This is a genomic window from Kitasatospora sp. NPDC101235, assembly GCF_044767505.1.
Classification (GTDB): domain Bacteria; phylum Actinomycetota; class Actinomycetes; order Streptomycetales; family Streptomycetaceae; genus Kitasatospora.
The window spans coordinates 1-223,460 of sequence record NZ_JBIWNZ010000012.1 but is presented as its reverse complement, the minus strand read 5'-3'; the positions used below and the strand labels follow the sequence as shown (position 1 = coordinate 223,460).

206 protein-coding genes and 4 pseudogenes are annotated in these 223,460 nt (G+C 73.1%); 89 read left to right on the top strand and 121 right to left on the bottom strand.

The window, feature by feature from the left end:
* Positions 1-151: 151 nt before the first annotated feature.
* On the bottom strand, positions 152-640 hold the full coding sequence (locus tag ACIRRH_RS21755) for an SRPBCC family protein (RefSeq protein WP_403069770.1): 489 nt from the start codon (positions 638-640) through the stop codon (positions 152-154).
* Between the two features lie 65 nt (positions 641-705).
* Complete coding sequence (locus ACIRRH_RS21750; RefSeq protein ID WP_403069768.1) at positions 706-1,305, bottom strand: putative glycolipid-binding domain-containing protein; 600 nt, start codon at positions 1,303-1,305, stop codon at positions 706-708.
* 160 nt (positions 1,306-1,465) lie between these two features.
* Here ACIRRH_RS21750 and ACIRRH_RS21745 point away from each other — a divergent pair, with 160 nt between their 5' ends.
* The 7 genes from ACIRRH_RS21745 to ACIRRH_RS21715 all read left to right on the top strand — a co-directional run bounded on the left by ACIRRH_RS21745 (position 1,466) and on the right by ACIRRH_RS21715 (position 8,545).
* On the top strand, positions 1,466-2,866 hold the full coding sequence (locus ACIRRH_RS21745) for an ATP-grasp domain-containing protein (protein WP_403069765.1): 1,401 nt from the start codon (positions 1,466-1,468) through the stop codon (positions 2,864-2,866).
* A complete protein-coding gene (locus ACIRRH_RS21740) occupies positions 2,860-3,423 on the top strand; it encodes a GNAT family N-acetyltransferase (RefSeq protein WP_403069762.1) in 564 nt (187 codons plus the stop codon). The genes ACIRRH_RS21745 and ACIRRH_RS21740 overlap by 7 nt, the downstream gene beginning before the upstream one ends.
* A gap of 117 nt (positions 3,424-3,540) precedes the next feature.
* Positions 3,541-4,494 (top strand): DUF4331 family protein, encoded by a 954-nt coding sequence (locus ACIRRH_RS21735; RefSeq protein ID WP_403069759.1) that lies wholly within the window; start codon positions 3,541-3,543, stop codon positions 4,492-4,494.
* A 289-nt stretch (positions 4,495-4,783) separates the two neighbouring features.
* Positions 4,784-5,149: a hypothetical protein gene (locus ACIRRH_RS21730; protein WP_403069756.1), complete on the top strand. Its 366-nt coding sequence runs from the start codon at positions 4,784-4,786 to the stop codon at positions 5,147-5,149.
* Between the two features lie 218 nt (positions 5,150-5,367).
* Entirely contained in the window at positions 5,368-6,468 is a 1,101-nt protein-coding gene (locus ACIRRH_RS21725) for a substrate-binding domain-containing protein (RefSeq protein ID WP_403069753.1), read from the top strand.
* Between the two features lie 35 nt (positions 6,469-6,503).
* Positions 6,504-7,295, top strand: a complete 792-nt coding sequence (locus ACIRRH_RS21720) for an ATP-binding cassette domain-containing protein (RefSeq protein WP_380770333.1) — start codon at positions 6,504-6,506, stop codon at positions 7,293-7,295.
* Positions 7,292-8,545, top strand: coding sequence for a sugar ABC transporter permease (locus ACIRRH_RS21715; RefSeq protein ID WP_403069750.1), 1,254 nt, complete (start codon positions 7,292-7,294; stop codon positions 8,543-8,545). Before ACIRRH_RS21720 ends, ACIRRH_RS21715 begins: the two co-directional genes overlap by 4 nt.
* Before the next feature lie 39 nt (positions 8,546-8,584).
* Here ACIRRH_RS21715 and ACIRRH_RS21710 read toward each other — a convergent pair whose 3' ends face one another.
* The 3 genes from ACIRRH_RS21710 to ACIRRH_RS21700 all read right to left on the bottom strand — a co-directional run bounded on the left by ACIRRH_RS21710 (position 8,585) and on the right by ACIRRH_RS21700 (position 11,704).
* On the bottom strand, positions 8,585-10,354 hold the full coding sequence (locus ACIRRH_RS21710) for a DUF4157 domain-containing protein (RefSeq protein WP_403069747.1): 1,770 nt from the start codon (positions 10,352-10,354) through the stop codon (positions 8,585-8,587).
* 346 nt (positions 10,355-10,700) lie between these two features.
* Positions 10,701-11,255: a hypothetical protein gene (locus ACIRRH_RS21705; protein ID WP_403069744.1), complete on the bottom strand. Its 555-nt coding sequence runs from the start codon at positions 11,253-11,255 to the stop codon at positions 10,701-10,703.
* Between the two features lie 14 nt (positions 11,256-11,269).
* Positions 11,270-11,704 (bottom strand): ATP-binding protein, encoded by a 435-nt coding sequence (locus tag ACIRRH_RS21700; protein WP_403069741.1) that lies wholly within the window; start codon positions 11,702-11,704, stop codon positions 11,270-11,272.
* A 272-nt stretch (positions 11,705-11,976) separates the two neighbouring features.
* Here ACIRRH_RS21700 and ACIRRH_RS21695 point away from each other — a divergent pair, with 272 nt between their 5' ends.
* From ACIRRH_RS21695 to ACIRRH_RS21680, 4 genes are all read left to right on the top strand, one after another.
* A complete protein-coding gene (locus ACIRRH_RS21695; protein WP_403069738.1) occupies positions 11,977-12,807 on the top strand; it encodes a helix-turn-helix transcriptional regulator in 831 nt (276 codons plus the stop codon).
* A complete protein-coding gene (locus tag ACIRRH_RS21690; protein ID WP_403069735.1) occupies positions 12,804-13,016 on the top strand; it encodes a DUF397 domain-containing protein in 213 nt (70 codons plus the stop codon). Before ACIRRH_RS21695 ends, ACIRRH_RS21690 begins: the two co-directional genes overlap by 4 nt.
* Before the next feature lie 256 nt (positions 13,017-13,272).
* Positions 13,273-13,401, top strand: coding sequence for a hypothetical protein (locus ACIRRH_RS21685; RefSeq protein ID WP_403069732.1), 129 nt, complete (start codon positions 13,273-13,275; stop codon positions 13,399-13,401).
* A 420-nt stretch (positions 13,402-13,821) separates the two neighbouring features.
* The gene (locus ACIRRH_RS21680; RefSeq protein ID WP_403069729.1) at positions 13,822-14,289 is read left to right on the top strand and encodes an NUDIX hydrolase; all 468 of its coding nucleotides are present in this window, start codon (positions 13,822-13,824) and stop codon (positions 14,287-14,289) included.
* A gap of 105 nt (positions 14,290-14,394) precedes the next feature.
* On the opposite strand, the gene ACIRRH_RS21675 is transcribed toward ACIRRH_RS21680, so the two are convergent.
* Both ACIRRH_RS21675 and ACIRRH_RS21670 read right to left on the bottom strand, forming a co-directional pair.
* On the bottom strand, positions 14,395-15,057 hold the full coding sequence (locus ACIRRH_RS21675) for a response regulator (RefSeq protein ID WP_403069726.1): 663 nt from the start codon (positions 15,055-15,057) through the stop codon (positions 14,395-14,397).
* On the bottom strand, positions 15,054-16,217 hold the full coding sequence (locus tag ACIRRH_RS21670) for a sensor histidine kinase (RefSeq protein ID WP_403069723.1): 1,164 nt from the start codon (positions 16,215-16,217) through the stop codon (positions 15,054-15,056). The genes ACIRRH_RS21675 and ACIRRH_RS21670 overlap by 4 nt, the downstream gene beginning before the upstream one ends.
* Positions 16,218-16,670: 453 nt before the next feature.
* On the opposite strand from ACIRRH_RS21670, the gene ACIRRH_RS21665 reads away from it, so the two are divergent.
* A complete protein-coding gene (locus tag ACIRRH_RS21665) occupies positions 16,671-18,170 on the top strand; it encodes an alpha/beta hydrolase family protein (protein WP_403069720.1) in 1,500 nt (499 codons plus the stop codon).
* Between the two features lie 186 nt (positions 18,171-18,356).
* A complete protein-coding gene (locus ACIRRH_RS21660; RefSeq protein WP_403069717.1) occupies positions 18,357-19,241 on the top strand; it encodes a hypothetical protein in 885 nt (294 codons plus the stop codon).
* Positions 19,242-19,311: 70 nt separating this feature from the next.
* Here the strand turns inward: ACIRRH_RS21660 and ACIRRH_RS21655 are convergent, their stop codons facing one another.
* On the bottom strand, positions 19,312-19,959 hold the full coding sequence (locus ACIRRH_RS21655) for a hypothetical protein (protein ID WP_403069715.1): 648 nt from the start codon (positions 19,957-19,959) through the stop codon (positions 19,312-19,314).
* Between the two features lie 356 nt (positions 19,960-20,315).
* On the opposite strand from ACIRRH_RS21655, the gene ACIRRH_RS21650 reads away from it, so the two are divergent.
* A complete protein-coding gene (locus ACIRRH_RS21650; RefSeq protein ID WP_403069712.1) occupies positions 20,316-21,053 on the top strand; it encodes an SMI1/KNR4 family protein in 738 nt (245 codons plus the stop codon).
* 99 nt (positions 21,054-21,152) lie between these two features.
* Here ACIRRH_RS21650 and ACIRRH_RS21645 read toward each other — a convergent pair whose 3' ends face one another.
* The 4 genes from ACIRRH_RS21645 to ACIRRH_RS21630 all read right to left on the bottom strand — a co-directional run bounded on the left by ACIRRH_RS21645 (position 21,153) and on the right by ACIRRH_RS21630 (position 26,398).
* The gene (locus tag ACIRRH_RS21645) at positions 21,153-22,052 is read right to left on the bottom strand and encodes a GNAT family N-acetyltransferase (protein WP_403069710.1); all 900 of its coding nucleotides are present in this window, start codon (positions 22,050-22,052) and stop codon (positions 21,153-21,155) included.
* Positions 22,053-22,402: 350 nt separating this feature from the next.
* Complete coding sequence (locus ACIRRH_RS21640) at positions 22,403-24,040, bottom strand: alkaline phosphatase D family protein (protein WP_403069707.1); 1,638 nt, start codon at positions 24,038-24,040, stop codon at positions 22,403-22,405.
* 278 nt (positions 24,041-24,318) lie between these two features.
* Positions 24,319-25,944, bottom strand: coding sequence for a multicopper oxidase family protein (locus ACIRRH_RS21635; protein ID WP_403069704.1), 1,626 nt, complete (start codon positions 25,942-25,944; stop codon positions 24,319-24,321).
* Positions 25,937-26,398 carry a hypothetical protein gene (locus tag ACIRRH_RS21630; protein WP_403069701.1) on the bottom strand — a complete coding sequence of 154 codons (462 nt, stop codon included), beginning with the start codon at positions 26,396-26,398 and terminating at the stop codon, positions 25,937-25,939. The genes ACIRRH_RS21635 and ACIRRH_RS21630 overlap by 8 nt, the downstream gene beginning before the upstream one ends.
* A gap of 139 nt (positions 26,399-26,537) precedes the next feature.
* Between ACIRRH_RS21630 and ACIRRH_RS21625 the strand changes: the two genes are divergently transcribed.
* The gene (locus tag ACIRRH_RS21625; protein ID WP_403069698.1) at positions 26,538-27,437 is read left to right on the top strand and encodes a LysR family transcriptional regulator; all 900 of its coding nucleotides are present in this window, start codon (positions 26,538-26,540) and stop codon (positions 27,435-27,437) included.
* 39 nt (positions 27,438-27,476) lie between these two features.
* On the opposite strand, the gene ACIRRH_RS21620 is transcribed toward ACIRRH_RS21625, so the two are convergent.
* Together ACIRRH_RS21620 and ACIRRH_RS21615 are read right to left on the bottom strand one after the other, a co-directional pair.
* On the bottom strand, positions 27,477-28,379 hold the full coding sequence (locus tag ACIRRH_RS21620) for a neutral zinc metallopeptidase (RefSeq protein ID WP_403069695.1): 903 nt from the start codon (positions 28,377-28,379) through the stop codon (positions 27,477-27,479).
* Between the two features lie 118 nt (positions 28,380-28,497).
* Entirely contained in the window at positions 28,498-29,334 is an 837-nt protein-coding gene (locus ACIRRH_RS21615; RefSeq protein WP_403069887.1) for a helix-turn-helix transcriptional regulator, read from the bottom strand.
* A gap of 142 nt (positions 29,335-29,476) precedes the next feature.
* On the opposite strand from ACIRRH_RS21615, the gene ACIRRH_RS21610 reads away from it, so the two are divergent.
* A complete protein-coding gene (locus ACIRRH_RS21610; protein ID WP_403069692.1) occupies positions 29,477-30,334 on the top strand; it encodes an NAD-dependent epimerase/dehydratase family protein in 858 nt (285 codons plus the stop codon).
* Between the two features lie 54 nt (positions 30,335-30,388).
* Here the strand turns inward: ACIRRH_RS21610 and fusA are convergent, their stop codons facing one another.
* The 3 genes from fusA to ACIRRH_RS21595 form a co-directional block, all read right to left on the bottom strand.
* Positions 30,389-32,431, bottom strand: coding sequence for an elongation factor G (fusA, locus tag ACIRRH_RS21605; protein WP_403069689.1), 2,043 nt, complete (start codon positions 32,429-32,431; stop codon positions 30,389-30,391).
* 374 nt (positions 32,432-32,805) lie between these two features.
* Positions 32,806-33,315, bottom strand: a complete 510-nt coding sequence (locus ACIRRH_RS21600; protein ID WP_403069686.1) for a hemerythrin domain-containing protein — start codon at positions 33,313-33,315, stop codon at positions 32,806-32,808.
* Positions 33,316-33,454: 139 nt separating this feature from the next.
* Positions 33,455-34,405 (bottom strand): DMT family transporter, encoded by a 951-nt coding sequence (locus tag ACIRRH_RS21595; RefSeq protein WP_403069683.1) that lies wholly within the window; start codon positions 34,403-34,405, stop codon positions 33,455-33,457.
* 48 nt (positions 34,406-34,453) lie between these two features.
* Here ACIRRH_RS21595 and ACIRRH_RS21590 point away from each other — a divergent pair.
* The 5 genes and pseudogenes from ACIRRH_RS21590 to ACIRRH_RS21570 all read left to right on the top strand — a co-directional run.
* Positions 34,454-34,960, top strand: a pseudogene (locus ACIRRH_RS21590) (MarR family winged helix-turn-helix transcriptional regulator); the annotation flags it as partial.
* A 110-nt stretch (positions 34,961-35,070) separates the two neighbouring features.
* A complete protein-coding gene (locus ACIRRH_RS21585) occupies positions 35,071-35,601 on the top strand; it encodes a DUF6328 family protein (protein ID WP_403069680.1) in 531 nt (176 codons plus the stop codon).
* A 119-nt stretch (positions 35,602-35,720) separates the two neighbouring features.
* The gene (locus tag ACIRRH_RS21580; protein WP_403069677.1) at positions 35,721-36,323 is read left to right on the top strand and encodes an AAA family ATPase; all 603 of its coding nucleotides are present in this window, start codon (positions 35,721-35,723) and stop codon (positions 36,321-36,323) included.
* A 64-nt stretch (positions 36,324-36,387) separates the two neighbouring features.
* Positions 36,388-36,510, top strand: a pseudogene (locus tag ACIRRH_RS21575) (NADP-dependent oxidoreductase); the annotation flags it as partial.
* A 313-nt stretch (positions 36,511-36,823) separates the two neighbouring features.
* Positions 36,824-37,240, top strand: a complete 417-nt coding sequence (locus ACIRRH_RS21570; RefSeq protein WP_403069675.1) for a zinc-binding dehydrogenase — start codon at positions 36,824-36,826, stop codon at positions 37,238-37,240.
* A 62-nt stretch (positions 37,241-37,302) separates the two neighbouring features.
* Here the strand turns inward: ACIRRH_RS21570 and ACIRRH_RS21565 are convergent, their stop codons facing one another.
* Positions 37,303-38,055, bottom strand: coding sequence for a helix-turn-helix domain-containing protein (locus ACIRRH_RS21565; protein WP_403069885.1), 753 nt, complete (start codon positions 38,053-38,055; stop codon positions 37,303-37,305).
* A gap of 273 nt (positions 38,056-38,328) precedes the next feature.
* Here ACIRRH_RS21565 and ACIRRH_RS21560 point away from each other — a divergent pair, with 273 nt between their 5' ends.
* The 5 genes from ACIRRH_RS21560 (at position 38,329) to ACIRRH_RS21540 (ending at position 41,884) form a co-directional block, all read left to right on the top strand.
* A complete protein-coding gene (locus ACIRRH_RS21560; protein ID WP_403069672.1) occupies positions 38,329-38,994 on the top strand; it encodes a DUF4097 family beta strand repeat-containing protein in 666 nt (221 codons plus the stop codon).
* 36 nt (positions 38,995-39,030) lie between these two features.
* The gene (locus ACIRRH_RS21555) at positions 39,031-39,858 is read left to right on the top strand and encodes an alpha/beta fold hydrolase (protein ID WP_403069669.1); all 828 of its coding nucleotides are present in this window, start codon (positions 39,031-39,033) and stop codon (positions 39,856-39,858) included.
* 100 nt (positions 39,859-39,958) lie between these two features.
* Positions 39,959-40,609 carry a GNAT family N-acetyltransferase gene (locus ACIRRH_RS21550; protein ID WP_403069666.1) on the top strand — a complete coding sequence of 217 codons (651 nt, stop codon included), beginning with the start codon at positions 39,959-39,961 and terminating at the stop codon, positions 40,607-40,609.
* Positions 40,610-40,763: 154 nt separating this feature from the next.
* Positions 40,764-41,306 carry an RICIN domain-containing protein gene (locus tag ACIRRH_RS21545; RefSeq protein ID WP_403069663.1) on the top strand — a complete coding sequence of 181 codons (543 nt, stop codon included), beginning with the start codon at positions 40,764-40,766 and terminating at the stop codon, positions 41,304-41,306.
* A gap of 23 nt (positions 41,307-41,329) precedes the next feature.
* Positions 41,330-41,884 carry an RICIN domain-containing protein gene (locus ACIRRH_RS21540; protein ID WP_403069660.1) on the top strand — a complete coding sequence of 185 codons (555 nt, stop codon included), beginning with the start codon at positions 41,330-41,332 and terminating at the stop codon, positions 41,882-41,884.
* A gap of 140 nt (positions 41,885-42,024) precedes the next feature.
* Here the strand turns inward: ACIRRH_RS21540 and ACIRRH_RS21535 are convergent, their stop codons facing one another.
* The 4 genes from ACIRRH_RS21535 to ACIRRH_RS21520 form a co-directional block, all read right to left on the bottom strand.
* On the bottom strand, positions 42,025-42,726 hold the full coding sequence (locus tag ACIRRH_RS21535; protein WP_403069657.1) for an HAD family hydrolase: 702 nt from the start codon (positions 42,724-42,726) through the stop codon (positions 42,025-42,027).
* A gap of 44 nt (positions 42,727-42,770) precedes the next feature.
* Complete coding sequence (locus ACIRRH_RS21530) at positions 42,771-43,994, bottom strand: RNA-guided endonuclease InsQ/TnpB family protein (RefSeq protein WP_403069654.1); 1,224 nt, start codon at positions 43,992-43,994, stop codon at positions 42,771-42,773.
* Positions 43,995-44,307: 313 nt separating this feature from the next.
* Entirely contained in the window at positions 44,308-45,501 is a 1,194-nt protein-coding gene (locus ACIRRH_RS21525; protein WP_403069651.1) for an alpha/beta hydrolase family protein, read from the bottom strand.
* Positions 45,502-45,650: 149 nt separating this feature from the next.
* Positions 45,651-46,001, bottom strand: coding sequence for an ArsR/SmtB family transcription factor (locus ACIRRH_RS21520; RefSeq protein ID WP_403069648.1), 351 nt, complete (start codon positions 45,999-46,001; stop codon positions 45,651-45,653).
* Positions 46,002-46,149: 148 nt separating this feature from the next.
* Between ACIRRH_RS21520 and ACIRRH_RS21515 the strand changes: the two genes are divergently transcribed.
* The gene (locus ACIRRH_RS21515) at positions 46,150-47,325 is read left to right on the top strand and encodes an MFS transporter (protein ID WP_403069645.1); all 1,176 of its coding nucleotides are present in this window, start codon (positions 46,150-46,152) and stop codon (positions 47,323-47,325) included.
* An 88-nt stretch (positions 47,326-47,413) separates the two neighbouring features.
* Here ACIRRH_RS21515 and pgm read toward each other — a convergent pair whose 3' ends face one another.
* Together pgm and ACIRRH_RS21505 are read right to left on the bottom strand one after the other, a co-directional pair.
* On the bottom strand, positions 47,414-49,054 hold the full coding sequence (gene pgm, locus ACIRRH_RS21510) for a phosphoglucomutase (alpha-D-glucose-1,6-bisphosphate-dependent) (RefSeq protein ID WP_403069643.1): 1,641 nt from the start codon (positions 49,052-49,054) through the stop codon (positions 47,414-47,416).
* Between the two features lie 134 nt (positions 49,055-49,188).
* A complete protein-coding gene (locus ACIRRH_RS21505) occupies positions 49,189-49,488 on the bottom strand; it encodes a YciI family protein (RefSeq protein WP_403069640.1) in 300 nt (99 codons plus the stop codon).
* 276 nt (positions 49,489-49,764) lie between these two features.
* Here ACIRRH_RS21505 and ACIRRH_RS21500 point away from each other — a divergent pair, with 276 nt between their 5' ends.
* On the top strand, positions 49,765-50,103 hold the full coding sequence (locus ACIRRH_RS21500; RefSeq protein ID WP_403069637.1) for a hypothetical protein: 339 nt from the start codon (positions 49,765-49,767) through the stop codon (positions 50,101-50,103).
* A 63-nt stretch (positions 50,104-50,166) separates the two neighbouring features.
* Positions 50,167-51,675 carry an FAD-binding protein gene (locus ACIRRH_RS21495; RefSeq protein ID WP_403069634.1) on the top strand — a complete coding sequence of 503 codons (1,509 nt, stop codon included), beginning with the start codon at positions 50,167-50,169 and terminating at the stop codon, positions 51,673-51,675.
* A gap of 63 nt (positions 51,676-51,738) precedes the next feature.
* Here ACIRRH_RS21495 and ACIRRH_RS21490 read toward each other — a convergent pair whose 3' ends face one another.
* On the bottom strand, positions 51,739-53,250 hold the full coding sequence (locus tag ACIRRH_RS21490) for a multicopper oxidase family protein (protein WP_403069631.1): 1,512 nt from the start codon (positions 53,248-53,250) through the stop codon (positions 51,739-51,741).
* Positions 53,251-53,654: 404 nt separating this feature from the next.
* On the opposite strand from ACIRRH_RS21490, the gene ACIRRH_RS21485 reads away from it, so the two are divergent.
* Genes ACIRRH_RS21485 through ACIRRH_RS21475 form a run of 3 tightly spaced genes read left to right on the top strand, consistent with a single transcriptional unit; the run spans position 53,655 to position 56,604 of the window.
* On the top strand, positions 53,655-55,232 hold the full coding sequence (locus ACIRRH_RS21485; protein WP_403069628.1) for a pyridoxal phosphate-dependent decarboxylase family protein: 1,578 nt from the start codon (positions 53,655-53,657) through the stop codon (positions 55,230-55,232).
* Positions 55,229-55,936 carry a hypothetical protein gene (locus ACIRRH_RS21480; protein WP_403069625.1) on the top strand — a complete coding sequence of 236 codons (708 nt, stop codon included), beginning with the start codon at positions 55,229-55,231 and terminating at the stop codon, positions 55,934-55,936. Before ACIRRH_RS21485 ends, ACIRRH_RS21480 begins: the two co-directional genes overlap by 4 nt.
* Positions 55,933-56,604, top strand: coding sequence for a DUF6875 domain-containing protein (locus ACIRRH_RS21475; RefSeq protein ID WP_403069622.1), 672 nt, complete (start codon positions 55,933-55,935; stop codon positions 56,602-56,604). The genes ACIRRH_RS21480 and ACIRRH_RS21475 overlap by 4 nt, the downstream gene beginning before the upstream one ends.
* A 193-nt stretch (positions 56,605-56,797) precedes the next feature.
* Here ACIRRH_RS21475 and ACIRRH_RS21470 read toward each other — a convergent pair whose 3' ends face one another.
* Positions 56,798-57,340 carry a HEAT repeat domain-containing protein gene (locus ACIRRH_RS21470; protein WP_403069619.1) on the bottom strand — a complete coding sequence of 181 codons (543 nt, stop codon included), beginning with the start codon at positions 57,338-57,340 and terminating at the stop codon, positions 56,798-56,800.
* A gap of 172 nt (positions 57,341-57,512) precedes the next feature.
* Between ACIRRH_RS21470 and ACIRRH_RS21465 the strand changes: the two genes are divergently transcribed.
* Complete coding sequence (locus ACIRRH_RS21465) at positions 57,513-58,241, top strand: SDR family oxidoreductase (protein WP_403069616.1); 729 nt, start codon at positions 57,513-57,515, stop codon at positions 58,239-58,241.
* A gap of 49 nt (positions 58,242-58,290) precedes the next feature.
* Here ACIRRH_RS21465 and ACIRRH_RS21460 read toward each other — a convergent pair whose 3' ends face one another.
* From ACIRRH_RS21460 to ACIRRH_RS21445, 4 genes are all read right to left on the bottom strand, one after another.
* Positions 58,291-58,602, bottom strand: coding sequence for a hypothetical protein (locus tag ACIRRH_RS21460; protein ID WP_403069613.1), 312 nt, complete (start codon positions 58,600-58,602; stop codon positions 58,291-58,293).
* A gap of 120 nt (positions 58,603-58,722) precedes the next feature.
* Positions 58,723-59,601: an ABC transporter permease gene (locus tag ACIRRH_RS21455; protein WP_403069610.1), complete on the bottom strand. Its 879-nt coding sequence runs from the start codon at positions 59,599-59,601 to the stop codon at positions 58,723-58,725.
* The gene (locus ACIRRH_RS21450) at positions 59,561-60,403 is read right to left on the bottom strand and encodes an ATP-binding cassette domain-containing protein (RefSeq protein WP_403069607.1); all 843 of its coding nucleotides are present in this window, start codon (positions 60,401-60,403) and stop codon (positions 59,561-59,563) included. The genes ACIRRH_RS21455 and ACIRRH_RS21450 overlap by 41 nt, the downstream gene beginning before the upstream one ends.
* Complete coding sequence (locus tag ACIRRH_RS21445; RefSeq protein WP_403069604.1) at positions 60,400-60,882, bottom strand: MarR family winged helix-turn-helix transcriptional regulator; 483 nt, start codon at positions 60,880-60,882, stop codon at positions 60,400-60,402. Before ACIRRH_RS21445 ends, ACIRRH_RS21450 begins: the two co-directional genes overlap by 4 nt.
* A 63-nt stretch (positions 60,883-60,945) precedes the next feature.
* Between ACIRRH_RS21445 and ACIRRH_RS21440 the strand changes: the two are divergent.
* Positions 60,946-61,140, top strand: a pseudogene (locus ACIRRH_RS21440) (IS5/IS1182 family transposase); the annotation flags it as partial.
* Between the two features lie 460 nt (positions 61,141-61,600).
* Here ACIRRH_RS21440 and ACIRRH_RS21435 read toward each other — a convergent pair.
* From ACIRRH_RS21435 to ACIRRH_RS21350, 18 genes are all read right to left on the bottom strand, one after another.
* On the bottom strand, positions 61,601-61,897 hold the full coding sequence (locus ACIRRH_RS21435; protein WP_403069601.1) for a hypothetical protein: 297 nt from the start codon (positions 61,895-61,897) through the stop codon (positions 61,601-61,603).
* Between the two features lie 559 nt (positions 61,898-62,456).
* Positions 62,457-63,077, bottom strand: coding sequence for an AraC family transcriptional regulator (locus ACIRRH_RS21430; protein WP_403069598.1), 621 nt, complete (start codon positions 63,075-63,077; stop codon positions 62,457-62,459).
* A gap of 145 nt (positions 63,078-63,222) precedes the next feature.
* The gene (locus ACIRRH_RS21425; RefSeq protein ID WP_403069595.1) at positions 63,223-64,095 is read right to left on the bottom strand and encodes a TIGR04222 domain-containing membrane protein; all 873 of its coding nucleotides are present in this window, start codon (positions 64,093-64,095) and stop codon (positions 63,223-63,225) included.
* Positions 64,096-64,376: 281 nt separating this feature from the next.
* On the bottom strand, positions 64,377-65,054 hold the full coding sequence (locus tag ACIRRH_RS21420; RefSeq protein ID WP_403069592.1) for an NAD(P)H-binding protein: 678 nt from the start codon (positions 65,052-65,054) through the stop codon (positions 64,377-64,379).
* A 106-nt stretch (positions 65,055-65,160) separates the two neighbouring features.
* Positions 65,161-65,529 carry a hypothetical protein gene (locus tag ACIRRH_RS21415; protein ID WP_403069882.1) on the bottom strand — a complete coding sequence of 123 codons (369 nt, stop codon included), beginning with the start codon at positions 65,527-65,529 and terminating at the stop codon, positions 65,161-65,163.
* 5 nt (positions 65,530-65,534) lie between these two features.
* Positions 65,535-65,792: a hypothetical protein gene (locus ACIRRH_RS21410; RefSeq protein ID WP_403069590.1), complete on the bottom strand. Its 258-nt coding sequence runs from the start codon at positions 65,790-65,792 to the stop codon at positions 65,535-65,537.
* Positions 65,793-65,965: 173 nt separating this feature from the next.
* Positions 65,966-66,877 (bottom strand): alpha/beta hydrolase, encoded by a 912-nt coding sequence (locus ACIRRH_RS21405; RefSeq protein ID WP_403069587.1) that lies wholly within the window; start codon positions 66,875-66,877, stop codon positions 65,966-65,968.
* Positions 66,874-67,575 carry an indole-3-glycerol-phosphate synthase gene (locus ACIRRH_RS21400; protein ID WP_403069584.1) on the bottom strand — a complete coding sequence of 234 codons (702 nt, stop codon included), beginning with the start codon at positions 67,573-67,575 and terminating at the stop codon, positions 66,874-66,876. The genes ACIRRH_RS21405 and ACIRRH_RS21400 overlap by 4 nt, the downstream gene beginning before the upstream one ends.
* Positions 67,572-68,291 (bottom strand): N-(5'-phosphoribosyl)anthranilate isomerase, encoded by a 720-nt coding sequence (locus ACIRRH_RS21395; RefSeq protein WP_403069581.1) that lies wholly within the window; start codon positions 68,289-68,291, stop codon positions 67,572-67,574. Before ACIRRH_RS21395 ends, ACIRRH_RS21400 begins: the two co-directional genes overlap by 4 nt.
* Complete coding sequence (locus ACIRRH_RS21390; protein ID WP_224280975.1) at positions 68,288-69,433, bottom strand: acyl-CoA dehydrogenase family protein; 1,146 nt, start codon at positions 69,431-69,433, stop codon at positions 68,288-68,290. The genes ACIRRH_RS21395 and ACIRRH_RS21390 overlap by 4 nt, the downstream gene beginning before the upstream one ends.
* 155 nt (positions 69,434-69,588) lie before the next feature.
* Entirely contained in the window at positions 69,589-69,963 is a 375-nt protein-coding gene (locus ACIRRH_RS21385) for an ectoine synthase (RefSeq protein ID WP_403069578.1), read from the bottom strand.
* Positions 69,957-70,823 (bottom strand): tryptophan synthase subunit alpha, encoded by an 867-nt coding sequence (trpA, locus tag ACIRRH_RS21380; RefSeq protein WP_403069575.1) that lies wholly within the window; start codon positions 70,821-70,823, stop codon positions 69,957-69,959. Before trpA ends, ACIRRH_RS21385 begins: the two co-directional genes overlap by 7 nt.
* On the bottom strand, positions 70,816-71,880 hold the full coding sequence (locus ACIRRH_RS21375) for a hypothetical protein (RefSeq protein WP_403069573.1): 1,065 nt from the start codon (positions 71,878-71,880) through the stop codon (positions 70,816-70,818). Before ACIRRH_RS21375 ends, trpA begins: the two co-directional genes overlap by 8 nt.
* A gap of 5 nt (positions 71,881-71,885) precedes the next feature.
* Positions 71,886-72,155, bottom strand: a complete 270-nt coding sequence (locus ACIRRH_RS21370) for an acyl carrier protein (RefSeq protein ID WP_403069570.1) — start codon at positions 72,153-72,155, stop codon at positions 71,886-71,888.
* Positions 72,156-72,212: 57 nt separating this feature from the next.
* Positions 72,213-73,727 carry an AMP-binding protein gene (locus ACIRRH_RS21365; RefSeq protein WP_403069567.1) on the bottom strand — a complete coding sequence of 505 codons (1,515 nt, stop codon included), beginning with the start codon at positions 73,725-73,727 and terminating at the stop codon, positions 72,213-72,215.
* 5 nt (positions 73,728-73,732) lie between these two features.
* Entirely contained in the window at positions 73,733-74,599 is an 867-nt protein-coding gene (locus tag ACIRRH_RS21360) for a MaoC family dehydratase (protein WP_403069564.1), read from the bottom strand.
* Complete coding sequence (locus ACIRRH_RS21355) at positions 74,596-75,831, bottom strand: beta-ketoacyl-[acyl-carrier-protein] synthase family protein (RefSeq protein ID WP_403069561.1); 1,236 nt, start codon at positions 75,829-75,831, stop codon at positions 74,596-74,598. Before ACIRRH_RS21355 ends, ACIRRH_RS21360 begins: the two co-directional genes overlap by 4 nt.
* 53 nt (positions 75,832-75,884) lie before the next feature.
* Positions 75,885-77,096, bottom strand: a complete 1,212-nt coding sequence (locus tag ACIRRH_RS21350; protein WP_224280968.1) for an aminotransferase class I/II-fold pyridoxal phosphate-dependent enzyme — start codon at positions 77,094-77,096, stop codon at positions 75,885-75,887.
* 596 nt (positions 77,097-77,692) lie between these two features.
* Here ACIRRH_RS21350 and ACIRRH_RS21345 point away from each other — a divergent pair.
* Both ACIRRH_RS21345 and ACIRRH_RS21340 read left to right on the top strand, forming a co-directional pair.
* The gene (locus ACIRRH_RS21345; RefSeq protein WP_403069558.1) at positions 77,693-78,565 is read left to right on the top strand and encodes a BTAD domain-containing putative transcriptional regulator; all 873 of its coding nucleotides are present in this window, start codon (positions 77,693-77,695) and stop codon (positions 78,563-78,565) included.
* Between the two features lie 698 nt (positions 78,566-79,263).
* A complete protein-coding gene (locus tag ACIRRH_RS21340; protein ID WP_403069555.1) occupies positions 79,264-79,617 on the top strand; it encodes an ArsR/SmtB family transcription factor in 354 nt (117 codons plus the stop codon).
* 7 nt (positions 79,618-79,624) lie between these two features.
* Here the strand turns inward: ACIRRH_RS21340 and ACIRRH_RS21335 are convergent, their stop codons facing one another.
* On the bottom strand, positions 79,625-80,620 hold the full coding sequence (locus ACIRRH_RS21335) for a zinc-dependent alcohol dehydrogenase family protein (protein ID WP_403069552.1): 996 nt from the start codon (positions 80,618-80,620) through the stop codon (positions 79,625-79,627).
* Between the two features lie 236 nt (positions 80,621-80,856).
* On the opposite strand from ACIRRH_RS21335, the gene ACIRRH_RS21330 reads away from it, so the two are divergent.
* Positions 80,857-81,825, top strand: coding sequence for a phosphotransferase family protein (locus tag ACIRRH_RS21330; protein WP_403069549.1), 969 nt, complete (start codon positions 80,857-80,859; stop codon positions 81,823-81,825).
* A gap of 594 nt (positions 81,826-82,419) precedes the next feature.
* Positions 82,420-82,782, top strand: coding sequence for a hypothetical protein (locus ACIRRH_RS21325; protein WP_403069546.1), 363 nt, complete (start codon positions 82,420-82,422; stop codon positions 82,780-82,782).
* A gap of 293 nt (positions 82,783-83,075) precedes the next feature.
* Here ACIRRH_RS21325 and ACIRRH_RS21320 read toward each other — a convergent pair whose 3' ends face one another.
* A complete protein-coding gene (locus tag ACIRRH_RS21320) occupies positions 83,076-83,747 on the bottom strand; it encodes a TetR family transcriptional regulator (protein WP_403069543.1) in 672 nt (223 codons plus the stop codon).
* 82 nt (positions 83,748-83,829) lie between these two features.
* On the opposite strand from ACIRRH_RS21320, the gene ACIRRH_RS21315 reads away from it, so the two are divergent.
* Entirely contained in the window at positions 83,830-84,768 is a 939-nt protein-coding gene (locus ACIRRH_RS21315) for an oxidoreductase (protein ID WP_403069540.1), read from the top strand.
* A 396-nt stretch (positions 84,769-85,164) separates the two neighbouring features.
* Positions 85,165-85,665 carry a thiol peroxidase gene (tpx, locus tag ACIRRH_RS21310; protein ID WP_403069537.1) on the top strand — a complete coding sequence of 167 codons (501 nt, stop codon included), beginning with the start codon at positions 85,165-85,167 and terminating at the stop codon, positions 85,663-85,665.
* Between the two features lie 1,035 nt (positions 85,666-86,700).
* On the opposite strand, the gene ACIRRH_RS21305 is transcribed toward tpx, so the two are convergent.
* Genes ACIRRH_RS21305 through ACIRRH_RS21295 form a run of 3 tightly spaced genes read right to left on the bottom strand, consistent with a single transcriptional unit; the run spans position 86,701 to position 88,736 of the window.
* Positions 86,701-87,456, bottom strand: coding sequence for an SDR family NAD(P)-dependent oxidoreductase (locus tag ACIRRH_RS21305; RefSeq protein ID WP_403069534.1), 756 nt, complete (start codon positions 87,454-87,456; stop codon positions 86,701-86,703).
* Positions 87,453-88,439, bottom strand: coding sequence for a 3-oxoacyl-ACP synthase III family protein (locus ACIRRH_RS21300; protein ID WP_403069531.1), 987 nt, complete (start codon positions 88,437-88,439; stop codon positions 87,453-87,455). The genes ACIRRH_RS21305 and ACIRRH_RS21300 overlap by 4 nt, the downstream gene beginning before the upstream one ends.
* Positions 88,440-88,475: 36 nt before the next feature.
* Entirely contained in the window at positions 88,476-88,736 is a 261-nt protein-coding gene (locus ACIRRH_RS21295) for a hypothetical protein (RefSeq protein ID WP_224279085.1), read from the bottom strand.
* Between the two features lie 1,627 nt (positions 88,737-90,363).
* Between ACIRRH_RS21295 and ACIRRH_RS21290 the strand changes: the two genes are divergently transcribed.
* The 6 genes from ACIRRH_RS21290 (at position 90,364) to ACIRRH_RS21265 (ending at position 97,828) form a co-directional block, all read left to right on the top strand.
* Entirely contained in the window at positions 90,364-91,257 is an 894-nt protein-coding gene (locus ACIRRH_RS21290; protein ID WP_224279083.1) for a class I SAM-dependent methyltransferase, read from the top strand.
* Between the two features lie 44 nt (positions 91,258-91,301).
* Positions 91,302-93,026, top strand: coding sequence for a flavin-containing monooxygenase (locus ACIRRH_RS21285; RefSeq protein ID WP_403069527.1), 1,725 nt, complete (start codon positions 91,302-91,304; stop codon positions 93,024-93,026).
* A gap of 1,174 nt (positions 93,027-94,200) precedes the next feature.
* A complete protein-coding gene (locus ACIRRH_RS21280; protein WP_403069524.1) occupies positions 94,201-95,679 on the top strand; it encodes an FAD-binding protein in 1,479 nt (492 codons plus the stop codon).
* 69 nt (positions 95,680-95,748) lie between these two features.
* Complete coding sequence (locus ACIRRH_RS21275) at positions 95,749-96,225, top strand: hypothetical protein (protein ID WP_403069521.1); 477 nt, start codon at positions 95,749-95,751, stop codon at positions 96,223-96,225.
* 36 nt (positions 96,226-96,261) lie between these two features.
* On the top strand, positions 96,262-97,155 hold the full coding sequence (locus ACIRRH_RS21270) for an alpha/beta fold hydrolase (RefSeq protein ID WP_403069518.1): 894 nt from the start codon (positions 96,262-96,264) through the stop codon (positions 97,153-97,155).
* A 7-nt stretch (positions 97,156-97,162) separates the two neighbouring features.
* Complete coding sequence (locus ACIRRH_RS21265) at positions 97,163-97,828, top strand: 4'-phosphopantetheinyl transferase (protein WP_403069515.1); 666 nt, start codon at positions 97,163-97,165, stop codon at positions 97,826-97,828.
* A gap of 225 nt (positions 97,829-98,053) precedes the next feature.
* Here the strand turns inward: ACIRRH_RS21265 and ACIRRH_RS21260 are convergent, their stop codons facing one another.
* Both ACIRRH_RS21260 and ACIRRH_RS21255 read right to left on the bottom strand, forming a co-directional pair.
* Positions 98,054-99,211 carry a GDSL-type esterase/lipase family protein gene (locus ACIRRH_RS21260; RefSeq protein ID WP_403069512.1) on the bottom strand — a complete coding sequence of 386 codons (1,158 nt, stop codon included), beginning with the start codon at positions 99,209-99,211 and terminating at the stop codon, positions 98,054-98,056.
* 144 nt (positions 99,212-99,355) lie between these two features.
* Positions 99,356-100,363, bottom strand: coding sequence for an AraC family transcriptional regulator (locus ACIRRH_RS21255; protein WP_224283353.1), 1,008 nt, complete (start codon positions 100,361-100,363; stop codon positions 99,356-99,358).
* 202 nt (positions 100,364-100,565) lie between these two features.
* Here ACIRRH_RS21255 and ACIRRH_RS21250 point away from each other — a divergent pair, with 202 nt between their 5' ends.
* On the top strand, positions 100,566-101,033 hold the full coding sequence (locus ACIRRH_RS21250) for a DUF1772 domain-containing protein (protein ID WP_403069509.1): 468 nt from the start codon (positions 100,566-100,568) through the stop codon (positions 101,031-101,033).
* Between the two features lie 70 nt (positions 101,034-101,103).
* On the opposite strand, the gene ACIRRH_RS21245 is transcribed toward ACIRRH_RS21250, so the two are convergent.
* The 3 genes from ACIRRH_RS21245 to ACIRRH_RS21235 form a co-directional block, all read right to left on the bottom strand.
* Positions 101,104-101,799, bottom strand: coding sequence for a polysaccharide deacetylase family protein (locus ACIRRH_RS21245; protein WP_403069506.1), 696 nt, complete (start codon positions 101,797-101,799; stop codon positions 101,104-101,106).
* A 177-nt stretch (positions 101,800-101,976) separates the two neighbouring features.
* On the bottom strand, positions 101,977-102,579 hold the full coding sequence (locus ACIRRH_RS21240; protein WP_403069503.1) for a DUF1772 domain-containing protein: 603 nt from the start codon (positions 102,577-102,579) through the stop codon (positions 101,977-101,979).
* Between the two features lie 180 nt (positions 102,580-102,759).
* Positions 102,760-103,596, bottom strand: coding sequence for an NmrA family transcriptional regulator (locus ACIRRH_RS21235; RefSeq protein WP_403069500.1), 837 nt, complete (start codon positions 103,594-103,596; stop codon positions 102,760-102,762).
* 362 nt (positions 103,597-103,958) lie between these two features.
* On the opposite strand from ACIRRH_RS21235, the gene ACIRRH_RS21230 reads away from it, so the two are divergent.
* The 3 genes from ACIRRH_RS21230 to ACIRRH_RS21220 all read left to right on the top strand — a co-directional run bounded on the left by ACIRRH_RS21230 (position 103,959) and on the right by ACIRRH_RS21220 (position 107,917).
* Positions 103,959-105,332: a hypothetical protein gene (locus tag ACIRRH_RS21230; protein ID WP_403069497.1), complete on the top strand. Its 1,374-nt coding sequence runs from the start codon at positions 103,959-103,961 to the stop codon at positions 105,330-105,332.
* 63 nt (positions 105,333-105,395) lie between these two features.
* Positions 105,396-106,619, top strand: coding sequence for an AAA family ATPase (locus tag ACIRRH_RS21225; protein WP_403069494.1), 1,224 nt, complete (start codon positions 105,396-105,398; stop codon positions 106,617-106,619).
* A gap of 56 nt (positions 106,620-106,675) precedes the next feature.
* On the top strand, positions 106,676-107,917 hold the full coding sequence (locus ACIRRH_RS21220) for a VWA-like domain-containing protein (protein ID WP_403069879.1): 1,242 nt from the start codon (positions 106,676-106,678) through the stop codon (positions 107,915-107,917).
* A 44-nt stretch (positions 107,918-107,961) separates the two neighbouring features.
* On the opposite strand, the gene ACIRRH_RS21215 is transcribed toward ACIRRH_RS21220, so the two are convergent.
* A complete protein-coding gene (locus ACIRRH_RS21215; protein WP_403069491.1) occupies positions 107,962-108,795 on the bottom strand; it encodes an NAD(P)H-binding protein in 834 nt (277 codons plus the stop codon).
* 180 nt (positions 108,796-108,975) lie between these two features.
* Between ACIRRH_RS21215 and ACIRRH_RS21210 the strand changes: the two genes are divergently transcribed.
* Positions 108,976-109,452, top strand: coding sequence for a hypothetical protein (locus ACIRRH_RS21210; RefSeq protein ID WP_403069489.1), 477 nt, complete (start codon positions 108,976-108,978; stop codon positions 109,450-109,452).
* Positions 109,453-109,502: 50 nt separating this feature from the next.
* On the opposite strand, the gene ACIRRH_RS21205 is transcribed toward ACIRRH_RS21210, so the two are convergent.
* The 8 genes from ACIRRH_RS21205 to ACIRRH_RS21170 all read right to left on the bottom strand — a co-directional run bounded on the left by ACIRRH_RS21205 (position 109,503) and on the right by ACIRRH_RS21170 (position 125,209).
* The gene (locus ACIRRH_RS21205) at positions 109,503-112,343 is read right to left on the bottom strand and encodes a condensation domain-containing protein (RefSeq protein WP_403069486.1); all 2,841 of its coding nucleotides are present in this window, start codon (positions 112,341-112,343) and stop codon (positions 109,503-109,505) included.
* Complete coding sequence (locus ACIRRH_RS21200) at positions 112,340-114,220, bottom strand: non-ribosomal peptide synthetase (RefSeq protein ID WP_403069484.1); 1,881 nt, start codon at positions 114,218-114,220, stop codon at positions 112,340-112,342. Before ACIRRH_RS21200 ends, ACIRRH_RS21205 begins: the two co-directional genes overlap by 4 nt.
* A gap of 67 nt (positions 114,221-114,287) precedes the next feature.
* Entirely contained in the window at positions 114,288-116,126 is a 1,839-nt protein-coding gene (locus ACIRRH_RS21195) for a non-ribosomal peptide synthetase (RefSeq protein ID WP_403069481.1), read from the bottom strand.
* Between the two features lie 27 nt (positions 116,127-116,153).
* Positions 116,154-117,329 (bottom strand): acyl-CoA dehydrogenase family protein, encoded by a 1,176-nt coding sequence (locus ACIRRH_RS21190; protein WP_403069478.1) that lies wholly within the window; start codon positions 117,327-117,329, stop codon positions 116,154-116,156.
* Positions 117,330-117,429: 100 nt separating this feature from the next.
* Complete coding sequence (locus ACIRRH_RS21185) at positions 117,430-120,525, bottom strand: amino acid adenylation domain-containing protein (RefSeq protein WP_403069475.1); 3,096 nt, start codon at positions 120,523-120,525, stop codon at positions 117,430-117,432.
* 306 nt (positions 120,526-120,831) lie between these two features.
* Entirely contained in the window at positions 120,832-122,145 is a 1,314-nt protein-coding gene (locus ACIRRH_RS21180; RefSeq protein WP_403069472.1) for a non-ribosomal peptide synthetase, read from the bottom strand.
* A 155-nt stretch (positions 122,146-122,300) separates the two neighbouring features.
* A complete protein-coding gene (locus tag ACIRRH_RS21175; RefSeq protein ID WP_403069470.1) occupies positions 122,301-123,620 on the bottom strand; it encodes an MFS transporter in 1,320 nt (439 codons plus the stop codon).
* A 467-nt stretch (positions 123,621-124,087) separates the two neighbouring features.
* The gene (locus tag ACIRRH_RS21170) at positions 124,088-125,209 is read right to left on the bottom strand and encodes a PP2C family protein-serine/threonine phosphatase (protein ID WP_403069467.1); all 1,122 of its coding nucleotides are present in this window, start codon (positions 125,207-125,209) and stop codon (positions 124,088-124,090) included.
* Positions 125,210-125,348: 139 nt separating this feature from the next.
* On the opposite strand from ACIRRH_RS21170, the gene ACIRRH_RS21165 reads away from it, so the two are divergent.
* Positions 125,349-125,723, top strand: coding sequence for a hypothetical protein (locus tag ACIRRH_RS21165; RefSeq protein WP_403069464.1), 375 nt, complete (start codon positions 125,349-125,351; stop codon positions 125,721-125,723).
* A gap of 22 nt (positions 125,724-125,745) precedes the next feature.
* Here ACIRRH_RS21165 and ACIRRH_RS21160 read toward each other — a convergent pair whose 3' ends face one another.
* On the bottom strand, positions 125,746-126,411 hold the full coding sequence (locus ACIRRH_RS21160; protein ID WP_403069462.1) for a maleylpyruvate isomerase family mycothiol-dependent enzyme: 666 nt from the start codon (positions 126,409-126,411) through the stop codon (positions 125,746-125,748).
* Between the two features lie 71 nt (positions 126,412-126,482).
* On the opposite strand from ACIRRH_RS21160, the gene ACIRRH_RS21155 reads away from it, so the two are divergent.
* Together ACIRRH_RS21155 and ACIRRH_RS21150 are read left to right on the top strand one after the other, a co-directional pair.
* Complete coding sequence (locus tag ACIRRH_RS21155; protein WP_403069459.1) at positions 126,483-127,196, top strand: LysR family transcriptional regulator; 714 nt, start codon at positions 126,483-126,485, stop codon at positions 127,194-127,196.
* Positions 127,193-127,603 (top strand): LysR family transcriptional regulator substrate-binding protein, encoded by a 411-nt coding sequence (locus ACIRRH_RS21150; protein ID WP_403069456.1) that lies wholly within the window; start codon positions 127,193-127,195, stop codon positions 127,601-127,603. Before ACIRRH_RS21155 ends, ACIRRH_RS21150 begins: the two co-directional genes overlap by 4 nt.
* Here the strand turns inward: ACIRRH_RS21150 and ACIRRH_RS21145 are convergent.
* Positions 127,516-128,670, bottom strand: coding sequence for an erythromycin esterase family protein (locus ACIRRH_RS21145; protein ID WP_403069453.1), 1,155 nt, complete (start codon positions 128,668-128,670; stop codon positions 127,516-127,518). The two genes, ACIRRH_RS21150 and ACIRRH_RS21145, sit on opposite strands and share 88 nt — an antisense overlap.
* A gap of 135 nt (positions 128,671-128,805) precedes the next feature.
* Here ACIRRH_RS21145 and ACIRRH_RS21140 point away from each other — a divergent pair, with 135 nt between their 5' ends.
* Positions 128,806-129,543 (top strand): TioE family transcriptional regulator, encoded by a 738-nt coding sequence (locus ACIRRH_RS21140; protein WP_403069450.1) that lies wholly within the window; start codon positions 128,806-128,808, stop codon positions 129,541-129,543.
* Between the two features lie 18 nt (positions 129,544-129,561).
* Positions 129,562-129,984 carry an SgcJ/EcaC family oxidoreductase gene (locus ACIRRH_RS21135; RefSeq protein ID WP_403069447.1) on the top strand — a complete coding sequence of 141 codons (423 nt, stop codon included), beginning with the start codon at positions 129,562-129,564 and terminating at the stop codon, positions 129,982-129,984.
* Between the two features lie 114 nt (positions 129,985-130,098).
* Here ACIRRH_RS21135 and ACIRRH_RS21130 read toward each other — a convergent pair whose 3' ends face one another.
* Together ACIRRH_RS21130 and ACIRRH_RS21125 are read right to left on the bottom strand one after the other, a co-directional pair.
* Positions 130,099-130,953: a BTAD domain-containing putative transcriptional regulator gene (locus ACIRRH_RS21130; RefSeq protein ID WP_403069876.1), complete on the bottom strand. Its 855-nt coding sequence runs from the start codon at positions 130,951-130,953 to the stop codon at positions 130,099-130,101.
* Between the two features lie 282 nt (positions 130,954-131,235).
* On the bottom strand, positions 131,236-131,973 hold the full coding sequence (locus ACIRRH_RS21125; RefSeq protein ID WP_403069444.1) for a ScbR family autoregulator-binding transcription factor: 738 nt from the start codon (positions 131,971-131,973) through the stop codon (positions 131,236-131,238).
* A 460-nt stretch (positions 131,974-132,433) separates the two neighbouring features.
* Here ACIRRH_RS21125 and ACIRRH_RS21120 point away from each other — a divergent pair, with 460 nt between their 5' ends.
* Positions 132,434-133,438 (top strand): ScbA/BarX family gamma-butyrolactone biosynthesis protein, encoded by a 1,005-nt coding sequence (locus ACIRRH_RS21120; RefSeq protein WP_403069441.1) that lies wholly within the window; start codon positions 132,434-132,436, stop codon positions 133,436-133,438.
* Between the two features lie 329 nt (positions 133,439-133,767).
* Entirely contained in the window at positions 133,768-134,292 is a 525-nt protein-coding gene (locus ACIRRH_RS21115; RefSeq protein ID WP_403069438.1) for a DUF5959 family protein, read from the top strand.
* 417 nt (positions 134,293-134,709) lie between these two features.
* Here ACIRRH_RS21115 and ACIRRH_RS21110 read toward each other — a convergent pair whose 3' ends face one another.
* Both ACIRRH_RS21110 and ACIRRH_RS21105 read right to left on the bottom strand, forming a co-directional pair.
* Complete coding sequence (locus ACIRRH_RS21110; protein WP_403069436.1) at positions 134,710-136,179, bottom strand: MFS transporter; 1,470 nt, start codon at positions 136,177-136,179, stop codon at positions 134,710-134,712.
* Positions 136,179-136,607 carry a MarR family winged helix-turn-helix transcriptional regulator gene (locus tag ACIRRH_RS21105; protein WP_403069873.1) on the bottom strand — a complete coding sequence of 143 codons (429 nt, stop codon included), beginning with the start codon at positions 136,605-136,607 and terminating at the stop codon, positions 136,179-136,181. Before ACIRRH_RS21105 ends, ACIRRH_RS21110 begins: the two co-directional genes overlap by 1 nt.
* Before the next feature lie 211 nt (positions 136,608-136,818).
* Between ACIRRH_RS21105 and ACIRRH_RS21100 the strand changes: the two genes are divergently transcribed.
* Positions 136,819-137,487 carry a response regulator transcription factor gene (locus ACIRRH_RS21100; RefSeq protein WP_403069433.1) on the top strand — a complete coding sequence of 223 codons (669 nt, stop codon included), beginning with the start codon at positions 136,819-136,821 and terminating at the stop codon, positions 137,485-137,487.
* Between the two features lie 35 nt (positions 137,488-137,522).
* Here the strand turns inward: ACIRRH_RS21100 and ACIRRH_RS21095 are convergent, their stop codons facing one another.
* The 4 genes from ACIRRH_RS21095 to ACIRRH_RS21080 all read right to left on the bottom strand — a co-directional run bounded on the left by ACIRRH_RS21095 (position 137,523) and on the right by ACIRRH_RS21080 (position 141,469).
* Entirely contained in the window at positions 137,523-138,851 is a 1,329-nt protein-coding gene (locus tag ACIRRH_RS21095; RefSeq protein WP_403069431.1) for a sensor histidine kinase, read from the bottom strand.
* A gap of 131 nt (positions 138,852-138,982) precedes the next feature.
* Positions 138,983-140,374: an FtsX-like permease family protein gene (locus ACIRRH_RS21090; protein ID WP_403069429.1), complete on the bottom strand. Its 1,392-nt coding sequence runs from the start codon at positions 140,372-140,374 to the stop codon at positions 138,983-138,985.
* A 5-nt stretch (positions 140,375-140,379) separates the two neighbouring features.
* Positions 140,380-141,153 (bottom strand): ABC transporter ATP-binding protein, encoded by a 774-nt coding sequence (locus ACIRRH_RS21085; protein WP_403069426.1) that lies wholly within the window; start codon positions 141,151-141,153, stop codon positions 140,380-140,382.
* 88 nt (positions 141,154-141,241) lie between these two features.
* A complete protein-coding gene (locus ACIRRH_RS21080) occupies positions 141,242-141,469 on the bottom strand; it encodes a hypothetical protein (protein ID WP_403069423.1) in 228 nt (75 codons plus the stop codon).
* A 21-nt stretch (positions 141,470-141,490) separates the two neighbouring features.
* Here ACIRRH_RS21080 and ACIRRH_RS21075 point away from each other — a divergent pair, with 21 nt between their 5' ends.
* The 4 genes from ACIRRH_RS21075 to ACIRRH_RS21060 all read left to right on the top strand — a co-directional run bounded on the left by ACIRRH_RS21075 (position 141,491) and on the right by ACIRRH_RS21060 (position 143,935).
* Positions 141,491-141,682: a hypothetical protein gene (locus ACIRRH_RS21075; protein WP_403069420.1), complete on the top strand. Its 192-nt coding sequence runs from the start codon at positions 141,491-141,493 to the stop codon at positions 141,680-141,682.
* Positions 141,679-142,407: a hypothetical protein gene (locus ACIRRH_RS21070; protein WP_403069417.1), complete on the top strand. Its 729-nt coding sequence runs from the start codon at positions 141,679-141,681 to the stop codon at positions 142,405-142,407. The genes ACIRRH_RS21075 and ACIRRH_RS21070 overlap by 4 nt, the downstream gene beginning before the upstream one ends.
* 46 nt (positions 142,408-142,453) lie before the next feature.
* Positions 142,454-143,359 carry a ketopantoate reductase family protein gene (locus ACIRRH_RS21065; protein WP_403069414.1) on the top strand — a complete coding sequence of 302 codons (906 nt, stop codon included), beginning with the start codon at positions 142,454-142,456 and terminating at the stop codon, positions 143,357-143,359.
* Positions 143,360-143,539: 180 nt separating this feature from the next.
* Positions 143,540-143,935 carry a hypothetical protein gene (locus tag ACIRRH_RS21060; RefSeq protein ID WP_403069411.1) on the top strand — a complete coding sequence of 132 codons (396 nt, stop codon included), beginning with the start codon at positions 143,540-143,542 and terminating at the stop codon, positions 143,933-143,935.
* A 1,022-nt stretch (positions 143,936-144,957) separates the two neighbouring features.
* Here the strand turns inward: ACIRRH_RS21060 and ACIRRH_RS21055 are convergent.
* The 6 genes from ACIRRH_RS21055 to ACIRRH_RS21030 all read right to left on the bottom strand — a co-directional run bounded on the left by ACIRRH_RS21055 (position 144,958) and on the right by ACIRRH_RS21030 (position 154,342).
* A complete protein-coding gene (locus ACIRRH_RS21055; protein ID WP_403069408.1) occupies positions 144,958-145,698 on the bottom strand; it encodes a hypothetical protein in 741 nt (246 codons plus the stop codon).
* A gap of 734 nt (positions 145,699-146,432) precedes the next feature.
* Entirely contained in the window at positions 146,433-147,152 is a 720-nt protein-coding gene (locus tag ACIRRH_RS21050; protein ID WP_403069405.1) for a restriction endonuclease, read from the bottom strand.
* Positions 147,153-147,580: 428 nt separating this feature from the next.
* Positions 147,581-148,060 (bottom strand): hypothetical protein, encoded by a 480-nt coding sequence (locus ACIRRH_RS21045; protein ID WP_403069403.1) that lies wholly within the window; start codon positions 148,058-148,060, stop codon positions 147,581-147,583.
* 572 nt (positions 148,061-148,632) lie between these two features.
* Positions 148,633-151,404 (bottom strand): hypothetical protein, encoded by a 2,772-nt coding sequence (locus ACIRRH_RS21040; RefSeq protein WP_403069401.1) that lies wholly within the window; start codon positions 151,402-151,404, stop codon positions 148,633-148,635.
* 510 nt (positions 151,405-151,914) lie between these two features.
* On the bottom strand, positions 151,915-153,381 hold the full coding sequence (locus tag ACIRRH_RS21035; protein WP_403069398.1) for a M1 family metallopeptidase: 1,467 nt from the start codon (positions 153,379-153,381) through the stop codon (positions 151,915-151,917).
* Between the two features lie 22 nt (positions 153,382-153,403).
* Positions 153,404-154,342 carry a M20/M25/M40 family metallo-hydrolase gene (locus ACIRRH_RS21030; protein WP_403069395.1) on the bottom strand — a complete coding sequence of 313 codons (939 nt, stop codon included), beginning with the start codon at positions 154,340-154,342 and terminating at the stop codon, positions 153,404-153,406.
* A gap of 142 nt (positions 154,343-154,484) precedes the next feature.
* Between ACIRRH_RS21030 and ACIRRH_RS21025 the strand changes: the two genes are divergently transcribed.
* The 3 genes from ACIRRH_RS21025 to ACIRRH_RS21015 all read left to right on the top strand — a co-directional run bounded on the left by ACIRRH_RS21025 (position 154,485) and on the right by ACIRRH_RS21015 (position 157,575).
* Positions 154,485-155,231, top strand: a complete 747-nt coding sequence (locus ACIRRH_RS21025) for a response regulator transcription factor (protein ID WP_403069392.1) — start codon at positions 154,485-154,487, stop codon at positions 155,229-155,231.
* Positions 155,221-157,089 carry a sensor histidine kinase gene (locus ACIRRH_RS21020; protein WP_403069389.1) on the top strand — a complete coding sequence of 623 codons (1,869 nt, stop codon included), beginning with the start codon at positions 155,221-155,223 and terminating at the stop codon, positions 157,087-157,089. Before ACIRRH_RS21025 ends, ACIRRH_RS21020 begins: the two co-directional genes overlap by 11 nt.
* 306 nt (positions 157,090-157,395) lie before the next feature.
* The gene (locus ACIRRH_RS21015) at positions 157,396-157,575 is read left to right on the top strand and encodes a HEAT repeat domain-containing protein (RefSeq protein WP_403069386.1); all 180 of its coding nucleotides are present in this window, start codon (positions 157,396-157,398) and stop codon (positions 157,573-157,575) included.
* A gap of 146 nt (positions 157,576-157,721) precedes the next feature.
* On the opposite strand, the gene ACIRRH_RS21010 is transcribed toward ACIRRH_RS21015, so the two are convergent.
* Positions 157,722-158,258, bottom strand: coding sequence for a GNAT family N-acetyltransferase (locus tag ACIRRH_RS21010; RefSeq protein ID WP_403069383.1), 537 nt, complete (start codon positions 158,256-158,258; stop codon positions 157,722-157,724).
* Between the two features lie 230 nt (positions 158,259-158,488).
* Here ACIRRH_RS21010 and ACIRRH_RS21005 point away from each other — a divergent pair, with 230 nt between their 5' ends.
* Complete coding sequence (locus tag ACIRRH_RS21005) at positions 158,489-158,740, top strand: hypothetical protein (RefSeq protein ID WP_403069381.1); 252 nt, start codon at positions 158,489-158,491, stop codon at positions 158,738-158,740.
* Between the two features lie 28 nt (positions 158,741-158,768).
* On the opposite strand, the gene ACIRRH_RS21000 is transcribed toward ACIRRH_RS21005, so the two are convergent.
* Positions 158,769-159,302 carry a hypothetical protein gene (locus ACIRRH_RS21000; RefSeq protein ID WP_403069378.1) on the bottom strand — a complete coding sequence of 178 codons (534 nt, stop codon included), beginning with the start codon at positions 159,300-159,302 and terminating at the stop codon, positions 158,769-158,771.
* Positions 159,303-159,387: 85 nt separating this feature from the next.
* Between ACIRRH_RS21000 and ACIRRH_RS20995 the strand changes: the two genes are divergently transcribed.
* Positions 159,388-159,519 (top strand): hypothetical protein, encoded by a 132-nt coding sequence (locus ACIRRH_RS20995; protein WP_403069376.1) that lies wholly within the window; start codon positions 159,388-159,390, stop codon positions 159,517-159,519.
* Between the two features lie 16 nt (positions 159,520-159,535).
* Here ACIRRH_RS20995 and ACIRRH_RS20990 read toward each other — a convergent pair whose 3' ends face one another.
* Positions 159,536-160,759 (bottom strand): ROK family protein, encoded by a 1,224-nt coding sequence (locus ACIRRH_RS20990; protein WP_403069373.1) that lies wholly within the window; start codon positions 160,757-160,759, stop codon positions 159,536-159,538.
* Between the two features lie 279 nt (positions 160,760-161,038).
* Here ACIRRH_RS20990 and ACIRRH_RS20985 point away from each other — a divergent pair, with 279 nt between their 5' ends.
* Positions 161,039-162,781: a SpoIIE family protein phosphatase gene (locus ACIRRH_RS20985; RefSeq protein ID WP_403069370.1), complete on the top strand. Its 1,743-nt coding sequence runs from the start codon at positions 161,039-161,041 to the stop codon at positions 162,779-162,781.
* Between the two features lie 116 nt (positions 162,782-162,897).
* Here ACIRRH_RS20985 and ACIRRH_RS20980 read toward each other — a convergent pair whose 3' ends face one another.
* On the bottom strand, positions 162,898-164,127 hold the full coding sequence (locus ACIRRH_RS20980) for a trans-sulfuration enzyme family protein (protein ID WP_403069367.1): 1,230 nt from the start codon (positions 164,125-164,127) through the stop codon (positions 162,898-162,900).
* A 161-nt stretch (positions 164,128-164,288) separates the two neighbouring features.
* Positions 164,289-164,678, bottom strand: a complete 390-nt coding sequence (locus ACIRRH_RS20975; protein WP_403069364.1) for a hypothetical protein — start codon at positions 164,676-164,678, stop codon at positions 164,289-164,291.
* A gap of 329 nt (positions 164,679-165,007) precedes the next feature.
* On the opposite strand from ACIRRH_RS20975, the gene ACIRRH_RS20970 reads away from it, so the two are divergent.
* The gene (locus ACIRRH_RS20970; protein ID WP_403069361.1) at positions 165,008-166,567 is read left to right on the top strand and encodes an LCP family protein; all 1,560 of its coding nucleotides are present in this window, start codon (positions 165,008-165,010) and stop codon (positions 166,565-166,567) included.
* Between the two features lie 80 nt (positions 166,568-166,647).
* On the opposite strand, the gene ACIRRH_RS20965 is transcribed toward ACIRRH_RS20970, so the two are convergent.
* The 4 genes from ACIRRH_RS20965 to ACIRRH_RS20950 all read right to left on the bottom strand — a co-directional run bounded on the left by ACIRRH_RS20965 (position 166,648) and on the right by ACIRRH_RS20950 (position 169,503).
* On the bottom strand, positions 166,648-167,307 hold the full coding sequence (locus ACIRRH_RS20965) for a zinc ribbon domain-containing protein (RefSeq protein WP_403069358.1): 660 nt from the start codon (positions 167,305-167,307) through the stop codon (positions 166,648-166,650).
* Positions 167,308-167,401: 94 nt separating this feature from the next.
* The gene (locus ACIRRH_RS20960) at positions 167,402-167,662 is read right to left on the bottom strand and encodes a hypothetical protein (RefSeq protein WP_403069356.1); all 261 of its coding nucleotides are present in this window, start codon (positions 167,660-167,662) and stop codon (positions 167,402-167,404) included.
* A 176-nt stretch (positions 167,663-167,838) separates the two neighbouring features.
* Positions 167,839-168,843: a signal peptidase I gene (lepB, locus tag ACIRRH_RS20955; protein WP_403069353.1), complete on the bottom strand. Its 1,005-nt coding sequence runs from the start codon at positions 168,841-168,843 to the stop codon at positions 167,839-167,841.
* A 63-nt stretch (positions 168,844-168,906) separates the two neighbouring features.
* Entirely contained in the window at positions 168,907-169,503 is a 597-nt protein-coding gene (locus ACIRRH_RS20950) for a helix-turn-helix domain-containing protein (protein ID WP_403069350.1), read from the bottom strand.
* A 123-nt stretch (positions 169,504-169,626) separates the two neighbouring features.
* On the opposite strand from ACIRRH_RS20950, the gene ACIRRH_RS20945 reads away from it, so the two are divergent.
* On the top strand, positions 169,627-169,980 hold the full coding sequence (locus tag ACIRRH_RS20945) for a hypothetical protein (RefSeq protein ID WP_403069348.1): 354 nt from the start codon (positions 169,627-169,629) through the stop codon (positions 169,978-169,980).
* Between the two features lie 7 nt (positions 169,981-169,987).
* On the opposite strand, the gene ACIRRH_RS20940 is transcribed toward ACIRRH_RS20945, so the two are convergent.
* Both ACIRRH_RS20940 and ACIRRH_RS20935 read right to left on the bottom strand, forming a co-directional pair.
* Complete coding sequence (locus ACIRRH_RS20940; protein WP_403069345.1) at positions 169,988-170,152, bottom strand: hypothetical protein; 165 nt, start codon at positions 170,150-170,152, stop codon at positions 169,988-169,990.
* Between the two features lie 159 nt (positions 170,153-170,311).
* Positions 170,312-171,475, bottom strand: a complete 1,164-nt coding sequence (locus ACIRRH_RS20935) for a magnesium and cobalt transport protein CorA (RefSeq protein WP_403069342.1) — start codon at positions 171,473-171,475, stop codon at positions 170,312-170,314.
* Positions 171,476-171,933: 458 nt separating this feature from the next.
* Here ACIRRH_RS20935 and ACIRRH_RS20930 point away from each other — a divergent pair, with 458 nt between their 5' ends.
* Positions 171,934-173,268 (top strand): NAD(P)/FAD-dependent oxidoreductase, encoded by a 1,335-nt coding sequence (locus ACIRRH_RS20930; RefSeq protein ID WP_403069339.1) that lies wholly within the window; start codon positions 171,934-171,936, stop codon positions 173,266-173,268.
* Positions 173,269-173,321: 53 nt separating this feature from the next.
* Here ACIRRH_RS20930 and ACIRRH_RS20925 read toward each other — a convergent pair whose 3' ends face one another.
* The gene (locus tag ACIRRH_RS20925) at positions 173,322-174,242 is read right to left on the bottom strand and encodes a RimK family alpha-L-glutamate ligase (protein ID WP_403069336.1); all 921 of its coding nucleotides are present in this window, start codon (positions 174,240-174,242) and stop codon (positions 173,322-173,324) included.
* Between the two features lie 242 nt (positions 174,243-174,484).
* Between ACIRRH_RS20925 and ACIRRH_RS20920 the strand changes: the two genes are divergently transcribed.
* Positions 174,485-175,159: a hypothetical protein gene (locus ACIRRH_RS20920; protein ID WP_403069333.1), complete on the top strand. Its 675-nt coding sequence runs from the start codon at positions 174,485-174,487 to the stop codon at positions 175,157-175,159.
* A gap of 105 nt (positions 175,160-175,264) precedes the next feature.
* Here the strand turns inward: ACIRRH_RS20920 and ACIRRH_RS20915 are convergent, their stop codons facing one another.
* From ACIRRH_RS20915 to ACIRRH_RS20820, 20 genes are all read right to left on the bottom strand, one after another.
* Entirely contained in the window at positions 175,265-176,536 is a 1,272-nt protein-coding gene (locus ACIRRH_RS20915) for an MFS transporter (protein ID WP_403069330.1), read from the bottom strand.
* Positions 176,529-177,728, bottom strand: coding sequence for a cytochrome P450 (locus tag ACIRRH_RS20910; RefSeq protein WP_403069327.1), 1,200 nt, complete (start codon positions 177,726-177,728; stop codon positions 176,529-176,531). Before ACIRRH_RS20910 ends, ACIRRH_RS20915 begins: the two co-directional genes overlap by 8 nt.
* A gap of 39 nt (positions 177,729-177,767) precedes the next feature.
* A complete protein-coding gene (locus ACIRRH_RS20905) occupies positions 177,768-178,442 on the bottom strand; it encodes a DUF5825 family protein (protein WP_403069324.1) in 675 nt (224 codons plus the stop codon).
* Complete coding sequence (locus ACIRRH_RS20900) at positions 178,423-180,354, bottom strand: RiPP maturation radical SAM C-methyltransferase (protein WP_403069321.1); 1,932 nt, start codon at positions 180,352-180,354, stop codon at positions 178,423-178,425. The genes ACIRRH_RS20905 and ACIRRH_RS20900 overlap by 20 nt, the downstream gene beginning before the upstream one ends.
* A 79-nt stretch (positions 180,355-180,433) precedes the next feature.
* Positions 180,434-180,595 carry a hypothetical protein gene (locus tag ACIRRH_RS20895; RefSeq protein ID WP_224281105.1) on the bottom strand — a complete coding sequence of 54 codons (162 nt, stop codon included), beginning with the start codon at positions 180,593-180,595 and terminating at the stop codon, positions 180,434-180,436.
* Entirely contained in the window at positions 180,592-182,466 is a 1,875-nt protein-coding gene (locus ACIRRH_RS20890) for a prolyl oligopeptidase family serine peptidase (RefSeq protein ID WP_403069318.1), read from the bottom strand. The genes ACIRRH_RS20895 and ACIRRH_RS20890 overlap by 4 nt, the downstream gene beginning before the upstream one ends.
* A gap of 327 nt (positions 182,467-182,793) precedes the next feature.
* Positions 182,794-184,707: a B12-binding domain-containing radical SAM protein gene (locus tag ACIRRH_RS20885; RefSeq protein WP_403069315.1), complete on the bottom strand. Its 1,914-nt coding sequence runs from the start codon at positions 184,705-184,707 to the stop codon at positions 182,794-182,796.
* A 359-nt stretch (positions 184,708-185,066) separates the two neighbouring features.
* Positions 185,067-186,686, bottom strand: a complete 1,620-nt coding sequence (locus ACIRRH_RS20880) for an ABC-F family ATP-binding cassette domain-containing protein (RefSeq protein ID WP_403069312.1) — start codon at positions 186,684-186,686, stop codon at positions 185,067-185,069.
* Positions 186,687-186,728: 42 nt separating this feature from the next.
* Positions 186,729-188,108, bottom strand: a complete 1,380-nt coding sequence (locus ACIRRH_RS20875) for a hypothetical protein (protein ID WP_403069310.1) — start codon at positions 188,106-188,108, stop codon at positions 186,729-186,731.
* 41 nt (positions 188,109-188,149) lie between these two features.
* Positions 188,150-188,833 carry a 2OG-Fe(II) oxygenase gene (locus ACIRRH_RS20870; RefSeq protein WP_403069307.1) on the bottom strand — a complete coding sequence of 228 codons (684 nt, stop codon included), beginning with the start codon at positions 188,831-188,833 and terminating at the stop codon, positions 188,150-188,152.
* Positions 188,834-188,917: 84 nt separating this feature from the next.
* Entirely contained in the window at positions 188,918-189,544 is a 627-nt protein-coding gene (locus tag ACIRRH_RS20865; protein ID WP_403069304.1) for a DUF5825 family protein, read from the bottom strand.
* Positions 189,541-191,439, bottom strand: coding sequence for a RiPP maturation radical SAM C-methyltransferase (locus tag ACIRRH_RS20860; RefSeq protein ID WP_403069301.1), 1,899 nt, complete (start codon positions 191,437-191,439; stop codon positions 189,541-189,543). The genes ACIRRH_RS20865 and ACIRRH_RS20860 overlap by 4 nt, the downstream gene beginning before the upstream one ends.
* Positions 191,440-191,456: 17 nt before the next feature.
* Positions 191,457-192,197 (bottom strand): 2OG-Fe(II) oxygenase, encoded by a 741-nt coding sequence (locus tag ACIRRH_RS20855; RefSeq protein WP_403069298.1) that lies wholly within the window; start codon positions 192,195-192,197, stop codon positions 191,457-191,459.
* 57 nt (positions 192,198-192,254) lie between these two features.
* Entirely contained in the window at positions 192,255-193,049 is a 795-nt protein-coding gene (locus ACIRRH_RS20850; protein WP_403069295.1) for a class I SAM-dependent methyltransferase, read from the bottom strand.
* On the bottom strand, positions 193,036-194,346 hold the full coding sequence (locus ACIRRH_RS20845) for an MFS transporter (RefSeq protein WP_403069292.1): 1,311 nt from the start codon (positions 194,344-194,346) through the stop codon (positions 193,036-193,038). Before ACIRRH_RS20845 ends, ACIRRH_RS20850 begins: the two co-directional genes overlap by 14 nt.
* Positions 194,347-194,389: 43 nt before the next feature.
* Complete coding sequence (locus ACIRRH_RS20840) at positions 194,390-195,406, bottom strand: ThiF family adenylyltransferase (RefSeq protein WP_403069289.1); 1,017 nt, start codon at positions 195,404-195,406, stop codon at positions 194,390-194,392.
* A gap of 58 nt (positions 195,407-195,464) precedes the next feature.
* The gene (locus tag ACIRRH_RS20835) at positions 195,465-197,354 is read right to left on the bottom strand and encodes a B12-binding domain-containing radical SAM protein (RefSeq protein WP_403069287.1); all 1,890 of its coding nucleotides are present in this window, start codon (positions 197,352-197,354) and stop codon (positions 195,465-195,467) included.
* Between the two features lie 37 nt (positions 197,355-197,391).
* Positions 197,392-198,117 (bottom strand): hypothetical protein, encoded by a 726-nt coding sequence (locus ACIRRH_RS20830; RefSeq protein WP_403069285.1) that lies wholly within the window; start codon positions 198,115-198,117, stop codon positions 197,392-197,394.
* A 30-nt stretch (positions 198,118-198,147) separates the two neighbouring features.
* Complete coding sequence (locus ACIRRH_RS20825; protein ID WP_403069283.1) at positions 198,148-199,602, bottom strand: ABC transporter substrate-binding protein; 1,455 nt, start codon at positions 199,600-199,602, stop codon at positions 198,148-198,150.
* 1,062 nt (positions 199,603-200,664) lie between these two features.
* Entirely contained in the window at positions 200,665-201,318 is a 654-nt protein-coding gene (locus tag ACIRRH_RS20820) for a hypothetical protein (protein WP_403069280.1), read from the bottom strand.
* A gap of 147 nt (positions 201,319-201,465) precedes the next feature.
* Between ACIRRH_RS20820 and ACIRRH_RS20815 the strand changes: the two genes are divergently transcribed.
* The 6 genes from ACIRRH_RS20815 to ACIRRH_RS20790 all read left to right on the top strand — a co-directional run bounded on the left by ACIRRH_RS20815 (position 201,466) and on the right by ACIRRH_RS20790 (position 206,674).
* Positions 201,466-202,218 carry a DUF72 domain-containing protein gene (locus tag ACIRRH_RS20815; RefSeq protein ID WP_403069277.1) on the top strand — a complete coding sequence of 251 codons (753 nt, stop codon included), beginning with the start codon at positions 201,466-201,468 and terminating at the stop codon, positions 202,216-202,218.
* A 10-nt stretch (positions 202,219-202,228) separates the two neighbouring features.
* On the top strand, positions 202,229-202,513 hold the full coding sequence (locus tag ACIRRH_RS20810; RefSeq protein ID WP_153465354.1) for an acylphosphatase: 285 nt from the start codon (positions 202,229-202,231) through the stop codon (positions 202,511-202,513).
* A gap of 717 nt (positions 202,514-203,230) precedes the next feature.
* Complete coding sequence (locus ACIRRH_RS20805) at positions 203,231-204,469, top strand: esterase/lipase family protein (protein ID WP_403069274.1); 1,239 nt, start codon at positions 203,231-203,233, stop codon at positions 204,467-204,469.
* Positions 204,470-204,479: 10 nt separating this feature from the next.
* On the top strand, positions 204,480-205,508 hold the full coding sequence (locus ACIRRH_RS20800) for an alpha/beta fold hydrolase (RefSeq protein ID WP_403069272.1): 1,029 nt from the start codon (positions 204,480-204,482) through the stop codon (positions 205,506-205,508).
* A 151-nt stretch (positions 205,509-205,659) separates the two neighbouring features.
* Positions 205,660-206,190, top strand: coding sequence for a PhzF family phenazine biosynthesis protein (locus ACIRRH_RS20795; RefSeq protein WP_403069269.1), 531 nt, complete (start codon positions 205,660-205,662; stop codon positions 206,188-206,190).
* Positions 206,162-206,674, top strand: a complete 513-nt coding sequence (locus tag ACIRRH_RS20790; protein WP_403069266.1) for an NUDIX hydrolase — start codon at positions 206,162-206,164, stop codon at positions 206,672-206,674. The genes ACIRRH_RS20795 and ACIRRH_RS20790 overlap by 29 nt, the downstream gene beginning before the upstream one ends.
* Before the next feature lie 276 nt (positions 206,675-206,950).
* Here the strand turns inward: ACIRRH_RS20790 and ACIRRH_RS20785 are convergent, their stop codons facing one another.
* A complete protein-coding gene (locus ACIRRH_RS20785) occupies positions 206,951-207,073 on the bottom strand; it encodes a hypothetical protein (protein WP_403069263.1) in 123 nt (40 codons plus the stop codon).
* A gap of 308 nt (positions 207,074-207,381) precedes the next feature.
* On the opposite strand from ACIRRH_RS20785, the gene ACIRRH_RS20780 reads away from it, so the two are divergent.
* From ACIRRH_RS20780 to ACIRRH_RS20770, 3 genes are all read left to right on the top strand, one after another.
* The gene (locus ACIRRH_RS20780) at positions 207,382-208,155 is read left to right on the top strand and encodes a class I SAM-dependent methyltransferase (protein ID WP_403069261.1); all 774 of its coding nucleotides are present in this window, start codon (positions 207,382-207,384) and stop codon (positions 208,153-208,155) included.
* 125 nt (positions 208,156-208,280) lie between these two features.
* A complete protein-coding gene (locus ACIRRH_RS20775; RefSeq protein WP_403069258.1) occupies positions 208,281-208,937 on the top strand; it encodes a TetR/AcrR family transcriptional regulator in 657 nt (218 codons plus the stop codon).
* A complete protein-coding gene (locus tag ACIRRH_RS20770; protein WP_403069255.1) occupies positions 208,934-209,572 on the top strand; it encodes a VC0807 family protein in 639 nt (212 codons plus the stop codon). Before ACIRRH_RS20775 ends, ACIRRH_RS20770 begins: the two co-directional genes overlap by 4 nt.
* A 489-nt stretch (positions 209,573-210,061) precedes the next feature.
* On the opposite strand, the gene ACIRRH_RS20765 is transcribed toward ACIRRH_RS20770, so the two are convergent.
* The 4 genes from ACIRRH_RS20765 to ACIRRH_RS20750 form a co-directional block, all read right to left on the bottom strand.
* Positions 210,062-211,279 carry a glycosyltransferase gene (locus tag ACIRRH_RS20765; RefSeq protein ID WP_403069252.1) on the bottom strand — a complete coding sequence of 406 codons (1,218 nt, stop codon included), beginning with the start codon at positions 211,277-211,279 and terminating at the stop codon, positions 210,062-210,064.
* Positions 211,276-212,073 (bottom strand): MerR family transcriptional regulator, encoded by a 798-nt coding sequence (locus tag ACIRRH_RS20760; RefSeq protein WP_403069249.1) that lies wholly within the window; start codon positions 212,071-212,073, stop codon positions 211,276-211,278. The genes ACIRRH_RS20765 and ACIRRH_RS20760 overlap by 4 nt, the downstream gene beginning before the upstream one ends.
* A 115-nt stretch (positions 212,074-212,188) precedes the next feature.
* Positions 212,189-213,307, bottom strand: coding sequence for a DUF6745 domain-containing protein (locus ACIRRH_RS20755; protein WP_403069247.1), 1,119 nt, complete (start codon positions 213,305-213,307; stop codon positions 212,189-212,191).
* 126 nt (positions 213,308-213,433) lie between these two features.
* Positions 213,434-213,760 carry a hypothetical protein gene (locus ACIRRH_RS20750; RefSeq protein ID WP_403069244.1) on the bottom strand — a complete coding sequence of 109 codons (327 nt, stop codon included), beginning with the start codon at positions 213,758-213,760 and terminating at the stop codon, positions 213,434-213,436.
* Between the two features lie 201 nt (positions 213,761-213,961).
* Between ACIRRH_RS20750 and ACIRRH_RS20745 the strand changes: the two genes are divergently transcribed.
* The 7 genes from ACIRRH_RS20745 (at position 213,962) to ACIRRH_RS20715 (ending at position 221,626) form a co-directional block, all read left to right on the top strand.
* Positions 213,962-214,939, top strand: a complete 978-nt coding sequence (locus ACIRRH_RS20745; protein ID WP_403069242.1) for an STM4015 family protein — start codon at positions 213,962-213,964, stop codon at positions 214,937-214,939.
* A 52-nt stretch (positions 214,940-214,991) separates the two neighbouring features.
* Positions 214,992-215,927, top strand: coding sequence for an STM4015 family protein (locus ACIRRH_RS20740; RefSeq protein ID WP_403069239.1), 936 nt, complete (start codon positions 214,992-214,994; stop codon positions 215,925-215,927).
* Positions 215,928-215,943: 16 nt separating this feature from the next.
* A complete protein-coding gene (locus tag ACIRRH_RS20735; RefSeq protein WP_403069236.1) occupies positions 215,944-217,068 on the top strand; it encodes an STM4014 family protein in 1,125 nt (374 codons plus the stop codon).
* A gap of 29 nt (positions 217,069-217,097) precedes the next feature.
* On the top strand, positions 217,098-217,940 hold the full coding sequence (locus ACIRRH_RS20730; RefSeq protein ID WP_403069870.1) for an STM4013/SEN3800 family hydrolase: 843 nt from the start codon (positions 217,098-217,100) through the stop codon (positions 217,938-217,940).
* Positions 217,937-219,271, top strand: a complete 1,335-nt coding sequence (locus ACIRRH_RS20725) for an STM4012 family radical SAM protein (protein WP_403069234.1) — start codon at positions 217,937-217,939, stop codon at positions 219,269-219,271. The genes ACIRRH_RS20730 and ACIRRH_RS20725 overlap by 4 nt, the downstream gene beginning before the upstream one ends.
* A gap of 11 nt (positions 219,272-219,282) precedes the next feature.
* A complete protein-coding gene (locus tag ACIRRH_RS20720) occupies positions 219,283-220,215 on the top strand; it encodes an STM4011 family radical SAM protein (protein WP_403069232.1) in 933 nt (310 codons plus the stop codon).
* 253 nt (positions 220,216-220,468) lie between these two features.
* Positions 220,469-221,626 (top strand): methyltransferase, encoded by a 1,158-nt coding sequence (locus ACIRRH_RS20715; protein WP_403069229.1) that lies wholly within the window; start codon positions 220,469-220,471, stop codon positions 221,624-221,626.
* Positions 221,627-221,774: 148 nt separating this feature from the next.
* Here the strand turns inward: ACIRRH_RS20715 and ACIRRH_RS20710 are convergent.
* A pseudogene (locus tag ACIRRH_RS20710) lies at positions 221,775-223,460 on the bottom strand (glycosyl hydrolase); the annotation flags it as partial.

Here is a 223,460-nt window from a genome sequence, read left to right as displayed (position 1 = left end):
GCGGGGCGAGCCCGGCGGTCCGCTCGGGGTGGAGCGCGGCCTTCTCCCCGTACGGGGCGAGGACCCGGGCGGCGAGGTCGGGGGCGGGGTCGTCGGACGGGTCGGGGCCGGTGGCGATGCGGGCCAGGTGCGGGGGCCCGGGGCCCGGGGCTCACGCCGCGCCGAAGTGCCGCTTGGTGTCGGCGATCAGTGTCCGCAGGAACGCCGTCCCGGGCAGGTCGGTCAGTGCCGCGGGGCGGCGCAGCAGTGGGGTCGGCTCGTAGGCGAAGGTCCAGGTGAAGCGGGCGCCGCCGGCGGGCAGGGGCTCGACCAGGTAGTCCTCGCCGAAGCGCCGGTACAGCGGCAGGCTGGCCTGGGTAACGCAGAACGCGTGCCGCCTGCCCTCCTCCCAGTGCACGAACTCCTCGCGCAGGTGCAGCATCCGAAGCGCCGTGATCTCCCGGGTCGTGCCGACGCCGTGCGGCGCCGGCGAGGTGTAGCGCCCGCCGGCCAGGCCCCGGCACCAGGACAGCGGCGCCGCCCCGGCGAGCCCCTGCCACACGCTCGGCGGCGCGACCGGCAGGTCCATCCGGAAGCGGTGGCGGTGCGGCGCGGTGTCGAAGAAGGACGCGTCGAAGCGCTCCAGTGCGAACCAGGGCATCGGGGCCTCCTCGTGCGGATCGGGGAACTGCCCGAGCGTATCGGGCGTGGAAACCGGGCGCCCCGTCAGGCGGTGCGCCGGGCCAGGCCCGGGTAGTCGGCGACCAGGCCGTCCGCGTCCAGCAGCAGGTCCGCCCGGTAGTCGCCGGAGGCGTAGCGGACGGTGGCGCCCCCGTCCTCGTGGCGGCGCAGGTGGGTGTAGGTCTGGCGGGAGGGCACGACCACCAGCTCGGGCACGCGGATCCAGGCCATCAGGAAGTGGTGCTCGCCCGGCTGCCGGTGCAGGGCGTGGCGCAGCACGGGCGGGGTGTTGGTGAGCGGGGACAGGCCGAGGTCGCAGTCGAGGGCGCCGGTGAGGTCGGGGCGCGGGGTGCCGTCGACGCTCCATTGGCCGGTGGTCTCGTCGCGGCGCAGGTCGAGGGTGCGGGTGGTGTCGGGGGTGCGGGCGGTGACGTGCATGCGGCGGGTGGTGAAGCCGTCGCCGGTGTCGAGTTCGTAGTCGAGCCAGTACGGCGTGGGCTGGGCGGCGGCGACGCGGCCGCGGGCGGTCAGGGCGGTGGGGCCGAGGGCGATCCAGGAGGTCTCCAGGCCGGCGGTCTCGGTGACCCGCCAGGTGGGTGCGGCGGTGCGGTCGGCCTGGCCGGTGCGGTCGGTGCGGCTGTTCATTCGTGCACGGTACTGCCGGCCGCCGACAACGGCCCCGGCGGGCCGTCAACGCGGGCGGTTCCTTCGTACGGGTGAAGGCCGGGCGGGGTGTGCCACGTGCGGGGCGGTGTGGGGGATGCGGTGGCGGCGGGCCTCGTCGCGGGCTCTCCATAATCGCGTGGTGATCACATCCTGTGACGAAGCGGTGGCCCGGTTGCGGGCCGTTCCCGGGCTGTCGTGCTGCGCCCGTCCCCTGTTCGTGCTGCCGTTGCTGCGTACCGGCTGCCTGTCCGCGGTGGTGAGCGTGGAGGGCGCGGACGCGGGCTGGGAGGGCGAGTTCGGAGCCCGGTTCCATGCGCTGGAGCCGGACAGCGGGGTGCGCGACCACACCTCGCTGGGGGCCGGCGTCCATGAGGTGCTGCGCCGGATCGCCGCCGCCGGCAACGGCGGTACGGGCGGGGGCTGGCGGGGCCGGGAGCTGGCGCTGCTGCCCTACACGGCGATGAAGCCCGAGTGGCGCGCGGCGCTTGACGCGCTCGGCACCCGTCTGGAGGAGCCGCCCTCGCGCCTGGTCCTGCCGGTGCTGGGCGACAAGCGGGCCCAGCGCGCGTGGCTGCGGTCGGTGGGCGCCGTGACCCCGTCCGACGCGGTGGTCCCGGTGCTCGACCACCGGGAGCTGCGCCGCCGCTTCGGCGACCGCTACGTGGTGCAGACCCCGATGGGCTCCAGTGGCAGGGGCACCCACCTGGTCACCGACGAGGCGCACCTGCGTCCGATCCGCCGGGTCGGCGGCGGGCCCTGGCTGGTGAGCGGCTATGTCGAGGGCGTGGCGGTCAACCTGCACGTCCTGGTCTCGGCGGACAGCACCGTGCGGGTGCTGCGCCCGTCCGTGCAGCTGACCCGCGTCGAGGGTATCGGCGCGCCGTTCGGCGCCTACTCCGGCTGCGACTTCGCGGCCCCCGCTCTGCTGCCGCCGCTCGCCCTGGCCCGGGCCGGCGCCGTGGCCCGGCGCATCGGGGAGGCGCTGGCCGCGCTCGGCTACCGGGGCCTGTTCGGCGCCGACTTCGTCCTGGACGGCGAGCGCCCGCTGCTGCTGGAGCTCAACTGCCGGATGCAGGGCTCGACCTGGCTGCTGGGCGAGCTCGAACTGGCCGAGCACGCGCTGCCGTCCGCGCTGCGCCACGTCCTGGAGCTCTACGGCCACGCCACCGGTGGCGAGCCGCGCACCGATGCGGCGGGTGCCGTGCAGCTGGTGGTGCGGCACACCGGCGGCCCGGTGCGGGTGGCGGCCGCGCCCGGCGGCGGCCTGCACCGGCTCAAGGACGGGCGGCTGCAGTACTGCGGCGCCGGTTTCGGCCTGCTGGAGTGCGGCCCGGACGACTGCGTACTGCTGCAACTGCCCTCCCCCGGCACGGTGTTGCTCCCCGGGGTGCCGCTCGTGCGGATCGTCGCGCGGCACACGCTGACCACCCCGGACGGCAGCGCGCTCACCGCGCCCGGACGGCAGCTGGTGGACGTCCTGCGCGCGGGCTTCGTCCTCGAACCCCTCGAGGAACCCGTCGGGTCCGCGGCAGCATGGTGAACCCGCCTCCCGTCCCGCTGTACGTCCGTCCCGCGGTGCCCGCCGACCTGCCCCGGCTGGCCGCCCTGCGTGCGGAGGCCGCCGCCTGGATCGCCCTGGAGCACGGCTCGGCCCAGTGGTCGGCCCCGTACGACGCCGAGCGCGGCCTGGCGCTGATCGCCCGCGGCGCGACGGTGGTCACCGCGCTGGCTCCGCACGGCGAGGCCGTCGCCACCGCGACGCTGCGTCCCACCGGCAGCCCCCGCCTGTGGAGTGGCGAGGAACTCGCCTGCCCGGCCCGCTACTTGAGCTCCTTCACGGTGGACCGCCGGTACGCCGGTCACGGCATCGGCGCCCGTCTGGGCGACTGGGCCGCCTGGCGGGCCGCGCGGGCGGGCGCCGGGTTGCTGCGGGTGAACGTGTGGAGCGACAACACCGCCCTGCACGCCTACTACCGTGCGCAGGGCTGGCGTTGGGTGCGCACCGTGGCCGGCAGCCGCAGCGGCGCCCTGTTCGAGCGCGCCACGAGCGCGGTGGCGCCGGCGCAGGTCCACGAGGCGGACCGCCTGCGGGTGTGAGCCGCGCCTGCCGTCCGGACGGCGCAGCGGGGCGGGCCGGGGCCGCTCGGGCGTGCTAGCAATGACCGCGGGGGGCGGGGGGTGTCCATGCGGAGCACTCGTAGCCGGGAGACCGTCGTGTCGCACCACCTCAGCGGACCGAACCTGCGCTCACCCGAGGGTGACGCGCGCCTGGATCTGACCGACCTGTTCGCGTTCGCCGCGCCGCAGCCGGGCCGGACGGTGCTGATCATGAACGTCAACCCGGTCGCGCCGAGCGGCGGGCAGGCCTTCCACCCGCAGGCGGTGTACCGGATCGACATCGACACCGACGGGGACCGGCGGGCCGACCTCGCCTACAGCTTCACCTTCTCCGAGCCGGCGGGCGGCGCGCAGACCATGACGGTGCGGCGCGCCACCGGCGAGGGGGCGCGCGGGTACGAGGCGACCGGCGAGGTGCTGGTGTCCGGGGCGCCGGTGAGCTTCACGGATGAGCCGGCGGTGGTGGAGGCGGGGGCGTACCGGGTGAGCGCGGGGCTGCGCAGCGACCCGTTCTTCGCGGACCTGGACGGGATCGTGAAGGGCTTCCAGTGGACGGGGGTGGACTGGGGTGCGGACAAGAACGTGTTCGGGATCGTGTTGGAGGCGCCCGACGCGGCGTTCGGCGAGGCGCCGGAGATCGGGGTGTGGGCGCGGGTGAGCGTGCGCAGGGACGGGGGGCTGGTGTCGGTGGACCGCGGGGCGCATCCGTCGCTGACGGCGTACTTCAACGAGGAGGACGTCAAGGACGCGTACAACGCCGGGGAGCCGGTGGACGACTGGGAGAACTACCGCGAGCCGTGGACGGCGAAGTTGCAGCACTTCGGCGGGTACACCACGGACGCGGCCCAGGCGCAGCTGCGGGTGATCCTGCCGGACGTCCTGCGCTACGACCGCTCCCGTCCGGCCGGCTACCCGAACGGGCGCACGCTGACGGACGACGTCACCTCGGTGCGGCTGACGATGCTCACCGACGGGCAGGTCGCCGGCGACCACATCGGCCCGCACACCGATCTGCTGCCGGCCTTCCCGTACCTGGGCCACCCGCACTGAGGGGCCACCCGTACTGAGGGCCGGGGCGTCTGCCCGGTCCGCCCGCCCTGTGGACGTGCCTGCCGCCGCGCGGCGTGCGGCCCGTAGGGTGGCGGCATGTCTGTGGAGCTGCCGGCGCTGGTCGCCGGGGCCGCCGCGCTCCCCCTTCCGTAGCGGGGTCTTGGGCTCGCGGGGCAAGCAGGCGCGCCCCTGTCAGATGTCAGGGACCGCTGCGGGCGCGGGATTCCTAGGCTGACGGGCACCGGGCGGATCGATCGTCCGTCCTCGTACCAGCCAAGGGAGAACCACCATGCGCAGGATCACCCACGCCGTCGCCGCCCTGGCCCTGGCCGCCGCGGCCCTGACCACGATGGGGGCCGGCAGCTCCGGCGCCGCGGACGGCGACTGGGCGGGTTGCCCGTCGGGCGCGGTCTGCGTCTACCCGCAGGGCCAGGACCCGGCGGTCCGCCCCAGTGCCGTCTACTGGAGCTACGGCGCGCACAACCTGAGCGGCCAGTACGGCATGCACTGGGTGCTCAACAACCAGACCGGTGGCGCGCACGCCCACCTGTGCCGCGGCTCGGGCGGCGCCGACTGCGTCTACGACCTCTCCTCCCCGAAGGGCGTCTACTACGACCTGGGGCCGATCAACTCGATCACGCTCGACCGTCCCTGACGTACCGTCAGGCCTGAGCAGGGAGTGCCCGCCGCACGGGGGACCGGCGGGCGCTCCCGTTTTTCGTGCACCCTTCCCCTGAAGCGTGTTCACGAAGATAACGAGTGGAGATGGATTCCAGGCAGTCTGGTTTTACTTATTGACGTCATGTACGCGCCCAGGGTTGACTCCCCCCACCCCGCCGCGAAGCCGCGGCGACCCCAGGGAGAGGCACCCTTATGAACGCCGTCCTGCGTCGCGCCCTCGTCTCCACCGTGGGCCTCGCGCTGACCCTGTCCATGACCGCCGCCTGCGGGAAGGCCGGCGGCGCCAAGAACGAGGCATCCGCCTCCTCCGGCAACCCGAACGCCATCGGCCTGCTGCTGCCCGAGAACGCCTCCTCCGTGCGCTACGAGTCCTTCGACCGGCCGTTCATCGAGGCCAAGGTCAGGGCCCTGTGCGCGCAGTGCAAGGTGCTGTACAACAACGCCGAGGGCAGCGCCGCCAAGCAGAAGCAGCAGTTCGACACCCTGCTCACCCAGGGCGTCAAGGTGATCATCCTCGACCCGTACGACGCCGACTCCACCCAGGGCTGGGTCCAGGACGCCGCCGCCAAGGGCGTCAAGGTCCTCGCCTACGACCGCCTGGCCGGCGGCCCGATCGCCGCCTACACCTCCTTCGACAACGAGAAGGTCGGCGAACTCCAGGGCCAGGCCCTGCTGGACGCACTCGGCGCACAGGCCGCCGAGGCGAACATCGTCATGATCAACGGCGACGAGGCCGACCCCAACTCCGCGCAGTTCAAGTCCGGCGCGCACAAGGTCCTCGACGGCAAGGTCAAGAAGGTCGTCTACGAGCAGTCCGGGCAGTGGAGCCCCACCGTCGCCGGGCAGAAGATCTCCGCCGCCGTCACCGAGTTCGGCAAGAACGGCTTCCAGGCCGTCTACTCCGCCAACGACGGCATGGCCGCCGCCATCATCACCCAGCTCAAGGGCGCCGGCATCAAGGTCCCCGTCGGCGGCCAGGACGCCGCCCTCGACGCCATCCAGCGCATCGTGAACGGCGACCAGGCGTACACCATCTACAAGACCTACCGCCCGCAGGCCGAGTCCGCCGCCGAACTGGCCGTCGCCCTCCTCCAGGGCAAGGACGTCAAGACCATCGCCACTTCCAGCGTCGACAGCGCCACCGCCAAGAACATCCCCACCAAGCTGCTGGACGCCAAGATCGTCACCAAGGACACCATCGCCTCCACCGTCCTGGCCGACGGCATCTACAAGGTCTCCGACATCTGCACCGCCGACTACGCCGCCGCGTGCGCCGCCGCCGGCCTCAAGTAGCCTCAAGCACCCCGTCCCCCAAGGTGGTCGTTCCCGTGACAGGCGCACCCGTCCTCCAGCTGCGCTCGGTCTCCAAGCGCTTCGGGGCCGTCCAGGCCCTCACCGACGTCGACCTCACCGTCCACGCCGGCGAGGTGCTCGCCCTCGTCGGCGACAACGGCGCCGGCAAGTCCACCCTCGTCAAGACCATCGCCGGCGTCCACCCCGTGGACGAGGGCACCCTCACCTGGCACGGCGAGCCGGTCCGCCTGGCCCGCCCCCAGGACGCCGCCGCCCTCGGCATCGCGACCGTCTACCAGGACCTCGCGCTGTGCGACAACCTCGACGTCATCGCCAACCTCTTCCTCGGCCGCGAGAAGCGCCGCCGCGGCCTGCTCGACGAGGTCGCCATGGAGCAGCACGCCCGCCGGCTGCTGGACACCCTCGCCATCCGCATCCCCGACGTGCGCACCCCGGTGGCCGCGCTGTCCGGCGGGCAGCGGCAGGTGGTGGCCATCGCCCGCGCCCTGGTCGGCGAACCGGCCCTGGTGGTGCTGGACGAGCCCACCGCGGCGCTCGGCGTCGAGCAGACCGCCCAGGTCCTGGACCTGGTGGAGCGGCTGCGCGAGCAGGGCCTGGCGGTCGTGCTGGTCAGCCACAACATGGCCGACGTACGGGCGGTGGCCGACACCGTCGCCGTGCTGCGCCTGGGCCGCAACAACGGCGTCTTCCCGGTGGCGGGCACCACCCAGGAGCAGATCGTCGCCGCGATCACCGGAGCCACCGACAACGCCCACGCCCGCCGGGCCCGCCGCACCGAGCACACCGAGGAGGCCGAGGCCGTATGAGCGCCCCCGAAGCACCCGCCACCCCCTCTCCGGTCGCCGACCCGCGGCTGCACCCGCCCGCGCAGGGCTGGGCGGGCCGGGCGCAGGCCGCCCGACGGCGCCTGGCCTCCGGCGAGCTCGGCTCGCTGCCGGTCGTCGTGGGCCTGGTCGTCATCGCCGTCGTCTTCCAGTCCGTCACCCACCACTTCCTGCAGGCCGACAACCTCACCAACATCACCCGCTTCATCGCCGGCCCCGGCCTGATCGCGGTCGGCGTCGTCTTCGTGCTGATCCTCGGCGAGATCGACCTCTCCCTCGGCTCGGTCGCCGGCGCGAGCGCTGCCATCGCGGCGGTGCTGGCGGTGCGCCAGGGGTGGAGCGAGTGGGTGGCGATCCTCGCCGCCCTGGGCGCGGCCTGCGTCATGGGCCTGCTGCACGGCCTGTTCTTCGCCCGCGTCGGAGTGCCCGCCTTCGTGGTCACCCTCGCCGGGATGCTCGCCTGGAGCGGCCTGCAGGAGTGGGTCCTGGGCGACGCCGGCACCGTCAACAACCGCCACGACGGCGTCGTCGCGAGCCTGGACACCACCTTCCTCGGCGACGGCGACATCGCCTACGCCTGGGGCCTGGCCGTCCTCGCCCCCGCCCTCTACCTGGCCGCCCGCCTGCACACCGCCCGCCGTCGGCGCGCCGCCGGCCTCACCGCACCGCCGGCCGCCGACAGCGCGATCCGCGCCGGGGCACTGGCCGTCCTCACCCTCGCCACCGCCTACACCCTCAACCAGGACCGCGGCCTGCCACTGTCCCTGGTCGTCCTGCTCGGCGCCGTCCTCGCCACCGACTTCGTGCTGCGCCGCACCCGCTACGGGCGGCAGGTCTTCGCCGTCGGCGGCGGCGTCGAAGCCGCCCGGCGCGCCGGCGTCAACGTCGCCCGGGTACGGATCTCCGTCTTCGTGCTCTCCGCGTTCCTGGCCGGCCTCGGCGGCCTGTTCTACGCCTCCCAGCAGGGCTCCGCCGACAAGCAACTGGGCAGCGGCAACGTGCTGATGAGCGCGATCGCCGCGGCCGTGATCGGCGGCACCAGCCTCTTCGGCGGCCGCGGCAAGACCTGGTCGGCGCTGCTGGGCATCCTCGTCATCCAGTCCATCACCACCGGCCTGGACATGGTCCACGCCGCCCAGGCCATCCAGTACATGATCACCGGCGCGGTGCTGCTGGCCGCCGTCGTCCTCGACTCCCTCACCCGCCGCACCCGCAGCAGCGGCCGCGGGTAGCCCGGGCCGGGGCCCCCGGCGCGTGCCCGGGGGCCCCGGTCAGGAGAAGGTGATCTCCAGCCAGGGGCTCATCATGATCCCGGACGCGCCACCCGGCTGCCGGGCCAGCTCCGCCTGGGCGGCCTGCAGGTTCTGGCCCGGCCCCTGCCAGAACGTGTACGGCCCGCCGGCGTTCTCGGGAGGGATCAGCGCCCAGTACTGGTAGTGCGTCAGGGTGAGGTAGACGCGCTTGGTGACGTAGTCCAGCACCACCTTGACGTTGTGCTCCCAGTCGCTGCCCGTACCGGTGTACTCGGCGAAGCCGCGGGGAGCGGTGGCCGCGTTCTGGACCGAGGAGCCCGCGCCGGACTGCGAGTTGGCGCCGTAGTGGGTGTGCAGCGGCCCGGCGTGCGCGGGCACGTCCGCCGGGTCGAACCGGTTGTCGGGGAGTCTGCCGTAGTCGTCCTGGTGCCAACTGCGCAGCGTCCCCGGCTGGTTGGGGCTCTTGTCGCGTACCGCCTGCTGCGCCGGGGTCCGCTCGTCGATCACCGGTCGCTGCTGCCCCTCGTCGGGCGCCTCCAGCTGGTAGCGCACGTCGAAGACGAGGTTGAGCAGCGGGCGCGGCAGCATGTCGACGGCCTGCTTCAGCGTCAGCTTCGTCAGCGGCAGGTTCCCGCCGCCCCGTGCGTGGCTCTGGAGCCTGGGCTGCTCCTGCGGGGCGTCCCCGGCGACGACCGGGCCCAGTGACCGGGCGGTCTTCTCCCGCATCGTGTCGTCGTTCCCCCAGTAGGGCTCCGTGTTCCCGGACAGGGAGGTGTGGTAGTAGCCGGTGTCCGCGGTGCTCGGCTCCGTCGCGTACCGGGTGTCCGCGTTCGGCACCGGGACCATGGCGCCCGGCCCGTCCTCGTGGTCCGGCGGGTTGTGGTCGGAGACGTAGACCTGCTGGGTCTCCAGGAAGGTGTTCACCGCTGCGACGAGCGCGGTGGTCAGCCGCAGGGCCTCCGGCACGTCGAGGGTGGCGGGCTTGAGCCTCTCCCTGATCGCGGCGAGCCTCGCCTTGAACCCGCCTGCGGGGTCGAGCTTGTGGGCGCGGTTCACCTCGTCCTGCACGGCGATCGCCAGGTAGCGCGCGAGCTGGGGCGCGGTGAGCGGCTGCTCCTCGGTGGCGCCCACTCCCCGCGCGTACATACCGGGGGTGACCTTGACGATCCGCTGCACGGCGGCCGGTCCGCCGGCCTGCGCACGCGCGGTGGCGCCGGGGCCGGAGTCGTACGTCCCGGCCGGGTGCCCCGCCATGACGCGCCGCGCGGTGGCCTCGGCCTCCCGTTCGAACCGGTCGGCGGGGTCGGAGACCTTCAGACCGGCCCCGTTGTCCGTCCCTGCGACGGCGCCCCGGCGCTGCTGGATCACATGGACGAGCTCGTGGGCCAGGGTGTGCCGGTCCGCGCCGCCCGCGCCGACGACGACGTGGCTGCCCGAGGTGTACGCCCGCGCTCCCACCTCGGCCGCGGAGGACCGGGCCGCCGGGCCGCTGTGGATCCGCACGTCGGAGAAGTCGGCACCGAGCCGGGCCTCCATGTCGGTGCGGACGGCCTCGTCCAGGGGCCGCCCGGGGGCGCGCAGCACGTCATGGACGGCGGAACGCTGCACCTCGGGCTGCCCGTCGTGGCCGGCCCGGCGCAGCATCTGCACCACGGCCCGGTTCCCGGCGGCCGCCTGCTGGGCCATGGGGCTCCAGGGAGCCGCCGCCGCCCGCGGCCCGGCGGGCTGCCGGTCCGGCTCCCTGTTCGTGGCGGTGCCGGTCGTCCTCGCCCTGTTGCGGTCGTGCATGCGTTCCCCATCCGACGGCGGCATTCGGCTCCTCCCCCTCCTGGATACCGGGCGGCCGGCCACCCGCACCAGAGACGCCGGGGCAGTCCCGGGGGACGAACGGTTGCCCCGGCGTGTCCCCGGAAACGCCGGGGCGAAGGCGTGCCGCCATTGCCGTCGGCGACTGGCGGCCCTGGGTACCGACTGCCCACCCGCGGGCGGTTCGGCCGCGGGTGGGCAGGAAGTCGGCGGGGGCGACTTCCTGCGTGCCGGGTAAAGCACCAGACCCCGGCCCACCCGACCAACGCAGCCCAGGCCGCACCCATCTCGCCCCCGGGATGCGCAGGAAGTCGGCGGAGTCGACTTCCTATGCGTGGGTGGTGGCTTGGGCGCGGCAGTGGGTGAGGGCGCACTTGAGGCGCGGGTCGGGGTTGGGGATGGCGGTGAGGAGTTCGCCGGCGGTGGTGAGGGTGGCCCAGTAGGTGGTGGGGTCGCCGGTGCGGGGCAAGGGGCGGGTGGCGGCGAGGGAAAGGTAGGCGGCGGTGAGGTTGCCGGTGGTGAACCAGCGGGTGAGGCCGTGCTGGTGGCCGGGGCGGATGCCGCCGATGGCGTCGATGGCGGTCTGGAAGAGGTCGACGACGGCGAGTTCGGTGGGGTTGAGGGTTTTGGGGATGTCGAAGACGCCGAGGGCTTCGAGGAGTTCGCCGGTGTCGTCCTCGGAGTCGGGGCGGGGGTCGGCGAGCAGGGCGTCGTGGCAGTCGGCCAGGCGGAGGGTGGTCTCGGCGGCGGGGATGTCGAGCGCGTGGCAGACCGCTCGGGCGCAGGTCAGGGGCTGGTGGCCGAGGCGGGCGAGGAGCGCGTAGGTGGTGGCGGGGGTGGCGCCACGGGAGAGGGTGTGGCGGGCGAGGGCGGAGAGATTCATGGGGGTTCGGGCTTTCAGACGGTGACGAGAGCAGGAGCGGGCATGGGGGCGACGAGGGCCCAGACGAACTTGCCGATGCCGCCGGGTCGGGAGGCACAACCCCAGCGTTCGGCAAGCTGGTCGACGAGGAACAGGCCGCGTCCGTGCTCGTCGTCCGGCGCAGCGGCCCGGAGGGACGGTCGCCCGCTGCCGGCATCGTGAACCTCCAACCGCAGACGGGAATTGACCAGGGAGAAGCGGACCTCGATGAGCCGGTCGTCGGGCGCGTCGCAGTGCTGGACCGCATTGGCGAACAACTCTCCCAGGAGCAACTCGGCGGTGTCGCCATGACGTTCGCCCGAGGGGAGCCCGCAGAGGTAAGCGCGGAGCATGTACCGCGCGAGCGGCGTGGATCCGGTCCGCGAGTCGAGGCGCGCGACGAACATGCAGGGGCGACTGGCAGTGAGCATGGGGGACCTCAGAGGGGCGGAAGAAGGTGCACGAAAAGAAGCGCGAAGTCACGCTGCGCGCGTGCTGATCCAGTGTCATCCAGCTGCCGACTTGCGCGACTTGGACGCAGATGGGACCACCGCTCGGGATTCCGCACGTCAGACATAGAACCTCCGCAGGTCGCGCTGCGTTTCCGGTGGATCACCAGGCGTAGCCATGGTGACGTGAAAGCCCCTACGATTTCCAGCGTCTTACCTTTGACAGCAATGTCATGTGAAGGAGCCGAAGGATCATGATCGAAGCCGTTGTTGACACCCAGGCATCGCCACAGATCCGCTTCGGCCAAGAACTTCGCAGGTCACGCCGGGCAAGGCGATGGTCTCAGACTGAGACGGCCAAGCGCCTGGGGTACTCGGGCGCGCACATCTCATATGTCGAGAACGGGAAGCGTTCACCAACACGCCCCTTGGCTGTTAAGGCCGATGAGGTGTTCGGATCAGGCCAACGATTCTTCGAGTTGTGGCGGCGATTCAGCCGGGCGGCGCTCCTTGAGGGATTCGCCGAGTTCGCTGATGCCGAAGCCCGGTGCCGACGGCTGCGTACTGTCGGCCTGATCATCGTTCCCGGCCTTCTCCAGACCCCTGCGTACGCAAGGGCGCTGGCGCAGGCGGCTGTCCGGCGTGGTGCGATCACTCCGGCCGAGGCGGATGAGCGCACGGACTATCTGGCCCTGCGACAGGAGATCCTCGACCAGAAGAACCCTCCGACGCTTCACGCGGTGATCGAGGAGGGCGTGTTGCTGCGCCCCGTCGGCGGCCCTCAGGTCATGGCCGAGCAGCTGCGACACCTTGCGGGCTTGGCCGAGCGCCCGAACATCACCGTGCAGATCGCCCCATTCAGCATGGGCGAGAATCTCTCCTTCACGCTGCCGGTCGTTCTGTTGAACCTCCCGGATCACACAGTCGTGGGGTATGCGGAGTCGACGGCGAGGGGCCACCTTGAGCGGTCACGCGCAGCGGTTGCGGGATGGGAAAGTGACTACGATCAGCTACTGGTGGAAGCGCTGCCGAAGGCCGCATCCCAGGAGATGATCCGCAGGGCCCGAAAGGAATTCCTCTCATGACCGACCGCGTAGACCTGTCCAGCGCTTCCTGGGCCAAGTCCTCGTACTCCAACAACGGCGGCGACTGCGTCGAGGTCGCTGCCGACGTCCCCGGCCTGACTCCCGTCCGTGACTCGAAGGACCCTCAGGGGCCGGCTCTGGTCTTCCGGGCCGATGCCTGGGCGTCGTTCGTCGCCGCCATCCGCGGCGGCGAGTTCGGCGAAGTCTGAGACGAAACCCGGAAGGACCGGACAGTCCATGGCCGCGCCGTCCAGCTGTGCGGACGGCCCGGCCTGACTGCGTTTCGCCGGCGGCCGGTACTGGAAGCGCACGGGCCGATCCCCTCCCCGGCGGCTTTCACCGACGCCCGGCGCCCTGGCCATCAAGGAGATCAGCGTCCGCACGCCCTGGCGCGGCACCGGCACCGCCTGCCGCATCCACGACGCGCTGCTCGCCGGCCGTACCGAGGACCGTGTCACGCTGCTGGTGAACCCGCTCGCCGGGGACGGGAAGGTCCAGCGCCTCTACGAGACCTGGGGCTATCAGGCGTTCAACGCCCAGCAGCCCTCACCGGACTCGCCCCAACTGACCGCGATGATCCGTCCGACCCGTTGAACTCGGCCGCCCGCCGGAGAAGGACCGGCTCGGCGCCCTCGCGATCCACCTGCGGCTCGCTCCGTGACCGGAGGCCGGCCACGCTGCGCCGGAATTCGGCGGGGCCGACTTCCTGCGCGCGGCGCGGGTTCTTCAGCGGCGGGTTGGACGGGCTGCATGGCCAAACTCCCCACCCCAACCGACCACTCCCCCGCCAAGCCGACGCGCGGGTGATCGACTCCGCCGACTTCCCGCGCACGGTGGGGTGTTGAGCCAAGCTGCGGGATACGACGACATGATCGTCGCGTCACTGCCGCCCGGTAGGATCGGCCGCGACGCCCGATGGTGCACTTCAGCGGGCCCAGGACGACGGTGTGTTCGATCGCTTCGCCGGTCACATCGAGAACTTGTGGGCAACCCCGACAACGGAGGTGGTGGATCATGCCCAGGCGTGACTACGAGGACGATCCGAACGCCCCGAAGGCGAACTCGCTGGTCCCGGCCGCGTCCGTCGTCGTGGTCGACGACGCGGGTCGCGTGCTCCTCCAGCGCCGCACCGACAACGGGATGTGGGCCCTGCCCGGCGGCAGGATGGACATCGGTGAGTCGCTCGCCGGGTGCGGTGTCCGCGAGACGCGCGAGGAGACCGGCATCGACGTCGAGATCACCGGAATCGTCGGCACCTACACCGACCCCCGCCACGTCTTCGCCTACGACGACGGCGAGGTCCGCCAGGAGTTCTCCATCTGCCTCCTCGCACGCCCGCTCGGCGGGGAACTGCAAGTGTCCGACGAGTCCCACGAGGTGGCATGGTTCACCCCGGCCGAGACGGACCGGCTGCCGATGGTGGCGAGCATCCGCAAACGCCTGGCCGACTGGCGCTCCGGGGCGATCCCCGTGGTTCGCTAGCCGCTTTCGCTCCGGACAGGTGGGTGCCGTCTCGCGAAAGCACAGGTGCCTCGGGTGCGGAAGGTGGCGAGTCCTGCGGTCGCCCGGGGCGAGGGGGCTGCGGTGTCACGCCGGGTGGATGAGGCGGCTTTCGTAGGCGAAGACCACGGCCTGGATCCGGTCGCGGAGTTCGAGCTTGTGCAGGATGCGCCCCAGGTGGGACTTCACGGTCGCCTCCGCCAGGTGCAGGGTGGCCGCGATCTCGGTGTTGGACAGGCCGCAGCCCACCTGGACGAGCACCTCGCGTTCACGGGCGCTGAGCCGGCTCAGCCGCTCGTCGTGGTCGGCGCTGCGGCCGTCGGGGATGTGGGGGCGGAGGTTCTCCAGCAGGCGGCGGGTGATCCGCGGGGAGAGCGCCGCGTCGCCCGCGGCGACGTTGCGGATCGCGGTGAGCAGTTCCTCGGGCCTGGTGTTCTTCAGCAGGAAGCCGCAGGCTCCGGCGTTGAGTCCGGCGAAGGCGTATTCGTCGAGGTCGAAGGTGGTGAGGATCAGCACCTTGCTCTGCGGGGAGACCCGGGTGACCTGCCGGGTCGCCTCGATCCCGTCGGTCCCGGGCATCCGGACGTCCATGAGGACGACGTCGGGGCGCAGTTCCCGGGCGAGGCGTACGGCCTGGGCGCCGTCCGCGGCTTCGCCGACCGGTGCCATGTCGGGCTGGGCCTCCAGGACCGTGCTGAAGGCCATGCGGAGCAGTGCTTCGTCGTCGGCGATCAGGATGCGGATCGTCATGCGGACGCCGCTGCGCCGTTGTCGAGGAGGAGCCGGGTGTGGACTCCCCAGCCGCCGCCCGGGAGCGGTCCGGCCCGCAGCGTCCCCCCGTAGGCGGCCGAGCGTTCGCGCATGCCGGGGATGCCGTGGCCGGACGGTGTGGCGGCGGCGGGACGTGGCGGGCGGGGGCCGCTGTCGGTGACGTCCACGGTGACGGTCCCGGTCGAGCACTGGATCCGGACGCTCGCGCGGGTGCCTGCGGGGGTGTGTTTGAGGGTGTTGGTCAAGGCTTCCTGTACCAGGCGGTAGACGGTGAGTTGTGCGGTGGCGGGGATGTGGGTGTGGCCGCCGTGGACGTGAAGGCGGGTGGGCAGTCCGGCGGCGCACATCTGGTCGGCGAGGGTCTCCAGTTGGGCGATGCCGGGCAGCGGGTGGCGCTGCGCGTCCGGTTCGTCGGTCCGCAGGACGCCCAGCGAGCGCCGCATGTCGGTCAGGGCCTGCCGGCCCGTCTCGGAGATCTGGAGCATCGCGGCGGTGGCCTTGTCGGGCGACCTGTGCTGCGCGTAGACGGCGGCGTCGGTGAGCGCGACCATGACGGACAGGTTGTGGGTGACGATGTCGTGCATCTCCCGGGTGATGCGGGTCCTTTCCTCGGCGGCGGCCAGTCGCGCCTGCTGTTCCTGCTCCTGCTGCAGGCGTGCGGCCCGTTCCTCCAGGGCCGCGAGGTAGGCGCGCGTGGTGCGCACGTTCACGCCGAGGACGGCGGTGGCGACGGTCATCGCGGTGGCCGCGACGAAGGGGGTCAGGAACGCGCCTTCCGTCGTCCAGCGCAGGCAGGCCAGGAGGACCCCTGTCTCCACGACGGCACCGGCGACGAGCGTGCCGCGCCGGCCCGCGTTCGCGGCCACCGTGTGGAGAGCCACCAGCAGGGCGATGTCGGCCGGCAGTTGGACGTCCGTCAGCCACTGGACGAAGGCCGCCACCGCCACGGCGCCGAACACCGTGAACGGGGCCCGGCGCCGCCACAGCAGGGGCAGCGCGAGGGCGGCGGTGAGGGCCGTGGCCACCGGCAGCTCGTGCGGCGCGCGCGTGGTGATGACGTTGAGGAGCAGGAGCGTCGGCAGCAGCGCGTCCCACACCGCGGGCGGCAGCCGGGAGCCCTCGCGCACGGCGGCCGTCACCGGTCGCGCCGCTCGTGCAAAGGCCCGGTCGGCGTACCTCGTCAGCCGTAGGGCCGCCCTCGCCCACCACGCACGCAACCGATCCCGCACCCGTTGGGCATGGCCGGGTTCCGCGGCCGCCTCGGCCATCACATGTCCCTGTCGGTTCAGTGTCATGGTGGCCCCGGCCGGGGCCACCACCGCGGACAGCCGGATCCGCGTCGGGTACGGGGACCGTACGCCTCGCGCCGCCCGGCACGTACCGCGGCCCTGTCACCGTAGGCCGCGGGCCCGCGCCGCACATGAGTCCACCGTCTGAGGGCACCGTGCCGGGATACGACCGCAGGAGGAGTCCCGCTACCTCCCGGGGTCGCAGAGCGGCCGCCGATCCGGCGTGCCCGACTGCCACTGCGGTCGCAAAGGGACCTGCCGCGGATTGCGACCCCGGTCGCCCACGGTGACGACCCGTGATCGATGCGGCGGCGCACGCCCGGAGCCGAGCATGGCCGGGTGACCGAGAACATCGCGGGACTGCCCATGTCCCCCCTGGAAATCCTCGCCCTGCTGGGTGCCGTCGCGCTGGTGGTGGCGCGCTGGCTTCCCCCCGTCGCCCGCCCGCGCGTCACGATCGCGGCGGGGGCGGTCCTCCTGCCGTCCGCGATCGTGCTGGGCGTGGCGGGAATCCGCTGGCAGCTGCTGCCGGTACTGGCGGGCGCCGCCTTCGCGTTGCCGTTCACCCTCTCCCCCCTGCTGCGACCGCTTCGGCGCCGTCCCGGCCGGCCGGCATGGCGGGCGCGGTGGTGGCTGGCGCTGCCGGGATCGGTGGCCTGCATCGGCCTGATCGCCATGGGCCCGGTGGCCGCATGGGCCTTTCCCGTGCCCGTGTTCCCCGAGCCGACGGGCAACTTCGCGGTCGGCACCCGCGTGGTGCAGTGGACCGACCCGCGCCGCCCCGAGACCTTCAGCGCCGATCCCACCGACCTGCGCACGGTCGTGGTCCAGCTCTGGTACCCCGCGCAGAAGAGCCCCGCGGGCACGCGGCGGGCCCAGTACCTCGGACGCACGGAGCACGAGGCGCGCACCGTCTCCGAGGCCCTCGCCCGCGGCGTCGGCCTGCCCGGCTTCCTGGTCGACGGCGTCCCGCGGGCCCGCAGCCGTGCGGTCTTCGACGCCCCGGTGGCCGGCGGCGGCGAACGGTTCCCGGTCGTGCTGTTCTCTCCCGGGTCGGGCGGAGTGCGCACCCAGAACACCGCCTGGGCGGAGGAGCTGGCCAGCCACGGCTACGTGGTCGCCGCCCTCGACCACCCGTACGACTCCGCCGCCGTCGTCCTCGCCGACGGCCGGACGGTCACCACCGAGACCGCCTCCACCGGCGACCCGGCCAAGGACGAGGAGCTGGCGGCCGGCTGGACAGCGGTTCGAGCCGCCGACCTCGGCTTCGTCCTCACCCGGCTGGACGCTCTGGACCGGGGTGAGAGCGCCGACCCGCTGACCGGACGCCTGGACACCGGCCGGGCCGCGGTGACCGGCCACTCCATGGGCGGTGCCGCCGCCCTGCAGGCAGCCCGGCAGGACCGCCGCTTCGACGCCGTCATCGATCTGGACGGCTACCCCCACGGCCCCGCCTCCCCCTCCCTCCACCAGCCGGTGCTCGCGCTCACCCAGGCCGTCACCCCGGCAACCGACCCGCGCTACCTGCCCCGCCTCACCGAGGCCCTCGACTCCAGCACCGCGACGAGCTACCGGCTCACCGTCCCCGGCGCCGCACATCTCACGTTCATGGACGGCCCCCTGTACCTGCCGCCCGTGCCCTCGATCGTCGGTTCCCTGAGCCGCACCGAGGGCCCGCGCGTCGTCGCCGCGGCCACCCTCGCCTTCCTGGATGCCGTACTGCGGGGCAAACCCGGCGACCCGGCCGGCGTTCTGCTGGCCTACGGCAGCCTCGGCGTCCACCACCCGGGCGGCCACGGGTGAAGCCGGACACCGGGGGCCGCTGCGGCGACGGTGCCGGAGCGGATGGCTCCCCAGTCGGGGCAGTTGTCGCGAACGCCCGCTGTGTGCGTGATCGCCGTGGTACGTTCCGTTACCTCAACCGAAAACAGGCGACCCCGGCGGTGCTACCAACACCCCGGGGTCCGGCAACAGGAGCAGACACTCCCGATGCGTGTTCATCGTAGCGCCCACGTGCGCGACTTCACCGTGTTGCCCAACGGCATGCTGCAGTGCCGACGGCTCTCCTTCACCGCCCGCGGCCTGCTCGCGGACCTCCTCTCCCGCCCCGACGGGTGGCGCGAGGACGGCCGGCACATGGCCGACACCAGCCCCCAGGGGCGCGGCGCGATCCGCAAGGCCCTGAAGGAGCTGACAGCCGCCGGGTACTACCGGGTCGAGAAGATCCGCAGGCCCGACGGCACGATCGCCACCGAGACCCACGTCTACGACACCCCGCAGCTCGCGCCGCCGGGTGTCACCCGTCCGGTTCCCGGTCGAGCGGCCACCGGTGGCGCTGGCGCCCTTCCAAAGGACCGGCACCAAGAACCCTCCTTCCCTGCCTCTGATGTGACGGATCATCAGAGTGCAGGTGGCCAGGCCGCGGAGGTGCCGGACGAGCAGCTCCGTGAGGCCGTCGCCACGCTGTTCCGGGTGATCCGCCCGGAGCCGCGGCTGCGCCTGGGTGAGGCCGAGGCGCGTGAACTCGCTCCCCTGGTCGCGCAGTGGCTGGAGCGCGGCAGCAGCGCCGCCGACCTCGCCCAGGCCCTACTGCCGGGCCTGCCCGCCCCGATGCACTCGGCGGTCGCGGTGCTCCGCTACCGCCTGGAGCGCAAACTGCCGCCCGCCCCGGCCGTTCGGCCCGCAGCGGCCCGGTACGCCGAGTGCACCAAGTGCCATGACCCGGTGCCCCGTTCGGGAATCTGCGGCCCCTGCGCGGGCCTCGTGCCCCGGCCCGCCGGGATCGGCGGCGGCGAGGCCACCACCCGTACCGGCGCCGCCCGGGCCAGGGCGGCGCTGCGGGGCTGCGGCCGATCGCTTCGGCCCGCGTGTTGAGTGCGGGCCGGGCAGGCTGCCGCGAGGGGCAGACCGGCCCGGCCCGAGAGACTCGCCGAGGACTACAGGGTCACGGGTTCACGGGGCCGAAGATCGTGGCCGGCTTCTTCTGCTGCGGGTTCTCCAGGCTCTGCAGGCAGAGGGTGTACTTGTTGCTGCCCCGCTTGTACGTGAAGTAGCCGTCGGAGTCGGGGAAGGACGTCCGGCACACGTTCTCGCCGTCGTTGGTGTCGTCCTTGCGGCCCACGACGCGGGCCTCGGCCTTCGGGTCGGAGCAGGGGACCACCTCGACGTCGGCGTTCTTGTCGATGACGCCGGACAGGACGACCGGGTTGTTGTTGTGGATGCAGTCGCCGGCCTTGGCGAACTCGGGGTCGCCCTTCTCCACGAGGACGATCACCGAGATCAGGATCGCCGGGATGAGCACGCCGAGGATCGTGGGCCGCAGGTACACCGGCCTTCCGGGGCCCATCGGCGGGCGGGGCGCGCCGGGCAGCGGCTCCGCCAGCTTGTTGACCTTCAGGCGCTGCGGGATGTTGATCAGCATGATGATCGGGTTGACGATCATCGAGGGTATGCCCCACCAGCCCTGCCAGAGGCTGTCGGAGGTCATCTCGCGGTGCGTGGCGATGCCGCAGCTGCGGCAGAACGGCCCCCGGGTCTTCAGGTACTTCAGGATGATGATGAGGCCCAGGTGCCCGCGGAAGGTCGCGTCCACGGCCGGGACGGATCCGCAGTGCCGGCAGCTGAGTTGCCCCTCGCCGTAGCCGGGCAGGTCCGGGGCCGGGGCCGTGGTGTCGGAGGCGGGCTCGGTGGGCGCAGCGCCGTGGGACGGCTCGACAGACTGAGTGGAAATGATGAATCCCCGTGACGATCATGAATATGTGCGTCGGGAAACCTACCGCCGCCGGGGAGTCGGGAGGAGCGATTTATTCGCCGGCAGGCGGAAGGTCGCTGAACCGTGATCACAAATCAGTCGATCGATGTCGAAACTCCCCCCGCCGGCCCGGCCGCACCACCGCGCGGCCAGGCGTCGGACCGGTCCCTGTCAGTGGCTCCGCGTACGGTCTTCCCATGGATGACCAGCAGGGATCGCACGTGACCGGAACTCCGGTACCCGGGGCGGGAGACGTACGGGAGGCGTGGGGCCGGGTGACCGGGTGGCTGGAGCGGCACGACCCGGCGGTGTTCGCCGCGCTCGGCGGTCCGGGGAGCCGGGAGGCCGTCGAGCGGGCCGAACGGCGCATGGGCCTGACGCTGCCGCCGGAGTTGCGGCAGTGGCTCCTGGTGAACGGCATCGACGCCGGCGTGCGGCCCGACATGCCCTCGTGCCTGGTGACGCGGGGCTGCGACGTGCCCGTGCCCGGCGGCCACATGCTGCTGGGCCTGACGGACATCCAGCGGGTGTACCTCAGTCGGACGGCCCTGGAGGAGGCGGAACCGTCCGAGGACCCCGACTGCCCGTTCTGGCGCCGCACCTGGGTGCCGATCGCCGCCGAACGCGACGGCCTGTACGGGACGTTCGTGGACACGGTCACCGGAACCGTCGGCACGTGGGCGGAGGCGTCCTGCCCCGAGGAGGGCGTGTACGCCTCGTTGTCCGCGTTCTTCCGGTATGCGGCGGACCTGCTGGAGGGAGTCTCCTCGGGGGATTGGACGGGCCCCGGCACGCCTGCCGCCGCCCGCGAGCCCGACCCCCGGCCGCAGGACGAGCCGATCCACGTCTGGGCCCGCACCCACGGCATCCTCGTCAACGAGCGCGGGCGAGTCCCGTCGGCCGTCCGCGAGGCCTACGAGGCGTCACGGAGGTGAGCGGTCCCGCCGATGCGGGGGGTGAGGCGCGCCGCCGGGCACCGGTGAGCGGTCCGGGCCTGCCCTCGGACCGGACCACTCACCGCGTGCTACTCCTCGCTAGGCCGCTCGGCCCGCCGGGTGGAAGTTGATGCGTTCACGGACGACGGGGAAGCCGGCCTTGGCGAAGTTCGCGGCCATGGGGAAGTTGGCCTGGTCCGTCGCCCCGCTGATGGACTCCGCACCCTGCTCGACGAGGAAGTGGGTGCACTCCGCGAGGAGGTCGTAGGCGTAGCCGCGACCGCGCTGTTCCGGGACGACTCCGATGAAGCCGATGGTCGGGCCGGAGGGGTTGTGGGCCGGGATGTGGATGCCGGCCAGGTCGCCCGCCGGCGTGTGTGCGATCTGCCACCACTCCCGTGGGGAGGGGCACCAGTGGAAGAAGTCGAGTTCCTCCTGGGCGGCCTGGTCGAGGCCGCCCTCCTCGACGGCCTTGAGCGCGTGGGCGTCCAGGGTGGCGGAGTGGATGCGGCGCAGCGCGTCGAAGAACACGGTGTCGTCGGGTTCGGCGCTGAAGCGCAGGCGTGCGGGCCGCTCGGGCAGGCCTCGCTCCGGGGTCCAGCGGTAGAGGAAGCGTTCTGCCAGGAGTTCGTATCCCGCGGCTCGTGCGGCGGTGAAGCGGGCCTCGGCGCCGGCGCGCAGGTCGGTGCGGTCCCGCCAGCCGCCGGGCAGGTTGATCTCGAGTTCGACCTGCCAGGGCGCGGAGCGCAGGAGTTCAGCTCCGGCCTCCTCCTCGCCCTCGGCCACGTCGAACCAGTTGATGTTGACGGGCTCCGGGTCGTCGGGGCCGCCCCACCAGGCGCCGCGTGCGACGACCTCGCCGTCGCGCAGGGCGACGCGCTTCCAGTCGGGGCGGAACCGGGTACGCCGATGGCCTTCACGGGCGCCCAGGGGGTCGGGGAGTGCGTCGAAGAGATGGGCGTCGCTCGCGGAGAGCGCGCGGATGACCGGATCGGTCATGGATTCCTCCGGGATGAAGGCTGCTTGGAGCGCTCCCGGTCAGAATTCGCGAACCACGCCGGGGCAGCGGAAGAGGGAGCGCTGGAAAGGTGTGAACCGCACGGCACTCGCCTCCTTCCGTTCGTCTCAGGGCGTGGAGCCACAGAGTATGTGATCTTCCGTGGGCCCGTCCACGGATTTCCGTGCCCCTGGACACGTCCGTTGAACGCGCCGGTTGAACACGCCCGCTGAACAGGTCCCTCGGAGGAGGGCTTCGCGGACGGTGCCGAGCGCTCTCGGGGCCCGGGGGCCGTGGTGCGGTCCCGCCGCCTCCCTCAAGGCGGCGGGACCGGCGGGTTGCGCGGCCCGGGTCAGGCGGGGCGGATGCCCGGGTTGCCGGCCTCGGTGGTGAAGGAGGCGGCGGTGGACAGGGTGCCGCCGGGGCGGGTGATGTGGGAGACCACCCGGTAGTCGGCGCGGGCCCGGTGGCGGTCCAGGGTGAGGACGGTGTAGCCGCGGCGCCCGTCGTAGAACTTCATGTGCGGGTTGGCCGACATGAGGTTGTTCCAGTTGGAGGGCTTCTCCTCGCCGTCGCCGTCGCTGCTGATCGAGGTGCCGACGAACTCCACGCCCACGGTGCGGGAGTTCGGGTCGTTGAAGTCGCGCTTGACGTCCAGGGCGTAGGCCACGTGCACGTCGCCGGTGAGCAGCACGAGGTTCTTGACGCCGGACTGGTCGACGGTCTGCAGGAAGCGCTCGCGGGCGGCCGGGTAGCCGTCCCAGGCGTCCATGGAGAGCTTGGAGCGGTCGGCGGTGGTGTTCTTGCGGCGGGAGAAGACGACCTGCTGGGGCACCACGTTCCAGGTGGCCTTGGAGTGGCGCAGGCCTTCGGCGAACCAGCGTTCCTGGGTGGCGCCCATCAGGGTGCGCTTGGGGTCGTCGGACTCCGGGGTGGGGTACTGCCAGCCGTCGCCGTTGGCCTGGTCGTCGCGGTACTGGCGGGTGTCGAGGATGTCGAACTGGGCCAGCTGGCCGAAGTGGACGCGCCGGTAGAGGGTCAGCTCGGTGCCGCGCGGCTGGGGCATGCGCAGCGGCTGGTTCTCCCAGTAGGCGCGGTAGGCGGCGGCGCGGCGGGCGACGAAGGGGGCCGGGTCCTGGTTCTTCTCCGGGATGCCGGCGGCGTAGTTGTTCTCCACCTCGTGGTCGTCCCAGGTGACGTACCAGGGGTGGGCGGCGTGCGCGGCCTGGAGGTCGGGGTCGTTCTTGTAGAGGGAGTAGCGCAGCCGGTAGTCCTCCAGGGTGGTGGTCTCGTGGTTGAAGTGGGCGGCGAGGGTGCGGTCGGTGTACTTGCGGTCGCCGCCGACGGCGTCGATGCCGTATTCGTAGATGTAGTCGCCGACGTGGAAGACGGCGTCGAGGTCCTCGCCGGCGAGGTGCTTGTAGGCGGTGAAGTAGCCGTCCTCGTAGGCCTGGCAGGAGACGAAGGCGATGCGGGCGCTGTCGAGCTTCCTGCCGCGCGGCGGGGCGGTGCGGGTGCGGCCGACGGGGCTGGACCAGGGGCCGACGGTGAAGCGGTACCAGTACTCGCGTCCGGCGTCGAGGTCGTCGACGTCCACGTGGACGGCGTAGTTGAACTCGGCGTGGGCGCGGGCGGTGCCGCGGCGCTCGACGCGGCGGAACTTCTCGTCGCGGGCGATCTCCCAGGCGACCTTGACGGAGCCGGTGGGCGGCAGGCCGGCGCCGGGCTCCAGGGGGCGCGGGGCCAGGCGGGTCCACAGCACGACGGCCTCGGAGGTGGCGTCGCCGGAGGCCACGCCGAGGGTGAAGGGGTTGTCGCCGATGGCGCGCGGGGCGATCTCGTTGTCGGTGGCGTGTGCGGAGGGCAGGTTGACGCTGAAGGCGAGCGCGGCGGCGGCCGAGGTGACGGTCAGGAAGCGGCGCCGGTCCAGGCGGGCGGCGGCCTCGCGCAGCATCCGGTCGGCGGTGGGGTGGTCGGCGGGGCGGGTCATGGGGGTGGTGGCCTTTCGCTGCTCGGGTGTGTGCGAAGGGAATTGGAGTGGACCGCCCCGTACTGCGGGGGTCGGGATTCCGGCAGCAGAGTGATCATCTGATGGGAGACCTGTGAAGGTCCGGCACTTCGCCTCGAACAGGACGGAACGTCATGTTCCGGTCGCGTTCGCCGTGTCCCGCCCGGCCCCGCCGCACACCCGCAGGCCCTCGCACCCGCCCGTGCGCCCGGTGGGCGCGGCCCGCGCAATGGGCCGGTCAAGCCGCGCGCACCGGGTGCTCAGACGACTTCCAGGTTGGCCATCATCCCCATGTCCTCGTGCTCGGCGTTGTGGCAGTGGAAGAGGTAGCGGCCGCGGTAGCCGTCGAAGCGCGTGATGATCTCCGCCGACTCCCCCGGGCGCAGCGAGACGGTGTCCTTGAGGCCGGCGTCGTGGGGCAGCGGGGGTTTGCCGCCGCGGGTGAGGATGCGGAAGCCGACCAGGTGGAGGTGGACGGGGTGGTGGGCGTCGGCGATCAGGCGCCAGATCTCGGTGTCGCCGAGGGGGACGGTGACGTCGGGGCGGGCGGGGTCGAAGGGGCGGCCGCCGATGAGCCAGCCGTGGCCGCCGTTCATCCGGCCGGCGCGGAAGGCGAAGTCGCGGGTGCGGACGGCGTCTTCGCGGTGCCAGTCGGGCAGGTCGGTGGCGAGGGCGGGTGGGATGCGGCTGTCGTCGGTGGCCGGGCGGGCGATGCGGAAGGCCATGATGTCGCGGGTGCGTCCGCTTCCCAGGCGGTTGACGATCCGCACCAGGGAGCCGACGGGTGCGGAGGCGAAGTCGACGACCAGGTCGTAGCGTTCGGCCGGGGCCATGGGCAGGCTCTGGTGGGTGACGGGGGCGGCGAGCAGGCCCTGGTCGGCGCCGATCTGGACGAGGTCGAGGCGGCGGCCGTCCTCGGTGCGGACTTCGAGTTCGTAGTGGCGGGCGTTGGAGCCGTTGAGCAGGCGCAGCCGGTGGCGGGCGGCGTCGGTCTCGTGGACGGGCCAGGGGGCGCCGTTGACGAGGATGACGTCGCCGAGGACGCCGGCGACGTAGGGTTCGGTCACTCCCGGGCGCTCGCGCAGGGTGGGGTCGAGGGAGGGGTAGGTGAGGGCGCCGTCGGCGGTGAAGGCGCGGTCGGCGATCATCAGCGGGATCTCGCGGGGGCCGGCGGGCAGGCCGAGGGCGTCCTCGGCGTCGTCGCGCACGATGTACAGGCCCGCCAGGCCGCGCCAGATCGCGGGGGCGGTGAAGTCCATGCGGTGGTCGTGGTACCAGAGCAGGGTGGGGCGCTGGTCGTTGGGGAAGGTGTGGTCGCGCTTGAGGCGGGTGGTGACGGCGCGCGGGTCGGTCATGGCGCCCATGCCGCCCCCGTGGCCGTCCATGCCCGCCATGCCGGGCATGACGTGGGGGGCCTGGGGCCAGCCGGCGGGCAGGACGAGGTCGGTGGGGTAGCCGTCGGATTCCGCGGGGGTGCGGCCGCCGTGCAGGTGGACGGCGGTGGGCACCGGCAGTTCGTTGTGGTGGGTGACGGTGACGGGCCGGCCGCGGCGGGCCTCGATGGTGGGGCCGGGGAAGGAGCCGCCGTACGTCCACAGCGGGGTGCGCAGGCCGGGCAGGATCTCGGCGCTGGTCTCGCGCTGGACGATCTCGTAGCGGTCGGCGGCGCCGTCGGTGGAGACGGGTTTGAGGACGGCGGGCAGTGGCAGCGGCACCTGGTAGGGGGGCGGCAGTTGGGCGGTGCTGCGCAGGTGGCCGCCGGTGGTGGCGGGGCGGCGGGCGAGGGTGGCGGCGGTGGCGAGGCCGGCGGTGGTGAGCAGGCCGAACGCGCCGCCGATGCCGAGGATCTGACGGCGAGTCAGGCCGCTGGTGCGGGGCTCAGGCACGGTCGTCCTCCCGCCGGGTGGGCCGGCGTGGGGGCATCGGGGTGCGCCACAGGGCGATGGTGAGGACGACGGTGGCGGTGATGGTGGCGACGCCGAGTGGCAGGTGCAGCCACAGGGCGCCGTCGAGTCCGGCGAAGTACTGCACGGTCTCGGCCGCGACCACGGCGAGGGTCGCGGTCAGTGGCCAGGCGCGGCGCAGCCGGATCCAGAGCACGAGGGCGGCGATGAGCTGGACGTAGCCGAGGGAGGTGACGGCGTTGGCGCCGGTGGCGTGCCAGCCGAGGGCGTCGTAGTCGCCGCTGAGGTAGACGCCGGCGAAGACGGGCTGGCCGAAGACGGCGGTGGTGTGGGCGGTTGCCAGGGCGCGCAGGGTCCGTCCGGCGGGCCCGGTCCGCTCCCCCGTGGCGGACCGGGCCTGCGGCTGCGGTGGGGTCCTGTCGGCGGCGATGGCCATGGGCGTCCTTCCTCGAGCCGGCGTCGGGCCGCGCTGTTTGCCGGTGTGCGGCCCTGCCCATGACGCTATGACCGTCCGGCTATCCTGTCTAAGATCAATATCGCTATGGCGTTATGACGCCCGAGGCATGGGGGCCTTGGTGGAGCTGAACACGCTCGCGCAGTTCCTGGCGGTGGCGCGGCTGGAGCACCTGAGCCGGGCGGCCGAGGAACTGCGCGTCGCGCAGCCGTCGTTGAGCCGTTCCGTCGCCCGGCTGGAGGCCGAGCTGGGGACCCCGTTGTTCGAGCGGGGCGGGCGGCTGCGGCTGAACGCGGCCGGGCACCTGTTCCGCGGCCACGTCGAGCGTGCGCTCGGCGAACTGGAGGCGGGTCGGCGGGCGGTGGCGGAGGCGGCCGGGCAGGGGCTGGGCACGGTGCGCCTGGCCTCGGAGACCTTCCTGGCCTTCGGCGGGCCGCTGGCCGCGTTCAAGCGCGGCCATCCGGGGGTGGAGATCGAGCTGCACCAGCTCTGCGCGCAGGAGATGGCCCGTCGGCTGCGGGCGCAGGACGTCGACCTCGCCGTCGTCTCCCAGCCCGTCGCCGCCGAGGGCCTGGAGTCGGTCCTGCTGCTGGACGAGGAGGTGTGGCTGGCCGTCCCGGTGGGCGACCCGCTGGCCCACCGCACCACGGTGGGCGTCGAGGAGCTCGCCCAGCGGCCGTTCATCGCCGCCCGCCCCGGGCACTGGCAGCGCCGCCTGCTGGACCGGCTGTTCGCCGCGCACGGCCTGGTGCCGCGGATCGTCTGCGAGAGCAACGAGGCCGCTGCCATCGCCGAGCTGATCAGCGCGGGCCTGGGCATCGGCCTGGTGCCCGCCATCGCCCGGCGCACCGCCACCCGCCTGCCGCTGGTGTGGGTCGGCGTCGACAGCCCCGACTGCCGGCGCTCCCTGACACTGTTCTGGGACGCGCAGGCGCGCCTGCCCGCCTCCGCCCGCCGGCTGCGCGAGGCGATCGCCGGCTGGGACTGGGCGCGGGGCGGGCCGGCGGACGGGGGCTTCTGACCGGGGCCTCTGACGGAGGCTTCCGAGGGCCGCTGCGGTTTACAGCTTGGCGGCCGAGAAGGTGTCGCACTGGGCGGGGTCGCCGCTGCGGTAGCCGGTGGTGAACCAGGCCTTGCGCTGCTCGGCGGAGCCGTGCGTCCAGGCCTCCGGGTTGATCCGGCCGGTGGCCTGCTGCTGGATCCGGTCGTCGCCGACCGCCGCGGCCGCGTCCAGGCCCAGGGCGATGTCCTGGTCGGTGAGCGAGGCGATCAGCGGACGGCCGGTGGAGGCCTGCGGGGTGGTGGTCGCGTGGTGCGCCCACACCCCGGCGTAGCAGTCGGCCTGAAGCTCCAGGCGCACCGAGCCGCTGGTGGCGCCCTGGCGGTCGCCTCCGACCTTCTGCATGGCGCCGGTGAGGGTCTGGATGTGGTGCCCGTACTCGTGGGCGACGACGTAGGACTCGGCGAACGGGCCGCCCTTGGCGCCGAAGCGGGCGGACAGATCGTTGAAGAAGCCGAGGTCGAAGTAGGCCTTCTTGTCGCCGGGGCAGTAGAACGGGCCCACCGCCGAGGTCGCCGCGCCGCAGGCGGTGGAGACCTGGCTGGTGAACAGCACGGTCTCGGCGTTCTTGTACGGGACCTTGGCGGCGCGCGGCAGCTCGGTGCGCCAGAACTCCTGGAGGCTGTTGGTGACGGCCACGATCCGGCAGTCCTGGCGCTTGTTGGCGTCCGCCCCGGTCTTGCAGGTCTTCTGCGCCTCGCCTTCGGTGCGCACGCCGGAGGAGCTGGAGGAGCCGGAGCCGGAGGACAGGCCCAGCAGCTGCGGGTCGACCCCGAGGACGACCGCCACCAGCACCGCGATCAGGCCCACGGCCCCGCCGCCGATGGCGAGCTTCCCGCCGGGGATGCCGCGCCGGTCGTCCACCTGCGAGGTGTCGAGGTCGCCCTGGTCGTCGAACTGCATTGCCCCTGCCTGCCCGCTTCTGTCGGTCGGTCGCTTTTGTGCGTTCTGGTGACGGTCTGTGCCGTGACGGCCCGGCCCAGCCTACGGGCCCCGGCCCCCGCCACGGCGCAGCGGGGTCTCAGGCGGGGGCCGGGGCGCCGACGACGCGCAGCAGTTCCAGCCGGGAGGCGCACTCGCTGCCGGGCGCGGCGGTGTGCACGAGCAGCAGCTGCTCCTCGCCGCCGGCGGCCAGCACCTCGCACTCCAGGTCCAGCGGCCCGACCACGGGGTGCAGCACCCGCTTGCGGCCGCTGCGCCGCCGGGCGACCTCGTGGCGCTCCCAGTGGGAGGTGAACTCCTCTCCGGTGGTGAGGAGTTGCTCCAGCAGTTCGGCGGCGCGCCGGTCCCCGGGGCGGGCGGTGTGGGCGGTGCGCAGGGCGGCGACGTGGGCGCGGGCGAGGTCCTCGTGGTCCTCGGGCGGGAACAGTGCCCGGGTGTCCGGTTCGGTGAACCAGCGCAGCAGCAGGTTGCGCCGCTCGGGTGCGAGGGCGGCGACGTCGCCGAAGACGGCGGCGGCCATCGGGTTCTGGGCGAGGACGTCGCCGAGGTCGGAGACGACCTGGGCGGGCGTGTCGTGCAGCCGGTCCAGGATCAGCAGCAGTCCCGGCCGTACGTGCCCGAGCGGTCCGTGTCGGCGTGGCGGCTCGTGTCCGGCCAGGCGGAACAGGTGGTCGCGCTCGTCCTCGCTCAGCCGCAGTGCCCGGGCCAGCGCCGCGAGCAGCTGCGGCGAGGGCTGCGGGCCGCGCCGCTGCTCCAGGCGGGCGTAGTAGTCCACCGACAGTCCCGCCACCTGCGCCACCTCCTCCCTGCGCAGCCCGGGCGTGCGCCGTCGCGCCCCGGGCGGCAGCCCCAGGTCGGCGGGGGCGAGCCGGGCCCGGGTGCGGGTGAGGAAGTCGGCCAGTGCCGCTCGGTCGATCATGCCCCCAGCATGACCGGCCGGGGCACGCGGCAACCAGGGATCGCCGGTCCCTGGTTCGGGAGGTCTCTGCCGCGCCGTTCGTGCCGCGGGCAGGGTGGTGGGCGTCGGAGGAGAACAACTCCCCTGGAGGGGGCGGGCGATGGCGAAGATCCTGGTGACGGGTGCGACCGGTGCGGTGGGCAGGCGGCTGGTGCCGCGGCTGGTGCGGTGGGCCGGGGCGGACGGCTCCTCGGTGCGGGTGCTGGTGCGGGACGCGGCGAAGGCGGCGGCTCTGGCGGGTGCGGGGGTGGAGGTGGTGGTCGGCGACCTGTGCGAGGAGGCGGACCGGGCGCGGGCGCTGGCGGGGGCCGAGGTGGTGCTGAACGTGGCGGCGGCGCTGCGCGGGGTGCCGGACGAGGCGGCGTGGGCGGTCAACCGGGACGCGGCGGTGGCGCTGGGGCGGGAGGCGGCGAAGGCCGGGGTGGCGCGGTTCGTCCACACCAGTACGAACCTGGTGTACGGGCGGGGGCTGGGGCGCCCCGCGGTGGAGGGCGACCGGCTCGCGCCGGATCCGGCGTGGGGGGTGTACGCGGCCTCCAAGGCGCAGGCGGAGTCGGGTCTGCGCGTGCTGGGTGACGAACTTCCTTTGGTGGTGGCACGGTTGGCGTTCGTGTACGGGCAGGGCGATCCGCACCTGGAGCAGTCGCTGCGGTGGGCGGCGAACTGGCCCGCGCACCAGCGTCTGGCGGTGGTGCACCACGCGGACGTGGCGCGGGCGCTGTGGCGCGCGGTGGTGGCGCCCGGCATCGAGGGGCGCACGTACAACGTCGGCGACGACGCGCCGCTGACGGCCTGGGACCTGTACGCGCTCAACGGGCAGGTGCACCCGGGCGGTTCGCCGCAGGAGCCGTTCGACCCGTGGGAGGGACAGGTGTCGACGGCGGCGGCGCGCCGGGAGCTGGGCTGGCGTCCGCTGTACCCGTCGGCGTGGGCGGCGGCCGATGCCGGGGCGCTGTGACGGCCGCAGGCGCCCGGCCCCGCCGCGCAAAGGGGCGGGGCCGGGCGACGCTGCTCAGCCGGCGGGGGCGTAGCCGGCCGGGCGGGTGGTGAAGGTGCCGCGGCCCTGGGTGCGGCCGCGCAGGCGCCCGGCGTAGCCGAACAGTTCGGCGAGCGGTACCAGTGCGCTGACCTGGGCGGTGGTGCCAGGGCCGGGTTCGGTGGCCCGGACGTGGCCGCGGCGGGCGGCGAGGTCGCCGAGGACGGTCCCGAGGGCATCCTCGGGCACGGTGACGCTCACCTCGGCGAGCGGTTCCAGCAGGTGCATCCGCGAGGCGCGCAGTGCCTCGCGCACACCGAGGCGGGCGGCGGTGCGGAAGGCGAGCTCGGAGGAGTCCTTGGGGTGGGTGGCCCCGTCGGTGAGGGTGACGGCGACGCCGGTGACCGGGTGGCCGCCGAGCGGTCCCTCGGTGAGGGCGTCGCGGCATCCGGCCTCGACGGCCTGCACGTACTCGCGTGGCACCCGTCCGCCGGTGACGGTGGAGGCGAACGCGAACCCCTCCTCGGCGCCTTCCGGCAGGGGGTGGACGTCGAGGACGAGGTGGGCGAACTGCCCGGCGCCGCCGTCCTGTTTGGCGTGCCGGTAGGTGAAGCCGGTGACGCCCTCGACGAGGGCCTCGCGCAGCGCGACCTTCGGCCGGCCGACCACCGCTTCGACGCCGGCCTCGCGCCGGACCTTCTCCACCGCGACTTCCAGGTGCAGTTCGCCCAGGCCGGACAGGGTGCGCTGGCCGGTCTCGGGGTCGGTGGCCACGCGCAGGGACGGGTCCTCCTCGGCCAGGCGGGCCAGGGCTGCGGCGAGCTTGTCGGTGTCGGCGGCGCGGCGGGCCTCGACGGCGACGGTGACGACCGGTTCGGCGCTCACGGGGGCCTCCAGGACGATGGGGTGCTCGGCGTCGCACAGGGTGGCGCCGACGCGGGTGTGCTTGGGGCCGATGACGGCGACGATGTCGCCGGCGCGGGCGTGTGCGGTCTCGGTGTGGCGGTCGGCCAGGACGGTGAGGATGCGGGCGACGCGCTCGCGGCGGCCGGTGGTGGTGTCGAGCACGGTGTCTCCCTGGTGCAGGGTGCCGGCGTACAGGCGCAGGTGGGTCAGGCGCCCGGTCGGGGCGGCGGTGACCTTGAACGCCAGGGCGGTCAGGGGCTGTCGGGGGTCGGCCTCGCGCTGCTGGGTGCGGTCGGCGGAGCGGGTGGGCGGGACGTCGAGCGGGGAGGGCAGGTAGGCGACGGCGGCGTCCAGGAGCGGTTCGATGCCGCGGTTGCGGTAGGCGGAGCCGCACAGCACCACGACGGCCTCGCCGGTGCGGGTGAGGTCGCGCAGGGCTGCGGTGAGGGTGGCGGCGGTGAGGGTGGCGTGGGCGCAGTACTCCTCCAGGGCGTCGGGGTGCAGTTCGGCCACCGCCTCCTCCAGGGCGCGGCGGCGCTCGGTGGCCGCGGCTTCCAGGTGGGCGGGGAGCGGGCCCTCGTGCGGGGTGCCGTCGTCGTCCCAGGTGAGGGCGCGCAGGCGGATCAGGTCGACGACGCCGGTGAACGACTCCTCGGCTCCGATGGGCAGGTGGACGGCCAGCGGGCGCGGGTGCAGGCGTTCGCGGATGGAGGCGACGGCGGTGTCCAGGTCGGCGCCGGCGCGGTCGAGCTTGTTGACGAAGGCGATGCGCGGCACGCCGTGGCGTTCGGCCTGGCGCCATACGGATTCGCTCTGCGGCTCGACGCCGGCGACCGCGTCGAACACCGCGACCGCGCCGTCGAGCACGCGCAGGGAGCGTTCGACCTCGTCGGCGAAGTCGACGTGGCCGGGGGTGTCGATGAGGTTGATCCGGTGCCCGGCCCAGGTGCAGCTGACGGCGGCGGCGAAGATGGTGATGCCGCGTTCGCGTTCCTGGGGGTGGCAGTCGGTGACGGTGGTGCCGTCGTGGACCTCGCCGCGCTTGTGGGTGGTGCCGGTGAGGTAGAGGATCCGTTCGGTGACGGTGGTCTTGCCGGCGTCGACGTGGGCGAGGATGCCGAGGTTGCGGACGGCGGCGATGGTGTTCTCGGTGGTGGTGGTGTGGGTGCGCATGGCCCGGGCGCCTTTCGAGGCGGTTCGTTTCTGGGGTGGGCGCGCGATTTCGGCAGTGCCGACGAGCCGTCGGATGCGGCTGTGTGGACAGACCCTGTGGTCGGACGGGGCCGGTGTCAGAGGGTGGCGGCACTGCTCCGGTGCCGGCCGCGCAGCGGGCACCGGGAGGACGGGGACACCATGATCACCTCGTACCGCGACGCGGGAGAGGGGGTGGCGGCGCTCTGCTTCGGCATGGCCGCTCGCCCCCCTTTCCTCGTCTCGTGCGTCACGGTCGTCGCGCGGGCCGCGCGTCGGCGCGGCTGCGTGGCGAGTGTAGGGACGCCGGGCCGCGCGGGGCGAAGGGTTTTACGGCGCCGGGTCCTGGACGGGTCCTACGGGGCCGGGCTGCGCGGCGCTCCGAAGCGCAGCACGGGCTCGGACCAGCCGTCGTCGGCGACGCCCGCGTCGAGGGCGGCGCCGATGGCGCGTTCCTCGTACGCGAAGTGGGAGTCCATGATGGCGGCGAGCCCGTCGAGTTCGCGTCCGATGGCTTCCGGGTCGGCGCCGGGGGCGGCGTTGGCGGCCTGGTCGGCGAGGTGGCGCACCCGGGTGAGGATGTGGGCGATGAAGCCGTGGTCCTCGACGAGTTTGCCGATGGTCGGCGCCAGGTCGGGCCGTTCGCGCAGGAGTTGGGCGAACAGGCCGCCGTCCTCGCCCTGGTGGTGGTTGGTCAGGGCGGTGCAGAAGGCCAGGCAGTGGGTGAGGAGTGCTTCGTCGCCGCCTGGGCGGCGGGGCCGGCCGAGGTTCGCGCGCAGGTCGGCGAGGCGGCGGCGCAAGTCCTGGTGCGCGCGGGAGAGTTGAAGGCTGAGGGCGGCCGTACGGCCGGTGGAGGGGGAGGCCACGGGTGGCGGTCCCTTCGGTTGTGCACCTCCATGCCTGACGCAGTCCGTCACCGGCACGCGATGCTCGCGCCATCGGATCACGCGCTCCGGCCGGAAGGCAAGCGGAGCCCCGGTACCCGCGGGGGTTCCGGGGCCGCCGTCACGCCCCGCCGTCACGCCCCGCCGGCGAGGTCGCGCAGGCGCAGGGCTCGGCGGCATCAGGCCCGGCGGCGGGGCCGGGCTCGGCGGCAGGCTCGGCAGCCGCGCCGGTGCGCGGGCGCCCGAGCACGATGCCGGCGACCACCAGTGCCAGCCCCGCGCCCTGGCGCGCTCCGAAGGGGTCGCCGTCCAGTGCGGTGCCCAGCAGCACGCCGGTGAGCGGGTTGAGCAGCCCGAGCAGGCCCACCGTGCCGGCCGGCAGGTGGCGCAGTCCGGCGAACCAGCAGGTGAAGGCGAGCGCGGTGGCGACCACGGTGGCGTAGCCGAAGGCGAGCAGGGTGGGCGCGTCCACCGGCGGGGGCGCGCCCTCGACGGCGGCGGCCGGCGGCAGCAGCACCAGGCCGCCCGCGGTCAGCTGCCAGGCGGTGGCGGCGAGCGGGTCGGCGCCCTCGCGCCAGCGGGCGGCCAGCACGTAGCCGACGCAGGAGACCAGCATCGCCGCCGCCGAGGCCGCCAGCCCCGCCCAGCCGATCCCCTCCCCCGGTCCGGCCAGCGCGAGGGCGACCCCGGCCAGGCCCACCACCGACCCGGCCAGGTGCGCGCGGCGCGGCCGCTGCCCGGCCAGCGCCCAGGCGGTGAGCAGCATCGCCAGCGGGGAGGCGGCCATGAGGGTGGCGGCGGCGCTGGTGGGAAGCAGCTGGGAGGCGAGGTAGAGCAGGACGAAGAAGGCGGCGGTGTTGAGCAGGCCGAGCAGGGCACTGCGCCACCACCACGCGCCGTGCGGGCGGCGGCGGGCGAGGGCGAGCAGCAGCAGGCCGGCGGGCAGGGCGCGCAGGGCGGCGCCCCACAGCGGGCGGTCGGCGGGCAGGTGGGCGTGGGTGACCCAGTAGTTGGCGCCCCAGGCGACGGGGGCGAGGGCGGTGAGCAGCACCCACCGCAAAGTGGCTTCCATGGAAGGCAATATAGCTTCCCGGGAAGCTACTGGAGTAGGGTGGCGTCCATGGAGCCCGACCAGCACGAGGACCATGTCGCCCGGGTCCAGGCCGCGTGGCGGCGCGAGCGCCCCGACCTCGACGTCTCCCCGCTGGCCGTCATCGGGCGCCTGCATCGCCTCGCCGCCCGCCTGACCGCCGAACTGACCCTCGTCTACCAGCGTTACGGCCTGGGCGAGGGCGAGTTCGACGTGCTCGCCGCGCTGCGCCGTGCCGGCGCCCCGTACGAGCGGGCGCCGGGCGAGCTGGCCGCGCACACGATGGTGACCACCGGCGCGATGACCAAGCGGATCGACCGCCTGGAGCGGGCCGGGCTGGTCACCCGCCGCCCCGCCGTGGACGACCGGCGCGGGCGCGTGGTCGCCCTCACCGACGCCGGCCGGCGTCTGATCGACGAGGCGTTCACCGCCCATCTGCGCAACGAGCACCGCCTGCTGGCCCACCTGAGCCCGGAGGAGGCCGGCGCCCTGCAGGGCCTGCTCACCGCCTGGCAGCACCGCCTGGACGGCGCTGAGGGCGCGGGCCGCGACGGCGCCCACGCGGGGCCCGGGAGCCGCAGGGAGCCGGACGGTGCGGCGGGCCGTACGGAGCCGGACGCCGGCGACGGGCCGTGAGAAGCTGACGCGTGACCAGCGCGCCGCCCCCGGACTCCCCGCCGCCCGACCACCGGCCCAACTCCGCTCCCCCGCCCGGCTGGGAGAACCCGGCCGTGCGCGCCGACCGGCGCCTGGTGGAGATGCTGCAGGAACTGCGGGTGCTCCAGACCGGCGTGCAGATCGTCTTCGCGTTCCTGCTCGGCGTCGCGTTCACCCCGCGCTTCACCCAGCTCAGCGACGCCCAGCAGGACATCTACGTCGCCACCCTGCTGCTGACGGTCGTCGCCGCGGCCGTCCTGGCCACCCCCGTCGCCCTGCACCGCGGGCTGTACCGCCACCCCGGCAAGGCACGGATCGTCACCGTCTCCGCCCGCATCGCCCAGGCCGGCCTGCTGCTGCTCGCCTCCGCGCTGACCGGCGCCGTGCTGCTGGTCCTCGACGTCGTCCTCGGCACGGCGGCGGCGGTGCCGATCACCTGCGCCGTCGCGCTGATCTTCACCGTGCTGTGGTTCGTCCTGCCCTGGGCGGTGCGCCGCTCCGCCAACCGCGACCGGACCTGACCGCGCCCGCTGCCGTACGGGCCGTGCCGGGGGCGCGGGGCCGGGCCGGAAGGCGCGCCCCGGACCGTCTCCCCCACCCCCCGCAGCCCGCCGCACCCCGAACCGTCTACCGTGCCGGTATGCACACCGACGACAGCCCCTGGGACGTCCTGCTGATCGGCGGCGCCTCCGGCATCGGCAAGAGCCGTGCCGCCGCCCACCTCTCCGCCCGGCACGGCGCGTTCGTGGTCGAGTTCGACGACGTCGTGGCCGCCCTCCAGGCCGCCACCACCCCCACCGGCCACCCCGGCCTGCACCACTTCTCCGCCCTGCCCGACCCCGACGCGCTGCCCGCCGACCGCGTCCTGGAGCTCCAGATCGCCACCGCCCGCGCCCTGGACGACGCGCTGCTCGGCGTCGTGCGCAACCGGCTCACCGTGGACGTGCCCGCGATCGTGGAGGGCGACTACCTCACCCCGGCCGCCGCCGCCCGCGCCGGCGCCGAGGCCGCCCGGCAGGGTCGGCGCGTGCGCGCGGTCTTCCTGCACGAGGACGACCCACGGCGCATCGACGCCAACTACGCCGAGCGCGAGCCCGACTCGGGCCCGCAGCCCGAGCGTGCCGCCGTCAGCGCCCGCTACAGCACCTGGCTCGCCGAGCAGGCCCGCACCCACGCGCTGCCCGTAGTCGACTGCCGCCCGTACGCCACCCTGCCCGAGCGCCTGGCCGCCGCCCTGGCGTGACGGCCGCCGGAGCGGCGGGTCAGCCCCGCCCCTGCCGCCCGCGCCGCAGCCGGGCCGCGGGCAGGTGCGGGTGCGGGTGGCGGCGGCCGGGGTCAACCCGGTGGACGTGGTCACCCGCTCCGGGGTGCTCGCCGGGGCCGGGCTGATGGCACCCCGGGCGGTGACCGGCATCGGCTGGGACGTGGCCGGGACGGTGGACGCCGTCGGTCCCGGCGTGACGCGATTCGCGCCCGGGCAGCGGGTGGTGGGCCTGCGCGACCGCCTGGACACCGACCTCGGCACCTTACGCCGAGCACGTCGTCCTGGACGCGGACGCCCTCGCCCCCGCCCCGGCGGGCGCCACCCTCGCGCAGGCCGCGACCCTGCCCCTCAACGGCCTCACCGCACTGCAGGCCCTCGACCTGCTCGACCTGCCGGCCGGCTCCACCCTGCTGGTCACCGGCGCCGCGGGCGCGGTCGGCGGCTTCACCGTCGAACTGGCCGCCCTGCGCGGTCTGCGGGTGATCGCCCTCGCCGGGGAGGACGACGAGAAGCCGGTGCGCGAGCTGGGCGCCGAGTGGTTCGTGCCGCGCACGGCGCCCGATCCGGCCGCCGCCGTACGGGAGTCGGTGCCCGGCGGGGTCGACGGCGCGATCGACGCCGCCCTGCTCGGCGTACGGGCCCTGGGCGCGGTGCGCGGGCGCGGCACCTTCGTCGCGGTCGCGGCCGGCAGCGCCCCGGCGGCCCTGCGCGGCATCCGGGTCGCCAACGTGTGGATCACCGCCGACGGCCCCGCCCTCGCCCACCTGTCCGCCCTCGCCGCCGACGGCCGCCTCACCCTGCGGGTGGCCGACACCCTCCCCCTGGAGCACGCCGCCCGGGCCCACCGCCGCCTGGAGGCCGGCAGCCTGCGCGGCCGCCTGGTCCTGACCCCCTGACCCGCCCGTGCGCAGGAAGTCGGCCCCGCCGACTTCCCACTCCCCCGGCCCCCGCGGCCCGGCTACCCCCGTTGCGGGGCGGGCGCGTCGTCAGCGACGGCCGTCGCGGGCTTGGTGTGGAGCACCTCGCGGGCCTGCTCGGCGGCGCGCACGATGCTCTCGCTGATGAAGTCGAGGAAGCGGGCGATGTTCTCCAGACGGACGGCGGCGGGGGTGCCGGGGCCGAGGACGGCGACGCCCTGACGGGCGGTCTCGATGACCTTGTCGTTGGCCCGGGCGCTGGCGATGACCGCCTGGTAGTAGAGCTCGTCGTCGACGATGTAGCGGTCGCGGCGGCGCTCGTCGCGTTCCCGGCGCACCAGGCTCTGGCTCTCCAGGAAGGAGATCGCCTTGGAGATGGACGCCGGGCTGACCTGCAGGCGCTGGGCGAGTTCGGCGGCGGTGAGGCTGCCCGCGTCCGTGGTCGACAGGCAGGTGACCACCCGGGCCCCCATCCGGTTCAGCCCCGAGCCCATCAGGACGGTGGTGAGCTGCTCCTCGTACGCGGCCACGGCCTCGCTGTCGCGCCCGTGCGGCTGCGGGCCCGACTGCGGGGCGCCGGCGGTGGCGGGCCGGCGCCGCTGGGCGCGGTGTTCGGTGGCGCGGTGGGCCAGGTCGGCGCGGTAGGCGAGGGGGCCGCCGTTGCGCATCACCTCGCGGGTGACGGTCGAGGTGGGGCGTTCCAGGCGCCGGGCGATCTCGGCATAGGGGAGGCTGTCGGCCAGCCCCAGCGCGATCTGCCGGCGTTCCTGCTGGGTGAGCCTGCCTCCCGGCATCGCGTTCTCCTCGATGGTCGTCGCTGCGTTGCTCCCGGTCGGCCCCACCATAGCGTTCACCTTCCACCCATTGCAATGATCGCAACGGCCCTCGTTGCATTACCCGGCACACCCGTTGCAACAGTTTCCCGCTATTCACCTGCAATGACGCAGTTTTTACGCAACGAACTAGTTGCCGACACTTTGAAAGCAACGTAGCGTTTCCAATGTCGGAAACACCGACCGGGCAGGCCCGAAGCCGGGTTTGAGCCCGCACCCGCACAGGAGAGCACGATGCAGAAGTTCGACACCTCCGCCCCGATCACCGTCGTCCTGGACATCCCCGGCGGGCGCGTCCGGCTCATCGCCGCCGAGCGCAGCGACACCACCGTCGAGGTCCGGCCCGCCGAGCCCGGCAAGAGCCGCGACGTCCAGGCCGCCGAGCGGACCGCCGTCTCCTTCGCCGACGGCGTCCTGCGGATCGTCACCGCCGCGGCCGAACACCAGCTCCTCGGCTCCACCGGCTCCCTGGAGGTCACCGTCCAGCTGCCGGCCGGCTCCGCCGTCCGGGGCAAGGCCGCCGCCGCCGAACTGCGCGGCGTCGGCCGCCTCGGTGACGTCGCCTTCGACGGCGCGTACCGCCACACCAAGGTCGACGAGGCCGCGAGCCTGAACCTGACCGCCGTCGACGGCGACATCGAGGTCGGCCGCCTCGCCGGCCCCGCCCGGATCAGCACCACCCGCGGCGACATCCGGATCACCGAGGCGCAGCGCGGCACCGTCGAGCTGAGCACCCAGTTGGGGAGCATCACCGTCGGCGCCGCCGCCGGCGTCTCGGCGGCCCTGGACGCCGGCACCGGCCACGGCCGCATCGGCAACGCCCTGCGCAACGACGGCACCACCGTGCTCGACATCCGCGCCACCACCTCCCACGGCGACATCACCGCCCGCAGCCTCTGACACCGGCCCCGGCCCGACACCATCCAGGGGGACACCATGACGAACAACGCCACACCCGCGACCGGCACGACGGCCTGGACCGGCATGGTGCCGGTCGACGACACCGCCCTGGCCGTCACCGACACCGGCGGCCCCGGCCTGCCCGTGGTCTACCTCAACGGCCAGTTCGCCACCCAGGGCTACTGGCGCCGGGTCCTGGCCGACCTCGGCCCGCAGTTGCGGCACATCACCTACGACGAGCGGGCCCGCGGGCGGAAGTCGAAGCGCTCCGCGGACTACTCCTTCGAGGCCGCCGTCCGGGACGTCGACGCCGTCCTCGCGGCCCGCGGCGTCGAGCGGGCGCTGCTGGTGGGCTGGTCCTACGGGGCGTTCGTCGGCGCGCACTTCGCCTCGCGCAACCCGCAGCGCACCGTCGGCGCCGTCCTGGTCGACGGCGCGCTGCCCTACGACTGGCTCACCGAGGAGATGGAGCAGCGCATCCGCAAGCAGTTCCGGCAGTGGGCCCCGCTCATGGCGCTGATGCGCCCCACCGGGCTGACCCCGCGGATGACCCACGAGCAGATGTCCGAGTGCAACATCGAGCTCGGCAGGATCGGCAGCGCCCGCGAACTGGGCCCGGTGCTGGACGCCATCACCGTCCCGACCCGGTACGTGGTCGCCTCGGGGTCGTCGCTGGGCAGCCGCGGCGACGAGCAGGAGATGATCCGCGCGGCCCTGCCTGCGGTGACCGAGCGCAACCCGCACATCGGGATCAGCGCGAAGGTCCCCAGCAACCACGGCGCGATCCTGAAGAAGGACTTCCGCGCCGTCGCCGACGCCGTGCGCGAGGTCGCCGCCCTCGACCGGCCCGGGGCCGGTCGCTGACGGCCTTGGGTGACTGTGCGTCAATCCTGGTCGCGGTCGCTGTCGCGCGGGAAGTGGAAATGGCGGTGCGCACCGTACGTCGGCTGGGCACACTGGTTCGATGATCATCGACCACTGGCCCCTGCGGGGGCTGCGCGTGACCTCGCCCCGCCTGGAACTGCGCCTGCCGACCGAGGACGAACTCGCCGAGGTGGCGGATGTCGCCGCCCGCGGCGTCCACCCGCCCCAGGAGCGTCCGTTCCTGACGCCGTGGGGCGAGCTGCCGCCGGCCGAACGGGCCCGGCACGTGATGCAGTTGCACTGGACGCGGCTGGGCCGCTGGAGCGCGCAGGACTGGGCGCTGAACCTGGTCGCCTTCCACGAGGGGCGCCCGGTGGGCATCCAGGACATGCGCGCCAAGGAGTTCGGGGTGCGGCGCGAGATCGTCTCCGGTTCCTGGCTCGGCCTGGAGCACCAGGGCAAGGGCCTGGGCACCGAGATGCGTGCCGCGATGCTCCATCTGGCCTTCGCGGAGCTGGGGACGCAGTCGGCGACCTCGCTCTCCTTCGCCGACAACCACTCCTCGCTGGCCGTCTCGCGCAGGCTCGGCTACCGCAGCGACGGCATCGACCGCGACGTCCTGGACGGTCGGGTGGTCGTCTCCGAGCGCCTGCGCCTGAGTCCCGAGGCCTGGGCCGAGCACGCCCGCACCCCGGTCACCGTCACCGGCCTGAGCGACGGCTGCCGCGCCCTGTTCGGCATCGGCGGCTGACACCGGGGCCCGCGCCTGCCTGGGCGGGCATGGCGGCGGTGTCCCCGCCGTGCCCGTCCATCGTCTGTCTACCGGGTCTTCCTACCTTCCACTCACCTGCTCGTCGGCGACGCGAGGCGTCGCCGCAGGACGAGAGCACGTCGAGAGGAACGCAGTGAAGAAGAAATTCGCCGGCGCCTTGATGGCCGGTGCCGCGCTGGCCGCCACCGTCACCATGGCCACGCCCGCCGACGCCGCGGTACCGCAGGGCTGGGCGCACGTCCTGAACCTGGGCACCGGCCAGTACCTGGACGACTACGCCCACAACACCAACCAGGGCGCCCCGGTGTACACCTACGCGCAGACCGGGCAGTCCAACCAGTGGTGGTGGGTGGCCAACAACACCAACGACATGGTCACCTTCTCCTCCTACGAGACCCAGCAGGGCGGCGCCGGCACCTGGTGGTACCGCAACCTCACGCGCGACACCGGCGACAGGGGCGTCCTGGGCCCCCAGCAGCGCTGGGTCGGCGGCCGCGGTTTCAGCCAGTTGCCCGGCGAGGAGCGCTGGTGGTACGCGGACGGTGACGCCGGGACGTACATCCACTCCAACGCCTGGAACGGCGACTGCCTGACCGCCCACGCCGGCGGCCAGGTGACGGTCGAGGGCTGCCGCACCGGCGACCACACCCAGCAGTGGGCCATCATCTACAGCTGACACACCGGAAGGAGTCACCCACCGTGAAGAGCATCAGAAGGATCCTCACCGCCGCCGGGGTGTCCGTGTCCGTCCTCGCCGGCGTGTTCGCCGTGGACGTCCCCGCTCAGGCCGCCGTTCCCCGGGGCTGGGTCCACGTCCAGAACGTGGGCACCGGCCAGTACCTGGACGACTACGCCAACAACACCAGCCAGGGCGCCCCGGTGTACGCCTATCCGCAGACCGGGCAGAACAACCAGTGGTGGTACGTCACGATGACCTCCACCAACAACGTCGTCTTCTCCTCCTACCAGACGCGGTCGTGCGACAACCTGTTCTGCACCGACACGAAGTACCGGAACCTGCGCCGCAGCTTCGGCAACACCGGCGAGCTGTCCGAGTACAACCAGTGGTACGACCCGTACGACAACACCGGGACCAGGTCGCGCTGGTGGTACGCGGCCGGTGACGCCGGGACGTACATCCACTCCGCCGACGGCGACCAGGGCTGCCTGACCGCCCACGCCTGGAGCCAGGTGACGATCGAGGACTGCCGCACCGGGGACCACAACCAGCAGTGGTCCGTGATCTACAGCTGACCCACTCCGGGTGGGCCGCGTCCCGGCACATGGGCACGGCCCACCCGCACGCGTTGATCGAGCGTCTACCGGCGGGGTCGCGGTCCGTGCAACGGCGCCGTGACGAAGGGGTGCCCAGGCGGCCCGGCGGTTCGCGGGCCTCAGGTGCGCAGGGCGGCGGGCAGGTCGGCCAGGGAGTGCAGGACGTGGATGCCGTCCTCGACCGCGGCTGTGGTGGCGGCGCGGTCGAGCCAGAAGGGGTGCAGGCCGGCGGCGCGGGCACCGAGGGCGTCGAGGTCGTACTTGTCGCCGACGTAGGCGACCTGGTGCGGGGGCAGGCCGAGGCGGGCGCAGCCGGCCCGGAAGATGCCGGGGGCGGGTTTGGCCTCGCCGTGCTCGTCGGAGCAGACGAGGGCGGTGTCGGCGAAGTGGTGCAGCAGGCCGGTGGCGTGGAGCTTGTCGCGCTGGTGGCCGGTGGAGGAGTTGGAGACGATGCCGAGGCGGTGGGTGGGGGCGAGGGCGGCGAGGGTGGGGGCGGCGTCGGGGAAGGCGGCCCGGGCGGCGTCGCGGTGGGCGGTGTAGCCGGCGAACCAGGCGGCGGCGGCCTCGTCGGGCATGGCGGTGGTGTCCTCGCCGAGGCGGGCGAGGAAGTGCCGGGTGCGCTCGTGCTGCTGTGCGGTGAAGGTCAGTTCGCCGGCGAGGAAGCGCGCGTACTGCTCCTCCATGACCTCGCGCCACAGTGCCGTGGCCGCCTCGGGGTCGGGGAAGCGGCGCAGCAGGTCGAGTCGGTGCAGGTGGGCGAGGATGCCGGCGCGTTCCGATCCGGTGTAGTCGAAGAGGGTGTCGTCGACGTCGAAGAGCACGCCTTTGACATCCTCCCCTCCCTGAGGGGAAGGGGATTCCTGGCTCACGCTGCCTGATCGCCCTGCGGGCGTTCAGGTCTTCCGCGATCGGCACCAGCCGGGTTGAGACCAGCCCGGACGAGCATCACACGGGCGGAGTTCTTGTCTCTGGGGGACGAGCTCCCGCACGCGGTGCACGAGTAGGTCCTCTCGGAGAGGGGAAGGCGGTGCTTGGCTCTCGCACCGCAGTACGCGCAGTCCATCGTGGTGTGCGCGGGGTTGACCAGATGCACGGTCCGGCCGTGCTTGCGGGCCATCTCGACCAGCGCCGCCTTCGTGGCGCCGATCGCGGCGTCGGCCGCCTTGCCGGCCATGGTGGTCCTGGCGAGGAACTTCGGCCGGAAGTCCTCCACCGCAATCGTGTCGTGGTCGCGCACAACGGTCTTGGCCCACTTGCGGGCGGTGTCCTGGCGCTGGTTCGCGACCTTCCGCTGCAGCTTCGCGGCCTGCCGCCGGGCCTTGCGGTAGCCCTTCGTCTGCGCCTTCCCCTTCGGCTGCCGCCTGCGGGCCATCTGCCGCTGGTAGCGGGCGAGTTTCTGCGCGGCACTCTTCCCGTGCCGGGGATGGGGAAGGTCGTGGGCGTCGCCGGTCGTCGTGGCGATCTCCGTGACACCCCAGTCGATCCCGATGACGCGCCCGGTGGCAGGCAGCGGCTCGACGACCGCGGGGACCACGAAGCTCGCGTACCAGTGCCCGACGGCGTCCTGATACACCCGCACGCTGGACGGGTCCGAAGGCAGGTCGCGAGACCACACCACGGTCACCACGATGCCGCCGGCCAGGTGCAGCCGGCCGTCCTTGATCCGGAAACCGCGCCGCGTGTAGTTCAGCGACGGCCGCGCCTCCCGTTTCTTCTTCGGCTTCGGCATCCCGGCACGCCGACGCATCGGCAGCTGCGCCTTGATGTCCTTCATGGCCTTGGCGCGGGACGTGGCGAAGTCCAGGATGGTCTGCTGCTGCGGGACCGACGCGCCCTCACGCAGCCACGCCGTCGCGCCGCGTGCCTGGGTCAGGAGCCTGTCCAGGTCGGCCGGCCCGCAGGTGCGCCTGTTCTCAACGTCGGCCCGGTTGCGCAGATGGATCTTCCGCGACATGTGGACACACTCGTTCCACACCCACCGACACCGGCCCCACTCCGCCTCCAGCAACGCGGACGCGGTCGACGACACGCGAAGCCGGTAGGTATACCGGGCATGCCCGGCACCCTCCGCAACCTGCCGTGTCGTCATGTCCCGCAACCTAACAGGACCCACTGACAACGAAAGAAAGCGCAGGCCAGAACAGCCGCACAGAGAACTCCGCCGCCGCGCGACTCCGAGTCCCCCATTCCTCCCCCGGCTGAAGCCGGGGGCATCCTGGGAGAGATCTGGTGATCGGCACGGTCCGTCCTTTCGCCCTGCGTCCGCCCGGGTCCGCCGGTCCGCCTGTCGCCGGTCCGTACAGACCCTACGCGGTCGTCGGTGCCCCGCCCCACCGCGCAGGTGGAGGAGCGGATCGCGGAGCTGGTGCGGCGCGCGGTGGGCTGAACCGGCGGAACGGGGTTCAGGCGTCGAAGCGGATCTCGGGCCAGCGGGGTGTGGGGGCGTCCAGCAGGGGGGTGGGGATGCCGTGCAGGTGGAGGTTGAAGTAGGCGGTGAGGTAGGTGCGTTGGGCGGCGACGGCGCGGTGGGGGTCGCCGGTGCCGAGGAAGTGTTCCAGCTGGTCGGCGGGCCAGGCGAAGGCGCTCTGGCCCTGGGGGATGAGCAGTTGGAGGTCGCAGTAGGACAGGTGTCCTGAGCGGGTGAGGGTCAGGCGGCGGCGCCAGCCGGTCAGGTGTGGCCACAGGGTGTCCCACATGGTGTCGCGGGTGGGGCTGTCCCAGGCGGAGGCCATCAGCAGCAGGGGGCGGGGCTGGTCGGCGGTGGCGCTGGTGTTGAACAGGGGGCCGTCCAGGACGGCGCCGGCGCGGATGCGGGGGTCGTCGTGCAGGGCCTGGGCGGTGGTGGCGCCGCCCATGGAGTGGCCGAACATGCCGACGGCGTCGAGGTCGAGGGTGGTGTGGAGGCCGGCGGGCAGCGGGCCGCTTTCGAGGCGGTCGAGCAGGCAGCGGGTGTCGGCGGCGCGGTAGGCGACGATCTCGGCGTCGGTCATCGCCTGGACGCGGGCCTTGTCGCGTACGTCGAGGCGGTGGCCGGGGAATTCGACTTCGCCGGCGTCGTAGGTGTGGTCGACGGCGGCGACGACGTGGCCGTGGGAGGCGAGTTCCTCGGCGAGGGCGGTGTTGAAGGCGCTGTCGGCGCCGGAGCCGTGGGAGTTGAGGACGACGGGGTGGCGGCGTGTGCGGTCGGCGGGCGCGTTCGGGCGGGCGTGGGTGGTGGGCCAGGTGAGGCGGGCGTCGGGGACGGCGAAGTAGGCGGCCTGGAGGTGGGCGGTCTCGGCGGGGCTCATCCACGGTGCGCGGGGGCCGCGGGCGCCGGGGGCGGCCGGGTACCAGAGGCGGGCGCGCAGTTCGCGCGGGCGCGGCACGGGGGCCCAGGCGTCGGTGCGGGTGGGGTCGGTCAGGTACAGCAGGGTGGTGCCGACGGGGTGGGGGCCGGTGGGTGCGGGCAGGCTCAGGCGGGGCTCCCCCGCGGTGCCGGCGGGTGTGGTGTCGGCGTGTGCGGGCCCGGCGCCGGCGGCGACGGTGGCGGCGCCCAGGGCGAGGGCCCCGAGGACGCCGCGGCGGGTGAGCGGACGGCCGGGCTGAGGTCTGGTCATGCGTGGCTCCTCGGGCGGTTCGGCGGCGGCGTGCGAGTCCACCGTGCCGACCGGGCCCGCCGGGGCGCGTCCGTCCGTGGCAGGAGCCGCCCGCGGTGCCGTGCGACCGCGGGCCTACGCCTGCGGCGGCAGCCTGGTGCGCCGGCCCCCTATGGGCCAACCGGCTTCTGGGGGGCGGGAGTTGCCGAGGCCGTCAGGAGCGCGTCGAGCAGGCCGGGGAAGCGGGTGTCGAGGTCGGTGCGGCGCAGGCTGACGAAGCGGTTGCGGCCGGCGACGCGGGTGGTGGTGACGCCGGCCTCGCGCAGCACCCGCATGTGGTGGGAGACGGTCGACTTGTGGAGGTGCTCCAGGCCCAGGCCGCGCGGGTCGCAGGAGTGCTCGCCGCCGTCGGCGTAGCCGAGCAGCAGGGTCATGCGTACGGGGTCACCGAGGGCGTGCAGGACGGTGACGAGGTCGATGTCGGCGGTGGCGGGCTGGGGAAGCCGCTCGTCGTCGCTCATGGCGCACGCTCCTCGGGGCCGCGGGCGGGGAATGAATGGTTTGACAATCATCCACCAATCCCCGAGTGTTTGACGAGCGTCAAACTGTTGCACGGCCATCCAACAGTTCCGTCCGACCGTCCACCCTTGCGCCCCGGGGGGCTCTCCCGTGCCCGTACGTCTGCTCCTGCTCGCCCTCGGCACCTTCGCCATGGGCACCGACTCGATGGTCGTCGCCGGCATCCTCGGCCCGATCTCCGCCGACCTGGGGGTGTCGGTGCCGGCCGCCGGCCAGCTGGTCACCGTCTTCGCGCTCGGCTATGCGCTGCTGGCCCCGGTGCTGGCCACGCTCACCGCCCGCTGGCCGCGCCGGCGCCTGCTGCTGACCGCGCTCGCGGTGTTCAGCGCGGCCAACGCGCTCAGCGCGCTCGCCCCCGGCTACGGGCTGCTGCTGGCTACCCGCGTCCTGGCCGCGGCCGGCGCCGCCCTCTACACCCCGACCGCCAACGCGGTGGCCACCACCCTGGTCGCCCCCGAGCGGCGCGGCCGGGCGCTGGCGACGGTGCTGGGCGGGATGACGGTGGCCACCGCACTCGGCGTGCCGCTGGGCACCTGGGTGGGGCGCACCGACTGGCGGATGACGATGTGGCTCGTCACCGCCCTGGGCCTGGCGGCCCTGGCGGGCCTGGCGCTGCTGCTGCGCGACCTGCCCGCCCCCGCCGCCGCCCCCACCCTCAAGGCGCGTCTGGCGCCGCTGGCACAGCGCCGGGTGCTGGGTGCCGCGGCCACCACGCTGGTGTTCTTCCTCGCCTTCCAGAGCGTCTACATCTACCTGGCCACCGCCGTCTCGGGTGCCACCGGCGGCGACGCCGACCGGCTGAGCGTGGTCCTGCTGACCTGCGGCGTGATGTCGGTGGCCGGCAGCTGGCTGGGCGGGCGCCTGGTGGACCGCCTCGGGGTGCGGCGGGTGCTGCTGGCCGGCTCGGCGGTGGCCGCCGGCGCGTTCGCCGCGCTGCCGTGGCTGGGGCGCAGCATGCCAGGGGCGCTGGGGTACGCGATGGTGGTGCCGTTGGCGGGGTGGGCGGTGTCGGTGGCGTTGCCGCACCGGCTGGCGTCGATCGATCCGGGCAGCGCGCCGCTGCTGATCTCGCTGAACAGCAGTGCGCTGTACCTGGGGACGGCGGCCGGGGGTGTGGCGGGGTCGGCGGCGATCGCGGTGCTGGGCGGGCGGTGGTTCCCGTTCGCGGCGGCGGTGCTGGCGCTGGTGGCGTGCGCGGTGGCGGCGGCGACCACGCGCGACGGGCGGGCGGTCCGGGCCCGGGTGCCGGAGCCCGTCCGCGTCTGAGGAAGGGGCCGTGCCCCGCTCCGGTCGCGCCCCGCTCCGGTCGCGCCCCGCTGCGGCCGGGGGCCGGAGCGGGGCACGGGTGCCGGGTTCAGCCCCGCAGGACCTCGCCGACCAGGGCGCGGGCCTCGTCCTGGACCCGGGCGAGGTGCTCGTCGCCGTGGAAGGACTCGGCGTAGATCTTGTAGACGTCCTCGGTGCCCGAGGGGCGGGCGGCGAACCAGGCGTTCTCGGTGCAGACCTTGATGCCGCCGATCCGGGCGCCGTTGCCGGGGGCCTCGGCGAGGACGGCGGTGATCTCCTCCCCGGCGATCTTGCCGGCGCCGACCCGTTCCGGGGAGAGTCGGGCCAGGCGGGCCTTCTGCTCGCGGTCGGCGGGGGCGTCCACGCGGGCGTAGGAGGGGGCGCCGTGGCGCTTGGTCAGTTCGCGGTAGTGGGCGCTGGGGGTGGCGCCGGTGACGGCGGTGATCTCGGCGGCCAGCAGGGCGAGCAGGATGCCGTCCTTGTCGGTGGTCCACACCCCGCCGTCGCGGCGCAGGAAGGAGGCGCCGGCGCTCTCCTCGCCGCCGAAGCCGATCGAGCCCTCCAGCAGACCGTCGACGAACCACTTGAAGCCGACCGGGACCTCCACCAGGGTGCGGCCGAGGTCGGCGGCGACGCGGTCGAGCATCGAGGAGGAGACCAGGGTCTTGCCGACGCCCGCGTCGCCGGGCCAGTCGGCGCGGTGGCGGTAGAGGTAGTCGACGGCGACCGCCAGGTAGTGGTTGGGGTTCATCAGGCCGCCGTCGGGGGTGACGATGCCGTGGCGGTCGGCGTCCGCGTCGTTGCCGGTGGCGATGGCGTACTCGTCCTTGCGGCCGATGAGGGAGGCCATCGCGGCCGGGGAGGAGCAGTCCATGCGGATCTTCCCGTCCCAGTCCAGCGTCATGAACCGCCAGGTCGGGTCGGTCACCGGGTTGACGACGGTCACCTCCAGGCGGTGGGTCTCGGCGATGCGCTGCCAGTAGGCCACCGACGCGCCGCCCAGCGGGTCGGCGCCGATGCGCAGGCGTGCCTCGCGCACCGCGTCCAGGTCCAGGACGGAGGGCAGGTCCTCGACGTAGGCGGTGAGGTAGTCGTGGCGCCCGGTGGTGGCGGCGGCCAGCGCCCGCGCGTAGGGGACCTTCTTGACGCCGCGCAGGCCCTCGCGGATCAGCTCGTTGGCGCGGTCCTGGATCCAGCCGGTGGCCTTGGAGCCGGCCGGGCCGCCGCTGGGCGGGTTGTACTTGAAGCCGCCGTCGCGCGGCGGGTTGTGCGAGGGGGTGATCACGATGCCGTCCGCGAGCGCGCGGGGGCTGCGCCGGTTGTGGGCGAGGATCGCGTGCGAGACCGCCGGGGTGGGGGTGTAGCCGTCGGCGGCGTCGATCAGCACCTGCACCCCGTTGGCGGCCAGCACCTCCAGGGCGGTGGCCTTGGCCGGCTCGGACAGGGCGTGGGTGTCGGCGCCCAGGAACACCGGGCCCGCGACGCCCTGTTCGGCCCGGTACTCGCAGATCGCCTGCGTGGTCGCGGCGATGTGGTCCTCGTTGAACGCCGCGTCCAGCGACGAGCCCCGGTGCCCCGAGGTTCCGAACGCCACCCGCTGCCCGGGCTCCTGCGGGTCCGGGTTCAGCGCGTAGTACGCCGTCACCAGCCGTGCCACGTCCACCAGGTCACCGGGCTGCGCCGGCTGCCCGGCCCGTGCGTGTGCCATCCGTCTTCTCCCGCCGAAAGTCGGTAACTCGCGATACGTCCTCGCTCCGCGCTCACCGATCGTAGCCAGAACGCGACCGTGCCCCGAACCGCGCCAAGCGGTCCGGGGCACCACGAACGGGCGGGCGGCAGGCCTCAGTCGGGCAGCTGCTGGCGGTGGGCGGCCAGCACCTCGGCGGTGGTGGTGGCCAGGAACTCCGTCACCCGGTACTCGGTCAGCCCGGCGCGCACGAACGGGTCGGTGGCCACCAGTGCCTCGATCAGGGCACGGTCCTCGCCGACCGCGAGGATCACCCCGCCGTCGCGCGGCACCTTGCGCCCCGAGGCGAGGAAGGTGCCCGCCGCGTAGTGCGCCTCCAGCCACTCGATGTGCTGCGCCAGCACGGCGTCGATCGACTCCAGGTCGGCGGTGTACGTCAGCTCCAGTACGAACATGCGGCCAGGCTAGACCCCGGGCCCCGACGGGCCGCGACGCCCCCCGCAGCTCCCGCGCCGGGAGGGTGCCGACCCCAATCCTGCCAGCTCGGGCAAGGGTTGCGGTAGGACACAGCACACCCTTCTTCCGCCTTGCCGCACGGCGGCCGCCGCCCGCAGACTCGTGCGCATCCCCTTCCGCGTCCCGCGCCACCGCCCCGTCCCGGGCGGCCGGCGCGCACGGCGTGCTGCCCGCGGACGGGAGGAACCACACGAACGACGAAGGGGGACGAGGGTATGCGCATGCACGAGGACCTGGTGCTGAAGGCGCGGGTGCGGCTGCTGAGCCACAACGGGCGGATCCTGCACGGCGAGGAGGGCCTGTGGGTCTACCGGGCACTGTTCACGGTCAGCCCGGCCGCCTACGCCTACAAGCTGGCGTTCGTCCTGCGGGAGGCCGCCGAGGGGCCGCGGGTGGCCCACCTGCCCGAGGCGCGGCAGGCGCTGCTGGCGCAGGCGCAAGCCGCCTGCGCGCACATCCCCGCCCACGCCCCCGCCCACCAGGTGCGGATGTGGGAGTACCCGATGACCGAGCTGCGGCGCATCGAGCAGCAGCTCGGCAGTGCAGGGCAGTAGGTGATTACCCGATGGTTGCGGTACAACAATCCCTATTTGACGACTGATCGGAGAAATTCTGATATGAGCAGGTCAGGACTGTCGCGCCGCACCCTCCTCGCCGGAGCCGGCGCCGGGGCCGTCACCGCCGTCATCGGCTGGAACACCGCCACCACCGCCTGGGCCACCGAAGCCGACACCGCCGACGGCGCCGACGTCGCCCGACTGCCCGCCCTGGACGGCACGGTGACCCTCCAGGGCGACGGCCTGGAACGCTTCTCCACCGACTTCGGACACCTCGTCACCGCCACACCCCGCGCCGTGCTGCGCCCCGGCTCGGTGCGCGACGTGCAGCAGCTGGTGGCCTTCGCCCGCCGCCACCGCATCCCGGTGGCCGTCAACGGCCAGAGCGGCGACCTCGCCCAGCTCGGCGAGGCCGGGCTGGAGTCGCACTCCAGCTACGGCCAGGCCAACCCCCGCGGCGGCATCGCCATCGACGCCCGCGGCCTGTCCAAGGTCGTCTCGGTGCGCCCCGGACGCGCCGTCGTCGAGGCCGGGGCCACCTGGGCGCAGGTCACCGAGGCGGGCCTGGCGGCCGGCTGGGTGCCGCCGGTGCTCACCGACTACCTCCACCTGACGGTGGGCGGCACGCTGAGCGTCGGCGGCATCGGCGGCGGCGTGCAGCGCCACGGCATGCAGGTCGACAACGTGCTGGAGCTGGACGTGGTGACCGGCACCGGCGAGCTGGTGACCGCCTCCCCCACCCGCAACCGGGAGCTGTTCGAGGCGGTGCTGGCCGGCGGCGGCCAGGTCGGCGTCATCGTGCGCGTCACCCTCGCCCTGGTCCGGGTGCGCGAACGCGCCCACGTCTTCTCGCTCCACTACGACGACCTGGACGCCTACCTCGCCGACCAGCAGAAGGTCATGGCCGAACGCCGCTTCGACCTCCAGGTCGGCGACGTGGTGCGCAGCGGGGACGGCACGCGCTGGCGCTACAAGGCGGAGCTGGTGGCGTTCGCGGACGCCGGGCAGGCGGTGGACCGGGCGGCGCTGCTGGCGGGGCTGGGCCCGGTGGAGACGGAGGTGGTGGAGCAGAGCTGGCGGGAGTACGCCTTCCGGGTGGACGGCTTCGCCGGGTACCTGCGCGCGGCCGGGTTCTGGGCGCTGCCCAAGCCGTGGCTGAGCGTGTTCCTGCCGGCGTCCGCGGCGCGGGCGTTCATGGCGCGGGCCGCCGAGGTGCTGACGGCCGCCGACCTGGGGGCGGGGCTGCTGCTGTTCTACCCGTACGAGCGCTCGAAGGTGCAGGCGCCGCTGGCGGTGCTGCCCGAGCAGGAGGTGGGCTGGCACTTCGACCTGCTGGCCTTCCCGGGGCCGGGGTCGGACACCGCGGCAATGCTGGAGCGCAACCGGCGCCTGTACGACCTGGCGGTGGAGCTGGGCGGCAAGCGGTACCTGATCGGGGCGGTGCCGGGGATGACGCAGGCGGACTGGCGGCGCCACTACGGGGGGCTGTGGGAGCGGGTGGTGCAGGCCAAGCGCCGCTTCGACCCGGCGGGCATCCTGACGCCGGGGCAGGGCATCCACGTGTCCTGACCTGACCGTCTCTTCCAGGGCCGCCCGCGCCTGCGGGTGGGTGCGGGCGGCCCGGTGGGCGGGTCAGGTGATCTCCATCTGGGCCATCATGCCCATCGCGGAGTGGTCCAGCAGGTGGCAGTGGTAGGGGTAGCGGCCGCGGTAGGAGTCAAAGGCGGCCTGCAGGCGCACGCTCTCGCCGGGCATCAGGCGCACGGTGTCCTTCAGGCCGGCCTCCTCGGGGCCGGGGGTCTCGCCGTTGCGCTGCAGGACGCGGAACTGCACCAGGTGCAGGTGGAAGTTGTGCGGGATGTCGGTGTTGGCGTTGACCACCGTCCAGATCTCCGAGGTGCCGAAGGCGACGGAGGCGTCCACCCGGGCCGGGTCGTACTGCCGGCCGTCGATCAGGCCGCGCGGGGCCGCGCCCGCCGTGCCCTCCTCGACCTTCAGCACGATGGTGCGCTCGCGGGCCACCGGGCCCAGCGGGGGCAGGGTGCGCAGCCGGTCGGGGACGGCGGAGGGGTCGGGGGCGGGGCGGCCGACGTCGAAGCGCAGGACCTGGCCGATGTGTTCGGCGGGGCCGGGCGGCATGGAGTTGGTGAGCACGACGCTGGTGCCGGGGCGGTAGCGGGAGAAGTCGATGACGACGTCGGCGCGCTCGCCGGGCGAGAGGTCGATGGTGTCGGTGGTGTGGGGGCGTTCCAGCAGGCCGCCGTCGGAGCCGATCTGGGTGATCGGGCCGCCGTCGGCCAGGCGCAGGGAGAAGAAGCGCAGGTTGGAGGAGTTGAGCAGGCGGATGCGGTAGCGGCGGGCGGCGACATCGACCTTGGGCCAGGGGCGGCCGTTGGCGAGGATGGTGGCGCGGCCTGCGGCGTCGTCCATCCGGTAGACGAGGTTGCCCGAGGGGTCGAAGCGGGCGTCGCGCAGCGCGATGGGCAGGTCGTAGCGGCCGGAGGGCAGCGGCAGGGCGGCCTCGGTGGCGTCGGTGAGCAGGTAGGTGCCGGCCAGGCCCCGGTAGACGTGCTCGGACTCCAGGTGGTGGGCGTGGTCGTGGAACCACAGGCTCGCGTGGGGCTGGTCGTTGGGGTAGGTGTAGGTGCGGGTGGCGCCGGCGTCCAGCAGGTTCATCGGGCCGCCGTCGCTGTCCACGGGGACGGCGCAGCCGTGCAGGTGCACGGAGACGGGATCGTCCAGCAGGTTGGTCTGGCGTACGATCACCGGCCGTCCGGAGCGGGCGCGGATGACGGGGCCGGGGAAGGCGCCGTTGTAGGTGAGGACCTCGGTGCGGTGCCCGGGCAGGATCCGCGCGAAGGAGCGCAGCATGGTCACCGCGTAGGTGTCGGCTCCGTTGTCGGTGGCGACGGGGCTGAGCACCGGGGGCAGCGGCAGGGTGGTGGTGAACTTCTCCACGAGCGAGGGGCCCGCGTCCGGGCCCGGGTCGGGGGCGGCGGCGCCCGCCGGGTGGGCGTGTCCCGCGTCCTGCCCGGCGGCGGTGGTGGAGGCGGCGGAGGCGGCCGGGCGCAGCGTGGTGCGCACGAGCAGGACCCCTCCTCCGGTCGCCAGGGCGGCGCCGATCATCCTGCGTCTGGTCACCATCGCGTCGTTCCTCCCGCGTGAGCTCCCCCGGCCTCGCCCGGTCTCGCCCGGATGGGGATGTGGGGCGGCCTTGTCCGGGGGTGATTGCAGCAGCGCCGGCTCACGCCCCGGTGGGGTTTGGCTTGGGCCGTGCGGGAGGTGCCCGGGGCGGGAACGGGGGCGGGCTCGGGGTGGGCTCGGGGTGGGTTCGGGGCTGGGCGGTGGGGGCCGGCGGGCGGGGCGGTGGGTGAGCTGCGGGTGTTGCGGGCGCCTTGCGCGCGGTGGCCACCGTGGCTGCGGACGCGGTCGAGGAACGCTCAAGACTCGGCACGCGGTGAACGCTCGTACTCGCCAGGGACCCGGCGTGCTGCTCACCTGCGCGCCGGTCCCCCTGTTGTCGAAGGACTGAGGGGAAGGGCCGGAGCGTGGACCTGCGGTACTGGCTGCCGAGGGCGGCCGAGGTGGCCGAGCGGTGGGGCGAGCGGTTCGGGCCGCTGGAGCCGCACCCCTCGCACCTGGTGGACGAGGCGGACTTCGCCGCCGCGTTCGAGCGTTTCGCCAAGCGCCTGGAGCACAACTACCCGTTCTTCCACCCGCGTTACGCAGGGCAGATGGTCAAGCCCCCGCACCCGGCTGCACTGGTGGGCTACCTGACGGCGATGCGCTTCAACCCCAACAACCACGCCTACGAGGGCGGGCCGGCCACCAACGACATGGAACGCGAGTGCGTCGCGCAGCTGGCCGCCATGTTCGACCTGCCCGCGCACGTGGGCCACCTGACCAGCAGCGGCACCATCGCCAACCTGGAGGCGCTGTACGTGGCGCGCCAGAGCCACCCCGGCCTCGGCGTCGCCTACAGCAGCCAGGCCCACTACACCCACAGCCGGATGTGCCACGTCCTGGGCGTCAGCGGGCACGCGGTGGCGGCGGACGCCCAGGGCCGGATGGACGCCGGCGCGCTGGAGGAGCTGCTGCGCACCGGGCGGGTGGGCACGGTGGTGGTCACCTGCGGCACCACCGGGCTCGGCGCGGTGGATCCGGTGCACGAGATCCTGCCGCTGGCGCGCCGCTACGGGGCGCGGGTGCACGTGGACGCCGCCTACGGCGGGTTCTTCGCGCTGCTGGCCGCCGACGACGCGCTGGCGGCCTCGCTGGGGGTGGACACCGCGCCGTGGCGGGCGATCGCCGGCTGCGACTCGGTGACCGTCGACCCGCACAAGCACGGCCTGCAGCCGTACGGCTGCGGGGCGGTGCTGTTCGCCGACCCCGGCATCGGGCGCCACTTCGCCCACGACTCCCCGTACACCTACTTCACCGACGCCGAGCTGCACCTGGGCGAGATCAGCCTGGAGTGCTCGCGCGCCGGGGCCTCGGCCGCCGCCCTGTGGCTGACCCTGCAGCTGCTGCCGCTCACCGCGCAGAGCCTGGGCGCGGGGCTGGCCGCGAGCCGGCGCGCCGCCCTGGACTGGGCCGCCCTGATCGAGGACAGCGCGCAGCTGACGCTGTACCAGGAGCCGCAGCTGGACATCGTCACCTACTTCCCCACCGTCGCCGGTGTGCCCGCGCTGTCGGCCGTCGACGCCGCCGGCGAGCGTGTCCTGCGCCGGGGCATGGCCGACGAGCACGACCCGGTGTACCTGAGCGTGCTGCGCGTGGACGCCGCCGACTTCACCCGCCGCCACCCGGGCGTGCGGGCGGACGCGGACGGGGCGCGGGTGCTGCGCAGCGTGCTGATCAAGCCCGAGGCGCAGGGGTGGGTGGCGCCGCTGCACGCGCGCGTCTGCGCCCTGGCCGCCTCGGCCACGCGCCTTCCCGCCGATGTGCCGGCCGGCCCGCCCGATGTTCCCGTCGGCCCGCCGGATGCGCCGGATGCGCCGGATGCGCCGGATGCGCCGGCCGATGTTCCGGTCGACCGGCCGGATGTGCCGGCCGGCCCGCCGGATGTTCCCGTTGACCCGCCTTCCCCTTCGTCCGCCCCCTCGTTCGAGGAGAGTGCCCGTTGACCACCGCCACCGCCCTGCCCGCCGCCGCGGGCACCGCCTTACAGCCCGCCGTACGGCCCGCCGTGCGCCCGGCCCGCCCGGGCGAGGAGAGCGCCCTCGCCGCCGTGCTCGCCGGCGCCTTCGCCGACGACGCGCTGATGCTCTGGGCCTTCCCCGACCCCGAGCACCGCGCGCGCGTCCTGCCCGCCTTCTTCCGCGTCCACGTCGAACAGTGCCTGGCCCACCGGGGCGTGCTGGTCGCCTACCAGGCCACCGCCGGCAGCGAAGCGGCCCGCGGCGACGGGCAGCCGCTGGGGGCACTGCTGTTCCTTCCGCCCGGCCTGTGGGAGAACCCGGGCCTTCACGACGGCGCCACCACCGACGCCCTCGCCGAGGCCATCGACGCCCCCGGACACCGGGAGGCGGCCCACCGTCTGGAGGCCATCACCCGCCTGCAGACCCTGCGCCACCCGCGCCACCGCTCCCACCACTACCTCGCCTTCGTCGGCGTGCGCGCCGACGCCCGCCGCACCCGCGCCGGCGAGGCCCTGCTGCACGCCTTCCTCACCGAGGTCGACACCGCCGGCCAGGCCGCCTACGCCGAGACCAGCTCCCCGGCCGGCGCCCACCTCCTGGCCGGCGGCGGCTTCACCCGCTTCGGCGAGGCCATCGCCCTGCCCGGCGGCGGACCCCGCCTGGCCCCGGTCTGGCGGGGGCCCCGGTGACCGCCCCCACCGCCACCGCCACCGCCGGTGCGCTGCGCCTGTACAGCGCCGAATCCATCGACGCCGGCCACGCCGCCGACCGCCCCGAAGCCGTGGAGACCCTCGCCTGGGCCCGCGCCTTCCTCACCACCTCCCACCCCGACCTCGGCCGCAGCGGCCCGGTCTGCCCCTACACCCAGCCCTCGCTGCGCCGCGGCCTGTTCCACATCGCCGTCGCCGACGGCTCCCCCGGGCGGGACCTTCCCGCCCTGGTGGCCGAACTGCGCGCCCGCTACGACGAGTTGCTCGCCGGCCTTCAGGAGGAGTCGGAGCGCGAGCTGCTCACCGTGCTGCTGGTGCTGCCCCAACTGGACCGCGAGGACTCCACCGTGCTGGACGAGCTCCAGCGCAAGGCCAAGGACGAGTTCGTCGAACAGGGCCTGATGATCGGCCAGTTCCATCCGCTCTGCGAGGAACCCGGCCTGTGGAACCACTCCTTCAGGCCGCTGCGCTCCCCCGTCCCGCTGCTCGCGGTGCGCAAGCTCCTGGTCTTCGACCTGCCCTTCCTCGCCGGCGACGAGACCCACCTGGACCACTACCTGGCCCGCTTCGCCCCCGAGGTCCCCGCCCGCATCCGCGCCCAGCTGGTCACCAGCGTCCGCGCCCGCCGGCAGGGCGCCGTCGCCTGACCCCTCTCCCCCAGCGCGCGCGGAGCCGGCCGGCGCCCGGCTCCGCGCGCGCCCCTCGCCAGGCTCGGGTACGCGCTGCGCGTCCTGGCCCAGTCCTACGCCGGCCTCCCCGAGTACCGCGAGCAGTGGCGCCCCTGGCCGGACGGGCGGCGGAACGGCAGGTCGGCCCGGCTCGCGCCGGCGCCGGGTCCGTTCACCCGGCCCTACGGGCGGCGGTCCGTTCGTAGATGGCCCCGCCGGGGATGTACCAGCCTGCCTTCTTGCGGACCGCCGGGCTCGGATCCTGGGCGTGACAGGCCCGCAGGGCGGCCACGGCCCGGGCCTCGGCATGAGCGAACCGGCCCACGAGCTCGGCGGCCCTGGCCCGGACGCCCGGGTCGGGGTCGCGGGCCAGGTGGCGCAGGGCGGGTTCGAGGACCCGGTCCGCGCCCGGTGCGCACGTGTCGCCCTTGCACCGGTCGCAGGCCAGGGCGTGGAAGGCGGCGGTCCTCACCCGGGCGTCCGGGTCGTCGGCCATGGCGATGAGCCGGTCCATGGACTCGGTGTCGACCAGGTGGTCCAGCAGCCGGCAGCAGCCCTCCCGGACGGCCGCGCTCTCATGGGCCAGGCCCTCCCGGATGGCCCCGACCGCGCACTGCCCGCGCCGCAGCAGTTCCCGGTAGGCGGCCACCGTGCGCTGAGGGTCTCCAAGGCACGCGACGAGGGCTTTGTTGTCGGTCCTGACGAATCCGAGCATGCGCCCAGTGTCAGGCCGCACGGCACGGCCCGGCAAAGGGGTTTCACCCCGCCGCCACTGCTGGGTGGCTCCTGCGACCACGGCGGTCAGCCCGTTCGGGTCGGGTGTGCGCCATGCCCACCCAGGGGTTCATATGCCATATTTCGGACATGACCCCGACGAAAGGCATGTCATGAAGTTCGCAGTCATCGGCGGCACCGGGCTGATCGGGTCGCAGGTCGTCAGAACTCTGAACGCCGCCGGGCACGAGGCGGTACCGCACTCGCAGTCCACCGGAGTCGACGTCATCAGTGGCCGGGGACTGGACGAGGCGGTGGCGGGGGCCGACGTCGTCGTCAACCTGACGAACTCCCCGACCTTCGACGAAGCCTCCCTCGCCTTCTTCCAGACCTCGATGGACAACCTTCTGGCCGCGGCCCGGAAGAGTGGCGTCGGCCACGTCGTCATCCTCTCGATCGTCGGCGCGGACCAGGTGCCCGAGCTGGACTACTACCGTGCCAAGGTGCTCCAGGAGGACATCCTCGCGGCCGGGCCGATCCCCTACTCGATCGTCCGGGCGACGCAGTTCATGGACTTCGTGGACGCCGTCCTGTCCTGGACCGCCGACAGCGAAACCGTCCGGTTGCCCGCCACGCCGATCCAGCCGATCGCCTCCAAGGACGTGGCCGACGCGGTGGCGCAAGTCGCGGCGGGCGCCCCGCTGGGCGGCATTCGCAACATCGCCGGCCCCGAGATCTTCCCCCTGGACGAGCTGGGCCGGATCACCCTGTCCCGCAAGGGCGACAACCGTACCGTCGTCACCGACCCCACCGCCGGCATGTTCGCCGTCGTCAAGGGGGACGTCCTCACCGACACGGACGCCCACCTCGCCCCCACCCGCTACGCGGACTGGCTCTCCTGACTCACTCGCCCCCTCTCGAAGGCGCGAACCTCCCCCGTCAGGTGGCCGGTCAGGCGGCGGACAGGTGCAGCTTGAAGGGCGAACCGGCGGCGCCGGGCGTCCAGCCCTTGGAGCGCGCGGAGCGGATGCCCGCGGCGACCTCCCGCGGCATGACCACGTGCGCCGGCACCGCGTCCGGGGTGCGGACGGTGGGCCGGCCGGTGTCCACGACGAGCGTCGTTCCGGGGTGTGCCGCCTCCTCCACCACGTAGCCCAGGGTGGTGCCCTCGTAGTCGCAGCACCAGTGCTGCCTGCTCACCCGCCAGCGGTACGCCACGCCGTCGACGACGATGCGGCGGGAACCCTTCTCGGCCAGTGCCACGATGGCGCCTTTCGGTCGTCGGTTCGTCCGTGTGCCTGTCGGCAGTCTCCTCGGGCGGCCCGCGCATGTCACCGGGTTTCCCGGCGCCGGTGCCGGCGCCGCCGCTCCACCGCACCTCGCTCAGCGCGCCAGGCGCCCCAGCAGGGCGGAGGAGGCGGCGATGCCGAGGAGGGTGGCGAAGACGAGGACGGCGAAGTCCAGGGGCAGGTGGGAGGGGGTGCCGATGAGCAGGCCGCGCAGCGCGTCGACCTGGTAGCTGAGCGGGTTGGCCTTGCTGACGGCCTGGAGCCAGCCGGGCATCAGGTCGAGGGGGTAGAGGGCGTTGGAGGCGAAGAACAGCGGCATGGTGATGGCCTGGCCGATGCCCATGAGGCGGTCGCGGGTGAGCACGATGCCCGCGATGGCCATCGACAGGCAGGAGAAGAACGCCGAGCCGAGCAGCACGACGGCCACGACACCGAGCAGCCGCAGCGGGTTCCACGTCATGGCGACGCCGAGCACGGCGGCGATCAGCACCACCACCGCGGCCTGCAGGACGGCCTTCACCCCGGCGGCGAAGGCCTTGCCGGTGACCAGGGCGGCACGCGGGGTCGGGGTGACCAGCAGTTTGGTGAGGACCCCGGAGTCCCGCTCCCAGATGATCATGATGCCGTAGAAGATCGCGATGAACATCGCGGACTGGGCGATGATGCCCGGCGCGAGGAAGTCCAGGTACGGGATGCCGCCGGTGGGGATGGCCTTGAGACCGGTGAACGTCTCACCGAAGATCAGCAGCCACAGCGCCGGCTGGACGGCCCGGGTGTACAGCTCGGTGCGGTCGTGGCGCAGCTTCTGGAGTTCGACGGTGCACATCGCGCCGATGCGGGCGGGCACCAGGCGCCAGCCGGTGCGGGCGCGCGGGGGCACCAGCAGCAGGGAGAAGTCGGGGCCGGCGCCGGTGGGGCCGGGCCCTGGGGGCTCAGCCGACGCGGCCTGCGGTGCGGCGGGTTCGGCGGACATCGCTGAAGTCTCCTTCGGTGGCGTCGGTCAGCTGACGGCCGGCGAAGTGGCGGAAGACGTCGTCGAGACTGGGGTCGTCCCGGGCCGGGCCGGCGTGGCGGACCAGGTCCTTGAGTTCGGCGGGGGTGCCGAGCGCGCGGATGCGGCCGCGGTCCATGAGGGCGATGCGGTCGCAGTGGCGGTCGGCCTCGTCCATGTAGTGGGTGGTGACCAGGACGGTCATGCCGGTGGCGGCCCGTACGGCGTCCACGCGTTCCCACACGCCGGTGCGGGCGATCGGGTCCAGGCCGATGGTGGGTTCGTCGAGGACGAGCAGGCGCGGGGCGCTGACCAGGGCCTGGGCGAGTTCGAGGCGGCGCACCATGCCGCCGGAGTAGGTGGCGGCCATCCGTTCGGCGGCCTCGGTGAGGTCGACGGCGGCGAGGGCCTGGGTGACGCGCTGCGCGCGTTCGCGGCGCGGGACGTCGAAGACGCGGGCGAACAGGGCGACGTTCTCGCGTCCGGTCAGGGCGGCGTCGGCGGACAGCTGCTGGGGGACGTAGCCGAGCAGGCGGCGCACCTGCATGGGGTGGCGGGTGGCGTCGTGGCCGAAGACGCGCACCATGCCGGCGCCGACGGGCAGCAGGGTGGTGATCGCGCGGATGGTGGTGGTCTTGCCTGCGCCGTTGGGGCCGAGCAGGCCGAACACCTCGCCGGTGCGCACGGTCAGGTCGATGCCGTCGACGGCCCTGGTCGTCTTGCCGCGGCCGTGGCGGAAGACGTACTCCAGGCCCTGGCACACCACCGCGTCCTCGGCGTTCACCGCTCCTCCTCCCCGGGCAGGGTGCGCAGGCCTTCGGCGACCTGCCGCAGCGCGGGCAGGGCCGCGGCCAGGGCCTCGCGCTGGTCGGCGGGCAGGCCGGCGACGATGTCCTCCATCAGCGCGCGGCGGCGCCGGCGCCAGGCCTCGATCCGCTCCACGGCCTCGGGGGTGGCGTGCAGGAGGGCGGCCCGGCGGTCGGCGGGGTCGGTTTCGCGGCGCAGCAGGTGGAGGGCGACGAGCTGGTTGACCAGGGTGGACACGGAGTTGCCGGCCAGGCACAGCTCCTCGGCGGCTTCCGAGACGCGCAGTCCGGGGGTGTCCGTCACCAGGTGCAGCAGTTCGACCTGGGCGCCGCGCAGCCGGGGTTCGTCCGTCGTCTGCCGCAGGCGGCGGCGGACCAGGCGCTGGATGACGACGAGGAGGGTGGAGAACTCGTCCGCCGGCGCGACGTCGAGCGTCTGGGGCTCTGTCGCGGTCATACCCTCATTTTATCTCTCAGTGAGAGCTATCCGTCGAGGGTTCTCACCGGATCGGCCGGCAGCATCCGTGCGGTCCTCCCGCCGCCGGTGGACCAGGTCGTAACCGGGTTTCGGCGTGGATCCCGCGGTGGCCGCCCGCCCGGCTTGGACACCGAGGCCGCTACGGAACGGAACACCGTCGAGCGGTGCATCAGCCGCGTGAAGCATTGGCGCGCCCTGGCCGTGCGCACCGACGCGTTGGCCATCGCCTGCACCGGCCCCCGTCCCGGCGTGGGAAGTCGGCCCCGTCGACTTCCCACGCCACCACCCGGTCGTGGGGGCGGGGGCGCCGGCGGGCGGGGGGGGGGTGCCGCCGGGGGCCCCGGCCCCCCGGGGGGGGGGGGGCCCCCCCCCGCGCCCCCCCCCCCCCCCCCCCCCCGGGGGCGGGGGGGGCCCCCCCCCCCCCCCCCCCCCCCCCCCCCCCACCACCCGGTCGTCCGCGCTCGGACGCCGGAGCGCGGGGAGCGTTTCCCGCCGGGAGCCCGGTCCCGCGGGGGGCTGCCGTCCCACCACCACGGGGAGTCGAGGCGGAGACCGTCGCGTCTGCCCCCATCCCGCTCTGGTGCCCGAGGTCGAAACACTCGCCCGGCCGCGAGACGTTCGGCCCGGTGCGGTCGCCCGGCCCGCCGTAGGCGCTTCCTGTGTTCGCACGTGCGCGTCAGTCCTGGGGGCTTCGTGTTCACCAGGCATTCCAGAGCGCACCGTGACGGTGGTGGACCGGAGGGATGTCTGCGTCGTCGAGGTCGTGGCCGGCGCGGTGCAGCCCGCGGATGCGCTGGGCGTCGAGTCGACCCTGGAGCCGGGCCCGGCCTTCAGCCGTAGCGATCTCGGCGGAGAACGAGCCCTTCCTGCAGTAGAGCACCATCCACTGCCAGGAGGTGATCCGACGCCACGTCTTCTTCGGGGCAGGGCGACGGCCTTCGCGGGCGGCCCGGGCCAGTTCAGCGTGCGTGTAGCGCAGGTCATACAGGGACATGAACTCCGATGCGCCTTCTTGGACGCGGAGTTGCCTGGGAGTCGTGCGGACGGTTCGGGACATCGAGAGCCTCCGTAGGGCCCTCTGGACTCTCCAGAGGTACCTACGGCGGATGCGTATTGGTCAGCACGACTCACCCCCTCGTCGGTCGGGACGATCCGCCCGGCAGCACAGTAGTCGCGCAAAGGCATGGAGGCCGAGGTTTTCACTCGCCCCCCTTGCGGGGTCAAGCCGCTCCGAGATCCTTCACGGAACTGCAGCCAGAGCCTCTGATCCGGCCCCGTCCTTCCGGTCCGAGTTGGCCCCGGGTCGGGGTCGCCGGGCGTGTGGTTCCGATCTGAGGCGGCCCCGGTTCCCGGCCTCGGACGGCCCGTCAGCGGCCGAGGGCGGGGAGGACGGACGCCCGTACGTGATCGGCTCGGAACTCTCCTTCACGTCCGACGAGACGGGCGAGGTCCGGGTCCCCCCGAGCCGGGCCGGCGTCAGCCCCTCGGTCGGGTGACGTCGCCCGTCGGGAGGGGCCGCCGCCGCGGGTGCGGGCGGCGGCCGCGGAGGGTCGTCAGGAGCGGGCGGGCTCGACCGTGCGGGCGGTGCTGACGGCGTGCAGGGCGCGTTCGACGGTTTCCCGGTGTTCGCCGACCGGGGCCACGTAGCCGAGGACGGCGCGGGCCGCGTCCTCTCCGAGGGTGCGGGTGATCACCCAGGTGGCGAGGTACTGGGAGGCCAGGCAGCCGCCCGCGGTGGCGATGTTGCCCTCGGCGTGGAACGGCGCGTCGAGCACGGTGACGCCGCGGGCTTCGACGAAGGGGCGGCTCGTCAGGTCCGTGCAGGCCGGCATGGTGCCCAGCAGGCCGAGGTGTGCCAGCACCAGCGCGCCGGAGCACTGGGAGCCGATCAGCTGGCGCGAGGGGTCGAGCGGCAGCTGGGCGAGCAGCCGGCCGTCGGCGACCACGTCGCGGGTCCTCACGCCGCTGCCGATCAGCACGACGTCGGCCTCGGTCACGAACTCGATCGGGCGCTGCCCGGTGACCTCGACGCCGTTCATCGAGGTGACCTGCGGTGTCGGCGTGGTGATGAAGGCTTCCAGGCCGTCCTTGCGGCAGCGGTTGATCAGCGCGGAGGCGATGAAGCTGTCCAACTCGTTGAATCCGTCGAAAGTGACCACGGCTACCTGCGCCATCACTGCTCCCTCATGCGGTATCGGATGTCCGGTGTGCCCAGTGTGCCGCGCGCCGTGCGCACCTGAGGTCCTCCGCGGGTGCGGGAGGCGTCCCGGGGTGCCCTCGGGCGGCCCCGGGGCCCGGTCGGGAGCGGCGCCGGGCCGGCTAGAGCCCGCCTCCGCAGCCCCCTCCGCAGCCGCCGCCGCAGGCGCCCACGCCGCCGTCGTGGTCGTGGCTGCGCGTCGGGGCCGCGGCCTGGAAGCGGGCGGCCACCCGGGCCCGGGCGGCGGCCTGGCAGATCCGCAGGTCGTGGTCCTCGGGCAGGGCGGCCAGGCCCCGGACGGCCACGGCCGCCCGCCCGTGCTTCCAGCGCTCGGACGCAAGGGCGGCGGCCAGCACCCGGGCGCCGAGCCCGGTGGCGGAGCGCGTGAGCGGCCACGACGTGTGGTTGATCCACAGGGCGGCCGCGAACAGCGGCGGGAAGGCCGTCAGCGGGACGAGCCAGTTCTCGTGCTGCACGAGTGTCCACACCAGGGCGGCCACGCCCGCCGCGGCCACCGCGACGAGGACCGCCGGCATCCGCCCGCCGGCCTCCCTCGCGCGCTCGACCAGTTCCTCGTCGTCGGCCAGGCCCTGCGCCGCGAGCCGCTTGCGCAGCGCCTTCGCCTCCGGGGACCAGTCCACGGCCCGGCGCAGCTCCCCGACGTCCCCGGTGCGCGTGGGCCCCAGCCATCGCACGGCCACCGCCTCGAATCCGTCCCCGGCGCCCGGGCCGTCCCCGGCCGCAGCCGCGGCTTCGGTCACCGTGACGTCACCCGAGCGGGAGGCGACCAGCCGGCCGTCCTCGTACATCTCCACGAGTGTCAGCTCCGCCAGCACCCCGGCCAGGCAGGCAAGTTCGATCCTGCCGAGGTCGAACTCCCGTCCGGTCGCGAGCCGTTCGACCCGGTGCAGCTCGCGCAGCGCCGCCCGGCAGCGCCAAGCGGCCGCGGCCACCCCCGCGCCCGTCCCCAGCAGGAGTACCAGGACCACCCACATGACGCCCCCTCCCCCGGCAGGTCAGCCCAGTGTGCGGACGCCGGGGTCACTCGGCAAGCCCCAAGTCTGCTGGCGGCAAAGGGATTTACTCTTCACTCAACCGCCGTCGGCCAGGGGACGGCGGGCTGCTTGGCGCTGGTGCGGTCGCGGGCGGGCAGGCGGCCGGCGGCAAGGTGGGCGCCGGCGGTGCGGTGCGGGTGGCGCTCGTGTGTTCTCCTGGCGCCGGCGGGTGCGGCCGGGCGGCGGGCGGGGGCGGTGGACTCCCGCGGGGCGCGGTGGGCTCAGCCGTCGGTGAGGGAGCGCGCGGCGATGCGGGTGACGGCCTGGTGGACGGGGGTGGCGCCGCGGGTGAGTTCCAGGAGGCGCGGGGTGGTGGCGGGCACGGTGAGCAGGTGGGCGAGGACGGCCGCGGCGTCCGGCCGGTCGATCTCGCCGGGGCCGGTGTGTGCGGCGAGGTGGACCAGGCCGGTGCCGGGCCCGTCGCGGAACCAGGCGGGGCGCAGCACGGTGGTGTCGAGGTCGGGGCGGGCGAGCAGGTCGTGGTCGGCCCTGCCCTTGGCGCGCAGGAAGGTTTCCACGAGCGGGTCGGCGGGGTAGTGCGCGGCGGGGTGTGCGCCCATGGTGGAGAGCAGGACGAAGCGGTGCACTCCGGCGAGGCGGGCGGCGTCGGCGAGGGTGAGGACGGCGTCGTGGTCGACCGGGTTCGCGTGTCCGGGGGCGTCGCCGAGGCCTGCGCCGGCGGCGTAGAGGATCGCGTGTGCGCCGGTGAGCAGCTGGGTGAGCCGGTCGGGGGTGGCGGTGGTGAGGTCGGCGAGGGCCGGGAGGGCGCCGGCGGCCCGCAGGGTGGCGGCCTGTTCGGGGCGCCGGATGATCCCGGTGACCCGCAGGCCCCGGTCGGTGAGCAGGCGGGTGGTCAGGAGTGCGACCCTGCCGTGGCCGCCCGCGATGACTACCGGCATGCGGGCACCCTATGGTCCGGGTGCCCGCCGGGCGGGTATCGCCGCGCTCGGCGGGGCCGTACGGGCGGGCGGCGGGGGCTGGGTTCGACTGCCCGGGCGGCGGTGTTCAGGGGCCGAGGTCCAGGACGCGCACCGGCTCGCCCTTCCAGCGGGCGGGTTCCGTGGTGGCGATGAGCGCCCCGTCGGGGCGCTCGGGTGTGGGGGCTGCGGCGTGGCGGGCGTGGGCCTGGGCCCATGTGGTGTCGGCGGCCAGGGCGAGGGCGGCGGCGAGGTCCAGGTCCAGCACGGTGAGGGCCGGCAGGGCGGCCAGGTGCTCGGCCGTCCCGGGGCGTTCGCGGTCCGCCTCCACCAGGGCGCAGGCCGGGGCGTAGAGGTACCAGCCCTGCTCGGCGTGCGCGCGGTGGATGAGGCGGGAGACGAGCAGGTTGCCGCGGCCCGCGGCGACCATGGCGGTGTCGTCCAGGACGACGTGCACGGCGTTCACCGCCCGGCCGCCTCGGACAGGCGGCGGTCGAGTTCGGCGTCCAGGCTGGCGGTGTGGGTGGCGTCGGGGTCGTAGCCGTTCCACTCCTCCAGCACCTGGCGGGCCTGTTCGGCCCGTTCGGCCCGCTCGGCCGGGGTGAGCAGGTCCTGGGCCAGGCGGGAGAGGTAGGCCCGCAGGGACAGGTGCTCGCCTGCGGCGATCTCGGCCAGGCGGTCCCGCGCCTCGGCGGGGATGCGGATGTTCGCGTCGGCCATCTCGGCTCCTTCCGTCCCCCACAGGATACGGGTACGCACCCGTACCCGTCACGGGTTTGCGGTAGGCGGCTTGCTGCGGCCGGGCCCCGCCGTCCCTTGCCCGGGGGGACGGCGGGGCCTTCCTACCACCCTGCGTCAGGTGGCTTGTTGGGGTCCTGGCCCGGTCGGTGCACTCAGGCGGGGGCGAGGACGGGGGCCGGCGCGGGGGCGGTGGGCGCGGGCGCGGGGGTGGGGCGGGTGAGGCAGTCGTCGGTGAAGGCGAGGGCGCGCAGGTGGTAGGGGCGGGCGGCGTGGCCCAGGGAGAGGTTGTGGCCGGCTCGGCGGGCGGTGGCCAGGTGGGCGAGGCCGGTGGGGAAGGCGGTGGTCAGGGCGGTGCGGGAGGCCGCGTCCAGGCGCCACCAGTGTTCGTGGTCGGCGAGGGTCAGGCGCACGGGGACGCGGACGCGGGCGGCGAGGGCGGTGTAGCGGGCGGGCCAGGTGGCCAGTTCGCGGGATTCGAGGGCGGGGACGGGGGTGAGCAGGGTGCGGGCGGCGTGGAAGGTGCCGGGTGGGTAGAGGTTCAGGGGGCCCCAGTTGAGGCGGCCGCCGCCGGCGAGGTCGTCGGGGCGGTCCCACGCGCCGGGGGCGTAGTGCTGGGCGAGGCCGGAGATGTCGCAGCCGAGCAGGGGCAGGTGGGGGTCGGCGGGCCAGTGGGCGGCGAGTTGGAGGGCGATCTTGCCGCCGAAGGAGTGGGCGAGGAGTTGGACGCCGGCGCCGGTGTGGTGGGCGCGGGCGTAGTCGGTGAGGGCGGCGTGGAGGGTGGCGGCCTGGTCGGCGATGAGCTGGCCGTGGGGCAGGCGGTGGGCGGAGGCGCCGTGGCCGGGGCGGTCGATGGCGAGGACGGTGTAGCCGAGGTCGGCGGCGAGGGTGAGCAGGCTGGTGTCGGGGTGGGCGGGGCCGGCGAAGTAGGCGGCGCGCATGCCGCGGCCGTGGATGGCGAGGAGGACGGCTTTGGGGGTGCGGTTGTCGGGTTCGGCGACCAGTGCGGACAGGGGGATGCCGTCGGCGTCGAGGACCAGGGAGCGGGTGCGCAGGTCGTGGTTCACGCGGCTACTCCGGTGCGGGCGGTGTCGAGGTCGGCGAGCCAGGTGTCGAGGTCGGGGTTGCGCATCAGGGAGGTGCCGATGAGCAGGGCGGCGTAGCCGGCGTCGAGGAGGCGGGCGGCGTCGTGGGGGTGGGTGATGGCGGAGGCGGAGACGGGGGCGCGGCAGCCGGCCTGGCGTAGGGCGGGCAGCAGGCGCAGGCTGCGGCCGAGGTCGCCGTGGTCGCGTTCGCGGGTGCGGATGTCCTTGTTGTTGACGGCGACGACGCAGTCGGTGATGCGGGGCAGTGCCTGGAGTTCGCGTTCGTCGGTGATCTCGACGAAGGGGGTCAGGCCGAGGTCGAGGGCGCAGGTGACCAGGCGGTGCAGGGAGGTGGCGGGCAGCAGGGCGGCGGTGAGCAGGACCGCGGAGGCGCCGAGGGCGCGGGCGGCTTCGAGTTGGGCGGGGCGGGTGAGGAAGTCCTTCTGGAGGACGGGCAGGGTGGTGGCGGCGGTGACCTCTTGCAGCAGTCGGGGGGTGCCGCCGAACCAGCGGCCGGTGACCACGGACAGGCAGGGGGCGCCGGCCTGTTCGTAGCGGGTGACGAGGTCGGTGACGGTGCGTTTGCCGAGGAGGTCGGTGCCGTGGGGGTCGCGGAGTTTGACTTCCATGACCAGGGGGCGGGTGGCGGTGAGCAGCGCGTCGATGAAGCTGGGGCTCATGGGTGCGTCTCCTGCAGGCGCGGGTGCCAGGCGCGGGTGAGGGCGGTGACGGCTTCGTGGGTGAAGCGGCCGGTGCGGTCGCGGGCGGCGGAGTCGATGTCGGCGCCGGCGTAGAGGGGGTGGTCGGTGATGGTGCGGTAGGTGTCGCGGTTGGTGGTGTTGAGGCCGCCGGCGAGGAGGAAGGGGATGGTGAGTCGGGGGAGCAGGGCGTGGACGTGGGCGGGGTCCAGGGGTTGGCCGGTGGAGCCGACGCGGCCGTCGTCGGTGACGGTGTCGAGGAGGAACAGGTCGCAGCCGGCGCGTTCGAAGGCGCCGGTGAAGGCGCGTTCGAGGCAGCGTCCGCGGGAGAGGTGGAGGACTTTGACGAGGACGGCGTAGGGCAGGTGTTCGCGCAGTTCGGTGACGAGGGTGGGGCTCTGGTAGGCGTGGAGCTGGATCCAGCGGATGCCGGTGGCGCGGGCGAGGGCGGCGAGGGTGGGGGCGTCGTCGAGGAAGGTGACGAGGACGGGTTCGAGGCCCAGGCGGATGGCGGTGGCGGCGAGGTCGGCGAGGCGGTCGGCTTCGAGGTCGGCGGGGCCGTCGGGGATGCCGTGCCACAGGCCGACCAGGGTGGGGCCGGTGTCGGCGAGGAGGGTGAGGTCGGCGCGGGTGCGGGCGCCGCAGACTTTGAGGTGGCCCGGGCGTTGGGGGGCCAGCAGGGCGGTGGGGGCGGTCATTTGCCCAGTCCCAGCATGGCGGCGATGCGGTTGTACTGAATCTCGTTGCTGCCGGAGTAGATGGTGCCGGCGACGGCGTTGCGGACGTCCTTCTCCAGTCCGTATTCGGACATGTAGCCGTTGCCGCCGAAGACCTGGACGGCGGCCAGCGAGGTGGCGAGGTTGGATTCGCTGGTGAGGAGTTTGGCGATGGCCATGTCGACGGTGACGTTGTCGCCGGCTTCCAGGCGTTGGGCGGTGTCGTAGAGCCACTTGCGGGCGGTTTCGAGGCGGATCTTGGTGTCGACGATCTTGTTGGCGACCGACTGGTAGGAGCCGATGGGTTTGCCGAAGGACATGCGGGTCTTGGCGTAGTCGAGGCAGCGGGCGAGGCGGTGCTGCATCTCGCCGGTGTTGACGATGAAGGTGTAGAGGATTTCGCGTTTCATGACGTGGTCGAGGACGAGGAAGCCGCCGCCGACGCGGCCCAGGACGCGGTCGGCGGGTACGCGCACGTCGTCGAGGTAGAGCTCGGAGAGGGGGGAGGTGCGCAGGCCCATCTTCTTGATGGGGTTTCCGGTGGTGAGGCCGGGGGTGTCGGCGTCGAGGAGGAAGGCGGTGACGCCCAGGGCGCCGCCTTGGGGGTGGGTGCGGGCGTAGACGACGATGACGTCGGCGACGGGGCCGTTGGAGACGAAGGTCTTGGCGCCGTTGAGGATGAAGTGGTCGCCGTCGCGGACGGCGCGGGTGCGCATCTGCATGGCGTCGGAGCCGGACTCGGACTCGGTGATGGCGTGGGCGCCGATGGCGTCGCCGGAGGCGATGCGGGGCAGGTAGGCGTCTTTGAGGGCGGGTGAGCCGAAGGCCTGGAGGGGGACGCCGGTGGAGGCCATGGAGGTGGTGACGGAGAAGTTGAGGCCGCCGTCGCGGCAGGTGTGGCCGAGGCCTTCGAGGACGTACATGGTGGTGAGCAGGGACTGGCCCAGGCCGCCGTAGCGTTCGTCGAAGGGCAGGGAGAGGATGCCGGTCTTCTGGATCATGCGCCACTTGTCGTGGGAGAAGGCGGCCTGTTCGTCGCCTTCGATGTGGCCGGCGCTCAGGTCGTCGCCGAAGCGGGCCAGGCCCTCGCGCAGGGCCGTCTGGTCGGCGTTCCAGCGGATCACGGATGTGCCGCCTTCCTCCCGGGCTGTCGTTGTGGGGCCCGGGGTGGCAGGCCGGCGCTCGGGGGCGCCGGCTCACGTCGGTATCCAAGGGCCCGCCGCGGGGGCCCGGGCCCCCGGGGGTGGGGGCGGCGGGCCCCGGTGGGGGCGCGGGGTGCCTAGTAGGCGGAGGAGGAGTGGGCGTCGAGCTGGTGGACTTCGTCGCCGCGCAGGGCCGGGGAGAAGACGCACACCAGGCGCAGGTCCTCGTCGGGGCCGGCGACGAGGTAGTGGGCGTCGTGCTCGTCGAGGGCGTAGAGGCGTCCGGGGGTGATGGGGTGGGAGGTGCCGTTCATGTCGATGACCTCGCCGGAGCCGGCGATGCAGTAGCAGGCCTCCAGGTGGTTGCGGTACTCCAGGCGGGACTTGGTGCCGGCGTTGACGACGGTGTCGGTGAGGCTGTAGCCGAGGCCGTCGCTTGCCACCAGGAAGCGGCGGGACAGGCCGTTGCCCCACTCGACGGTCTTCACGTCGGCCAGGTCGCGGATCAGCATGCGGGTTGTTCCTCTCGGGTCGTGGTGCGGCAGGTGGTGGGGGTGGTGCCGGGTCCGCCGGGCCCGTGCGGGTGGGCGGGGCGGAGGTCGGTGAGGAAGGCCTTGAGCTCCGTGACGGGGTCGAGGCCTTCGGTCCGTGCGTGTTCCACGCGGGCGACGGCGGCGGAGCCGACGATCGCCGCGTCGGCGCCGCAGGCGGCGACGGCCTTCAGGTCGGCGGCGGTCTTGACGCCGAAGCCGACGGCGACGGGTGTCGCGGGGGCGGCGGTGCGCAGCGCGGTGACGGTGGTGGTGAGGGTGTGGTGGCCGGTGGCGGGGGTGGTGCCGGAGCGGCCGTAGTGGGCGACGAGGTAGACGTAGGCGCCTGCCGCGTCGCGGGCGGCGGTGTGGAGGGTCTGGGGGGTGGAGGCGGGGTAGCAGGTGGTGACCTGGGGCAGGCCGGTGTCGTGCAGGGCGGCTTGCCAGGTGGGGCGTAGGCGTGGGGGCAGGGCGTGGACGAGCAGGGCGCGGGCTCCGGCGGCGGCGACGCGGTGGGCGGTGTGGGTGGGGTCGCGGTGGCGCAGGCTGTGGCTCCAGTCGGCGAGCAGGACGACCTTGAGGTGGTGCAGGCGGGGGGTGAGGTCGGCGAGGGCGTCCAGGACGGTGTCCAGGGTGGTGCCGGCGTCGAGGGCGCGGTCGGCGGAGCGGCGGATGACGGGGCCGTCGGTGGGTGAGTTGGGGAAGGGGACGGCCAGTTCGAGGACGTCGACGTGTTGGTCGTCGAGCATCAGGGCGAGGTCGGTGAGGCGGTCGGCCGGGTCGCCGGCGTTGAGGAACAGGGCCAGGCCCAGGCGGCCGGGGGGGAAGAGGGGTTCAGGCACGGGTGGCCTCCTGGGGGTGGGCCGCGCGGGTGACGTGGGTGGCTTTGGCCGTTTTGGTGGCGAGGCGTTCGGCCAGGGCGCGGGGGGCGCCGTCGGTGAGGGCGTCCAGGGCGGCGGTGTAGGCGGTGTTCCAGTGGGTGTGGCGGCCGCAGGCGAGGGCGAGGGCGGCGGCGTTGAGGGCGATGGTGTGGGTGGCGGTGTCGCCGGCCTGTGCGGACAGGGTGCGCAGGAAGTGGCCGGTGAGGTCGTCGGGGTGGGGGGCGAGGTCGGTGAGGGTGCCGGTGTGGGGGGCGAGGGAGCCGGCGGGCAGGTGGATGGTGGCGGTGGGGGTGTGCAGGGTGTTGTCGGCGAAGGGCAGGAGTTCGTCGGCGCCGGCGCTGTTGTGGGCCAGCCAGATGGTGCGGGTGCTCACCTGCGGGGTCAGGGCGCGCAGGGCGTCGAGGGCGGTGGGGGTGGCGACGCCGGTGAGCTGGGCGGTGACGGGGACGGTGGCGATCAGGGGGCCGAGGGTGTTGAGGAACGCGCCGAAGGGTTTGAGGGTGAGGGGGTAGAGGGTGCGGGCCAGGCGGGTGAGGGCCGGTGGGTAGACGTGGGGGCCGGCGAAGGCGATGCCGTGGTGGGCGAGGTGGTCGGCGGTGGCGGTGTGGCTGGGGGTGAGGGTGATGCCGAGGCGTTCGAGGAGGTCGACGGAGCCGGCGGTGCTGGTGTAGGCGCGTGAGCCGGTCTTGACGACGGGTATGCCCATGGCGGCGGCGGTGAGGGCGGTGGCGGTGGAGAGGTTGAAGGTGGCCGGGCCGCCGCCGGTGCCGACGATGTTGACGCTGCCGGGGTGGGTGGGGCCGGGGTGGGGGGTGCGTTCGGTGAGGGAGGTGAGCAGGGCGGTGAGGGTGGCGGGGTCGGGCAGGCGGGTGGTGAGGGCGGCCAGCAGGGCCGCTGCCTGGGCCCGGTCGCTGTCGGCCGGGCCCAGGGTGCGGTGTTCGAGCTGGTCCCACCACGAGCGCCAGGCCTCCAGGTCGACGGGGCGGGCGGCGAGGAGCGCGGTGAGGGCCGGGTGCATCGTGGTCAGCCGCCCACGGTGGCGCCGGCGGTGGCGCGGCGTTCGGTGATGAAGGCGTCGATGGCGGTGACCGAGCGGAAGTTGTTGGGGTCGAGGTCGGTGTCGTCGACGGGCAGGGTGAAGTGGTCCTCGACCCAGGCGATGAGTTTGAGGACGCCGAGGCTGTCGATGACGCCGTCGGAGAGCAGGTCGTGGTCGTCGGCGAGCTGGTCGGGGGTGATGTCGGGCAGGAACTCCTCGATGAGGAACCGCTTGATCTGGGTGATGTTGCTCATGGCGGGTGACTCCCTTGCTGGGGTGGGCGGTTGTGGGTGTGGGTGTGGATGTGGGTGTCAGGGCGTGGGGGTGGGCAGGACGGCTTTGCGGTCGACCTTGCCGGTGGCGGTCTTGGGCAGGGGGGTGTCGTGGATGGCGAGCTTCTCGGGGACGGCGGCGCGCGGCAGGTTGCGGGCCAGGTGCTCGCGCAGGACGAGGGTGTTGAGGGTGGAGCCGGGGGTGCGCTGGACGGCGGCGTGCAGGCGTTTGCCGGTCAGCGGGTCGCTTTCGGCGGCGACGGCGGCCTCTTGCACGTCGGGGTGGGTGAGCAGGACGCGTTCGATCTCGGCGGTGTTGACCGCGACGCCGCGGACCTTGACCTGGAAGTCGGCGCGGCCGGTGAGGTGGATGCGGCCGGTGTCGTCGCGGGTGACGAGGTCGCCGGTGCGAAACCAGCGGCGGCCTTCGCCGGCGCCTTCGGGCCGGGTGGTGAAGCGTCCGGTGTCGCGGGAGCGGTCGAGGTAGCCGGCGGCCTGGAAGGGGGTGGAGACGTGGAGTTCGCCGCTGCCCGCGCCTTGGAGGGGTGTGCCGTCGTCGGTGGTGATGAGGGTGCGCACGCCGGGCAGCGGGGTGCCGATGGGCACGGGCAGGGCGGCTGCGGCGTCCAGGCGGTCCAGGCGGTGCAGGAAGCTGTCGTTGGTCTCGGTGCAGCCGTAGATGTTGTACAGGTGGGCACCGGGCAGCAGGGCGGGCAGGGCGGCGAGGGTGCGGGCGTCGATGGCGTCGCCGGTGAACGCGGCGTGTTCGATGCTATCGAGGACGGTGGTGGTGCCTGCGGTGGCCTGGACGAGCAGGGCGTAGGCGAGGGGGACGGCCTGCAGCACGTGGGGGCGGTGGCGGGTGAGCTGGGTGAGCAGGTGGCGGGCGTTGAGGGCGTGGGCGGGGTCGATGAGCAGGCAGGTGCCGCCGGCGGCGAGGGTGGCCCACACGTCCAGGAGGGCGAGGTCGAAGTTGAGGGGCGCGTAGTTGGCGACGGTGCGGCCGGGGCCGAGGTCGAAGGTGTCGTGGGCCCAGGCGGTGAAGCGGTCCACGGCGCTCTGCGCGAGGGGGACGATCTTGGGCAGGTCGGTGGAGCCGGAGGTGGTGAGCATGAAGGAGGTGCCGGCGGCCAGGGTGGGCGGCGGGGCGGGGTGGGGCAGGGCGGGCAGGGCCGGGGCGGGCCGGCCCAGGGGGGTGAGCAGGTGGCGGGCGCCAGCCTGGGCGAAGAGTGCGGCCAGCAGGGCGGGGGCGAGCTGCGGGGAGGGCAGCAGGAAGGGGCGGCGTTCCATCAGGCAGGCCAGGACCAGGGCGATCGCGCCGGGTGACTTGACGGCGATCAGGCCCACCGGCTCCCCCGGTGCCAGGTCGAGGGCGGCCAGGCGGGCGCGTTCGGCTTCGGCGGCCTCGGCAAGTTCGGCGTAGCTGACGGTGTGTTCGTGCCACAGCAGGGCCGGGGCGGTGGGCCGGGTGCGGGCGTGGTGGGTGAACGCGTCGGGCAGCGGCAGCGGCGGCGGCGCATGCGGCGTCGTGCGGGCCCGGGGGGTGGTGGTCATGGGGTTCACTCCCCCGCCGGTGCGATGCGTGCCCAGCCGGCCTTGACGGCGGTGCCCGTGTCGGTGGCGATGGTGAAGCGCACCACCGTGCCCCGGTCGTGGGGCTGGAGGGTCAGGCGCAGTTCGGTGCCGGGGCGGGTGGGGGCGGCGAAGCGGGCGCCGAGGGCGGTGAGGCGGGCGGGGTCGCCGCCGGCGTGGCGGTCGGTGATCTGTTCGGCGGCCAGGGCGACGAGGTGCATGCCGTGGGTGATGGTGCCGGGGAAGCCGGCCGCTTTCGCGGCGTCCTCGTCGAGGTGGATGGGGTTGAGGTCGCCGGAGGCGTGGGCGTAGGCGGTGGTGTCGGCGGCGGTCAGCACGTGGGTGGAGGTGTGGGTGTCGCCGTCGGGGGTGGTGCCCGGGTGGGCGGCGGGTGGCAGGGTGCCGTGGGGTTCGGTGCGGGTGGCGCCCAGCAGGAGGGCGGCGGTGGCGAGGTCGGCGAGCGGGGCGCCGGTGGCCGCGTCGGTGAGGCGGGTGGTCAGGGCCAGGCGGGTGCCTCGGGCCTCGCGGCGTACGGCGGTGACCTCGACGGTGACGTCGATGCCGCCGGGGGTGAGGGGGGTGTGGGTGTGGATCTCCTGGGCGAGGTGGATGACGCCGGTGAAGGCGCTGTCGCCGGCGGTGAGGGTGGTGACGGTGTGCTGGGCGAGGGCGTGGGCGGCGACGAAGGGGTGTGCGGGGCTCGCCGCCCCCGGGCGGGCGGCGGGCAGGTCGGCACGGGCGGCGGCCCGGTAGGCCGCCAGGTCCTGGGCGCTGACGTGCAGGCGGGTGCGCGACAGGGGCCCCGGCGCGGCGGGTGCGGCGGTGGGGGCGGGTGCGGTCGTGGGTGCGGTCATAGCGGGGTCACCACCAGGGTCGTGTTGTGGCCACCGAAGCCGAACGAGTTGGACAGGGCCGCTCCCGGGCGGATCGGGCGCGGTGCGGTGTGCACGACGTCGAGGTCCAGGCCCTCTTCGGTCTTCTCGTGGTTGGCGGTGGGAGGGACGGTGCGGGTGTTCATGGCCTGGATGGCGGCGATCAGCTCGACGGCGCCGGCGGCGCCGATCAGGTGGCCGATGGCGCCCTTGGTGGAGGTGACCGGCACGCCGTGGGGGCCGAACACGGCGCGCAGGGCGGCGGCTTCGGCCCGGTCGTTGGTCACGGTGGAGGTGCCGTGGGCGTTGACGTGGGCGATGTCGCCGGGGGCGAGGCCCGCGTCGGCGAGGGCGGCACGCATCGCGCCGGCGGCGCCGGCGCCGTCGGGGCGCGGGTTGGACAGGTGGTAGGCGTCCGCGCCGGCGCCGTACCCGGCGAGCAGTGCGTAGGGGGTGCGGCCGCGGGCGCGGGCGTCGGCGAGGCGTTCCAGGACGACGAAGCCGGCGCCCTCGCCCATCACGAAGCCGTCGCGGTCGGCGTCGAAGGGGCGTGAGGCGCGCTCGGGTTCGTCGTTGCGCAGGGAGTGCGCGCCGAGGTTGCCGAACGCGGCCAGGGTGACGGGGGTGAGGGTGGCCTCGCAGCCGCCGGCGATCACCACGTCCGCCCGTCCGCTTTCCAGCAGCAGCGCCGCGTGGCCGATCGCGTCCGCGCCGGAGGCGCAGGTGGTGGCGATGGTCAGCGCCGGCCCGCTCCACGCCAGGCGCATCGCGATCTGGGCGGCGGCCGCGTTGGGCATGGTGACCAGCGGCATCAGCGGGGAGACCCGCAGCGGCCCGTGCTCGGTGTACAGCGCGGACTCGCGGTCGCTGGTGGTGCGTCCGCCCACCGCGGTGCCGACCACGATGGCGCTGCGTCCGGCCTGCGGCTGGGGGTGGCCGGCGTCGGCGTGGGCGGCCAGCGCGGCGAGGGTGCCGTAGTGGGCGAACGGGTCGAGGCGGCGGGCGTCCTTGGCGGGGACGAGTTCGTTGTCGGGCAGGGCGGTGACCTTGCAGCCCAGGCGGACCCGGTGGCGGGCCAGGGCGGGGTCGGTCAGGGCGGTGGCGGTGGAGCGCCCGGAGGCGACGGTGCGCCAGAACTCCTCGACGGTGTGGCCGGCGGGGCTGACCACGCCGAGGCCGGTGACGGCGATGGGCGGCCGGTGGTGGGGGGCCATGGCTTCGTCTCCTCTGCGCTGCGCGCGGGCCTGGCGGTGGAAGGCGGGGCGGGTCAGATCAGGCCGGTCTGGGCGGCGGCGGTCAGGAACGCGTCCGCAGCGAAGTCGATGTCGGCGGCGGTGTGGCGGGCGGTGACCGCGATGCGCAGCCGGGCGAGGTCGTTGGGCACGGCGGGGGTGACGACGGGCAGGCCGATGACGCCGGCCTTGCGGCAGGCGGTGGCGTAGTCGTAGGCGGCGTCGTCGGAGCCGGCGATGACGGGCAGCACGGCGGTGGTGGAGTCCATGGTGGAGATGCCGGCGTCGTTGAGGCGCCGGCGCAGCCGCTGGGCCTGGGTCTGGGTGTGGGTGACGCGTTCGGGTTCGCGGCGCAGGATCCGCAGGGACTCCAGGGCGGCGCCGGTCTGGGCGGGGCCCAGGGCGGCGGAGAAGAGGAACGGGCGGGCGGCGTAGCGCAGGTGGCCGATGAGGTCGTGGCTGCCGGCGACCCAGCCGCCCATGGAGGGGATGGCCTTGGAGAGGGTGCCGAGTTTGATGTCGACGCGCACGGTGTGGTTGAAGTGTTCCTCGATGCCGCCGCCGGTTTCGCCGATGACGCCCAGGGCGTGGGCTTCGTCGACCATGAGCAGGGCGTCGTAGCGGTCGCAGACCTCGCGCAGTGCGGGCAGCGGGGCGATGTCGCCGTCCATGGAGTAGACGCTGTCGACGATGACCAGGCGTACTCCGGTGGTGGAGGCGGCCTTGAGGCGGCGTTCCAGGTGGTCGACGTCGTTGTGGCGGAAGCGGGTGACGGTGGCGCCGGACAGGCGGCAGCCGTCGACGATGGAGGCGTGGTCGTACTTGTCGATCAGGACGGTGTCGCCCTGGCCGACCAGGGCGCCGACGGTGCCGACGTTGGCGGCGTAGCCGGAGCCGAAGACCAGGGCGCGTTCGCGGCGGGCGAAGCGGGCGACCTCCGCTTCCAGTTCCTCGTGCAGGGGGATGGTGCCGGCCAGGGCCCGTACGCCGTGGTTGCCGGTGCCGTAGACGTCGACGGCGGCCTTGGCGGCGGCCACCACGCGTTCGTCGCCGGCCAGGCCCAGGTAGCTGTAGCCGGACATCATGAGCAGGCGCTCGCCGTCGAGGTCGCAGTAGGCGCTGTCGCGTTCCATCGTGTAGGCGACGAAGCTGTTGCGCCGGGAGGGGTCGGGCTCCAGTGCGGCCACGCGGGCGTTCGTTGCGGCCAGCTTCGGCTCCAGGCGGTCCCATGCTCCGGTGGCGTTCACGGGCGTTTCTCCTTCACGGCGTCACGGTCTTCACGGTCTTCACGGTTTTCGCGGCTTTCGCGGGCTGTCGGTTCCGGCCCCCGGGGCGGCGCCGGGGGCCGGTTGTTCTTTGGCCGGTTGTTCTCCGGTTGGCGTCCGGTCGGTTTTCGGCCGGTTTTCGGTTCGGTGTTCGCCCGGGGTGTCCGGCGGGGCGTCCGGGGGCGGTTCCGGGTGGTTTCGAGGGTGTTTTCTCGAAGCGTTCACGCGGGGTGCTCAAGGATGGCTACATTTCTACGGCAGGCTGCGCAAGGCGTCCGCAATAGGTGCTTCCCTGGCCTGCGGGAACGCTCTGACGTGCGGAAACCTTGCGCCTACGACGTATCGACCGGCCGGTGGGTATGTTTCCGTTACCGGTGTTGACACCGCGCGATGCGGCGAATGTATGGTCGAAATCCGCCGAAACCGAACGGCTGGTCGGCGGTTTATCGTTCCGATCCGCATGTCCCATGCCGACGGCCCGGTCCGGGCCGTCACTTCTGCTTTGACTCGAGGGGGTTGGAGCTCGTGTTGAAAGGCTTCAGGGAAGACGGTGCGTCCGGTAGATCGGGGGCGCGCGCATGCTGATCCGCCTCACCGGTCTGGTGGCCGTCGAGCACGAGGACGGCGCTCCGCAGCACCTGTCCAGCGCCCAGGCCCAGGTGGCGTTCGCCCGCCTGGTGCTGGAGCGTTCCAGTGGCACCAGCCGCGACCAGCTGGCCGACACCATCTGGCCCGACGGTCTGCCCGACACCTGGGCCTCGGCGCTGCGCAGTGTGGTGAGCCGGGTGCGGGCCTTCGTCACGGCCCCCGGCCAGGGTCCCGGCGCGACCCCGCTGATCGCCCAGGGCGGGCGGTACGTGCTGCGTCTGCCCGCGGACGCGGCGGTGGACCTGGAGGCCGCGGCATCGGCGGTCGGCGAGGCCGGCGAGGCGCTGGCCGCGGGCGGCCACGCGGTGGCCCAGCAGCTGGCCGCGGGTGCGCTGGCGAACCTGCGCGGGGCGTTCCTGCCCGACCACGAGGGCGAGTGGGCGCAGGGGGTGCGCGAGCACGTGGAGGAGTTGCGCATCAGCGCGCTGGAGACGGCGAGCCTGGCGGCCTCGGCGCTCGGCGAGGAGCACCACGCGCTGCGCTGGGCGGACGAGGCGGTGCGCCGCGCCCCGTTCCGGGAGAGTGCCTACCGCTGCCGGATGGAGGCGCTGGCGGCCTCCGGCAACCGGGCGGAGGCGCTGCGCTGTTACCAGCAGCTGCGTCAGGTGCTGGCCGAGGAGCTGGGCATCGACCCGGCGGCCGAGACCCAGGAGCTGTACCTCGCGCTGTTGCGCACCCCGGTGCCGGCGGTGCCGGCACCGGCGGCGGTGCGGGCGGTGGACCCGGTACTGATGGGCATCTTCGAGCCCCTGGCGCCGGCCCGCCTGGCCCGCCCGGCCCCCACCCCGGTACGCGCCGCCTGACCTTGTTCCGCGCAGTGGCGCCGCTGCCCCGCCGGTCCCCTTTCCCCGGCGGGGCGCGCCGCTTGCCGCCCCGGGCCCCTTGGCCCGGCCTGCGGGCCGCGCCGATGAGCCGCGCCGGTAGGCCGTGACGGTAGGCCGTGACGCCCGCACCCTCTTTTCCTCTGCGTCCTCGGCCCCGGGTGTGCCCCTGCGGGGGCCCTTTCCGCTGCCTCTCCGCTCCCCCGGTGCCCGCGCCGGCGCCGCTTTCGGCTCCTGCGCGCGGCCTGCCGTGACAGCCGGCCCCTGCGGGTGCGGGTGCGTGTTGCGCGGGTGTTGCGTCGGCGTCCTTCCCGCCCCGAAGGCCGGGGCGTGCCGGGAGGACACCGGTGAGCACGGCGACCGGCCCGGGCCGGCGCAGGTTGCGGCGCGGCGCCCGGCGCCCGCCGCGGGGCACGGCCCCGGCCGCACGGATGCCGGCCCGCCACGCGCGCACAGCGTGTGGGGCGTGTGGGGCGTGTGGCGGACGGTGGCCGCCCGAAGGCTGGTGAACGGCCTCGGACACGCCGCAGCGCCGCTCGCGATCCGCTTCACCCCCCGGCCCGGACAGCGGGAAGTGAGGCGATCGGCCCTGGTAGCGTCGTGCACGCGAAGTCGCGCACACCGCGCGGTCTTTGACCATCAGGCGAACGGGGGTCGAGCGTTGGGAAGGGGTGGTGGGTGTGGGACGGGCACGCGTGGCGGCGCGGGTGATCGTGCACCCTGGTGTGGAGGACGTGAGCGTCCAGCAGGTGCTGGAGGCGCTCGCTGATCCGGCCCGCAGGACGGTGGTGCGCACGCTCGCGCACTCGGGAGCCGATCTCAGCTGCGGTTCCTTCGACCTGCCGGTCGGGCGTTCGACCTCCAGCCACCACTTCAGCGTGCTGCGCGAGGCGGGACTGCTGCGCCAGTACTACGTGGGCACCACCAAGATGAACGCGCTGCGCAGCGAGGAGCTGGAGCGCAGGTTCCCGGGTCTGCTGGCGGCGGTGGTGGCCGCCGCCGACGCGGAGGCCGGGCAGGTGTGGGGGCGGTGAGGGCCGGTCAGTCGCCGACGGTCAGGACGATCTTGCCGATCTGGGTGCCGGCTTCGAGGTAGCGGTGGGCCTCGGCGACGGTGTCGAGGCCCTCGAAGACGCGGTCGATGACGGGGGTGAACGAGCCGTCGGCCAGGCCCGCGGTGACGAACGCGTGGGCGCGGCGCAGGCGTTCGTCGTCGCGGGTCACCTCGTGCATGCTGTAGAAGCGGCTGGTGACGGGGGCGAAGGTGTCCTGGCCGGGCAGTGGGGTGTCGCGCGCGTCGAGGCGGCCGTAGACGATCACGCGTCCGCCGGGGGCGACGGCGCGGGCGAGGGCGAGGACGCCGGGTCCGGCGACGGGGTCGAAGACGGTGCGCACGCCGCGTCCGCGGGTTGCGGCGTCCACGCGGGCGAGGAGGTCGTCCTCGCCGGTGACGAGGACCTCGGCGGCGCCGGCGTCCAGCAGGTGCCGGGCCTTGGCGCGGGTGCGGGTGGTGGCGATGGGGTGGGCGCCCAGACGGCGGGCGGTGCGGATGGCGGCGAGGCCGACGCCGGAGGCGGCGGCGGTGATCAGCACGTGGTCGCCGGGGCGCAGGTGGCCGTCCTCGGCGAGGGCGCCGTAGGCGGTGAGGTAGGGCATCCACACGGCGGCGCCCTGGGCGGGGGTGAGCCCGGCGGGGTGGGCGACGGCGGCGCGGGCCGGGACCAGCACGTGGGTGCCGTAGACGCCGTAGTCGTTCTGGGAGAACGCGGGCACGGTGTCGACGCGGTCGCCGGGCGCGAAGCCGGTGACGCCCTCGCCGACGGCCTCCACGGTGCCCGAGGCCTCGTAGCCGAGGGTGGCGGGCAGGCGCAGCTGCTCCAGGTAGGTGCCGGCACGGAAGAGGGCCTCGGCGCGGTTGAGGCCGATCGCGGCCACGCGCAGGCGCAGTTCGCCGGGCCCGGGCTCGGGCAGGTCGCACTCGCGCACGGCCAGTACCTCCGGTCCCCCGGTGGTCTCGAAGACGACGCTCCTGGGCATGACGGGCCCCCCTTGTACGTACGGCCGGCAGCACGCGGACCCGCGGCGCACGGACCCGTGGTGTGCGGACCCGTGGTGTGCGGATCGGCCCTCAGCCAACCCCGGGCGCACCCCGCCTGTCAAACTTCGACAGCCGTCGGAACAGTGGGCTTCGGGCCGTGGTTGCACCGGAGTTGACCTTCCGTCAGTGGCCGTGTCGGGGGCCCGGCAGGGGGCGGGGCGTAGGCTTGCCGTCCGTGATCGACAGCGAGGACTGGGACCAGGGGTGGGAGGGCACGCGCCGGTGGGTCGAGGGGCACCTGGCCGCCGGTGAGCGCATCACCGAGGTGAGCGCGCTGCGGGGCGGATGGACCTCGCGGATGCGCCGCCTGGACGTGCAGCGCCCCGGCCGGGCGGGTTCGTACGCGCTGGTGCTGCGCTCCTTCGTCAAGCCGTTCTACCGCCGTCACGCGCCGGGGCTGCTGGCCCGCGAGGCGGCCGTGCTGCGCCTGCTGGAGAGCAGTGGCATCCCGGCGGCGCGGCTGGTCGCCGTGGACGCGGCGGGGGCGGTGTGCGAGCACCCGTCGCTGGTGATGACGCACCTGCCCGGCCGGGTGCGCCTGGCCGAGGACGGCGACACGGCACGGCGCGCGGATCTGCTGGCCGCGCAGCTGGCCGCCGTGCACGCCCTTCGGGTCGGTGAGCGGGACCGGCCGCGTGCCTGGCAGGCGTGGACGGCCCCCGGCCGGGTGGCCGTGCCCGAAGGCACGGCCCGTGGCGGGCTGTGGGAGCGGGCGGTGGGGGTGATCGGCGGTGCGGTGCCCGCGCACCGGCCGTGTTTCCTGCACCGCGACTTCCACCCCGGCAACGTGCTGTTCACCGGCGCGGGCGCCGGGCTCGCCGTCGCCGGGGTGGTCGACTGGGTGGAGACCTCCTGGGGCCCGGCCGACCTGGACGTCGCCCACTGCTCCACCGCGCTGGCCCTGCTGCACGGCCCCGGGGCGGGCCTGGACTTCGCCGACCGCTACCTGGCCGCCGGCGGGCGCGAGCTCGCCGAGGGGCGCGCGCACCTGTACTGGCGGCTGCTGGACGCCCTCGCCTTCGCCCCCGACGCGCAGAAGGTCGCCGAGCCCTGGCGCGAACTGGGCCGCACCGACCTGACGCCCGCCGTGCTGACCGGGCGACTGGAGGACTACCTGCAGGCCCTGTTCGACCGCTACGCCTGACCACCCGACGCGGCCCTCCGCCGCGGCCGTGCCCACCACGCCCCGACCGCCCCCTCCCCCTCCCCCTTCCCCTCGACCGTCCCGCCCCGGCCCGTCCGCCCCGCCGCGGCCCCGCACGGTGGGGCGGTGCGGGGCGTGGCCGGGCGCTTCCTCCCGGGGCCGACGGAGGTCGGCGGGTGGTCAGGGGGACGGGGCGAACACAAGGCCGGGGCGCGTGCCGGGGCGGGCGGGGTGGCGGCGGTGGCGGGCGGGGCCGGCGCAGGTGCCGTGCGGGACGGCAGCGGTCACCGCCCCCGAGGGGGCAGGGGCGGGGGTCCGGGTGAAGCGCACGCCCGCCCGGAGCGCGCAGGCGCTCGCACTCGGCGCGCGCGTCGTGCACGGCGAAGGGGCGGCGGGGGTGTCGCCGGTGAGCGGTGGGCGGGCGGCCGGCGGTGCGCGCCGGGCGGCGTGCGGCCCCGGGCCGTGGTCGCACGGGTGGTGCGATGACGCGCCGGAGGTTCACTCGCACGAGTGATTGTTACACTGTGTGCATCAACGGACACTCTGAGTATCCGGAGGGCTCGTGGGGGCCCTCCCGGCGCGAGGAGAGCCGTCATGGCCGCAGTCGAACCTTCCGCCTCCGGAGTGCCGCAGATCGCGGACAGCTCCCAGCCCGACAGCCGGGACGAGGGCCTCGCGGCGATCGGCGGCAACGTCGGCGCCGTGTGGCGGGCCTGGTGGACGTGGAGCCCGGGCAACGGGACCTTCAACCTGCAGATCCCGTGGAACGTCATCGGGATCGACTCGACGGTCGTCATCACGGCCTCCGAGATCGACTCCAACGGGAACCGGTTCGTCGGTGCCGCGCCCTTCCAGGTGTCGAGCATCGCGCCCGGCAACGGCGTGGTGACCTTCAAGATCAGCATCGGCTGGAACAGTCCGCTGCCGATGCGCACCGACGTCCTGGTCTTCAACTGACCCTGCCGCCGAGGCCGGTGGCCGCACCCGTGCGGTGACGGCCGGCACACCGCACGCCGTGGCGCCCGTGGAGCAGTGCGCGGGCGCCACGGCGTGCGGACGCATTCCCGGGCCTGCTCCCGCCCGCCGGGCCGTGCCCGGCACACCCGAACGCGACACCCCCACCGAAGACGACCGGCCGGATGGCCGGGTGGCCGGCCGCCGGGCCGGGCGGGCGCCGGGGCCGCTGGGACCGGGGCCGCCGGTCACGGCGCCCCGCCCGTGCCCGGCGGCCCTCCTTGTCCGCCGGGGGGTCAGGCCCGGGCGGGGGCCCGGCCCGGGGCGGGAGTGCGCACGACGGCGTCCAGGGCCGGGGCGATGACGGCGAAGCAGTTCTCCGTCAGCGCGGCGACGTCCGCCCCCTCACCACCGCCGTGCACGTCGCCACCGCCCTCGGCGGCGCTCCAGCGCTGGAGCACCGTGTGGAAGGCCGCCAGTGCCATGTCCGCGGCCAGCCGCGGGTACAGCTCGCGCCCGGCGTCCAGGCCCAGGCGCACCGCGAGCTGCGCGGCGAGTTCGTCGCGCCACTGCGCCTGGCGTTCCAGGAAGCGGGCGAGCAGGGCGGGCGTGGAGAGGATCAGCCGCACCACGCTGCGGGCGCGCTCCTCGTGGCCGGCGCAGTCCTCCACGCAGCGCCACACCGCGCACCGCAGCGCCACCGAGGGCGGCTCCGCCGCCGGACGGCGGGCCAGCTCCTCGCACATGGCGGCGCCGAGGGCGGCCAGGAACTGGACGACCACGTCCTCCTTGGACGCGAAGTAGCGGAAGAACGTCCGCTTGGACACGCCCGCGGCGGTGGCGATCTCGTCGACCGTGACGGCGTCGAACCCGCCGTGCGCCAGCAGGTCCAGCGCCGCCCGCGTCAGTTCGTCGGCGACGAGCTGGCGTTTGCGCTGGGCCAGGGTGGCGGCGGGTCGGGACGTCACCGGCCCATCCTAGCCCCCACGCCACACTCGGCATCGAACGACAGTCTTGACACTTGGTGACACGCAGGGCAGCGTGAGCCGTATGATCCGAAGCAACCCGAGCCCCGCCCGCGCCGCGGACCCCAGCGGGCGGGTGTTCGTCGTCACCGGCGCCGGCAGCGGCCTGGGCCTGGCCACCACCACCGCCCTCGCCCGCCGCGGCGCCCACGTCGTCCTCGCCGTGCGCGACGAGGCCAAAGGCCACCGCGCCGCCGCCCTGGTGACGGCCGAACAGCCCGACGCCCTGCTGGAGGTACACCGCCTGGACCTCGCCGACCCGCACTCCGTGCACGCCTTCGCCACACGCCTGCGCACCGACGGCCCGCACCCCGACGTCCTGGTCAACAACGCCGGCGTCATGGCACCCCCACGCACCCTCACCCCCCACGGCCACGAACTCCAGTTCGCCGTCAACCACCTCGGCCACTTCGCCCTCACCGCCCACCTCATCGACCTGCTCACCCAGGGCCGCGACCCGCGCGTGGTCACCGTCACCTCCGCCAACCACCGCCGCGCCCGCATCGACTTCGACGACCTCACCGGCGAACACGCCTACTCCCCCATGGGCCACTACAACCAGTCCAAACTCGCCAACGCCGTCTTCGCCCTCGAACTCCACCGCCGCCTGAACACCGCCCACAGCCCCGTGCGCAGCGTGCTCGCCCATCCCGGCTACGCCGCCACCGGCCTGCCCCGCGCCGGCGCGGTCGGCGGGGTGCGGCTGCTGTTCGGGCACCTGCTGCGCCCGCTCGCGCAGTCGCCCGCACGCGGGGCGCTGGCGCAGCTGCACGCGGCGACCGCGCCGAACGTGCGGGGCGGGGAGCTGTACGGGCCGGGCGGGATGGGCGAACTGCGCGGGGCGCCGGTGCGGACCTCGCCTGCGCCGCGGGCGCAGGACGAGGCGGTGGGGCGGCGGCTGTGGGAGGTGTCGCAGGAACTGACCGGGGTGCCCTTCACCGTGCCCGGGGCCGGCGGCGCCTGACCCCGCTTGGGAGCGGGCCGCAGGAGTGAGGGGGCGTCACCGCCCACCACGGCCGTGACCCTGCGTGTCCGCCTGCGCAATGCTCCAGGGCGCCGACGACGGGCGCCTGGCCCACGACGGGACCACCCGGCACCACTGCCCCACCCCGTCCACCGGCCCGCCGGCCCCGGCCGGGTTCTGCAGGAGGGCGGCCGCGGCCCGCGAGGCGTCACCCTCCACCCCCGGCCCGCCGTTCTCCACGACCTCATCCGGGCCCGCCCCACCGCACCTCGCCCCCGCCCCGCTCCTCCCCCGCCCCCGGGGTGTCCGGTTCGGTGGCCGCCCCGTGGCGGGGGTGGGGGCGGGCAGTAGGATCGGCGGCGTTGCATCCCGTACACCGCTGGTAGGAGGCTTTTCATGGCTCAGGTCACGCTGAAGGGGAACCCGGTGCAGGTCGGTGGCACGCTGCCGGCCGCCGGCAGCCAGGCACCGGCGTTCACGCTGGTCGGCGAGGGGCTCGCGGACGTGTCGCTGAAGGACTTCGCGGGCAAGCGCAAGGTCCTGAACATCTTCCCCAGCATCGACACCCCGACCTGCGCGACCTCGGTGCGCACCTTCAACACCAAGGCCTCGTCGCTGGACAACACCGTGGTGCTGTGCGTGTCGGCCGACCTGCCGTTCGCCCAGGCCCGGTTCTGCGGCTCCGAGGGCCTGGAGAACGTCAAGACCCTGTCCACCCTGCGCGGGCGGGACTTCCACGACGTGTACGGCGTGGCGATCGCCGACGGCCCGCTGGCCGGCCTGACCGCCCGCGCGGTCGTCGTCCTGGACGAGAACGACACCGTCCTGTACACCGAACTCGTCGCGGAGATCGCCGACGAGCCGAACTACGAGGCCGCGCTCGCCGCCCTCAACTGACCCACCCGGCACCGCACATCCCGGCGCCACCCGTGTGTTCGGCCCGCCCCCGCGTCCTTCCCGACCCGCCCCCTTGAAGGCGGGGACGGGAAGCGCGGCGGCGGGCCGCCGCACACCCACCCCACCCCGCCCCGCCCCGCCCGCTGCGTGCCCGTTTGCCCTGCCTGCCCTGCGTTCCCTGCCGGCCCTGCCACCGCGAACGGACCCGGCCACAAGGCCACCACCCCCACCCCGTGACCGGCACCCCACCCGCCACCCCACCACCGGCCACCGGCCACCAGCCACCGCCCCGGACGGCGCCGCGCGGCCGCGGGCCGGCCCGTGCGAGACCACCGGCACCGGCCTGCCCCCGTTGCGCAACCAGCCGACAGGCCCCGGGTGCAGCGAACAACCACCGCGCCCCGCAACCACCACGACAACCGGCCGGCGTTCGAACGCCACCAGGCCACCGTGCGCACCGACAGGAACAGCCCGTAGACGAGCCGCTCACCACGGGCGGTGGCGGCCACCTCGACGAACCGCTCGCACAGAACGGGCAGCCGCAGATCCCGGCAGAGCTCGTCGATCACGGCATCCTCCCGGTTCGCCTGGCAACGGCATCCCGGTGGCCGCACGAAACCGGACAAGAGCACGCAGGCACACAGCACCCGAAAGACCGGCACAAGCCCCCACCGGAACCGGCCCCCAGGCCCACCCCGCACCGGCTCGACAGCCCGGACCGAAGCGGCGGGACGGCCCGGACCCCGCACCGGCGGGACAGCGGGACGGCGGGACGGCCCGGACCCCGCACCGGCGGGACAGCGGGACGGCGGGACGGCCCGGAGCCCGGTCCCTGCCGCGTACCCCCGGCAGACGGTGTCACAGCCCCCGGGGTGGGCAGGACGCAGGTGCGCCCCCTCGGCGTGCCCGGCACGGGGACGGGCACGCCGAGGGGGCGCGAAGGGACCTGCGGACCGCGGCCCGGACCCGGAGGACGGACCGGACGGGCCGCGGTGGCCTGACGGCCCGGACCCGGTGGACGGGCCGGGGTGGCGCTCAGGTGATGGAAGCGCCGGAATCGATGCTGATGACCTGGCCGGTCATGCAGTCCTGGTCGAGGAACAGGGTGATCGAGCGGGCGACCTCCCGCGGGGTCACGAACCGCGGCACCGGGACCTTCTCCCGCATGCCCGCCACCACGTGCTCGGGCAGCGTGTCCGTCATCCCGGTGATCATGAAACCGGGCGACAGGGCGTTGACGGTCACCCCCCGCCGGCCGCACTCCGCCGCGAGGGTACGGGTCAGCCCGATCAGGCCCGCCTTCGACGCGGAGTAGGCGGTCTGCCCGGCAGTGGCGATCAGCGCCGACGGCGAGACGATGTTCACCACCCGCCCCCAGCGCGCCCGCAGCATCGCCGGCACGCACGCCCGCGCGGTGTGGAAGGAACCCACCAGGTTGGTGTCGATCACCTGCCGCCACTCGGCGGGGTTCTGCATCGCCATCAGCGCGTCCTTGCGGATCGCCCCGTTGTTGACGAGCACGTCCACCGGCCCCAACGCGGCCTTGATCTGCTCGTACATCACCCCGACCGCGTCCCAGTCGGCGACCGACCCGGTCACCAGCACATGATCGTTGACCAGCTGCGCGGCGACCTTCTCCGCACCCTCACGGGAACTGTTGTAGTGCACCGCGACCCGGCAGCCCGCCGCGTCCAACGCCAGCGCCAGCTCACTGCCCAGCCCCCCGGAGGCACCGGTGACCAACGCCACCGGAGCCTGCGGACGGGTACCGAAGACGTCCTTGCCGCTCACCGCGCCACCCCTCCCCACGTCAGCAGGACCGAACCCCACGTCATACCCGCACCGAACCCGGCCAGCAGCACCGTGTCACCGTCCTTGATCCGCCCGCTGTCCAGCGCCTCCGCCAACGCGATCGGGATCGACCCCGACGCGGTGTTGCCGTAACGCTCCAGGTTCGTCACCAGCCGGTCGGCAGGGATACCGGTGTGGGAGAGCACCGAGTTGATGATCCGGATGTTCGCCTGGTGCGGCACCACATGGTCCACCTGAGCCGGCGTGATCTTCGCCTGCTCCAGCGTCTCGCGGATCGTACGCACCGTGTAGCGCACCGCGTTCAGGTAGATCTCGTTGCCGTTGATCTGCGCGTAGTGCAGGCCCTGGGCGACGGTCTGCGCGGTGGTCGGCATACGCGAGCCGCCCGCCAGGACCTTCAGGCTGTTCTTGCACGAGCCGTCCGCGCCCAGGTTCCACGCCCTGATCCGCTCCACCGCACCCGGCTGCAGGACCACCGCACCCGCACCGTCACCGACCAGGATCGACAGGTCCCGGTCGGCGGGGTTCGCGGTCAGCGTGTGCGTGTCCGAGCCGATCACCAGGATCGGACGCGGATCCATGTGCAGCAGGCCCGCCGCCGTCACCAGCGCATACACGAACCCCGCACACTCGGAGTTCACGTCGTGCGCACTGCCGGCGATCTTCAGCTCGTCGTGGACGAACGCCGACGTCGCCGGCGAGGGCTGTTCCGGAGTGGCCGTCGCCACGATCAGGTGCGCGATGTCCGCACCCGAAAGGCCCGCGCGTTCCAGGGCCCGGCGCCCGGCCTCCACGGCCATCGACGCCGTGGTCTGCCCCTCACCCACCGCCCTGCGCTCACGGATCCCGCACCGCGAGACGATCCAGTGCTCGTCCACGCCGAACCGCTGCGCGAGCTCGGCACTGGTCACCACACGTTCGGGCACCGACATGCCCCAGCCGGTGACGTCGAAACCGCTCACCACCCGACCCCTCTCTCTCCCCTGCTGGCCGGGGTCTCAGTTACCGGCAGCCGGCACGAGCGCCAGGATCCGCTCGTGGACCACGCGCAGCGTCGTGGTGTCGTCGATGTCCGCGAACAGCGACTCGTCCGCCGGAATGTGCGGGTACTGGTTCTGGAAGCCGTACAGCCACTCCATCAGGTCCAGCGAGTCCACGTCCGCGATGTGCTGCAACGCCGCGTCCGCGTCGATCTCCTGAGCACCGGAAACCGCCTGAAGCTGCTGGGCCAGGTCCTCGATCGTGGGGATCTGAGACATCAGTGATCGTTCCTCTCCACGCCCACCTCTCAAGTGGGCGCCATCAACGCGCCGAAAGAACAGGTCAGGAAGACACCCCCGGAACCCCGCCCCACACCCCGACCACCCGCAGGCGGACAAAGCCAGGACGAACGCCCCAAGCGCCCCGGGAACGAACAGGGCATAACGAGCACCCCGCGCCCCGGCAAGGAAGCACCCGAAAACCCGCACCGCGCACCCCGCCGCACCACCCCGCCACACCACCCCACCCACCCCGCACCCCCGCCCCCGAACCCGCCCGCCCGCCCGCCCGCCGGCCGGGCCCCGAGCGGACACCACCGCACCCCGCCCCCGGCAACACACCACACCGACACACCAAGGGGACGAACGAACGGACCGCCACACACGGCACACGGACAACCACGACAGACGAGCAGACAGGACCAGCGAAACGGACAGGACGAACAGGACAGACAGAGCAGGACGGACGAGACCAACGCGAGAGCCCGCACAACGGACCCCTTGCGGAACAACACGGCACAACCCCCGGACAGCAGACAACACCACCCAGGAACCGGAGCACCCCCGACGACAGGCCGTGGGAGCCACGTGTCTTGCCGAAACCGCATGAAACCCGCCCCCATGCAACCAACCCGCAACCCACCCACCCCCACCCCCCTTGCGCACCGCTTGCGAGACACACGCTTACCTGACCCACAACACACCGCACCCGCACGCACACCACCCCAACCCGCACAACCACCGCCCGCACGACCACAGCACCGACCTACGGCGGCACGGCGGCACGACCGCACGACCACGGCCCGCCGTACAGCGCTACGGCGGCGGAACGGCTGCGGTACGACGGCACGGCGCTACGGCAGCGGAACGGCTGCGGTACGACGGCCGTCCGGGCAGCCGGCACCCGCCGCGAACCGGGCCCGCACCACCGCAACAACCGCCCCCCAGGGCAAAACCGGCCACCACCGCTCCACGGCCGCCGGGGCGAACCGCTCGGCACGCACCACCGGCACCACCCGGGCACCAAGAACACCGAACAGCTCGACCGTTCAACCCCGGCAGTGCCAACCACCCGGGAGAACAACCCCGTTCGACACGAACCACCGCCACACACCGGGCAGCACCACAGCCGCCCGGCACCGCAGCCAGGTTCACAGGAACCACCGCACACCGGGCGGCACCAACGGCCCGGGAACGGCGGCCGACCGGGCACACCACCCGGTCCCGCAAGACACCAAGAACACCGCACGGCCCGGCCGTTCACCCCGGGCAGCACCAACCACCCGCGTTCAACCCGGGCAGTGTCAACCACCCGGGAGAACAACCCCGTTCGACACGAACCACCGCCGCACACCGGGCAGCACCACAGCCGCCCGGGGACGGCAGGCACCAAGGCCTCGGCCCGACAGGGCCGCCCACCCCGGCCGGCACCGCCGGTCCGGACCCGGACAAGAACACAGCCCGACCGGGCAACCGGATCGGCCGCACGGCAACCATGCCGAAGGCCGTGGCGGCCAGGCCCACCCGGCTCCACCGGGCCGGCCGCCCGCCACGGCCCGGCCCGCCCGCCGTTGCGCATCCCGTCCGACCACCCATTCCACAACCGTCAACCGAGGGGCCCCATCCCATGACCACCGTCGAAGCCCGCTCCATCAACCCCGACGTCGAGGCCATCCGCCACCACTACGAGGTCCCCAACGAGCTCTACCGGCTCATCCTGGGCCCCACCATGATGTACTCCGGCGGCTACTGGGAGGACGGCGAGGACCTCGTCGCCGTCCTCGACGAGGCCCAGGAACGCAAGCTCGACGCCTTCACCGACCTCGCCCGCGCCGCCCACACCGACTCCGTCCTGGACATCGGCTGCGGCTGGGGCACCATGCTCAACCGCCTCACCACCGTCCACGGCGTCAAGAAGGCCGTCGGCGTCACCCTCTCCCGCACCCAGGCCGACTTCGTCGACGCCCTCGCCAACCCCGCCATCGAAGCCCGCGTCGAAAGCTGGGAAGACCACCGCCTCGCCGACGGCCAGGCCCCCTACGACGCCGCGTTCTGCATCAACGCCCTCGAACACTTCGTGCTCTCCTCCCTCACCCCCAAGGAGCGCACCCAGCGCTACCGCGTCTTCTTCAAGCAGGTCCACTCCCTGCTCAAGCCCGGCGCCCGCTTCGTCCTGCACACCATGACCGTCGAGAACCCCCCGCTGCGCCGCCAGCTCCTGGACGACCTCAAGTTCCTCCAGCGCGAGGAGTTCGAAGGCTGCCACATCCCGCGCCTGCCCGAACTCGCCGCCGGCCTCGACGGCCTCTTCGAGGTCACCGAGATCCGCAACGAACCCGAGTCCTTCGCCCGCGCCTGCCGCGCCTGGCTCCAGCTCCTGGCCGCCCGCCGCGACGAAGCCGTCACCATGACCGACGAGACCACCGTCGCCCGCTTCGAGCGCTACCTCGACATCTTCGCCTACACCCTCGAAGACCACATCTTCAACAACTTCCGCGTCACCCTCACCCGCCGCGCCTGACCCCCAGGCCCACCGAGGACACCCCAGAAGAGGACACCGACGCCATGACCACCACCCCCGCCCCCAACCGCACCACCACCAGCCACCCCACCACCGCCACCGGCACCGGCACCGGCACCGGCACCGCCGCAGCGGCCCCCGCCACCACCCCGGCGGCGGGGGTGGCCCCCACCCCCACCAACACCACCACCGGCACAGCCGCCACGGGCACCACCGGCACCACGGACACCACGACCGCCGCCGCGGGCACCGGCACGACCGCCGCCACCCACCCCGGCGCCGACCTCGCCGTACGCCACCTCAAAGTCGCCGTCATCGGCGCCGGCATCTCCGGCCTCGGCACCGCCATCGGCCTCCTGCGCGCCGGCATCAACGACTTCCTCGTCTTCGAACGCGCCCAGGACCTCGGCGGCACCTGGCGCGACAACACCTACCCCGGCTGCGCCTGCGACGTCCAGGCCCACCTCTACTCCTTCTCCTTCGCCCGCAACCCCGAATGGAAGTCCACCTTCGCCACCCAGGCCGAAGTCCACGCCTACCTCAAGGACTGCGCCACCCGCTACGGCGTCGACCCCCACCTGCGCTACGACCACGAACTCCTCGACGCCACCTGGAACGACACCCACCACCACTGGGACATCCGCACCAAACACGGCCGCTACACCGCCCAGGTCCTCGTCACCGGCACCGGCTACCTCTCCGACCCCGCCATCCCCGACCTGCCCGGCCTCGACACCTTCACCGGCACCGTCTTCCACTCCTCCCGCTGGCGCCACGACCACGACCTCACCGGCCGCAACGTCGCCGTCATCGGCACCGGCGCCTCCGCCATCCAGTTCGTCCCCGCCATCCAACCCGACGTCGCCCGCCTCGACCTCTACCAGCGCACACCCCCCTGGGTCGCCGCCAAACCCGACAAACCCAACACCCCCCGCCACACCTGGATGCTGCGCCACCTCCCCGGCTACCAGCGCTTCCGCCGCGCCTTCAACAAACACGGCCGCGAAATCGTCGCGTTCTTCATGTCCCGCCCCTCCCGCACCACCGGCATGAAGAACATGGCCGCCGGCCACCTCAAGAAATCCGTCACCGACCCCGCCCTGCGCAAACGCCTCACCCCCGACTACACCGTCGGCTGCAAACGCCTCCTCTTCTCCAACACCTGGTACCCCGCCATCCAGCAACCCAACGTCGACATCATCTCCGACACCATCACCCACATCGGCCCCACCCACATCACCACCGCCGACGGCACCCGACGCGACATCGACACCATCATCCTCGCCACCGGCTTCACCGCCACCGACCGCCCCATCGCCCGCCTCATCCACGGCCGCAACGGACACACCCTCGCCGACACCTGGAACACCCACGGCATGACCGCCCACCGCGGCACCACCATCCACGGCTTCCCCAACCTCTTCATGATCCTCGGCCCCAACACCACCCTCGGCCACTCCTCCCAAACCGTCATGATCGAAGCCCAGATCACCTACATCCTCGCCGCCCTCAAAACCCTCCACACCCACCACCTCACCACCCTCGACGTCCACCCCGAAGCCCAGAAGACCTACAACCACACCCTCCAAACCCGCCTCAAAAACACCGTCTGGAACACCGGCGGCTGCCACAGCTGGTACACCGACACCCAAGGCAACAACCCCTCCATCTGGCCCACCTACACCTGGCGCTTCCACCACCAAACCCGCACCTTCGACCTCACCAACTACCAAACCGCCACCCACACCAACCACACCACCACCCCCTAACACCCCCCACCCACCCACCAGCCACCACCACCGCCACACGGCACCGCCACACGGCACGGCACGGCACGGCCGACAAAGCCGGCACAGCCAACAGGAACGACAGGACCAGCAGAGCCGGTGAGACCGACACGAGCGATACGGCCGGCAGGGCTGGTGAGACCGACAGGTGGGGCCGGTGCGATCAATACGGCCGGCAGGGCTGGTGAGACCGACAGGTGGGGCCGGTGCGACCGGTAGGACCGGCGGCCGGTGCGGCCGGCAGGGCCGACAGGACAGGCAGATGGGGCCAATCGGGCCGGCAGGAACGGTGCGGTCAGCAGAAACGACGGCCCATGCGATCGGTACAGCCAGGAGGACCGGCACGACCGATGGCCCGGTACAGCCGCCAGGCAAGCAGCCGGCCCCGCACCAGCACAACCGGCTCAGCCAGTAAGGCCGGTAGGGCCGACGGGGCCGGTGCGATCAGTACAGCCGGCAGGGCTGGTGAGACCGACAGGTGGGGCCGGTGCGATCAGTACAGCCGGCAGGGCTGGTGAGACCGACAGGTGGGGCCGGTACAGCCGGTAGGACCGGCGGCCGGTGCGGCCGGCAGGGCCGACAGGGCAGGCAGATGGGGCCAATCGGGCCGGCAGGAACGGTGCGGTCAGCAGAAACGACGGCCCATGCGATCGGTACAGCCAGGAGGACCGGCACGACCGATGGCCCGGTACAGCCGCCAGGCAAGCAGCCGGCCCCGCACCAGCACAACCGGCTCAGCCAGTAAGGCCGGTAGGGCCGACGGGGCCGGTGCGATCAGTACGACTGGCAGGGCTGATGAGGCCGGTACAGCCGGCAGATGGGACCGGTGCGATCAGTCCGAAGGCCCGGACACCGACCGGCCGACCCGGCCCGGCCCAGCGGCCCCGAGACCACCCGCACCACCGCGCCGCCACCGCAGCCCCGCCCGCCCAGGGCAACACCATCACCACCCGCCCGGCACCACCCGCCCGAAACCACCCGGCACCCACCACAACCAGCCCCAAACAAACGGGACTTCAGGAACCGCCCACCCAAAGCGGCCACCCCCCAGCCCCCGAACCGGAGGCCACACCAACCCGGCCCGCCCACGCCCCTGCCCACGACCTACCGACAATCCACCACCTCGTCCACGCCATCCACCAGGAGGCCACCCCGCATGAACCGCCCCGCCCTGTCCAGGCGCGCCCTGCTCACCGGCGCCGCCGCCACCGTCATCGGCTTCAACACCACCACCCGCACCTGGGCCACCACCAACACCCCCACACCCCCCGGCTGCATCACCCCCCTGCCCCCCATCCAGGGCACCCTCACCACCAACACCACCACCCGCACCGCCTACGCCCAGGACTTCGGCCGCCTCACCACCACCACCCCCTACGCCGTCCTCAACCCCGCCGGCGCCCCCGACATCGCCACCATCATCAACTTCGCCCGCCGCAACCAACTCAAAGTCGCCATGAACGGCCAAAGCGGCACCGGAAACGACCTCGAATCACACTCCAACTACGGCCAAGCCGGCGTCGCCGGCGGCATCAGCATCAACGCCCGCGCCCTCAACCGCATCCACACCATCACCCCCACCAACGCCACCGTCGACGCCGGCGTCACCTGGGCCCAACTCACCGAAGCCGCCCTCACCCAAAACCTCACACCCCCCTGCCTCACCGACTACCTCCACCTGTCCATCGGCGGCACCATCAGCGTCGGCGGCATCGGCTCCACCGTCCACAAACACGGCCTCCAAGCCGACACCGTCGAATCCATCGAAATCGTCACCGGCACCGGCCGCATCCTCACCGCCTCCCCCACCCGCAACCCCGACCTCTTCCACACCGCCCTCGCCGGCGCCGGCCAAGTCGGCATCATCACCCGCGCCACCGTCAAACTCGTCCCCGCCCCCCAAAACGCCCGCGTCTTCACCCTCACCTACGACAACCAGAACACCTTCCTCACCGACCAACAAACCCTCCTCGCCGACGGCCGCTTCCCCTCCCAAGTCGGCGAAATCCTCATCCAACCCACCGGCCAACCCCCCCGCTACAAAATCGAAGCCGTCGCCCACTACAACGGCACCACACCCCCCGACCCCACCCCCCTCCTCACCGGCCTCAACCCCACCACCACCGACATCACCGACCAGACCTACCGCGAATACACCTACCGCGCCGACACCTTCGCCGACACCATCAAAAACCTCGGCTACTGGAACGCCCCCAAACCCTGGCTCTCCCTCTTCCTCCCCGCCTCCACCACCCCCACCTTCCTCACCGAAGCCCTCCCCCACATCACCCCCGACGACATCGGCGCCGGCCTCCTCCTCTGCTACCCCTTCCACACCAACAAACTCACCCACCCCCTCGCCATCACCCCCACCGAACCCATCACCTACCTCTTCGACTTCCTCGCCTTCCCCCACCCCGACACCAACCCCACCCCCGCCCTCACCCGCAACCGCACCCTCTACAACCGCGCCACCCAACTCGGCGCAAAACGCTACCTCGTCGGCGCCATCCCCAACATGACCCCCACCGACTGGCAAAACCACTACGGCCCCCACTGGACCACCCTCACCACCGCCAAAAACACCTACGACCCCACCCACACCCTCACCCCCGGCCAAAACATCTTCCCCTAACACCCACAACCACCCCCCACCCACCAAAACCCCCAACCCACCAACCCCCCACCCACCGAAAGGCCCCCCATGCACACCATCCACCACACCGACCAAACCCTCCTCAACCACCCCACCCACACCGTCTGGAACGCCCTCATCAACGAACTCAACGGCACCACCACCTGGTGGCACCCCCACAACACCCACCAACCCGGCCCCACCGCCCCCCACCACCCAGGCGGCACCACCACAACCACCATCCACACAAACGGAATCGGCAAACCCGGCCCCAAACTCCACTTCACCTCCACCACCACCCACATCACCCCCCACACCCAACTCACCCAAACCCACACCGGCCACTTCCACGGCACCACCACCTACACCCTCACCCCCCACAACAACAACACCCAAACCCAACTCACCATCACCTTCACCACCACACCCCACCACCTCGCCAAACTCCTCAACAAACTCACCAACCTCACCACCAAACACACCACCGCCACCCAAAACGCCCTCACCAACCTCCACCACCACCTCAACAACCAAAACCCCGAATAGAAGAACCGAAAACAACACCGGAAAAGGAGGCCCCCCGTGACCATCACCGAAATCCCCGCGCTCCCCGCCCAGCACGCCGTCACCACCACCGACCACGCCGCGACCACCGACGATCACGCGCACCTCGCCATCACGGTCCACCAGCCGGGCGAGCCCGACCCGAGCCGGCCGCTGGTGCTGCTCGTCCACGGCTGGGCCGCCTCCCGGACCGTGTGGCACGCCACCGCGCACCAGCTCGCGGCGGCCGGACACACGGTGGCCACGTACGACCAGCGGGGTCACGCCTCGTCGACGTCCGGGCGGGAGCCGATCAGCATCGAGCGGCTGGCGCGGGACCTGGACATCGTCGTGGGGACGCTCACCACGCCGGAGCGGCCGGTCGTGGTGGTGGGGCACTCCGGCGGGGGGTACGCGGCACTGGCCTGGGCGGCGGGGCTGTCCGCCGGGCGGGGTGGCGCAACCAGCAAGCGGCTGGCGGGGCTTGTGCTCGTGTCGACCGCTTCGCACGGGCAGAACACCCCGGCGAACGAGGTCAAGATGATGGGGTCGAAGCTGTTCAGCCGGGCGCTGCGGACCCCGTGGCTGGGACGCCGGCTGCTCGGGGGCACGCACGGACCGGGCGCCTCGCTGCCGGCGCGGGAGGCCAACCGTCGGCTGTTCGCCGCCACCTTGCCGGCGACCCGGGCGGCCTGTTTCGCGTCGACCCAGGAGATGGACCAGCGCGCCGGCCTGGCCGGGATCACTGCGCCGACCGCGGTCATCACCGGCACCGAGGACAAGATCGTGAAGCCCGTGTTCAGCCAGGAGCTCGTCTCGGCGCTGCCGCACGCCGAGCTGCACCGGATTCCCGACGCCGGCCACATGGTGCCGTTGGAGACTCCGCAGCACATCGCGCACCACACTCACCTGCTGGTCACGGCCGGCCGCTGACACGACCGTGACCACCACCGCCCCGGCCGGCGTCCTGGCCGCGCTGCTCCCGCCCCACGTCCACTGTGCCGAGGCCTTCGGCGCCCCGGCCGAGGCCCGGCTGCTGCCGCTGGAGGCGGCGTACATCCACGACCGATCGCCGCGCCGCCGCCGGCAGTTCGCCACCGCCCGGATGCTCGCCCGCCAGGCCCTCGGTGCTCTCGGGCACCCGCCGGTGCCGCTGCTGCCCGGGCCGGGAGGGGCGCCCCGGTGGCCGGCGGGCGTCACGGGCAGCATCACCCACACGGACGGGTACACGGCCTGCGCCGTCGCGGGCACCGGGGACCTCGCCTCGCTCGGGATCGACGCCGAGCCCGCCCGGCCGCTCCCCCGGGGTGTGCTCCAGCTGGTCGGCAGTGAAGCCGAGCGGAGTGGGCTGGCCGTGCTGCCCGGGGGCTGCGTCCCGTGGGACACCGTCCTGTTCAGCGCCAAGGAGGCCACCTACAAGGCCGTCCATCCGCTGACCGGCACCTGGGCGCCGCTCGCGGCCATCTCCGTCACCGTGCACGCCGACGGCACCTTCACGGCCCGGCACCCGCACCATCCCGCCGTCCGCACCGGCTCCTGGGTCGTGCACCGCGGCACGGTCGTCACCGCGCTCGCGCTCCCGCCGTACCGGGCGGCCGCCGCCTGAGGACTCCGGTGGCGGTTCGAGCGCCCGTGACGCCCGTAGCCGTGCGAGCGCGCTCACTCCACGTGCCCCGCCCCTCGCCCGGCATCGGCACGGCTGATGCCGGCCGGGGCGTGGCTGTGGGGTTTCGCGTCGTTCACGCGTTCGTGCTGCGGTTGGCGAGTCTGGCCGCCCTGCTGCGCAACGGCTTCACCGTCGGCTCCACCGACGGGACTTGGCGGACGCGGCTCACGGGGCCAGCGCGCCGCCGGGGGTGAGGGCGAGTCGGGCGAAGCGCTCCGCGATGAGCCGGTGGGCCTCCGGGGAGGGGTGGAGGCCGTCGGGGAGCGGGTGGGCGTCGTGGTCGGGCTCGCCGTAGAGGGCCAGGCCGTCCAGGTGGTGCAGATGGTGGTCGCCGTCGGCCCGGCGCTGGGCGACGATGCGGGCCAGTTCTTCGCGGATGACGGTGAGGGTGAGCCGGCCGGCGGAGACTTCGGCGGGGTCACCGGTGGCGCGGAAGCGCAGGGTGCCGCTGCTGAAGTCGGTGGCGAGCGGGCCCGGCACGGATTCGTGGAGCGGGCAGAGCAGCGGGGAGACGACCAGCAGCGGTGTGGTCGGGTGGCCGTCCCGGATGGTGTCCAGGAAGCCGTGGACGGCCGGGGTGAAGGCACGGAGCCGCATCAGGTCGCTGTTCACGAGGTTGATGCCGAGTTTGAGGCTGATCAGGTCCGCTGCGGTGTCGCGGATGGCACGTGCGGTGAAGGGGTCGAGCATGGCGCCGCCGCCGAAGCCGAGGTTGGTCAGGTCCAGCCCGGCGCTGTTGGCCACCAGGGCGGGCCAGGTGCCGGTGGGGTGGGCGGCGTTGGAGCCTTGGCTGATCGAACTGCCGTGGTGCAGCCAGCGCTTGCGGGTGCCGGTCGGGATCGGCTGAATCGGTGCGTCGGTGTCGAGGGCGATCAGCTCGGTGGTCTCGGTGTGCGGGAGCCAGATCTCGACGGTCTTGTCCCGCTCCGGCAGGCCGGTGAACCGGGCGCTGCCGGACGGTCCTTCGGTCAGTTCGAAGCGGCCGGTGGCGAGGTCGACGGTGCGCAGGTTGCCGCCGGGAATGCCGGCTTGCGCGGTGAGCAGGCCGTCCACGAGGAGGTCGTGGACACCGTCCGGGATGTTCGGGACGCCCGGGTAGGCGCGTTTGGTGGGGACGGCGTGCAGCGTGATCGTGGTGGCGCGGGTGCGGAAGGCCAGCCGGACACCGGAGGGCTGGGACTCGGCCATCGCGAGCTGCTCGTCCGGGATCTGCCGGCGGGCACCGGCGGGCAGGCGGTGCGGCAGCAGGCCACGGCGGGTGTGTTCGACGTCGAGGTGGCCGTGGAGGAGGTCCTCGGTGACGGGGATGGTGATCGTGGTCATGGTGCTCTTCGGGTCGTTGGGTCGTCGGGTCGTCACAGAAGTCGGATGGGTCGCATGAGTCGCATGCCCCGCATGACTCGTCCGAGAGGCCGATCAACCAGTCGTAACGGCCGGGGTGGCGGGCCGCGCAGGAGAACGGCCCGGTCAGCCCGCCAGGATCACCGTCTCCGCCGGCCCCGAGAAGCCCGCCGGCTGCGCGGGGGCGCCCGTGGCGGCCAGTCGGCGGTGCTCCTGCGGGCTGATGCCGCGAACCCGCTTGAACGCCGCCGAGAGGGCGAAGGCGTTGCTGTAGCCGACCTTGCGGGCGGCGAAGGCGACGGTGCACTCGGGCTCGCGCAGCAGGTCGGCGGCGACCGCCAGGCGCCAGCCCGCCAGGTAGGCCATCGGGGGCTCGCCGACCAGGGCGGTGAAGCGGCGGGCCAGGCCGGCGCGGGAGACCCCGACCTGCTGGGCCAGCTCGGCGACCGTCCAGGCGGTGGCGGGGTCGTCGTGCATCAGCCGCAGCACCGGGCCGACCACCGGGTCGTGCTGGGCGCGGTACCAGGCGGGGGCGCCGGAGTCGGGGGCGGCCAGCCAGGCGCGCAGCACGGAGACCACCAGGAGGTCCAGGATGCGGTCCAGGACGAGCTCCTGGCCGGGCTCGTTGCGCCCTATCTCGGCGGCCAGCAGGTGCACCAGGGTGTCGTCGGCGCCGGTGCCGGCCGGACGGACCAGCAGCGCGGGCAGGCAGCCGAGCAGCCGCTGGCCGATCTCGTGCTCGGCCTGGTAGGTGCCGGACAGCACCACCGAGGAGGCCTGGTCGCCCTCCCGGCCCTGGCCCCAGGTCCGGACGCCGAGCGACATCACCTCGGAGACGTCCACCCCGCCCTTGGTGCAGACCTGGCCCGGGCCGACGATCACGTCCACCGGGGTGTCCGGGTCGTCCGCCACGGTGTACGGCTCCGGGCCGCGCACGATCGCCACGTCCCCGGGGTGCAGCAGCAGCGGGGTGCCGCGCTCGGGCAGGATCCAGGCGTCGCCGCGGACCATCGTCACCACCGAGAGCGGAGCCCGGTCCTCGATCCGCAGCGACCACGGCGGGGTGAGGATGGAGCGCAGCAGGAACGCGCCGCGGGCCTTGGGCCCGTCGAGGAGTCCCGTCAGAGTGTCCATGCCGTCAAGTGTAGACGGCAGGACATCATTTGACGTCATGTCATTTGAGGAACTCTTGAGCGATCGAGGTGGCCCGCGCCGCTCAAATGCCGGATGATCTGCCCACGGGGTACGGACTGGACACGGCGACTGCGGTACCGCGATACCGACAGCGAGAAGTGAGGGGCTCACGACGATGGAAACGGCACGCACACTCGTCCTGGTGGCGGCCACTGTCACCTGTGGACTGACCGCAGGACTGTTCTACGGCTACTCGTGCTCGGTCATGCCCGCGCTCGCGCGGGTCGAGGACCGGACCTTCATCGAGGTCATGCAGCGCGTCAACGTGGCGATCCTGAACGGCTGGTTCGTCCTCGGCTTCGTCGGCGCCCTGCTCGCCACTGCGGCCGCGGTCGCCCTGCACCTGCCCTCGGACGGGCACGACGTCCTGCCCGTGACCATCGCCGCGCTGGTGCTGTACGTCGCGATGATCGGGGTCACCCGCTCGGTCAACATCCCGCTGAACGACGAGCTCGAAGCCGCCGGTTCGGCCCAGCGGATCACCGACCCGGCCGCGGTGCGCAGCCGGTTCGAGGCCCGCTGGGTGCGCTTCAACGTGCTGCGCGCCCTGCTGTCGACCGGCGCGCTCGCCTGCCTCGCCTGGGCGCTCGTCCTCAACGGGCGGAGCTGACCGGGCCCGGACCCGCCCGACGGGCAGGCCCGACCGCGCCGCCCGTACCCGCCACCCTCTGCGGCCGGACTCAGCCGCAGAGGGTGGCGAAGCCGTACCCGCGGGCCTTGAGCGTGGAGATGATCGCCGGCAGCGCGGCCACCGTCTGGCTGCGGTCGCCTCCGCCGTCGTGCAGCAGGATCACCGAGCCGGGCCGGACGTTGTTCAGCACCCGCGACCGGATCGCGGCCGTACCGGGGCGGGACCAGTCCGCCGGGTCCACCGACCAGAGCACGACCTGCTTGCCGAGCGCCGCGGCCTTCGAGCGCACCGTGCTGTTGACCGCGCCGTACGGCGGGCGCAGGCAGCTCGGGGTGCGGCCGGTCTGCGCACGGATGGCCTTGTCCGTGTCGGCCACCTGCGCGTTGAGCGCGGCGGCGGAGAGCTTGCGCAGGTCCGGGTGCGACCAGGAGTGGTTCTGCACGCTGTGGCCCCGCCTGGCGACCTGCGCGGTCACCGAGGGGTGGGCGGCGACGTTCTGCCCGATCTCGAAGAAGGTCGCGCGCACTCCGTACCGGTCGAGCGTCGCCAGGACCTTGGGGGTGTAGGCGGGGCTGGGGCCGTCGTCGAAGGTCAGGTAGACCACCTTGCCGCCCTTGGTGCCGGCCGCCTCCGCGTCCGCGGCGGGCAGTGCGACCGCCGCTCCCGCCGCCAGGGCCACGACGAGCGCGCCGATCGCGGTCCTGAGCCTGCCAACTGCCTTGCGCCTGCCGGATCGTACGGACATGCCTGCTCCTTGCGGTCGGAACTCCCGTGCACCGGCCAGTCTGCTCCTGACGGCCCGTCCGCCGCGACCCGCCGTCGGTCGCGAGCGAACGGAATCGGCCAGCCGGGCACCGGGTGCCGCCGGCATGCCGAAGGCCCCCGACGGGATTCCGTCGGGGGCGGTGGGCGGGGGCGGCGTTCAGCGCTCCGCGCGGCCGTGCAGCACCAGGGAGCGGGTCAGCGCGAGCAGACCGCCGGTGCAGAGCGCGGTGCGGAGCATGTTGACCGGCACCCAGGTGTCCGCGAACTTGGCCCGCACGGCGGCGAGGTCGTGGATCTGCGACGCGTCACCGGCCGCCGCCAGCTCGTTGTTCAGCGGGATGTTGACGCCCATGGTGACGATCAGCGCCACCACGTACAGCGCCGTCGCGGCCGCCGCCCACAACGCGGCCCGGCGCCGGCCGGCCTTGTGCTGGAGCCAGGCGGCGATGCCGGTGGCGAGGAAGGCGCCGATGAAGACCAGGCCGAACAGCCCGTTCCCGTCGATCGACTTGTTGATGTGCTGCATCGCCGTCACGTAGGTCCCGTCGTCGCCCGCCGCCAGGCCCGGCATCACCGAGACGTCGAAGGCGAAGAACAGGCCGGCCATCAGGCCCATCGCGATGGTGGCGCCCACCAGGAGCGGCCCGGCGGCCTTGCTCCGGGTGGCGGGCACGGCCGGGGCCGTGCCACCCGGCGCGAGGCCGGTGAAGGACTGTGCAGCGGTGTAGGAAGCAGGGGTCGCGGTCTGATTCGAGCGCATCGGTATTCCTTCGGTCTCCCCGGTCCCCGCCCGACGCGGGGACCCTCCCGGTGTCCGGGCCGCCGGCCTCCTCACCGCTCCCCGGCCGCGGCCGGGTGGTCGGTCAGGTGGTCGGCGCCGCCCGGCACCGACGATCAGCTGGACTGCCGTACGGACGGCAGGTGTTGCCCTTCTGGCTGGTCACGCCTTCCACACGCCCGAGGCGGCGGCCTCGCGGGCGTAGTCGGCGAAGTCCCGCGGCTCACGACCCAGCGCCCGCCGCACACCGTCGCCCAGCGACGCGTTGCGACCGTCCAGGATCATCGAGAACAGCTCCGCGAAGTCCGCCGGCAGCCCCGCCGCCTCCAACACCTCCCGGTACGCCTCCTGCGAGACCGCCTCGAACCGCACCTCACGCCCCACCGCCGCCGACAGCTCCACCGCCACGTCCGCGAACGACAGCAACCGCGGCCCCGTCAGCTCGTACACCTCCCCCGCGTGCCCCGCCTCCGTCAACGCCGCCACCGCCACGTCCGCGATGTCCTCCGCGTCCACGAACGGCTCCACCGCACCACCCACCGGCAACGCCAACTCCCCCGCCAGCACCGGCTCCAGGAAGAACGACTCACTGAAGTTCTGGTTGAACCACGCGCACCGCACCACCGTCCACGCGGCCCCCGACTCCATCACCGCCTTCTCCCCCGCCTCCGCGGCCTCCTCGCCACGACCCGACAGCAGCACCAGCCGGCCCACCCCGCGCTGCGCCGCCAGCCGCGAGAACGCCCCCACCGCCTCCACCGCACCCGGGAACGCCAGATCCGGGTAGTACGTGAGGTACGCCGCACTCACACCCTCCAGCGCCCCCTCCCACGTCCCCTCGTCATGCCAGTCGAACGGCACCGCACCCGAACGCGAACCCACCCGCACCTCGTAACCCCGGGCCGCCAGCCGGTCCGCCACCCGGCGACCCGTCTTCCCCGTCCCGCCGACCACCAGCACAACACCGGACTCGACCGCGAGATCCACCACACCAGCCATCACAATCACCCTCACTCGGAGTAGGAGCCTGTTCGGATCGTCGGACCCGCCGGGGTTCCGTGAACCCTGCGCGTCCGTCCTCGTGTCCACCAGTCAAGGCCACTCCGGGCCGGCGAACCATAGCCTCCGCACTCAGTTCCATGCGCGAGCGTCTACGCACCGCCGCGCCCCTCCGCCCTCCACCAGAACACACCCAAGCCGCCACGAACCACCCGTCTCGACCCGGCCTCCAGTGGCCCTTGAGCACCCGGCCGCAGAGCGGAACGGTGTGGCGGGCAGCGGTGCGGGGCGCTATGCTCCCCGGCGATGACCACTCACGCTGCTCACAGAATGGGGGTCCCGTCCGCGAAGAGTGCATGCTGATGCCCACTCACCCCGCGCACGGGAACGACTCCCGCCTCTCCTTCTGGCGGCGCGTACGCGAGTACGCCGTGCCGCCCTCCATGATCGAAACCTCCACCGCCCGCCGCCTGACCGGCGACTGGGCCGGGGCCTGCGCCGCGGCCAACGTCGAGGTCGACTTCCGCCTGCGGGACGTCGCCCGCGTCCACGGCCGGGAGCTCGCCGACCGGCTGCGGGCCGATCTCCGTTGCCTCGCACCGGACTTGCTGCGCTGGCACCTGCCGAGGTCCGCCCCGGACGGGCTGCTTCGGCCCGGGCTCACCGTACCGCTGGCCCGCTACCCGGGTGAGTCGCCGGTCGTCCTGGTGGTCCGCACGCCGCCCGCCTGGGCGGAGTACGGCCAGCGGGTCGGCCTGGCGCTCTGGGACGGCTCCGGAGGCGACGGCCGGTCTCCGCACCCGCGTCCGCGCCCCAGCCGCCGGTTCCGCTACGACCTGCACCGGCACCTCTGGGACGCCGGGCGCAGTACGGAGCTGGCCGTCCGGGCCGGTACGGGCGACCCGCCAACGGGCCCGCCGGGTACGGACCTTGGCGATCCGACGCGACGTTGCGCCGTCGACCGCTGGGCCGCCGAGGCCGACCTGCTGCTGCGCGCTGACGGGCGCCCGGCCGGGCCCGTCGTGGTGCGGCTCGGGCGTCGGCAGCGGCTGCTGCTCGGGCCGGACGGGACGACGGCGCAGGCCTTTGGGGACACCTCGGGGCTGCCGCTGCTCCCCGATGTCGCGACCTGGGTGCCGCCCGACCTCGACCTGCTCCGCAGCGGTGCGATCGAGGCCGACCGGCTGCATCCGCTGGTGGCGGCCGCGCTGGCGCCCGGGCATCCGCCCCGGGCGCAGGCGGCGACGCGGCCCCGGCCCCACCGGCTGGTGGACTGCCGAGGGGCGCGGCACCGGATCGGGCTGGTCGACGGGGTGCTCACCCCGCTCGACCACGACCCAGCCGAGCTGCGCCGTGAAAAGCTGCTGGCCGCCCTGTCCGGCACCCCGCTGCCCTGCCTTCGGGCGATCGACCTCACGCACCGCAGGCCGGACCAACTGGCCGGTGTGCGCGAGCGGTTGGACCACGGCGACACCGCCGGGGCACTGGCCGAGGTCGAGGCCCTGCTCGGCCCGGAGGCGGTGCTGCGCGACGGACCGCTCCGCGACGAGCTGGCGGCGGCGGCCGAACGGCGGATCGCCTACGGCCTCTACCGGGCGGGTCTGACCGGGCCCGAGCTCATCAACTACCCGTTGCCACGCGTGCGCCACAGCTCGCGCCCGGACGGCGCGGCCTTCCGCCCGCGCCCGCACCACGCCTCGTTCCGGGCCCGCCCACGCCTGGCCTCGCTCCGCTGATGGCGGCGCCGGCCGCCCAGCGCTGAAAACCCATCCGCACCACACGCCTTGAGGTGATCACCCATGCCCGTCCGCACGCCCGAAGCCGCCCGCCTCGACGTCGCCCGGCAGCTGCTCGACCTGCTGGCCGACACCACCACCGAACCGCGCGCCGACAACCAGCTGGAGGCGCTCACCCTGGCCGTCGCCGCCGACCTGCCCGTCCTGCTCTGGGGCGAGCCCGGCATCGGCAAGACCGCCGCACTCAACCAGCTCGCCGAGGCCCTCGAACTGCCGCTGACCACGGTGATCGCCAGCGTCCACGAGCCCTCCGACTTCTCCGGGCTGCCCATCGTCGGCGACGACCCGGCGCAGCAGGGCGTCCCGATGGCCCCGCCGGACTGGGCCGTCCGGCTGGTGCGGGCCGGACACGGGCTGCTGTTCCTGGACGAGCTGTCCACCGCGCCGCCCGCCGTCCAGGCCGCACTGCTCCGGCTGGTCCTGGAACGGCGCATCGGCACGCTGCAACTCCCGCCCGGCGTCAGGATCGTGGCCGCCGCCAACCCGCGCTCCTCGGCGGCCGACGGCTGGGAGCTCAGCCCGCCGCTGGCCAACCGCTTCGTCCACCTCCAGTGGACGCATGACCACGAGGTGGTGGTGCGCGGGCTCCGTGGCGTCTGGCCGGTGGCCACGCTGCCCCGGCTCGACCCGCAGGCACTGCCGGCGGCCGTCGCACTCGCCCGGCGCTCGGTGTGCGGGCTGCTGGCCGCCCGCCCCGAACTGGTGCACCGGCTGCCCACCACCGAGACCCGGCGCGGCGGCGCCTGGCCGTCCCCGCGCAGCTGGGACATGGCGCTGCGGCTGGTCGCCTTCGCGACCGCCGCCGGCTCCTCCCGGGAGGTGCTGTCCCTGCTGGTGCGCGGCGCCGTCGGCGACGGCCCGGGCCTGGAGCTGATGGCACACATGGACCGGATGGACCTGCCGGACCCGGAGGACCTGCTCGCCGACCCGGCCGGCGCGGTGCTGCCCGAACGCGGGGACCTGCGCCAGGCCGTGCTGGACGGGGTGGTCGCGGCGGTCCGCAGCCAGCCGGACCGGGCGCGTTGGGACGCGGCCTGGGCGCTGCTGGTCCGGGCGCTGGAGGCCGGCGCGCCGGACCTGCTGGTCGTCCCGGCCACCACGCTGGCCTCGCTGCGCCGGGAGGACTGGGACGTGCCGGCGACGATCGAACGGCTCACCCCGGCGCTGGCGGTCTCCCGCCGGGCCGACCTCGTCGGCGCGCTGAAGCCGCGGACGGTGCAGCGGTGAGCGGCACGGTGGGCACGGCGACGAGCGACAAGGAGGGCGCGGCGACGAGCCGCACGGTGGGCAGCACAGCGAGCGCGCCGCCCGCACCACTGGACGTCGAGAAGCTGTACGCCGCCCGGCTGTACGCCGCCCGGGTCCGGCCGTACCTGGCGACGGCGCTGTTCGCGCTCCACCTGGTGGAGTCCCGGCAGGTGCCAACCATGGCCGTGGACCGCTACTGGCGCTGCTACGCCTCGCCCGCCTTCGTCGCCCGCACCCCGGTGGAGCACCTGGCCGGCGTCTGGGTGCACGAGGTCTCGCACCTGCTGCGCGACCACCACGGGCGCGGCGACCGCCTCGCCCGCGAACTGGGCCTGGAGGGCCCGGCCGCCCGGCTGCGGATGAACATCGCCGCCGACTGCGAGATCAACGACGACGTGTACGGGGACGGGCTGGCCCGCCCGCCCGGCGCCGTCCGGCCGGACATGCTCCTGCTGCCGGACGGGCTGCTCATGGAGGAGTACCTGCGCCGGCACCTCTTCCACCCGCGCAACCGGGAGGCGGCCTGGCTGGACTGCGGCAGCGGCGCCGACGGCCTGGACCGCCCGTGGGAGCTCGGCCCGGACGGCGCCCACGGGCTCACCGCCCAGGAGTGCGACGCCGTCCGCTTCCGGGTCGCCGAGGGCATCCGGGCCCGCCCGGGCTGCGCCCCGGCCGGCTGGAAGCGCTGGGCCGAGGAGGCGTTCCACCCACCGCAGCCGTGGCGGCAGCTGCTGGGCGCGGCCGTGCGCTCGGCGGTCTCCGGCCCCGGCGCGGGCGAGGACTACAGCTACGGCCGCCCCGCCCGCCGCTCGGCCGGGGTGCCGGGCGTGCTGCTGCCGAGCCTGCGGCGGCGCCCGCCGCGGGTCTCGGTGATCATCGACACGTCCGGCTCGGTCTCGGACGACGAGCTGGGCAGCGCGCTGCTGGAGGTCGCGGCGATCGGCCGGGCGGTCGGCGGCCGCCGCGACCAGGTCACCGTGGTCCCCTGCGACGCGGCCGCCCGGACCGTCCACCAGCTCTGCCGGGCCGAGGGCATCCCACTGATCGGCGGCGGCGGCACCGACCTGCGCACCGGCTTCCGCGCCGCCCTGCGCAGCCATCCCCGCCCGGACGTGGTGGTGGTCCTGACCGACGGGCAGACCCCCTGGCCCTCCGCCGCCCCGCCCTGCCGCACGGTGGTCGGCCTCTTCCCGAGGCCGAGCCGGTACGACGAGGACCAGGAGGACTACCGCCCGGACAGCCCGCCGGAGTGGGCCCGCGTGGTGACCATCGGCTGAGCGCCCGGTGCCGGCCGGGGCGTGTCCGAGCAGTGCGGGGCTCGTCAGCGGAAGGCCGCGAGGTTCTCGGCGACCCAGCGGTGGAACGGCCTGGCGGGGGATCCGGTGACCCTTTCGACGGTGTGGCGCACCTCCAGCAGCCCGTCGTTGACGTCCCCGCCCGTGACATCCAGCACCGCATCCGCGGCCTCGGCCCCCAGGACCGTGGACATCTGCCGGTGGGCCTCCTCCCGGCCGATCTCCGCGAAGGGCACCTCCCGCCCCAGAGCCGCCGCGATGGCCTCCACCTGCTGCCGGGCCGTCACCCGCTCCGGGCCGGTCAGCGCGTACGTCCGTCCCCGGTGGCCGGGCCCGGTCAACGCCACCCGCGCCACCGCCGCGATGTCCGCGGGGTGGACCGTGGGCAGCCCGGTGTCCGCGTACGGCACGCGGACCGTCCCCCGCGCGCGGACCGTCGACGCCCACCACAGGGCGTTGGAGGCGAACTGGGTCGGCCGGAGGACGGTCCACGCCATGCCGCTGTCCTTGAGCAACTGCTCGACGGCCGCGTTCTCGCGGGCGGGGCCCAGGTGCGGATGCGTCTGGACGGTGACGGACGACACCAGCACCACGTGCTCGGCGCCCGCCCGCCGGGCGGCGTCGAGGATGCCGGCGTCGGAGCCGATCCGCGACACCAGGAACAGCGAGCGCACCCCGTCGAGGGCGGGCACCAGGGAGGCCGGGTCGGCGAGGTCGCCCTCGCGCACCTCCACGCCCTCGGGGAACCGGGCCCGGGTGCCGTCACGGGTGAGGCCCCGGAGGGGGCCGGCCCCGCGGTCCCGCAGCCCCTCCAGCAGGGGGCGTCCGATGTTGCCGGTGGCCCCGGTCACGAGAATCATGCAGCTAATCCTGGCGCTTGACGGTTGATCAGGTGAAGGCTAGGAGCTCAAGCGGGCTTGAGGTCAAGGAGGTCAAGGAGGTCACCGGCACGGTGTCGGGAGCCGCCGGGCCCGCCGTCCGGGAGCCGTGCGACCATCGGGCGGGCAAAGGACCACGGCAGGACGGAAGAGGGAACCTCGGTGACCGAGACAGCAGCGGCCGGTACGGAGGGCTTCGAGCCGGACGAGCACGTGCGGTTCGCACGGTACCGCCGGGCCTTCGCCGACGTGGCACCCGAGGACGCGGCCGCCCTCGCGGCCCGGGTGCTCACCGACCCCGAGCGCTCGATGGCGAGCTGCGCGGTCTGCGAGTACCTGGACCGGCGGGCGGCGGAGCTGCTGACGGACCCGGGCTTCCCGGCCTGGCGGCGGGAGCTGGCGGACCTCGTGGCGGCCGACGCCTTCTCCCTGCGGCGCCTACGGGACTGGGCACTGCTGCGGGCGATAACCCTGGACGAGCCGTGGGAGGAGGAGCAGTTGCTCACGGCGGACAACTGGCTCCAGGCGCACCTCGCCGAGAAGTCGGCCGCCCGGGCCGTCGTGAGCCTCCTCGCCGAGAGCGGCCGCACCCGACGAAGCCGCCACATCGCGGCCTCCCGCCTGCGGCGGATCCGCTAGCGCGGGCGGAGGAGTCCGGCAGCTGGACTCCTCCGCCCGCGGTCGGGGGGTCAGCGGACCATGGCCGCCAGGACGCTGCGCCAGTCCTCGCCGGGTTCGGGGGCGAGGCGGTCGGCCAGGGTGTCCGCCCGGTAGTGCCAGGGGCGGCGGAGTTCCTCGTCGGCGTCGGGGGTGGCGGTGACCGGGCTGTCGGAGCCGATCAGACGGACCAGTTCGGTGCTGAAGTCGGCCCAGGAGACGTGTCCGCTCACCGCGTTGACGACCCGGCCGGCGGCGGGGTGGTCCGGGGCGAGGCAGGCCGTGAGGGCGCGGGCCAGGGCGGCGGCGTGCACCCAGGAGGCTCCGTACCACTCCTCCGATTCCGGCAGGCCGATCGGTCGGCCGGCCAGGGCAGCCTGGTAGAGGGCGCCGGTGGAGCCCCAACGGAGCTGGTCGCGCAGGCGGTGGTGCGGGCCCCAGACGATCGGGGAGCGGACGGCGACGGCCTGGCCCCGACCGGTGGCGGCGGCCTCGAAGAGGATCCGCTCGCAGTCCAGCTTGGCCTGCCCGTACGGGGTGACGGGCGCGTCGCTGGGGCTGCCCTCGGCAACCTCGGTGCCCGTCGGGCGGCCGTACGCGTCGATGCTGCTGACGAAGACGAACGGGCCGCCCCGCCAGCCGTCGACCAGCGCGCGCATCGCGGCGAGGTCGGTGGCGTGGTCGGTGAAGGTGCAGGCGGAGTGGATGACGGCGTCGGCGCCCTCGACCGCCCGGCGCAGGCTGTCGACGTCGCCGAGGTCGCCCTCCACCACCTCGGCGCCGTTCAGCGCGGGCAGGTGCGCGGACTCGGGCCGGACCAGCACCCGGACCGGCCGCCCCTGGGCCATCAGCTCCTGGAGCACGGCCGCGCCGACCCCGCCGGTGGCGCCGGTGAGCAGGACGGTGCCGGTGCGGGCGCCGGTGGCCTGCGGGCGTGCGCCGGCCCGGGCGAGCGCGGCGCGACGCTCGTCGGCGCGGATGGCGAGCAGGACGGCGAGGGCGCGCGGGGTGCGCTGTTCCAGGATGTCGAGGCCGGTGAGCGGCAGCCCGGTGCGGGTGCGCAGGCGTTCGGCGAGCTGGACGGCGACCAGGGAGTGGCCGCCGAGGGCGAAGAAGTCGCCGTCGGCGGGCGGGGTCGCGCCGAGCAGTTCGCCGAACGCCTTCCGTACGGCGTCCAGAAGGCCCTCCTCCTGCGGGCCCACTGCCGGGGCGGCAGCGCCGGGCAGCGGGGTGGCGCCGGGCAGCCGGTCGCGGTCGGGGGTGCCGTCCGGGTGGCGGGGCAGCCGGTCCACCAGGGTGACCGCGAGCGGCAGTTCGCCGGCCGGGAGGCGTCCGCGCAGGGCGGCCCGCAGGGCGGTGCCGCTCGGGGTGACCGGCCCGCGCACCACCGCGTAGGCGAGCGGCGGGCCGTCGGGGTTCTCGACCACGGCCGCCTCGACCACCGCGGGGTCGGCCGACAGGGCTTCCACGACCGGGTGTTCGGCGGCCGCCAACCGCTCTCCGGGCAGTTCGGACAGCCGCCGTTCCGGGTCGCCGGCCACGGCGGTGAGCAGTTCGGCGAAGGCGCCGAGCAGCCGGGCGGCGGTGTCCGGGTCCAGCGCGTCCCGGTCGTGCTGCAGCAGGCAGCGCGGCGCCGGGCTGTCCTCCACCAGCAGGGTGAGGCCGAACTTGGCCAGCCCCAGGTCGAGTTCCACGTTCTCGGTGTCGAGGCCCGGCAGCACCAGCGGGTCGACGATCTGGACCAGGTCGCAGCTGACCGAGAGCAGCGGGGTGCCGTCCGCACCGCGTGCGGCCGCACCGAGCCGCTCGACCACCAGGTCGAGCGGCACCTCGTGGTGCTGCTGCGCGTCGAGCAGGGCGGTGCGGACCAGGCCGAGCAGTTCGACGAACGACGGGTCTCCGGACGGGTTCGCCCGCACGGCGAGGGTGTTGACCGCGAGTCCGACGGTCCGGCGGAACTCGGGCCGCGCCCGGTGGCCGCTGGCGCAGCCGAGGACGAGGTCGTCCTGCCCGGAGGCGATGCTCAGAGCGGCGAACGCGGCGGCCAGCACGACGGTGTACAGCGTGGCGCCGTGCCGCGCACCGAGGACGCGCAGCTGTTCCACCACGGCCGGCTCCAGCGGGGCGGCGTGCAGCGCGGCGCGGCGCTCCCGGGCGCCGGGCGGGACGGGCCGCAGCAGGGGCAGCGGCCGGGCGCCGGACAGCCTGGCCGCGAGGACGCCGGCGGTGGCCGTCAGCTCGGCCTCGCGGGCGCGCTCCTGCCGGGCGTAGTCGGCGTACGAGGGGGCCGGCGGCGGGAGCCGGTTCGGCACGCCGTCGCGCGCGGAGCGGTACAGCTCGGCGAGGTCCGAGGTGAGGAACGGCAGCGTGCCGCCGTCCACGGCGATGTGGTGGATGGTCAGCAGGAGCGTGTGGTCGTCGGGTCCGTGCCGCAGGAGCAGGGCCCGCAGCACCGGGCCGGTGGCGAGGTCGAACGGCCGGGCGGCCTCGGCGGCAAGCTGCTCGGGGCCGGTGGCGTCCAGGACCGGCAGCGGCACCGGGACGACCGGGTCGATCTGCTGGTACGGCTCGTCGCCCCGGCGCGGGTAGCGGGTGCGCAGGACGGCGTGCCGCTCGGTCAGGCCGGTGATCGCGGTGGCGAGGGCCGCGTGGTCGAGCGGGCCGCGCAGCCGGGTGGCGAGCGGCACGTTGTAGAGCGCGCCGCCCTGGCCGAGGTGGTCCATCAGCCACATCCGCTGCTGGGCGTGCGAGAGCGGGGCGGGGTCGGCCTCCGGTGCGGAGGTGGCGGCGGTGACGGCGGCGGTGGTGGCGGCGGTGGCGGCGCGGCGGTTGCGGGCGCGGCGCAGCAGGTCGCTCTGGTCGACGGTGCTCATCGGTCGCCTCCCGGGGTGTCGTCGGCGGCCCGCAGGGCGCGCTCCAGCAGCTCGGCCTGGGCGGCGACGGTCGGGTGGCCGAGGAAGTCGGCGAGCGACAGCTCGACCCCGAGGTCCTCGCGCAGGTCGTCCACCACCCACATGGCGAGCAGCGAGTGGCCGCCCTCGGCGAGGAAGTCGGCGGCCGGGTCGGTGATCGGGCGTTCCAGGGCCCGGCTCCACGCCTCGGCGACGACCTGCTGGATCGGGCCGAGCTCGGCGCCGGCGGACGGCTGCGCCTCGGCCTGCTCGTCGGCGGCCAGCGCCCGCCGGTCCACCTTTCCACTGCCGGTCAGCGGCAGCGCGGCAAGCACGGTCCAGGTGGTGGGCACCAGGTGGGCGGGCAGCTGCTGGGCCAGACGGGTGCGCAGTGCCTCGACGGCCGGGCGGGCGCCCTCGGCGAGCACCAGGCAGGCGGTGAGCGCGGCGTCGGCCTGCCCGGCCCGGCGGACCACGACCGCCGCCTCGGCGACCTCGGGCAGCTGGAGCAGCGCGTGCTCGACCTCCCCGGGTTCGATCCGGAAGCCGCGCACCTTGACCTGGTCGTCGGTGCGCCCGTGGTACTCCAGGGAGCCGTCCAGCAGTCGGCGGACCCGGTCGCCGCTGCGGTAGGCGCGGCCGATGCCCGGCAGCTCGCGGAAACGGTCGGCGGTCAGCTCCGGCCGGCCGAGGTAGCCGAGGGCCAGCCGGTCGCCGGCGATCCACAGTTCGCCGACGCTGCCCGGCGCCACCGGCGCGAGCTGCTCGTCCAGGACGTACGCGCGGGCACCGCCGAAGGTCCGGCCGATCGGGACGGAGCCGGCGCAGTCGGCCTGGGTGATCCAGTGCAGGGTGGTGAAGGTGGTGGCCTCGGTCGGCCCGTAGACGTTGACCAGTTCGAGCCAGGGGAAGGCCCGCAGCACGGCGCCCGCGTGCTCGGAGGAGATCGCCTCGCCGCCGACGGCCAGGGTGCGCAGCACACCGAAGACCCGGGAGCGCCGGGCGGCCAGGTGGTGGAAGAGCGCGGTGGTGAGGAAGACGGTGGTGACGCCGAAGCGCTCGACGTCACGGACCAGGTCCTCGGCACTGGGCCGCTCGCTCGGGGAGACGGCCACGGCGGCGCCGCGGGCGAGCGGGGCCCACAGTTCGAAGGTGGCGGCGTCGAAGGAGACGGTGGAGTGGAAGAGCACCCGGTCGCGCGGGCCGAGGGCGACCGCGTCCTCGGCGGTGACCAGGTCGGCGACGGCGCTGTGCGGGACGAGGACGCCCTTGGGGCGGCCGGTGGAGCCGGAGGTGTAGTAGAGCAGGGCGGGCGCGGCCGGGTCGGCGGCGTCGGGTGCCGTGCCGTCGGTGGCCTCGGTGCCGCGCTCGGTCAGCACCAGGGTGCGCTCCTCGGGGAGCCCGGCCTCGGCGAGCAGGCCCTTGTCGCCGAGGACGAGCCGGACGTCCGCGTCGGCGGTCATCTCGGCGATCCGCGGGCGCGGGTAGGCCGGGTCGAGCGGGACGACCAGTGCGCCGGCCCGCCAGACGGCGAGCTGGGCGACGACGAGCCGGGTCGAGCGGGCGCACAGCAGGCCGACGGCGCTGCCGGGGCCGATCCCCCGGGCAGCCAGGACGGCGGCCAACCGGCCTGCGGCGTCGGAGAGTTCGCGGTAGGTCAGGGCGGTGGAGCCGTCGGTCACGGCGAGCGCGTCGGGCCGGCGTTCGGCCTGCCGGGCGATCAGGGCGGGCAGCACGGGCAGGGCCTCGGCGGTCCGGTCGGACGGGGTCGCGCAGGCCGCTGGGTTCGTGCCGGCCGCAGGGCTCGTCGTGGTCACGGGGCTCGTGGTGGTCGCGGTGGACGTGGTCGCGGTGGTCATGGTGGTTCCCTTCCGGGCGCCCCGGCCGGGTGGGCCGGGGCGCCCCGCTGAGGAGGTTGGGACGGGCTCAGGCGGTCGCGGCCAGGGCGGCCACCCGCTCCTCGACCAGCCGGGCGACGGCCCGCAGGTCCGGCTGGCGCAGCACCAGGGGAGCGCGCAGCCGTACGCCGTACTCGCTCTCCAGGGCCTCCAGGAATCTCGCCGCGGCGAGCGAGTTGCCGCCCACAGCCAGGAAGTTGTCCTCCGGGCCGAGGTCGGCGCGGCCGATCAGCTCGCGGCAGAGCTTCAGCACGGTGCGCTCGACCAGGGTGCTCCCCTCGCCCGTCAAGGCATCCTCGCCCGTCAGGGCCTCCTCGCCCGGGTCCGCCGCCGAAGCGTCGGCCAGCAGGGCCTGGCGGTCCACCTTGCCGTTGGCGTCCAACGGCAAGCGCTCCACCAGCCGGACGACGGAGGGCACGGCCTGCTCGGGCAGCCAGGGGCGGACGGCGTCGAGCAGCGCAGCGGAATCGGCACCGCCCTCGGTCTGGACGAAGGCGAGCAGCCGGACCCCACCGGTCGGCGTCTGCTCGGCGGCGACCACCGCCCGGCGCACCGCCGGGTCGCGTTCGAAGGCGGCCTCGACCTCGGCCGGTTCGATCCGCACGCCGCTGACCTTGACCTGGTCGTCGAGGCGGCCGTGGAACTCCAGCACGCCGTCCGGCCGCATGACCACCCGGTCGCCGGTGCGGTAGACCCGGTCGGTGCCGACCACGCCGGCGGGTGCGTCGACGAAGCGGCGGGCGGTCAGCTCGGGGTCCAGGTACCCGGCGGCCAGGCCGCGGCCGCCGATCCGCAGCTCGCCGGCCGTGCCGCGCGGTACCGGGCGGCCGTCCTCGTCGGTGACCAGGAGGACGGCGCCGTCGATCGGCAGGCCGATCGGCGGGGCGCCGGCGCCGTGGTCGCCGCCGGGGGGCATGGTGTGCGTGGTGGTGGTGACGGTGGCCTCGGCCGGGCCGTAGGCGTTGTGGACGGTCGCGGTGACGTCGGGCCCGGGGGCGCGGCGCAGCCGGTCACCGCCGATCACCAGGTGGCGCAGCGCCAGGCCGGCGGGCCAGGGCCGGCCGAGGACGGGCTCGGCCAGCGGGGTGGGAAGGATGGACACGGTGACGCCGGCTTCGCGCCACCAGTCGGTGAGCGCGCCGGTGTCCCAGCGGACCGCCTCGGGGGCGACGACCAGGGCCGCGCCGGAGGTGAGGCCGGCCCACAGCTCCATCACGTGCGGGTCGAAGGCGACGCCGATCAGCAGGCTGTGCCGCTCGCCGGGGCCGAGGCCGGTCAGTTCGCGGTACCACTGCAGCAGTGCGCCGAGCGCGGGCTCGGTGACGGCGACGGCCTTCGGGGTGCCGGTGGAGCCGGAGGTGAGCACCGCGTAGTGGGTGCCGGCCGGGACGCGCACCTGCTCGCCGGGGGCCAGGGCGGCCACCACGCCGCCGGTGGGCAGGTCCAGCGGCAGCCGCTCGCCGCCGGGCGGCAGCAGGTCCGGCTCGCCGACCAGGCAGGCGGGGCGCAGCTGCTCGGCGACGGCGCGCAGCCGGCGCTCCCCGGGGCGCGGACCGAGCGGCAGGTGGACGGCGCCGAGCTTGGCGGCGGCCAGGGTGACGGCGACCAGCGAGACCGAGTGGCCGAGGCAGACGCCGAGCAGGTCCCCCGGGCCGACCTTGCCGCGCAGGGCCTCGGCCACGGTGTCGGCGAGGCGGTCGAGTTCGGCGTAGCTGTGGACCTGGTCGCCGTCGATCAGGGCGGGGGCGTCGGGGGTGCGGTGCGCCCAGGCGGTGAACAGGTCGAGCACCGCGCCGTCCTGGTGCGGACGGCCGTACCCGATGCTCGGGTTCTCCGCGCTCCGGGCTTCCTTGTCAAGGTGTTCCATCATCATCTCCAGCAAGGTGACGTATCGTCAGTTCAGGCCCATGGAACGGGCGATGATCACCTTCTGGACCTCCGAGGTCCCCTCGATGATCGTGGTCATCCGGACGTAGCGGTACAGGAACTCCAGCGGGTGCCCGCGCACCCAGCCGGTGGCCCCGTGCACCTGGAGCGAGCGGTCCACCGCGCGCACGGCGGTCTCGGAGGCGGTGAGCTTGGCGAGCGCCGCGTTCTCGGGCGACTCGGTGCCCTCGTCGACCAGCCGGGCGCAGGCGAGGGTGAGCAGCTTGGAGGCCTCGACCTCGGCCCGGGTGGCGACCAGGTGCTCCTGGACGTGCTGGTACTCGCCGATCACCCGGCCGAAGGCGCGGCGGTCCTTGGCGTACTCGACGCCGATCCGCAGTGCGTGCTCGGCGATGCCGTTGCACATCGCGGCGACCACCAGGCGGCCACGCGAGAGGCTGTCGATGGCGAGGGCGGTGGCCGCGCCGACCCCCTCCTCGCCGCCGATCACGGCCTCCGGGCCGACGGTGACCCCGTCCAGCAGCAGTTCGAACAGCGGCTCGCCGGACATGCCCTCGTAGCGCTGGCCGATCCGCAGCCCGAGTTGGTCCATCGGCAGCACGAAGGCGGTGGCCCCGGCCGTGGGGCCGGCCCCGTCGCCGAGGTCGGTGGCGGCGACGACCAGCGCGATCCCGGCGTGCTCGGCGTTGCTGACGAAGGTCTTGCGGCCGTTCAGCACCCAGCCGTCGCCGGTGCTCACGGCGGTGGTGGTGAGGCGGAACGCGTCGGAGCCGGCGTGCGGCTCGGTGAGGGCGAGGCAGCGGGTCTGCTCGCCGCGCACCAGCGGGACGAGGTGGCGCTCGACCTGCTCGGGGGTGCCGTGTCGCAGCAGCGGGCTGGGCCCGTCGGAGCCGGCCAGCGCGTACGGGGCGAGCACGCAGCCGCTGCGCCCGGCGGCGTGGTGCAGCAGGACGACGGCGGTGAACGGCATGCCGGCGCCGCCGAGCTCCTCGGGGTAGTCGCCGGCGTAGAAGCCGAGTGCGGCGGAGCGCTTGCGAACGTAGGCCCGCAGGTCGGCCGGCACCTGGTCGGCGGTCTCGGGCAACTCCGCGGCCAGCGGGACGAGTTCGCGCCGCACGAAGCTCTCGAAGGCCTCGACGAGTTCGCGGTGGCCGTCTTCCAGGACGGCGGAGGGGGCGGTCATGCTCCCACCTCGCCGCGCTCGGCAGGGGCAGTCGCCCGTGCACACCTCTCGGTGGCCCTCCCCCGGCCTTCGGCCGCGGGGACCCTCATGCATCGCTCGTTCACTTGGCGTCTCCTGCGGTGAGGGCGCGGGCCTGGTCGGCCAGCACGGCGTGGCGGAACAGGGTGCGCAGCGGCGGACGGCTGCCGAGGTGCGGCTCCAGGTACGCGGCGAGCTGGGCGGCGAGCAGCGAGTGGCCGCCGACCTCGAAGAAGTGCGAGTCCGCGGCGAAGCGGTCGTGGCCGAGCACCTCGCGCCAGGCGGCGGCGATCAGCTGCTGGCCGGGGTCGGTGAACTCGCTCGGCGCGCTCTCCTCCGCCTCGGAAGCCTCCGGAGCCTCCGCCACCAGGCGGGCGAGGGCGGTCCGGTCGGGCTTGCCACCGGGCAGGGTCGGCATCGTGGCGACGGCCGTCCAGCTCGCCGGGACGAGCCCGCCGGGCAGCCGGCGGGCGAGCGCCTCGTGCAGGGCGGCCTGGTCGGGGCGGTCGGCGCCCTCCAGGAAGCCGACCAGCCGCGGGCCGGTCTGCGGATCGGTGTGCAGCAGCACCGCGCAGGAGCGGCCGCCGAGTTCGGCGGAGGCGGCCGCCTCGATCTCCTCCAGTTCGATCCGGTGGCCGCGCAGCTTGACCTGGTTGTCGGCGCGGCCGAGGAAGCGCAGCCGCCCGTCCAGGTCGCGGTAGCCGCGGTCGCCGGTGCGGTAGACACGGGCGCCGCCGAGCGCGGGGACGGTCACGAACCGGGCCTCGGTCGGCTCCGGCAGGCCCAGGTAGCCATCGGCCAACAGGGCTCCGCCGACGGCGAGTTCGCCGACGCAGCCGGGGGCGAGCGGGCGCAGCGTGTCGTCCAGGACGTGGATGCGCACGCCGTCCAGTTCGGCGCCGAGCGGGATCTCGCCGTCCTCGGCGACGTCGGCGGCGGTGACCTCGTACACGGTGGAGGTGACGGTGGCCTCGGTGACGCCGTAGGCGTTCAGCACGGTGGTGGCCTCGGTCAGGCCGGCCAGTGCCCGGGCGGGCAGCCGCTCACCGCCGAGCACCAGCAGCCGGGGAGCCCAGCGGCCGTCGCGCAGTGCCTCGCACAGGTCCTCGCGGACGGCGAGCAGGTAGCTGGTCGGCAGGTTGGCGACGGTGACGCCGCGGGCGGCCAGCGCGGCCACCAGCTCGGGCCCGGTGGGCACCTCGCGCTGCGGCACGACGAGGGCGGCACCGGCCACGAGGGCGGGCAGCACCTCCTCCAGGGCCACGTCGAAGGACGGCCGGGCGAACAGCAGCACCCGGTCGGCGGCGGTGAGACCATAGCGTGCGGCGATCGCGGCGACGTACCCGGTGAGGGCCTCGCGGCCGACCAGGACGGGCTTGGGCACGCCGGTGGAGCCGGAGGTGTGGATCACGTAGGCGGCGCCGTCCAGTACGGCGGCGGGCTCGGCCTTCGGGAAGGCGGGGCCGTCCAGCAGGGCCGGGGTCACGCCCTCGGCGGGCAGCGCCAGCGCGCTCTGCCGGGTGGCCAGGACGAGCGCCGGGCTCAGCCGCTCCAGCAGCAGCCCGAGCCGGGCGGCCGGGTCCTCGGTGGACAGCGGCGCGTACACGGCGCCGTGCCGCAGGCAGGCGAGCAGGGCGACCACGCTGTCCGCGCCGCGCGGCAGCACGGTGGCCACCGGCTGGCCGGGGGCGACCCCGGCGGCGCGCAGCCGCTCGACCAGCTCGGTGACCCGGCGGTCGAGTTCGCCGTAGCTGATCCGTTCGGTGCCGGCCAGCAGGGCGAGCGAGGTCGGGTCGTGGGCGGTGGCCGGGTCGAGCGCGGCCGGGCTGACCGGGGTGGCCGGTGCGGCCTCGGGCGCGGGGGCGAGTTCGGCGATCGGCGTCTGCGGGCGGTCCAGGTAGCAGCGCAGCAGCTCCAGCAGCCGCTCGGACAGCAGCACCGCCTCGGACTCGCGGAACAGGTCGGCGTCGTAGTCCCAGACCAGGGTCATCCCGGCGGCGCCGTGCTTCTCGCCGACCACCCGGCGGTCGTCGGGCAGCAGCACCAGGTCGAGGTCGAAGCGGGTGGTGCCGGTGTTGAAGCCCTCGTACAGCGAGACCTCCAGCCCGGGTGCCTGGACGTCGGGCAGCGCCGCGTCGTGCGCGCTGAACATCACGTTGAACAGCGGGTTGTCGGCGCCGGTGGTGTGCAGTCCGAGCCGGCGGGTCAGTTCCTGGACCGGCAGGTCCTGGTACGGCAGCGCGCGCAGCAGGACGTCGGTCACCTCGTCCACGGCCTCGGTGCCGGGGGCCTGCGGGTCGAGCCGCAGGCGCAGCGGGACGGTGTTGACGAACATGCCGACGGTGCCCTCGAAGCCCTCCGGGCGATTGCCGACGGCGGTGCCGATCACCAGCTCGCGGTGGCCGCTGTGCCGGCGCAGCAGTTCGGCGAGCAGGGCGAGGAGGGTGCTGAACGGGGTGTGGCCGTCCGCCTTGCTGCGTTCGCGCAGCCGCTCGGCCAGGTCGGCGCCGATCGACTGGCGCAGCTGGCCGCCGCGGTGGCGCCGTTCGGCGCCCTGCCGGGCCAGCCCGGGCAGGGTGACCTCACGCGGCGCGTCGGCCAGCTCCTTCGCCCAGAAGTCGAGGCCGCGGTCCCGGGGGAGGTCGGCAGCGGCGCGGGCGTGCTCCTCGTACGAGGGGGCGGCGGGCAGCTCGTAGGGCTCGCCGAGGACGGTGGCGCGGTAGACGGTGAACAGGTCGCGCAGCAGGATCGCGAAGGAGTGGCCGTCGTGGACGAGGTGGTGCTCGACATGGATCAGCCGGTGGTGGTCCTCACCGAGCCGGACCAGGTGCCAGCGCAGCACCGGCGCCCGCCCGGTGTCCAGCGGCTCCTCGGCCTCGGCGGCGAGCAGCCGGCGGAAGGCGGCCTCCGGGTCCTGCTCGGCGGCGAAGTCGCTGTGGCGCAGCTCCGGTTCGCAGCCTTCGGCGACCCGCTGGCCGGGCAGGCCCTCCGGCCTGGGCACCAACTCCAGCCGCAGACCTGGGTGGTGGGCCAGCACGGCGACCAGGCCGGCGTGCAGGGCCTCCCGGTCGAGGGTGCCCCACAGGTCGAGGACGGCGGTGAAGTTGTAGGCGCGGCTGCCCGGCAGCATCTGTTCGTGCAGCCAGACGATCTCTTGCGACGGAGAGAGTGCGAACATGGTCAACTCCCTTGTGTGGTGGGCGTGTCGGCACTGCGTTGGCCGGAGGCGGGCGTGGGGTTTTCCCGCTCCGGCCGGTGGGCCGGGCCGCACCGGGGTGAGGTGCGGCCCTGAGCCCGGGGTACCGTCCGGCGGCGTGTCGGACGCGCGCGGACGGGCGTGGTGGATCCGTCGTGATGGATCCGGCGTGGGAGTTCGGGGCCCGCGGGTCTGGCGTGCGGGCACGGGTGTACGGGAGCGAGCGGGTGGTCAGGGGGTGGTCGAGGGGGATGAACCGGCGGTCGGCGCCTGTTGCCGACGATGTGGTCAGGCCTGCGGGGCCAGGCTCGGCCGGGCGTGCAGGTGGTGCCGCAGCACGGCGAGCAGTTCGCCGAAAGCGGCCCGGGCGTCGGCTTCGGGGAAGCGGTCACGGTCCCAGGCCAGCCGGATCAGCAGGTCGTCGCCGTGCGAGGCGGAGACGGCCAGCGGCGCGGCGAGCGGACGCCCGTCCAGGTGGGTCTCCCGGCCGGAGGTGCCGCCGAGCACCAGCGGCGGGCGGCGGTGCAGGTCCTCCAGGGTGAGCAGGGCGTCCAGGGCGCCCGACCATGCGGCGCCGGCCGTGCGGGCGGCACGGACCACCTCGTCGAAGGGGGTGGCGGCCTGGTCCAGGTCGTCCCACCAGGCGTCCGCGAGGGCGTCCAGGTCCGCGGCCGGGTCCGAAGTGGCCGGGTGCACCAGGGTGTTGAGGAAGCAGCCGAGCGCAGCGGGAGCACCCGCCGGCCGGCCGCCCCACGGGTAGCCGAGCGCGAGCGGCCCTCCCCCGGCCTCCGGCCCGGGGGACTCCGACGTCCGGTGCAGCCGGTGCAGGGCCGAGCCGGCCGCGTCCAGCAGGGCCGGGAAGACGGCGCCGCGGGCGGCGCCCCCGGCGGCGGGCAGCCGCTCGGTGAGCATGCCGGTGGACGTGGCCGCGCCGCCGCCCGCCCCGGTCAGGCCGCCCAGCCGGCGGCCCCAGTGGGCCTGCGCGGCGGGGCCGCCGGCGGCGTCCTCGGCGGCGAGCTGCAGTTCGACGGCCTGCCGGTAGTCGGCCAGCGCCTGGGGTGAGGGCCCGTCCGCCGGCGCCTCGTCCTGCTCGTACGCCGCGCTGAGCTCGGCGGTGAGCACGCCGAGCGACTGCTCGTCGCAGGCGGCGTGGTCCAGTGCGAGGGCGAGGAGTTCCTCGTCCCCGTCCGGGTCCGCGGCCACCAGCAGGCGCAGCGCGGGTCCGTCGGCGGGCCAGTCCAGCAGGGCCTCGCGCAGCGCCGCGCGCGCGGTGCCGCCGGGGGCGACGGCGATCCGGGCGGCCTCGGCCGAGGGACCGCCGGTGCGCAGCACGGGCGTGCCGCGCACCGTCGCGAAGCCGCCGCACAGCGCCGGGTGGTGGGCGGCCACCGCGGCCGCGGCGCGGGCCAGCCGTTCCGGGTCGAGGGTGCCGCGCGGGTAGGCGAAGAACAGCGGGACGACGTCGGTGCGGCTCTGCGGCGCGAGCCGGCGGGTGATCAGGAACCGTCGCTGGGCGCCGGTCAGCGGGTGCAGCTCCACCGGGGATTCGGCGGCGGCGGAACGGTACCGGGCGAGGTAGGCGGCGGTGATGCTGGCGTGCACGGGAACGGTCTCCGGTTTCCGGTTGCGGCTCGAATCGGGGATCGGTCGGGGGATCGGCCAGGGTCTTGCTCGGTCCGGGTGGTACGGGGCTCTCAGGTCCGGGTGGTACGGGGCTCGGGTCCGGGTGGTGCGGGCGGTTTGGGCGGGCGGCCCGGTCAGGACGCGGTGGGGCTCACGGCACTCTCCTCGCCGGCGGCGTCCTCGCCCGCGACCTGCCCGGCCGTACGGTCGGGGCCCGGCAGCTCGCGCATCCGCCGCAGCGGCGAGAGCAGCAGCGGCAGCGGCACCAGCAGGAAGCCGGCGGCGCAGAGCCAGAGCGCGGTGCGCGGCCCGGCCGCGTCGGCGACCACGCCGCCGACCAGGGCGCCGATCGGCAGGGTGCCCCACACCAGGAAGCGCATGGTCGCGTTCATCCTGCCGAGCAGCTCCGGCGGGCAGACGCTCTGCCGGAAGCTCACCTGGGCGACGTTGTACGCCACCGCGCCGAACAGCACCACCCCGGAGGCCAGGCCGAACAGCACCACGCCAGCGCCGCGGCCGGACAGCGGCCACAGCAGCGCGAACGGCGCCGTCACCACCGTGGACAGCCAGATCAGCCGGGCCTGCCCGATCCACCGGGCGAGCCGCCCCGCACACAGCGCGCCGGCCAGTCCGCCGACGGCGGAGACCGACAGCAGCACGCCGATGGCTCCCGGCGACAGGTCGAGCACCCGCACCCAGAACACCGTCTGCACGGCGGTCAGCACGGCGGAGAACAGGTTGGACGTGGCGGTGGCGGTCGCGATCGCCCGCAGCAGCGGGTGGCCGAGGACGAACCGCACGCCCTCCCCGACCTCGGCGCGCAGCGAGCGCCCCGGTTCGGGCTCCGGCCGCGGTTCCTCGGCCTTGATCCGGACGAGCAACAGCGCGGACGCGAGGTAGCCGCAGGCGTCGGCCACGATGGCGAGCGGCGCCCCGAGCAGCTGGACCAGCCCGCCGCCGAGGCCCGGCCCGGCGATCTGCGCCGAGGAGCGGACCGTCTCCAGTGCGCCGTTCCCGCCGATCAGCTGCTCGCGCGGCAGGACGGCGGGCAGGAAGGACTGGTGGGCGACGTCGAAGAACACCGTCGCCACCCCGGTGACCAGCGCCACCAGGTACAGCTGCGGCATGGTCAGCACCCCGAACGCGGCGGCCGGCGGGATCGACCCCACGGCCAGGCAGCGCACCACATCGGCCCGGATCAGCACCGGCAGCTTGCGCATCCGGTCCAGCCAGGCGCCCGCCGGAAGACCGACGAGCAGGAAGGCGGCGGTCTCGGCGGCGGTCAGCAGGCCGACCTGGAACGGCGTGGCGTCCAGCACCATCACCGCCACCAGCGGCAGGGCGACCAGGGTGACCTGACTGCCCGTCTGGGCCGCCGCGGCTCCGGTCAGCAGGAGCCGGAAATCGCGGTGGCCGAGCAGACGGGCCTGGCGGGGGCGAGGCTTCTCGTTCATCGGTGCGACTCTCGGTCACCTCTTCGACACAGGGCAAGCACCAGGTTCGTTTCCGGACGGACCGCAGGTCGGCGGAATCCCGCCACTCCCCCGGCCGGCCCTTGCGCGCCCCTTACGGCCGCTTCCGGCGCTGCCGCACCGTCCGCAACGCCCGTCGGCCAAGGCGGCACGGCCCGACGGGCACCCTGATCGCGTCCGGGTCCGCCGGTCCATTTCGCTGTCCGGTATCCGGACTCCGCCTTTCCAGCCACCGGACGGTGGCGCTCAACTTGACCGGATTCCATGGAGTGCAGCCCGACCGTCACCTCATCGTGATATCGGCGTGACCGGAGCGAGCCGTAGAAGGGGGTCCCGGGCGGATACGAGCCGCCCCCTGACCGGCCCGGTCCGCCGCCACCGCATCAGACCCTCCGGTGATCCGCGTCCGCGACCGGCCCCGGACCCCGGCAGGCGTCGCCCCTCAGCCGTCAGTCCGCCTCCGCCGCCGCCTCGGCCCGGTGCGTGATCGCCAGCACCGCCATGTCGTCATCCCTGGGCCCGCCGGTCCACCGCCCGACGTCCGCCACCAGCGCGTCCAGCACCTCCCCCGGCCCGGAGAACGGCCCCAGCCGGGCCAGGCCGAGCACCGGGTCGTAGAACTCCCCCGCCGTGTCCCTGGCCTCGGTGACCCCGTCGGTCACCAGCAGCAGGGTGCTCCCGGCCGGGAACGGCCGGCTCTCCGGCGCCGGGCGCGCCACGCCCAGCCCGCCCATCCCCAGCGGCAGCCCCGGGTCCGCCGCGTCCAGCCGGCGCACCCGGGGCCCGGCCCCGCCCCACGGGTACGGGCCGAGCAGGTACGGGCCGGGGTGCCCGCAGTCGAGCGTGCGCACGCTCTCCTCGCCCGGCGGGAACTCCACCAGCAGCGCGGTGACGAACCCCTCCAGCCGCAGCTCCTCGCTCATCCGCTCGCTCTCCCGCAGCAGCGAACCCTCCAGCGCGTCCGCGAGTGCGGCCAGGTCCGGCAGGCGGTGGGAGTCCTCCCGGAAGGCACCCAGCAGCACCGAGACCACCCCCACCGCGTGCAGCCCCTTGCCCCGCACGTCCGCGATCAGCCCGCGCACGCCGTACGGGGTGGCCTGCAACGCGTACGCGTCCCCGCCGATCAGCGCCTCGTCCTGGGCGGCCCGGTAGCAGGCCGCGACCGACAGCCGCCCCACCCGCGCGGGCGGCTCCGGCAGCACCGCGCGCTGCGCCGCCTCGGCCACCGACCGCACCCGCGCCAGCCGCCGTCCGTGCCGGGCGATCACGCGGTTCACCCAGATCCCGAGCAGCGCCGCGAACACCGTGTTCGCCAGCTCCAGGTGGCCGGCCCGGGTCCCGATCGACCCGTCCTGGGTGGACAGCACCAGGATGCCGAGCACATTGGCCACCCCCACCGCGACGGTGTCCCGCAACGCCAGCAGCGCCCCCGCCAGCACGGCGGCCGCCGCCAGCAGCGGATCGCCCCAGTAGTCGGTGGGATCCAGCGCGTTCCACACCAGCCCGCCGGCGGTCAGCAACCACGGCGCGACCCGCACGTACGGCGGCCACTGCACGGACCTCGGGGCCATCGGCGACCTGGCTTCCGTCTCACCACCATCCGGAAGAACTTCTTCCGATCGTAGTCACGGGCCTCCGAAACCCGCACGACGGCCGCCCGGCCGCTCGCTAGGCTTCGGCCGCACCCGTTCGAGCCCCGAGGAGAACCGGATGTCCATCTTCGCCACCTGGCTGTACTTCGGCGGCGACGACGACAGCGACGCGCCCGCCCCGAGGATCTACCAGGGCTCGCACGTCAGCCCCGCCGACGACGACCGCCGCGGGGGCTGGCTGGAACTCGGCGTGATCCCCAACCACTGCCACCCCGACGCCCGGTTCGGCGACGCTCCCGAGCCCGAGGGCGGTTGGCCCCTCCCGGTGGAGTACCTCCGGCTGGGCCTCGGCCGGCCCGCCGAGGACGGCCCGGAGGGCGCGGACGGCGCCGCGAACGGCGCGGGCTCCCAAGCGACGGTGATCCTGGACCGCGCCCAGGCCGAGCTGTTGCACGCCACCCTCACCCAGTGGCTGAACACCGACCGCCGGTAGCGCACCGCGCGCCCGTCCGCCGCTACGCACCGTCCGCCGTGAACCGTCCCGCGCCGGGCCCCGCCAGCAGGCCCTCCGGCACCCGGCGCCCGTACGCGAGCAGCAGCAGGTGCTCCGCCCGCCCCGCCACGGCGAGCGGCCCGTGCCCGTAGCACCAGTCGGCGTCCGTCGCCTCCAGGCGGACTCCGTCGATCCGGGCCCCGAAGAACCGCAGCGTGCGGGGTGTGACTCCGGCCAGCAGGGCCGTCGTGCGCGCCACCGGCAACCGGGCGGGCAGACCGAGCGCCACGGTGATGTCCAGACCGTGGACGGCGTCGTGGGCGAGGGCCGCGATGCGGCCGCCGACGGGCGGGCGCCAGGGGTGGTCGGCGTGGTCGGCCATGGCGGCGGCGAGTTCGCGCTCGGTCATCGCGGCGGCGTCGCGGCGGGCGATCCGGTCGGCCATGCGGTGGACGTTGCCGCCGGAGCGGGCGAGTTCGAGGACCGTGCGCGCCGTCGAATGCCGGAAGCCGGTGCTCATGTGCGCGGCCACCTCACGGACCCGCCAACCCCCGCACAGCGAAGGCGAGTTCCACTGCTCCGAGGTGAGGGCGGCGAACACCTCGGCGAGTTCACGGCGCTCGGCCGCGATCTGCTCACGGATCCAGTGGATCTGCCCGGTGTCCTGGTTCTGCGGCACGGTTTCCATGCGTCCAGCCTGCGACCGGAACCGTACACCCGTCCAAGGCCGGGAATTTCTGGCACCTATGATCAGGAGTTATGGAACTGCGGCAGCTCCAGTACTTCGTCACCGTCGCCCAGCACGGCAGCTTCACCCGGGCCGCCCAGCTGCTGCACCTGACCCAGCCTGGGGTGAGCTCCCAGATCCGGCAGCTGGAGCGGGAGCTGGGCCACCGGCTGCTCGACCGCTCGGGCCGCACCGTACGGCTCACCCCGGCCGGCGAGGCGGTGCTGCCGCACGCCCGGGCGGCGCTCGCCTCCGCGGCCGCGGCCCGCCGCACGGCCGAGGAGTTCGGCGGGCTGCGGCGCGGGCACGTGCGGCTGGGCATGGTCGCCGGCGCGGCCCTGACCCCGCCGTCCGAACTGGGGACCTTTCCCGGGCTCGCCACCACGCTGGCCGCCTTCCGCCAGGAGCACCCCGGCATCGACTTCTCGCTCACCGAGGACACCACCGCACAGATGCTCGGCGCCCTGCGCGACGGGCGGCTGGACCTCGCCGTCATCGCTCTGCCCACCCCCGCGAGCGGGCGGGAGGGCGACAACGGCTGGTCGGCCCTGACCGGGCTCGCGCTGCACACCGTGCTGGAGGTCCCGCTGGTCGCGGCCTGTGCGGAGCAGCATCCGCTTGCAGACGGCGCCGGGTCCGGTCCGGTACCTTCCCCGGCCCCGGCGCCTTCCCCGATCCCGGCGCCTTCCCCGATCCCGGCCGGAACGCGCTCCCGGTCGCGGCGCTCGCCGGGCACGCCCTGGTGAGCACCCCGCGCGGCACCGGTCTGCGCACCGCGCTGGAGTGCGCGCTGGCCGAGGCCGGTGTCGATCCGACGGTCGGCGTCGAGGCGGCCGCGCCACCACAGTTGGCCGAACTCGCCGTACACGGCCTGGGCGTGGCCGTCCTGCCGGACCCGGGCCCGGTGCCCGGTCTGCGGGTGCGCCCACTCGCCAACCCCGTCCCCCGGGTCCGGATCGCGCTGGCCTGGCCGACCGGGCAGCCCGCCTCGCCGCCGGCCGCCGCCCTGGTGGCCCACCTGCGGCAGGCCTACCCGGGGCCGGCGGCCGCTCACTCTCCGGCCGCTCAGTCTCCGGCCGGCACCGCCGCGCCGTCGGCGACGTGCAGCAGCGCGACCGCGCCGTCGAGCACCTCCCGGCCGAGCGGGAAGTAGCCCTGCCGCGGGACGGTGTCGGTGCGCGTACGGGCGCCGGCCGGCAGTGCCGTGTCCCTCAGTTCCCAGACCGCACCGCGTCCCTGCAGGTGGGCCTCGTACGTCCCCGGCGCCGGCTCGGCCAGCCCGATCGCCTCGCTGCGCCCCAGGCTCCCGGCGACGAAGGCGTACCGCTCGCCCAGCAGGGTGCCCACGATGCGGCCCGCGCCGGTCCACCGGCAGTCCAGCTCGCCCAGCGCCCAGGCGCTCGGGTTCCACTGCAGGTGCAGGTTGTGGGAGAAGACCAGGGTCGGTCCGCGCCGGTCCTCGATCGCGCGGATGTCGAGCAGGTTCTGCGCCATCAGTGCGTCCCGCACGCCGGACAGGGCGCTGATCCGGGCGCTCGGGGTGAGGCCGCGGACCGCCGACTGCGCGTGGTAGCGCAGCAGTCCGATCCCGGCGGTCAGCCGGGTGCGGACCGCGAACCACTCGGCGGACGAGGTCGCGGCGACCAGCTCCGGTGCGTGCATGTGGAGTTGGAGCAAGAGGTCGTCGGCGAGGCAGCGCAGCCGCGCGGCTTCGGCGGTGCCGCCCGGCGACTGCGCCGGATCCATCACCGCCTCCGTGCGGCTCCAGCTCTCGTCCTCGCCGGCCGCACGGGCGAGGTCGAGGTCGAGACCCAGGTAGTCGCGGGCGTGTTCGAGGTAGCGGCGCGGGCTGGGGGCGCTGGTGGTCTCGCTCGGGACGTCGAAGCCGTGGAAGGCCAGCCGCGCGCCGGGCGGCCGTTCCCGGTTGAACTCCCGCATCCAGGCGACGAGTCGACGGTTGGGCTCGTGTTCCCCGAAACCGTGGGTGAAGCCCTCCCCCATCGCCGAATCGAGGGTGCCGACACCCTCCCGGACATAGGCGTCCACGGCGAACGCGGCCACCCGGTCGGTCTCCAGGGCGATCGACCGGAAGCCCCGGTCGACCAACCGGGCGAACAGCTGATTGCGGACCCACCCGAACGCCGGCTCTTGGTGCGTCGGCTCCCCGAGGCCCAGAAGCTCGCACGCCGGGGTGACGAAGTCATGCATGTCCTGGTTCATGGGTCTCAAGCGTATCCTTGAAAGAACGGTTGAGACTTTTCCCTCCACTGCCGCTCAGCCGCCGCCGAAACCCTCAATCGGCCCTCAACAGCCGATCGGCTTCGAACGCTCACCGGCCCGGAACGGGAGACGACCATGCGCCCCGCCGACCTCGCGCGCGAGCACGGCATCTCGACCCAGGCGATCCGCAACTACGAGCGCGACGGCTGCCTCCCGCCCGCCGAACGCACGCCCACCGGGTACCGGATCTACACCGAACTGCACGCGTCCGCCCTACGCGCCTACCTCTCCCTCGTCCCCGCGTACGGGCACGCGACCGCCGGCTCGGTCATGACCGCCCTCCATGCCGAGCGACTCGACGAAGCCCTCACCGAACTCGACCGGGGTCACGCCCAGTTGCTGCGCGACCGGGAGACCCTCACCGCCGTCCGCGAGGCCGTCTGCCACCTCACCGACGACGGCGCCGCCACCGGACCCGGCCTTCCCGCGCCGCCCGGCCCCCGATCCGTCGGCGAGGTGGCGCACCGGCTCGGCGTCACCCCCGCGACCCTGCGGGCCTGGGAGGCCGCCGGCATCCTCGCCCCCGCCCGGGACCGCGCCACCGGCCACCGCCGCTACCTCCCGGCCGACGTCCGCGACGCCGAACTCGCCCACCTGCTCCGCCGGGGCGGGTACCCGCTGGACCGCATCGCCACCGTGCTGCGGCAGATCCGTGCGGCGGGCGGCACCGACGAGTTGGCCGCCGCCGTCGACGGCTGGCAGCAGCGCCTCACCACCCGGGGCCTGGCGATGCTCACCGCCTCGGCCCGCCTCGCCGACTACCTGGCACTGCGCCCGGGGCGTCCCAACGGGCTTGACCTCAAGGGCACTTGAGATCACAGAGTGATCCGCATGAACACCGAAGCCGCAGCGACCGAGCCTGCAGACACCGAGCACGTGGACATCTCGGCCATCGAACGGGTCGTGGCCGCCGTCGAGCGCTCCCAGCGCGCCAGGGACCCTGACGCCTTCCTCGCCCTGTTCCACCCCGAAGCACTCTGGACCACCGCGCACGGCAAGGTCCTGATCGGCCTGGACGCGATCGCCGAGTTCACCCGAGCCGTGCTGCCCGCCGCGACCTGGGACGGCAGTGTCACCTACGAGCCGGTACACATCCGGTTCCTTCGCCCCGACGTGGCCGCCGTCAAGGTCCGCCAGGTCTACCACTCGGCGGAGGGCGACTCGGAGGGGGCACCGCTGTACGTCATGACCAGGCAGGACGACGGACGGTGGCTGCTGCACGCCTGCCAGAACACCGGCGTGCTCGCCGACTAGCCACCGGTCCGGTTGCTGCCGGACAGGCCCGGGCGCGCCGCCGTCGTGACAGCGCGCCCGTCTGACGCCGTGCGCCCGTCCCGGGTCTGCCGGACCCGTGGACGGCCGCCCCGGTCAGCCGACCCGGGTGAGGCGGGCGGGGCGGGCCCCGGCTCCGTCGGCGAGCGCGCCGGGCTGCTCCTGGTCCGACCGTTCGGGACCGGCGAGCAGGATGGAACGCTGCAGTCGGCGCAGTGCCGCGGACGGCTCCATGCCCAACTCCCGGACCAGGGTGTTCCGCAGGCGCTGGTAGGCCTCCAGTGCCTCGCCCCGGCGGCCGGAGCGGTGCAACGCGATCATGTACTGGCCGTGCAGGCTCTCGTGGGTGCGGTAGCGGTCGACCAGGACGGTGAGTTCGGCGAGCAGCACCCGGTGTCGGCCGAGCCGCAGGTCGGCCTCGATCCGCTGGTCCAGCGCGCAGAGCCGAGTCTCCTCCAACCTCTTCGCCTCGACCGCGAGTTGGCCGCCGACCGGAACGTCCGCGAAGGCCGGACCGCGCCACAGCGCGAGCGCGTCGCCCAACTGTCGGGCGGCGAGCGGGAAGTCACCCCCGTCCATGGCGCGGTAGCCGTGCCCGGCGAGGCGGTCGAACTCCTGGAGGTCGACCAGTCCGCCGCCGCTGTTCAGCATGTAGCCGCCGGCCGAGGTGACCAGGACGTCCTTCGCGCAGGAGGCCCCCGGGCCGCCGTCGCCCTGGGTGAGTGCCCGGTCGATGAGGTCGCGCAGTTGGAGCACATAGGTCTGCACGGTGGTACGGCTGCTGCGGGGCGGGCGGCCGGACCACAGCTCCTCGGCGAGGACACTCGCCGGGACGACCTGGTCGGCCCGTAACGCCAGCAGGGCGAGCACCTGCCGCGGCTTCGGCGCCGACGGCACCACCGACACCCCGCACAGTCGGACCCCCAAGGCCCCCAGCACCCGGATCTCCACGACGACCACCCCAAATCCAGACGGATCGGCGGCCCCGACGGCCGCCGGCCGGGCGGGCGCTCCGCTGCTCACCGTCCGCGCAGGTCCGCTGGACGGTCGATCGAGCACCCGGCACCATCCAAAAACAGGTCAGACGGTTTGTCAATACAAAACCGAACGCGCTGTTTGTTTTTAGGCGATGCAACCCCCTGCGGAGCCGGCCCCTGGACCGCCCGTCCGATCCCGAACCGGTCCGCCCAGGGGCCGCCCGGCCACCCCGAGGCCCATCCGGCCCACTCCGACTCAGGCCGGGCCGGCCCCGTCCGCCCCAGCTCCGGCCGCCTCGCTCGCGCCGGCCTCCGCCGACTCCACTGCCTCCGCAGCTTCGGCCGCTTCGACCGCCCGGGCCGCTGCCAGCTCCGCGACCACCCGGGCACCCCGGTCCACCGCGAGGTCGAGCGTGGCCAGCACCCCGGGCACCGCGATGCTCGGCATCAAGTGCTGGTACAGCGAGGCGATCCGGCGCTCCAGGTCCGCCCGGCCGGACATCTTCTGCGACTGGATCTGCACCCCCGTCCAGGCCCCGGTGACCAGCCACGCCGTCTCGGCGGGCACCACCTGGGGCAGCAGCTCACCGCGTCGACCGGCCGTTGCCAGCACGATCTCGGCCCGCTGGATCCAGCCGGGCGCCGCGCCGCCGCTGAAGTCGCCGAACACGTCCTGGCCGAGGGAGAGCCGCGCACCCGCGCTCAGCACCGGGTCGCGCGGCATGAGGTGGGCGACCACCATCCCGAGGTCCACGAACTCCTGGAGCTTGCAGTGCCGTTCAGGGATCTCGTCCCTGCCGAACTGCTCCTCCACGACCCCCTGGGCGAGCTCCCGCTTGGAGGCGAAGTGGAAGTACACCGCACCACGGGTCACCCCGGCACGGGCCACGACCTCACCGATCGTCGCCCCCTCGTACCCGTACTCGTCGAAGACCGACGCCGCCGCCTCCAGGATCAGCCGACGCGTCCGGACCGCCCGCTCCTGCCGCACCACCGCAACCACCCCACCCGAAACGCTCGGCAAACAAAACCAAACACCCCGTATCTTACCCGCCAAGACCGGCCGGGAGCCCTGCGTCCCAGGTCACATGGACCGCCTTCGAGCGGGCCAAAACCGCGTGGATGGTATGGAACGAACAGATGACCGACGCCCCGCCGTCGGCTGCCACAACCGGAGCAGCAGCTCCCACTTCCCACCGGCAGGCCAACGGACGACCATGCCATAGCAATGAACCTGCCAAGTCAGGCCGTCGACGTTCTCACAGGTCAAGAAGCTTTACCAAGCCAACCCGATCTCCGGAGCACGCTCGGCACCCACCCACCGTGCCCACTCGACCACGCTTGGCCGCCGACGAACCTTCGTTCTGGCTCCTTGAAAACCAAACCGGTAGGTACGTATCTTACGAGCCCTGAGCAGCCCACCCCGCCCGTCACGGCCCTTCGGAGCGCTCCCCATGACTCTGCTTGCCTTCCGCACGCCTGCCCCCGCCCTCGCCACCGGCACGGACTCCGGGACGATCCCCCACCCGGCCGCAGCAGCAGCATCAGCCCCGGCACCTCGCCTGACCAGCACCGTCGCCAAGGAGTACGTCCACCGGGCCTGCCACGCCGAGGTCTTCCTCACCGGCAGCGAGCAGCTGACCGACACCACCTTCACCGTGACCGCGCAGTGGCCGCGGGCGCACACCTTCTTCAGCACCCCGGACGGCACCCGGCACGACCCGATCCAGGCTGCTGAAACGATCCGCCAAGCCGGGCTCTACCTCGCCCACACCCGGTTCGGCGTACCGCTCGACCACAAGTTCATGATGTGGAACCTCGACTACACCACCCGGCCGCGCCAGCTGCTGATCGGTGCGGCACCGACCGACCTCACCCTGGAGGTCCGGCTCCTCGCCCAGCCGCGCCGGTCCGGCACCACGATCGACTTCACGCTGGAAACCGTCGTGCGACGGGGCTCCCAGCCGGCCGCAACCGGATACGCCCGCTTCACCACCGTCCCCGACTCCACCTACCAGCGGCTGCGCCGGGGGCGCCACAACGCCGAGCATCCGTCGGCGCCGGCCCTGACCGCCGAACCGCTCCCGCCGGCCCGGGTCGGCCGGCTCCGCCCGGGCGACGTCGTGCTGACCCCGGCGGACGCCCCCGGCAGCTGGCACCTCACCCCCGACTTCTGGCACCCGATCCTCTTCGACCACGCCAACGACCACATCCCCGGCATGGTGCTGCTGGAGGCGGCCCGGCAGGCGGCCAACGCGCTGAGCAGCCCGGTCACCGTCACGCCGGCCGCCGCGGCCACCACCTTCCACCGGTACGCCGAGCACGACGCACCCACCGTGATCACCGCCCGGCACACCCCCGGCGAGGGCCCGGACGCCCTCACCACCACCGTGACCGGCCACCAGCACGGCGAGCCGATCTTCACCACCGTGCTCACCGGCCACCCGGACCACCGCTGACCGGACAGCCGCCGCCGCACCGACCGGGCAGACGGTTCGGCCCGAACAGCTCCCACGCTCGCAGCGGTCCGCTCCCATCGCCCTGCCGGCGGCCCCACCACCGGTCGCACCACCCGAACGGCCCGCCCGACCATCCCGGTCCGGCGGGTCGTCCGCGTACGGGCGGGCCGTCCGCGTGCCGACGACGTTTCGCGGTGCGGCGCCCCTGGCACATGCCGTTTCCCCCGGACCGGCCACAGCCGGAACGCACCGGTTCCGGGCTGGCACCGGGGCGAACACCTGCGCGAGGATGTCAGCCCCTGAATCCGCGCTGCCCACAGGAGCACGCCGTGAGCGAAGTCGCTTCACAGCAGAACGAGTTGATCAGACTGACCGACCGCCCCGGCACCGACGACGCCCCCGGCTGTGCCGGGCGGAGCGGCGGCCGGAACGTCCGGGTACGGGTCCTCGGACGGCACGCACCGGGCTCTCTGCTCGGGCACGACTGGCTGGACTGCGAGATCACCGTCACCGCGGACTCGGTGTGCGGACAGTTCGTCACGCTGGTGACCGACCGCCATCTCAGACAGTGGGAAACCGCCTTGGACCGACTCGGGCGCGGGTCAGCCGTCCGGTGGCTGGACGAGGAACACGGACCGGAACTGCGGATCGAACCCGGACGGCCGGGCGGCCTCTGGGTGACCGTCTCCGACGCGGAGGAATCGGGCGTCACGCTCCGGGTCGTGCTCTCCCCCGCACCGGGCTGGCTGGACGAACAGCGCGCCCTGCTCGAACTCGTCCGGCACACCTATCCGTCCGAGGTCGTCGAACTGTCCCCGGGCGTCCACTCCTGGCGCGGAGAGCCGGCCAGCTGACAGGGCCTGACAGGAGCCGCCGAGGGCGTGACTGCCGGTTTTGTTGCCCGTTTGTCGGTGGGCGGGGAAGAGGGCGCCCCGTCCGCGCATCGTGTCGGACGAACTGTGGGGGCTGATCGAGCCGTTGCTGCTGCCGGAGCCGCCGAAGCTCAAGCCGGGCCGTCCCAGAAGCGGACCGAGCACGGTCGACCGCGCGCGACCGGGCAGCAAGCAGTCGGTGATCGCCCACCGAGGAGTTCCGCACGGCTCCGGCCTCGGAGCCGTGCGGTGGGTCGTCGGGCGGACCGACACCCCGGGTCCACGGGTTCCGGCGCCTGCGGGTCCACGGGGACACCCGCCACGACATCCGCGGGGAATTCCTCAAGCCGACCTGACGCGTGAACACCTAACGATTGCTTGGGAATTGACTGACCGTCATCACTGCGGTGGCAACGGTCTTCCCAGCCGGGCGAGCGAACGGTCGGGCAGGGTGAGGAGGAAGAGCAGAGCCGCACCGCCGAGCATGAACAGCGCGAGGTGGTGCAGCCCGCCCGTGGTGGCACCGTTCGGGAAGAAGGCCGCGTTCGCGGCCGAGGCCGCCATGGCACCGAGGTACATGAAGGTGCGCAGCAGCCCGGCCGCCGAGGCGATGACCGCCGGGTCCGCCTGGTGGTAGAGGGCTGTCTGGGTGCCGAGCCCGATCAGCCCCTGCGAGACGCCCGCCAGCGCGCCTACCGCGATCAGCAGGGCGCCCGGGCTGCTCGCGTGCACCAGCAGCAGGGCGGCACAGGCCGCGATCTGGCAGGCGGAGCCGACCAGCAGCTTGCCTCGCACGCCCGGACTGCGGCCGGTCACCCTGGCGACCGTGAGCGCGGTCAGTGACAGCGGCAGCAGCACCAGTCCGGCGGTGGCGGCCGACAGGCCGCGCCCTTCCTCCAGCCACTGGGTGTAGCCGTAGAGGAAGGCGTAGATGGCGGTGTAGCCGAGGACCTGGCGCAGGTAGGTGGCGATCAGCGGGCGGTTTCCGGCGAGCGCCCGCAGGTCGATGAAGGGGGTGCGGGCCCGCCGCTCGCGGACGGCGAAGGCGACGGCCGCCAGGACCGCGAGCACCGGCAGGTACCAGCGCGCCGGGTCGGGCCTCATCAGGAACAGCATCAGGGCGAGCAGGAGGACCGCGAACATCGCGATCCCGGCGTGGTCGAGCCGGTCCGGGCGGCCCGGGTGGTCGCCGCGGCCCGGGTGATCGCCGCGGTCCGGGCGGTCGATGCGGTCGGAGCGACGCTCGACGACGGGCAGCCGGACCGCGCCGAGCGCCAGGCAGGCCAGCGACGACGGGACGTTGACGGCGAAGACCGTCCGCCAGCCGCCCGCGCCGATCAGCAGACCGCCGAGGGTGGGCCCGACCACCGCGGCGGTCTGGTTGGCGACCGCCAGCACCGTCAGTACCCCGGCGGGGCTGGACTGCCCGGTCCGCTCGGCCTCGCTGCGGGTCAGGTGCATCGCGGCGGGGTAGGCCGCGGAGGTACCCAGCCCGAGCAGCACCCGGGCGGTGATCAGCAGCCCGAGGGACGGGGCGAGCGCGCCGAGCAGTCCGGCGAGGCCGACCAGGGCCGTCCCCGCGAGGTAGAGCGGGCGCGGGCCGTGGGTGTCCACCAGCCGCCCGATCACCGGCTGGCCGACGGCGGTGGCCAGGTAGAGCGCGGTCACCAGCCAGGCGGTCTCGGCGGGTGGCGCACCGAAGGCGGCGCCCACGGGGACCAGGGCCACCGCGATCATCGACGAGTTGATCGGATTGAGCACCGAGCCGAGCACCATCGGGGCGATCAGCCGACGGTCGAACCCGCCGTCCGGAGCGGACTGCTGACGCCCGGACCGGATCCGGGCCAGCAGGGCGGCCGGGCCGGTCATCACCGGTTCAGCCGGTCCATCAGGGCCAGCGCCTCCAGCACGGTGGCGCGCTCGGCCTCGGTGTAGTGCTCCGCCATGGCGCGGGTCAGCCACTCCTGGCGGGCCTGGCGGCTGTCCGCGACGTGGGCCAGCCCGGCCTCGGTGAGGCTGACCACCTGGCGGCGGCCGTCCTCGGGGTCGGGGCGGCGCCCGACCAGGCCGTGCTGTTCCAGCGCGGCGAGGGTGGCGGCCATGGACTGCGGGCGGACCCGTTCGTTGGCGGCCAGCACGCTGGCGGAGGCCGGACCGTCGTTGATCAGCCGGCTGAGCACGGCAGTCTGGGAGGGGGTCAGGTCGCTGGTGCCGCTCACCTCCCGGAGGGTGCGGCGCAGCCGGCTGAAGACGGCGCGCAGCTCCCGGGCGGCCAGCGCCGCGGTGTCGGGGACCACGGAGTCGACGGACCCCGCGGCGTCGGCTTGGGCCCTGCAGGCCGCGGTGGCAGCGGCACGGGCTGTTCGCTTCTCGGTCACGGTTCCACGGTAATTTCGACAATTTCGACAGTCTGGACTGTCCAGTCTGGACTGAAGTTTTTCCCAGGGCGGCCGGTCATCTCCACCACCCGCGTCCGAGCGACGGCGGACGGGCCCGGATAATGACGTCGTGATCGACAAACAGCTCCGCGTCGTCCTCGCCGAGGACTCGGTGATCCTCCGGGACGGCATGGTCGAACTCCTCACCGCCCGCGGGTGCGCGGTGGTCGCCTCCGCCGGGACGGCGCCCGAGCTGATCGCCGCCGTCACCGAACACCGGCCCGACGTGGCCGTGGTGGACATCCGGATGCCGCCCACCCACACCGACGAGGGCATCCGGGCCGCGGTGGAGATCCGCCTCGCCCTGCCCGAGGTCGGCATCCTGGTCTTCTCCCAGCACGTCGAGACCACCTGGGCGGCCCGGCTGCTGGCCGGTGGCGCCGCCGGCATCGGCTACCTGCTCAAGGAACGGGTGGCCCGCACCTCCGAGTTCGTGGACGCCCTGCGCCGGGTCGCCGCGGGTGGGACGGCCCTCGACCCGGAGATCGTCAACGGCCTGATGCACGGCGGGCGGCGCAGCCGGGTGGACGCGCTCACCCCGCGCGAGCGGGAGGTACTGGAGCTGATGGCACAGGGGCACTCCAACCGCTCGATCGCCACGCTGCTGGTGGTGTCGGAGCGGGCAGTGGAGAAGCACGTGGCCGCCGTGTTCGGGAAGTTCGACCTGCCCGCGACCGATGCCGACAACCGGCGGGTCAAGGCCGTACTCGCCTACCTCGCGGAGAGCGGCGCTTCCTGACGCGGCAGCCCCGCAGGCTCTGGCGTGTCCGCCCGTCAGAGCCTCCGGGGCAGTTCGGCGCTTACCTCCGTCGGCCCGCCGGGCGGGCTGTCCACCCGCAGCGTCCCGTCCACCGCCGCGAGCCGCTCGGCCAGGCCGGCCAGCCCGGTGCCCGCGCCGATCGCGGCGCCGCCGCGCCCGTCGTCGCGTACGGTCAGCCGGACCCTCCCGTCGACCGCGCTCACGCTCAGCTCCGCCGACCGCGCGCCGCTGTGCTTGGCCACGTTGGTCAGCAGCTCGGCAGCGCAGAAGTAGACGGCCCGCTCGATCACCTCCTCCGGACGCTCCCGCAGGTCCAGCCGGACGTCGACCGGCACCGGCGAGATGGCGATCAGTCCCGGCAGCGCCTCGGCCAACCCTCCGTCCAGCGCCACCGGGTGGATGCCCCGGGTCAGCCGGCGCAGACCGGTGATGGTGTCGTCGGTCTGCCCACGGGCCCGGTCGACCAGGGCGCGCAGCCGCCCGAGGTCGGGCCCGCCCGAGCCGACCGGTCCGCCCTCGACCGGCACGTCGCCGGCCGGAACACCCTCGGCCGGCACGCCCTCGGCGAGCACGTCGTCGGCGAGCACGTCGTCGGCGAGCACGTCGTCGGCGAGCACGTCGTCGGCCAGCGACAGCGTGATGGCCAGCGCGACCAGTTGCGCCTGGGTGCCGTCGTGCAGGTCGCGTTCCAGACGCCGCAGCCGATCGGTGTTCTCGGCCAGCAGGGTGGCCCGGGCGTTCTCCAGCTGACGCACCCGCTGCTGCGAGCGCACCGGCCCGAGCAGGGTACGGGCCGACGAACGGTTCGCTGAGCCGAGCGCCCGCACCACGGCGGGAACGACGGCCAACACCCCGAGGCCGATCGGAACCGCGCCCAGGTCCAGCAGGCCGACCGGCCGCGTGCCCGGCTCCATCATCCGCACCCAGAGCGGAAAGCCCACCAGCCAGACGCTGCTGAGCGGAAGCCCGACCACGGCCAGGAACCCGAGCACCCCCAGCGGCAGCCGCAGGAGGAGGTAGAGCAGCGCCCGCCAGGTCACCGGGTCCGTCAGCGCCACCCGGCCCCGGGCGAACACCCCGGACGGGCGCGGCAGCGGCTGCGGTGCGGGCACCTCCTCCCCGAGCAGCCGCCCGACCAGCCACCGGTGCAGCCCGCCTAGCCTCCTCGCCCCGAGCAGCGCGGCCACCACGAACGGCAGGCCCAACACGGTGAGCGAGAGCAGCACCCCCACGTAGAGGACGGCGACGGCGTACGCCCCGCCGAGCACCCCGAGCGGCAACCCGATCACTGCGAAGGCCAGTTCACCGCCGCGCACCGACCGGTACCGCCGCCGCTCAGCCACCGTCCACCTCACCATTCATCCGCCGCCCGGCCCCCAGCATCCACCAGGCACCACTGGAGCCGCCGCCCCCACCTGCCCATCCGTCCGGACGGCCCGCCGAACGTCGACGCCTGCCGCTCCCCTCCGTCCTCTCACCCCCGTTCCCCGCCCGTCGACTCCACCGCCGAGCCGCCGACCGCCCACAGCCCCGTGCCCACGATCCCCGGCACCGTGAGCACCGCCGCTCCCAGCACCACCCGGGCGCACTGCGGCCCCGGCACCACCGGCACCACCGAGCCCGTCACCGCCAGGCTGAAGGCCGCCGAGGCCGCGGCCGCCACCGCCGCGCCCAGCAGCACACCGATCGCCGTGGTCAGGGCAGCCTCCACGGAGAGCATCCGCAGCAGCTGCCGCCGTTTTGCCCCGACCAGGCGCAGCAGCGCGAACTCGCGGCGCCGGTCGGCGGTCAGTGCCACCAGGGTGTCGACCGTGGAGACCGCCGCGAAGCAGACCAGCAGCCCAAGCTCCATCTCGCGCAGCCAGACGTCGCTCGCCTTGGTGACGCTGGTCTCGGCACCCGTTGCCCGGGCGGCGTGCTCGGCGGTGCTGGTGAGGATCAGCATGGTGCCGGCGAGCCCGACCAGCAGCGCGACCGGCACCACCGCCGAGGAGAGCCGGGCGGCGTAGCCGCGCAGGTTGGCGTCCGCCAGCCAGCCCGCCCGGGGCACGAGCGCCCTCGCGGGGGCCCCGAGCACGGCTGCCAGGACGCGCGCCGCCACCGGCCCCAGCAGTCCGACGGCGACCAGCAGCACCAGCGAGCCGAGCAGCGAGGCCTGCCCTGCCTTGTCCAGCTCTCCGGCCGGCCGGCTCGCCGCCAGTCGCAGCAGCAGCCCACCGCCCGCGAGCACCGCCACCCCCGTGAGCAGCCGCAGCGCACCCGTGCGCCGCGGCCCGCCCGCGCCTTCGGTCAGCGCGACGGCCGGGGCGGGCCGGGTGATCCGGCGGGCCGCCACGGCGGTGGCCGCCAGGCCGATCAGCAGCGCCACCGCGAGCGCGACCAGCGCCGGCACCGGCGCGCCGGGTACGTGCAGCCCGGGTGCGGCCATGCCACGCCGCTGGAGTGCGGCGAGGAAGGCCCGGGCGGCGAGGAAGCCGACCAGGCCGCCCGGAACGGCCACCAGCAGGGTGGTCGCCGCCACCTGCGCGCGCACCACCCGCCGTACCTGACGGGGCGTCGCCGCGACGGTGCGCAGCAGCGCCAGATCACGGTGCTGCTGCCGCAGGGTGAAGCCGAGCGCGTTGACCACGACGAACAGCGCGACCAGAACGGCGATCTCGCCGAACGCCCCGGCGATCACCACCAGGCCCGGCCCGGACACCGCCGCTCTGGCCACCGCGGCCGGCGCCGTGATCTGCGCGGCGACCAGAGAACCGAACAGCGTCACCGCCGCCACCGCCAGGAACAGGGCCGTCCCCAGCCCCGCGAAGGAGGCCGGGCGGCGGCGGATCTGCCCCGCGGACAGGCTCAGCACCGGACTGCTCATCGCGCTCACCCGCCCAACCGGCTCAGCCGCTCGCCGACCTGCGCGGCCGTCGGCCTGGTCAGCTCGTCGACCAGCAGGCCGTCTGCCAGCAGCAGCACCCGGTCCGCGTACCCGGCGGCGACCGGGTCGTGGGTGACCATCACGCAGGTCTGCCCGTCGGCGTCGACGCCCGCGCGCAGCAGGTCGAGTAGCTCCTGCCCGGTGGCGCGGTCCAGCGCGCCGGTCGGCTCGTCGGCGAACAGCACATCCGGCCGGGAGACCAGTGCCCGGGCTATCGCCACCCGTTGCTGCTGACCGCCCGACAGCTGTCCGGGCCGGTGCCGCTCGCGCCCGGCCAGGCCGACCCGGGCCAGCGCCTCCCGCACCCGGGCCCGTTCCGGTGGCTGCCCGGCCAGCCGCCCCGGCAGCTCGACGTTCTGCGCGACGGTCATCGCGGGCATCAGGTTGAAGGCCTGGAACACGAACCCCACCCGGGCGCGGCGCAACTCCGCCAGCCGTCGCTCGGGCAACCCGGACACCTCGGTGTCGCCCCACCGCACGGTGCCCCTGGTCGGGCGGTCCATCCCGGCCAGGCAGTGCAGCAGGGTGGTCTTGCCGGAGCCCGACGGCCCCATCACCGCCGTGAACGTCCCCGACGCGAAGCCCACCGAGACCCCGCGCAACGCCCGCACGGCCGCCGCGCCGCGCCCGTACTCCCGGTGCAGCCCGGCCGCACTCAGGGCCACGCCCGCCACCCCGTCGTACGCCGCCGTGGCGGCGGCTGTCGTCATCCCGTTCATGTCCACCATCGTGGGCGTCCGGGGCCGGGAGATCGATTGTGCTGGCACCCGAATCCGGGGTTCGGAAAACCGAACCCCGCAGGTGGTGCTACGTCTCCTCGGAGAGGTTGCGGTGCTGCCGGGCCCACGGCCGGACCGCGCTCGCCCGGTGGTCGTGCCGGTACTCCGGTGCGGTCAGGGGCCCCGGCAGCTCCACCGCCGACGCCCCCTCGTCGCACAGCGTCGCCCGCCCCACCCCGACCGCGCCGCTGCCGGACGCGCCCGCCCTCTTCCACCCCGGCCCGCTCGCCCCCACCCCGGCTCCCCGGTCACCCACCCGACGGGGAATCATGATCCGGTGACCATCGACCTGCTGCCCGCCCGCGGCGTTCGTCTGCCCGCCCCGGGCTACAAGCCGCGCCGCGAGGAGCCGTTCGCCTTCGACTCCGCCTCCCTCCACGCGCCCTACCCGGAACCCGTCCGCCCCGTCCGCCCCGTCCGCCCCGTCCGCCCCGTCCGCCCCGCCGAACCCACCGAGGCCGCCGAATGATCCCGCTCCCGACCGGCACCGCCACCGGTCCGCACGACGCCGCCTTCCTCCCCCGTCGGCGGCTGTCACCGCGACCGGCCGAGCAGCCGATCACCGCGCCGGTCCCCAAGCTCGGCGGCGAGCCGTGCTGGCTGGCCGAGCCCACCTGGCCCCGCTCCCCCAGTACGGGTGAACCCCTGGTGTTCATCGGGCAGTTCCCCGTCCCGGGCGAGCCGGGACGGCTGGCGTACCTCTTCCTGGAGGAGGACGGCGAGCTGATGGGCGGCCTCGACCCGGAGCGGGGCGACGGCCTGCTGCTCGTCCAGCCCGGCGGCCGCATCCCGCCGTTCGCCGTGCTCGGACCGCCCGGCACCCGGGGCCGTACGCTCTGGCGCTGCGAGCCCGACGGTGAGCGGACCCCGGTCGAGTACCACCTGGACGTGGTGCCGCTGCCGGACGGCGTCGACCGGGCGATGGACCAGCGGGCCGCCTTCCAGCGGCACCTGCGCCACGAGGGCCCCGAGGTCCCCTTCCCCGACGGCGACCACGAGCACGACCACCTCGGCGGAGACCCGTCCTACCCGAACGGCCGGGCCCGGGTCCCGGCGCCCTGGCAGTACCTCTTCGCCCTCGCGGACGCCTCGGACGAGGGCGATCCGTACTTCCTCAACTTCGGTTACGGCGACGGCTTCGGCTTCCTCAGCCCGGACGGCCTGGAGGGCCGGTTCTTCTGGGAGGCCCCGTAGCCGCGCCCTCCGTTTCCCCATCCCTCACTCACCCACGGGAGTCACCATGACCACCACCCCCCTGACCGTCGCCATCCTCGGCCCTGGCGGCGTCGGCGGACTGATCGGCGGGCTGCTCGCCCGCGACGGCCACCGGGTCGTCTGTCTGGCCGGCGAGGAGACCGCGGCCGTCATCGCGCGGGACGGACTGCAGGTCCGCAGCGCCCGGTTCGGCGACTTCACCGCCCGGGTGGAGGCCGCCACCGAGCTGCGCGAGCCGGTCGACGCGGCCTTCGTGACGGTCAAGGAGACGGCGCTGGCCGCCGCGCTCGACCGGATGCCCCCGGAGGCGCTCGGCGCCGGGATCGTGGTGCCGCTGCTCAACGGTCTGGACCACATGGCGCTGCTGCGCGAGCACTACCCGGCCGGGCGGGTGGTGGCCGGCACGATCCGGGTCGAGGCCACCCGGACGGCGCCCGGGCGGATCGAGCACACCAGTCCGTTCGCCGCCATCGAGCTCGGTGCGACCGCCCGACACGCCTCCCCCGTAGCCGAGTTCGCCGAGCAGCTGCGGCATGCCGGGCTGGACGTCACGCTGTGCGAGGACGAGACGGCGATGCTGTGGAGCAAGCTCTCCTTCCTGGCCCCGTTCGCCCTGCTCACCACCCGCCACGCGAGCGGGATCGGCACCGTGCGCACCGAGCACCGGGCCGAACTCCTCGCCGTGCTGGACGAGATCAGCGCCGTCACCCGGGCGGTCGGCGCGCCGGCGGACGCGCAGACCCTGCTCGCCTCCTTCGACCGCATCCCCGGGACGATGAAGTCCTCGATGCAGCGCGACGTGGAGGCCGGCCGGCCGACCGAGCTGGACGCCATCGGCGGCGCCGTCCTGCGGGCGGCCGACGCACACGCGGTGGCCGTCCCGACCATCGCCCGCCTGGTCAGCGACCTGTCCGATTCTTCCGACCGGTAGCGCTCGCACGGGCGTTCACCCCGCGCTCGGCACGCGCGGGGTGAACGCCCACCGGGATCTCAGATCGACTGACGGATCGTCAGTTTCTTCGGCAGGCTTTCAGGTTTCCCGACGTTTCACGGAATCCTCCGGAACCTCCGCACGGCGCATGGACGTTGACACGGCGGGAGGGATAGAGACATGACAAGGAAGCCGTACCGTCTGGCCGCCACCACGCTCGCACTGCTCCTCACGGCCCCGTTGTTCACCGCGTGCGACGCCGACCAGGCCCTCGACTGCGGGAAGCGGGCGATCAGCCTCACCGGCGATGTCCAGGACCTCGCGGATTCGGCGATCAACGTCGGTCAGATCACCGACGAGAACCGCCGCAAGCACACCGTCGCGGCCCTGAAGAAGGTCGCCGACGACGCCAGGAAGATCCGCCAGGACGGCGGGGACAAGATCGACGCGGCCGCCGACAGGCTCTCCAAGGCCGTCGAGGACGCCATCGACCGGGTCGCCAAGGGCAAGCAGCCCGACGTCAAACCGATCACCGATGCCGCCACCGACATCGGGAAGGCCTGCGCCGACGCCTGACGCACCGGCGCGCTGACCGTTTCCCACACCGCCCACTGCCCACTCCACCAGCTTCCGCCCCGGGCGCCGGCCCGGGGCGGGAGCACATCCCCCGCCCCGGGTCCCGGCCTGTCGCCACCGCGCCGGCACCGCCGGACGATAGGAATGGCACCGGACCGAACCGCACCTCGGAGGCACCGGTGAACCACCCGATCCTCGGCCAGATCCAGGACCTGCGCGCCGAATTGGCGCCCAGCGACACCGCCCCCGCGCTGGTCACCGCGCTCGCCCGACGGCACCGCGTCACGCTCGGCGCTGGCCGAACTCGCCGCCCAGCAGCACCGGATCATCCGCTCCGACCGCCGCAGCCTGCTGCTGCTCGCCAGTTACGCGCTCGTCGTATGAGCCCGGAGGCCCCGCTCCGCTGGTCTTCCGAGCAGTCGACGGGGCGGGGGCTCAGCCCGTCACTGACGGAGGTCTGGGGGTCTGGGAGCGGCGGGGTCTTGGGGGTCAGCCCCTTGTGGGAGCGGGATTGGCCTGGTCGTCCAGCCACAGGTGTGGCTGTCAGGAGTCATGATGAGGCCGAAGCGGTCGAAGCCGGGGCAGCCCCGGTCGTCCCACCAGCGGCAGGCGGCTTCCACCTCGTCCCACAGCCCGCGCGGCCCGGACCAGTACACCTCGTAGTCGGCACGGTCCCAGCGGCTGATCTCCGCCCGCCGAGAGAGCACCACCGCCGCCCCGGCGCGTTCGTCACCAAGGACGGCCGATCTCCGCCCGCTGGGAGAGCACCCCCACTTGCGGTAGGTGCGGACCGTCGTCGCCGCCGGCCGATCTCCGCACGCCGGAGAGCACAAGATCCTCGGCGCTGGCCTGGATGAACTCGACGGCCGATCTCCGCACGTCGGGAGACCACCCCTTCGCGTTGGTCGAGGTGGCCCGGTTCGGCAGGAACAGGGCGGTGCCGATGCAGTGGGCAGCGGCGCCGAGCACGCACGCGGCCAACAGGCCGCATTCGGTCTTGGCGTCTCCGGTGAGCGCGGTGATCAGCAGCAGGCCGGGGCCCAGCCGGTCGGGGTGTCGTCGAACACCCCGGGCTGGATGTGGCTCGTGGGGTGGTGCGCGTCGCCGTTCGCGGGCTCGGTGTCGTCGGCGAGAGGTTCGCAGGCGAGCGGCCAGGACTTGGTGAAAAGTCGTTCCGCGACGAGTGCGGGGGCGCGGAGAGTGAGGGTGCGGCGGCCCCAGTCGGCGTCGGTGAGATGGGTGACCAGCACGCCGAGCGTCCACGAGTCGACGTCGTTGAGGAAGCCGTGCTCGGGCCGGGGTGCGGTCTTCTCCTTGATCTCCGGCAGCGTCACCTTCACCAGTTGCGTGGGTGCAGGGTCCGCAGCGGCGACGGCGGAACGCGTGTGCTCTGCCCAGGAGGCGACGAGCAGTTCGGCGGCCTCGCGGGCCTGGTCGTACCCCTTGCGGTTGCTCCGGATCCCGTGCATAAGGTTCGCCACGACATAGGACGGCCGAGTGGAACCGTTCCAGCTGTGGGCGGCTTCGCGCTGCCAGCCGCGCGAGAGCGCCGTGAGGCCCTTGTCGATGTCGCCGCTCTTGCCGAGCGTGCCGAACGCGGGATCGCTCACCGGGAGTTCGGGTTCGCTCATGCCGGCTACGGCCGCGCCGGTGAGGAGCCCCGTCGGGTCGACGAACGGTGCCGCCTGGCCCCGGAGTTCCTCCAGGTGGTGCTTCTTGGCCGTCAGCTTCGACTTCGCCCAGACCGCGAGCCAGGGGAACATCGCCGCGATGTTCTCGGCCCGGTGCAGGCTCTGGGCGGCGGCGCGCCACCGGTCGAAGACGCGGTCCCGCAGCCACTCGGCGTCGCGACGAAGCCCCCGTCGGGGGCGTCGTCTTCCTCGTCGTCTTCCTGATCTGCGGTCGCCGAGTGAAGCAGGCGAGCAGCGATTTGGACTTCTCCATCGTCCCAGTGGACGTCCTCGTCCGGCCCGTCGTAGCAGTGCAGTTGGGACAGCAGGCCGCCCCCGCCGAGCGCCCGCAGGAAGACACCCAGCCCGCTCCCCGACCTCGTCCACGGCCCCCAGGACCAGCACTCGGCGCACAGCCGTCCGACCGTCGCGGCGTCCAGCGCGACCGTGGCTTCCGTGACCGCCGCAGTCCTGAGCTGGGAGCAGTCCGTCGTGGTGTGCAGCTTGGCGTTCCTGCCCTTGGCCGAGTGAACGGTGACCGGCGTCCCCTCCAACGGGCCGAGCGGGATGTCGACGGTCAGCGAGTTCTCATACACGAAGCCCCCTGTCGATGGCGGTCTCGGAAGCCTAGTTCCCGGCACCGACAACGTCGGCCGGTTCCGGGGACAAGGCACGCGACGACACCGCTACTGGTAGTGGGCCACCCGACGGGTGGCAGCCGGCGATCAGATCTGCCGCCCCGGGGCGCAGTCGATCTCCAGGACGTCGTAGAGGTGTTGACCGGCACCCCAGCCTGCAAGACGCTCGCGGTCGACGAGGTGAAGGCCTTACTGGTTGGCGAAGGCGGCCGCGGGGTCGGTGAAGCCGTTGAGCGCCACGACGACCGGGACCGCGGCGCCGTGGATGGGCCGGGCAGTCCCGTTGAACCTCTGGACGGCCTCAGACCCCAGCGGGGTCGCGTGCCGCTTGCACTGCAGCACCACCCGTCGCCCCAAGCCGTCCAAGGCGACGACGTCGGCACCGAGGTCCCCGGCACCACCGACCCGTACGGCGTCGATGAAACCGTCGCGTTCCAGCAGTTCGCGGCACATCTCCTCGAACCGGGCCGGTGTGGCGGCCTCGAACGCCTCCAGGGTGTGGTCGAGAGAGCGCCGAGTGTAGGACGCGGCGGGTTCTGCGGGTGTTGCCTGACGCACCGGTCGGTGGGCCCACTGCTCAACGCGGCTGGTGACGGATGCTGCGGCCTTGGTACGGGCGAGCGTGAATCGCGTGGCGATGCCGGCACGGACCAGGGCCCACAGTGGTTGCAGGAATCGGCGTACCGAGGAGCCGAGGGCGGTGCGCCGAAGTGCCGCGCGCAGTGCGACGAGCACCGCGACGGCACCGCCGAGCGCCGCGGCGGCGGCCAGCGGATGGCCCCACAGCCAGGCCGCGGTCTGCACGACGATGCCGAGCGCGAAGAAGCCCATCAGGAAGACGAGACCGCTGTCGCCGTCGTCGGCACCCGTGCTGTCCTGCCGTCGCGAGCGTCCTTCGCCGGAAGTCATACCTGTCACCGATTCCTTCCTGTTCGACGAGAGGGTAGAGCCCGACCGCAGTCCCGGTTCACGCTTCTGATGAATCTCCGCGATCCGACGGCCCGTTCGCGGCTTCGACGGGCCGGTAGATGACGTACGGCCGGTGACCGGCCCCCGGCGCGAACGCCCCGCTCGTGCACCCCTGGCGTACGCCGCCAATTTTCGCCAGATGCACCTACGACGCCGTCACACCACCGCCGGGCATTCGTCCAGCTGACAGATGGTCCACAGGCTTCCTGCCGTAGCCGCAGCCGCCTCGTCCTCAAGAGCGCTACTGGGTCGGGCGGTTCGACAGCCTTGGCCAAGGCTGTCGACAGGCCCCTCCGGGAAGAGCCGCGCTCGGCGCGAGCTCCGTGTCCGAATCCCACTGCGGCCTGTGATCGATTGTCGACGTTCCGTCAGTTCATGTCGGAGGGCACTACTAACCAGTCGGCCCCGTCCGGCTCGACGTGTCCCTCCGGAAAATCGATCTCCCCCGTCTGCCAACTCTCGTCAGTCGTCCTGCGCCACAGGCAGGCCGTCACCGTCGGAACGCCGTCGTCGTTGAACGCGGGTTCCTCGACGCACGAACGGAACTCTTCGGGGACAGAGTCCACCACGCCCGGCCACACTCCGTCCTCGGCGTAGGGGCTCATCGGCGACTCGTGGTCGAAGCCCCGGACGTACACACCGGCCGGAGTGAAGACGACCGAGTACTCGTCCCCCGCACCGTTGCACATCGACGCCATCTCCTCAGTCCGGGACCATCGCGCGTCGAAGGAGTAGTAGCGCGAGGACTGATCGGGGCTGAGGATCGCATCCAGCATCGCCAAAGCCCGGCAGTGGTCCCGCAGGACGTCGGGATCGGGCAGAGAACGGGCGACATCGTTGACGGTCATGCCGACCATCCAAGCGGACCCCAGTGACAACCCGCACGGTCACCGCCAAACCGCCACACAAAGGACGTCGGCAACCAACCGGGACAGCGGGTTTCAACCGGGTGGCCACCTTCGAGGCCCTGATACGTCTCAGCCGGCGGCTGAAGCAGCTTGGCGATCGAGGTGATCGAGCGGCCCGGGTCGGGCAGCAGGTTGCGGTCCGCGAGCACCTGGGCTTTCGGGTGTGCAGCGTCCAGGACGCCGAGATGCTGACGGCCTGGCTGGCGGTGAACGTCGCGCACGCGGAGCGGAGCCCGGAGCCGGTGCGCGAGAAGCTGCTGAAGCGGTGTCGGGAGGAGTTCATCAAGCCGCCGGCCCCGGACCGGAAGAGTGGTGCACTCTGTCCGTCCGGTCCCGGCGCCGTTCTTGCCCGTCGCCCGGAGGGAGCCGCAGTGGCCGTCGAGGGGAAGCGCGTTTCCGTGGCCCCCGCGTGGCCCCTCACGCCGATGGCACCGGCCCCCGTGGCGGGGGCCGGTGCCGTGGTCCAGGTGGTGCGTTCAGGCACCGTCAGGGCGGGACGTGGCACCGGGGCGTCAGCCCTGGCGCGCGTCCGTGACCTTCCCCGTGAGGAGGGGGCCCTCCAGCCACTGGTCCTCCTTGAGGATGTACACCTGCATCCGCAGGGACTTCTCGGACTCGGTCAGCGCGTTGGGGAGCGTGGGCACGGACACTTCGGTGCTCGTTTCGCCCCTGGGGATGGCCACCCAGAGGGAGGGACTGTTCGTGGACAGGGGCCGCTCCGGGTCGGCTTCCTCGCCGAGCTTGGAGAGCCATTCCTTGTCGACGTCCTTCGTGGACAGCTCCGTGCCCTCGCGCACCGGCTGGAAGTCGAACCGCGTCTCGATGTTGGTGTCGGCGGGCTCTGATAGCTCCACCTTCCAGGTGAGCTTCTGGCCCTTGGTGACCGAGTCGGCGACCGGGGTCACGGTGACCGTGGGCATGGGGACGTCGTTCTCGACGAGCACGCCCCCGAAGGCGCTGCCGACCGCTGTGCCGCGCACGGCCTTGGCCGCGACCTCGTGGCGGAGGTCGTGGTTGTAGCGGGTGCTGCCCTTGACCGTGATCGACACGCCTACGGAGCCACCGGCCTTCACCGTTTCGGTGTGGACGGTGGACTCGTAGGTCTCCGGGTCACGGACGGCGAGCTTGATCACGCCGGTGCCCTCGCCGGTGACCTGGACGGGCACGTTGTAGGTGCGGGTGCCGGAGTCGCCCTTCTTGACCGTCAGCTTGCCGATGTCGACACGCGGGAGCGCGACGGGGCTTACCGCCGGGGTGCCGGGGCGCCAGCCCCAGGCGTCCATCAGCCAGAACTCGCCGGAGCTGTTGCGTGGGATGAGCTCCAGCGACTGCGTCTGCTTCAGGTCGACACCGGCGCTGACGGCGGCCTTCAGCGGGACGCGGACCTCCCGCGCCCAGTGCGCGGCCGTCGAGTCGGAGCCGGGAAGGCCGTCGACGGTGACCTGGCCGAGCTTCACCCGCTTGCCGGAGGTGTCGGTGAGGGCGACGTCGAGTCGGGTGCCCCGGGTGTTCGGCGGCACCATCACCCGCAGGGCGAGCGCGTCGGAGCCCGCCAGTGAGAAGGCGTGCTCCGGCGTCAGGCGGACCGGGGTGCCCGGCTTGGTCCAGCGGGCCGTGACCGCGTTGCGGCCCGGCTCACTGGTGGTGTCCGCCCAGGACGCGAAGTGTGGCGACTTACCGGGTTCGGAGCCTGGCCTACAGGCCTGGGTGGTGCTCGTCGTGATCTGCTGGCACACGCGCCCGTTCGTCACCGAGAGCGGGTCGTCGGGCCGGATCGCCGGGGTGCGGTTGCCGCCGACGGCGTGGGTCAGCACCTGGACGGGGCCGGCCGAGGGCGCGCTCTGGTCGGAGCCGTCGAGCAGCGGGCGGACCCGGTCGTCGCCCGTGAGGAAGAGCCGCGCGGCGGCGGCGATGTAGGTGGTGCCCGCCGTCTGCTGCTGCTTGGCACTCAGCCGGGTCTCGGCCTGTGGCGAGCAGACCGGGTCCGGGTTGTTCTTGTCGTCCCAGAAGTCGTCGGCGGCCGGGGCCTCGGCCTGGCCGGGCGTCCACTCCGTGTTGAAGAAGTTGTGGTTGGCGCCGACCATGTACACCGCGCTGTGCAGCGCCGTGCCCTGGCCGATGCCCCGGGTGCCGTCGAGGTAGATCTGGCCCTGAAGATCGCTCACATCGCCGTCGCAGCCCGGCAGGATGGCCATGGAGGGCACGTCGGGCGCGGGGTTCTGGCCGAAGATGGTGGAGCCGATCAGGACGGTGCCGCGGATCCGCCAGTCCACCGGCCCCCGGTAGCCGTCCTCGGCGGGCGGCGGTGGGGAGAGGCTGTCGAGAGCCGCCCGGTTGACGCCCTCGCCGCCCCGGGAGTGGCCGACCAGGAGCACCTTCGAGAGGTCTGCGGGCTCCGTCGCGCGCACGGCCTCGGGGGCCTTCGCGGGGTTCGCGCCCCACTCCGCCCAGCGGGCGAGGTGCTGGCGCACCAGGGACGAACGGGCTTGCGCCCCGAAGTCGGCCGCGCGGCCGTCCTGCGCGTTGACACCGTTCGCGGAGATGGAAACCGTCACATAGCCCTGGGATGCCAGGCGCTCCTGGTCGTGCAGAAAGCCGCGGTAGCTCGGGACCTCCTTCTTGCCCGGCTTGCACGGCCACTCCATGCCCGCGCTGTTCTTGCCGGGCTCGTAGCAGGTGGCGCTGCGGCCGTGGAGGAAGAGCGCCAGCGGTCGCTTCCCCGGCGCGTCCGTCGGGCCGACGACCGTGGCGCGCATCTCCACGGGCTCGGCGTAGCCCGGCAGCCTCACCGACTCCAGGGTGTACTCGCCGCTGATGGTGTGGTACTCACCGGCGACACCGGGGTCGACCGGGTTGGCGGGGAACGGGTCCTGGGGCGCCGCCGCGGCCGACGAGCGCCGGTGACCGGGTGCCTGGTCGGCCCTTGCGGCGTCCAGCCGCCGCGAACCGGCGACCACCTGGAGTTCGCTCACCGGTCCGACCCTCGCCCCGTCGAGGGGGAGCCGGAAGGTGCGTTGGTCGGGGGAGGGCTTCGGGACGCCGAGGGTCCGCTCCCCCGAGCGGAACTTGACCAGGGCGCCGCCCATGCCCACGGGCTTGGGCGAGCTCCAGATCAGCTCCCCGCCCTCGACACGCCACCCCTCCGGCAGTCGCTCCCCGGAGGCGCCCGGCGGCGCGCCGGGTATGGACTCGGTGGCCGGTTGCGCGTGCGCCGGCCCTGGCACACCCGCCGCCAGCGCCACGACCGCCAGGGCAGCCGTCAGTGCGCGTGAGACCTGTCTCATGATGGTGTCTCCTCGTCGTTGGTCGTGTGGCTCTGTCCACAAGAACGGGCGAATCGAAATGTTCACGACTGATGGACAAAGCCGTCCAGGGCAGTCGTCGTCCGCGCTCCCCGTCCCCGCGCGTGTCTCGACCCCGCAGCTCAGGGGGGCTGATGCAGCTGCGCCGACGAGGGAGCGGAGTGGCCAAGCACTCCGAACCCGGTAGCGATCCGGGTGGCCCGTGCACCCGTGGCACTTGTCGCCACGCCGGGGGCCCGGGGGCCGGCCAGGCACAGGGTGCGGTCGTGGATCGGGGCGCAGTTCGTGGATGCGGGCGCCGGTGGCCGTGCAGGCCGAGCGCCGCAGGCCGAGCGGCAGGCCGCCCGCGCGGTGTGGGCGGATGAGCACCGGGCGGAGCTGTCCGGTGAGGACCAAGTGGCTGCCCGCAGCCGAGCTCGTCTACACCGCCGACAAGCGGCATTGGCTGCGCCTTCGTCGAACGCCACCGCCCGGCAGCCGCTTGCTGATCGCCTACGACCGCTGACCGACTTCGGAACCACTCGTCCGGCCGCCGGACAGCGGGGCCAGGGTGCCGGGGTAGAGGTATTCCTTCGGGGGGATCGTCGTGCTGTGGGCCCAGGCGTCGAAGAAGCCCTTGAGGTCCTTGCCGGACACCTTCGCGGCCAGGGCCTCGAACTGCGGGAAGGAGGCGTTGCCGTAGGCGTGGTCGGCGGTCCAGCGCTTGAGGGTGCCGAAGAACGCGTCGTCTCCGATGGTGCGCCGCAGGGCGTGCATCATCAGGGAGCCCTTGAAGTAGAGGGCCGGGGCGAGCTCGTTGCCCTGGCCGGGGTCGTACAGCTTGGTGGACCAGTACGCCGGGTTGTTCCTGTTCTCTTCGATGTTGGCGGCGTAGAAGGTGGTGTCGAGGTTCGATCCCTTGTGTTCCTCCCACAGCTGGTTGGCGTACTGGGCGACGCATTCGGCGATGCAGCCGTCGCGCCAGTCGGTGAACGAGACGCTGTCGCCGAACCACTGGTGGGTGATCTCGTGGACCGCCGCGGCGTCCCAGAAGTAGTCGGTGTAGGTGGGTCGGCTCTGGGTCTCCAGGTCCGCCGCGCCCGTACCCGACTCCTTGGGCGAGCTGCGGACGATGGCGCCCGCGGAGGAGAACGGGTACGGGCCGAACTTCGAGGCCAGGAAGGCGAGGATCTCCGGCTGCTGGGCCTCGGTCGCCTTGGCCATCTCGTCGATCGGCACGCCCGGACCGTAGGCCGTGATGACCGGCGTCCCGTCCGGCAGCTCCGAGCGGTGGACGGTGAACCTGTCGATGGCGACCGTGCTGAGGTAGGTCGCCATCGGCTTGTCCTCGCGCCAGCGGAAGGTCGTCGAACCGCCCGCGCTGGTGGTCGGACCGGGCCGGCCGTTGCCGATGGCCGTCCAGCCGTCGGGGACGGTCGCGGCGAGCGAGAAGGTGGCCTTGTCGGACGGGTGGTCGTTGGACGGGAACCAGGAGGTCGCGGAGTGCGGCTCGCCCATCGCGTTGACGCCGCCGGACACCAGCGGGTGCCAGCCCTCGGGGTCGGGCTTTCCCGCGTACACCACCCGCACCGCGAAGGTGGCGCCGCCGGCCACCCGGCGGGCGGGTTCGATGTCCAGCTTGTGCGCGCCGGAGCGGGAGAACGACTTCGCCGGGGTTCCGTTCACGGTGACGGAGGCGACCTGGAAGCCCTTGAGGTCCAGCGAGAGGCGGTCCAGCGACCGCAGGGCCCGGGCGGTGACGGTCGTGTCGCCCTTCAACAGGTCGGGCCGCGCAGGGTCGTAGGCGATCCGGACGTCGTAGTTCGCCACGTCGTAGCCGGCGTTGCCGTCGTCGGGGAAGTAGGGGTCGCCGGCCCCGGCCGCTCCCGCGGGGACGGCGGTCAGGGCGACGCCGAGGACGGTGGCGGCCGCCACCAGGGGGGCGGCCTTGCGGCGGCGGTGGCTCAGTGGTGTGCGCATCTGCGGCTCCTGGGGACGGTGGTCAGGACCGGACGGTGGCGGTGGCGGCGGGGGCGGCGGGCGTCTTGGCGGCGAACTGCCACACCACGCCGATCAGGGCGTTGGTGCTGGTCGCCTGCGTCGCGGGGTCGACGTTGGCGAGGTTGTCGCACGCGCTGTGGAGGCAGTCCGAGACGCCGCTGCTGAACCCGGACGACGGGATGCCGGCGTCCCCGAACGACTGGGTGTCGGAGCTGTCCAGCGGGATGTCGAACGTGGCGAGACCCCGGGCACCGAACCAGTTCTCGAAGGCCTGGAAGGCCGCGGTCTCCCCGTTCTTCGCGTCCTTCACCACGAGGTACTGCTGAACGTTCCTGCTGCCCGCCTGATCGAGGTTGAGGTACAGGTCGATGGCCTTGCGGTCGGCGGCGGACAGGTTCTTGACGTAGTCCGCCGAGCCGGCCATCCCCAGCTCCTCCGCTCCCCACCAGGCGAAGCGCAGGTGCCGCTCGGGCTCCAGCTCGGCCTTGGCCACCTGCAGGGCGGTGGTCAGGACGGCCGCCGAACCTGAGCCGTTGTCGTTGATCCCCGGGCCCATCGGGACGCTGTCCAGGTGGGCGCCGGAGAGCAGTACGTGGTTCGGGTCGCCGCCCGGCCAGTCGGCGATCAGGTTGTAGCCGTCCTTGCCGTCGTGGGAGAAGTGGCGCAGCTGCGTCCGGAAGCCGGCCCTGTCCAGGGCCTGCTTCACGTACGCCACCGACTCCGCGTACCCCCGGGTGCCGTGCGCGCGGTTGCCGCCGTTGCGGTCCGCGATCCGTTGCAGGGCCTGGAGGTGCGGCACCACCTCCGCCGCCGTGACGGCGGGCACGGCGGGAGCCGGCCCGTGAGTGGCGGCCGTCGCCGCGACGGCGGGGACGGTGGACAGCAGCAGGGCCGCCCCGAGGGCGCGGGCGGTGAGGGACACCGGACGGGGGGAGGGCATCACACGGGAGCCTTTCGGAGGCGGGGCCGGGGCACTCCCCCGGCGGGTTCCACCCACCCTGGTCCGTCGGTGTCAGGAACTTGTCGAGAGGCTGTCGTGGACCGGTGGGGGTGCCTCCGGAGGGCGACTTACGATCATCCTCATGTGCGCACATGTTGTGGTCGCCGAGGACGATCCCAAGCAGGCCGACCTGGTCCGCCTGTACCTGGAGCGGGAAGGGCATCGCGTGGTCGTCGTCCACGACGGCCGCGCCGCGCTGGAGCAGGCCCGGAGCGGCCCGACCCAGCTCCTGGTCCTCGACGTGATGATGCCCGTCATGGACGGACTCGACGTCTGCCGCGCCCTGCGCGCCGAATCCGCCGTCCCGGTGCTGATGCTGACCGCCCGCACCACCGAGGAGGACCTGCTGCTCGGGCTCGACCTCGGCGCCGACGACTACCTCACCAAGCCCTACAGTCCCCGCGAACTCGTCGCCCGGGTCCGCGCCCTGCTGCGCCGCGGCTCCCGCCCGCTGCCCCAGGACGCCGCCCCGCTGCCCCAGCCGGTGGCGACCCCCGCCGCCCCGCCGCCGGCGGTGCTGACCGCCGGGGCCCTCACCGTCGACCCCCTGCGCCACGAGGTCACCGCGGACGGACAACCCGTCAGCTGCACACCCGGCGAGTTCCGGCTGCTGGAGGTACTGGCCGCCCAGCCCGGCCGGGTCTTCACCCGGGCCCAGCTGCTGGAGCACCTGCACGGCATCGACCGGTACATCACCACCCGGACCGTCGACACCCACGTGATGAACCTGCGTCGCAAGATCGAGCCCCAACCACGGCGCCCCACACGCCTCTTGACGGTCTACGGCATCGGCTACAAGCTCGCGGAGGGGCCGCGCGGTGCGTCGTGACACCCCGCCGCACCACAGCCTGCTGCTCCGGCTGCTCGCCCTCTCCGCCCTGGTCTCCCTCTGTTCCATCGCCGCGACGGCCTGGCTGACCGCCCGCACCACGACGGGCGTGATCAGGCAGGAGCGGCGTCAGGTCCTCGCGGACCAGGCCCGGATCTACCACGAACTGCTCGGCTACGCCGCGACCCACCCCGACTGGACCGGCGCGGAGTCGACCGTGCGGCGGCTCGCCGCCGACACCGGGCAACGCATCCTGCTGGCCACACCGCGCTTCGATCCGGTCATCGACTCCGCGTCCGCGGCGCCGGCCCCGGGCGCGGGCGCCGACCGCACGGTCCTGCCCCACACCCCCACCACCACCGTCGACCCGCTCTCCGTCGATCCCGCCATGCTGCCCGACGCCCCCGCCGACCGGATCGACGCCCGCGCCGTGGGCCCGTTCCGGCTGACGACCGCCGAGCGCACGGCCATGGAGGAGGCCGCACGGAACCGGGCCGGCTGCCTGCGGTCGGAACTGGGCGTCGAGGCGACCGTCACCGACGACCCCGCCGGACACCCCGTGGTGAGCGTCCCCGGCGGCCGGGCCCCCGCCACGCGCTGCGCGTCCCCCCTGGTACTGGACGCCCCGACCCGCACCGAGAGCGCCGCCCTCGCCGACCTCACCGCACTCGTCAACGCCTGCCTGGAGCGCCAGCAGATCCGGCCCGTCACGCTGTCCCTGGCACTGCAGTGGTCCCCGCCCCGTGACCCGGCGCAGGAACAGGTGATCTCCGCCTGCCTCGCCAACTCCCGCCGGCAGCAACTCGTCCGGTACGTGGCACCGCCCGTGCTGCTGTTCGTCGGTGCACCCGCCGGGGCGGAGGATCCGGCCCCCGTCCTGTCCGCCCCCCACCGCGGGCGGGTCGCCGAGGTCGCCACGCTGGTCCTGGCCGTCACCGTGGCGATCACCACGACGGTCGGGCTGCGGCTCTCCCGGCCGCTGAACGCACTCACCCGCGCCGCCCGGCGGATGACCGACGGGGACCTCTCCGCCCGGGTGGCCACGACCGGCCGCGACGAGATCGCCGGACTCGCCGCCGCCTTCAACGCCATGGCGCAGCGCCGCGAACAACTCGAGGAGCTGCGCCGGACGATGGTGGGCGACATCGCGCACGAACTGCGCACCCCGCTCAGCAACATCCGCGGCTGGCTGGAGGCCGTCGAGGACGGCATCGTCACCGCCGACGGCACCCTGACGAGCTCGCTGCTGGAGGAGGCCCTGCTGCTCCAGCACCTGATCGACGACCTGCGGGACCTCGCCGCCGCCGACGCCGGCGAACTCGCCCTGCACCGCCGCCCCGTGGACGCCGGGGACCTGCTCGCCCAGGTCGCGACCGCCCACCGCGCCCGGGCACAGGCATCGGGCGTGACCCTGACCGTCGAACCGGTCGCGGCCACAGCCGGGTACGAGGTGTTCGCCGACCCGGTGCGTCTGCGCCAGATGGTGGGCAACCTGGTCACCAACGCCGTCCGGCACACCCCGGCGGGCGGCACGGTCACCCTGCGGACCCGCCTGGACGCCGACGCCCTGCTCATCGAGGTCGCCGACACCGGCAACGGCATCGCCGCGGCGGACCTGCCGCTGGTGTTCGAACGCTTCTGGCGGGCCGAGAAGTCCCGCAACCGCCAGAGCGGCGGCAGCGGTCTCGGCCTCGCCATCGTCCGCAAGCTCGCCGAGATCCACGGCGGCGACGTCCACGCGGCCAGCACGCCCGGCACCGGCTCGGTGTTCACCGTGCGCCTTCCCACCACGGCTGCCGCCCCACCGAAGGTCCTCAATGGCCGGCGGCGGCGCCCGCGGAGTACCTCCACCGCGTAATCGCCCCGGACATCGGCCAGGGCGTTTCAAAGTCCCGGTGATCATGTGAGTCCGCGGGTCGCAGTGGCGCGAGGAGCGCGGGCCGGACCGTCGCGACGTCGCTGCCGACACCCTCGGGGACCTCCTGCGCGGCACCGCACTCGACGCGGACACCGCCCGTCTGGTCGTCGGACGCCTGGTCAGCCTGGCCATCAACGAACCGGTGACCAAGGTCCGCGAGTCCGCCCTGAACTCGATCAGCGAGGCATTCAACCACCACAGCTGCCCCTGAACCTCGTCGAACCACTGACGGCGGCCATGCCGACGATGGAGCGCGAACTACTCGAACACGCTCTCTACATTCTCGGTGCCACCCACTCCCCGCAGGCCCGGCCGCTGATCGAGCCCTTCCTCCACCACCCCGACCCAGAGGTGCGCGGAGAAGCCTGGCTCGCAGCAGCCGAGATCACCGCAGCGGAGTCGGAGGGCCTGACTCACAACTCTTGACTAGCAGGCCCGGCGGCAGTCGTGTTGTTCCGTCCCCAGCGCCCCGGCATCGACCGCGTGGCGCATCCGCTTCGGCCGACGGAATGGGAAAGTTGACGCCTGCCGGCACTGCTCGGAGCGGTCCGCAAGGCCAACCATCGGGTGTGTCAGAGCCGTCTCGTGGTGAACAGGGTGGTCCCGTACGCCGCGTCCACTTCCTTCCGCTCGGTCTCGGTGAACCCGACCTTGGCCAGCACACGGCGAGAAGCGGTGTTCCAGTCCCAGACCGTGGCCCAGAGACGTTCGTACCCAGATGATCTCGCCCATTCCAGAACCGCCAACGATGCCTCAGTCGCGTATCCCTGACGCCAAACTCGGCGTAGCAGCTCGAACGCCAGTTCCGGTTCCCCTGTCGATCCTCGCCCGCTGTCGACCAGCCCGCAGTAGCCGATGACGTCACGAGAGGCCTTCCGCTCGACCGCCAGCAACCCGATCGACCACAGCTGGTTGGTGCGGATCGAATCCTCGAGCTCCGCAACCGTGGGGTGTCCGTCCGCGTCGATTCGGCGGTGCGGCGGCACTCGTGGATCACGTTCGGTCCACAGCTCACGCTGGACGACAGCCTCGGCTACCCGCCAAGGTCTGAGTAGCAGGCGAGTCGTCTCGAGTACAACCTCGCTGCCCGGAGTCGCGCCATCTGCCATGACATCAACCATCTCACGGGCGAACGCACTGTCGTGCCACGGGGCGCGTGGTCGGTCCTGCCGATCGTGGACGCTCGATGTGCGGGACCACCGAGGTCAATTGCTGAGCGTCGTATTGGACCTGTGCACCCTCGGCTGTACCTGGTTGGACGCGTTGACCCGTACGCCCACATTCTCGACCCAAGCGACAACGTCGCCGGCGTGAACGACCCGATCCACAACTCTTGACAATGGCTCGTGTCCGGATTGATCTACGCGCTCTGGGGCGGCTACTGCGCCACCGGTACGGCTTCACCGACGAGACCTGCGCGTTCTTCGACTTCTTCGCCCAGCCCGCGCCCGAGCTGGAGCAACAGGCCGCCGACGCACTGGGCCCGGACCGGCTGGACGAGCCGATCCTGGCCGCCGCACGCGAGTACGGGCTGCTGCTCCAGGCCTACGAGTGCCTGTTCTGGGACACCCTGGGCGTCATCGACGCCTGAGGTCGAACCGTCCCCGGGCCGAGAGGACTCAGGCCTGCCAGTGCGGCTTCCCGCTGACCATCCGGCAGTAGATCACCCGGCCACCGGCGTCGTGGGTGCTCTTGCCCAGGTCCGCGTTGCGGCAGAACTGCCCGGCCTCGTAGCAGTTGCCCGCGTTCGAACGGATCTCGCACCCGGTGCCGGCGCCGGCCGCCGCGGGGGGTTCCGGGTCGGTCGGCGGTTGAGCGGTGGTCACCTTCGGCTGCGGCGCCTTGGTGACGGGCGGCTGCGGCTGGGCGCTGGGCTGGGCCGGAGGCGCGACGGGCGGGGGCGTGGCCGCCGGCTCGGCCGGCGCAGTAACGACCGGGGCCGGGGCCGGCACGGCGGATGTCGCCGGCGGGGTGGGCGTCGCGGTCGTGCCGGCGGCAGCCGTGGTGGCGGCGACGGTCGGCGTGGCCGAGGCGGTGGCACCGCCGTCGGCCGCCGACGGGTCGCAACCGGTCAGCGCCAGGCCGACGGTGAGGACGAGTCCGGCGAATCCGGCCAGGCCGGCCCGGCGCCGACCGGGTATCCGTGAAGGCATGGGAGGAGAACGCTCCGTTCCGTTTGGATGAGTCGTGCGATTCAAGCAGGAATCGCACACGCACCGTCCACGGAATCCCCACTCGTTGGCAGATCGAGACCTTCCGGCCACCGAGCGTCGCCGCCCCGCGTTCACCGGCCGCCCTCACCACCCGGTCCTCGGCGCCCACGGCCTGACCCCGGCCACCCGGCTGACCCCGCCAGCCATCACCGGCTGACCCCGCCGACCCGCCGTCAGCGCAGCCCCGCCGTCCGGCGCTCGAACACCTCGGGGCGAGCGGTCTCCAGCGCCGTGGAGACCGCGCCGAGGAGCACCGCCTCCTCCCCCAGGAGGCTCGGCGCAAGCGTCGGACGCATCGGGGCGAGCCGGTGCAGGGCCTGCTCCAGCGGTTCCAGGAGCAGGTCCGCGCTGCTGCCGATCCCGCCGCCCAGCACCACCAGGTCCGGATCCAGGACGGCCGACAGCACGGCCACCGCGTAGGCGAGCCGCTCGGCCTCCCACTCCACCGCCCGGACCGCCGCGGCTTCCCCGGCCCGGGCCCGCTCGAACACCTGCTTCGCCGTCAACTGCCGCACTGCGGACTCCCCGTCCGCCCCGAAGTGCCGGGCGGCACGCACCACGGCGTCCGCGGCGGCCTCCTGCTCGATGGTCGCGGCCGGCTCGCCGGCCCGCCCGGGCAGCGGGACCAGACCGATCTCGCCCAGCGCGCCGTGCGCACCGAGCAGCAGCTCGCCGTCCTTCACCACACCCAGGCCGAGCCCGGTGCCGACCAGCAGGTAGGCGAACATCCGACTGCCCCGCCCCGCGCCCAGGGTGTACTCGCCGAGCGCCGCCAGGTTGGCGTCGTTGGCCACCGAGACGGCCGTCCCCAGGCCCTCCCCGATCCGGTCGAACAGCCCCGGCCTGCCCCAGCCGGGCAGGCTGCTGGCGTAGCGCACCCCGCGCCGCTGCTCGTCCCACACCCCGGGGGTGCCGATCACCGCGTGCACGATGTCCCCGGCAGCCAGGCCCGCCTCGGCGGTCGCCTCGTGCGCGGCGGCGACCACGGCGTCCGCGACGGCGTTCGCCGAGCGGCCGCGGTTGGCCACGTCCCGGCGGGCGACCACCGTCCCGGCCAGGTCCGCCACCGCCACCCGCAGCCGGGCCCGGCCGATGTCCACGCCGAGCACGTGCCCGGCCGTCGGGTCGACCTCGTACAGCACGGCCGTGCGGCCGCGTTCGGGGGCCAGCCGCCCGGCCTCGCGGACCAGGCCGGCCCGCTCCAGCTCGGCCAGCGCGGCCGAGACGGTCGGCTTGGACAGGCCGGTGTCCCGGGCCAGCTGAGCGCGCGAGGAGCCACCGCCGGTGCGCAGCAGCTCCAGCAGCAGCCACTCGTTGTTGCTGCGCAGCCGCTGCCGGTTCCACGGCACCCCGGGGGCCCCGGCCGCCGGGCGACTGGTCGGCTGGTGGGGGCTCATCGGGTTCCTCCGGTCTGGATCTTCGGGCGCGGGTCGGGATCGGGTACGGCCGGGTGGGCCCGGCCCGCGGCGTCCGGGGCCGGGCGCCGCCGCCCAAGTATGACCGGAGATCATCCGGCGTTCGCCTGCCGTATCCGTACGGCCCCGCAGGCGACCCCGTGGACGTCTCGGGGAACGCCGCGCGGAGCCGGCCGCACCTCCGTTACAACACTGTCTCCGGCCAGTCAACGTTTCACCCGCATGTGGGCGTGCCGCGCCCGGGCGCATGATCATGGGCGTATGCACTTCCGGCACGGCAACCGAGCGAAGGGCCCGCGGCCCGCGGCACCGGACTCCCGGTCCCTGGCGGCCACCGCGGCGGCCCTCGCCGCACGACTCGGCGCGATCACCGGCGATGACGGCGACGACGACCCGGAGCGGCTCCGCGAGGTCCTCGCCGCCGCCCCGGTCGGCGTCGCGCTGCTCGACGAGCGGCTGCGCTGGCAGTACCTGAACGCGGCCTTCACCGCCGCCACCGGGCTGCGCCGCGCGGACCTGCTCGGCAGGGCTGCCGGGACCACCGCCTTCGCCGGGGCCGTCGGCATCCTGCGCCGGGTCCTCGCCGACGGGCTCGCCCGCGAGCACGCCACCGGCGGCCCGGACGGCGCGGGCGCCCCCGTACCGCCCGGTCTGCGGGTGCGCTACCGGACACTGCGGCGCTCCGGGCGGACCACCGGGGTGATCGTCGTCGTGCTGGACGACCCCGACCCGGCCCGCGATCAGCTGCGCGAGCTGGAACAGGCCCGGGCCCGGCTCGCCCTGCTGGACGCCGCCGCCGAGCGGATCGGCACCACCCTCGACGTCGGCACCACCGGCGCCGAACTCGCTGCCTTCGTCGTGCCCCGGCTCGCCGAGCTCGCCACCGTGGACGTGCTGCCGCCGCAGGCCGAACCCGCCCGGTCCGGCAACGGCGCGCCCCAGCGGCTGCACCGCGCCGGCGCCCGGTCCGTACCCGCGCTGACCGCCGCCCTCGCCGAGCTGCCCAGGCCCGGCGAATCGATCCGCCACCGGGAGGGCTCGGCCGCCGCCCGCAGCCTGGCCGGCGGCATCGCCGTGCTCACCGAGCCCGGGCCCGAGGACGTCTGCCCGGCCGGGACGACCTCGCTGCTGGTCCTGCCGCTGGCCACCCGGGGCCGCCTGATCGGGCTGCTCACCCTCGGCCGCACCGCCGCCGGCCCGGCCTTCACCCCGGACGAGGCCGCCCTGCTCGGGGACCTCGCCGCCCGCGCTGCCACCGCCCTCGACAACGCCCGCCGCTTCGCCCGTTCCCAGGGCATCGCCCTGGAACTCCAGCGGGCCCTGCTCAGCGAGCCCGGCAACCCGCACCAGAATCTCTCCCTCGCCTCCCGCTACCTGCCCTCCGGGAGCACCTCGGTGGTCGGCGGCGACTGGTTCGAGACCGTCCGGCTGCCGTTCGGGCGCACCCTGCTGGCGATGGGCGACGTCATGGGGCACGGGGTCGAGGCCGCCGTCGACATGAGCCACTACCGCTCCGCGCTGCGCGACCTCGCCGGGATGGACCTGCCCCCGCACCGGATCCTGCGTCAGCTCGACAGCATCATCTCGGCCGACGACTCCGCCCGCCCGGCGACCTGCCTGCTGGCTCTCGCCGACCCGGGCCGCGGCCGCTGGACCCTCTCCAGCGCGGGCCACCTGCCGCCCGCCCTGATCGCCTCCGGCCGCCCGACCGAGCTGCTGCGCGTCCCCACCGGCCCGCCGCTCGGCACCGGCCTCGGCGGCTACGAGCCGACCACACATCCGCTCCTGTCGGGCGAGACCCTGCTGCTCTACACCGACGGCCTGGTCGAACGCCGGGGCGAGGACATCGACGTCTCCCTGGAGCGGCTCGCGGCCCTGAGCCTACCCGCCGCCGGGGACCTCGACGACCTGCTCGACGCCGTCCTCCACTCCCTCGTGCCGCCCCCGACCCCGGTCGCCGAGGACGACATCGCGCTCCTGGTCGCCCGGCCCCGGCAGCGCTGACGGGGACCCAGCGCACCCGCGTACGGCACGCTCCGGCACCGGGGGCAGCTGCCCGGGTCCGCGTTTCCGCCCTGCCGGCTCCCCCGGAACTCACACCGTGGGCTCACACCTCGGGCTCACACCTTCGCCAGCGCCCGCTGCACGTCCGACCAGATGTCCTCCGGGTGCTCGATGCCCACCGACACCCGCACCGTTCCCGGGCCGATGCCCACCGCCGCCAGTTCCTCGTCCGACAGCTGCCGGTGGGAGGTACTGGCCGGGTGCAGCACCAGGGTGTGCACGTCGCCCAGGGACGGGGCCAGCGAGGCGAGCCGGACGGACTCGGTGAACGTTCCGGCCGCCTCGCGGCCGCCGGCCAGGTCGAAGGCCAGGACGCCGCCGTGCCCGTCGGGGAGCAGGCGACGGGCGAGGTCGTGGTCGGGGTGCGTGGGCAGGCCCGGGTAGTGGACGGCGGTGACCGCGGAGTGGGCGGCGAGCCGGCCGGCCAGGTCGAGCGCGGTCTCGCACTGGCGACGGACCCTCAGGGCGAGGGTCTGCATGCCGCGCAGGGTCAGCCAGGCGGCGAACGGGTCGGCGGAGGCGCCGAGTTCGAGCGAGCGCCGCCAGACGCGGTGGTGCAGCTCCGGGTCGGCGAAGACGGCGATCCCGCCGAGGACGTCCGAGTGGCCGCCGAGGTACTTGGTCACGGAGTGGACCACGATGTCCGCGCCGTGCTCGATCGGGCGGCACAGCAGCGGGGTCGCGAAGGTGTTGTCCACCACGCTCACCACCCCGGCCCGCTTGGCGACGGCGATCAGCCCGGGCAGGTCGGTGACCCGGGTGGTGGGGTTGGAGACGGTTTCCAGGAGCAGCACGCGGGTGCCCGGCCGCAGCGCGGCCGCCACCCCGGCGGGGTCGTCGCCGCTCACGTAGGTGACCTCGACTCCCCAGCGCTCGGTGAGGTCGGTCAGCGCGCCGACGGTGCCGCCGTACAGGCTGCGCTGGGCGATCACGTGGTCGCCGGCGCGCAGCAGGGCGAGCAGCGCGGTGTTGATCGCGCCCATGCCGGAGGCGGTGGCGAGGGCGCCGGTGCCGCCCTCCAGTCCGGCGACGGCCTGCTCAAGCGAGCGGACGGTGGGGTTGCCGAAGCGGTTGTAGAAGAAGGCGCCGTCCGGTCCGCCGTGGGCCTCGGCGAGCGCGTCGCCGGTGTCGAAGGCGAACAGGTGGCCCTGGTGCAGCGGCACGCCCAGCGGACGGCTGCCGGTGACCTCGGCGAGCGGCGGGTGGACGACCCGGCTCTCGGCGCGCAGCTCGTCGTTCTCACGGGGGGTCGTGTGCGGGGCCCCATCGGGGTGGAAGTCGTTCATGGTGCTCATCCTCGGGCGGCCCCGGCACCCCGGCCAGGGCCAATCGCCGTCAAGTGGCCCGCCCCGGGCGGTCGTTCCGGCCCGACCGCCCGGAAGGCGGCGGCGAACGCCCGGGTCGCGGCCGCGCGCGGCCGGCGCCGGCGGCGCACGACTGCGAACGGCTACTTGCGACGGCTGAAGATCCGCTTGGCGGCGTAGATGATCCCGACGATCAGCAGCACGAAGAACAGGATGATCAGGATGATCACGACCAGCAGGAACTTGCCCAGCTTGGCGAAGAAGCCCTTCTTCTTCTCGTCCTTGGCCGCGAGGTGTGCGGCGTCGGCGGCGGACGCGGCACGCACCTCGGTGCGGACCTCCCGGCCGGCATTCGCGGCGGCCGCGCCCGCGGCCGCAGCGCCCTCGCCCGGCGTGCCCGGGTTCGCGGCGGCGGCCGCAACGGTTCGGGGTGCGGCCACCGCCGCCGCCCCCGATGCCGCGGCGGTGAGGCCGACGGCGGCCAGCAGGGCCACCAGGGCGCCGGCTATCGAGTGTGCGATCCGATCAGTCATCGTGCTCCCTCTGCACTGGTGCGGAGCAGCGCGGACCAACCGATCTGACCAATTTCTCATGGCCTGACCAGCTGGTTTTCTCATTCGCGCCTAGTATGCTCCACTGAAGTTCTACAGCGGTGTAAAAGTTTAGCGCGGGCCCTGCCAGGATCGGCTCCGGCCCCGGGCCACGCGAGCCCACCGCTTCGCCGGGGGCTCGCGTGGCAACTGTGGAGGATGACGACGTGTCTGGCCGCAAGGGTTCCCCCGAAGCCGAGAATTCGCCGCACCGGGCGGGAGGGCGCCGGGCCGCCGGCCGGAGAAGCGGCAGAAACCCGGACCCTTCGGACATGGCGGACGGTCGCGCGGAGGGCCGGGCCAAGAGGAAGCCCAAGCGCAGCACCAAGGAGAAGGTGCTCTGGGCGACCGCCAGCTGCACCGCCCTCGCCGTCCTCGGCGGCGGCGCCCTCTACTACCGGCTGAACAGCAACATCAGCACCTTCGACGGCGACGCCCTCAGCAAGGACCGGCCGGAGGCCGCGGCCCCGGACGCCCAGGGCCGCACCCCGGTCAACGTGCTGCTGATCGGCTCGGACAGCCGCGGCAACGGCAACAGCGACCTGGGCGGCGGCGGGGACGGCGGCGCCCGCTCGGACACCGCGATCCTGTTGCACGTCTACGCCGACCACAAGCACGCCGTCGGCATCTCCATCCCCCGCGACTCCCTGGTCACCATCCCGTCGTGCAAGCTCCCCAACGGCAAGTGGACCAAGGAGCAGACCAATGTGATGTTCAACAGCGCCTTCTCGGTCGGCGACAGCGACCAGGGCAACCCGGCCTGCACCCAGAACGCCGTCGAGAAGCTGACCAACCTGCGCGTCGACCACACCATAGTGGTGGACTTCAACGGCTTCGCCTCGATGACCACGGCGGTCGGCGGCGTCGAGGTCTGCCTGCCGACCGACATCCACGAGGGGGACCTCAACCCCAACCTCGGCCACAAGGGGAAGCTGCTCTTCGCCAAGGGCAAGCAGAAGGTCGAGGGCCAGTCCGCACTGGACTACGTCCGGGTCCGGCACGGCATCGGCGACGGCTCCGACATCGGCCGCACCAAGCGCCAGCAGGCCTTCCTCTCCTCCCTCATCAAGGAGGTCAAGTCCCGCGGCATGGACCCGACCACGCTGCTGCCGCTCGCCGACGCGGCCACCCGGTCGCTGACCGTCGACCCCGGCCTCGGCTCGGCCGCGAAGCTGCTGTCCTTCGCCATGTCGCTCAAGGACGTGGACCTGCACGACATCAAGTTCCTGACCGTGCCCTGGCGTTACGAGGGCCCGCGGGTCGCCCTGGTGCACCCCGACGTGGACCAGCTGTGGGCAGCGCTCAAGGCCGACCGCACCATCGACGGCCAGGACGCAAGCGCGCCGGCCGCCGCCGACCCGGCCACCCCCACCGCCACCCCCGCCGCCACTGCGCCCGCCGCGGCCGCGCCCGACCCGACGCCCGCCCCGGCCGCCAAGGCCGCCGACGTGAAGGTCTCCGTGCTCAACAGCACCGGTGAGACCGGACTCGGCGGCCGGGCCGCGGAGGCCGTCAAGGGCGCCGGCTACACCGTCGCCGGTGTCGGCAACGCGGCCGGCAAGCCGCGCAGCACCACCGTCGTCGAGTACGGCACCGGCGAGCGCACCGCCGCCGAGGCGGTCGCCAAGCTCTTCCCCGGCGCGACCGTGCAGCCCGGCGGCCGGGGCGTCAGCGTCGTCCTCGGCCACGACTTCGCCGCCGCCAACCCGGCGAGCGTCAACGCGCCGCCGCCCGGCGGTGCCGCCACCGCCCCGGCCCCGCTGCCCACCAGCGTCAGCGGCGCCGCCCGATCGGCCGACGACGACCCCTGCGCCAACCTCTCGTACGGCTGACCCGGCCCCACCCGCACGACGGCGGGGCGCCTCCGGACCGTGGTTCCGGGGGCGCCCCGCCGTCGTGCGTCCGAGGGGTGTCAGCGCCTCGTCCCGCAGGACGGGCAGAACGCGGCACCGTCCGGGACGTCCTTGTGGCAGCTCGTGCACTGGACGGGCTGCGCCAGTCGGAAGCCGCAGCCCGGACAGAACGGCGTGCCGTGGGTCTCGGTGTGGCACTGCGGGCAGACCAGCTGTCGCGGCGCGTTGACGTCGAACTCGGCACCGGACTGCTGACCGGACTTGTACGCACGCTCGGTGACCGTGTCGTTGAGGCCGCGGTGCTGCGCCGCCACCGCCTCGGCCGCGGTGTCCGGGGCGCAGGTGTGGCAGAGGCCCTGGGCCGGGTTGAAGCACTGGCCGCAGACGTAGTGGGTGCACCGGGCGCAGCGGTTGAAGTGCGTCTGGGCGTTGGCGATCGCGCGCTGGAACGCGGCGTCCCGCGAGGTGCCCCAGGTCTGGCCGGCCAGTCCGTCGGCGGCGTTGCTGATGGTGTTGGCGTTGCCGCCGATGAGGTTCCAGGCCGCGCTGACGCCCTTGCCTATCCAACCGGCCATCTGACCGGTCCGGAACGGCTCGAACGGCGAGCGCCAGGTGTCCGAGCAGCGGTAGCAGTAGAACTCGAACTGGAAGCCCGCACCGGTGCCGTGCTGCTCGCACAGGTCACGATGGTTGCTGCTGAAGTAAATCTCCGAAGTCACGTCGTCCCCGGTCGCTAAGTGGCCTGTCAGCGGTCGCTCCCAGGGACGATAGGGCCCACCGAACGGTTCCGCCAAGAAACCGCGACCGACCAGATCAGAGCCCCGAGACCGGCAGCAGCAGCACCCGCGACGGGTCGAACCGCTGCCAGAGCGCGGGCTGTCCGCTGCAGCCGATCCGCAGCCGGCACCAGCGCTGCCCGGCCGCGTCCTGCCACCACCCGCTGACCCGTCCGAGCGCCCAGGCACCGTCCCCCAGGTCCACCTCGACCGGCTGGTAGACCCACTGGACGTCCCGGTCCGCCGGTTCCGTTCCCGCCGGACCTGCGGCGCCCCCGGGACTGCACTGACTCTCCATCACGGCTCCGCCTCCCGACTCCGGACCCGGCCGCCGGACGCCCGCTCGGGGCGGCCGGGCGGCCGGGGGTGCAGCTCACCTCCTGAACTCTACAGGCGTGTAGAGTTCAGCGGGAGGAGTTCCATCGAAGACGATCGAACCGGGCCGGCTTGTCGGAGTGCGGGGGTGAACCGGCCTCAGCGGTCCTGCCGCGCCCGAGCCTTGTACGCCGACGCCTTGCGCACCGACTCCTCGCGCTTCGACCGCCGCCGCTGCCACACGGCGAGCGGCACGATCCCGGCCAGTGCGGCGGCCGCCGGCGCCGGCGGCGCCTCGAACGGTGCACCGACCGCGCCCGCCGCCCCGGCCGGCACCTTGTCGAAGGTGTCCGGGACCGGCAGCGTGGACCAGTCGGACAGCGGCCAGGCGACCACGAAGGCCCGGCCGACCACGTTGTCCACCGGCACGAAGCCGTCGCCGCTCTCGTTGTGGTGCCAGCGGGAGTCCCGCGAGTTGTTGCGGTGGTCGCCCATCACCCACAGCTTGCCCTTGGGCACGGTGACGGTGCCGACCGGATCGTTGTCGCAGGGCGTCGAGCCGGGGAACAGGTACGGCTCGTCCAGCGCGACGCCGTTCACCTTCAGCGGCGCGCCCGCCTCGCAGACGACGGTGTCCCCGCCGACCGCGATCACCCGCTTGATCAGGTCCTTCTCGTCCGCCGAGGGCATCAGGCCGACGGTGCTGAGCGCCTTCTGGACGGTGCCCATCACGGAGCCGCCGGTGGTCGTCGGGGCGCCCTCCAGCCAGCCGCCCGGATCGCGGAACACCACCACCTCGCCACGCTCGGGCTCGGCGCCGAACCACGGGGTGAACTTGTCGACCAGCACCCGGTCGCCGATCGCGAGGGTCTGCTCCATCGAGCCGGAGGGGATGGAGAAGGCCTGCACGAAGAAGGTCTTGATACCGAGCGAGAGCACCAGCGCGATCACCAGCAGGATCGGCAGCTCCTGCCAGAACGGGCGCTTCTTCCGGGGGCGCTCGGCATCCTCGCCGGTCTTCCCGGGAGCACCGGCACCCGCACCCGCGCCCGCGCCCTCCGTCACCGCGGTGCCCGTACCCGCCGGCGCCCGGCCGTCCCCGGCCTCCTCGCGCTCCCCGGCTCCGTCACTCTCGCCGGACTCCGTGCTCTGCTGCACACTCATTTCCTCGGCCCCTCCCGACGGCCTGGCGGGAGCCGGAACGAAGACCCCCTGTCAGGAACGAACCTACCGAACAGAGGTTCCCGGCCGCGCCCTGACGTGGATGCGCTCGCCCTGCGGTCCGAACAGGCTGAGGAACTCCACCGCCTGCGGGCCCGCGTTGCCGAAGGCATGCGGGGTGCGGGTGTCGAACTCAGCGGCCTCACCGGCCGTCAGCACCAGATCGTGCGCGCCGAGCACCAGCCGCAGCCGCCCGGACAGCACGTACAGCCACTCGTACCCCTCGTGGACCTTCAGTTCCAACTCGGGCCCGGCGTTCCGGCCCGGCGGCACGATGTGCTTGTAGGCGTGCAGCCCGCCCAGGTGACGGGTGAGCGGGACGATGGTCTGGCCGTTCCTGGTCACCGGGCGCGGGTGGATCCGCGGATCACCGGTGGCCGGGGCGCCGACCAGTTCGTCCAGCGGCACCCGGTACTCCCGGGCCAGCGGCAGCAACAGCTCCAGCGTCGGCTTGCGCTGCCCGGACTCCAGCCGGGACAGTGTGCTGAGCGAGATGCCGGTGGCGGCGGCCAGTGTGGCGAGCGTGGTGCCGCGCTCCCGGCGCAGCGCCCGCAGCCGCGGGCCCACCGTGGTGAGGACGTTCTCGAACTCTTCGTCAGCCATGCCTGCCATTTGCCGCTACGGCAAGCATCGTTGTCAATCCGGCACACGGGTGAGGTCCTCGTCGTCACCCCTGCGGGTCACGACCGCCCGGACGCGCCCACGGGTCGGGCCTATCCTCCCGTCATGCTCATCCTCCTCACCCGGGACAGCGTCGCGGCCGGCGACGACGCCGACGCCCCCCACGCCCTGACCGTCACGCTCCCCGACGGCCTGGACACCCCGACGGCGCTCACCGCCCTCGGGCTCCCCCGGCCCCGGCTCCCGCTGATCGGAGGCGGCCGCGCCACCTGGGTGGTGCGCGGCGCCGACGGCACCCCGCTGGCCGTCCTCGCCCAGCAGTGGGCGCAGCCCCGTCCGCTCCCGGCCGGCCAGGGCCCGCTCGACCGCCTGGCCGGCGCGGACGGCGCCGTTCGGCTGCACGTCGAGTACCGGCGCCAGCTGGACCCGGACACCGAGTACGAGCGCCTGCTCGGCTGACCGCAGCTCAGGGATGCCGGTGCTTCCCCCAGTACGGGAACTCGCTGTCGTGCACCGCGTCCGCGAACGCGCCCCACCAGTCGGCGAACACGAACAGCACCACGCCCACCGCCCCGCCCAGCAGCAGGCCGATCGCCAGCGCCGCCACCAGGATCCGTACGATCGCCCCCACCCGGGCCTCCTCCCCGTCCCCGGGAAGGCTTCCCCGCCGGCCCCGAATCGGCACCGGACGTCCTTGGACCGAGGCCGAGTCGTCACCGTCCGGTGAGGAACGGGGACCGCCGGACGGTACGCACGCGGCCCGCCCGCAAACCGGGCTCCGGGGCCCGGCCTACAGCCAGTCCCGCTTCTTGAACACCAGGTACAGCCCGGTACACACCAGTGCCATCAGCCCGATCGCGAACGGGTAGCCGAAGGCCCACCTGAGCTCCGGCATCTTCTCGAAGTTCATCCCGTACACCGTGCCGATCAGTGTCGGCGCGAAGAGGATGGCCGCCCAGGAGGAGATCTTCTTGATCTCGTCGTTCTGCGCGTGCCCCGCCTCGGCGAGCTGCTTCATCTCCTCGTTCTGCCGCTGCGAGACCAGCGTCGCGTTGACGGTCAGGATGTTCTGGAGCATCTGCCGGAAGCCGTCCACCCGCTCGGCGGCGTAGGTGGCGTGGTCGGCGACGTCGCGCAGGTAGCGCTGGAGCTCCTCGTCGGTGCCGTACTTGCCGAAGCCCGCCTCCAGGCTCTTCATGATCTCCAACAGCGGGCGGGTGGCACGCTGGAACTCGATCACCTCGCGGGACAGCTCGTAGATGCGGCGGGAGACCTGCGGGTCGCCGCCGAACACCTCGGTCTCGATCTCGTCGATGTCGTGCTGGAGGCCGGCGATCACCGGCGCGTAGCCGTCCACCACGGCGTCCAGCACCGCGTACAGCACCGCCTCCGGGCCGAGCGCCAGCAGCTCCGGGTCGCCCTCCAGGCGGCGGCGCACCGCCGACAGGTCCGGGGCCTGGGAGTGGCGGACGGTGAGCACGAAGTCGGGGCCGACGAAGAGGTGGATCTCGCCGAAGTCGACCTCCTCCGCCTCGTCCAGGTACCGGGCGGCGCGCAGCACCACGAACAGGGTGTCGCCGTAGCGCTCCAGCTTCGGCCGCTGGTGGGCGACGATGGCGTCCTCGACGGCCAGCTCGTGCAGGTCGAACCGGTCGGCGGCCTCCAGCAGCTGCGCCTCGGCGGGGCGGAAGAGGCCGATCCAGGCCATCGTGCCGGGCCGGTCGGGCAGCCTGCGGTAGATGTCGGCGAGGTCGGTGGGCGCCTCTATCCGGAGGCCGTCCCGGTAGACCGCCGCGTCCACGACGGAACGTTCCAGCGTCACCGGCTCCACGGGCTGGTCCGGGCGCGGGTCCATCGAGTGCTCGGGCGCCGGCTGGTCGTCCACGGGCCGGACGACGGAACGGGAGAACGGACGCTTGCTCGCGCGCACGGCGCGCACACGCCAGTCGGACATGGCGGAGACCTCCACGGTGGATGCCCGGCCGACGTACGGGAACACGGCGGACCGGAGGCGCCCGGCCGGCCGCCACGCGCACGGCGTGACCGGCGGCGCCTCGCCGGGAGGACGAGATCAGTGCCGCGCGGGAGCCGTACGGGAGGAGGTGTGCCGGGGGCCGCGAGTGGTGCGGGACAACCGGGGGCGGGGCCGACTTCGGCCCGTACTACTGCACTCCACGGCTCTCACCTCCTCGCCTCCGCGCGCTCACGCACCGGGAGAGGCGCCAGCACAACCCCGTCGAGTCTAGTACCCGCACGCCCCGGCCTCCGACCGGGGCCCTTCCGACACCTGCCCGGGCGGCTTCAGCCGCACGACCGCTCCTGGCCGAGATCGTCAACGGCCTTCCTGCCGGCGAGTGTTCGTCCGGAGCGAAGTGATCACGCGGAGACGACCGCGCCACTACGCTACGTGTCATGACTTCTTCGAACGGGGCCCCGGGGCGGGGTACCGCGGTGGTGATCGGCGGCGGGCTCGCGGGGTTGGCGGCCGCATGGGCGTTGCGGGGGTTCGCCGAGCGGATCGTCGTGGTGGAGCGGGACCGGTACCCGGCGGGGGCGGAGTTCCGGGCCGGGGTGCCGCAGGGCCGGCACGCGCACCTGGTACTGGAGGCCGGGCACCGGCTGCTCGAGGAGATGATGCCCGGCATCAATCAGGAGCTGATCGCTGCGGGCGCGCGGCGGGTGGCCGTCTCGGACGTCAGGTGGCTCTGCTCCGCCGGGTGGCTGGCCGAGTACCCGGCGCGGATGGGCTTCCTCTCCTGCACCCGGCCGCTGCTGGACGCGTTCGTGCTGGACAGGGTTCGCGCCCATCCCGCGATCGAGTTCCTGGAGGGGACGGACGCGGTCGGGCTGCTCGGCTCGGCGACCGCGGTGACCGGGGTGAAGGTCCGCGAGCGCGGCCCGGAGCGCAGCGAAGTCCGTGGGATACCGGCCGAGTTGGTGGTGGACGCGACGGGCCGCTCGACCTCGGTGCCGAAGTGGCTCGCCGAGCTGGGCTGCCCGCCGGTGCCCGAGGAGCGGGTCGACGCCGGCGTCGCGTACACCTCCCGGATCTTCCACCGCCCGGCCGGGTCCGACCTCGGCGACCAGGCGGTCTACCTCCAGACCAAGGCGCCGGACGCGCAACGGATGGGCGTACTGCTGCCGGTCGAGGGCGACCGCTGGATCGTCAGCCTCGCCGGGATGCGGGGCGCCGAACCAGCGGCCGGCGAGGAGGGGTTCGCCGAGCACCTGGGCCTGCTGCGCGACCCGCTCCTGCGCGAGATGCTGCGGGACGCCGAACCGGCGGGCGAGGTGCGCGGCTTCCTCCCCGGCCCGGGCGTGCGCCGACGCTACGATCGCGGCTGCCCGGACGGCCTGGTGGTGGTCGGCGACGCCGCGAGCACCTTCAACCCGGTGTACGGGCAGGGCGTGACCGTCGCCCTGTTCTGTGCCCGGGAGCTGCGTCGCACCGCGAAGCGGCACGGCGGCATCGGGCCTGCCACGGCGCGGGCCGCGCGGCGCGCCGTGACGGCGGCGTCCAAGCTTCCGTGGATGATCTCCTGCGCCGAGGACGCCCGCTTCGGCGCCACCACCGGCGCGCCGTCCGGCGCCCTGATCGGGCTCCAGCACCGCTTCTTCGACAAGGTCCTGGCCGCCAGCACCCGGGACCCGGCGGTCACCGCGGCCTTCCACGAGGTGATGTCGCTGGTGGAACCGCCGTCGCTGCTGTTCCGGCCTTCGGTGCTCTCGGCGATCCTGCGGGACTGAGGGGGCCGGGGGTCGCCACGGGGCCACGGGGCGGCCCGGGGGCGCTGCGGATGCTACTCGGTGAGGTGCGCGGCGACGTACGGCAGCGCCACCTGCTCCAGGCCGCGGCGACCGAAGGCGGGGTGGACGTTGACCTCGAAGACCACCCCGCCGCTCTCGGCGGCGAGGTCGACGCCGGCGAGGTCGAGCCCCAGGCACGCGGCCGCCGCGATGGCCGTCTCCGCGAGCCCGTCCGGCAGTTCGGTGTAGTCGAGCAGGGTGGAGACGGCGCCCCGGCTCTCGTTGCAGGGCGCGTCCGGGTCCGCCTGGACGTGTTCGACCGCCCGGACCACGCGCCCGTGCAGCACCACCACCCGGTACTGGTGGCGGCGTCCGTCCGGCAGGAGGTTCCGGGCGTCGCGGGCGATCAGCCAGTCCGTCCCCGCCCGCGCGTAGTACCGCGCAGCGGCGTCGAGCTGGGCGCGGGTGGTGACGTGGAAGACGTCGTCGCCGCCCATCCCGATGCAGGGCCGGGCCCAGACGTCGCCGCCGAGTTCCGCGAAGGCCTCGGCGGCGGCCTCCGGGCTCGGCTTGGAGAGCGCGATGCTGGGCATGTGCGGCACGCCGTCCCTGACGAAGCGGGCGACGGTGATGTCCTTCTCGGTGGCCGCCCGCCACGCCTCGGCGTCGGTGCCGAGCGAGCGGGCGCCGCATCCGCGCAGCCGGCGCTGGCAGTCCTCGAAGGCGCGGCGCCTGTGCGGCGGGATCTCGTAGACGATCACCGTGTCGGCGGTCACCGTCCGGCCGCCCGCTTCCAGCCGGAACCCGCCCGAGTCGTCGGCCTCGATCAGGCCGCTGCCTCCGGTCATGAAGTGCCGGGCGTCCAGGTGCACGGGTTCCCGCCCGGTCAGCGTCCGCGCGGCGGCGGCGAGCACCTGCCGGCTGCCTTCGGTCGAGCCGTGATCGGTCAGGAGTACGAGGTCACGTCGAGCCATGCGGACATGCAAGCGATTGCGACGTGATCACGACAAGATGGCCTCGTGCGCCAATCTCCGCGCGGCGTGGCCGAAACCCCGTCGCCGCGGGCGGGAGGGAGCGACGCACAGCCGAGGCTCTGACCCCGGCAAGCCGACTGTGTCACAACGCAGCAAACCGACTTCGTACGAACGCCGAATAGAATCCCGCTGGCCGAGCAGGATGCCTGGCGATGGCAGGGCCGGGCGAGAAGGGGGGCGCCATGGGGCCCGTACCGGGCGCGCGGGAAGAGCTGGACCGGCTGGGCCAAGCCCTGCGGGCGCAACTGGTCGAGCTGATCGATGTCTTGGCCCCCGGCAGCGATCTGAGCCTGCTGTTTCTCGACGAGCCGGAGATCGCCGACTGGCACGAACCGCTCCGCTACCGGTACTCGGCCGGCGGCTTCAGGGGGAAGCGCCCCCCGAATGTCAGTACCGCCGACATCGTGTCCCGTGCGGCCACCCTGCTCGACTCGGCGGGCTGGGAGGTCGCGACGTCGCAGGAGGACGCCAGCGGGACGCCCCGCGTCGTGGTCACCGGCCGCCACGACGGCTGCAGCATCGAGATCCGTGTGGCCGACCACGGATCCAGCACGTGGTTCAGCGGGCAGACACCGGCGATGGCCTTGTACGAGCCGGAGGAGTTCCAGCGGCCGGAGCCGGTGCACACGGCCGAGACCGTCACGGCCGGATACGTGCTGTGCTACGAGTGCGACGGTCTGGGTTGGTGTTACGACTGCGGGGGACGCGGCTGGATGCCCGACGAGACCCACGGGCGGAGAAACTGCCCCGCATGCCACCGGCGCCGCGTCTGCGTGATCTGCCGGGGCGCGGCACAGCTCTCCGTCTCCGAGCTGTCACCGTACCAACGCGGCTATTACCCCGAATTGGGCCGGTAGCGGGGAAGCGGTCCGGGGAAACGGCCGGTCGAATCGCCGGAACCGCGTCCCGGGCCGGTCGGTCGCAAAGCCTGGCAGAACCGCACCACCGCACGGGTGGTGGCCTCACAGCTCGCGGATCTCACGCCTGGTCAGCGCGTACCCGAACGCGCCCAGCAGGCAGAGCCCGGCCGTCGCGAACACCCCCCGACTCCCGAAGGCGTCCACCGCCGCGCCGGCCGCGATCACCGAGACCGGGAAGACCCCCAGCCCGCAGAAGGTGATGGCCGCCATGACCCGGGCCAGCAGCGCGGGCGGGGTGCTCTTCTGCACGCCGGTGACGACCAGGACGTTGGTCACCGTGCTGGCGCCGCCGGCCAGGCAGAGCAGCAGCACGGCGCCGACGAGGCCGGTGAACGGCACCAGGCCGATCGCCGCACCCATCACCAGGCCGGAGAGCATCGCCGTGCGGCCCCGCGAGCGCAACTCGGTGAGGCCGGCAGCGAACAGGCCGCCGACCAGCGCGCCGCCGGTGAACGCGGCCAGCAGCAGGCCCAGCCCGACGGCACCGGCGGCGAAGCCGTGGGTGGCCAGGGTCGGCAGGGCGACCCGGGTGGCGCCGCCCACCGTCAGGTTGGCGATCACCGTCACCGTCAGCACCGCGCGCAGCAGCGGCGAATCCCGCAGCAGGCCGCGGAAGTTCCTCGGCACGGAGGCGCGTTCGGAGATCGGGCCGGATGGTGCGACGAGGCTGCCGCGACCGATCAGCAGCAGCGTCGCCGCGGACACGGCGAAGGTCGCCGCATCCAAGCCCAGTGCGGCGGCCGGGTTCAGCCAGGCGACCAGCGGGCCGGCCACTGCCGGACCGAGCAGACCGGCGCCGAAGGTGACCGTACTGTTCAGGGCGTTGCCCGCGTGCAGGTCCTCGGCGGGCAGGAGGGTCGGGGTGATCGCCCAGGCGGCCGGCAGGAACACCCCTGCTCCGAGGCCGACCAGCAGCGCGAGCCCGCCGATCAGCCAGAAGTCCGCCGCCCCGCCGGCGGCGGCCGCGCACAGCCCGGCGGTGGCGAGCAGCCGGCCGAGGTCGGCGGTCAGCATCACCCGCCAGGCGCCGAACCGGTCGGCGAGTATCCCGCCGAGCGGGGTGGCGGCCAGCCGTCCCGCACCGTAGGCGGCGACCACCAGGCTCAACTGGCGGGCGCCGCCGGCGAGGGAGTAGACCAGCAGCGGCAGGGCGACCACCTGGAACGCGTTGCCGAACTCCGAGGTGGCCTGCCCGATCACCAGCAGCCGATAGCCGCGCGAGCGCAGCGGCGCGACGCCGATCCGGGGGCGGAACCGCGACAGCCCCGCCGCGCCGCCTGCTCCCGCGCTGCCCGTCCCCGCGCCGCTAGCCATCGAGCGAGACCGGCAGAGACTCCAGGCCGCGCAGCATGATCGTGTTGCGCCAGGGCAGGGTCTCCTCCGCGACGGCCAGCTCGATCCGCGTGAAGCGCTCCAGCAGGCCGGTCAGCGCGACCTCGCTCTCCAGCTTGCCGAGGAAGGAGCCGAGGCACCGGTGCAGGCCCTGCCCGAAGGCCAGGTGGCCCGGATCGCCCCGGTCCAGGATCAGCCGGTCGGGATCGGTGAAGCGGGCCGGGTCCCGGTTGGCCGCGCCGAGCGAGAGCAGCACCAGCTCGTCCGCCGGGATCTCCACGTCGTCGACCATGACGTCGGCGTTCGTGAACCGCAGCGTGGCCATGCTCACCGGAGAGTCGTAGCGCAGGAACTCGTCGATCGCGACCGGCATCGCCGCCGGGTTGGCGCGCAACCAGGCGAGCTGGTCGGGGTGGTGGAGCAGCGCCAGGGTGGCGGTGCCGAGCAGGTTGACGGTGGTCTCGTGACCGCCGATCAGCAGCAGGAAGACCATCGAGAACACTTCCTGCTCGGTGAGTTCACCGGCGTCACAGGCCTGCACCAGGTCGGTCAGGATGTCCGCGCTCGGTGAAGTCCGCCGGGCCGTCATCAACTCCCGCAGGTAGTCGTTCAGTTCGGCGGCGGCCTGGTCGAACGTCAGGTCGCCGCCCTGGGTCAGGATCGCCGTCGACCAGGTGCGGAAGGCCTGCATGTCCTCCGGGGGGAAGCCCAGCAGCTCGCAGATGATCATGATCGGCAGCGGGAAGGCGAAGTCCGTCACCAGGTCGGCGGTCTCCCGCCCGCGCAGCCCGTCCAGCAGGCCGCCGGCGATGCGCTCGACCAGCGGTCGCATCAGATCGACCCGCCGGCGAGTGAAGACGCCCTGGATCAGCCGGCGCAGCCGGGTGTGGTCCGGTGGGTCGCTGTTGAGCATGTGGACCACCTCCGAACCGAGCGTCAGGCCGGCGCCCCGCCCGCTCGCGATGGCCTGGCTGCGGCGGACGTCCTGCCCGAAGCGCGGGTCCAGCAGCGCGGCCCGGACGTCCTGGTAGCGGGTCACCAGGTAGACCGGCAGGCCCTCGCCGAACTCCACGACGGAGACCGCGCCGGCCTCGCGGATCCGGGCGAGCGTGGGGTGGGGGTCGCGGATGAAGGCGGACATCCGCGCGGCGGCGGCGTCGACCGCGGTGGTCATGGATCTCTCCTCGGGCTCGAAACTCTCGCAGCTACGCAGCTACACCGTCAACGACGGGAAGGGCCAGCGGCGCACCCGCATGGGCAGGAACCACGCGCGGCCGGCCTGTTCGGCGATCAGGCCGGCCTCGGCGAAGTCCCGGTGGACGGCCTCGGGCAGCAGGCCGGCCTCGACGCCCTCGGCCAGCGCGTCCACCTGTGCCAGGTGGCCCGGCTCGTCGATGGTGAACAGCTCCAGCGTCCCGAACCGGCGGTCGCGCACCTCGACGAAGCCGGGGCCGCGCCGGAAGACGCACTTGCTCGGGTAGTACGTGGCGCGCCAGTCGGCGAGGACGTCCTGTGGGTCGCCGGTCAACTGCTCGGGCGGGTACAGGTGGTGGAACCGGCGCTGCGCTGCGCAGCCGTCCGTGCAGACCGCCTGCCAGAGCACGGCCAGCCCCTGCCCGGTCGCCTCGCGCAGCAGCATCAGCGCCCGCGCGGAGGCCGCCGGCGCGTCCCGGCAGAGCCGCACCGGCTCGGTCAGCCGCAGGCAGCGGACCCCGGCGCGGTGCAGCTCGGTGACCTCCGCCTGAGCCGGGCCGGGCAGAATGCGGCGACCGAGCGCGAAGCCCGGCAACTCCCGGGCGACGGGGTCGTAGTCGAGCCAGAGCTCGACCTCCGGGCCGGCGGCGCGCCAGGAGGCGGCGTCGGTCCGTTCAGCCGATCGTGACGGCATCGAGCACCTCCTCGGTGCGAGGACGGACGGCGGCGGGGCCGTGCCGGTGCTGCATCCGCATCAGCACCTGGTTGTCGGACTCGACGGCGACCTGCAGGAAGCTGTCCCCGTCGTGGAACAGCAGGCCCAGCGCGGTGAAACGCTCCAGCACCGGCTCGACCACCGCCGCGCCGCCGGCGACCCTGGCGGCCAGCGTGGCAGCCGAGCGGGGCTGGGCCAGCAGCCGGAAGACGGCGAGCTCGACCGGGTCGGTCAGCTCGACCACCCGCCAGTCGTACCCGGGCCGGGTGTTGACGAGCACGATCCGCCCGTCCGCGTCCCGGTAGCTGAGCCGGCTGTCGGGGAACCGCGCGAGCCAGGTGTCCACGGCCGCGCTCAGCCGCTCCGCGAGGTCGCCGCCGATCCCGCGCGGCGGTGCGGTGAACACGTAGGCCAGTTCGGCCAGTTCGCTCTCGGGAAGGCGGTAGGTCGCACGGTACTGGAAGGCCGGCCGGGTGATCGCGAAGCCCAGTTCGGGGCGGTCGAAGTACGGGCTGAAGCGCTCGATCGCGATCCGTCCCGCTCCGGTCGGCGGGTCCAGGTGGTGCAGCACGGGCAGTTGGCGGATCACCGACTCGTAGTCGTCCGGCTGCTCGCCGGGGAAGCCGTAGAGGTAGTTCCAGGTCACCGAGACCCCGGCGCTCTGCGCGTCCCGCAGCGCGCGGACGTTCTGGCAGCCCGTCACCCCCTTGTCCATGATCCGCAGGACCCGGGTGCTCAGGTTCTCGATGCCGGGCTGCACCTGGGCCGCGCCAGAGTCGCCCAGGAGCTGGAACTGGTGGCGGCGCAGGTTGGCCTTGATCTCGAAGTGCAGCCGCAGGTCGACCGGGAGTTCGGCCAGCGACTTCAGGACGGTGTCGAAGTAGCCCATGTCCAGGATGTTGTCGACCACGTAGACGTCCAGCAGCTGGTGGCGTTCGGCGAGCGCGAGCACCTCGGCGAGGAAGTCCGCCGGCGGCTTGGAGCGGAACTCCATCGAGGAGCCGTTGAGCCCGCAGAAGGTGCAGTGGTGCTTCTCGCCCCACCAGCAGCCCCGGGAGCCTTCGAGGACCAGCTTGGGATCGACCCAGCCGGCCGCGACGGAGGCGTCGAGCCGCTCGAAGAAGCCGTCGTAGCGGGGCGTCAGGATCGCCGCGGGCGGCAGTGGACGCTTCGCCATCTCGTTGGCCGTCGACTTCCCGGAGCCGTCGCGCCAGCACAGTCCGGGGACCGCGGAGAGGTCGCCGCCTTCCAGGAGTGCCGGGAAGGCGGCCTCGCCCTCGCCGCGCACGACGTAGTCCAGGAAGGGGAAGTTGCGGTGCAGCGCGGCGCCCTGCGGACCGTCGCAGTTCGCGCCGCCGAACACCGTGCGCACCTGCGGGCACCGCTGCTTGAGGAGCCTCGCGGCGGCGAGGCTCGCGGTGTTCTGCTGGAAGGTGGTGGTGAAGCCGACCAGGTCCGGTGGGTCGGCGGCGAGTTCCTCGACCAGTCGGGCGATGAACGCGGGGGCGATCGCGCGGGTGGCCCGGGTCAGCGCGATCTCCTGCTCGCTCGCGCCGTTGGCGGCCAGGTGCTCGAAGTAGCTCGCGAACTCGACGGCGCCGTCGGTGCTGTCGTCGCCGTCCTCGGTGCCGGGGGCCGGGGCGTCGTCACCGTACAGCGCACCGGCGAACGCCCAGTCGCCCGCGCCCTGGAAGTAGGACTTCTCGGAGAAGTACTGGTAGTCGTCCACGCCGAAACCCGCGGTCTCGGCCGCCCAGTCCACGAAGTCCAGGTTGGCGTACCGCACTTCCACCTGATGGCCGGCGCGTTCGGCGGCGGTGTGCAGGATCCCGAGCGCCAGCGACGGCACGTCGATCGCGCCCCAGGGCATGTGCAGCAGGACGATACGCATGATGGCCACTTCTGTTGTTCGCAGGCGGTCGGTGAGGTGTCGCTCCGGGGCATCGCAGATGCCCCGGAGCGACGGAGGATCACTTGCCCTTGGGTTCCGGCTTCGGCTTCCGCTGCCCCTTGGGGGCAGGCGCGACCGCCGTGGCCTTGGTGATGTCGAGCGCGAAGTTCTGGACCACCACGGCGCCCCGGTCACGCTCCGGGGTGCTGATCGGGTCGTTCTGAACGCTGCGTCGCTTCATGGCTGTTCACCTCCTTCCATCCGCTCGGTGGGGACCTCGGGGCAATCGCCCCGAGGTGGTCGGGGGTGCGGTGCTGGCCAGGCGTGCCCGGCGAACCGGACCATCGCGGCCAGCACCGATCGGTGGTCGGCGGTCCGGCGGCTGTAGTGGCCGCCGTCCACCCAGAGCAGTTCGTGCGGCACCGCCAGCCGGCGCAGGTCCGCGGCGTACCGGGCCACCTGGTCGGGTGGGCACCGCTCGTCGGTCCGCGAGGCGACGAGCAGGACGGGCGAGCGGACCTGGTGCACGTACGATCGCGGGTCGGCCGCTCGGTAGCGCTCGGGAACCTCGTCCGGGGTCCCGCCGAAGAGCTGCCGGTCGAGCTCGCGCAGTGCGGGGGTGGTGGTGCGGTAGGTGGCGGGGTAGTCCGCGATCGGTTGAGCGGCCATGCCGAGTGACCACAACTCCGGCTGCGCGCCCATCGCCAGCAGGGTCAGGTAGCCGCCCCACGAGAATCCGCACAGGCCGGTGCGCTCCGCCAGCGCCGTACCGTCGGCGACCAGCTCCGCACGGACGGCGGCCAGGTCCTCGATCTGCGCCAGCCCGACCCGGTGGCCGTACTCGTGCTGCCAGCGGGCACCGTAGCCGGTGGATCCGCGGTAGTTGGTGCGCACCACCGCGTAGCCATGGCCCACCAGGGCGTTCACCCGCGGGTCGTAGGAGTCCCGGTCGTGGGTGGCGGGGCCGCCGTGGACCAGGAAGAGGGTCGGCCACGGGCCGTGGCCGACCGGGGTGCTGACGAAGCTGTGGATCCGCCCGTACGGCCGGGGCGTCCAGCGCCGGCTGCGGGAGGTGTCGCCCCGGTCCGGATCGAGCTGGTGCGCAGCCTCCGTGCCGGGGCGCAGTACCAGTGGGCGGGGCGGTGTCGACTCCCGGCTCCAGACGCAGTGCAGGGTGCCGTCCGGGGCGCAGGACAGGTCGTGGATCGTGCCGCCGGGTGTGCTGATCTCCCGGACGGACGGAGCCTGTTCTGCCGGTCCCCGGCCCACCGATCCTTGCTGCGTCGCCCCCTGCTGCGTCACCCCCTGTCCTGTCGGCGGGTCGAGGTCGGCGAGGAGCAGTCGGCTCCGTCCGGCCCGCTCGTGCTGGATCAGCACCCCGCGCGGCCCCTGGTACCAGCCGGCCGATATCTGCGAGTCGAACGAGAGTCCCGGGTACCTGTGCAGCCCCGCGCCCGCCCGCCAGGTCGCGACGGTGTACCGCTCGTCCTCCTCGACCACCAGCAGCAGCTCCGGTTCGAGTACCGCGAGCGGGTTGAACTCGATCGGCCAGAGCCGCAGTCGGCGGCCCCCGGCGAGCCGCAGCTGACCGTCCGCCTGGGTGTCCGTCGGCCACAGGACCACTGCGTCGTCCCCGTCGGGCCGCCCGCCGAGGGCGAGTAGCCGACCGTCCGGCGACAGGTCGGCCAGGCTCAGGTATCCCGGCGCCGAACCGATCAGCCGCGCCTCGCCCGCGGGCGGTCCGACGTAGCAGTGCGAGGCGCCGTCGACGCCGACGGCCACCGCCGCGAGCGCGCCCGTCCGGTCGAAGGCGACGCCGTACGCCCGCCCGCGCGGCACGCCGTGCAACGCCGCGCCGCCCGGTCCGCCGGCGAACGGCTCGCGCCGCCACCGCCCCTCCCCGGCACTGTCTGCGTCGAACCACCAGATGGCGTCGCCGTCCGGCTCGATCTCGCTCAGGTGGACGCCCCCCGGTCGGTCGGTGACCACCCGGCGCCGACCCGTCCCCAGGTCCCAGGCCACCGCCTGCCAGCGCTCCTCGACGAGCCGTGTCTCGACCGCGCGGTCGGCCACCAGCGCGGCGAAGCCGGGGGACTGGAACGCCTGCGTCACGGACCCGGCCCTTCCGGCTCGATGGTGGGAACAGGCTGCGCTGAACGTCCCGAGGCCAGTGAACTGGCGTGAAGGTCCAGTGAACCGGCGTGAAGAAAAGACCACTTGTGGAGGATCGCGGCCACTCTAGGGGGGGTGCCGTGGCCGCGAACAGACCTTTCGCACAGTTGGCCGAAAGACGGCTGAAGTGAACACCGGCCGGACCTGGTCCTGCCGGAGAAGGCCTGGCCATGGGAGGACGACGAGGTCGATCCGGACGATCCGCGCGTCCGGGCCGCCTCTACCACCCGTGGCTCGGTGGTCCTCGGACCGGAGGACGGCCGGTCGTTACACGGCCCCGATCATCCCGGCATCCAACAGGTTGCCCAGCAGGGCACGGGTTGCGGTGTCCCCGATCCGTTCCACCAGGCTGCCGACCGAGAACCCCCGGCCGTCGAGGTAGGGGTGCAGCAGGACCGCTGCCGCCCGGGGGATGACGATGCGCTCCTTGCCGATGATGTGAGTGCAGACCATCTCGCCGTCCCGGTCGATCAGGTCGAGGTCCTCCGTGATCAGCCTGAAAGACGCATCGGGACCCATATCCGAGAGGAAGGACCCGACGGGGGCTCCGGAGCCCCTCCCGTCGCGCCGGTTCACGCGGCGGGCGAAGGTCCGGAACCGGGCGTACACGTCGGCCCGTTCCTCCACGGTCATCGCCGGATCAACGCTCGACATGTGGTTGAGGGAGTACTGCGCCTGGCTCTCCGCCGAGATGTCGGCCACAGGGATCAGACCGAACCGGTCCGGAGCGCGCCCGATGTTGGAGGACCTCGTCGGCTCGAACGGGAACACGGAGACGGTGTGGAGACAGTCTGCCAGCGCCTCCACATCCGCGAGGGACTCCAGAGCCTCTTGATACGTCGTACTGGGCAGATCCGGGATGAGGTTGACGCTGAGCCTCATCCCGGCGGCGCGCGCCTCACGCAGGAATCGCTGGTTCTCGGCCCGGTCCGCCGACTTGTGGACCAGCTGCAGCACGCGCGTGGTCATCGTCTCCATACCGACCACCAGGTAGCGGCAGCCCGCCTGCACCATCAGTTCCAGCAATTCGCGGTCGAAGCGCCGATCGACCATGGCGAAGGAGTCCCAGGTGATGTCGATGCCCCGGTCGATGATCAGCCGGCTGACCCGGCGGGCGAAGGCAGGCGGGATCGACTCCGTGATGAAGCTGAATTCGCGGATCCCGTAGCGGGCGGCCAGCTCCTCGATGTCGGCGACCACCGCCTCGGGCCGGCGACCGCGGAAGGGCGGGCTGCCGTCGTAGAGCTCGACGAAGTCGCAGTAGTCGCACTTTCCCCAGTAGCAGCCACGCGCCTGAGTGACGCTGAGCTTCCGGACGGCGAGCTTCGCGACATCGGTGGCCGGATAGTCCGGTGTCGGGAGGGAGTTGAGCGCCGGCCCGGCACCGGGCGGCACGTGCTGGACGGCACCGTCCACGAGAGCCGATACACCGGGCACGCGACCGGGCAGCCACTGTCCCGCCCGAACCTGCCGCGCCAGTTCCAGCAACGGGAATTCACCATCGAACCGCACTGCGGCGTCGACGGCCCGGTGGGTGGCGAGGAGTTCGTAGAGGGCCGGCAGGTCCATCAGGCTGAGGACAGGGCCGCCGAGGACGATCCTGACGTCGGGCCGGGCGGTCTTGAGCGTCTGGGCCAACAGCAGCGCGGGAACGAGTTGCGGTCCCATGGGGACCGAGATTCCGACCAGCCCGACGGAGTCCGGTACGGCGCGCTCGCACTCGGCCCACTCCAGGAACGCGGAGTGGAAATCGAGCGGGTGCGTGGCACGGCGGCGCGCAGTGATGGCGGAGAGGGCCGCGGCGTCGGGATCCACGAGGAACGGGTGAGCAAGCTCTTCCACCACGTATCCGACCTGGGTGGTACGGCCCAGCAGTCGGGCGCCGTTGGCGTCGGTCAGCCGATCGCGCTGACGCGCCGCCCAGCGCGCACAGCTGGCAATGAGGGATTCGCGGGCGACACCGGGCACGCCTCCGGCCGCCAGCCGAGCGAGGTTCCTCTCGGTGAGCAGGTACTCGGCAAACTCCGAGTTCAGATCTCTCTGAACCGACGAGAAGCCGTGCTGCCGCAACCAGGCGGCCAGTACCGCGGTGGACGGATAGAGGCTGCCGAAACTCGATTCAACCAGCGGAGGAAACAAGAGCATTACCTCTGGCTTGTCTTCTACCTTGCGAATCGACACAAAGCCTCCGTTTTGCCCGGCATGCAAAAGTTTAACCGCGAGAGCGGACAGGCGCGCATTTCGTTGCCGACCCGCACCTGCCCGCTCTCAGTGCGCCCTGAATGCGGCTGCCTCAGCCCCTGTGGAGGTGCACGAGGGACAGCGTCTCTTCCAGCGGCTCCCGCCTGAACTCGAGATCAGCAGGCGTGGGAACCCAGTCCTCACTGGGCGCCGCCACTGGTTCGGCGAGAACGGATGCGTCGTTTCCCATTTGATTCAATTCCCCTCGGTCCGATTCTGGAATTGCCGCTAAATAATCCCCCGGCAGGTCGCGAACGTCAATCCTTGCATGGGGATTGCTCTTTTTGATGCGGGCCGGCTCAACGCTCTCTGGCGACCCTTCCTTCATCCCAGACCGCCTCGACCGTTTCCACCACCGTGCCATCTGACCGAAAAAGGAGAAAACGGCCGAAGGAGCCTGCGAACCAACGGTCGTGCGTCACGCTCATCACGGTTCCGTTGAACTGCTCCACGGCATTCTGGAGAGCCTCCGCCGACACCAGGTCGAGGTTGTCGGTCGGCTCGTCCAGGAGGAGGAGGGTGGCCCCGCCGAGCTCCAGCAAGAGCACCTGGAACCGGGCCTGCTGCCCGCCGGACAAGGTCTCGAAGCGCTGGTCGGCCGCGCCGGCCAGTTCGTACCGGGAGAGCACCCCGACCGCAGCACCGCGGTCCAGGCCGTCCCGGGTGCCCTCACCGCGCCCCATGATCTCGACCAGCGTCCTGCCGATCCACTCCGGATGCTGGTGCGTCTGCGCGAAGAAGCCGACGACGACGCGGGCGCCGAGCTTCCAGTGGCCGGAGTGCGCCACCTGGTCGCCGGCGAAGAGTCGCAGCAGATGACTCTTCCCCGAGCCGTTCGACCCGAGGATGGCCACCCGGTCCCCGTAGTAGACCTCCAGTTCGAAGGGGTCCATGAGCCCGGTGAGTCCCAGTCCCTCACAGGTGAGTACGCGGGTGCCCGTCCGCCCGCCCTCCAGCCGGGGCCGCACGTGCTGCTCGCGGGGGATCTCGGGAGGACGCCCCTCACTCTCGTACCGGTGCAGCCTGGTCATCGCGGCCCGGTAGCGGGGTGCCATCGCGGCGCTGAGCTTGGCCTGCTCCCGCAGGCGGATGACCAGCTCCTTCAGCCGCTCGTGTTCCTCGTCCCATCGGCGGTGAAGCTCGACCAGGCGGTCCTGCCTGGCTTGGCGGGCGGCCCGCCAGGTGGTGAAGGAGCCGCCGTGGACCCAGGCGCTCCGGCCCTCCAGTGTGACGACCTTCGTCGACACGTTCCCCAGGAGCTCGCGGTCGTGACTCACCATCAGAACCGCCTTGTCCGTGGCGGCCAACTGCTCCTCGAGCCAGCGTTTACCCGGCACGTCCAGGTAGTTGTCGGGCTCATCGAGGATGAGAACCTGTTCCCGTCCCCGGAACAGTGCCTCCAGGACGAGCCGCTTCTGCTCCCCGCCGGAGAGGGTGTTCACCTCGCGAGATCGCACCCGGTCGAAGGAGGCTCCCAGCGCGGCGGTGGTGACGACGTCCCACAGCACCTCGATGTCGTAGCCGCCGGCCTCGCCCCAGGCCGTGAGGGACTCGGCGTAACGCATCTGGGTCCGCTCGTCGTCGCGCGCCGTCATCTGGCGTTCGAGGACGTCCATCGCGGCGGCGGCCTCCCTGGTCCGGAGCGGGGCGGCTGCCAGCAGGAGGTCGCGCACCGTGGTGTCGTCCCGCACGGAGCCGATGAACTGCGGCATCAGCGCCATGCCTCCCTGTGCGCTCACGGCGCCCCGACGCGGCGTGACGGTTCCCCCGGCGATGCCGACGAGGGTGCTCTTGCCCACGCCGTTGGCTCCGACCAGGACCGCCACTTCCCCCGCACTCACCGTGAAGTTGACATCCTGAAGGAGTGGTCGGCCATCAGGAAGGTCCCATCCAACGCCGTTGAACTCCAGGAATCCCATGTGTGTGCGCCCGCCCTCTCGGTTCCGGATACGACTGTTGCGTCATCTCAACAGGCTCGCCGGGGTCAGTGCGCCGATTCCGGTCCCCCACCGCTCGTCGGCAAGCGCGAACGCCTCCGACACCAGGGGAGCCACGCTCTCGCCCGCCCCCGCGAACGCGGGGCCGGCGATCAGCGCCACCAGCGCGCCGTCGTTTCCGGCCCCCGAGTGCACCAAGCAGGCGTCACTGTGCTCCCCACCCCTGACGACCCTGACCGTCCTCTCACCTCGCGTCAGCCATAGCGTACGCACATCCTGATCCGGTCTCACCGGAGTATGGATGGCGATGGCCGCGCATCGCTGGGTTTCGAGGTGATGGAGCAGTTCCCCTTCCAGGTCGCCCGGGCACAGCGCGCCATCCCCTCCGTGGATGAGGACCGCCTGGATCAAGGGCAGCCAGGGAAGGAACCGGGTCATCAGCCCCATGGCCGCTCCCGCGCGGGGCACCAGGGCGTGCGGCACGAAGCCCGCGCTCCCCAGCAGGCCACTGACGTGAAACGCGCCGTGGAACCCGAAGGTCCGGGAGAGGTAGGCGCCCACCTCGGCGGTCAGACGCCGCAACCGGTCGCGGTCGGCCAGGGCAGGGTCGAAGTGGGTGGAGCAGCCCGCGAAACGGAGGTGTTCACCCTGCCGGAACAGCAGCTCCTCGTACGGGCGCAGCACGGCGGTCCCGTCCGTCATGACGAAGCCGTTGACGGCGACGGGGATACCCGTGACGAAGGAGGAGACCTGGATGCGCTCGGCGTGGTCCTGCGCCCACCGCACCGCGCGGGTGACGTCCGTCCCCTCCCTGACCAACCGGGTCTGCTCCATGGCCACATGCATCCCCGCCCGCGGGTCGGCGCGCCAGAGCGTGCCCTGGCCGAGATCATGTCGCTCGTGCGCCCTGGTCAGTTCGCCGGCCTCGGAACGGACCACGGAAGCCGGAGGCCGTCGCACTCCCACGGATTTCCAGAGCAGGTCCTCCTCGTCCCAGTCGGCGATCCTGGCCAGGACATCCGGCTGGGCATCGGCGATCAGCCGGCCGCAGAACGTACGCGTCATGATGTTCGCCTCGCACAGAACGATCGCCGTCCCCTCGGGGTCGTACGCGTCCAGTGCCGCACGCAGAGCGGCGGGCGGATCGGCCAGGAGTTCCTCGGTGGAGCGCGAGATGTCCGTATGGCTTCCGGTGCTCAGCCGCACCATGAAGTGGTCCACGTGCGGCTCGGGGGCGGGCCCTGGTCCTGGACCGCTCGCGACCACGAACGGGCTGTGCGCGCCGACCTCGCGCAGGGTCTCGATCTGCCTGGCGTACTGGGACAATGGCTGCCCGACCAGAACGACCTTTCGTCCGCGGTAGAACCGCCTTACAGCACCCAGGAGTTCGGAGGGCTCCTTCACCGCATTCCCTTCCACCGACTCGGCACGGGACGACATTTTCCTCAGACGGAACGGTTCTGACCGATGCTCACCGTGTAGCGTCCCACCCCCTCGCCCCGGAAGGGCTCGACCCAGTGCCAGCACTTCTCACGGACAGGGATCAGCGAGAACGTGTTGAAGAGCGGATCGACGAAGAACTCCTCCCCTGCTTCGTTCCGGTATCCGAGCCGCCCGCCGGTGCCTCGCCGGTAGTTCTCGTCCAGGTAGAAGTTCACGGCCATGACCCGGCCGGGCAGCAGGTCCTGGTGCGGGCGAATCTCGTCACCGGCGCTGTAGCAGGCGAACTCGACCGTGGAACGGCCGTCCAGCTCGATCCCGGTGCCGGCGGAGAGCCAGGCACGCAGGGGGCCCTGGAGTACCGCGAACGCCAGGAACTGCTCGACGGCCCTGCGGGAGGCATCGGCCAGCGCGCCTGGTTCCAGGACGCGGCCCAGCGGCCGGGCCACGAAGTGCCGCGCCGCCCGGTCGGGATGGTCCGTCCACTCCGCCTCGGTGATCTCGGTGGCACCCTGCGTCCCGTGGTACGTGGTGGCACAGCGCGACCAGACATCCACGGCACGCATGGCCTCCGCGACGGCGCGGGCCCGGTCCTCGACGAGGAAGTCCCGGAACACCAACGGCTCGGCAGGCTGACTCCTGATCCAGGCCGACAGCCTGTCCTCCGACCGCAGATGCTCGGGATTCACGAATGACGCGAAACGGCGCATGAATGCGGCGGATTCGAGGGACGGTTGGGGCGTCGGTTTCATGTGAGGGTCTCCTCCAGGGGGTCAGCCACGGGCGTACCGGAATCGCACGGGGAGCGCGAACCAGACGGTGCCGATGCGCATGAAGAGTCCGCGGTCGGCCAGGGAACGCACGGCGGCGAGGTCATGCCTGCTCAGTTCCGCCTCGGCGACACAGGACATGGCCGGGTCGCGGAGAACCCTGACCTCGTTCGGAGAGTCGATCAGGAGGCGGTGCACGCCCGTGCCTCCCCGGCGGTCCTCGACCTGGAGGTAGCCAGGTCCGTGCCGCAGCGTCAACCGCGGGCCGAGCGGTACCGGCCAGAGCAGCGCCCGGTCCTCTCCGCGCGGCGGATCGAGGTGGTGGAGCGGGGCTGTCGGGATGCCCTGCAGGGTGCCCTGCCAGATGGTGCGCAGGCCCACCGCGGCGGCATCCCTCAGAGCGCACAGGTGCCGGGCGGCGGCCTCGGGGGCCTCGGCGGTGAGGCGCACCGGTTCGGTGACGCGGAAACCCCGGATTCCGGACCGCGCCAGGGTGACCAGTTCATCGCGCGCGTACCGGGTGGCGGGGTGCCTGGGAACGAACAGGCCCCTGCGAGCGGAGACTTCGGCCGCCTGCCGTGACGTGGGGGCCGTGTCCGCCTCGGCCTTCCTCGTGGCGGGGGAGATCATGTGTACTCCAGACCTGTCGCGAGTGCGACATGATTGTCCTCGTCCCGGAAGACCAGGCCGGCTTCGCGCCAGACGCCGAGCAGCTCGCGCACCGCCTCGTCACCGGGGTGCACGCCGGCATCCCTGAGACGGTCACCGAGCGCCTTGAACGACCTGCCCTTCAGCAGTGCCCTGTACGCGACCACGTGCCAGGTCTCCCGCAGAGTGAACTCGCGCGGTCGCTCGCGACGGCGCTCGTCCACGATGCGGATGGCCGCTCCCTCCTCCATGGCGACGAGCCTGGCTCCGACGTGGGCCTGCTTCCATGCGTCGATGCCCTTGACCATCCTCGCGGCCAGTTCAGGGGAGATGCCTGCCGGTGCGCTGTCGAAGACGTACACCAGCTCGCCCAGCTCTTCCTCCGGCAACCGGTATACGGTGCTGAGGAGTTGGGATGGCCCCCGGTTGACCATGCCCAGTTCGGGGTCATCGAAGTAGGGGCTGAAGCGGGTGAGCATGATCGGCATGATTCGTTCCGGCGGGAACAGGTGCACAAGGTGGTCGAGTTGCTCGACGAGTGGCTCGTAGTCCTCAGGGCTCTCACCGGGAAAGCCGTAGAGCAGGTTCCAGCCCGGCCAGATGGCCAGGGTCCGGCAGTCCCGTAGCAGTCGGATGTTCTGCCATGCGGTGACGCCCTTGCGCATCAACCGCAGGACCCGGGAGCTGAGGTTCTCGATCCCGGGCTGGATCTGGGTCACGCCGGCGTCGGCCAGGTCGCGCAGTTGGGCATACGTCAGGTTCGACTTGACCTCGAAGAACATTCGCAGGTCCCAGCCGAGCTCCCCCAAGGGCGGAATGAGCGTCTTGAGGTAGGACATGTCGAGAATGTTGTCGGCGAAGACGATGTCCAGCACACGGTGCCGCTCCACCGCGTCCTTGATCTCCGCCAGCACCCGGTCGGCCGGCTTCGACCTGTGTGTCATGAGGGAGCCGTTGAGACCGCAGAACGTGCAGTGGTGCTTCTCCCCCCACCAACAGCCACGCCCGCCTTCCACTTGGACTTTTGGGTGGAGGGCGTCGGACACCCCGGCTGTCGCCAGGGCGTCGAAGTACGCGCTGAAGTCCGGGGAGGGGACCTTGACCATCGGGACCATCGTGTGACCGAGCGGAGTCGCGACCGACTCCCCCTCGGCCGTACGCCAGCAAAGCCCCGTGATCTTGGAGAGTGCGGCCCGGCGGCCGGCCTCGTCCCGCTCCGCGATCCCGTCCACCGCGAGGGAGCGGAGCAGCCGCGGCAGCACCAGCTCGGCCTCTCCGCGCACGACGTAGTCGAGGAAGGGGAAGTTCCGGTGCAGGGCCGCACCCTGCACCCCGTCACAGTTGGCACCCCCGAGGACGGTGACCACACGGGCGTTCAACCGCTTGATCTCACGGGCCAGCGCGAGTGACGGGATGTTCTGGTCGAAGGTGGAGGTCAGGCCGACGACGTCGTAGCCGCCCTCGACGATGGAGCGTGCCAGGTCACGCACGAACCGCGGTGCCAGGCGGTACATCTCGGATGCCAGGGAAAGGTCGACCCCCTGATCGGTCATCGTCCGGTGGAAGGCCGTCTCCTCGGGGGCCTCAAGGCCGTAGAGCGCCGAGGAGAACACCCACTCCCCCAGGGCGAGGTTGTCTCCGCGGGCGATGTCGTCGTACTCCTGAGCGCCGATGCGGCCGTCACTCTCGGCGCGGACGTAGTCGGCCCAGGGGAGATTGGCGTATCGGACACACACCGATTCCACGTCGTCCGCGCTCTCGGCAACCGGGGCCAGCGTACTCAACGCCAGGGACGGCATATCGAGCGAGGCCCACGGCATACACACGAACAGCACCCGGAGTCCGGTCCTCGGGATGGTCGCTGTGCCATTCGTCATGGTCTCCGCCCCTTCCATCAGTACTCCTGGTGGATCTGCAGGTTCGCGGTGTACCGGCCCGGTTCGGCGCCGGTGTACGGCTCCACCCAGTGCCTGCAGCCGTCACGTATCGGAATCATGGTGAAGCTGTTGAACTCCGGCAGGGTGACGTGCTCCCGGCCGTCGGCGTCGCGGAACCAGAGACGGCCGCCGGCGGTGGGCGTGTAACGACTGTCCAGGTAGAAGTTGGCTGCGAGTACCCGGCCCGGAATCAAGTCGTGGTGCGGTGTGATGTGGTCGCCGGCGCCGTACCGGGTGAATTCGAACGAGGTGCGTGGCTCCAGCGGTTCACCGACGACGTCCGCCACCCACGAGAGAAAGTGGGTCCCCGTGACCACGAACGCGAGGAACTGCCGAAGAACCTCGCGGTGCTCCTCCGCCACCTCCGGAGACTCGACGGCGGCCAGCATGGGTCGGATCAGATAGTGGCGTGCCGCCTTGTCGGGGAGTTCCTCCCAGCCCTCTTCTGCCACCTCCCTGGTGCGCACGTCCCCCTCGTACACCGACGCGTAGCGCACCCAGTAGGGCAACGCACACAGAGCGTCCCCGAGCGCCGTGGCGAAGTCGGCGCGCAGGAAGCCGGGGAGCGTGCGGGGACCGCCCGTACCCTTCGTGTGCCAGGCGTGCAGCTCGGCGCGGACCTCCGGCTCCAGGTACACCGGATTGACAAAGCGACGTACGATGCGCAGCGATGGCTCGCTCATTGCGCCGACCTTCATCCGTCTCTCCTTAGGCGTGTCGCTGACGGGTCACGGGGGCAGTGACGGGTCACGGGGTCAGTGACGGGCCACGAAAAAGGCTCGCTCGTCCTGGCCGAAGTCCGACAGCGGCGTCTCCAGATCCTCTATCCGGGCGCGATGGACGTTCGAGAAGCCTTCCTCACGCAGAATCCCCTCGACCTCCTCCGGCGTGAACGCATAGCGGGTCGCGTTGAGGTCGAACCGCTCGTACAGGCCGTCCTTGCGACGAAGGAAACCCGTGGCGCGGGAATGGGACCGTGACTGCTCCGGGAGGAAGACGCCTCGGCTCACCACCACGTGGTCCTCCAGGACCGTGGCTCCCACCTGGTTGCCGTCCGCGAAGCCGACAGGTGTCAACAGGTCGAAGACGAAGTGGCCCCCGGTCACCAGGGCGGCAGCCACCGTCCGGACACAGTCCCTGAATTCCTCCGGCCCCGCCAGATGGTTGAGTGCGTCGACCGTCGAGACGACCAGGCCTGCGGCCCCGGTCGGCAGAGCCACCCGGGAGACGTCCGCCTCGATGAGGTCGTAGCGTTCGCAGTCCACGTCCTTGAGGTTCTTGCGTGCCATCTCCAGCATGTCAGCCGAGAGGTCGACACCGACCCCCGTGTACCCTCCGGCCACGAAATGGCGCAGCAGGTGCCCGTTGCCGCAGCACAGGTCGATGACGGTCCGAGGGGCGTCCCGAGCCCTGTTGGCTTCGTGGAAGGCCATGATGCGTGGAGCCCAGTCACGTGACCGGCCCGAATAGACCATGTCGTAGAGGCGCGCGGCCGGCCCGTCGTACCCGCTTGTCAGCATGTCGCTCCCTCGGAACTCATCGGTTACCACCGTCTTCTCCTGCCAACACCGGCACGTTGCCGTCGCCCGGCGCGTCCTCCGTCACGTGGCTCGCGATGTCCCTCAACCGGCGTACGTCGCTGAAGAACGGCCAGAGGGCCGACGTCATCAGACCGGCCGAGGCGAGCACGAGGGTGCGCGGAATGCCGAAGGAACCCGCCGCCAGGGCACCTCCTACGAGCGCTCCGAAGGGCTCCACGCCCGAGGCCACGAAGCGGAACGCCGAGGTGACCCGGCCGAGGTACCGGTCCGGTACGAGGGCCTGCTTGATGGTCTCGCTCAGGATCAGGTTGATCACCACGGCGAATGACCAGACGAAGGAGGACACCCCGACGAAGAACGCTGCCAGCGGCTTGTTCACGGCGACCGCGGCCGGGATGAGCAGTCCGGTGACACCCGGCAGAGCGAAGACCGTGACGAGCGTCGGGCCCATGCCGAACTTCCTTCCGGCGCGCGGAGCGAGAGCCGCTCCAAGCAGTCCGGAGGCCCCGCCGATCATGGTCAGCGCGCCGAAGAGCAGCGAACTGAACCCGAGTACCTTGATCGTGTAGAGCGTGTACAGCGTGAAGAACATCGCCGTGAAGAAGTTGAAGTGGGCCGCACCGATCACCAGCGGCCGCTGGATCCGGTCACGTGCCAACAGACGCAGACCGCCGCGGACGGCTTGGAAATGCGGTTCCGGCTTCTCGCCTGCCGCCCGGTCGGGAGCTGCTTTGGGCATCCTGACCAGGTTGAGGCTGCTGACGACGTAGCTGACGCTGTCCAGCAGCAGGGTCGCCGGCGCCCCGAGGACCTGCACCAGGGCGCCGGCGAGTCCGGGCCCCGCGACATGACCGACCGAGACGGTGCCCTGCATCCACGAGTTGGCCTGAGCGAGGTTGTGCTTCCCGACCAGACGGGGTGTGTAGCTGGCCATCGCGCTGTCGAAGACGAGCGTCAGCACGGCCACGACGAAGGCGACCGCCGCCATCGCGTAGAGGGTCAGCATGTCCAGGAAGTAGAGGCCGGGGATCAGCAGGAGCACGAGAGCCCGCGCCACATTGGCGACCAGCATGACCGCCCGCCGTTCGTACCGGTCCGACCACGCGCCGGCGGACAGGCCGAAGAGCAGTGCGGCGGCGGAGCCCACCGCACTGAGCAACCCCATCTCCCAGGCGCTGGCGTCCAGCGTGATCACGGCTACCAGGGGCAGCGCGAACGCGGTCACCTGGGCTCCCGCGAGGGAAACGGATTCCGCCGTCCAGAGGCGGAAGAACCCTGTCTCCCTCAGCGAGACGTTCTCTGTCACGTGCTCATACCCTTCGTCTCAGTTCATGCTGCGACGGCGTTTCTCACCGTCGGGTTCCGATTGCGACCGATCCGTCGGCGCATTCGCAGGGCCGCCCCTCCAGGAAGCCCATGGGGGTTCCGTCCAGGGCCAGCCGGCCCCGCCGATTCTCGGACGGGCAGTGACCCCTCGCCAGATACTCGAGCACGTCGTGCGCAAGGAGCGCGGAGATGACGGTGTTCGAGGGGCCGAAGGAGTAGGGCGTGGGCTCCAGTTCGGCGTCGTCCAGTTCGGCGTGCTCGATCGGCAGAAGAGCGCGTCGTCCTCGTTCGAAGCAGGGCCAGCAATGACCCCTGTTCGGTATCAGTAGAGGCCCCCAGTACCCGCTCTCCAGGCCGACGGCCGCCATGTGGACGGGCACACCGTACTCCGCCGCCCAGAGCCAGACGACGTCGACGATGGTCCGTGGGGTGTCGGCCGCGACCACGAGCAGGTCGATGTCCGTCGGCAGAACCGTCAGGTCCGTGGCCTCGCGGATCCTGCGGTGGATCCCCCGTACGTCGATCCGGGGGTTCAGCCGCCGCAGGGCCGCAGCGGCGGCCTCGACCTTGGGTGCTCCCACGTCCTGTCGGCCGAACAGGAATTGCCTGTTCAAGTTGTGCAGGGCCACCGTGTCGAAGTCCACGAGCCACAGACGCCGGGCACCCGCGCCGACGAGGTGCTGCGCGACCACGGTACCGACCCCGCCGACGCCGAGAACGGCCACCCGGGCAGCCTCGATACGGGACTGCATGAGCGGAGCATCGGGGCCGAAGACCGTCAGGTACCCCCACTGGCGCTCGGTCGCGGAGGGTTCCTCCACAACGCGCGGGGACCGGTCCGTCAACCAGCCCAGTGACTCCAACTCCCGCGCCAGCCGCGCGCTCCGGGACGCGCCTTCGAGGTCGTGGGCGTCGATTCCCTCTTCAAGGCGTTCGGCCAGGTTCCGAAGGAGGGCGGCAGGTCCCTTGACGTGGAGTGCCCGCGTCCCCTGGACGAACCGGAGACCGTTGGCGGAAGGAACCGTGACGACACTCTCCACCAACCGGAGGCGTCGTCCCCCGCCGACGGGAGCAGAGCGACTGTCGTTTCCCTTCGGGCTACTCATGGAAACGCCCTGAGTCCGCGGTGGGGCCGGAGACGGCCAGCATGCGGGACGCCGCCAGGTTGCGGACCAGGGCAGCGGACCGCTCCTCGCCGAGTCGGTCCGACAGAACGGCCCGCGTGAACCAGGCCCCGTCGAGATACGGCTCCAGGGCACGCGAGAACGCCACCGGCACGGTGACCCGCTCACGCGTACCCATGTGTGTACACACCAACTTGTCGCCCACGTCGAGCACGTCGAGCTTCTCCTGGACGAGCCGAACAGGCGTGTCGAGCCCGATGTCCTGCGGCTCCGTGGGGTCCGCGGTGCTTCGGGCGTTGACGCGATGGGCGTAGTCGCGGTAGCGGCGATGGACCTCTCTCCGCTGTTCCGGGGTCATCGCCGGGTCGACGTTGTCGAAGTGGTTCAGCGCGTACTGGGACTGGCCGGAGGACTGGCTGCCCCCGGCGGGCAGCAGGCCGAAGTCCGAGGGGTTCCTCCCGACGTTGGACGAGCGGGTCGCCTCGAACGGGAAGACCGAAATGCCATCGATGCAATCGGACAGTTCCTCCACGTCCGCGAGCGCGGACATGGCTTCCTCGTACGTGGTGGACGGAAGGTCGGGAATGAGATTCACCTGGAGCTTCATGCCGGCGTCCCGTGCGTCCCGCAGGAAACGAATGTTCTCTTCCCGGTCAGCGGATTTGTGAACGAGCTTCAGCACTCGGGTGACCATGGTCTCCATCCCGATCACCAGGAACTCACAGCCCGCCTCCTTCATGAGGAAGAGGAGCTCGCGGTCGAACCGCCGGTCCACCATCGCGAAGGAGTTCCAGGTGATCTTGATGCCGCGTTCGATCAGCAGAGAGCTCATGCGCCGCGCGAAGGCCGGCGGGATCGACTCCGTCACGAAGTTGAAGCGTTCGATACCGAACTCTCCGACGAGGAACTCCACTTCGTCGACGAAGTTCCCTGGATGGCGTCCCCGGAAAGGCGGACTCCCGTCGTACAGTTCCACGAAGTCGCAGTAGTCGCACTTCCCCCAGTAGCAGCCACGCGCCTGCGTGATGCTCATGGTGGGGTTCGCCAGCCGGCTCAGCGCACTCCTGGAGTACTTCGGGGGCGGCAGTGTGTTGAGGTTCGGCCCCGGGCCGGGTCGCACCTGGCACAGCTCACCCCGGCTCAGACAGGTGACGCCCGGTACGGTCTCAGGACTCCACACGCCGGCTCGCAGCCCTTCGGCGAGGGCCAGCAGCGGCTGTTCGCCGTCGAAGCGCACGACGCAGTCGACGGCGCAGTGGGAGCGGAGCAGCTGCTCCAGGTCTCCGTCGTCCATGAGACTGAGGGCTGGACCGCCCAGGACGCATCGGAGGCGCGGCCGCACGGATTTCAGGTGCGCCGCGAGCACCAACGCCGGAAACAGCTGCGGGCCCATGGGGACGGATATGCCCACCATGAGGACATCGTCATCGATCTCACCGGCCACATCCGCCCATTCGTAGAAGTCCAGGTAGGCGCGGCCGAGGCCGCTGCCGGCCGGGAGCGGGCCGAGGACTGTCTCGTCGGGATCCAGTGAGTACGGCTGCGCGAGGATCTCCAGCAGATAGCCGAACTCCGATCCGGCGCCGAAGTGGTGCCTGCCCTCGACGCTGATGAGTCTGTCCCGGTAGCGCGTGCACAAGCGTGCCGCGGCCGCGCTCAGTGAATCGGCCGGCACACCCGGGACCTCACCCGCGCCCGTGGCCGCGAGCACGGGCGGGCTGAGCAGGAACTCGGCGAAGCGTTCGTTCAGGTCCATCTGGTGGACCGTGATCCCCTTGTCGGCGAGGTATCCGGCGAGTACGGCAGGGGCCGGGTAGAGGCTGCCGAAGCTGGTCTCCACCAACGGCGGGAAAAGCAGTGTCACATCGGCACGGGGGGCGGGGTTCGCTGCAAGGCCCATGTCAGACGACCCGGTGCTGGCCGACGCTCACGGTGAACCGTCCCATGTCCGGCTCCTCGTACGGCTCGACCCAGTGGAAGGATTCCGGAAGGATCGGTATGAGCGCGAATGTGTTGAACAGGGGATCGACGTAGAACTCCCGGCCGTCCTCGTTACGGTAGCCGAGGCGCGCGCCCGACCCGGTCCGGTACGTCTCGTCGAGGTAGAAGTTCACTGCCAGGATCCGGCCGGGCAGCAGGTCCTGATGCTCCTCGATGCGGTCTCCGGCACGGTACGACGCCAGTTCCAGGCTCGATCGGGTGGGGTCCAGCCGCACGCCGACCCCCTCCTGGATCCATGCCTGAAGGGCCCCGGACATGACGACGAACGAGAGGAATGTACGGAGCACCGTCCGGTGCCCCGGCCGAAGGCGCCCGTCGTCCAGACAGGCAGGCAGGGACCGGGCGACGAAGTGCCCGGCCGTGGGCGGGTCGTCCTTGTGGCGCTGCACCGCGCTGTACCGTTCCCAGACCGGCAACTCGCGCATCACCTCGCCCATGGCACGGGCGAGATCAACCCTGAGGAAGTCGCGGTACACCTTCGGCTCTGTCGGCCGGGCCCGGAACCAGTCACCCAGTTCGGCCAAGGCGTCTGGCGTGAGGTACTCCGGGTTGATTGACGTGATCGCCTGGGTGGGAAGCCGGTCGGGGCTTCTCATCCCGCCAGGAGGCGGCACATCCCATTGCATGGCTGTTCCTCTCGCTCCGAGCCCTTGCCGTCATTCCGCGCAGTTCGTCGATATGCGATCGAAGTCGAAGAAACCTGCCCCCGAAATCGCCAACCCAGTGATCTTTTGTGAGTACAGGCAGTTGGCCCGCACCTGAACCAGCGGAATCCTCGGCATCATGTCCAGCCACCTCTCGCCCGCTCGGCCCCATGCCGTCTCGGCGGCATCCGGGTCCAGGCAAGCGCGCGCCCGGTCGAGAAGCCGGTCGAGGACGGGATCTCTCAGCCCGGCGCGGTCCCCGGCCGCACCGCGTGAATGCCAGGGCGTGAGGAGAGCGGCGACATGAGGGTAATCCGCCGTCGTCAACGTGTAGAGCATGTCGTACTCGCCACTGATCACGGTCCGCACGTACGCGGGGAATGTGACGGGCCGGACGGAGACCACGACCCCGAGTGCTTCCCTCAGTTGGTCCCGAATTCCGGCCACTACTTCGCCGTTGGGTGGGAAATCCGCGTAGGTAATCGTCCGGTCACCGCGCAGGGCCTCGCGGAGGAGGGAAAGCTCCCGGTCATCCGACCGGCTCCCTGCCGTGGCGTCCGTCCTCGCCGCGCTCTCGCCCGGTGACGGCGAAGCGCGCCTCCAGAGGTCGGACCGCTGGGACCACGGCTTGAGCAACCCGGGAACCCTGCTGACCAGACGGCCCCGGTCCAGCAGACCGCTCAAGGCCCGCCGGATGTCGGGAGACGCCGTGAACCGGGTCGCACTCGTTCCGAATTCAAGACTTCCGAACATCGACACGTCACGGCTCACCAAACGCGGGTGGGCTGCGAACCGGTCCAGCTGGTCCTGGGTGAACCCGATCGTGGGCGTGATGTCCAGCGCCCCGTCACCGTAGGCGTCCAGGGCGTCCTCGTGGGTTTCCCGCCGGGTGAAGACGAGACGTTCCGCCGTGGGGCCGGCCCCGGTTCCGGTCACTGCATCGTCGGCGAAGTCATGGCGGGCGAGATGAATCTCCCGCTCCCCGACGCTGACTTCCTCGTAGCTTCCGAGACTCGCCTTCCTCCCGTCGGCCGTGGGACGAAACGGCGCGAACTGAGGAAGGGTGAGCACTTCCCGGGCATAGGCGGTCGGCTGCGCGAACCGGTACTCAAGGGTGTTCCCGTCGATCACCCGGACCGCTCCGGCATCGCGGTCGAGCAGTCGAGCGACCACGGACCCGGGCCGCGAGAGGATGCGTTCCACCGCTGCCTGCGCGTGCTCGGCCCGCAGCCACGTGCCGTCCGACCAGCGTCCGCGCTCGTCCAGACGGAGCCGCCAAGTCCTGCCGTCGTCGACGGTCCATACCGCCTCGGCCGACCCGGGGGCCGGTTCCGCTGATTCCCAGCATTCCGAGAAAAGGGGCCGCACGATCGCCCCGCCGACGACCCGGGAGTCGTAATCGATCGGCCAGTGGTAGTCGCCGGCCAGTGGCATGGAGTCCAGGGCGATATTCAGGCGGGAACTCACAAGTACCTCGTTTTTGATGCAGGGACCGCCCTGGGCGGACCTCCATCCGCCCAGGGCGGTCATTGGACTAGCAGCGGTGAACCATCGCGAGGTAGTCGCTCAGGGTCTCGCGGTCGAACTCGAGCTCGTCCGCCTCGTCCACTGCCCCTTCAACTTCCTGGGACAGATCCACGGATTGCTCCACAGCATCCTCCTTCGTTGTGGGAATTTCAGGGTGGCGTCATCGTACGCACTTCGATGCGCCTCGAAAGACTGTAGCGCTCGAATCGAATCAGACCTCCCCGAAAATCAGACAGATGCTTGCGGTGGCATCGCGCGAATCGATCCACGCAAATAACTGGACATTCCCCACCATGCATACGACAGGCCCGCAAATCCTCTGCCGCCGAAAGAAAATTGTCAAGTATGCGTCAAGGAAGCACCGCCGGCTACGCTTCGAGGGAACGTGGCCAGATCCTGGAGCATGTCCGACCGAACTTCGTTGGCCGAGGCTCGGTCGAGTCGGGCCCCGGGCCGGCGTGGCTGACCATCGGGCCGGCGGCCGGCTCCCAGCTACGCGCGTCAACAAGCGGCTGAAACCCGCCCTCGTCGAGTCCGCCGGCAGCGGCCACCGGCCCGCGGCATGTCGCCCCGGGCCGCGATGCCACCGGATCCAGGCGGTCTCGGTGGGGTCGCTGACGGAGCGGCGGGCCAGAACCCCGTGTCCGAAACCGATCTCCCCCACCGGTCGGATCGCGGCACAGGCCCAGTCGTAGATCCGCTCGCCGTACGCCCTGGCCGCCGGACAGCCGCCTCCATACCTGCCGGGGCAGCGCGGCGATCAGGGTGTCCACCTGGGTATCGGTCCGACTCGTGGTGGTCACCGTGTCGTTGACCTTCACCAGGCGAGCGGGGATCGCAGGCAGGCGCCGGGAGTCCGTTGCGTGGTCACCGCTCCGGGGCTCCCGGCGTGTGACCGGCAGTCCCGGAGCGGTCCGAGCCCGCCGGTCGGCCCGAGGTCCCAGCCCGTTCCGCAGGCTCCATCCGGCGACCGGCCTCGCCGTTCGGGATACCGCCCGTGGATCAGTAGCCGAAGGTGAGCAGGGTCGCCACCGTGTGGCCCTCGGCGTCCAGGCACGCGGTCGTGTTGGACCCGTCCGGGCTGACCAGGATGCCCAGCACGGTGCCGGTGCCGGCCTCGTCCGGGATCATCAGCCAATCGTTCGCAAAGTCGCCCTCGACCGGTTCCACCGGCCAGTGGGCCGGGTCCACCGAGGCGATCCGGAGGCTCTCGCGGAAGTTCTCCAGCTGCCAGTCGTCGCCCTCGGCGGCGCGCGCGTGCAGTGCGGCCCAGGTGCGCTTGAGTATCCGGGCGGCCGGTTCGATCCAGGTGGTGCTGGGGTTCGCGTGCAACACGGCCAGGCCGGAGGGGGTCGCCACACGGTCGCCCCAGTCCTCCGTCCGAACCGGGATGGTCTCGCTGGGGTGCACCAGAGCGGCCACCGGGAGCTTGGGTGCGTCCTCGCGGAAGACCAGGTAGACGGGCGTACCGCCGGGCCGCATCGGAACGCCCGTGCCCTCCGGCCCCAGCGGGTCGTAGATCGTGCAGTAGTCGGCAGCCCCCTGGATCAGGCCGAGCCGCTCGATCCGCCAGCCGTCGATGGCCCACTTCTCCTCGGACGGATCGGCCAGGGCCGTGATCAGTGCGGGCAGGTACTCGTCATCTTCGTAGGACATCCGGCCTTTCCCAGAACTCGTAGGTGATGGGGAGCGTAGACCGTGGCTCCGACACGCTGTCCCGCGAGGCCGGGGGCTGGAGGCGACAACAGCCGCTTGTGATCTTCATCGAGGGCCTGGTCCGGCAGATGGGTGTTTGCTGGAGATATGTCGGTGATCGTCGGTACCTCTGGTTGGCAGTACGACGACTGGCGCGGGGTGCTCTATCCGGAAGGGACACCCAAGCGACGCTGGCTGGAGGAGTACGCCGAGCGGTTCGCCACGGTGGAGAGCAATGCCGCCTTCTACCGTTTGCCCTCGCCGGACACCTTCGCCGACTGGCGCGCCCGCACCCCGGAGGGTTTCGTGTTCGCGGTGAAGGCCAGTCGCTACCTCACCCACATCAAGCGCCTGCACGAGCCGGCCGAGCCGGTCCAGCGGTTGCTCGCGGCGGCACAGGGGCTCGGGGAGCGGCTCGGCCCGGTGCTGCTCCAGCTGCCGCCCACGCTGCACGCGGATGCCGAGCTGCTGGACGGCTGCCTGGCCGCCTTCCCGGCGGGCGTGCGGGTCGCCGTCGAGCCGCGGCACCCGTCCTGGTGGACGCCCGAGATCCGTGCGGTGCTGACCGGCCGAAACGCCGCACTGTGCTGGGCGGACCGGGAGTCACGCCCGGTCACCCCGCTGTGGCGGACCTGCGAATGGGGCTATCTGCGCTGCCACGCCGGTCGGGCCCGGCCCTGGCCCCGGTACGGGCGGCAGGCGCTGGCCGGCTGGGTGGGCCGAATCGCCGACAGCTGGGCGGACTCGGCCGAAGTTTATGTGTACTTCAACAACGACCTGGGCGGTGCGGCGGTGCTCGACGCGAGCGCGTTCGCGGCGGCCGCCGCGCGGGCGGACCGTACCGTGACCCGGACACCGTAGGGAGTGGGCGATGATCCGCAGCCGAGTGATCGTCTCCGGCGAGGTGCAGGGGGTCTTCTACCGCGACACCTGCCGTCACGAAGCAACCGCGCAGGGCGTGCGGGGCTGGGTGCGGAACCTGCCGGACGGCACCGTCGAGGCCGTGTTCGAGGGGAGCTCGGCCGCCGTCCAACGGCTGGTCGAGTGGACCAGGCAGGGGCCGCCACTGGCCATCGTGGACCGGGTCCTCGTCTGGGAAGAACAGCCCGAGGGCCTGACGGGCTTCGAGATCCGGGCAACGCCCTGGCGCGGCTGAGCGAAGTGGGCGTTTCGTCCCTGCTGGCCGGCTCCGCCGAGGGGCGGAGCCGGCCGCGCGCTCCGATGCGGACCGCCGTGACGGCGCGCCTGCGATACGAGGAGGGATGTCGCACGTGGGCGCGGGGAGACCTGTCAACTCCCGGTTCTCATCAGGCGGTCGACCCGGAGAGCAATGGATGTGCCAGCGGACCGGGGCAGCGGTCCTTCCACGGCACTTCCATCGCGTTCGGTGAAGACCTTCCACCCCGATTCGATACCCCGTCAAGACACCTGCGCAATTTCTTTCACACTCTTGCATCATGATCCGACGGCAGAAAGTCCGACATTGCGTGAGGTTCCGGACGAACATCCGCACGACAGGAGGGGATGTCCGCGCGCCCGCCCCTCACGGCAACCAGCACACTGAAAGGATTTCCAGCAAATTTCACGCCCGCAGGGGTGACGTCGACGCAGCCACTGCGAGCCCTCCTGTGCCCGCACACCCCGTGGCCGCTCCACGAGGAGGTCGAGTTCGCCGGCTATGCGGATAGAGCCTTCGTCGGGCCCGCATCCTGGCCAGGTGGGCGGCACCCACACCGGGATGACCAAGGTATGCGCCATCGCCATAGGGGTGGCACTCCGGCAACCGTAGCGTGTCACGCGCTGGACCTCGGCGTGGAGGAGTGAACACGGTATGTGGAGAAACGGACGTGGCAGGCGAAGAGGATTGGGCTGGGTGCTCGCAGGCGTGCTGGCGCTGATCGGTGCGGCCGTCCCGGCGGGACCGGCCGCAGCCGCGGTGCCGTCCAACCTGACCCTGGAGGCGACCTACAGCAGCGTCGCCAACGGATGGGACCGCGTCGAGCGGTACCTCGACACCACCACCGGCTTCCGGCAGGAGCAGTACCCGCCGGACGGCCGCGGCAACCAGGACGGCCAACGGCTCACCTTCTTCGGCGGCGTCAAGCAGCCCTTCTCCGGCCGCTTCCTGCTCTACTCGGCCCCGGGCTGGAACACCGGCGCGCACCAGGTCCCGGTGCTGCTGGTACACGGCGCCAACGACAACCCGGACCGGGCCTGGGCCAACCCCGGCGAGTCCGGCGGCTACGGCTGCGGCGCCGCGTCCTGCCCGAGCACCGGGCTGATGCAGAAGCTGGCCGGGCAGGGTTACCGGGTCTTCGCGATCGGCTTCGCGCACAAGCAGGGCGACAACCTGATGCAGGCCCAGGAAGTCGGCGACGCGGTCGCGCTGATCCGTGCCAAGCTCGGCGTCCCCCAGGTGGACGTGGTGGGCTGGAGCAAGGGCGAGATGTCCGCGCGGGCCTACGTGTCCTCGGTCAAGCCCGCCTGGGGCCGCCCGTACGCGGGCGACGTGCGCAAGCTGATCACCCTCGGCGGCCCGAACGGCGGCTACGACTACCCCTTCGCACACGGCTGGGCGCACGACTTCTCGATCTGGCCGCAGTGCGGCGGTGCGATCAACGCCCCCTCTCCGCACCTGCACATGACCTGCTACGGCACCTACACCGCGCACCCGGAGTTCTCCTTCACCCCCGCGAGCGGCTACGACAACTACCCCGGGCAGCGGCAGATGCTGGCCCGCTGGGACTCGGTGTTCGGCGTCGACCAGACCCAGCAGGACTGGTACACGACCTACTACGGCGGGCAGGGCTTCTACACCGACGGCGGCGGCATCCAGGCCGCGATCAACGCCGGCTCACTGATCGGCCCGATGCAGCAGGCCGGGGTGCCCTCCTCGGTGACGGCGTACCTCCTGGCCGGCGGCACGCCCAACATTCTCGGGATCTTCAACGAGAACCGCGGTCCCAGCGACGGTGTGGTCTTCGTGTCCAGCGCGCTGGACACCACCGGCTTCGGCACCGTCGGCGGCACCGCGCTGATCGCCTTCGCCAACCACCTGGAACTCGGCTGGGACAGCGCGGCAAGCGCGCAGGTCGCCAGCTGGCTGAACTGAGGACACCCGGATGATCACCGATCGACTGATTGCAACCGACCGACTCACCGTGAACCACGCCGAGATCGAGGGCCGCACCGGGGAACCCGTGGTCCTGGTGCACGGCAACGTCTCCTCCGGCGTCTTCTGGCACTCGACCATGACCGAACTCCCCGCCCGCTACCGCCCGCTGGCACCCGACCTGCGCGGCTTCGGCGGCACCGAGCCGCTGCCGGTGGACGCCACCCGGGGCCTGCGCGACCACAGCGAGGACCTTCTCTCCTACGTCCAGGAGCTGGCACTCGGACCGGTGCACCTGGTCGGCTGGAGCATGGGCGGCGGTGTGGTGCTGCAACTGCTGCGCGACCACCCTGAGCTGGTCCGCTCGCTCACCCTGGTCAACCCGGTCTCCCCCTACGGCTTCGGCGGCACCCACGGGGTGGACGGGCAGCTCAACTCGCCCGACGGCGCGGGCTCCGGAGCCGGCGGTGCGGCCCCCGAATTCGTCCGGCTGCTGGGCGAGGGCGAACTGGGCGCCGAGTCACCGTTCGCGCCGCGCTCGGTGCTGAACACCGCCTACGTCAGCGAGCCGCTGGCCGAGTCGGACCACTACGTGACCGCGATGCTGACCACCCGGACCGGGGAGGACCACTACCCGGGCGACAGCCGCACGAGCGACGCCTGGCCGGGCTTCGGGCCCGGCGAACGCGGGGTGCTCAACTCGATGGCACCGACCCACTTCCGGATCGACGACCTGGAACTGGTCGAGCCGAAGCCGCCGATCCTGTGGATCCGCGGTACGGCCGACGTGATCGTCTCCGACACCTCGCTCTTCGACCTCGCCCACCTGGGGGCCATCGGTGCGGTCCCGGGCTGGCCCGGCGCGGACACCTGCCCGGCACAGCCGATGGTGGCACAGACCCGCGCCGTACTGGACCGCTACGCCGCCGCCGGCGGGCGGGTGCGCGAGGTCGCGGTCGAAGGAGCCGGGCACAGCGTGCAGTTGGAACGGCCCAAGGAGTTCCTGACCGCGCTGGTGGAGACGCTGGACGGAGCCTGACACAGGGGCGGCGCCTGGCGATCGGCACTCACCGTCAACACTGCCGGCCCTCAGTAGGCCATCGCCAGGCGACCGTCGACCCCCGGGATCAGTCCACTCGTCCCGGATCGGCCTTGGTCGACCGCTTTGTTCCTTCGCCACGGTCCGACTCATGCGCATTCGGCTCGTCGACGCCTTCACCGACGAGACGACCGTGCGAAACCTCTCCCCGGACCTCGCGGCCCTGACCACGCCCGCCCTCCGCGACCGGAGGGTCGTCGCGACCGCCGTCGCGGACAACCCCGAGGGCGCCTACCAGTTCGTCTCGCGCTGCTTCTTCCCCGCCATCGGCATCGGCGAGGACCCGGTCACCGGGAGCACCCACACCGCGCTCGACCCCTACTGGTCCGCCCGCCTCGGGCGCGACGACCTGACAGCACGCCGGCTTCCTCCCCGCCCTGCCGCTCCACCAGCCGCCGCTCCTCGGGCGTGGGCGGGCGGAACACCGGGTCCTGGAAGGACCCCGGGAAGCGGACGTACAACGGGTCGGCGAAGACCGGTTCCAGGCCGTGGTGGTGACGACTTGGTGCGCGACAGCGGAGCCTGGCTGCGCGAGCTGGTAGAGGCTCGGTCGGAGCGGAGACGCTGGCGGGGGTCGTGCGATCGTGGGTGCCGTGGACGAACTGGTAGAACGCGTAGATGATCAAGATCGGGTGCTGGCGGTGGTGGAGCGCGGTGAGGCCATCCGTCGAGGCTGGCTGCACCGCATCGCGACAACGGTCTGCCGCGATCAACAGGGGCGGGTTTTGGTCTATCGGCGGCCCGATGACCTGTCCCGGTTCCCGGGTCACCACGAGGTGATGTTCGGCGGGGCTGTGGGCGTGGGCGAGTCCTATGAGCAGGCAGCGGCTCGGGAGCTGGCCGAGGAGCTGGGCGTTCATGTGCCGGTTCGCTTCTTGTTCAAGTTCCTGTGCCGGGGTGCGATCAGCCCGTACTGGCTCGGCGTGCATGAGGCCGTCATCACGGGCGAGGTGACGCCTGCTCCGGAAGAGGTCGCCTGGCACGGTTGGCTGACGGAGACGGAACTGCACGAGGCCGTGCAGCAGTGGCGCTTCGTTCCGGACGGGCAGGAGGCGTTCGATCGCTATCGCACACATCGCTACGACCTGCCCCGGATCGGGTCGTGAGGCGAGACGGGCCGCACGGGTCGGGCAGGTTGTGACGCAGGCCTGGGCCCGTGAGGCCTGGTCTCATTCTGCCTACTGCGGCCTGTCCCGTGCACATCTCGGCAATTTGATCGCAGAGTCGGCGAACACGTGGCCTGCCCGGTGCGAGTCGGCACTGCAGGAGCGGCGCGGGGCCAGGCGGCAGCGGAAGGCCTGTGCCGGGCCGAAGTACGACCTGGTCTTCACCGACCGCGTTCTGGTCGCCCTGGTCCATCCGCGCACCGGGCTCCCGCAACCTCAGTCGCGGACCGACTCGTGACAGAGGTCGTACCCGGCGGCCGGCCGCAGCTCGCCGGGGCGCCAGGACCACACGTCCCAGTCCCACCGGCTGCCCTCGGGCAGCTCGATCACCCCGGTCACCGGCCCGACAGGCCCGCGCCGTTCGCCGCCGTCGCGGCGAAGCGGTGGTCCGTCCGGCCCGGGACTCCTCCGGCGTCGTGCCATGTGCCCTCCCCCTCGGCAGCCCCGAAAACCGGTACTCCGCGCCGGTCCGCCCGGGCGAGGATGACGCCATGGCGAACGAACCGGTCCCCGCGCGCCACCCGGGCACGGTGCCGTGACCGGGCCCGGGGCGTTGTGCCCACAGCACTGCCTCCGTCCGTTCCCCGCGCGCCCCGACGCCCCCTGGTTTGCCGCCCACCCCGAGGCCCTGTGGAGACCCTGACACCATGACCCAGTCCGCCCTCGGCCGCTTCTACGACGATTTCGCCGACGACTACCACCTCCTCTACGCCGACTGGAACGCCTCGCTCGCCCGCCAGGGCGCCGCGCTGGACTCCCTGATCCGCGCGGGCCTCGGCGACGGCCCCGCCGAGGTGCTGGACTGCGCCTGCGGCATCGGCACCCAGGCGATCGGCCTGGCCTCCCTCGGCCACCGCGTCACCGGCACCGACCTCAGCCCGGTCTCCGCCGCCCGCGCCACCGCCGAGGCCGCCGAGCGCGGCCTCCGGCTGCCCACGGCCGCCGCCGACATGCGGGAACTCCCCTTCCCGGACGGGCGGTTCGACGTCGTCGTCTGCGCCGACAACGCGCTGCCCCACCTGCTCACGGCCGCGGACGTGCGCGCCGCGCTCGGTGAGATGCGGCGGGTCCTGCGCCCGGGCGGACTGCTGCTGGTCACCACCCGCCCGTACGACGAGCTGCGCCGTGCCCGGCCCGGCTCCACCCCGCCGCAGACCGCCGAGCACAGCGGTCGACGGTCGGTCGTCTTCCAGCTCTGGCAGTGGCACGAGGACGGCGAGCGGTACGACCTGGAGCTCTTCCGGCTCCTGCCGGACGACTCCGGTCAGTGGCAGGTCGCCGTCCGCCGCTCCACCTACTGGGCACTCACCCAGGACCAGCTGAGCACCTTCGCCTCCGAGGCGAGCCTGACCGGCATCCGCTGGGAGCAGCCCGTCGACACCGGTTTCTTCCAGCCCGTCCTGATCGCCCGGGCACCCTGACCTCCGTCGGCGAGGAGGTCTGCGGTTGCCGACCGCTGCCGGGGATCAGCCCCGCCGTATCCGGGCGCGGATGCGGCGGGGCTCTTTGCGGCCATGATTTTACCGACCCATGTTAATTTTTACTCATGCGAGTAAATCCTGACTCCGCCCCTGCCGGTCCCACGCCTGCCCACGGCTCCGGCCGGAGCCTCACCACCGATGCCCGGCGCACCCAGATCGTCGCCGCCGCGATCGAGACCGTCGCCGAACTCGGCTACGCCCGGGCCTCGTTCGCGCAAATCGCCAAGCGGGCGAAGCTCTCCAGCGTGCGGCTGATCTCGTATCACTTCCAGGACAAGGAGGATCTCTTCCAAGCCCTCGTCGACACCGTCCAGGAGGGGGCGCGGGCCTTCATGCAGCCCCGCATCCACGCCCGCGCCGAGCCCGCCGCACAGCTGGCCGCTTACATCGAGGCGAACCTGGAGTTCCTGGCAGAGCGCCCGGTCGAGGTGCGGGCGCTGGTGGACGTCCTCGCCAACGCCCGTCGGGAGGACGGCAGCCCGCTGGTCAGCTCGGCCGGCTTCGACACCCCCATGGCGCTGCTGGTCCGGCACCTGCACGACGGACAGCTCAGCGGTGACTTCCGACCGTTCGACGCCGAGGCGATGGCCACCGCGATCCGCGCCTCGATCGACGCGGCCGCCAACCGGCTGTCCGCCGGGGCCGACTTCGACGCCCGCGCCTACGGGCGCGAGCTGGTCACCCTGTTCACCCTCGCCACCAGGAACGTGGAGACGAAGTGACCCTCCACGCCGCCCCGCGTCGAACCGCCGTCCTGTTACCCCTGCTGATCGACCTCGGCCTGCCGCTCGCCGTCTTCTACGGGCTGCGCACGGCGGGCGTGGACCAGTGGTGGTCCCTGCTCTGGTCAGCCGCCGTACCAGCCGTCACCGTGACGGTACGGCTGGTACGGACCCGCCGCGTCGACTTCCTGGCCCTGCTGATCCTCAGCATGATCACCCTCGGCCTGGTCCTCTCCGCGCTCACCGGCGACGCACGCACCCTGCTGATCCGCGAGGCCTGGACAGGCATGCTCGGCGGACTCCTCGGAATCTGGCTGCTGGCATCCGTCGGCTACGGCCGCCCGGCTCTGATGGTCGTCTTCCGTTCCTTCGTGCGGGCCAAGGCGGGCGAGGAGGGGCTGCGCGCCTGGGAGGAGCGCTGGGAGCAGGACCCGGCGTTCCGTCGCGGTGTCCGGGTGCTCACCGCGGTCTGGGGCACGGCCAGCCTGCTCAACGCTCTCGCCCAACTGGCCTGCGCGTACCTCCTGCCCGTCGATGCCGCCCCGGCGGCCATGAACCTGAGCTGGCCGGTGATCGCCGCGCCGCTGTTCGTCTTCCACCTGGTGTACACCAAGCGCCACGGCCTGCGGGCCTGACCGGAACGGGCCGAACCGTGACCGCCGTGACTATCAGAACCACCGCGACCACCGCGACCACCGACCGACTGCTGGACATTGGACTGCCCGCCTGTCCGCTGACTCCGCCGGGTCGGCCCGAGCGCCACCCCATCCTCGCGCCGGGATCTTCGACACCCGCTTCCTCCACGACGCCCGCACCGGACGCCCGCCCCAGGGCCTCCGGCAACTCGCCCGTACCATCCGCTGCTTCCGCTGCGACGATGTGGCACACCTCGTCACCTGTCCGGCCCTCGTTCTCGGCTACGAGACCGAATCCCTCGTCCCGGGCCAGACACCCGCTCCATCACCTCCTCCGGGGTCCGAAACACCACACCGTCCTCACCGCCGCGCAGGGCGCCGGCGACAGCTGTGCCCCCATGGCACCGCAGCTGCGCACCACCGTGGTACTCGACCGGCTGGGGCGGGCCCTGGCCTGAGGCCCCCGCAGTGGCCCGTTCCCCGCCTCCGCTACCGGCCCAATGCCACCACCGCCTCCGCGACCCTGCCCGCACCGTCCTCCTTCGCCATCGCGCGGGCCGCCTCCTGCGCCCGGTCCCGCAGCCGCCGCTGCTCGACGGCCTGACGGATGGCCTCCGCCAGCCGGTCAGCGGTGAGGTCGGCGAACCGGACGGGAGCGGTGGCGGCACCGAGCCGGGTGAGCCGACCGGCCCAGAACGGCTGATCGGCCGTCACCGGGACCGGGACGCTCGGCACGCCCGCGCGCAGCGTCGCGGCCGCCGTGCCCGCACCCGCGTGGTGCACGACGGCCGCCATACGGGGAAACAGCCGCGCGTGCGGCAGTTCGCCGACCGTCAGCACGTCGCCACCCTCGCCGGCGATCCCGGCCCAGCCGGCCTGCACCACGCCCCGGACGCCCGCCCGCCGCAGGGCCTCCGCCGCCAGGGCGCTCAGCCGCTCGCCCTGCCCCGCCGCCATGCTGCCGAAGCCGATGAACACCGGCGGCGGACCGGCCTGCAGGAAGTCCTCGACCTCGGCCGGGAGGCAGTAGTCCTCCGCCACGTGCGGCCACCAGTTGCCGACCACCCGCAGCCCCTCCCGCCAGTCGGCCGGGCGCGGTACGACGGTCGGGCTGAAACCGTGCAGCACCGGCCAGTGCGCCCGCTCCACGGCCCGCCGGCGCGCGGTCTGGGAGAGCGCCGGAAGGCCCAGCCGCGACCGCAGCCGGCGTGCGGTCTCGGCGTGCAGGCGGTCGACGACCCGCTGGCCGATCGCCCCAGCCGCCCGGTTGCCCCAGCTCCCCAGCGAGCGCCCGCCCCCGACGACCGGCGGGAACTCCCTCGTCGGCAGCGTGGGTTGCAGGTAGACCCCCATGCTGGGGGCGTCCATCGCCTCCGCGAGGTGCCAGCCCAGCGGCGCGGTGGTGGTGCTCAGCAGGAGCAGATCGGCGCCGGGCGCCGCAGCGTCCGCGAGCCCGTCGCCCAGCTGCCCGATGAACGCCGCGGCCCGGGCGAGCAGTTCTGAGCGACCACCCGTCGACTCGGTGCCCGCCCCGCGCGGATCGACCGGGAGCGGGCGGAAGTCGAGGCCGCTGCCGACCACCAGCTCGCGGAAGGTCTCGGGCGCCGCGAGCGCGACCTCGTGCCCCCCGCGGCGCAGGCGCGCCCCGAGACCGGTGTAGGGGGCGACGTCGCCGTAGGATCCGGCGGCCATGACGAGGATCCTCATCGGGCCACCTCGTCGAGGTCGCTCTCGTTGCGCCGCTCGGCGTTGGCTCCGATGGCCGCACGGAGGTAGCCGGCCAGGCCCGGGCGCTGCTCGGCCGGCGGGACGACGAGGGCGAAGGCCCGGGCGTCCGCCTCGTAGTCGTCGGCGATCCGGCAGTGCATCTCCGGTGGGCAGGGCGTGAACCACCGGGTGATGTGCTGCCGGTGCTGCTCGGCGAGGTCGAGCACCGTCGGGTGGTCGACCGGCAGCCCCTCGCCGAAGGCCTCCAGCAAGCGGCCGCGCCACTCGGCGGCCTCCGCCATCAGCTGCTGCCAGTCCTCCTTGGAGTGGGTGGCGGCACGGGCCAGGGCCTCCTGGTGGCTGTCCCGCTCGCCCCACTTGAGGTGGGCGTCGGCCGCGTAGCTGAGGTCGAAGACCACGTCCCCGAAGACCTCGAAGCGCTCGTCCGGAGTCAACTCGACCCCGGTGCGCTGGACCTCGATGGCCCGTTCGGCAACGTCGACCAGCTTCTGCAACCGGGTGATCTGCTCGCCGAGGGCCTGTCGTCTCGCCAGCAGGTGGTCGAGCGCGTTGGCCTGCGGATCCGCCAGGATGTCGGCGATCTCGTCGAGTGGGAAGCCGAGCTCCCGGTAGAAGAGGATCTGCTGGAGCCTGGCGAGGTCCGCACCGTTGTAGAGCCGGTACCCGGCCGGGCTGCGCTCACTGGGCGAGAGCAGCCCGGACCGGTCGTAGTAGTGCAGGGTCCGGATCGTGACCCCGGCGAAGCCGGAGACCTGGCCCACCGACCAGCTCATGTGTCCCTCCGATCGTCCGTGCGTTCGCTGCGCCCCCACCGTGCGGCCTGACGTGGGGTAAGGGTCAACACGCGCAGCTCAGGGGCCTGCTCCGGGTGCCGGAGGGAGCCTGCGATCAGGTCTCGCGCTGCGGGTGGTAGGCGCTCTCGGGTATGCCGAAGGTCCAGGCGACCCCGGCGCGCGCGGTGCGGGTGCTCGGGGGGACGCGCAGCCAGTAGGTGCGGTGGGTTCCGTCCGGCTCGGGGGTGGAGTTGACCACCTCGACCATCACCACCGGCTCGTCGTCGGGCAGGACGATCCGCCAGAGCACACCGGTCTCGTCCCGGTGGATGGGCTCGGCGCCGGAGTCGGCCAGGTAGCGCTCGTAGCCGTAGTGCTCCAGCAGGACGCGGCGCAGCTCGGCGTTCTCCTCGGTGCGGATCCGTTCGACGGTCACCTCGTCCAGGCCGGCCAGGAACTCCGGCGGGACGGGCATACCGCGCCAGGCGTGCAGGGCGAAGCCGTCCGCGTACTCCAGGGCGGGCCCGTCCGCCCGGTCGAGCCGTCCGGCCTCGTCGCGATGCAGGGTGGTCGGCCGCTCACTGAGCAGGGCCACCTCCCGGTACGGCCACCACCAGCCGACCTCCCGGGCCAGCTCGGCGAGCGGTGCGACGGCGTCGGCACTCGCCCCGGCGGCCTCGAAGGCGGCGAACCACGGCGCATCGTGCTGGCCGCGCACGGCGTCCAGCAGGGCGAGCCGGACGGTGGTGCGACGGGCCCGGGCCTCCTCGGCCACGGCGACGTCGGCCTCCCGGTCGGCGTCGGGGGCGAGCCGGTCGAGCACGGCGTTGCGCAGCCGGTCGGCGAGCGGGGTGGTGACCGGGCCGAGCTCGCCGCCGGTGAGCGCCCAGTGGCCCGCCCACCCGGTGGTGCCGACCCGCTCGACGGCCCGTCGCCGGGCCTCCTCCCAGGGCCGGGTGCGCACGGCCTCGCGCACGCTCTCCGCGCCGGCCGCCCGCAGCTCCAGCGCGGCCTCGGTCGCGGCGAGCGGCGAGCCGAACCAGCGGATCGCCGCGGGCCCGGGCAGCCCGGCCGCCCGGTAGGCGGCCCGGACAGCGTGCTCGGCCGCCGCCCGGTCGCCCGCCCCGGTGGCCGCTGCGGCCGCCCGCCAGCGGGCCGTCACCTCGGCCGACCCGGGCAGCGCCCCCGCCTCCGTCCGGTCGCCGTGGACCCCGTCGTGGATCACCGTCTCCATCCCTGCTCCGTTCCCGGCCGGGCTCCCCACCCGGCCGTCCGTTCCCGTTCCGTGCCGCGGCCCCGGCCGCGCTCCGCCTTGGTCCCCCCACCGCCCGCCGACCCCGTCCGGCGGGCGGAGCGGTCGTCAGTCCGCGACCACGCGCACCGCGCCCGGCACGTACTCGCGTTGGCGGATCACCCGGTACCAGCCCTTGGGCAGCGGTATCGCCGCGTGCTCCTCGTGCACCACCCGGCCGCCCTCGGGCAGGTGCAGCCAGCCCGCGCCGAACGGTCCGGTCTCGCGGCGCAGCTCGCCGGGGCCGACCACGGCGTGCGCGTGCCCGGTGACCTCGCCGAGTGCCAGCACCATCCGGCCCCGCGCGTCCCGGGGCTGCACGGCCAGCTCGGCCACCCGCGGCGGCACCGTGCTCTCCTCGACCGGCACGATCAGCACATCGCCCTGGCGGTACATCAGTCCTCCCTCGCCGTACGGCCGGACCCCGGCGGACACCGGAACCCACGGCTCCGCCGCGCCTGCCGCGGTCACTCTCCGGAGCCAGGACCCGAACATAGAGCAAGGGTCTGACAACGCGCCCGGGCGGCGACCCGGCCACCGGATTGTCAGTCCCGGCTGGTAGACAGTTGTTCGGCCCAGACCCAGAGGAGCAGCGCAATGACTGTCAACGAGCACATCGAGCGGTTCCACGGTCTCCCCGTCTTCGACTTCGTGGAGGCCTTGGAGGAGGCCGAGGAGAAGGGCGGATCCGGCGCCGTCCAGCTGCCGGACGCGGCCTCGGCCGCCTGGAGGATCAAGCTCGACTACGAGTCCGAGGCGACGTTCGTCGAGCGCTGGGAGCAGTTCCTCGGCGCCGTCGACACGGAGCGGGTCACCGCCCTGGTGATCGGGCAGTGGGCCCCGGAGGAGCCGGACAGCTTCCGGGAGCCGATGGAGGCGATCACCGCCGCCGCCGACCGGCTGCCCGCCCTGCGAGCGCTGTTCGTCGGCGACATCACCTACGAGGAGTGCGAGATCTCCTGGATCCAGCAGTGCGACATCACGCCGCTGCTGACGGCCTTCCCGCAGCTGGCCGAGCTGGTGGTGCGCGGCGCCTCGGAGGACTGGGACGGCAAGGGCGGTCTGGCCCTGGAGCCGCTGCGACACGAGGCGCTCAAGGCACTGCGCTTCGAGGCCGGCGGCCTGCCGGGATCGGTCGTGCGCTCGGTGGCCGGCTGCGACCTCCCGGCCCTGGAGCGGCTGGAGCTCTGGCTGGGGGTGGACAACTACGGCGGCGACGCGACGATGGCCGACGTCGCACCGTTCCTGGACGGCACCCGCTTCCCCGCGCTGCGCCACCTCGGCCTCCAGAACAGCGAGTTCCAGGACGACATCGCGGCCGCCGTGGCGCACGCGCCCGTCGTCGCCCGGCTGGAATCGCTCAGCCTCTCCATGGGCGTGCTGACCGACCAGGGCGCCACCGCCCTGCTCGAGGGCCAGCCCCTCACCCACCTGCGCTCCCTCGACCTGCACCACCACTACCTCACCGAGGAGATGCAGCAGCGCCTGCGCCAGGCCCTGACCGGGGTCGAGATCGACCTCTCCGAGCCCGGCAAGCCCGACGACCAGTGGCGCTACGTGGCCGTGGCCGAGTAGCCGTCACCTCCCGCGCACACCCACCCGACCACTCGACCCACCAGGATCCGCCATGGCCGTCTCCCGTCACATCGAACGCTTCCACGAGCTGCCGATCCATGAGTTCACGCCCGACGACGCCCGGCCTCGGCCCGCCACAGGCGCCGTCGCCTGGCGGCTGTCCCTGGGGTACGGCTCCAAGCAGGACTTCGTTCAGCTCTGGCAGTCCTTCCTGGAGAAGGTCGACCCGGCCGGCGTCCGCGCCGTGGTGATCGGCGCGTGGTGGCAGAACGACTACACGTCCGTGCGCACCGCGGTCGAGGCCATCACGGCCGAGGCGCGGCGCCTGCCCGCCCTGGAGGCGCTGTTCCTCGGTGAGGTGACGTTCGACGAGTGCGAGATCTCCTGGCTGGAGATGGACGACGTCACCCCGCTGCTGAACGCCTTCCCCGAGCTGCGGTCGCTGACCGTGCGCGGCGGAATGGACCTCGCCCTGGAGCCGGTGCGGCACAACCGGCTGACCAGCCTGCGCTTCGAGTCCGGCGGCCTGCCGGCCACCGTGGTGCGCGCGGTGGCCGGCTCCGAACTGCCCGCGCTGGAGCGCCTGGACCTCTGGCTCGGCGTGGACGAGTACGGCGGTGACGCGAACATCGACGACCTGGCGCCGTTCCTGGACGGCTCCCGGCTGCCGAAGCTGCGCCACCTCGGGCTGGCCAACAGCGAACTCCAGGACGAGATCGCCGCCGCCCTCGCCCACGCCCCGGTGGTCGCCCGGCTGGAGTCGCTCGACCTCTCCATGGGCGTGCTCTCCGACGAGGGCGCCGCCGCACTGTTGGAGGGCCAGCCGCTCACCCACCTGCGTGCCCTCGACCTGCACCACCACTACCTGAGCGACGCGATGCAGGAGCGTCTGTGCGAGTCCCTGCCCGGGGTCGGGATCGACCTCAGCGAAGCCGAGGGGGACGACATGGACGACGAGGACGACCGCTACGTCTCGGTCGCCGAGTAGCCGGGTGACGGAGACGATGACTGTGCAGCTGACCGTCCTCGGCAACCCGGGGCACCGACGGGTGACGCTCTTCTCGGCCGCGGCCCGAGCGGCCGGGCTGCCCGAGCCCGCCGTCCTGCCCTGGCTGGACGTGCTGCGCGGCCGGTTCCGGCTGCCCGAGGGCGGTCTGCTGCGCATCGAGTCGCCGGGCGAGGATCCGGAGGTCGACCGGCTGCTGCGCGGCCCGGCGCTCGGTCCCGGCTACGCACCGACCAGGGTCGAGGGCACGGCCGTCTGGTACGCGGGGGTCATGGCCGCGCTGCGCGGGCTGGCCGCCCGGCCCGGCGTCCGGCTGCTCGGCCATCCGGAGGAGATCGCCGTGATGTTCGACAAGCGGCGGGCGCACGCGCTGCTGGCCGGGGCCGGGGTGCCGGTGCCCAGGGCGCTCGGCGGCGAGGTCACCGGCTGGGAGCACCTGCGCGAGCGCCTCGCCGAGGCCGGCCTGCGCCGGGTCTTCGTCAAGCCCGCGCACGGCTCCTCCGCCTCCGGGGTGATGGCCCTGGAGTTCGGGCCGCGTGGCCAGTTGCAGGCCACCACCTCGGTGGAGCTGGCCGACGGCCGGTTGCACAACTCGCTGCGGGTGCGCCGCTACCGCAGCGAGCAGGACGTCGCCGCGATCGTCGACGGCCTGGCGCCGGACGGGCTGCACGTCGAGCAGTGGATCCCGAAGGCCTCGCAGTCCGGGCGCTCGGCGGACCTGCGGATCGTGGTGGTCGCCGGCCGGGCCACCCACGCCGTGGTGCGCACCAGCACCCAGCCGATGACCAACCTGCACCTCGGCGGCGCCCGGGGCAGCATCGAGCAGGTCCGGGAGGCCGCAGGTCCGGCCTGGCCGGCCCTGCTGGAGACGGCCGAGCGCGCGGCGGCATGCTTTCCCGGATCGCCGATGGTCGGCGTCGACGTCCTGCCCACGGCCAGCTGGCGGCGCGCCCTGGTCGGCGAGGTGAACGCCTTCGGCGACCTGCTCCCCAACCTCACCGGCCTGCCCGGCGGCCCCGCCGAGGGCCTCGACACCTACGGCGCCCAGCTGGCCGCGCTCACCGCCCTCTTCCCGTCGTCGCACGCGGCGACGGACCACCAGATCACGGAACCCGTTCGATGAACCACCAGACCGCCGTCCCCGCCCCCGACATGAACGCCGTCGTGGGCACCCATGACCTCCTGCTCGTCACCCTCGACACGCTCCGCTTCGACGTCGCCGAGGAGCTGGCCGCCGCCGGCCGCATCCCGAACCTCGCCGCCGTCCTCCCCGACGGCCGATGGGAGCGCCGGCACGCGCCCGGCAGCTTCACGTACGCCTCCCACCAGGCGATCCTGGCCGGTTTCCTGCCGACCCCGGCCTCCCCGGACGGCCCGCACCCGCGCCTGTTCGCGGCCCGCTTCGCCGGCTCCGAGAGCACCGCCCCGCGCACCTGGGTCTTCGACGCCACTGACCTGCCGACGGCCCTGGCCGCGGTCGGGTACCGCACGGTGTGCATCGGCGGCGTCGGGTTCTTCAACAAGCAAGGCCCGCTGGGTTCCGTGCTGCCCGGTCTCTTCCAGGAGAGCCACTGGGCGCCCGAGCTGGGCGTGGCTTCGCCAACGTCCTTCGAGGAGCAGGTCGCACGGGCCGAGCGGGTCGCCGCCGAACAGCCCGCCGACCAGCCGTTGTTCCTGTTCCTGAACGTCTCGGCACTGCACCAGCCCAACTGGTTCCACCTGCCCGGTGCCACCCGCGAGCACGGGGACTCCCGGGCCAGCCACGCAGCCGCCCTGGAGTACGTGGACGCGCACATCGGCCGGCTGTTCGCGGCGATGAGCGCCCGCCGCCCCTGCTTCGCGATCGTCTGCTCCGACCACGGCACGGCCTACGGCGAGGACGGCTACACCGGGCACCGGATCGGCCACGAGGTGGTCTGGACCGTCCCGTACGCGGACTTCACCCTTCCCGCCCGAGCAGCGGACGCCGCCGCGACCTCCGAGGAGCGCGCATGACCACCGCACCCCCGCGCCCGGACTCGCCGTACCAGTCGTACGTCTACGCGTACCCGCACAAGACGGCCTACCGCCCGCTGCCCGAGCGCCCGCCGCTGCGCGAGCTGTGGGCCGGCGAGGCGCAGCACGCGCTCTCGCTCTACTTGCACATCCCGTTCTGCGAGGTCCGCTGCGGCTTCTGCAACCTGTTCACCCGGATCGGCAACCCCGAGGGCCTGACCACGGCCTATCTGGACGCCCTGGAGCGCCAGGCCACGGCGGTGCGCGCGGCGCTGGCCGGGGGGGCGCGGTTCGCGCTGGCCGCGTTCGGCGGCGGCACCCCGACCTATCTGACGGCCGCTGAGCTGGAGCGGCTGTGCGACATCGCCGAGCGGCGGATGGGCGCCGACCTGCGGGCGATACCGCTCTCGGTGGAGGCCTCGCCCGCCACCGCGACCGCCGACCGGCTGGAGGTGCTGGCCACCCGGGGCACCACCCGGCTGAGCCTGGGCGTGCAGTCCTTCGACGACGCCGAGGCGCGCTCCGCCGTCCGCCCGCAGAAGCAGGCAGAGGTGGAGGCCGCCCTCGGCCGGATCCGCGCGGCCGGGTTCCCGGTGCTCAACATCGACCTCATCTACGGCATCGACGGCCAGACCGAGGCGAGCTGGCTCCGCTCGCTGGACACCGCCCTCGCCTGGCAGCCCGAGGAGCTGTACCTCTACCCGTTGTACGTCCGCCCACTGACCGGCCTGGCCCGGCGCGGCGAGCAGGAGAGCCGGTCCGCCTGGGACGCGCGCCGGCTCGCGCTCTACCGGGCCGGCCGCGACCACCTGCTCGCCCACGGCTACCGGCAGGTGTCGATGCGGATGTTCCGCCGCGCCGCGTCCCCGCAGGCCGGGGCGAGCGAGTACGCCTGCCAGACCGACGGCATGGTCGGCCTGGGCTGCGGCGCCCGCTCCTACACCTCACAGCTGCACTACTCCTTCGACTACGCGGTGAACGCCACCGAGGTGCGCGGCATCATCGACGACTACGTCACCACAGAGGAATTCCACCGCGCCGAGGTGGGCCACTGGATGGGCGGCGCGGAGCCGCGCCGGCGCCACCTGGTGCAGTCGCTGCTCCAGGCCGAGGGCATGTCCTTGGCGGACTACCGTGCCCGGTTCTGCAGTTCACCGGCCGAGGACTTCCCGGTGGAGCTGGCCGAGTTCGCCGAGCGCGGCTGGCTCGCCGAGGGCGACGCGGAGTTCCTGCGGCTCAGCCCGGAGGGGCTGGCGCACTCGGACGCCGTCGGGCCGATGCTGTTCTCGCCCGAGGTCCGGGCCCTGATGGCGGCGTACGAGGCGAAATGACCTTCCTCGGCATGCCTTCCGCCCCACCACTTCCGGAGAACGGCGCGCGGGACCTCACCCTGCTCTACCGTGGTCCGCTCGCCTCCTGCGACTACGACTGCCCGTACTGCCCGTTCGCCAAGCGGCGCGACAGCCTCGAACAACTAAGGGCCGACCGGGCCGCGTTGGAGCGCTTCACCGGCTGGGCCGCCGGGCGCGCGGGCACCGGCGACACCCTGTCGCTGCTGTTCACCCCGTGGGGCGAGGGGCTGGTGCGGTCCTGGTACCGCCGCGCGCTGGTCGAGCTGAGCCGTCTGCCGCATGTCCGCCGCGTCGCGATCCAGACCAACCTCAGCTGCCGCACGGGCTGGCTCGCCGAGGCAGACCTCGACGCCCTCGCCCTCTGGGTCACCTTCCACCCCGGCCAGGTCACCCGCGACCGCTTCCTCGCCAAGTGCCGCGAGCTGGACGCACTCGGTGTGCGTTACAGCGTCGGCGTGGTCGGCCGGCCCGAGCACCTCGCCGAGGCCCGCCAGTTGCGCGCCGAACTCGTCGAGGACGTCTACCTGTGGGTCAACGCCGCCGAGGGCCTCGGCTACACCGACGCCGAGGCCGCGCAGTGGACCGCCCTCGACCCGCACTTCGACTACAGCCGACACGCCCACCCCAGCGCAGGGCTCCCGTGCCGCACCGGGGAGTCCGTGCTGTCGGTGGACGGCGACGGCACCGTGCGCCGCTGCCACTTCGTGCGGGACGTCCTCGGCAACCTCTACGACGGCAGCTATCGCGCCCGACTGCGGCCGCGTGCCTGTCCGTTGCCGGTCTGCGACTGCCACATCGGCTACGTCCACCTGGAGAGCCTGCCGCTGTACGAACTGTTCGGCGCGGGAGTGCTGGAGCGCGTTCCGCATGGCTGGCCGGGGGGGCCGGTGACAAATCGGTTGCCGACCAGCCACTCTGTGTGAAAGCGTACGAACAACCACGCAGGACCAGCTGGTTCGGAAGGGAGGCCCGCAGATGGTCAGTGGCATACGGCTCGCCGTCGTACCGGGCCTCGTACTCGGTGACACCTCGGCTCGCGCTTCGACGCGTGAGCCGCACCCGGTCTGACGCCCGCGCCCGCCGCACCGGCGGGCCACCGTCCGACGCGCCTGCTGCTCACCTCCTCGTCGAAGTGCTCTTCGTGCCCCCTTGCACGTTCGATCACGAGGAGGCCCGGTGTCCGACACCCACCGGCCCAGCATCGTCACCCTGCCCACCACCTCCGCCCTGCCCGCACCCTGGCACAGCGAGAACGGCACACTCCCGCCACGCCGCCTGATCGCGGCCGACAACACCTTGCGCGCCGAGGCCGCCTACCGGTTGGCCTGCGAGGGCACCGCCCTGCTCTGGCAGGGCGACTACCCCGGCGCACTCCGTCTCCTGCACGCCATGCGCCGCCGCGCCGAGCGGCGCCGACCCCGATCCGCCCCCGGCTCCCCGGCCGAGGCCTTCCGGCAGCACCGACGGGAGCGCGCCCGCCTCGCGCGCGTCCTCGGGATGCTGCTGGTACCGCTCGGCGCGGATCATCGCGCCCGACTCCATCGGGCGCCCGACGTCCGCGAGGCCTGCCTGGCGGCCTACGGACCGCTCCTTGACAACAGAATCGTGTCCCTTCGCGAGCTCCTCGGTGTGATCAGCGCCCACCAGTGGCGCACCAGGGGCGTCGAGGTTCCGGCCCTCGGCGCCCGCATCCACCCCCACTACGGGGTCTTCTCCCCCGTCCGCGGCGAGTACGTCGACCTCGTCGCCCGGGCGCCGCTGCCACCTGCTGCCGGAGCCCACTCCACTGCCTACGACCTCGGCACGGGCACGGGAGTGCTCGCCGCGCTCCTCACCCGGCGCGGCCTGCGCAAGGTCCTGGTCACCGACACCAATCCGCGCGCCCTCGCCTGCGCCCGCGACAACGCCCACCGTCTCGGTCTCGCCGACCGCATCGAGACCGCCGGCACCGGCCTCTACCCTCCCGGCCGCGGCCGAGCCGCCCTGGTCGTGTGCAATCCCCCGTGGTTGCCAGGCCGTCCGAGCTCCGCCCTCGACGAGGGCGTCTACGACCGGGACAGCCGCATGCTCCACGGCTTCCTCGACGGCCTGGCCGGCCGTCTGCTGCCCGGCGGCGAGGGCTGGCTCGTCCTCTCCGACCTCGCCGAACACCTCGGCCTGCGGTCCCGCGCCGACCTGCTCGACGCCGTTTCCGGAGCCGGGCTGCGGGTCACCGGGCGCCTCGACACCGTCCCCCGCCACCCTCGGGCCACCGCCCCCGACCGGGCGGACCCCCTCCTCCGTGCCGCCCGCGCCGCCGAGGTCACCTCGCTCTGGAGGCTGGCTCCCGCATGAACCCATGTGACCTCTAGGAGTACGCCCGTCTCACCCACTGCGTCGCATCCTTCGGACGCGACGCCGCTGCCCGGCCCGCTCGTACGGAGCGGACCGGGCAGCGGCGGCAGGTGCCAGGCGGCGAACCCGCAACAGGCGGACCGATCAGTCAGCCGTCCGTCTCGTCGTAGCGGCCGTGGCCGAGGCGGCGCAGGTCGAAGGACCAGATGCCGCGCCCGAAGGTGGCGGCGTAGAGCTTGCTGTCCGGGCCGGTCTTCAGCTGCTGCACCGCGGTGGTGGGCAGGTTGCGGCCCAGCACCCGGAAGTCGGTCTCGCCGGGCGCCCGGTAGAAGGCGGCGAGGTCGGAGCCGAGGGCCAGCCCGCCATTCGGCAGGATCTTCACCGAGGTGGCGGGGACGTCCGGCAGATTGGCCGAGACGTCGGTCCAGGTGGTGCCGCCGTCATGGGTCTCGAAGAGGTGGCCGACGCCCGCGCCCGGGCCCTCGGTCCAGGTCCGCGAGAAGCCGTTGAAGGCGACGAAGACGTGCTGGGCGTCGTTCTCGTCGACCGCGAAGGAGGAGATGTAGCGGTTCGGCAGGGTGCCGTCGACCGGCAGGTTGAGCTGGTGCCAGCCGGTGCCGTCGGTCTTGCCGACCGCGATCCCGCGGCTGAAGCCGACGTTGTTGCACGGGCCGCACCAGCCCGCGTACACCGTGCCGTTGACGGTCGCCACCGCCGTGGCGACGTGGCCGGCACCCAGGTCGTAGGCGCTGGTCCACTCGCTGCCGCTGCGGATCGCATAGCCCTTGTGCTGCACCCAGACGTGCTGGCCCCCGGCGATCCAGGTGTTGCCGTCCTTCGGGTCGGCGGTGATCGGCGCGATGAAGCGGGCGGCGCTGGTGTCCTTGTCCGGCGGGGCGACCTCGTAGGAGGTGGCCTTGCTCGGATCCTTCGTCCAACTTCCGTCGTTGGCGGCACAGTTCTGGGTGACCCAGATGTCGAGGTAGACGTACTCCTCGGCGATGTTGCAACCGTTGGCCGGGTCCACGATCGTGTCGGCGCCGTCGCCGCCGAAGTTGGAGCCCATCACCTTGTCGTGGGCCCGCAGGATCGACTCGCCGTTGTCCTGGAGACCACCGCTGACGATCACGCCCCGCCCGGAGCGGTCCGCCGGGTCCTTGCCGACGCCGACCGAGTAGTACTGGAGGGTGTCGATGGTGCCGTCGTTGAGCGGCGTCCAGTCCTTGGCGTGCCCGTACGCGTCCAGCTGGCCGTTGCCGGGACGACGGTAGATGCCGCCGTCGTTGCCGACATAGACGTTGACCTTGCCCTGGTAGCTGCCGAAGGCGACGGCATGCTGGTCGGAGTGGGTGGTGGGCGAGCAGTCGCCGGTCTGCTTGGCCGGGTCGATGCTCCAGCACGGGAAGCCGTTGTTCCAGTACGGCCCGACGGTGGCCCACTTGGAACCGCCGTCGGTGGTCTCGAAGACCTCTTCGAGACCGGCGTAGACGTGGTCCGGGTTGGCCGGGTCGACCTGGAGGAACTGGTTGTACCAGGCCTGGATGCCGGGCTGGTATCCCTCGTCCTGGAGGGCTGAGCCGGAGTTCTTGAGCTTGTCCTTGTCCGCGATCTGGGTCCACGGGCCGAACGGGGAAACGGACTTGGAGACGTAGATGCCCTTGAGGCCGGTGTCCGGGTCGCTCGCCATGACGGCCGGGGACTGGTCGATCGCGTAGTAGCGCGAGCCGTCCGCGGAGGCAGCGAAGGTCACGTTGCCGACGTCGGCGGCGTCCGTCGGCAGGTCGCCGAGGGAGGCGACGCGCTGCCAGGTGCCGTCGGCGGCCTTGCTGTAGAA

What these genes read in the sequence shown, in the direction of transcription:
- ACIRRH_RS21755 (WP_403069770.1), bottom strand. Translation starts at nt 640, where the DNA reads ATGCCCTGGTTCGCACTGGAGCGCTTCGACGCGTCCTTCTTCGACACC.
- ACIRRH_RS21750 (WP_403069768.1), bottom strand. Translation starts at nt 1,305, where the DNA reads ATGAACAGCCGCACCGACCGCACCGGCCAGGCCGACCGCACCGCCGCA.
- ACIRRH_RS21740 (WP_403069762.1), top strand. Translation starts at nt 2,860, where the DNA reads ATGGTGAACCCGCCTCCCGTCCCGCTGTACGTCCGTCCCGCGGTGCCC.
- ACIRRH_RS21730 (WP_403069756.1), top strand. Translation starts at nt 4,784, where the DNA reads ATGCGCAGGATCACCCACGCCGTCGCCGCCCTGGCCCTGGCCGCCGCG.
- ACIRRH_RS21725 (WP_403069753.1), top strand. Translation starts at nt 5,368, where the DNA reads ATGAACGCCGTCCTGCGTCGCGCCCTCGTCTCCACCGTGGGCCTCGCG.
- ACIRRH_RS21715 (WP_403069750.1), top strand. Translation starts at nt 7,292, where the DNA reads ATGAGCGCCCCCGAAGCACCCGCCACCCCCTCTCCGGTCGCCGACCCG.
- ACIRRH_RS21710 (WP_403069747.1), bottom strand. Translation starts at nt 10,354, where the DNA reads ATGCACGACCGCAACAGGGCGAGGACGACCGGCACCGCCACGAACAGG.
- ACIRRH_RS21705 (WP_403069744.1), bottom strand. Translation starts at nt 11,255, where the DNA reads ATGAATCTCTCCGCCCTCGCCCGCCACACCCTCTCCCGTGGCGCCACC.
- ACIRRH_RS21700 (WP_403069741.1), bottom strand. Translation starts at nt 11,704, where the DNA reads ATGCTCACTGCCAGTCGCCCCTGCATGTTCGTCGCGCGCCTCGACTCG.
- ACIRRH_RS21695 (WP_403069738.1), top strand. Translation starts at nt 11,977, where the DNA reads ATGATCGAAGCCGTTGTTGACACCCAGGCATCGCCACAGATCCGCTTC.
- ACIRRH_RS21690 (WP_403069735.1), top strand. Translation starts at nt 12,804, where the DNA reads ATGACCGACCGCGTAGACCTGTCCAGCGCTTCCTGGGCCAAGTCCTCG.
- ACIRRH_RS21680 (WP_403069729.1), top strand. Translation starts at nt 13,822, where the DNA reads ATGCCCAGGCGTGACTACGAGGACGATCCGAACGCCCCGAAGGCGAAC.
- ACIRRH_RS21675 (WP_403069726.1), bottom strand. Translation starts at nt 15,057, where the DNA reads ATGACGATCCGCATCCTGATCGCCGACGACGAAGCACTGCTCCGCATG.
- ACIRRH_RS21665 (WP_403069720.1), top strand. Translation starts at nt 16,671, where the DNA reads ATGCGGCGGCGCACGCCCGGAGCCGAGCATGGCCGGGTGACCGAGAAC.
- ACIRRH_RS21660 (WP_403069717.1), top strand. Translation starts at nt 18,357, where the DNA reads ATGCGTGTTCATCGTAGCGCCCACGTGCGCGACTTCACCGTGTTGCCC.
- ACIRRH_RS21650 (WP_403069712.1), top strand. Translation starts at nt 20,316, where the DNA reads ATGGATGACCAGCAGGGATCGCACGTGACCGGAACTCCGGTACCCGGG.
- ACIRRH_RS21645 (WP_403069710.1), bottom strand. Translation starts at nt 22,052, where the DNA reads ATGACCGATCCGGTCATCCGCGCGCTCTCCGCGAGCGACGCCCATCTC.
- ACIRRH_RS21640 (WP_403069707.1), bottom strand. Translation starts at nt 24,040, where the DNA reads ATGACCCGCCCCGCCGACCACCCCACCGCCGACCGGATGCTGCGCGAG.
- ACIRRH_RS21630 (WP_403069701.1), bottom strand. Translation starts at nt 26,398, where the DNA reads ATGGCCATCGCCGCCGACAGGACCCCACCGCAGCCGCAGGCCCGGTCC.
- ACIRRH_RS21620 (WP_403069695.1), bottom strand. Translation starts at nt 28,379, where the DNA reads ATGCAGTTCGACGACCAGGGCGACCTCGACACCTCGCAGGTGGACGAC.
- ACIRRH_RS21610 (WP_403069692.1), top strand. Translation starts at nt 29,477, where the DNA reads ATGGCGAAGATCCTGGTGACGGGTGCGACCGGTGCGGTGGGCAGGCGG.
- fusA (WP_403069689.1), bottom strand. Translation starts at nt 32,431, where the DNA reads ATGCGCACCCACACCACCACCACCGAGAACACCATCGCCGCCGTCCGC.
- ACIRRH_RS21595 (WP_403069683.1), bottom strand. Translation starts at nt 34,405, where the DNA reads ATGGAAGCCACTTTGCGGTGGGTGCTGCTCACCGCCCTCGCCCCCGTC.
- ACIRRH_RS21580 (WP_403069677.1), top strand. Translation starts at nt 35,721, where the DNA reads ATGCACACCGACGACAGCCCCTGGGACGTCCTGCTGATCGGCGGCGCC.
- ACIRRH_RS21565 (WP_403069885.1), bottom strand. Translation starts at nt 38,055, where the DNA reads ATGCCGGGAGGCAGGCTCACCCAGCAGGAACGCCGGCAGATCGCGCTG.
- ACIRRH_RS21560 (WP_403069672.1), top strand. Translation starts at nt 38,329, where the DNA reads ATGCAGAAGTTCGACACCTCCGCCCCGATCACCGTCGTCCTGGACATC.
- ACIRRH_RS21555 (WP_403069669.1), top strand. Translation starts at nt 39,031, where the DNA reads ATGACGAACAACGCCACACCCGCGACCGGCACGACGGCCTGGACCGGC.
- ACIRRH_RS21550 (WP_403069666.1), top strand. Translation starts at nt 39,959, where the DNA reads ATGATCATCGACCACTGGCCCCTGCGGGGGCTGCGCGTGACCTCGCCC.
- ACIRRH_RS21530 (WP_403069654.1), bottom strand. Translation starts at nt 43,994, where the DNA reads ATGACGACACGGCAGGTTGCGGAGGGTGCCGGGCATGCCCGGTATACC.
- ACIRRH_RS21525 (WP_403069651.1), bottom strand. Translation starts at nt 45,501, where the DNA reads ATGACCAGACCTCAGCCCGGCCGTCCGCTCACCCGCCGCGGCGTCCTC.
- ACIRRH_RS21520 (WP_403069648.1), bottom strand. Translation starts at nt 46,001, where the DNA reads ATGAGCGACGACGAGCGGCTTCCCCAGCCCGCCACCGCCGACATCGAC.
- pgm (WP_403069643.1), bottom strand. Translation starts at nt 49,054, where the DNA reads ATGGCACACGCACGGGCCGGGCAGCCGGCGCAGCCCGGTGACCTGGTG.
- ACIRRH_RS21505 (WP_403069640.1), bottom strand. Translation starts at nt 49,488, where the DNA reads ATGTTCGTACTGGAGCTGACGTACACCGCCGACCTGGAGTCGATCGAC.
- ACIRRH_RS21500 (WP_403069637.1), top strand. Translation starts at nt 49,765, where the DNA reads ATGCGCATGCACGAGGACCTGGTGCTGAAGGCGCGGGTGCGGCTGCTG.
- ACIRRH_RS21495 (WP_403069634.1), top strand. Translation starts at nt 50,167, where the DNA reads ATGAGCAGGTCAGGACTGTCGCGCCGCACCCTCCTCGCCGGAGCCGGC.
- ACIRRH_RS21490 (WP_403069631.1), bottom strand. Translation starts at nt 53,250, where the DNA reads ATGGTGACCAGACGCAGGATGATCGGCGCCGCCCTGGCGACCGGAGGA.
- ACIRRH_RS21470 (WP_403069619.1), bottom strand. Translation starts at nt 57,340, where the DNA reads ATGCTCGGATTCGTCAGGACCGACAACAAAGCCCTCGTCGCGTGCCTT.
- ACIRRH_RS21465 (WP_403069616.1), top strand. Translation starts at nt 57,513, where the DNA reads ATGAAGTTCGCAGTCATCGGCGGCACCGGGCTGATCGGGTCGCAGGTC.
- ACIRRH_RS21455 (WP_403069610.1), bottom strand. Translation starts at nt 59,601, where the DNA reads ATGTCCGCCGAACCCGCCGCACCGCAGGCCGCGTCGGCTGAGCCCCCA.
- ACIRRH_RS21445 (WP_403069604.1), bottom strand. Translation starts at nt 60,882, where the DNA reads ATGACCGCGACAGAGCCCCAGACGCTCGACGTCGCGCCGGCGGACGAG.
- ACIRRH_RS21435 (WP_403069601.1), bottom strand. Translation starts at nt 61,897, where the DNA reads ATGTCCCTGTATGACCTGCGCTACACGCACGCTGAACTGGCCCGGGCC.
- ACIRRH_RS21430 (WP_403069598.1), bottom strand. Translation starts at nt 63,077, where the DNA reads ATGGCGCAGGTAGCCGTGGTCACTTTCGACGGATTCAACGAGTTGGAC.
- ACIRRH_RS21425 (WP_403069595.1), bottom strand. Translation starts at nt 64,095, where the DNA reads ATGTGGGTGGTCCTGGTACTCCTGCTGGGGACGGGCGCGGGGGTGGCC.
- ACIRRH_RS21420 (WP_403069592.1), bottom strand. Translation starts at nt 65,054, where the DNA reads ATGCCGGTAGTCATCGCGGGCGGCCACGGCAGGGTCGCACTCCTGACC.
- ACIRRH_RS21410 (WP_403069590.1), bottom strand. Translation starts at nt 65,792, where the DNA reads ATGGCCGACGCGAACATCCGCATCCCCGCCGAGGCGCGGGACCGCCTG.
- ACIRRH_RS21400 (WP_403069584.1), bottom strand. Translation starts at nt 67,575, where the DNA reads ATGAGCCCCAGCTTCATCGACGCGCTGCTCACCGCCACCCGCCCCCTG.
- ACIRRH_RS21395 (WP_403069581.1), bottom strand. Translation starts at nt 68,291, where the DNA reads ATGACCGCCCCCACCGCCCTGCTGGCCCCCCAACGCCCGGGCCACCTC.
- ACIRRH_RS21385 (WP_403069578.1), bottom strand. Translation starts at nt 69,963, where the DNA reads ATGCTGATCCGCGACCTGGCCGACGTGAAGACCGTCGAGTGGGGCAAC.
- ACIRRH_RS21375 (WP_403069573.1), bottom strand. Translation starts at nt 71,880, where the DNA reads ATGCACCCGGCCCTCACCGCGCTCCTCGCCGCCCGCCCCGTCGACCTG.
- ACIRRH_RS21370 (WP_403069570.1), bottom strand. Translation starts at nt 72,155, where the DNA reads ATGAGCAACATCACCCAGATCAAGCGGTTCCTCATCGAGGAGTTCCTG.
- ACIRRH_RS21365 (WP_403069567.1), bottom strand. Translation starts at nt 73,727, where the DNA reads ATGACCACCACCCCCCGGGCCCGCACGACGCCGCATGCGCCGCCGCCG.
- ACIRRH_RS21360 (WP_403069564.1), bottom strand. Translation starts at nt 74,599, where the DNA reads ATGACCGCACCCACGACCGCACCCGCCCCCACCGCCGCACCCGCCGCG.
- ACIRRH_RS21355 (WP_403069561.1), bottom strand. Translation starts at nt 75,831, where the DNA reads ATGGCCCCCCACCACCGGCCGCCCATCGCCGTCACCGGCCTCGGCGTG.
- ACIRRH_RS21345 (WP_403069558.1), top strand. Translation starts at nt 77,693, where the DNA reads ATGCTGATCCGCCTCACCGGTCTGGTGGCCGTCGAGCACGAGGACGGC.
- ACIRRH_RS21335 (WP_403069552.1), bottom strand. Translation starts at nt 80,620, where the DNA reads ATGCCCAGGAGCGTCGTCTTCGAGACCACCGGGGGACCGGAGGTACTG.
- ACIRRH_RS21325 (WP_403069546.1), top strand. Translation starts at nt 82,420, where the DNA reads ATGGCCGCAGTCGAACCTTCCGCCTCCGGAGTGCCGCAGATCGCGGAC.
- ACIRRH_RS21315 (WP_403069540.1), top strand. Translation starts at nt 83,830, where the DNA reads ATGATCCGAAGCAACCCGAGCCCCGCCCGCGCCGCGGACCCCAGCGGG.
- tpx (WP_403069537.1), top strand. Translation starts at nt 85,165, where the DNA reads ATGGCTCAGGTCACGCTGAAGGGGAACCCGGTGCAGGTCGGTGGCACG.
- ACIRRH_RS21295 (WP_224279085.1), bottom strand. Translation starts at nt 88,736, where the DNA reads ATGTCTCAGATCCCCACGATCGAGGACCTGGCCCAGCAGCTTCAGGCG.
- ACIRRH_RS21290 (WP_224279083.1), top strand. Translation starts at nt 90,364, where the DNA reads ATGACCACCGTCGAAGCCCGCTCCATCAACCCCGACGTCGAGGCCATC.
- ACIRRH_RS21285 (WP_403069527.1), top strand. Translation starts at nt 91,302, where the DNA reads ATGACCACCACCCCCGCCCCCAACCGCACCACCACCAGCCACCCCACC.
- ACIRRH_RS21280 (WP_403069524.1), top strand. Translation starts at nt 94,201, where the DNA reads ATGAACCGCCCCGCCCTGTCCAGGCGCGCCCTGCTCACCGGCGCCGCC.
- ACIRRH_RS21275 (WP_403069521.1), top strand. Translation starts at nt 95,749, where the DNA reads ATGCACACCATCCACCACACCGACCAAACCCTCCTCAACCACCCCACC.
- ACIRRH_RS21260 (WP_403069512.1), bottom strand. Translation starts at nt 99,211, where the DNA reads ATGACCACGATCACCATCCCCGTCACCGAGGACCTCCTCCACGGCCAC.
- ACIRRH_RS21255 (WP_224283353.1), bottom strand. Translation starts at nt 100,363, where the DNA reads ATGGACACTCTGACGGGACTCCTCGACGGGCCCAAGGCCCGCGGCGCG.
- ACIRRH_RS21245 (WP_403069506.1), bottom strand. Translation starts at nt 101,799, where the DNA reads ATGTCCGTACGATCCGGCAGGCGCAAGGCAGTTGGCAGGCTCAGGACC.
- ACIRRH_RS21240 (WP_403069503.1), bottom strand. Translation starts at nt 102,579, where the DNA reads ATGCGCTCGAATCAGACCGCGACCCCTGCTTCCTACACCGCTGCACAG.
- ACIRRH_RS21235 (WP_403069500.1), bottom strand. Translation starts at nt 103,596, where the DNA reads ATGGCTGGTGTGGTGGATCTCGCGGTCGAGTCCGGTGTTGTGCTGGTG.
- ACIRRH_RS21230 (WP_403069497.1), top strand. Translation starts at nt 103,959, where the DNA reads ATGCCCACTCACCCCGCGCACGGGAACGACTCCCGCCTCTCCTTCTGG.
- ACIRRH_RS21225 (WP_403069494.1), top strand. Translation starts at nt 105,396, where the DNA reads ATGCCCGTCCGCACGCCCGAAGCCGCCCGCCTCGACGTCGCCCGGCAG.
- ACIRRH_RS21215 (WP_403069491.1), bottom strand. Translation starts at nt 108,795, where the DNA reads ATGATTCTCGTGACCGGGGCCACCGGCAACATCGGACGCCCCCTGCTG.
- ACIRRH_RS21205 (WP_403069486.1), bottom strand. Translation starts at nt 112,343, where the DNA reads ATGAGCACCGTCGACCAGAGCGACCTGCTGCGCCGCGCCCGCAACCGC.
- ACIRRH_RS21200 (WP_403069484.1), bottom strand. Translation starts at nt 114,220, where the DNA reads ATGACCACCGCGACCACGTCCACCGCGACCACCACGAGCCCCGTGACC.
- ACIRRH_RS21195 (WP_403069481.1), bottom strand. Translation starts at nt 116,126, where the DNA reads ATGGAACACCTTGACAAGGAAGCCCGGAGCGCGGAGAACCCGAGCATC.
- ACIRRH_RS21190 (WP_403069478.1), bottom strand. Translation starts at nt 117,329, where the DNA reads ATGACCGCCCCCTCCGCCGTCCTGGAAGACGGCCACCGCGAACTCGTC.
- ACIRRH_RS21185 (WP_403069475.1), bottom strand. Translation starts at nt 120,525, where the DNA reads ATGTTCGCACTCTCTCCGTCGCAAGAGATCGTCTGGCTGCACGAACAG.
- ACIRRH_RS21175 (WP_403069470.1), bottom strand. Translation starts at nt 123,620, where the DNA reads ATGAACGAGAAGCCTCGCCCCCGCCAGGCCCGTCTGCTCGGCCACCGC.
- ACIRRH_RS21170 (WP_403069467.1), bottom strand. Translation starts at nt 125,209, where the DNA reads ATGGCCCCGAGGTCCGTGCAGTGGCCGCCGTACGTGCGGGTCGCGCCG.
- ACIRRH_RS21165 (WP_403069464.1), top strand. Translation starts at nt 125,349, where the DNA reads ATGTCCATCTTCGCCACCTGGCTGTACTTCGGCGGCGACGACGACAGC.
- ACIRRH_RS21160 (WP_403069462.1), bottom strand. Translation starts at nt 126,411, where the DNA reads ATGGAAACCGTGCCGCAGAACCAGGACACCGGGCAGATCCACTGGATC.
- ACIRRH_RS21155 (WP_403069459.1), top strand. Translation starts at nt 126,483, where the DNA reads ATGGAACTGCGGCAGCTCCAGTACTTCGTCACCGTCGCCCAGCACGGC.
- ACIRRH_RS21145 (WP_403069453.1), bottom strand. Translation starts at nt 128,670, where the DNA reads ATGAACCAGGACATGCATGACTTCGTCACCCCGGCGTGCGAGCTTCTG.
- ACIRRH_RS21140 (WP_403069450.1), top strand. Translation starts at nt 128,806, where the DNA reads ATGCGCCCCGCCGACCTCGCGCGCGAGCACGGCATCTCGACCCAGGCG.
- ACIRRH_RS21135 (WP_403069447.1), top strand. Translation starts at nt 129,562, where the DNA reads ATGAACACCGAAGCCGCAGCGACCGAGCCTGCAGACACCGAGCACGTG.
- ACIRRH_RS21120 (WP_403069441.1), top strand. Translation starts at nt 132,434, where the DNA reads ATGACTCTGCTTGCCTTCCGCACGCCTGCCCCCGCCCTCGCCACCGGC.
- ACIRRH_RS21110 (WP_403069436.1), bottom strand. Translation starts at nt 136,179, where the DNA reads ATGACCGGCCCGGCCGCCCTGCTGGCCCGGATCCGGTCCGGGCGTCAG.
- ACIRRH_RS21090 (WP_403069429.1), bottom strand. Translation starts at nt 140,374, where the DNA reads ATGAGCAGTCCGGTGCTGAGCCTGTCCGCGGGGCAGATCCGCCGCCGC.
- ACIRRH_RS21085 (WP_403069426.1), bottom strand. Translation starts at nt 141,153, where the DNA reads ATGAACGGGATGACGACAGCCGCCGCCACGGCGGCGTACGACGGGGTG.
- ACIRRH_RS21070 (WP_403069417.1), top strand. Translation starts at nt 141,679, where the DNA reads ATGATCCCGCTCCCGACCGGCACCGCCACCGGTCCGCACGACGCCGCC.
- ACIRRH_RS21065 (WP_403069414.1), top strand. Translation starts at nt 142,454, where the DNA reads ATGACCACCACCCCCCTGACCGTCGCCATCCTCGGCCCTGGCGGCGTC.
- ACIRRH_RS21060 (WP_403069411.1), top strand. Translation starts at nt 143,540, where the DNA reads ATGACAAGGAAGCCGTACCGTCTGGCCGCCACCACGCTCGCACTGCTC.
- ACIRRH_RS21055 (WP_403069408.1), bottom strand. Translation starts at nt 145,698, where the DNA reads ATGTTCCCCTGGCTCGCGGTCTGGGCGAAGTCGAAGCTGACGGCCAAG.
- ACIRRH_RS21050 (WP_403069405.1), bottom strand. Translation starts at nt 147,152, where the DNA reads ATGACTTCCGGCGAAGGACGCTCGCGACGGCAGGACAGCACGGGTGCC.
- ACIRRH_RS21045 (WP_403069403.1), bottom strand. Translation starts at nt 148,060, where the DNA reads ATGACCGTCAACGATGTCGCCCGTTCTCTGCCCGATCCCGACGTCCTG.
- ACIRRH_RS21040 (WP_403069401.1), bottom strand. Translation starts at nt 151,404, where the DNA reads ATGAGACAGGTCTCACGCGCACTGACGGCTGCCCTGGCGGTCGTGGCG.
- ACIRRH_RS21035 (WP_403069398.1), bottom strand. Translation starts at nt 153,381, where the DNA reads ATGCGCACACCACTGAGCCACCGCCGCCGCAAGGCCGCCCCCCTGGTG.
- ACIRRH_RS21030 (WP_403069395.1), bottom strand. Translation starts at nt 154,342, where the DNA reads ATGCCCTCCCCCCGTCCGGTGTCCCTCACCGCCCGCGCCCTCGGGGCG.
- ACIRRH_RS21025 (WP_403069392.1), top strand. Translation starts at nt 154,485, where the DNA reads ATGTGCGCACATGTTGTGGTCGCCGAGGACGATCCCAAGCAGGCCGAC.
- ACIRRH_RS21015 (WP_403069386.1), top strand. Translation starts at nt 157,396, where the DNA reads ATGGAGCGCGAACTACTCGAACACGCTCTCTACATTCTCGGTGCCACC.
- ACIRRH_RS21010 (WP_403069383.1), bottom strand. Translation starts at nt 158,258, where the DNA reads ATGGCAGATGGCGCGACTCCGGGCAGCGAGGTTGTACTCGAGACGACT.
- ACIRRH_RS21005 (WP_403069381.1), top strand. Translation starts at nt 158,489, where the DNA reads ATGGCTCGTGTCCGGATTGATCTACGCGCTCTGGGGCGGCTACTGCGC.
- ACIRRH_RS21000 (WP_403069378.1), bottom strand. Translation starts at nt 159,302, where the DNA reads ATGCCTTCACGGATACCCGGTCGGCGCCGGGCCGGCCTGGCCGGATTC.
- ACIRRH_RS20990 (WP_403069373.1), bottom strand. Translation starts at nt 160,759, where the DNA reads ATGAGCCCCCACCAGCCGACCAGTCGCCCGGCGGCCGGGGCCCCCGGG.
- ACIRRH_RS20985 (WP_403069370.1), top strand. Translation starts at nt 161,039, where the DNA reads ATGCACTTCCGGCACGGCAACCGAGCGAAGGGCCCGCGGCCCGCGGCA.
- ACIRRH_RS20980 (WP_403069367.1), bottom strand. Translation starts at nt 164,127, where the DNA reads ATGAACGACTTCCACCCCGATGGGGCCCCGCACACGACCCCCCGTGAG.
- ACIRRH_RS20975 (WP_403069364.1), bottom strand. Translation starts at nt 164,678, where the DNA reads ATGACTGATCGGATCGCACACTCGATAGCCGGCGCCCTGGTGGCCCTG.
- ACIRRH_RS20970 (WP_403069361.1), top strand. Translation starts at nt 165,008, where the DNA reads ATGGCGGACGGTCGCGCGGAGGGCCGGGCCAAGAGGAAGCCCAAGCGC.
- ACIRRH_RS20960 (WP_403069356.1), bottom strand. Translation starts at nt 167,662, where the DNA reads ATGGAGAGTCAGTGCAGTCCCGGGGGCGCCGCAGGTCCGGCGGGAACG.
- lepB (WP_403069353.1), bottom strand. Translation starts at nt 168,843, where the DNA reads ATGAGTGTGCAGCAGAGCACGGAGTCCGGCGAGAGTGACGGAGCCGGG.
- ACIRRH_RS20950 (WP_403069350.1), bottom strand. Translation starts at nt 169,503, where the DNA reads ATGGCTGACGAAGAGTTCGAGAACGTCCTCACCACGGTGGGCCCGCGG.
- ACIRRH_RS20945 (WP_403069348.1), top strand. Translation starts at nt 169,627, where the DNA reads ATGCTCATCCTCCTCACCCGGGACAGCGTCGCGGCCGGCGACGACGCC.
- ACIRRH_RS20935 (WP_403069342.1), bottom strand. Translation starts at nt 171,475, where the DNA reads ATGTCCGACTGGCGTGTGCGCGCCGTGCGCGCGAGCAAGCGTCCGTTC.
- ACIRRH_RS20930 (WP_403069339.1), top strand. Translation starts at nt 171,934, where the DNA reads ATGACTTCTTCGAACGGGGCCCCGGGGCGGGGTACCGCGGTGGTGATC.
- ACIRRH_RS20925 (WP_403069336.1), bottom strand. Translation starts at nt 174,242, where the DNA reads ATGGCTCGACGTGACCTCGTACTCCTGACCGATCACGGCTCGACCGAA.
- ACIRRH_RS20920 (WP_403069333.1), top strand. Translation starts at nt 174,485, where the DNA reads ATGGGGCCCGTACCGGGCGCGCGGGAAGAGCTGGACCGGCTGGGCCAA.
- ACIRRH_RS20915 (WP_403069330.1), bottom strand. Translation starts at nt 176,536, where the DNA reads ATGGCTAGCGGCGCGGGGACGGGCAGCGCGGGAGCAGGCGGCGCGGCG.
- ACIRRH_RS20910 (WP_403069327.1), bottom strand. Translation starts at nt 177,728, where the DNA reads ATGACCACCGCGGTCGACGCCGCCGCCGCGCGGATGTCCGCCTTCATC.
- ACIRRH_RS20905 (WP_403069324.1), bottom strand. Translation starts at nt 178,442, where the DNA reads ATGCCGTCACGATCGGCTGAACGGACCGACGCCGCCTCCTGGCGCGCC.
- ACIRRH_RS20900 (WP_403069321.1), bottom strand. Translation starts at nt 180,354, where the DNA reads ATGCGTATCGTCCTGCTGCACATGCCCTGGGGCGCGATCGACGTGCCG.
- ACIRRH_RS20895 (WP_224281105.1), bottom strand. Translation starts at nt 180,595, where the DNA reads ATGAAGCGACGCAGCGTTCAGAACGACCCGATCAGCACCCCGGAGCGT.
- ACIRRH_RS20880 (WP_403069312.1), bottom strand. Translation starts at nt 186,686, where the DNA reads ATGGGATTCCTGGAGTTCAACGGCGTTGGATGGGACCTTCCTGATGGC.
- ACIRRH_RS20865 (WP_403069304.1), bottom strand. Translation starts at nt 189,544, where the DNA reads ATGATCTCCCCCGCCACGAGGAAGGCCGAGGCGGACACGGCCCCCACG.
- ACIRRH_RS20860 (WP_403069301.1), bottom strand. Translation starts at nt 191,439, where the DNA reads ATGACGAATGGCACAGCGACCATCCCGAGGACCGGACTCCGGGTGCTG.
- ACIRRH_RS20855 (WP_403069298.1), bottom strand. Translation starts at nt 192,197, where the DNA reads ATGAAGGTCGGCGCAATGAGCGAGCCATCGCTGCGCATCGTACGTCGC.
- ACIRRH_RS20830 (WP_403069285.1), bottom strand. Translation starts at nt 198,117, where the DNA reads ATGCAATGGGATGTGCCGCCTCCTGGCGGGATGAGAAGCCCCGACCGG.
- ACIRRH_RS20820 (WP_403069280.1), bottom strand. Translation starts at nt 201,318, where the DNA reads ATGTCCTACGAAGATGACGAGTACCTGCCCGCACTGATCACGGCCCTG.
- ACIRRH_RS20815 (WP_403069277.1), top strand. Translation starts at nt 201,466, where the DNA reads ATGTCGGTGATCGTCGGTACCTCTGGTTGGCAGTACGACGACTGGCGC.
- ACIRRH_RS20810 (WP_153465354.1), top strand. Translation starts at nt 202,229, where the DNA reads ATGATCCGCAGCCGAGTGATCGTCTCCGGCGAGGTGCAGGGGGTCTTC.
- ACIRRH_RS20800 (WP_403069272.1), top strand. Translation starts at nt 204,480, where the DNA reads ATGATCACCGATCGACTGATTGCAACCGACCGACTCACCGTGAACCAC.
- ACIRRH_RS20795 (WP_403069269.1), top strand. Translation starts at nt 205,660, where the DNA reads ATGCGCATTCGGCTCGTCGACGCCTTCACCGACGAGACGACCGTGCGA.
- ACIRRH_RS20780 (WP_403069261.1), top strand. Translation starts at nt 207,382, where the DNA reads ATGACCCAGTCCGCCCTCGGCCGCTTCTACGACGATTTCGCCGACGAC.
- ACIRRH_RS20775 (WP_403069258.1), top strand. Translation starts at nt 208,281, where the DNA reads ATGCGAGTAAATCCTGACTCCGCCCCTGCCGGTCCCACGCCTGCCCAC.
- ACIRRH_RS20765 (WP_403069252.1), bottom strand. Translation starts at nt 211,279, where the DNA reads ATGAGGATCCTCGTCATGGCCGCCGGATCCTACGGCGACGTCGCCCCC.
- ACIRRH_RS20760 (WP_403069249.1), bottom strand. Translation starts at nt 212,073, where the DNA reads ATGAGCTGGTCGGTGGGCCAGGTCTCCGGCTTCGCCGGGGTCACGATC.
- ACIRRH_RS20755 (WP_403069247.1), bottom strand. Translation starts at nt 213,307, where the DNA reads ATGGAGACGGTGATCCACGACGGGGTCCACGGCGACCGGACGGAGGCG.
- ACIRRH_RS20750 (WP_403069244.1), bottom strand. Translation starts at nt 213,760, where the DNA reads ATGTACCGCCAGGGCGATGTGCTGATCGTGCCGGTCGAGGAGAGCACG.
- ACIRRH_RS20745 (WP_403069242.1), top strand. Translation starts at nt 213,962, where the DNA reads ATGACTGTCAACGAGCACATCGAGCGGTTCCACGGTCTCCCCGTCTTC.
- ACIRRH_RS20740 (WP_403069239.1), top strand. Translation starts at nt 214,992, where the DNA reads ATGGCCGTCTCCCGTCACATCGAACGCTTCCACGAGCTGCCGATCCAT.
- ACIRRH_RS20735 (WP_403069236.1), top strand. Translation starts at nt 215,944, where the DNA reads ATGACTGTGCAGCTGACCGTCCTCGGCAACCCGGGGCACCGACGGGTG.
- ACIRRH_RS20730 (WP_403069870.1), top strand. Translation starts at nt 217,098, where the DNA reads ATGAACGCCGTCGTGGGCACCCATGACCTCCTGCTCGTCACCCTCGAC.
- ACIRRH_RS20725 (WP_403069234.1), top strand. Translation starts at nt 217,937, where the DNA reads ATGACCACCGCACCCCCGCGCCCGGACTCGCCGTACCAGTCGTACGTC.
- ACIRRH_RS20720 (WP_403069232.1), top strand. Translation starts at nt 219,283, where the DNA reads ATGCCTTCCGCCCCACCACTTCCGGAGAACGGCGCGCGGGACCTCACC.